A 225,193-nucleotide genomic window follows, 5' to 3' on the forward strand; every position below is an offset into this window, starting at 1 on the left:
GGTTCTGGGACTGATGCTCGTCGTTCTGGGCATCATGCTGGACAGCTAAGATGCGCGCCCTGATCCAGCGCGTGCTTGAAGCCGAGGTAAAGGTCGGGGGCGAAGCCATCGGCCGCATCGGCCATGGACTGTTGGTCCTTGTCTGCGCCATGCGCGGAGATCCGGATGACGCCGCCGAAAAGCTGGCCTCGCGAATCGCCAGGCTGCGCATCTTTCGCGACGAGGCCGGCAAGATGAACCGCTCGGTTCAGGATATCGGAGGCTCGGTTCTGGTCGTCAGCCAGTTCACCCTTGCCGCGGACACCCGCACCGGAAACCGCCCCGGGTTTTCCTCTGCCGAGGTCCCCGAACGGGGCGAGGCGCTGTATCTGCGCTTTGCCGAGGCGTTGCGTACGCTTGGTCTGCCGGTTGAAACAGGCTCATTCGGCGCGGATATGCAGGTGTCGCTGATCAACGACGGTCCGGTGACGATCTGGATGGATTCGGCTGATCGCGCTTGACTTTCGTGGGACCAGCCCTCATTTGCGAAACGTTGCCGCCCGCTGCCGCGTGAGCAGCCGGCGCCTTATGCGCCAGGTCGGCAACATATCCTCCGGTTTCCCATTCACGCGGGGAGGCTTGCGGGCTTTGCCGTATCGCGCCCGCCCCTCGCAACCTGTCACGCAATCTGCGTGGCCCCTGCCATGCGCGCCGATACGCGGGCGACCTGGCTGAAAGACGTTATGACTAACGAATCCTTCCGTACGAACCGTCCGGGCAACCCCCGTGGCCCGCGCGCCGGCAAACCGCATTTCCGTGGTGGTAAACCCGGTGCCCCTCATCGCCGCCATCAAAGCGAGCCGGAAGAAAAGTTCGTCCGCCGCGCCATCCCCGAGATCGACACCCCCTTCACCCGGATGGGGATCGATCCGCGCGTGGCGATCAACCTGTCGGGACTGGGGATCGAAAACCCCTCACCCATTCAGGAAAAATCCATTCCTGCGATCGTCGAGGGTCGCGACCTTTTGGGCCTTGCCCAGACCGGCACCGGCAAGACGGCGGCTTTCGGCCTGCCGATGCTGACCCGGCTGCTGAACATCGGCCGCAAACCCGAACCGCGCACCTCCCGCGCCCTGATCCTTGCGCCCACGCGTGAGCTTGCGACGCAGATTGCCGAGAATATCGACAACTATGCCATCGGCACCCCGATCCGGCAGTACCGCGTCGTGGGCGGCGCCTCGATCAACGTTCAGGTCCAGCGCCTTGAACGCGGCGTCGATGTGCTGATTGCAACGCCGGGCCGCCTGATCGACCTTATCGACCGCGGTGCCATTGACCTGTCGCAGACCAGATATCTGGTGCTGGACGAGGCCGACCAGATGCTGGACATCGGCTTTATCCACGCGCTGCGTCGCATCGCCAAGATGCTGCCGCGCGAACGCCAGACGCTGCTTTTCTCGGCCACCATGCCTAAGCTGATGGAAGAGCTGGCCGACAGCTATCTGACCGATCCCGTGCGCGTTGCCGTGAACCCGCCCGGTCAGGCCGCTGAAAAGATTGAACAGGGCGTGCATTTCGTCAATCAGGGCGACAAGGCGACGCTGCTGGCAGAGTATCTGTCAAAGCACCGCGACGAGCTGGCCATTGTCTTTGGCCGCACCAAGCACGGGTCGGAAAAGCTGTCGAAACTGCTTGAGAAATGGGGCTTTAAGGTCGCAGCCATCCACGGCAACAAAAGCCAGGGTCAGCGCGAGCGCGCCTTGGCCAGCTTCCGTGCCGGTGACACCAAGGTTCTCGTGGCGACCGATGTGGCGGCACGCGGCCTCGATATCCCCGAGGTGGCGCATGTCTATAACTATGACCTGCCGAACGTGCCTGAAAACTATGTGCACCGCATTGGCCGCACTGCCCGCGCCGGACGTGACGGGCGCGCCATCGCCTTCTGCTCTCCTGCCGAGATCGGAGAACTGCGGGCCATCGAAAGGGCAATGAAGGCCAAAATCGCCATTGTGGGTGGTGAAGAGCCCTTTGAGGCCGCCAAGATTCGCGAACGGGGCGGCCCGGCCGGACGCCCTCAGGGTGCTGGCGCGGCACGCAAACGTCCCGCGCGTCGGCCCTCGCGCGCGCCGAAAGCCGCTCAACGGGCCTGACCGGCCCCTGGGACAGGCCGCCTGCATATTGTAGCGGCTTGTCCACCCCCTGCCCGCGCGTCTATCTGCGCCCATGGCCAAGCTGTATTTCCACTATTCCACCATGAACGCGGGCAAGAGTACGCTTTTGCTGCAAGCGTCCTACAACTACCGCGAACGCGGGATGCAGACGCTGCTTTTGACCGCGGCGATTGACAACCGCGCCGGTCCGGGCTGCATCGCCAGCCGCATCGGCATCGCCGAAAATGCGTTGAGCTTCACCCCCGAGGCAGATCTGTTTGCGCTGATCCAGACCGAAGGCCGCGACGCCGCCTGCATCTTTGTCGATGAGGCGCAGTTCCTGACCGAGTCACAGGTCTGGCAGCTTGCCCGCGTCGCCGACGATCTGGGCCAGCCGGTGATGTGCTACGGCCTGCGGGTGGATTTCCGCGGCCAGCTTTTCCCCGGCTCGGCGGCACTTCTGGCGCTGGCTGACGATCTGCGCGAGGTGCGTACCATCTGCCATTGCGGACGCAAGGCCACCATGGTCGTACGCCACGACGATCAAGGTCGCGTGTTACGTGATGGCGCGCAGGTTCAGATTGGCGGGAATGAAACCTATGTCTCGCTTTGCCGGCGCCATTGGCGCGAAGCGATGGGAGAAAATTGATGAATGCCAGCAATACCGCCCGCGCCTATGGCTGGGTCGCCCGCTTTTTCCACTGGACGGTTGCCGCTCTGATCCTTGCTGCAATCGCCCTGGGACTTTACGCGGGCAGCCTGCCCAAAGGGGGCGAAGCGCAGCTTCAGGCGATATTTCAGACCTATTCCGTCCATAAGACCGTGGGTGTGACGGCCCTGACCCTTGCCGTCCTGCGCATCCTGTGGACGCTGACCCAGAAAAAACCCCTCCCGTTGCACCCCGGGCGGAGGCTTGAAGGTTTTGTCGCCGAGACCGTGCACTGGGGGTTGTGGATCGGCATGATCATTATGCCGATCTCTGGCTGGCTGCTGCATTCGGCGGCGCCGGGCGGCTTTGCCCGCATCCTTTGGCCCTTTGGGCAGCGCCTGCCCATGGTTCCCGAGGACGCCGCACTGGCCGAACGTTTTGCCGCCTTTCACAAGCTGGGCTGGCTGCTGCTGGGCGGGCTGATCCTGCTGCACATCCTTGGGGCGCTGAAGCATGTCATCATTGACCGCGACGGCACGCTAAGCCGCATGGCCGGCAACCCCGAGCGCGCGCCAGAACCTCCGACAGCGACTTCAGGCGTGCTGCCGCATCTTCTTGCGGCGCTGGCGGGGATCGCAATCTGGGCTGGCGCGGCGCTGACAATAGCAGCAGCGCCCACCAAAGATGGGGAAAACATTCCTGCCAGCGCTCCGCAGGCGGCCGCAACCTCGGGCTGGGCGGTACAACAGGGAACGCTGAACATTGAGGCTACACAAGCCGGCAGCACAGTTTCGGGCCGGTTCGACCAGTGGCAGGCCGTGATTGACTATGACCCTGAAAGCCAGACCGGCCGGGTGGTGGTCAATGTCGATATCGCCTCGCTCACGCTCGGTGCGGTCAGCGATACGGCCAAAGGGCCGGACTTTCTGAACGCCGCCGCCCATCCGAACGCGGTTTTCGAGGCCGATATCCTGCCCGCCACCTCCGCAGGTCCTTCCCATATCGCCCGCGGCCGGTTGACCATCGCCGGGCACGCAGTGGAAACCGACCTGCCCTTTGAACTGACGGTCAACGGCGATGAGGCGCAGGCCAAGGGCAGCCTGCAAGTCGATCGCCGCGATTTCGGCATCGGCACCAGCTATGGCGACGAAAGCACCGTGGGATTTGGTGTCAACATCTCATTCGATCTGACCGCAAAACGCCAATAGGCATGAAAAAGGCCGCCCAACCGGGCGGCCTTTCCGAAATCGCAAAACTCGCAGCCGGACTTAGCCGACCAGTTCGAGACCCGAGAAGAAGAAGGCGATTTCTTCTTTTGCGGTTTCCGGCGCATCCGAACCGTGGACCGAGTTCTCACCCACCGACAGGGCGAACTCTTTACGGATGGTGCCTTCGTCGGCGTTGGCCGGGTTGGTCGCACCCATCACTTCGCGGTTTTTGGCGATGGCGTTTTCGCCCTCAAGCACCTGCACCACGACCGGGCCCGAGGCCATGAACTCGACCAGTTCGCCATAGAAGGGGCGGTCCTTGTGGACGATGTAGAACTGGCCGGCCTGTTCGGGCGACAGTTTGATGCGCTTCTGCGCGACGATGCGCAGACCTGCGTCTTCGAACTTGGCGTTGATCTTGCCGGTCAGGTTACGTTTGGTGGCGTCGGGTTTGATGATCGAAAGCGTGCGTTCGATGGCCATGTTGGTCGTCCCTTTATCTTGTTCCGGCCGCTATGGCCCGGAAATCCGCGCCCCGTTACCATGGCAGGCGGCGCTTGAAAAGCCGGGGGCGGCATTGACGCGGACGGCGGCTTGCGCCATGCGAGGCCTTATGCTGCGTATTGATGACATCTCGTTTTCCATCGCCGGACGACCGCTCTTTGAGCACGCATCGGCCACTATCCCCGATGGGCACAAGGTCGGCCTTGTCGGCCCGAACGGCGCTGGCAAGACGACGCTGTTCCGGCTGATCAGGGGCGAGCTGTCGCTGGACGGCGGTGCCATCACCCTGCCACCCCGCGCCCGTGTCGGAGGTGTCGCGCAAGAGGCACCGGGGACCGCAACTTCGGTTCTTGATACCGTCCTTGCCGCCGATACCGAACGCGCCCGGCTGATGGCCGAGGCCGAAAGCGCGACCGACCCTCATCGCATCGCCGAAATCCAGACCCGGCTGGCCGATATCGACGCTTGGTCAGCCGAAGCCCGCGCCTCGACCATCCTGCGCGGCCTTGGCTTTTCAACCGAGGATCAGGCGCGGCCGACCAGCGACTATTCCGGCGGCTGGCGGATGCGTGTCGCGCTGGCGGGCGTGCTGTTTTCGCAACCGGATCTGCTGCTGCTCGACGAACCGACCAACTATCTGGACCTGGAAGGTGCGCTATGGCTGGAAAGCTATCTCGCGCGCTACCCCCATACGGTCATCGTCATCAGCCACGACCGCGACCTGTTAAACCGTGCCGTCGGCCATATCCTGCATCTCGAAGATCGCAAGCTGGTGCTATATTCCGGCGGCTATGATGTCTTTGCCCGCACCCGGGCCGAAAAGCGCGCATTGCAGGCCGCCGAGGCCAAGAAGCAGGAGGCCCGTCGCGCCCATCTGCAAAGCTTTGTCGATCGCTTCCGCGCCAAGGCCACCAAGGCCCGTCAGGCACAGGCCCGCGTCAAGATGCTTGAGCGGATGGAGCCGATCACCGCCCCGGAAGAGGCAAAATTCCACCGCTTCAGCTTTCCGCAGCCTGACCAGTTGCAGCCCCCGATCATCTCTCTGGACGGGGTTTCGGTCGGCTATGACGGGCGCGCGGTGCTGCGCCGTCTGAACCTGCGTATTGATCAGGACGACCGCATCGCGCTGCTTGGCCGAAACGGCCAGGGGAAATCGACGCTGTCAAAACTGCTCGCCGAGCGGCTTGAGCCGATGGAGGGGCGGATCGCCCGTTCGGGCAAGCTGCGCATCGGCTATTTCGCCCAGCATCAGGTCGATGAGCTGGAGCTGGACGAGACCCCGCTTGACCATGTCCGTCGGCTGCGCCCGGATGAGGCACCGGCAAAACTGCGCGCGCGGCTTGCAGGCTTTGGCCTGATGGAGGCGCAGGCCGAAACCCGCGTCGGCCAGCTCTCTGGCGGACAAAAGGCGCGGCTGTCCCTGTTGCTTGCCACCATCGACGCGCCGCATCTGCTGATTCTCGACGAGCCGACGAACCATCTGGATATCGAAAGCCGCGAAGCACTGACCGAGGCGCTGAACGATTATACCGGCGCGGTCGTGCTGGTCAGCCATGATATGCATCTGCTTAATCTGGTCGCCGACCGGTTGTGGCTGGTCGATCAGGGCGGCGTCAGCCCGTGGCAGGGCGATCTGGACGATTACCGCAAGATGCTGATTTCCGGCGACGAAAAGCCCGAGGGCAAATCGGCCGCCAGACCAGCACCCAAACGCCCCTCGCGCGAAAAGATCCTTGAGCTGCGCGCCGAGGCCCGCCGTGCCGAAGAGCGGGTGGAAAAGCTGACCGCGATGCTGGAAAAGCTGGATGCGATCATGGCCGATCCCGCCACCTATGACGATGCCCAAAAGGCCGAGACCTGGGGCCGCAAACATGCCGAGGCAACCGAGGCCATGCAGCGCGCCGAATCGCTGTGGATGGAGGCGCTGGAACGTCTGGAAGCAGCCGAGCGGTCCTAAGCGCAACAGTGCCGGATTAATGTGGCACCCGCCGCCAGAGTCTGCTTGCCCGGTCCCGTGTTTCGACGCAGGGTCCGGCCAGTTCTACAAGGATTCGTCATGTACCGGATTGCTGCGCTCGCGCTTCTTGCCGCCACTGCCCTGACCTCGCCCGCCGCGGCACAATCGCTGGGATTGGGGCAAGGGCTGTCGTTCGATGCCGGTCTGGGCGTGAAATACAGCCCCGAATTCATGGGCTCGGACAATCTTGACGCCTCGCCCTGGCTGATCCTGCGCAATGCCGACAGTGATGGCGACCGGGAGGACGGGGTCTCGATCTCACCGTCGTTGAACTATGTCGGCAAGCGCGACGCCAGTGACTATGACGATCTGCGCGGCATGGACGATATCGGCCATGCCGGTGAAATCGGCGTGAAACTGTCCTGGCGCGCGGGCGAGTTCACCAGCTATGGCGCGATCCGCAAAGGTTTCGGTGGCCACCACGGGGTGGTTGGCGAACTCGGGACGAAATATCGCATCAAGGCCAGCGACAAGCTGACGCTTTGGACCGGGGCTGAGCTTGGGCTTGGCAACAGCGAATTTACCTCGACCTATTTCGGCGTGACTGCGGCCGAATCGGCCTCCAGCGGCAAAACCGTCTATGACCCGGATGGCGGCGCCTATATCGCCCGCGTCAGCCTTGAGGCGCGTTACGAGTTCATGCCCGATACGGCTGTCATGGGCAGGCTGAGCTATGGCCGTCTGCTTGGCGATGCAGGCGATTCCCCTCTGGTCGAGACGCGCAGCCAGCCCTCGGTCAGCATCGGCGTCGCGCGACGGCTGAATTTCCGGTTCTGAGCGGCTCTGGACCATGGTTGGCGTAAGTCTTATATAATTGCCAAGATTTTACAGGACGCGCCACATGAGCATCGAAAACCTCAAGGAAGGCGATCCGCTGATCGCGCCGTCTACGACCGGACACCCGCTATATGACAGCGTGGTCGAGGCATGCAGGACGGTCTATGACCCTGAAATTCCGGTCAATATCTTTGACCTTGGCCTGATCTATACCATCCAGATCAGCGACGACAATGTCGTGCGCATTGTCATGACCCTGACCGCCCCCGGCTGTCCCGTGGCGGGCGAGATGCCCGGCTGGGTCGCCGATGCGATCGAGGCCCTGCCCGGCGTCAAACAGGTCGATGTCGAGATGACCTTCCAGCCGCAATGGGGCATGGACATGATGTCCGAAGAAGCCCGTCTGGAGCTTGGTTTCATTTGACCGCGCGCGAGGACATGCTGGCCGGCCGGCCCTATAATCCGGGGGACGGCGAGTTGGTGGCGATGCGCAAGGCCGCACAGGGGCTGATGCGCGACTATAACGCCACGATCATAGGCGACAAAACCCGTGCCCGGACGCTGACGCAGCTTCTGGGCACCTGGAACGGGGCGGTAATCCGCACGCCCTTCCACGTCGATTACGGAAAACACATCCATTTCGGGCCGGATTGCTTTGTCAATTACGGCTGTTTTTTCATGGATATCTGCGAAATCCGCATCGGCGCCCGCTGCCAGTTCGGGACCGGAGTACAGCTGCTGACCGAGGATCGGCCGCGCGACCGCCAACGCCGTGCGACCGGAATGGAATGGGGCAAGCCCATTACCATCGGCGATGATGTCTGGGTCGGTGGCGGGGCGATCATTCTGCCTGGCATCACCGTTGGCGACGGAGCCATCGTCGGCGCGGGCGCTGTTGTGACCCATGATGTCGCGCCGGGCGCGACGGTGGTCGGCAACCCTGCCCGACCTTTGCCACCCAAAGCCTGAAGAGCTAGCTTTAAAAAAACATCCGATGCTGACCGCGACTGACCAAATGCAGTGCGCCCTGCAACACCGGCATTTCGGCCAGTCGCACCAGCGGCAGACCCATCGCCACCAGCCGCAGCATCCGCAAGGTAATGCCATGGGTGACAATCATCGCCGGGCCGGGCAGATCGCTTAGGAAAGCCCGCACACGCGCCTCTAACCCCGAAAAATGCTCGCCACCCGGCGCGCGATCGTACCAGTCAAGCCCACCGCGCCCGCAGATATCGGGGTGTTCGGCGCAAAGCTTGCTCCAGGTCAGGCCAGTGAATGCGCCAATGTCGATTTCCAGCAATCTGCTGTCACTGATAAATTCCTGATCGCCAAAGACGATCCGTGCAGTTTGCTGCGCGCGCCCGGCGGGGCTGGCATAACGCGCCATGCCGCGCAGCGGGCTGACCAGCCACGCCTGCCGGCGGGCCTGCGCCTCTCCCAGTTTGGTCAGGGGCGAATCAAGATGACCCTGCATCCGCCCCTCAGCGTTCCAGACCGTCTGACCATGACGCATCAGGTAAAGGTCTGGCCAGTCCGGCATCAGACCCATTTCGCCAGGGGCGGCAGGCTCATCAGCACCGCTTCGGGATCGTGGCCGGTCGCTAGACCGAATTTGGTCCCGCGGTCATAAACGAGATTGTATTCCGCATACAGGCCGCGATGGATCAGCTGCGCATCCTTTTCAGCCTCGCCCCAGCTTTGACCCATGCGCTTTTCCGCCAGCGGCAGGAAGGCGGGCAGAAAAGCCTCGCCCACTGCTTTGGTAAAGGCAAAATCAGCCTGCCAGTCGCCGCTGTTCAGATCATCATAAAAGATGCCGCCAACGCCCCGTGCCCGACCGCGATGCGGGACAAAGAAATACTCATCCGCCCATGCCTTGAAACGGTCATAGTAGTCCGCCCCATGGGCCGCACAGGCGGCGCGTAACCTACCATGGAAATGCGCCGTATCCTCAGCATATTCCAGACAGGGATTCAAATCGGCACCGCCGCCGAACCACCACGCCCCGGGTGTCCAGAACATGCGCGTATTCATATGCACCGCGGGCGCATGGGGGTTCTGCATATGCGCCACCAGACTGATGCCCGAGGCCCAGAAGCGGGGATCGTCCTCGATCCCCGGCACACCCCGCGCAGCCATGGCCTGCTGGGCCGGCAACGACAACTCACCATGCACAGCGGACCAGTTGACGCCGACCTTTTCAAAGACGCGACCGCCGCGCATGACCGACATCAGCCCGCCGCCGCCACCCTCGCCACGCCGGGTTTCCCGGGCCTCGAACCGGCCAGGCGAAGAGGTGCCGGGCCCCCGGTCCTCAAGCCCTTCAAAGGCGGCGACGATGCGGTCGCGCAACTCACGGAACCAGACCGCAGCCTGTTGTCGCTGATCCTGCATTTCCATGGGCGCGCCTCCGCATTCGTGAATTGCCCCGCCCCGGCGGCGGGCTTATGCTTTCGCTGCAAACAACTAGAGCGCACGGCCATGACCCGCAACATCCTGCTTGCCCTGATGCCCGTCCTGATGGTAGCGGCCTGCGGCACACCGCAAGAACAGTGCATCAGCCGCAATACCCGCGAGTATCGCACCGTCTCGAATCTGCTGACCGAGGTCGAGGGCAATCTGGCACGCGGTTATGCCTGGCAGGAACGCACGGTGACCCGCACCGAATGGGACGAATGCCGCCATGTCTGGATCGACAAAGATGGCAATCGCCGTCTGGGCTATCGCCCCTGTCTGCGCGATGTTGTGGACACCGAACGTTATCGGGTCCCCATCGACCCCGCATCCGAGACGCGCAAGCGCGACAACCTGTTGCAGCGCAAGCAGGCGCTGATGCCCTCGGCCCGCGCTGCGGTCGATGCCTGCAAAGCCGCTTACCCCGAGGAAAAGAAGTCTTAATAGACCCCCGGCGCCAGCGGATCGCCCAGACTGCGACCACCATCGACACGCAGGATCTGGCCGGTGACAAAGCTGGAGGCCTCGCTCGCCAGAAAGGTCACCGTCGCGGCCAGCTCATCTGCTCCGGCGATCCGGCCCAGAGGCGTGGCGGCAATCATACGGTCGCGCAGACCGGGATCTTCGCGCAGCTTTAGCTGTACGTTGTTCGACATGATGCTGGCAAAGGCGACGCCATTCACGCGAATCCGCTTGGGCGCGAGCGCCGAGGCGAGCGAACGCGTCGCCTGTGCCTGTGCCGCGCTGGCAATCGAATAGGCCAGCATCTGCGGCTGCGGCCAGTCGGCCGCCAGTGAGGTCAGATTGACGATCGCGCCATGCTGCAACACGTCGTCATCTGCGTCCTCGGCCTGCGCCATCATGCGCTTTGCGACCATCTGCGACAGGCGCAGCCCCGAAATCATGTTCTGGCGCAACATGTCGGCCAGCTGCTCTTCGTTCACCGTCAGCGGGTCGCAGCCCTGTACCATGCGATGCGCGTTGACGAGGATATCCACCCGGTCAAATGCGTCGATGGTGGCCGAGACCAGATTGGCAAGCGTCAGCTTTTGGCCCAGGTCCCCGGCAAAGGCGCGAACCGGGCCTTCACCCTCGGCCTGTTCGCCAAGTTCGCTCATCAGCGCGGCCTCGTCGCTGTCGGCGAACATGACATTGGCCCCCACTTCCTCGAAATGGCGGGCGATGGCCAGACCGATGCCCCGCGCAGCGCCGGTGACGATCGCGGTCTTGCCCTGAATGGACACGTTCATCTTTTCCTGCCTTTCGGTTGGGGGCGCTTGCTGCCCGGGCGGCGCGCGCCCGTCGCAGTCAGTATCTTGAACCGGGAATCGCCCCCGAGTTCCGAAACATCAGCAAAGCATTCCCTCAGCACCTGCTCATAGGGCAGATGGCGGTTCGCAACCATCCACAACCGCCCCGCCCCGGTCAAAAGCCCCGCCGCAGCGCGGATGAAGCCAGCGCCAAGCTTGGGATCGGCGGCGCGCCCTTCGTGGAAGGGAGGGTTCATGATCACCCCGTTCACCGGTTCGGGCAGGCGGAAATCCAGCGCATCGGCCCAGTGAAACTGTGCCCGCGGATCACAGACATTGCGACGCGCGCAAGCCAGCGCCGTGGCATCCGCCTCGACCAGATGCAGCACCTCGACGCCGGGATGGGTAAGGATGCCGGCGGCAAGCCAGCCCCAACCCGCGCCAAGATCGACGATGCGGGTCGGCAATTTTTCAGGCAGATGAGCTAAAAGCGCCTGAGAGGCAGGATCGGGACCGTCGGCCGAAAAGACCCCGGGCCGCGTGACCATACCGGGTGCGGCCTCGTGATCGGCCGCCGCCCACCCGTCGGGCAGCCAGCCCGGGGCGGGTAAGATCACGCGAAATATCTTGCCATGCGCACGCGAATGCACCTCATCGACAGGAGCAAGGCCGCGCATCTCTTTCATCACAGCGTCGATACCGTCTGTTTTTTGTCCGTCGATCCACAGCGAGGCACCGGGCGCCAGCCATGAGACCGCCTCGGCAATACGCGCCCGCGCCTCGGCCCGAGCCCGGGGCAGAAAGACGACCGCCCCGTCGAAATCGCCCGAAGCTTCGGTCACGACCTCATACCCCTGCGCCACAAGCGCGCGATGATCCGGGTAAAAACCCTGCACGATCTGCAGGCGATCCGGTTCAAACGGCGCAAGATCCGTCGCAGCCCCGGCGCCAATCAGCAATAAACGTCCCTCAGGTGGCGTGCCACCAAATGCGAGTTCCAGCCTCGATCCAGCCAAATTTCTACTCTTTTTCCATAGTGCATTGCAGCGGATGCTGCTGGCGGCGGGCCAGTTCCATGACCTGCGCCACCTTGGTTTCGGCAATCTCGTGCGAGAATACGCCGACGACGGCCACCCCCTTGCGATGGACCGTCAGCATGATCTCGATCGCCTGAGCATGGCTCATGTTGAAAAGCCGCTCCAGCACATGAACGACGAATTCCATCGGTGTGAAATCGTCGTTCAACAGCAGCACCTTGTACATCGGAGGCCGTTGCGTGCGGGGGCGGGTCTTAACCCCCAGCTCGACCTCTTCGCGGTCCCCGGGTCGATTGGTCATATGCGGATTGGTCACGACGCTTGCAAAAGAATTACGGATGGTTGTGCCACTGAATATAAAGGCTTTGCCTCGGCTTGATAAGCCCCGCCGCCCAAAGGGCTGCACAAAGGTTGAGCGGGGTTCGGCATATTGCGCCATAAGGTCGCAAACTTGCAGTTTCCGAACCCGGCAAGCCATGCTATTATCATTTCATTAACGAAGGGTCTGCATAATGAACGGACCCTCAGAGGCAGAAGAGACCGGGATAGTGAGCAGATTCGCCAGAAACGTCCGCTTGGGACTTATGATCCTATTCGCATGGGCGCTCCCCATGGCGGTAGCCGGAGCCCCATTCGCGGCCTTCGTCATGGATGCAAGGTCCGGGCAAGAGATTTACGCGCAGAACGCTGATACGCGGCTGCACCCGGCTTCGCTGACCAAGATGATGACGCTGTATCTGGCCTTTGCCGCGATTGAACGCGGGCAGGTGCGTCTGGACAGCAAGTTCTTGGTGTCGAGCCACGCCGCTTCGCAACCGCCATCCCGTCTGGGGCTGAAGCCCGGTCAACGTATTGAGTTGCGTTACCTGATCCGCGCCGCGGCAGTGAAATCAGCCAATGACGCAGCCACGGTGATCGGCGAAGGTCTCGCCGGATCGGAAGAGAAATTCGCCCGCCAGATGACCCAGACCGCCCGCGCCCTGGGCATGCGCAATACCAATTTCCGCAATGCCAATGGCCTTACGGCCGAGGGGCATTATTCGACCGCCCGCGACATGACCATTCTTGGCCGGCGGCTGTTCTATGACTTCCCGCAATATTATTCGATCTTCTCGCGCCGTTCGGCGGATGCGGGGATTGCCACCGTTTCAAGCACGAACCGGCGCTTTCTTGACGGTTATGAAGGCGCGGACGGCATCAAAACGGGATATACCCGGGCAGCAGGCTTCAACCTGACCGCTTCGGCAAAACGTGGCTCCAAACGGCTGGTTGCCACCGTTCTGGGCGGCACCTCGACCGCACATCGCAATGCGGTGATGGCGCAATTGCTCGACGCCGGTTTCGGAAAGGCCCCAACCCGTGTGCGTGAGGTCAGGCCCGCGCCGCCAGAGTTCGTCGCCGAGAAAAAGGTGCGCCGCACCGTGCAGGTCGCACGGGTCGAGCCGCGCCAGGCGCAGGCCAGCGCCTCTCTCTCGGTTTCGGACCGTCCGGTCGCACGGGCCTCAACCGTAGCCGTGGTTACTCCGGCAGCCATCTCTGCCGCCGTCTCACGCGCGCAAGCAGCGGCTCCGACCCCAGCGCCCAGCACTGGCAGCACACTTCGCGCTAGCGCACGACCGGCGCGCAAGCCCGGCACCGGAGCGGTGGCAAACGCCGCTGTCGATCCCGAGGTCCTTGCCCGCGCGGCACGTCCCGAAGCGCGACCGGAGGAAGGCGATGCACAGGAACCCATCAGTGAACCGATCGAGGCCAACCGCCCCGTTCGTGCGCCGCGTGACGGTCAATCGGCAAGCCTGATGCCTGCCGAACAGCCTGCGGGCTCTCCTTCTCTGTTCGTACAGACATCTGAGCCGCAACCAGAAAGCATTGCGCTGCTGGAGACCCCGGCCCCCGCTCAGCGATCGGAGACCATTATCCTAGCCTCGCTGGAACCCGAAGAGGATAATGCCCCGCAGGCGACCGAAATCGTATCGCGCAGCGGCAATTCCGAGGGAAAGCGGTGGGGGATCTCGCTTGGCCTGTTCCGCTCGCAGGGTGAGGCCGAGCAGACCTTGCTGCGTACGGCCTTGCAGGAAAACAGCTCGCTTGGCAGCGCGTTGAGCCGCGTCGCCAGTACCAAACGCGGCTTTGAGGCGAATTTTGTTGGCATGACAAAAGACACCGCAGAACTGGCCTGTGGCCGCCTTGCCGCTCGCCAACAAGACTGCCGCATCATCGGCCCGTGATTCGACCGCTTCTCTGCGCCAGTTCTGTTTGAAGCTGGCGCAGAAATCCGGCAGGCTTGATTGACTTGCCCGCAAAAAATCCCGGCTCATCCAAGCTTTCCCAGAAACACCCTCCCGAAGTCAGGGAGTGCATTCGAGTCGATGGAAGCAGGCTGATTGCTTCGCTAAAACCTTTAGGGCTCTCAGCGATGAACCTCGGTCGCAGTCTATAGCGGGCCCGGCCGACGCTCTTCGGAAAGCATGACGTTCGCCTCGACCTGCCCCACTCCGGGCAGGGTCATGATGCGGCGACGCAGGATCCGTTCAAAATCCGCAATGTCGCGGGCGCGGATACGTAGCCGGTAATCGAACTGACCCAGAACATGCTGCACGACCTGCACCTCGGGGATCGCCATCACCGCACGTTCAAAGTCCTCAAGGCTCACGCGGCCTTTGACCGCCAACCGGATACCCAAAAAAACAGTCACCCCAAAACCCAACGCAGCCTCATTCACGACGATGCGACGGCCAGCAATCACCCCTGTCTCGGTCAGGCGGCGAATGCGGCGCCAGGTCGCCGGTTGGGTTAAACCAAGCATCCGGCCAATCTCTGCCGCGCCCCGCGTTGCGTCCTCGGCCAAAAGCCGCAGGATGGCGAGATCAGTCACATCAGGCTGGACGCTCACAACGGCAACTCCTGCACGTCCTTGATGGTCGAAACGAGCATCAGCGCGTCACTATCCGCCACATGCGGCAAAGTCAGGATGCTTTCCCGATAAAGCTGCTGCCAATGCGCCATATCGCGCGCAATGACCGACAGCCGCAGATCCACCGAGCCCAGAAAGGTCTGAATCTCGGTCACTTCAGGCACTTGCCGGGCGGCAGCGATGAATTCGTCGAAAGCGCGCGGATGGGTCTTATCAAGGGTAAAGCGCAGACTGACCTGCACCTCGTACCCAAGCTTACGCCAGTCTATCTTTGCCTCAACAGCCCTGATCACGCCATTTTCACGCATCCGCTCCAGCCGCCGCCACAGGCTGACCGGCGTCACGCCTGCCCGCTCGGCAAGTTCCGCATTCGCCATCCCGGGATCGGCCAAAAGCTGGCGCAAAATACGGCGATCAGTGGCATCAGGCATGATTATTTCACCTTTGGCACAAGTATCGCATGGTTTTCTCTGTATAGCCAGAGAAACCGCAAAGATTGCACGGAACCAAATCCTGATCGCTGCTAGAACACCGGCATCAATAGCCAGGAGATTCCGATGCGTGTCTATTACGATCGCGACTGCGACGTGAACCTGATCAAGGACAAAAAAATCGCCATGCTGGGTTACGGCAGCCAGGGCCACGCCCATGCGCTGAACCTGCGTGATTCGGGCGCGAAAAACGTTGTTGTCGCGCTGCGCGAAGGCTCGGCCTCGGCCAAGAAAGCCGAAGCCGAAGGACTGAAGGTCATGGGCATCGCCGAGGCCGCTGCCTGGGCCGACCTGATCATGTTCACCATGCCCGATGAGCTTCAGGCCGAAACCTATCGCAAATATGTCCATGACAACCTGCGCGAAGGTGCAGCCATCGCCTTTGCTCACGGCCTGAACGTGCATTTCGGGCTGATCGAGCCCAAGAAAGGCGTCGATGTCATCATGATGGCGCCGAAAGGCCCGGGTCACACCGTGCGCGGCGAATACGTCAAAGGCGGCGGCGTGCCCTGCCTTGTTGCCGTACACCAGGACGCGACCGGCAAGGCCATGGATCTGGCGCTGAGCTATTGCTCGGCCATCGGCGGCGGCCGCTCAGGCATCATCGAGACGAACTTCCGTCAGGAATGCGAGACCGACCTGTTCGGCGAACAGGCCGTTCTGTGCGGCGGCCTTGTCGAGCTGATCCGGATGGGCTTTGAGACCCTGGTCGAAGCTGGCTATGAACCCGAAATGGCCTATTTCGAGTGCCTGCACGAGGTAAAGCTGATCGTGGATCTGATCTACGAAGGCGGCATCGCGAACATGAACTACTCGATCTCGAACACCGCCGAATATGGCGAGTATGTCAGCGGCCCGCGCATCCTGCCCTATGAGGAAACCAAGCGCCGCATGAAAGAGGTCCTGACCGACATCCAGACTGGCAAATTCGTGCGCGACTTCATGCAGGAAAATGCTGTCGGCCAGCCCTTCTTCAAGGCGACCCGCCGCATCAACGACGAGCACCAGATCGAGAAGGTTGGTGAAAAGCTGCGCGCCATGATGCCCTGGATCTCGAAGGGCAAGATGGTCGACAAAGAGCGCAACTGACACGCCACAGGAAAGCCCCGCAAAAGCGGGGCTTTTTTTGTTTCAATGGTGCGAAGGATCAGGCGATCTTCTGGGCCGCTTCCAGCCGCTCAACCGCGCGGCGTTCGCCGGTGGTGTAGATACCCGCTTTCAGCAGGCGGACCAACTGGGTGATAAGGACCGGATCTGTGCTTTGCAGCGCGCTGATCTGGCTGTCCGAAAGCAGCGCCACATACTCAAGCGCCACATCGTCACTGTCGGTGAAATGGGCTTTCTCCAGGCGATCAAAGATCGCACGAAGGCGGCGCGTATTGGTACCAAGGCTCACGCAATATTTCGCAAGCCCCTTTTCATCCATATTAACCGTCATCCCCCAGCCGCCAGTGCGGAAGCGATTGACGACGAATTCCCCGTCCTGTTTGACGTATTCAAGAAAGCCATGCGCGACCTTGAAACCGACTTTCGAGCTGGACCAGTCCATGCGCAGATCAAGGAAGCTCACAGGATCAAAGGTATAAGCCTGGTTGGTTCTGTTCAGGCCAGCGGGCCAGCCGCGGGCGGGCGAACCGTAGCTGTGCACCTCAAGCCCGCGGACTGCGCCCGCGCCTCTGGCAAGCGTCACCCCCGCCAGAGCATTTGAGGTCACAAGGTTGCCCTGACTGTGACAGTAGATCGGCGTCCCAAGCATTCCGCCCGGAGTTCCGACCAGCAGCGCAAACAGCGATTGCGCCGCGGCATTTGAACTGAGCAGTTCGTAAATCAGATCCTCTTTCGTGGCGGTCGGGCGGGTCTTGCGCATAGACTGCCAGACGCTATCAAAGAATTTGATCCAGTCTGTATTGTGACTGACGTTGCTGGTTTGCAGACCGGTCATCTGCGCCTTGTCCGTGACACACTGGTAAAGGTCGCGCCAGAAACCGTCTTTCTTGTTGTAAACACCGATTACCGGACAGCCGAGCATCAACGACAACGCTTCGGCGCTGGCCTTGTGGTCCATCCCCGTATTCAGCATTCCGTTAACGAAAATGACCGATTTTGCGGGGTTAAACCAGGATTTCCCCCGCACCTCGGGCGAGACAAAGCGTGTCACTGCTCCGTCAGCATTGGGGACGACACCCTGGGCAATGGTTGGAAACAGCATCAATCACTCCTGCACTAAATCGTCTGTGGCATCTGACACGGCATGGCGTTGTTTGTGAAGACTTATTCTTCCACTACCTCAAGCACGCCGGGGATGACGCGCAGCGCCTGACGTGCGGGGGTGGTCAGGGGCGCATCCTCGGTGATTTCGATATCGACAAGATCTGCGCCGTCTTTTAGCCGCAGCGTGATCGGGCCACGGGCGCGGGGCGGCGCGTTGACCTCGGCCTGGATGCGGGCCAGTGCTTCAGCGATACCGGGAACCGCCTCGATCCCCGCAATCTCGACCGCCAGGCGGTTGGCACCGGCATCCGCGACAGCCTGCTCCAGCGGCATGACCGAGCGGGCAAGCAGCTTGACCTGATCCCCCGAAGGCTCGACCTGCACTTGCAGGACGACGTTCTCGCCCGGCTCCAGATGCTGGCGATGGGCATCAAGTGTGTCGGAAAAGACCGTGATCTCATAAAGGCCGGTAGGATCAGACAGGCCGACAAAGGCAAAACGGGTACCGCGCGCCGACTTTTTTTCCTGCCGATGGGCCACAGTCCCCGCAAGCTGGGCAACCAGCGCACCATCCTGCGCAGCCTGCGTGACCTCTGCCAGTGTCTGCACCCCTTTGCGGCGCAGGGCTGGCAGGTAGTCATCCAGCGGATGGCCCGACAGGTAGAAACCCACGGCCGCATGTTCCTCGGCCAGCTTTTCGGCAGGCATCCATACAGATGCGGCAACGGGACGAGGAGGCGGCAGATCCTCTCCGCCACCGAAAAGCGACGACTGGCTTGAACATGCCGCCTCCTGCACCGCAGAGGACCAGGCGACGAGACCATCGAGCGACTTCAGAACCCGCGCCCGGTTCGGGTCAAGCGCATCAAAGGCCCCTGCCCGGGCCAGCATCTCAAGCGGGCGTTTGCCGACGCGGCGCATGTCCACGCGGCGGGCAAAATCGTGCATATCGGCAAAGGGCCGGTCGCCGCGCGCCTGCACGATCAGGTTCATCGCCTCGACCCCGACACCTTTCAACGCGCCAAGCGCATAAACGATCTTGCCATCCTGCACACTGAAGGTCGCGGCCGAGCGGTTCACGCAGGGCGGGACCGTCTCGATCCCCATGCGGTCGGCTTCGCGCTTGTAAACGGCCAGCTTGTCGGTCAGGTGGATATCGCAGTTCATCACCGCGGCCATGAATTCAACCGGGTGATTGGCCTTGAGCCACGCGGTCTGATAGCTGACTACGGCATAGGCGGCAGCGTGCGATTTATTAAAGCCGTAATTCGCGAATTTCTCAAGAAGATCAAAGACCTCTCCGGCCTTCTTCGCGTCGATTCCCTGTGCTTTGCAGCCCTCGACGAACTTGGGCCGTTCCTTCGCCATTTCTTCGGCGATCTTCTTGCCCATGGCACGGCGCAAGAGGTCGGCGCCGCCAAGGCTATAGCCCGCCATGACCTGCGCAATCTGCATCACCTGTTCCTGATAGACGATGATGCCCTGCGTCTCGGCAAGGATGTGGTCGATCGAGGGATGGATCGATTCAAGCGGCCTCAGCCCGTTCTTGACCTCGCAATAGGTAGGGATGTTTTCCATCGGGCCGGGGCGATAGAGCGCAACCAGAGCGACGATATCCTCGATGCAGGTTGGCTTCATGCGCCGCAGCGCATCCATCATGCCCGAGCTTTCGACCTGGAACACCGCCACCGTCCGGGCCGAGGCAAACAGATCATAGGTCGCCTTATCGTCCAGCGGGATGGCGTTGATGCGATTCTCGGCCCCCGTTGCGGGCTGGTAAAGTTCGCGCCCATCGGCGGCGACATGCAGGGGACGCCCGCCGGTGTTGATCAGGTCCACCGCGTTCTGGATCACGGTCAGGGTCTTGAGGCCAAGGAAGTCGAATTTGACCAGACCCGCCTGTTCGACCCATTTCATGTTGAACTGTGTTGCCGGCATGTCCGAAGCCGGGTCGCGGTAAAGCGGCACCAGCTGATGCAGCGGTCGGTCCCCGATCACCACGCCAGCAGCATGGGTCGATGCGTTCCGAAGCAGCCCCTCGATCTTTGAGGCGTAATCAAGCAGGCGGTTGACGACCTCTTCCTTGGCGGCCTCACGCAGACGCGGTTCATCCGCCAAGGCCTTGGTGACGCTGACGGGTTTGACGCCTTCGACCGGGATCATCTTGGACAGGCGATCCACCTGACCAAAGGGCAGTTGCAGCACCCGCCCGACGTCGCGCACCGCCGCCTTTGACAGCAGCGCACCAAAGGTAATGATCTGGCCGACCTTGTCGCGGCCATATTTCTCCTGAACGTATTGAATCACCTCTTCGCGGCGATCCATGCAGAAGTCGATGTCAAAGTCAGGCATCGACACCCGCTCGGGGTTCAGAAACCGCTCAAAGAGCAGGCTGTAACGCATTGGATCAAGGTCGGTAATCGTCAGCGCATAGGCCACGAGAGAGCCAGCCCCCGACCCCCGGCCCGGCCCGACCGGGATACCATGTTCCTTGGCCCATTTGATGAAATCGGCAACGATCAGAAAATAGCCAGGGAACCCCATCTGCTCGATGATGCCCAGCTCGAACCGCAGCCGCTCTTCATATTCCTCGACCGAGGCGGAATGCGGGATAACCGCCAACCGGGCGCGCAGCCCCTCCCACGCCTGACGACGCAGTTCTTCGACCTCATCATCAGCGAATTTCGGCAGGATCGGCTTGCGCTTGCTGACCGCATAGGCGCAGCGGCGGGCGATCTCGACGGTATTGTCGATCGCTTCGGGCAGGTCGGCAAACAGCGTCGCCATCTCGGCCGCGGTCTTGAAGTAATGTTGCGGGGTCAGCCGGCGGCGCGGCGCGGTCTGATCGACATAGGCACGCTCGGAAATGCAGATCAGCGCATCGTGGGCGGCATAAAGATCGGGCTTGGGGAAATAGACATCATTCGTCGCCACCAGCGGCAGATCCAGCGCATAGGCGATGTCAACCATACCACCTTCCGAGCCCACCTCTTCGGGAACGGGCTGGCCTTCGGCGTCATGATGGCGCTGCAGCTCGACATAAAGCCGGGTCGGGAATGCGGCGGCAAGCCGCTGGGCCAACCCACGGGCCTCTGCCTCGCGCCCTTGCAGCACCAGCTGCCCCAGGGGCCCGCCCGCCCCACCGGTCAGGCAGATCAGCCCCTCGGCCCGGGTTTCCAGCTCATCAACAGTGACATGGGGCAGCGAATTGTCGTCCCGCAGATAAAGGCAGGTCGAAAGATCCATCAGGTTCAGCCAGCCTGCCTCATTCTGCGCCAATAGCACAATCGGGCCGGTCATCTCTGCCTGCAGCGTCACCTGGCAACCGATGATCGGCTGCACGCCCGCGTCCTGCGCCTTGACCGAAAACTCCAGCGCCGCAAAAAGCGCGTTCGTATCGGTCAGCGCCACAGCAGGCATACCGTTCTGTGCCGCCAGATCGGCAAGTTTTTTGACCGGCACCGCGCCTTCCAGCAGCGAGTGTTCGGAATGCGTGCGAAGGTGAATGAATCGGGGCGAATTTTCCGGCATGGCGCCAATCTAAGGGTGATCTGCCCAACTGTGCAATTGCCCGGCGGCGGAAAACCGCTAATCTGGCGGAAAAGGTCAGCGAGGCGCGCGACAGTGACGAATGTTTTCCAAGCAGAGGGCTTGGGCAAGACCTATCCCGGCGTGCGCGCCAATGATGATGTCTCTTTCACCGTCTCGGCGGGCGAGATTCACGCCCTGCTGGGCGAGAATGGCGCTGGCAAATCAACGCTGGTCAAAATGATCTACGGGCTGGTGCGGCCAGATGAGGGGCGGATGCTCCTGCTGGACGCACCCTATGCGCCGCATGACCCAAAGGCTGCACGTGCCGCCGGGGTTGCCATGGTGTTTCAGCATTTTTCGCTGTTCGAGGCGCTGACGGTTGCCGAGAATATCGCGCTGGGGATGGAAAACCCGCCGCCACGCGCTGAACTGTCGCGCCGGATCGCCGAGCTGTCGCAGGGTTATGGCCTGCCGCTGAATCCGGCCCGTCGCATCGCCGCCCTGTCGGCGGGCGAGCGTCAGCGGGTCGAGATCCTGCGCTGCCTTTTGCAGAACCCGCGCCTGCTGATCATGGACGAGCCGACCTCGGTCCTGACCCCGCAAGAGGCCGAGATCCTGTTTGCCACCCTGCGCCAACTGGCCGAAGCAGGCACGGCGATCCTGTATATCAGCCACAAGCTGGAAGAGATCCGCAGCCATTGCGACCGCGCCACCATTCTGCGTCAGGGCAAGGTGATGGGCACGGTTAACCCCCGCGCCCACTCTGCCCGCGAACTGGCCGCGATGATGGTCGGTGCAGAAATGCGGGTGGTGGATAGGTCGGGCCGCAAGCCAGGTGCGCCAGTGCTTGAGGTACGCAACCTTTCCCTGCCCTCGGGTGATGGCATGGCGCTAAAGGATGTCGCCCTGACCCTGCGCAGCGGCGAAATCCTTGGCATCGGCGGCGTCGCCGGCAACGGGCAGGAAGAACTGCTCTCGGCCCTTTCGGGTGAGGCACCGACCGCGCCGGGCACCGTCACTCTTGAGGGCAAGGATCTGTCCCGGGCGGGTCCTGAACTGCGGCGGCGCGCGGGTCTTTTGGCCGTGCCCGAGGACCGTCTGGGTCATACCGCCGTACCTGAATTCAGTCTGACCGAAAACACGCTGCTGACCGGAACCTCGCGTCAGGGCCTTGCGCGCCATGGTCTGATCGACCGCAAGGCCGCGACGGATTTCGCCCGGCAGGTGATCCAAAGCTTTGACGTGCGCACCCCCGGCCCTGCCACAGCGGCAGGGGCTTTGTCCGGCGGAAATCTGCAAAAATTCGTCATCGGGCGCGAGGTGCTGGGCCACCCGCGCGTGCTGGTGGTGAACCAGCCGACATGGGGCGTGGATGCCGGGGCCGCGGCCTCGATCCGGCAGGCTCTGCTGGATCTTGCCGCCGAAGGCGCGGGGGTGATCGTCATCAGCCAGGACCTGGATGAATTGCTGGAGCTCTCTGACCGTTTCTGCGCCCTGAATCAGGGACGGCTTTCAAACCCGCATCCGACCGACGGGCTGACGATCGACGAAATCGGGCTGATGCTTGGCGGCGCGCACGGCATGGAGGTCGCACATGTTCAGGCTTGAGCCCCGCGCCTCGGCCCCGCTGCTTTGGCAGGTGGTGACACCGCTTCTTGCGGTGCTGGCGACGATCATTGTCGGAGGCGCGTTGTTTGCCGCCATGGGCTTTGACCCGGTGGCCTCGATCCGCACCATCTTTTGGGACCCGCTGTTCGGCCCCGCCGCGGGCTATTCACGCCCGCAACTGCTGGTCAAGGCTGGGCCGCTGATCCTGATCGCCTCGGGTCTGGCGCTGGGGTTCCGCGCCGGGATCTGGAATATCGGCGCCGAGGGCCAGTATATCATCGGCGCGATCAGCGGCGCGGCCGTCGCGCTGGCTGCCTATCCGCTAGAGGCCCATTGGATCTTTCCCGCCATGATCCTCGCAGGTGCGGCGGGGGGCTGGGCCTGGGGTATGATCCCGGCCATGCTGCGCAACTGGTTCGGCGCATCAGAGATCCTCGTTTCGCTGATGCTCGTCTATGTCGCGCAGCGTATCGCGGCATGGATGGCCTTTGGCCCGATGAAAAACCCCGAAGGCTTTAACTTTCCCGGCTCGCGCAACCTTCAGCAATACGAATCCGCCTCGAACCCAGAGCTGATCGCCAATTCCGGCCTGCACTGGGGCGGCGTAGCTGCCGTGCTGGCTCTGGCGGCGACCTGGTTCATCATGTCGCGCCACATCCTGGGCTTTCACATCCGCACTGCTGGTGCAGCTCCGCGCGCTGCGCGCTTTGCCGGTGTCAGGCCGGAACGACTGGTGGCGCTGTGCCTTGGCGTCTCGGGCGCGCTTGCCGGGCTTGCCGGGCTGTTCGAGGTCGCAGGCCCGGGCGGACAGATCACCGAAAGCTTTGGTTCAGGCTACGGGTTCACCGCGATCATCGTCGCCTTTCTTGGCCGGCTGCATCCCTTGGGAATCCTGTTGGCAGGGCTGTTGCTGGCCCTGACCTATATCGGCGGAGAGCTGGCGCAGATGATGCTGAACCTGCCCGCCGCCACGGTACAGGTGTTTCAGGGGATGCTGCTCTTTTTCCTGCTGGGGTTTGACATCCTGACCCGCTACCGCATCCGGAGGCGCGCATGATGATCGACCCGCTTTCCGTTTTTATCCTGCTGCTTGGCGCGGCAACCCCCATCCTTTTCGCCGCGCTTGGCGAATTGGTGGTCGAGCGTGCGGGCGTGCTGAACCTTGGCGTCGAGGGCATGATGATCACTGGCGCGTTGGCAGGCTTTGCCGCCGCCCATGCCAGCGATAGCCCGGCGCTTGGTTTTGTTGCCGCCGCCATTGCTGGCATGGCAGTCTCGATGACATTCGCGGCGCTGACACAGTTCCTGCTTTCCAATCAGGTGGCGACCGGGCTGGCGCTGACACTTTTCGGACTGGGCCTGACAGCACTGTTCGGCAAACCCTATGAGGGCGTGAAGGCCCCGGCAATCATGCCCGGTCCCCTTGGGCTGAACTGGATGATCTGGCTTGGCATGGCGCTGGTGCCGCTGATCTGGTGGTTTCTTACCCGAACCCGACCCGGCCTGATCCTGCGTGCGGTTGGCGAAAACCACGACGCAGCCCATGCCCTGGGCTATCCGGTGCGGCTGGTGCGCATCCTCGCCATCGGCTTTGGCGGCGCGCTTGCCGGGATGGGCGGGGCCTATATCTCGATCGCTACGGTTTTGCAGTGGACCGAGGGCATGACCGCCGGTGCGGGCTGGATCGCGCTTGCCATCGTGGTCTTTGCGCAGTGGAACCCCTGGGGGGTGCTTGCCGGCGCATGGCTCTTTGGCGGCGTGACGGTGCTGCAACTGCGCCTGCAGGCGGCGGGTGTCGCGGTGCCGGTGCAACTGCTGTCGATGGCGCCTTATCTCGCCACGATCATCGTGCTGGTGCTGATCTCGGCCCGGCAGAAGTTCGGCCGCTCGGGCGCGGGGGCTGCCCCCGCAAGCCTGGGCCGGCCCTTCTACGCCCTGAAATAAAGACCAACCCGCAAGGAGCATGACATGAAACGCAGAACCCTTCTTGGCAGCGCCGCGGCGCTGATGGCCAGTTCGGCCCTGCCCGCCTTCGCGCAGGAGGAAAAGCTGAAGGTAGGCTTCATCTATGTCGGCCCGGTGGGCGACGGGGGCTGGACCTATCAGCACGATCTGGCCCGGCAGGCGATCGAAAAGGAATATGGCGACCGGATCGAGACCACCTACATCGAATCGGTGCCCGAAGGGGCAGATGCCGAACGCGCCCTGACCCAGCTTGCGCTGGCCGGCAACAAGCTGATCTTTGCCACCAGCTTTGGCTTTATGGACGCGGTGATCAACGTCGCCAAGAAATTCCCGGACGTGAAGTTCGAGCACGCCACCGGCTACAAGCGTGCCGAGAACGTGGCCACCTATGACGCCCGCTTCTACGAAGGGCGTGCGGTACTTGGCACCATTGCCGGGCGCATGACCAAGTCGAACAAGATCGGCTATATCGGCTCTTTCCCGATCCCCGAGGTCATTCAGGGCATCAACTCGGCCTATATCCACGCCAAGAAGGTCAACCCCGATGTCGAGATGAAGGTGGTCTGGGCCTACACTTGGTTCGACCCCGCGAAAGAGGCCGACGCAGCCGCAGCCCTGATTGCCGAGGGCGTGGACGTCTTTATGCAGCACACCGATTCGACTGCGCCGCTTGCCAAGGCGCAAGAGGCGGGAGCATTCGGATTTGGTCAGGCGTCGGACATGACGAATTTCGCGCCCAAGCCTCGCGTCGCCTCGATCATCGACAACTGGTCGCCCTATTACATCAAGCGCGTCGGAGAGGCTTTGGACGGGACCTGGAAATCGCACGGCGTCTGGCTGGGCATCGGTGATGGCGAAGTGGTGATCGGCGACATTACCGAAGCGGTCCCGCCCGAGGTGAAGGAAGAGGCGCTGGCCCTGCGCGACAAGATCGCCTCAGGCGAGTACCACCCCTTCACCGGCCCGCTGAACAAGCAGGATGGCTCTGCTTGGTTGGCCGAAGGTCAGACCGCAAGTGATGAAGAACTGGCAAGCCTCAATTTCTACGTCGAGGGCATCACCGCCCCGATGCCCAAGTAAGGACAGAAGCCAAGGGCCGGATCAAAGCCCCGGCCCTTTTTCTTTGACGGCACCCAAAGGCCGCACAGCCTTCTGCCCGGATATGAAAAGGGCGGCGCTTCCGTACTGGAAGCACCGCCCCGAAAATCTCTCAAGGCTGGATCAGACCGCGCCCTGGATGAACTTCACCGCGTCGCCAAAGGTCTGGATGGTTTCGGCGGCATCATCCGGGATCTCGATCCCGAACTCTTCTTCGAACGCCATGACCAGTTCGACGGTATCCAGCGAATCGGCGCCGAGATCGTCGATGAACGAGGCGGTTTCCGTCACCTTGTCCTCATCGACACCCAGGTGCTCGACGACAATTTTCTTCACGCGATCAGCGATATCGCTCATATCTCTTCCTCGTTTTCGCGGGCAGTCCGCCCAGATGTTCCAGCGATTGCCGGTCATAGCCCAGGGCGGTTCCCCTGCAGGCTTGCTTGCGGGATATAGCACGCGAACGTGATCTTGCAACCCGCATAAACCACCTTCAGATCATCGCCATGCCGCCGTTGACATGCAGCGTGGCGCCCGTGACATAGCCTGCCCCGGGGCTGGCCAGATATAGCACAGCGGCGGCGATTTCCTGGGCAGAGCCCATGCGACCGGCAGGAATCTGCCCAAGGATCCGGCCCTTTTGCTCATCGTTCAGCTTGTCGGTCATCGCGGTCTCGATAAAGCCCGGCGCAACACAGTTCACCGTGATCCCGCGCGAGGCGACTTCATAGGCAAGGCTCTTTGACATGCCGACAAGCCCCGCCTTGGCAGCAGCGTAATTGCCCTGCCCGGGATTACCAGTACTCCCCACGACCGAGCCGATACTCACGATCCGGCCCCAGCGCGCCTTCATCATGCCGCGCAGCACAGCCCGGCAGAGCCGGAAACTCGACGTCAGATTGACCTCAAGCACCTGCGCCCATTCCTCGTCGGACATGCGCATGAAAAGGTTGTCGCGGGTGATGCCGGCATTGTTGACCAGAATATCGACCGATCCCATGGCCTCGGCTGCCGCCCTGGGCAGGGCCTCAACCGCGGCAGCGTCAGCAAGGTTGGCGGTGACGACATGTGTCCGCTCACCCAGCTTTTCAGCCAGCTCCCGCAACGGCGCCTCGCGGGTGCCCGACAGCGCCACCGTCGCCCCGGCAGCATGCAGCGCCTCGGCAACAGCACTGCCAATTCCGCCCGACGCGCCGGTCACAAGGGCGTTCTTGCCCGTCAGATCAAACATCCCAAAGCCTCTTCTTCCGTGTTCAAATATCCCGGGGGAACGCCTGACCGGCCCCATCAAGGGGCCGGTCAGGCGGGGGGCAGAGCCCCCGCTCTTATTCCTTCAGCGCAGCGATATCCGCAGGCGTCCCGACATTGCGGGTCACCGCTTCCTTCGAGATACGCTTGATCATCCCAGACAGCGCCTTACCAGCGCCAATCTCCCAAAACTCGGTCACACCAGCCCCGGCAAGGAATTCAATCGACTCACGCCAGCGCACCGCGCCGGTCACCTGCTCGACCAGCAGTCGCCGGATCGCGCCCGGCTCGGTCACCGGCTCGGCACGGACATTGGCGACCAGGGGCACAGCCGGGGCGGCAATCTCGACCGCCGCCAACGCCTCGGCCATCGCCGCCGCAGCCGGCTGCATCAAGGCCGAGTGGAAAGGCGCAGAAACAGGCAGCATCAGCGCGCGCTTGGCACCCCGCTCTTTCGCCAAGGCCGCCGCACGCTCGACCGCCTCTTTATGGCCCGAGATCACCACCTGCGCGGGATCATTATCATTGGCCGCCTGACAAACCTCGCCCTCGGCCGCGTCGCGCGCGATCTGGTCCACAGCGGCAAAATCAAGCCCAAGGATCGCTGCCATTGCGCCTTGACCGACCGGCACGGCCTCTTGCATCGCCTGACCACGCAGGCGCAACAGACGCGCCGTATCGGCAAGGCTCAGCGCGCCTGCCGCGCACAGCGCCGAATATTCGCCCAAGGAATGTCCTGCGACGAAATCCGCGTCCGAAATGCCAAAGCCCTCGGCCTCAAGCGCGCGAAAGGCCGCGATCGAGGTTGCCATCAACGCCGGCTGGGCGTTCCGCGTCAGGGTCAGCGTCTCGATATCGCCATTCCAGATCAGGTCCGAGAGGCTTTCGCCCAATGCCTCATCCACCTCGGCAAAGACCTCGCTCGCTGCCGGATAGGCCTCGGCCAGTTCGCGCCCCATGCCAATGACCTGTGCACCCTGCCCCGGAAATACGAATGCCCGCATTGCGGTTTTCCTTCTGTCTTATGTCTTTCCAACAGCCTTAACTTGCGCGGGGTTGCCTCGCAACTGCGCCGCTTAGCGCGGAATCACAATCTCGGCTCGCAGGCCGCCCAGCCGCTCGCCCTGCCCCAACCGCAACTGCCCGCCATGGGCTCGGGCAATATCGGCGGCTATCGACAGACCCAACCCTACGCCCTGACCACGATTCTGGTTGCGGGCTGGGTCAAGGCGCGTAAAGGGGCGCAGCGCCTCTTCCCGCCGTTCAGGAGGGATGCCGGGTCCGTCATCCTCGATCGAGATGCGGAAATAGCTGGGCCCCAAAGCTGCCTCGACCTCGGCGCGGTCACCATAACGCACGGCATTGCCGATCAGGTTCTCGACCGCTCGGCGCAGACTGTCGCGACGAAAGGTCGCCCGCCCGGACTGATCGCCAGCCGCCGAGTGCAGGACGACATCCTGCCCACCGCGCTGTGCGTCAGCGACGATGCCACGAACAAAGTCCAGTGCCGGTACCGGCTCGGGCGGCGCGTCTTGCGCCGCGTCGCGCGCGTGATCCAGAAAGGCGTCAACCATGGTGCCCATAGCCGCGACATCGCTTTCCAGCGCCGCGATCTCGTCCGGCTCGGGCGGGTAATCAGGGCTCAGCATCGACAGTCCCAGCCGCAACCGGGTCAGCGGAGTTCTCAGGTCGTGGCTCACGCCCGAGAGCATCTGTTTGCGCTGCTCATTCTGACGTTCTATCCGGGCGCGCATCTCAAGAAATGCGGTGCCCGCGCTGCGAATTTCGGTAGCGCCTGCAGGCCGATAGGGGATGATGCGTCCCTTGCCATATTCCTCGGCCGCGCGGGCCAGCCGACGGATCGGGCGCAGCTGATTGCGCAGAAACACCGTCGCAATCGCGGTCATCAGCAGCGAGGTGCCGGTCATCAGCACCAGCAGCTGATGCGGGTTCGAGGCACTGACCCGCAATCGCGGGAAAGCCAGCTGATAATAGCCCCAACGACCCTGCAGGGTAACGCGCACCTCGCGCCGGTGGCTCAGATCGACGCTGCGCACAGCGGGCACCCGCTCATGCAGCTCGGCGATCACCACCCGACCCGAAAGGTCATAAAGCGCCCGCCACTCGGTCCCCGGCTCTGCCGGCAGAACGAGCTCCAGCCCCAGAGGTGCCGCGATCTCGCGCCCCGCCACACGCGCCGCCGCCTCATCGGGCGCGGCCTCGATGCGCGATGCGACCAGCGCCACCTCATGCGCCATGCCAGAGGTCATCTGCCGCGTCACATCTTCGAAATGGCGCTGCAGGAACATGACGGTGACCACAACCGTCACCACTACGACCGGCAGGAACAGGATCAGCGCCGCCCGCCCGTAAAGACCGCGCGGCATCGTCCGCTTCAGCCAGTCGAAATTCATCGCCTCCTGCCTTCCCGCACCCTTGGAATCCGGGTGCTGTGGCGGCTAGATTACCTCCATGACCAGCGTCGAGAAAGCCCTGCGGGTAATAACCGCCAACAATCCCTCGCCCCTGACCGGACCGGGCACCAACACCTTTCTGCTGGGGCATGAGCGAATCGCCGTGATCGACCCCGGCCCCGATCTGCCCGAACATCGCGAGGCAATTCTGGCCGCTGCTGGCGCCGGCCGTATCAGCCATATCCTCGTCACCCATGCCCATCTTGATCATTCCGAAGGGGCCCGTGCGTTGGCACAGACCACAGGCGCCCCGATTCTGGGCTTTGGCCCTGCCGAATCCGGTCGTTCGGCAGTAATGGAGCGGCTGGCACGCGAAGGCGCAATCGACGGAGGCGAAGGGCTGGACCGCGATTTCGCCCCCGATATCCCGCTGGCCGACGGCGCAGTGATCGAGACCGATGAATGGCGCCTTACCGCAATCCACACCCCGGGCCATTTCGCCGGCCATCTGGCCTTTCGTCATGACGAAACCATCTTTTGCGGCGATGTGGTAATGGGCTGGTCCTCGACCATCATTTCCCCTCCGGACGGGGATCTGGCGGACTACTTCCGCACGCTCGCACGCCTTGCTTCGGCCGGTGCTTCGCAATTGCTGCCCGCGCATGGCGAGGCAATCCACGATCCTGCCGCCCGGCTGGCCGAGCTTGCCGCCCATCGGCGTGAGCGCACGGCACAAATCCTTGCGGCCCTGAGCCGCTCCCCCGCCACGGCCGAAAATCTCGCGCAGCAGATTTATGAGATTCCCCCGGCCCTGCTGCCCGCCGCGACACGCAACGTGCTGGCGCATCTGATTGCGCTGCACGAACTGGGTGCGGTCTCAACCCCGGGGCTGATCGCTTCGGACGCAATATTTTCAGCACGTTAATCCAATTTCCGTCCGAGCCGCAAAGAATTTCTCGCGCAGTTAAAAAAATGCGCAAACCCTCTGGACGACCTCAAAAAGCAAGGCTATACACCGCCCCGTGTTCCGGCGTAGCTCAGCGGTAGAGCAGTTGACTGTTAATCAATTGGTCGTAGGTTCGATCCCTACCGCCGGAGCCATTTTCCCTTAAGCTGCTGAAGCCTTGATCAAACTGCCCCCTCGGGCGGGTTTGATATACAGGCATGATGCACGTAAGTCTTTGATGCGCATCGCGAACGGCTCTTAAACGGAGACGTTCTTGACCCTTGCCGCCCACCTCGTTCGACGCGCTGCAACCTATTGTTGGCGGCGCAGACTGCCTGCGGCGCTTGGTGCAAAAGTTCTGCTGATAAGCCTTCGCACAAGTGACCCTGCCCGCGCCCGTAGGCTTGGCCCTCTGGTGACAGCCGAGAGCAACCGCGCCTTCGATGATTTCGCCGCCGGAAAGGCGGATTACGAGGCCGTTTGGCCCATCTACAGATGGTCATCCGCCGTGAGGGCATGGATTTGCCCGCAGAAATGGCCCCAAAGCCTGCGATAGCCCGTGCTGAGTCTATCCCCGCCCCACGTAAGGCCGATCCTTACGGCCCCTCAATTAAGGCCCTTGTCAGGCGCTTGATGGATCAAAAACAGGCGCAAGGCATGTCAGAAGCACAAATAGGCCAAATGACCAAGGTTTATGTCCTATTCAGTGAGATTACGGGCATTCGAGACATTCGGCAGATAAAACAAGCCCCTATCGCGCAGTTCGTGGCCGCGCTGCGTCAGCTTGATCCACCCCCATTTACCGGGTTGCCGCTCGGGTCGCTTACGCAATGCATTGCAGACCTGCAAATGCACGACCAAAGCCAGCCTCACGGAAGGCTCTGAATTCGACAGGCTGGTCAGGAGAGGTAGGATAGAATGGCAGCCCGTAGGGGAGTCGAACCCCTCTTTTCAGGTTGAAAACCTGACGTCCTAACCGATAGACGAACGGGCCGCAGCCGGGCTGCTCTTTAGGACAGCACGCGCCGCGCCGCAAGAGGTATCGGCGTATTCTTCTGTGGACAACTTTTCCGCTTAGCTGTCGCGAACCCGCCGCATCAGGACCAGCGCCAGAGACGAACAGATCAGCGTCGCCAGAACGATCGGCCGCGCCGTCCCGTCATAGAGCAGCCCGATCGGAGCCGCGATCACCACCGCCCCCAGCGTCGAGACCGCCCCCACGACCGAGGCCGCCATCCCCGCGACATGCCCCATACGCTGCAAGGCCATGGCGTTAAGGTTGCCAAAGGTCACGCCGGCCATAAAGAACACGCTGACCGCCCAGAAAAAGAATGCCGGAAACCGCAATGCCTCGGGCAAAAGATCCCCAAAGATCAGCACCACCATTACCGCTGACACCACGACCTGCATCTGATAGGCCATACGCACGATCCGCCGCATTCCCAGCCGCACAACATAGCGCGCGTTCAGGACCGTCCCGCTGCCTGAAAGCAGCGCCATGGCGGCAAACCACAGCGGGAAACGATCCCCAGTGCCATATGTGTTCACGAAAAGCTGCTGGGCTGAGCTTAGCAGCGCAAACATCTGGCCAAAGCCCAGCGTCATCACCAGCGTGACCAGTTGCACCTGACCATTCCCCAGAACCTCGCGCGCCGCATCGATAAGGTTGCGCAGGTTCAGGGGACGGCGCGCCTCGGCCGGCAGGGTCTCGGGGCGACGCAGATTCATCCACAGGCTGCCGATCAGCGCCAGTACCACGAAAGAGCCAAAGACCCCGCGCCAGCCGACAAAATAGATCACCACCGCGCCGACAGAGGGCGCGACCGCAGGGATGAGGATAAAGATCATCATGACAAAGCTGGTGATCCGCGCCATCTCACGACCCTGATAAAGATCGCGCACCATAGCCACTGCAACGATGCGCGGGGCGGCGGCGCCAAGCCCCTGAACAAAGCGCGCAGCAAGCAGCAGCGTCAGCGAATCGGCAAAGATCGCAGCAATGGCGGCCAGGGCATAAAGCGCAAAACCCGCCGTGATCACCGGCTTACGCCCAAAGGCGTCGGACAGCGGCCCGCCGACAAGCAGCCCCAGCCCCATACCACCCACAAATGCGGTCAGGACCAGTTGGGCCCGGTTCACATCCTGAGGCGTCAGCGCCGCAGCGATCTCGGGCAGTGCAGGCAGCATCGAATCAATCGAAAATGCGATGACGGCAAAGATCAGCGCCAGCATCGCGATGAACTCCGGCTGGGATTGCCCGGCGGCCGGTCGTGCGGAGGGATGAGACATGGGGCATTCCAAATATTGGACACCCGGGCGTACCGCCGGGGGCCGTGTGGATCAAGACCTGCCGTCCTCTGGTTGCGCCCGCCCGCCGGCGGGATATATCTGACGCATGAGCGCATCCCTGAACCTGATGAAACTCTGCGTCGGCTGCGATGATCCAGCCGAGCTGGCCGCCTGGCAAAAGCACCGCTACGGCGGCGGCCCGGCCCGCCATGTCACCCGCATGTGGCCCAAGCGCGAGGCCGAACTTTTGAATGGCGGCTCGATCTATTGGGTGTTCAAGGGTGTCATGCAGGCCCGCCAGCGCATCCTTGAGCTGCAGGAGATTCAGGGCGACGACGGCATCCGCCGCTGCGCCCTCGTGCTTGATCCGGTGCTGGTCCGGGTCGCCTCGGTGCCGCGTCGCCCTTTCCAGGGCTGGCGATACCTGCCCGGCAGCGACGCCCCGCCCGACCTGCCAGCTGGCCGTGAGGATGAGCCGAATCTACCGCCCGACATCGCCCGCGCGCTTGCCGAAATGGGCCTGCGCTAGCGACGCGTATCCAGACAATGGAGGGCGGTTGGAGCGGGTGAAGGGAATCGAACCCTCGTCTTCAGCTTGGGAAGCTGCGGCTCTACCATTGAGCTACACCCGCGAGGCCCCGCCTGATTACTGTCTCAGCACACCCGCCGCAAGACCAATCTGCACCGCAGACCCGCCGACAACAATTAACGACAAATGCTATGCAGTTTCTGGGTTGCCTGAATCCAGATGGGCGGTAAGAATGACCCCTCTTTCGACCTTCCCCAAAGCAAGGCTCAGGACGCCCGCACGACGATTTTGGGATTGATCATCGATCGTTAACCTGTTCGTTATGCTGGCGTCTGCACATGTCCGGAGCAAGATGATGTTCGCGCTGTCGCGCCGCGTGGCGATTTCCGTGATCCTTTCGCTTGGAACGGGGCTCGTCCCTGTATCCACTCTCGCACAGGACCCCTCGCAGATGCCGCCACCGCCGGTGACGGTGGTAACTCTGCGTGCCGAGGACGTGCCTCTGACCACCACACTGCCGGGCCGCGTCACCGCCTCGGCCGAGGCCGAGGTCCGGCCGCAGGTCAACGGCATCGTCACCGAGCGCCTGTTTGAGGAAGGCAGCCGCGTCAAGGTCGGCGATCCGCTGTTCCGTATAGACGCGACCACCTATCAGGCTGCCGTGGCGCAGGCCGAAGCCGCCGTTGCCCAGGCGCGCGCGCAGGCCGATGCAGCCCGTCGCGAGGCCGAACGTGTCGGTGCGCTGCGTGACCGCCGTGTCGCCAGCGAAAGCTCGACCGACAACGCCATTGCCGCCCGCGATTCAGCCGAGGCCGCGGTCAAGGTCGCCGAGGCGCAGCTGCAAACCGCCCGTATCGAGCTTGAGCGCACCACCATCCGCGCCGAGCTGGATGGCGAGATCGGCCTTGCCCAGACCAGTCAGGGCGCGCTGGTGACCGCCAGCCAGCCGACGCCGCTGGCAGTGATCCGCAAGCTGGACCCGGTGCATGTCGATGTGACGCAATCGGCAGCCGAGCTGATCCGCTTCCGCCGCGAAATGGCCGCGCAGGGAGCCGAGCATATGGCCGAGCGCAAGGTGACGCTCCGCCTTGCCGATGGCACCGAATACGCCCATCAGGGCACGCTGACCGCAGCCGAGCCCTATGTGAACGAGACGACCGGCGTGGTCACGCTGCGGCTGTCTTTTGCCAACCCCGAAAGCATCCTGCTGCCCGGCATGTATGTTCAGGCGGTGGTGCAGCAGGCGACGGCGCGCAATGTCGTTCTGGCTCCGCAAGAAGGTGTCGCCCGCGACCGGCGCGGCCAGCCCATCGCCCTTGTGGTCAATGCAGACAATGTTGTCGAGCAGCGCCAACTGACCATCCTGCAGGATATGGGCAACAAATGGGTCGTCAGCAAAGGGCTGAATGACGGTGACCGCATCGTGGTCGAAGGGCTGCAAAAGATCGGCCCCGGTATGACCGTCACGCCGGAAGAGCGTCAGCCCCCCGCCGCCGAGGGTGAAGCCGCCCCGGCCACCGCCGAAAATGCCGCCACGCCGCAGGGTGGCGAGGGCGAAAATGCCCCCGCCGAGGCTGATGCCCCCACCGAAACCGAAGCAGGAAACGCGGACGCACAGGCCGCTGAGGCTCAGCCGGCGAACTGAACCCGGCCCCGCGAGAGAACAGCACAGGGAACCGCACATGGCCCGCTTCTTTATCGACCGTCCGGTCTTTGCCTGGGTGATCTCGATCCTGATCATGGGGCTGGGGCTGCTGTCGATCATCAACCTGCCGGTGGCGCAATATCCCCAGATCGCACCGCCTTCGGTTACCATCCGCGCCACCTATCCGGGCGCCTCGGCCGATACGGTCGCAAACACCGTCACCCAGATCATCGAACAGCAGATGACCGGGCTGGATGGGTTGCGCTATTTCTCGTCAAGTTCGTCCTCGGCCGGAACTTCGACTACAACCCTGACCTTTGAGACCGGGACCGATCCCGACATCGCTCAGGTGCAGGTACAAAACAAGCTGGCGCAAGCCACGGCGCTGCTGCCTGAACCGGTGCAGCGTCAGGGGATCACGGTCGAGAAATCGGCATCGGGATTCCTCATGGTCATCGGTCTGACTTCTTCGGATGACCGTTATGAACAGGTGGACCTTGCGGACTATCTGATCTCGAACCTCGTCAACGACCTCAGCAGGGTCGAGGGCGTGGGTTCGGTGCAGGTCTTTGGTGCGCAATATGCAATGCGGATCTGGCTGGATCCGTCAAAGCTTGCGGCCTATGAACTGACGCCTTCGGACGTGGTTGCTGCGGTCTCGGCTGAAAACGCACAGATCTCGGCAGGCTCGTTTGGCAGCCAGCCTTCGCCCAGGGGGCAGATGCTGAACGCGACCATCACCGCGCAATCGCTGCTGTCGACGCCCGAGGATTTCGAACAGATCGTCCTGCGCGCCGAGGCGGACGGCGGGCTGATCCTGCTCAAGGACGTAGCGCGGGTCGAGATCGGGGCCGAGGACTATATGACCAACGCCCGCTACAACGGCCAGCCGGCCTCGGGCCTTGCGATCAGCCTTGCCTCGGGCGCAAACGCGCTCGACACCGCCGAACGGGTCAAGGAGCGGATGGAGGAATTTTCCCGCTTTTTCCCCGAAGGCATGGAATACGTCATCCCCTTCGACACCACGCCCTTCGTGCTGATCTCGATCGAAGAGGTGGTCAAGACGCTGGTCGAGGCGATCATCCTCGTGTTCTTCGTCATGCTGCTGTTTTTGCAGAACTGGCGCGCGACGCTGATCCCGACTCTGGCGGTGCCGGTCGTGCTTCTGGGCACTTTCGGCGTACTGGCGGCGCTTGGCTTTACAATCAACACGCTGACCATGCTTGCCATGGTGCTGGCCATCGGCCTGCTGGTCGACGACGCTATCGTCGTGGTCGAGAACGTCGAACGCATCATGGAGGAAGAGGGGCTTGAACCGCGTGAGGCCACCAGGAAAAGCATGGGACAGATCACCGGCGCCCTGATCGGCATCGCGCTGGTTCTGTCGGCCGTATTCGTGCCCATGGCCTTCTTTGGCGGTTCGACCGGCGTGATCTACAAACAGTTCGCCATTACCATCGCCTCGGCCATGGGTCTGTCAGTGGTGGTCGCGCTGACCCTGACACCCGCGCTTTGCGCCACGCTGCTGCGCAATGAGCATGGTCACAAAAGCCGCGGTATCTTTGGCCTCTTCAATCGCAATTTCGATCGCACCATGAACGGATACGGCCAGTCGGTCAGCTGGCTGATCCGCCGTCCGCTGCGGATGATGGTGATCTATCTGTGCATCGGTGCGGCCATGGTGATGCTGTTCCTGCGCACCCCCACGGGCTTTCTGCCTGACGAAGATCAGGGCATCATGTTCGTGCTGATCCAGGGACCAACCGGAGCCACGATCGAACGCACCGATGCGGTGATCGACCAGGTCCAGAACTATTTCGCCAGCAACGAATCCGAAAACATCGATTCCTTCTTTGGCGTCTCGGGCTTCAGCTTCGCCGGGTCGGGTCAGAACATGGGGATCGCCTTCCTGCGGCTGAAGGACTGGGAAGAGCGGCCCGATCCCGGCCAATCGGTGCAGGCCATCGCGCAGCGGGCTTTCCCGGCGCTGATGGGTATCCGGGATGCACTGGTCTTCCCGATCGTGCCCCCCTCGGTGATCGAGCTTGGCAACGTCTCGGGCTTTGACTTCTACCTGCAGGCACGGGGCGGCCAGACGCATGAGCAGCTGCTTGATGCGCGCAACCAGCTTCTTGGCATGTCGGGCCAGGATGGGCGTATAGCGCAAGCCCGGCCGAACGGGCTTGAGGATGCGGCGCAATATCACCTCGATATCGACTGGCGGAAAGCCGGAGCGATGGGCGTGACGGCGACCGATGTGGGCAGCTTGCTGTCCGTGGCCTGGGCCGGACGTTATGTGAACGACTTCATCGACCGTGGCCGGATCAAGCGCGTCTATGTTCAGGGCGATTCCGATTCGCGTTCGCTGCCGACCGATATCGACAAGTGGCGGGTGCGGAACAATTCGGGCGGGCTCGTGCCCTTCTCGAACTTCGCCGTGGGACGATGGAGCTATGGTCCGCAGGGCCTTGACCGCTACAACGGCGTGCCCGCCATGCAGATTCAGGGCAGCCCGGGGCCGGGGGTTTCCAGCGGTCAGGCCATGGCTGCCATCGAAGAGCTGGCCGCCCAGCTACCCGCCGGCTTCAACGTCGCATGGACCGGCCTGTCGCTGGAGGAGCAGCAGGCAGGTAACCAGACCTTGCTGCTTTATAGCCTGTCGCTGGCCGTCGTGTTCCTGTGCCTTGCTGCGCTTTATGAAAGCTGGTCGATCCCCTTTGCGGTCATGCTTGCCATGCCGATCGGGGTGTTGGGGGCGCTGATCGGCGCATGGCTTGGCGGCTTTGACAACGGTGTCTTCTTCCAGGTCGGCCTGCTGACGGTGATCGGTCTGACCGGCAAGAACGCCATCCTGATCGTCGAGTTCGCCCGCGAACAGGCCGAGGCCGGCAAACCGCTTTACGAAGCGGTGGTCGAGGCGGCGCGCCAGCGTTTCCGCCCGATTATCATGACCTCGGTCGCCTTCTCGCTGGGTGTGCTGCCGCTGGTGCTTTCAACCGGCGCGGGCGCCAACGGGCGCAACACCATCGGTGCAACGGTGCTGGGCGGGACAATTTCTGCCACCGTGCTGGGCGTATTGTTCGTGCCGCTGTTCTTTGTGCTGGTGCGCCGCGCCCTTGGCCGGCCCGACCAGCGCCAGCCCGCCAGCGCCAAGGCCTGATATAATCCGGGGTCGGCGGGCCGCCCCCGGACTGCCTTTCACCGCCACGCAAACCGGCTTGCCGCGCCCTGATCCGCGCCCTAGTCTGACACAGGGGGGTCACCGGCAGGCGGCGGGGAGATGCATGGAGGCAACCAGCCACATCGCGGCTGCGGCAAAGGACAGGACATCAGCCCGGCGCACATCCTCGCATGGCGTGTCGCTGCGGCTGCTGGCGCTTGGCGGCTCGGTTCTGGCATGGGTCGCAATTTTTGCTATCGTGGCATCGGTGCTGATCCTGAACGCCCGCCGTGCGGTCGAGGATGAGGCGGGCCCGGCCTTTCGTCTTGCCAACGCCTTTGCCACGCTGCATCTGCCTACCGCATTCGAGCGTCGGGACGTGATGGCCGATGCCGCGCGTATCGCGGCCGAGATTGAGGCGCAGCGGCATCTTTCGGCGGAATTGCGTGATGCAGCCGGACGCGCCGTGGCGCTGGCGCTACCGCCGCGCCTGCCGCCTGCAGAGGTTCCCGAATGGTTTGCTGCGCTGATCCGGCCCGAACCGCTGCGCGAACTCATCCCCATTGCCCAATATCCCAATGTGCTTGGCGTGATCGAGATACGTACCGATCCTCAGGATGAGATCGCCGAGGCATGGCAGAATTTCCGCCTGATCCTGCCGCTTTTGGCTGCAATGGCACTGGCGGCCATCGCAATCACCATGTCGATCACCGGGCTGGTGCTGCGTCGGCTGGGCCTTCTTGGCGCGGCGCTGGACCGGATGCGTGCAGGCGAGCCGGGACAGCGCGCACCGCAGACCGGACTTAGGGAACTGGCCACACTCAGCGACGGGGTCAATGCGCTGGCCGAGCATCTGGCGGCCGAACAGGCCAAAAATCGCCGCCTGCAAGGCCGGATGCTGACACTGGCCGAGACCGAGCGCGCCCGCATCGCCAGCGACTTGCACGACAGCATCGGCCCGCAGCTTTTCGCCCTGCAAGCGGCCGTCGGTCAGGCTGGCCGCGCCACCGAAGCCGCAACCGACCCCACGCTTTCCGAAACGCTGGCCGCCGTCTCGCGCCACGCAGCGGCGATCCGCCAAAGCGCCCGCGCCGCAATCGACGATCTGCGCATGGCCCCGGCCAAAGGCGCGAGTCTGGCCGAAATGGTGCAAGAGCAGCTGATCGAATTTGCCGATGCAGCGCCACAGGTCGATATCACCTTCGACTGCCCGTCCGATCTGGCCGAACCGGGCGAGGCCGGGCGGATCGCACTTTACCGCTTTATCCGCGAAAGCGTGCTGAACGCGTTACGTCACGCCTCACCCTCAACGATCCGCGTCCGGTTGACCGGGGCCGAGCGGGGCATCTTTGCCAGCGTCAGCGATGACGGCAGCGGCCCCGCCGCGCCGGGCCGCACCGGGCTTGGCCAGACCGGAATGCGCGACCGCGCCAGCGCGCTTGGCGGTCGCTACGTGCCGCCCCGACGGGACAGAGATTGGACGCTGACCGAATTTCACCTGCCCTGCCCGCCCGACCAAGGACCTGCCCGATGACTGCGACTGCCCCGATCTCTCCGCCTGCCCCACCGCTGCGCGTGCTGGTCGTCGATGATCACCCGGTGGTCGCCGAGGGCTGGGAATGGATCACACGCGGACGTCTGGAATGCGAGGTGATCGGTGCGGCGACCCCTTCGCAGGGCTGGCGGGCATGGCGACAGCAGGACCCGGATGTGATCGTCGTCGATCTGACCATGGGGGAGGCAAAACTTGCGGGTGTGCGCCTGATCGAGCGGCTGCGCACGGCGGGCGCGACGCAGCCGATCCTCGTCTTTACCATGCACCGCAGCCCGATCATCGCACGGCGCGCGCTTCAGGCCGGATGCAATGGCATCATCATGAAGGATTCGCCCTCGGATGAGATCTGCGAGGCTCTGCGCGAGGTGGCACGTGGCGGTGATTACGTGCCCGCGGACCTTGCCCGCCGCATCGCGCTGATGGATCGGCCCGGCGCAACCCCCGCCCGCCCGCGCCTGACCCCGCGTGAGACGGACATCCTGCGTGCCATCGCCGAGGGGCTTAGCTACCGTGAGATCGCCGAACGCGCCAATATCAGCTACAAGACGGTGTCGAATGTCAGCCAGACGCTCAAGGACAAGCTCGGGGCGCAAAGTTTTGCCGATCTCGTCGTCAAGGCGATCCGCTATCTGGAGGAAACCCGCGACGGGATCTGAGGCATGACACGTTCCTCTCCGCGTCCCCCGGTCGCGCGTCCCCTCATCGGAACCCGCATCCGCGAGCGCCGGCTGTCTCTGGGTCGGCGCCAGACCGAGGTGGCGCAGCGGGCCGAGATTTCGGCCGCCTACCTGAATCTCATCGAGCATAATCGCCGCCCTGTCGGGGCCGGGCTGCTGTCGCGGCTGGCCGAAGCCCTGGATATCGACGCGACCGAACTGGCCTCGGACCACGAAGAGGCACTGGTCGGCGCGCTGCGCGAGGCTGCTGCCCGCGCGGCTGATCAACGGGGGATCACGGTCGAGCTGGACCAGATCTCGGAATTCGCGGCGCGCTTCCCGGGCTGGGCTTCGGCGCTGGCCGGGGCAACACGCCGCGCCGATGCGCTGGAGCGGCGGCTTGTCGCGCTGTCGGACCGCATGACCCGCGACCCCTATCTTTTGGAAACACTGCATGAAGTGCAATCGGCGGTGACCGCGCTGCGCTCGACCGCCTCGATCCTTGCCGAAACCCCCGAGATCGAGCCTGAGTGGCGCGACCGCTTCCATGCCAACCTTGACAGTGACAGCCAACGCCTGTCGCGGACTGCGCAGGCGCTTGTCGCCTATCTCGACAGTTTCGAGGATGAGGTAGTACCGATGTCCCCGCAAGAAGAGGTCGAGGCATGGATCGCCGCAGGCCAGCCATCTATTGCTGAGGCGGCCGAGCTTGCCTCGGATGCGGCGCGGGTAATGGCTCAGGATCTGCTGGCCGCGCAGGAACGTGACCGGGCCGCCCTGCCCGATTCCGCCCTTTCAGCCGTGGTGGCCGAGGCCGGGGACACAGCCGATGACCCGGCCCATATCGCCGCGCGGCTAGGCCGGCCGCTGGAACTGGTGCTGCGCCGCCTTGGCACGCTGCGTCCCGGCCCCTGGGCGCAGGCGGGGCTAATCGTCTGTGACGGCTCGGGCGCGGCACTGTTTCGCCACTCGGCACCGGGGTTCGAGCTGCCACGCCCCGGCGAAGGCTGCGCGCTATGGCCGCTGTTCGAGGCACTGGCCCAGCCGCAGCTGCCCGTCGCGCGGCTGATCGAGACGACTGCTGGCAACCGTTTCGCCGCCTGGGCGGTGGCCGAGCGTCTTTTGCCCATGGGTATCGGCGCACCGGCGCTCAGCCGCGCGCAGATGCTCTTTCGTCCCTCGGCGGGCCGTGACACCCGCCCGGTTCTGGGCGTCGGCCCTGCCTGCCGCATCTGCCCGCGCCCGGGCTGCCCTGCGCGGCACGAGCCGTCGATCCTCGGCCCAGTGTGATTTTGACAACGCCCGCCCGCGTCGCCATGATCGCCGCAAAATTTCAGGAGAGCCGCCCGTGACCGCGACCGTCGATGTGCTGCTGATCGAGGACGAGCCCAGCATTGCCGAAGCGGTCCGCTTCATCCTGTCGCGCGAGGGCTGGCGTTGCGAGCAATGGCCCGAAGGCAATAGCGCGTTGCAACGTATCCGCGCGCTTGCGCCACGTCTGGTCATCCTTGATCTGATGCTGCCGGGCCGCAGCGGGGCCGAGGTGCTTGCCGATCTGCGCGCTGATCACGCCCTGAAGGGATTGCCCGTCCTGCTGCTCAGCGCGCGGGGCTTGGCCAACCTGCCCCAGGGCGCCGACCGCATACTGGTCAAGCCCTTTGCCAATGATGATCTGCGCGCTGCGGTGCGCGAGTTGCTGGGGTGACCTTGCGTATGCGCCGCCTGTTTCTTGGCCGCAGCGCCTATCGCAAGCGCCGGCTTGGCGATGCGACCCGGGTGCTGCCCGTGCTTTTCGCACTGCTGACGCTGCTGCCACCGATGTGGCTGCCGCAATACTTCAGCTTTGCGCGCGGCGCGGTCTGGCTGGCGGCAGGCTGGGCGCTGACCATTGCCGTGACCGCCGGATTGCACCGCGCCATCGCCCGCAGCCGGACGGAGGACGAGGATGACGCCTGAAACGCTTGGCGCAGCCTCGGTCGTCTATATGGCGCTGATGTTCCTGCTGGCCCATGCCGCCGATCGCGCCGCTGCGCGCGGACGCTGGCGCTGGATGGACCGGCCAGTGATCTACACCCTGTCGCTTTCGGTCTATTGCTCGGCTTGGACCTTTTACGGCGCGGTCGGCTATGCCACCCGCTCGGGGCTTGAGTTTCTGACGATATACCTTGGTCCTGGCATCGTCTTTGCCGGGGCATGGTGGGGCCTCAGGCGCCTCGTCCGCATCGCAAGGCTGCATCGCGTGACCTCGATCGCCGATCTGATCTCAAGCCGTTTTGGTAAATCTGCCGGGCTCGCCGCGCTGGTCACGCTGATCGGGGTGCTGGCGGCAACGCCATATATCGCGCTGCAGCTGCAATCAGTGTCGATGGCCCTGTCGGCCTTTGCCTCCAGCGGCCATCCTCTGCCCGGCAATGTCACATTATGGGTGGCGGTCGGGCTTGCCGCCTTTGCCATTCTTTTTGGCACCCGCAACCTTGCCGCAAATGAGCGGCACCATGGCGTCGTCATCGCAATCGCTGTCGAGGCTGTGGTCAAGCTCGCCGCGTTTGTCGCCGTCGGGGCCTATGTGCTTTGGGGCATCGCCGATGGTCCCGCAGATGTGTTGGCACGCATCGACAACATGGCGAACTCACCCGCAGGAGAAGGCTGGCAGATCCGCCCCGACCGCTGGTTCACGCTGATCCTGCTTTCAGGTGCGGCGGTGATGGTCCTGCCGCGCATGTTCCACGTCATCGTGGTCGAGGCGAGCGACGAAGACCGCCTGCGGCAGGCCGGCTGGGCCTTTCCGGCCTATCTTGCTGCAATGTCTTTTCTGGTCCTGCCCATCGCCGTCGTTGGCGCGGACCTGCTGCCCAAAGGCTCGAATCCCGATCTTTATGTTCTCGCCCTGCCGCTTTCGCAGGGGCGCGAGACGCTGGCGGCGCTGGTATTCCTTGGCGGCTTTTCTTCGGCCATGTCGATGGTTGTGGTCAGCGCCATCGCCCTGTCGACGATGATGGCAAACCACTGGCTTGTGCCCCTGTGGCTTTGGCTGCGACAGGCGGCGCTGTCCGAGCCGCCCCAATCGCGTGAGGATCTCGGCGCGTTGATGCTGAACGCGCGCAGGCTGGCCATCGTCTCGGTCATCGGGGCGGGGTGGCTGTATCATCGCATGACTGGTGGCACGACGGCACTGGCCGCTATGGGCACGGTCGCATTCTCGGGTATGGCGCAGGTGCTGCCTGCGATGATTGCCGGGCTGATCTGGCGCGGCGCAACCCGGCGCGGAGCCATCGCCGGGATCGTCGCCGGCACGCTGATCTGGGCTGGCACGGTCTTTCTGCCTTCGCTTGGTCTTTTCGACCATCCCGCCATGCCGGCCGGCATCGACCCCTTTGCAGGGGCGGTGCTGCTTGCGCTGGCGGTGAACCTGTCGCTGCTGATCCTGATATCGCTGCTGGACTTTCCCCAACCGGCTGAGCGGCTGCAATCTCTGTCTTTCGTTCACGCCATCGCACCCGATCCCGCCGCAAGTGACAGCGCGCCCGCCGCACATGCCGAGGCGCTGCTGACCCTCGCCGGGCGGATCTGGGGTAATGAACACGCGCTTGACGTTTTTCGCAAAGCCTCGGAAAAACAGGGAAAATCCGGTTATCTGCCCGATCTGACGCCGCGCTTCCTGACCGAGTTTGAACGCCACCTCGCCGGCACCGTCGGCGCGGCGACCGCAGCGGCTCTGATGACCCGCGTCGGTGGTCGTGGCGGCGTAACCGTCGCCGATCTCATGGAGGTCGCAGGCGAGGCCAGCCGCGCGCGCGAGGATAACCGCCGCCTTGAGCTCACCTCGGCCGAACTTGCCCGCACAGCCGCGATGCTGCGCGAAAGCAACGAAAAGCTGACAGCGCTTTCCGCGCAAAAGGACGCATTTCTGGGCCAGATCAGCCATGAGCTGCGCACGCCCATGACCTCGATCCGCGCCTTTTCCGAAATTCTTATGGAGCCCGAGCTGCCCGCCGAAGACCGCGCCCGCTTTGCTGGAATCATTCAGGACGAGGCGGTGCGCATGACGCGGCTGCTTGACGATCTGCTGGATCTATCGGTGCTGGAATCGGGTCGCGCGCAGCTCAAGCCCGGAGTGATCAACCTTCACGATCTGATCGACCGGGCGTTGGCAGCCGCTGGGGCTGTGGCCGCCGAGCGTGATTTTTCAATCCGTCGCAATCCGATTGCCGAGCATTTGCCGGTGATCACTGACCCCGACCGGCTGCTGCAGGTGCTGATCAACGTCGTCTCGAATGCACGCAAATATTGCGACGCGGCAGAACCTGTGATCCGGATCGAGACCCGCCGCACCCCAAAAGGCTGGACCGAAATCGACATTCACGACAACGGCTCGGGGATTGATCCGGAAAGCCGGGCGCTGATCTTTGAGAAATTTGCGCGGCTGGACGATCCCGCGCGGGCTGGGGGCGCGGGGCTGGGACTGGCAATCTGCAAGGAAATCATGGGTTTCCTTGGAGGTTCGATCAGCTACCTGCCCGGTCAGGGCGGCGCCTGTTTTCGCCTCTCTCTGCCGTCTCGGCCTCCACGACGTCCGGAAAGTCCTGACGATTTGACGGGTTAAACCTTTTCGCAACCAGTCTGTGCCAATCTGCCCCCAAGGCGGCATCGATTCGGTCAGGCATGAACAATACGGCACAGGAACAATCAGGCGATCCGGGGCGGACAGCGGGGCAAACGGGCGGATCCGCCATGGTCTTGCGTCATTGGATCACTCAGCGCGACCGGATGCGATCAGATGCCGGAACCTCTGGGTATCAGGTTGCCGAACTGCAGCTTGAAAGCGCGGTTGCGACCGCATTCGCCCGCGCTGCTGAAAAGCAGGCGCGGCTGGCCGTGCTGGTCGAAAAGGTTGAACTGGCACAAACCACCTCGGCAGAGCTGCAAGAACTGCTACCCGAACGCGCGCTTCTATCGGTGGTCGAGGGGCGGCAGGACATGCTTGGTGTGGTGGCAATCTGCCCGTCGCTGCTGGGCTCGCTTATCGAGATGCAGGCGATCGGCCGGGTGACGGCACGCCCAATATCACCGCGCAGGCCGACCCGCACGGATGCAACGATTGCCGCAGATTTTGCTGAGACGCTGTTAACCGAGCTTTCTCGCCAATGCGGCACCCATCCTGATAGCCCAGATTTCAGCGCATTTCGCTATCTGACCCATATAGACGAACCGCGCCTGCTGGCCCTGATGCTGGAAGAGGGCAGGATGACCCGGCTAAGTCTGCAATTTCACATCGGCCCGGAAAAGCAGCGTCAGGGCAGCCTGCTGCTTGCCCTGCCCGCCCCTGCCGACACGCGCCAGACTCTGCCCGACCACATAGCTCTGCAGCACATAGAACCAATCGCGTCCCCGCCGCTTGCCGAAGCACACGAGGTTGTAAAAACAGCCAGCACATTGGCGGGGATCGTGCAGGAGACTCCGCTACCGCTTGTCAGCGTCCTTTGCCGTCGCAAGATCAGCCTGAACGAGCTGCGTGCACTCACTCCGGGCGCATTGCTGTCCCTGCCGCGGAACTCACTGAATGAGGCAAGGATCGAATCCCCCTACGGACAATTGATCTTGCAAGGAAAACTGGGAGAGAAAGATGGCCTCCACGCCATCCGGCTGCAGGCTGGTGACAAAGATGGGTCCCTCATCGCTACGGATATCCCTGGCCGTTCCGATGACAACAGCTTTACACAGGCGGTGACGGCATCGTTGGGCACTTCTGCGCGGCAGGCAGAGGATGTATCCATGCTGGCTGACGCGGACCTGGAGGATCCGTTCCGTCCAACCACGCCCCTGACCAAGGTCGGTTAATCGCGATGCCGTTCATGCCTTTTCGTCACAATAGGGCCACATTCAGGCAAAATTGGCCGTTCTAATACCATCACACAGTATGGAATCCCCCGGCAAGACCAGATTCCCCTTGAAAAATTACCCCTCAGGACGCATGTAGCATGCGCCCGCCACCGGGCGGGGCACCCCTACAGGAGACAACATGGCCAAGGAAGAAATGCTCGAATTTCCCGGCGTCGTGAAGGAACTCCTGCCTAATGCGACATTCCGGGTCGAGCTAGAAAACGGCCATGAGATTATCGCACATATGGCAGGTAAGATGCGCAAGAACCGCATCCGCGTCCTCGCTGGCGACAAGGTTCAGGTGGAAATGAACACCTATGACCTCACCAAGGGGCGGATCAATTACCGCTTCAAGTAAGGGCACAGACGCTCTCGCACGCGAGTTGATTGCAGCGGGCGCGTCAGAAGATGCGACCGCCCGCGAGGCGCATGATGCCCAGTCGCCTGCTGTAAAAATGCAGCGTCCGGCACCTGCCTTGGTCCTGGGGTCGGCCAGCCCGCGCCGGCTTGAGCTTCTGGCGCGGATCGGCGTTACTCCTGCCCATATCCAACCCGCCGATATCGACGAGACACCTCGTCGTGGTGAGTTACCGCGCGATTACGTCCGCCGCATGGCCCGCGAAAAGGCAGAGGCGCTGATCGGCTCGACCAATGGCGCTGTCTTATGCGCCGACACAGTCGTGGTCGCGGGCCGTCGAATCCTGGGCAAACCCACCGATTTGGCAAAGGCGCGGTGCTATCTGCAGCTTCTCTCGGGTCGCCGGCATCGGGTTCTGACTGCTGTCACCCTTGCCCATGACGGGCGGCTGCGCGAAAGGCTGGTCGAAACGGTTATCCGTTTCCGCCCTCTGACCGCCGGGACGATCGACGAATATCTTGACAGCGGCGAATGGCAGGGCAAGGCGGGCGGCTATGCCATTCAGGGCCGCGCGTCTGCCTTTGCATTATGGATGCGAGGCTCTTACACAAGCGTGGTCGGGCTACCGCTGGCGGAAACGGCCAGCCTGCTCGCTGCAATCGGAATTCAGGGAAAGATGGCATGAAGGGGCGCCTGATCGTTCTGGGACAGGTCTTTGGTCGCGAAGCGGCCGCGCTGATGCTGGACGGCCGGCTTGAGGATCTGCTGATCGACCTTGGCGATGCGATGCCGCTTGCCCCCGGTGCGATCTGCCGCGCCAAGGTTGATCGGCTGGTCAAGGGACAAGGCGGCGTGTTTTTGCGCCTGCCTGACGATGCGCGCGGCTTTCTGCGTGACCGCAGCGGTTTGCGCGAGGGGCAATCATTGCTTGTGCAGGTCAGCGGCAGCGCCGAAGAGGGCAAGGCGATTCCCGTCTCAACCCGGCTGAATTTTCGTGGCCGCCATGTCATCGTGACCCCGGGCGCGCCGGGCGTGAATGTCTCGCGCCGCATCCGTGATGATGAGCTGCGCGAAAACCTTGTCAGTCTGGGCAAAGCCGCTTTAACAGAAATCACCGACCCGCCCGGCATTGTCTTTCGCTCAATTTCGGCAGAGGCGGCCGAAGATGAGATCAGCACTGAACTGGCTGAGATTCTTGAACTTGCAGCTGCTATTCTAGCCGACCGGGAGGGGCAGCCCGAACTGCTGCTCGATGCACCTGCGCCGGCTGAGCTGGCCTGGCTGGATTGGGCAGATCCCGCACCGGACAGTGTCGAGGACGGCCCCGACGCCTTCGAAATTACCGGGGCCGAGGCGATGGTCCAGCAAATGCTGCGTCCGCGCGTGGATCTGGGTGGCGGCGCCTGGGCCGAGATCGAGGCCCTGCGGGCGCTGGTTGCGATCGACGTGAACACTGGCAGTGACCATTCGCCTGCTGCCGGGCTTAAGGCCAATATCGCCCTGGCGCGGGACCTGCCCCGTCAATTGCGTCTGCGCGGCCTGGGTGGCCAGATCGTCGTCGACTTTGCCCCGATGCCCAAGCGGGATCGCGGGACGCTGGACCAGGTCCTGCGCGCGGCCTTCCGTTCGGAAACGACCGAGACGGTGCTGATCGGCTGGACCGCGATGGGACTTTACGAGATCAGCCGCAAGCGTGACCGTATCCCGCTGACGCGGCTGGCCAGAGCGGAGGACAAGGCATGAAATGCCCGATCTGCGGCAAGCCCGCCTCAGAGCGTTATCGCCCTTTTTGTTCGCGCCGCTGCGCCGATGTCGATCTGGCACGCTGGCTGCGGGGCGACTATCGCATCCCGGGCGAGCCGGTTGTTGATCCTGACAAGGAAGAGTGAAAAATTTCGCTTTTTGGCACTGGACACCGGCGCGGCACTGCCCTAACAACGCGCCTGTCCAAAGCAGAAAGCTGCGGGCCCGGATAGCTCAGTTGGTAGAGCAGCGGATTGAAAATCCGCGTGTCGGTGGTTCGAATCCGCCTCCGGGCACCATTTTTTTCTTTTAATTCAGTGCGCTAGCGCACATAAGGATATGATCCCATCTGCCAGTTTGACGGTTTTCGGGAGTTGCTTGACAACTTTTGTTCGCCGTTCGATCTCGGAATCAAGGACATAGGCGGCAATCTTGCTGCGTTCGGAGAGGTCTGCATTGTCAATCGGCGTTGCATGGTGGCCCCTTATCGGCGTCCCAAAGGGACCCCTCTGGCGATGTGGTGAGCAGGCCCGTGGCGGCGTAGCTTTCCAGCTGGCGCAGCCGACGCGGGCCTGCGTTTCGGGGGTGTTCAGGCTCGTGTTTTGATGCGCCAGCTGTCGTTTCCGGTTTCGACGATGTCGCAATGGTGAGTGAGACGGTCGAGCAGCGCGGTGGTCATCTTCGCGTCTCCGAAGACGGTCGGCCACTCGCCGAATGCGAGGTTGGTGGTGACGATGACGGAAGTCTGCTCGTAGAGCTTGCTGACCAGATGGAACAGCAACTGGCCGCCGGATTGGGCGAATGGCAGGTAGCCGAGTTCATCGAGGATGACGAAGTCGAGTCGCATGAGATGTTCGGCCAGGCGGCCCGCCCGCCCTGCACGGACCTCGGCCTCCAGCCTGTTCACGAGATCCACAATATTGAAGAAGCGTCCCCGGGCGCCGTTGCGGATGACGGCTCGCGCGATCGCTACGGAGATATGGGTCTTGCCGGTCCCGGTGCCGCCGACCAGCACGACATTGCGCTGCTGGCCGAGGAATTCGCCGCTGGCCAGATCACGCACCAGCGTCTCGTTGATCGGGGTGTCATCGAAGGTGAACTCCTCGATCTCCCGGGCATAGGGCAGCTTGGCGGTGGTGATCTGGTATTTGACCGACCGCGCCTTCTTCTCGTTGATCTCGGCGGCCAGCAGTTCGCCCACGATCTGACGGGGTTCATGCTGGCGACGCACAGCCACCGCCATGAGTTCGTCGTAGGCGGCGGCGCGCATGCCATAGAGCTTCAACTCGCCCATCGCTGCCATGATCTCTGCACGATCCATCAGCCGGCCCTCCGCGAGCCGGGTCATAGCGGGCGCAGTCGGCCTTCGGTTCATGGGTCAGGCGCAGGGCCGGAGAGGTGAGCAGCAAGGGTGGCGGCTCCGGGTCGCGCCTGCGGGACAGGATGTTGAGGATCGAAGCCATCGGGCGCCATCGGTTCGAGCCCGATGGCTGAGGATCGGCGGAGTGGACGCCCTGCGAGAGCGCTTCGGCACAGGCCTTCTGCACGGCGGGAACCCCCTCTGTCAGCACGGCGCCAAGGATCTTCACCGTCTGGCGGTCGCCATCCGACGACCCCTGCAACTTGCGGCGGATCTGCTCGAGGGCGCCGGGCAGAACCCAGTCCTTGAACGGTGCGCCATTGCGCAGCGCCCCGGGTTTGCGAAGCAGGACAGGCACATAGTGCCAGGGATTGTAGATTGCCCGGCCCCGCCCGAAGTGACGGGGATGGTCCCCGACCAGCCGTTCGCAATGCCCCTCGAACCAATGGCGGGGCATGGCTCATCCATGCCGGATCTCGATCCGCTCCGCATAGGCCCGGATCTCGACCGGCCGCCCGACAGCCGTTGCCGCGACCGAGTATTTGTTGTTGTCGAACCGCACGAGGTAGGTCTTCGATACCGCCGAGAAGCCGTCGAAGCGCCCGGCATAAGGGACGAGGTGCGCGCGCTCTTCCTGGAAGACCTGCCAGACGGTCTTGTCCGTCAGTTCGGGATGCTTGCTGCTCCTGGCCGAGGCGATGCACTTGTCCAGCAGCCAGGCATTCAGTTCCTCGTAGCTCTTGACCCTGACCCGGGGTGAGAAGAACCGCTGGCGGACCGTGCCGACCTGGCTCTCCACCTGACCCTTCTCCCAGCCCGATGCCGGGGTGCAGGCGACGGGCTCAACCAGATAGTGGCTGGCCATCTGCAGGAACCGACGATTGCAGAGGCGCTCCTTGCCGGTGGAGATGGTCTCCACCGCCGTCTTCATATTGTCGTAGATCCCGCGGGTGCAGGTGCCCTTGAAGAAGGCGAAAGCCCGATCATGGGCATCGAACATCGAAGCCATCGCGGCGCCATCGGTTCGAGCCCGATGGCTGAGGCTCCTGCGTCTCGCGCGGATAGGCCCGCACGAAGAACATCCGGCTGTGGCACAGGCGAACATGCGCCACCTTGATCGTGGTGGTCGCCCCATCGATCAGGACAACCTCGTGGCTCCAGTCGAACTGATAGGCTTCGCCGGGGGCAAAACTCAGCGGCACGAAGGCGGACGAGGCACCGGAGCTTTGAGTGCGCGCCCCGAGACCGAGGCATAGCGGCGGACCGCATCATACCCGCCTTCATACCCGAGACCGCGCAGTTCCTCGTAGATCTGGATCAGTGTCAGGCGTTCCCGGCGCCCACGAGCCGCGTTGATCGCCAACAGCCGGCTCAGTTCCTCAAGCCAGGCGCCCAGTTTCGGGCGTGGCTGAACCGTCCGGGCGTAGGTGAACTCCGCTACCCCGGTGCGGATCACCTTGCGCACCGTTCGGCGTGGCCTCGGACCGATGGCGGCTCACGCCTCACTCTTCGACAGCTTCAGGTCGCGGCAGATCGTCTTGATCCCCTTGCCCTCGGTAAAATGCAGCCGCCTGATTTTTGCGATTGTCTCCACGATCAGCATCCCGCGCTCGGCCTCCGATAATCCTCGGAAGCACAATGGACCCAAACCCCGGTCGGTGGGGTCCATTTGGGACGCCGATCACACCAGAAGCGGGGGCCTTATTCCACGACGCTCAACAGTGTGTGGACGGGGTACCGGGTCCGCAGCGGACCCCGTCTCATCATCGGGTTCGGCAATGCCCTCCAGGGTGCGGACGGCGGCAAGGGAAATGCGATAGACGACGGTAAAACCGTTCTTGCAGGCACGGCGGCCGGTCTCGATCAGGATGCCTTCGTTCAGGAACTCGTTGATCGTGCGCTTGACGGTGGTTTCGCCAAGCTCGGTATGCCGCTGGATCCTTCCCGTGGAACACCATATGCCCGACCCGTCATCGCTGACCTTGTCGGCCAGAAACATGATGATCTGCTTTCGCACCGGACTGCCGAAGCGCCTCCCGGCACACAGATTCGCAACCTTCCAGCTTATGCCGCACCTCCCCATGGGGTTACGCGGCGAAAAGCTGTGACATATTCTTTTGTCAGAAGCCCTTTGACAGTGCCGTCGGATGGAGTGCCAGCTCCTCCGGCGGTTTTCTTTTGCGCAGAGGTCAGGCCGCAAAACTGCGGAACACCTGCGTTATAACCCATTGATTTGCATGGTGCCGCATTGCACGAATACGGGACACCACTTCGTTGATTTCGTTCAGTTTTCAGAAGAAGTGGTGGGCGACCCTGGAATCCCATTCCCTCATTTCCCTCAGTGATTGTTGCCATATGTGTCCCGCAAATCCATGCTGCGGGACACTCACCAGTCTAGCGCGGCCAGCACCTTAACGCCATCCGCCGCAAGAATTTGTCGCTCAGCACCCTTGGTGTAGATTTCGCTGGTCTTGGCCTGGGTATGAGCCATGACAGCCATGACCTGATACTGCGAGCACCCGTTTTGGGCCATCAGTTCGCCTACCGCCTTGCGGATGCCGTGGGACGAGCGATCTGGTATCCCTGCCGCGCTGCACCAACGCTGGACACGCACGCGCAACGCCTCGACGCTGGCGAAGGGTTTACCCTTTTCGTTCAGAAGGTATGCCGGGCCGTTGGCTGCACGAGTTGCCGCGATCAGGGGCGGCATCATGGGGATGGAAACGAAGGCCGATCCGCGCTTTCTGGGTTGCCAGCCCAGCCAGAGTTGCCCGTCGCGCATCACTTCCTGCGCGCGCCCCAACCAGATCGCATCCCCGATCCTGCACGCCGTAAAGGCATGCAGCGTCAGCCACAGATGCGCTGCTGTTCCCTTCGGATGATGTTCGCGGAATTTCTTCAGTTCGGCAACGGACCAAGGGACGGCGCCACCAGCAGGATTGACGTTGATGGCCTTTATCGCCGCCGCCGGATTGTGCCCGATGTACTCGCGCTCCTGCGCCCACGTATAGACCGCCCGAACAGTCTTTATGAGATTGTTCGCAGCACCCGGATGCGTAGCCCAGGCATCCCGGATTTCGATGAAAGCGGCAGCGGGGGCATCCATGTCGAAATCGCCATAGCGCACACTGCCCTCGCCCGAATAGTCGCAGAGGCGGCGCAGGACACTGCGCCGCTGCTTCAGCGTTGCGGGCGACATCTGCTCGGCTTCGACCATCCGCGCAACAAAGGACAGGTATTCGGCGCAGAGCCAGTCAATCGAGCCCTTGACCGCCTTCGGCTCAGATGGAAGCCATCTCTCGCCTGCTCGCGCAGCGTGATAGTAGTTGGCGAAATCCTTGTCCTCCGGTCCGACCGGAAGGTGAATACGAACATGCTTCCGGCCCTCGACGCGGACGCGATAGCGAGGAGTGCCGTTGCGATGGCTCTCGATCAACAATCCGGGGAAGTCCACTCTCACGGTCTACCTCGTTGCCCAGGATTTCGGGGCGATCTGGCGGGGCGCGGGGCGTGCATGCTGTCCAGCCTCGGCCCCGGCTAACGTCACAGAAATCGTACCGTCTTTCGCCACAGTATAGCCAGCGACGTTCAGCCCGATATCTTTAGCCGCCTCAAGCGCCCGGCGGATCGCAGCCTGAGTAGTAGTTGGTGCCGGCATGTCATCCCCCCTTCGAACCGCTGTTGTGCTGAAGCTCAGCAAAGCGCGATGTGCGGTCGGCTTCCCGCAGCAGGATCTCATCCATCTGATCGGGGGTGATGAAGATTGCGCGCCCGATGGAAAAATACTGTCCGTGCTCCCGCGCCTTGGACCTTAGCGTCCGTGGCGACAGCTCGACACCGCGCGGGCGAAGCTTTGCCGACCACTCCTCGGGTGTGCGGCCCAGATCGAAAATTTTCGACATGGCAGGTCTCCTTTCCTGTAGGCTGGAGACCACGCAAGGTTCGCTTTGGTCAAGACTTTGGAAAATGGTCCTTATTTTAGTGCAGGAACTTGCACCTTTTGCAGGGAGATGTCGCGAGATGGACGGGAAACTGCCTGAAGCAGCCGTGGATTTCAGCTTTGATGATGACGATCTCGACTGGGACGATTGGATAACCGCCGATTTTGATTCGCCAGACGTGCAGAGTGAGCGCGCACCTGTCGCGCCGGTCGGCGCTATCCTCAGGCAAGTAAGGCAACAGATCGGGCCTAAAGGTATCTCTCAAGAAAAGATGGCGAAGCGGCTGGGCATCCCGAAGCGCACTTACATTTCCTACGAAACGCAGGAAACGGCCAAGGTGCCCGCCGAAGTGCTGAGACGAATCGCGGCAACAACCGACGTTGATGCCGAGTTCATCCTGACCGGGCGCACACGTTACATCGACCATGGGCCGATCCTTGACGACGCATTTCGGCTAGCGGAGTACCTTGCGAAGCATATCCACGCCGGTGAGGAACGGCTCTCCTACAACGACATCCAAGAAGTTGTCATCAGGGTGCTGGCTGAACGTGAAGAAAGACGTCAGCTTACGGGAAATCCATCTGCCCAGTACACGGGAGGAGATATTGCCGATGCGGTCTGGGAGCACACGGAATACAGCCTGCGTTATCGGCGTGCTCTCGCTGAAGTACCCTATGATGGTCGGTAGATCGGTCAACTAGGGGGCTGCCACTCGAGCCCAGCAACGGGCGCCATCGCATCCGACCTTAGCTGACAGTCGACCCGCGCCAATGCTGCGGGGCAGCGCTCCCGACAGCGGTCGTTCGTCCGTGGGACGGCAAATCTGGCTGCTGAGAGGTGGTCCTAGGGACAATGCACGGGTAACAGGTCTATCCCCGCAGGTGCGGGGAGCCGCCTCGAGGTCGGGGACGCCGGCTCAAGGCAAGGGTCTATCCCCGCAGGTGCGGGGGAGCCGTGCTGGGATCGAAGAAGGGCGGGGCGATCCGGGGTCTATCCCCGCAGGTGCGGGGGAGCCTGGGCCTCTGGCCCTTCTGACGCCCGGGGGAGGGGTCTATCCCCGCAGGTGCGGGGGAGCCATCCGGGCTTGCAGGATCGCCTGCGCTTGCTGGGGTCTATCCCCGCAGGTGCGGGGGAGCCATGGACACTCGACACACCGACCGCCAGACTGCGGGTCTATCCCCGCAGGTGCGGGGGAGCCTCTGACGTAACCGTCCGGCCTGACCGCTACCCGTTCCATCGCCAGGGCAGCAGGTCGTCGACCTTGGTGATCCTGTAGTCTGGGATGCGGGCGATGGTGTCGGCGAGCCAGGCGTGGGGATCGATTGCGTTGAGCTTGGCGGTTTCGATCAGCGTGTAGGCGATGGCAGCTGTCTTGCCGCCCGCTTCTGATCCGAAGAAGAGGTAGTTCTTCCGCCCGAGGGCTATGGCGCGCATTGCGCGTTCGGCGGCGTTGTTGTCGAGCTCGAGGATGCCGTGATCAAGGTAGGGGCGCAGGCGCTCCATGCGAGTTAGCGCATAGCGGATGGCGGCCGCGAGTGGGGATTTACCCGAGATCGTGGTGAGCTGCATGGCCAGCCAGACCTCGAGATCGTCGAAGACCGGGGCGGCATGGGCGCGGCGGAGTTGCGCGCGAGGGTCAGGCGGCGAGCCTCGGGCCTCCTTCTCGACGGCGTAGAGCTGGGCGATCCGGGCGATGGCCTCTTCGGCGATGGGGGACGCCTGCGACCGGTGGATGTCGACGAACTTGCGCCGGACATGAGCCATGCAGGCAACTTCGCGGATGGCTCCGGAGCGATAGAGGTCCTCGAACCCGGCATAGCCATCGGCATGCATCCAGCCGCGGAACCGGGCGAGGTGATCCTTGGGGTGCTGGCCCTTCCGGTCGCCGGAGAACCGATACCATGCCGCTGGTGGAGCATCCCCGCCCCAGGGGCGCTCGTCACGGGCATAGGTCCAGAGCCGCGCGGTCTGGGTCTTGCCGGTGCCCGGCGCCAGCATCTGAACGGGCGTGTCATCCACGAAGATCGCTTCGGCCGACAGGACATGGCGCCCGATGGCCTCGGACAGCGGTTCCAGCAGGGCGGTGGTCTTGCCGACCCAGTCCGCCAGAGTAGAGCGGTCGAGGTCGATACCTTCGCGCTCGAAGATCTGGCTCTGGCGATAGAGGGGAAGATGGTCGGCATATTTACTGGCCAGGACATGGGCCAGCAGGCCAGGCCCGGGACGGCCGCGCTCGATGGGGCGCGTCGGCAGCGGGGCCTGGACGAACCGTTCGCAGCAGGCGCAGGTCAGCCGGGGCCGCACGATCCGGTTCACGATGAAGCGTCCCGGCACATACTCCAGCTCTTCGGTCACATCCTCGCCGATCCGGCGCAGCCGCCCGCCGCAATCGGCGCAGCCGCCCGCCGCAATCGGCGCAGGCCTCGGCGCCCGGGGTCAGTTCCACTTCCATCCGCGGGATGTGATCCGGGATCGGCCGGCGCTTGGGGCGGTCCTTCTCCTCGATGTCCGGCAGCTTCATCCGCGCCGTCATCGCGGCAGCGGCGATCTCGCTGGTCTCGAGCGCCAGTTGCAGCTGCTCGGCCGTCTCCGACGAGGCTCCGAACCGCTGCGCCCGGTGCCCGGCCAACTGGTGGCGCAGCTTCTCGATCAGGATCGCCTGCGCCTTCACCTCGGCCAGAAGCCGCGCGGTGAAGCTGCGAAGCTCCTCGGGGTCGTCCGGCAAGGTCAGGGTGTGATCGAGCATGGGAGAAGTCTATCTCACGGGATTCCTTGTGGGAATCCTGCGATTGCATGCCCCTTGGATTAGCCTGCCGCCAAGGGCCTCCAGGTCCGCTCCGGCGCGCGCCAGTCGATCCCTTCCAGGAGCATCGACAGCTGCGCCGGCGTCAGCGCCACCTTGCCTTCCTTCGCCGAGGGCCAGACGAACCGCCCCTTCTCCAGCCGCTTCATGAACATGCAAGCCCCTTGCCCGTCCCACCAGATGACCTTCACCAGATCGCCACGACGGCCCCGGAACACGAACAGATGCCCGGCAAACGGGTCCTGCTTCAGCACGGCCTCGGCCTGCGCCGCGAGCGCTGCAAAGCCCTTGCGCATGTCCGTCACCCCGGCCGCCAGCCAGACCCTCGTAGTGGCCGGAACCGGGATCACGCCGTGAGACCCCGGATCAGCCGCGCCAGCGCCTCGGGATCATAGCTCCCGCTGATCCGCATCCGGTGACCGCCGGCCAGCTCGATCTCGATGCGGTTCTCGGCGACAGGCGCTGCCGCAGGTGCTTGCTCTTCCGCGACTATCTCTACCGGCAAAAAGCGCGCCTCCTCCGACGAGGCCGGAACCGACGCCGGGTCGGGCGCAAAGCGGGGATCGCGCAACCACTTGAAGATCAGGTTCGCATTGACCGCGTAGCGTCGCGCCACCTGCGCTACCGAAACGCCCGGCGCAGCCGTCTGGAAACAGATCGACCGCTTCTCCTCATCCGTCCAGAGCCGCTTCGTCCGACGCGCCACGCCATCACCATAGTGTCCACTATCGATGGTGGACACTATCCCGCACCCTCAGCACGCGGCAGGGCGGTCAGGCCGGACGGTTACCCTCTGACGAACACCGAACGTCTCGACGTGATTCGGGTCTATCCCCGCAGGTGCGGGGGAGCCGGATGAGGCCGTCGCCGACAGCGACCGGGTCTGGGTCTATCCCCGCAGGTGCGGGGGAGCCACGGTATCGAACGCGACGACTGCGGCCTCAAAGGGTCTATCCCCGCAGGTGCGGGGGAGCCGCGCATGATGCCCTCACGGACGCCGCCGAGGCGGGTCTATCCCCGCAGGTGCGGGGGAGCCGTGTTGTAAAACTGATCGGGCTTGACCAGCGGGGGTCTATCCCCGCAGGTGCGGGGGAGCCATGACCTGATCCCGGCGCACGGCATCCCCTGCGGGTCTATCCCCGCAGGTGCGGGGGAGCCGCCATCACCGCAGTTGATCCCGGAACCTTGTCGGGTCTATCCCCGCAGGTGCGGGGGAGCCACGTCCATGATGTCCTTGACGGCATCGGGAAGGGGTCTATCCCCGCAGGTGCGGGGGAGCCATCAGCGCGTGATAGGATCGCAGGTCAACAGCGGGTCTATCCCCGCAGGTGCGGGGGAGCCATCAGCGCGTGATAGGATCGCAGGTCAACAGCGGGTCTATCCCCGCAGGTGCGGGGGAGCCGTGTTGTAAAACTGATCGGGCTTGACCAGCGGGGGTCTATCCCCGCAGGTGCGGGGGAGCCATGACCTGATCCCGGCGCACGGCATCCCCTGCGGGTCTATCCCCGCAGGTGCGGGGGAGCCGCCATCACCGCAGTTGATCCCGGAACCTTGTCGGGTCTATCCCCGCAGGTGCGGGGGAGCCACGTCCATGATGTCCTTGACGGCATCGGGAAGGGGTCTATCCCCGCAGGTGCGGGGGAGCCATCAGCGCGTGATAGGATCGCAGGTCAACAGCGGGTCTATCCCCGCAGGTGCGGGGGAGCCATCAGCGCGTGATAGGATCGCAGGTCAACAGCGGGTCTATCCCCGCAGGTGCGGGGGAGCCGGAATTCTTCGCGTGTCCTGGAACTTGGATAGGGGTCTATCCCCGCAGGTGCGGGGGAGCCAAAATCCCGTCCGGGATCAGCATCACAATCTGGGGTCTATCCCCGCAGGTGCGGGGGAGCCATGATCGTGCCAGCTGCGGCCTTTTCACTGTCGGGTCTATCCCCGCAGGTGCGGGGGAGCCGCAGGAGTGAGAACAATGCCCGATTTTACTGCGGGTCTATCCCCGCAGGTGCGGGGGAGCCCGCCGCTCGGACGGTCGGGGCCTGTCACAGGCGGGTCTATCCCCGCAGGTGCGGGGGAGCCTTGTAGGGATCGCAGATGCACAGCCGGGCGATGGGTCTATCCCCGCAGGTGCGGGGGAGCCCGGATCAGGCGATCACGACCGGATCGGGTCAGGGGTCTATCCCCGCAGGTGCGGGGGAGCCGGATCGTCGTCGGTATGGCCGAAATCCGCGTAGGGTCTATCCCCGCAGGTGCGGGGGAGCCCCGCTTTTCCTCGGCAGCAACTGCGGCCTCGCGGGTCTATCCCCGCAGGTGCGGGGGAGCCCGACCAGCAGCGCCGCCATCCGGGCGATCTCGGGGTCTATCCCCGCAGGTGCGGGGGAGCCATTCGCGGGCTTATCGTGCGCTGGCCTCGAACGGGTCTATCCCCGCAGGTGCGGGGGAGCCATGACCTGATCCCGGCGCACGGCATCCCCTGCGGGTCTATCCCCGCAGGTGCGGGGGAGCCACATCGTGGCCACGGTCCCCGTTGATCCAGTCGGGTCTATCCCCGCAGGTGCGGGGGAGCCCAAATGATATGGTTGATGCGGTCAGGGCGACTGGGTCTATCCCCGCAGGTGCGGGGGAGCCTCGTCAGGCTCGGGGTAGGTAGCCGAGAGCGCGGGTCTATCCCCGCAGGTGCGGGGGAGCCTCTCTTGCCCAATATATTGAATTTCCAGCGATGTCAAAAAGCATACGCGCGAGTGTTTTTACTGTTACACACGCTTGACGAGTAAAACCCCATCTGCGTCGACGATCTCCTTGGGCGGTTCGCCCAAGGTCTCGATCCTCAGATTCCCGGTCGCGCCGGTGTCTCGCCAGACCATGGTCAGCGAGCCACGGCCGAGCGCCGTCCACCAGTCGGTCATCACCGACCAGACCCGTCCGCGCACGCCGGCCGACATGTCGGGGGCGACATAGACGCCTGGCGCAATCTCCAGCATCACCGAGGTGAGAAACCCGCGATAGCGCGCCTCGACATCACGGGTCACGATCATCGTCAGTGGCATCAGGGATCGCGCCCCTCGATCAGCGCCTTGATCCGCTCGATCATCGCCGGGATCACGCCCTTCCGGGCGATCGTCTCTCCGGTCAGGCGCCGGGCGAGGCGTTCAATATTCTCGCCGGGCCGGTCAAGGGCGATCCTGGCCGCTTTGAAGGCGCAAGGGATCGTTACCGGATCGCGCCAGAGATCGGCGATGTCCAGAACGAAGCTCTGGCCCGGATCCTCGTGGATAAAGCCGAGTTGGGGAATGGTGGCGGTTGCGCAGACGGCGATGGCGGCGGCGGCCTCGACGGCCGAGGCGGCATGATTCAGCGCCTGATTGGGCAGGTCGGCCCTCATCGGATCGCCGCGGTCATAGCGTCGGCCCCGCCAGTCGATGCCTATGCGCTGCGCATGCAAGGCATAGGTCTGTTTCATCCGCGCCCCCTCGATCCCGCGCAGGACATCAAGCTCGCCATGAGGCAAAATCTCGCCCAGACGGACGGCATACATGCGCCGGGCCGTCATGATCCGAAGATCGTCATCGGCCCAGATCCGCGCTTGAAGCCGGGCAAGGCCCGAGCGGTCGGGGATTATTGGCGGCGCGGTATAAAAGCGCACCCCATCCTCACCAACGGCGGCAAGGGCGGTGCGGGCATGGGCCAGGAGCCGCAGCGCGTCATGGCTGACCGTCGAGCCCGGGCCGAGCAGGATGATCGACACGCCTTGCAGCGGGATGGCATAATCGCCCGGTTGCAGCGCATCCACCTCGGTGCTTTTCCCTTGCAGGAAGGCCAGCGTGCCATCGCGTGCGGTTAACGCCCCGCGCGCGAGGTAGAGGCAGCCTGCCCGGTCGGCATGAGGCACCTTGGCGCTGTCGAGTCCGAGCCTGCCCTTGAGCATCAGCGCGGCCTTTGCGGCGGCCGCAGCAGCAGCATGCCATAGCCATAGCTGCGGTGGCGCCCGACGCCACTTGCCAGCAGCCGGGCAAAGGCCGCAGCGTCAGTGACGGTCAATGTGCCAAGCACTGTCACGTCGGGCCCCTCGATTCTGCGTCCGTCCCGGACGGCAATCTCGCGGCGAAAGCTCGCCAGACGGCTGGTTTCCCGTTCAAGCTCGGCGCCGGGGAGCAGCCGCGCGGCCAGCCAGTCCAGATAGACCGCCTCGCGCGTCACCTCCTCGCCGCGCAGGGCGCGGGCGAGGAAGGCATCCACCTCGGCCCCTTTTCGGAAGATGAGCGGCTGGCCGTCTTTAGTTTGGCCGGACAGCGGCGACGCCAGCCGCACCACAGGGCGCATCCGCAGATCGAAGCCGATGCGCTGCCCCGGTCGCCAGGCCGTGCCCGGCCGGGGGATCGAGCGCAGGCGATCTAGGCGGATGGCCGCGGCGTCCGAGGGGGTCTGGCTGATTCCGGCGCTCTGGCGCAGGGCATCGGCATCATGGTCGGCATAGGCAAGCAGCGTGCCCTGCCTGGCGCCGGGGGCAACCATCAGGCGGAAAGGTTGCAAGACGCCCGGGCCGAAGACCTCGCCCAGCAGGTGATGCAGGGTAAGTCCCTCATCCGATCCGCGCCCCCACGCTTGTCGGGCACCGGCCCAGAGATGGAGTTGCCGCAGATCGACTGGGAGTTCGACGAGATGCAGGCTCATGTGATGCGCCCCAGACCGACCCGGCGGCTGCCGGCATGATAGCCATTGCGCCAGATCCGCAGATCCGCAAGATCTGTCATCGTGCCACAGCCTTCCTCAGCGGGCCAGAGCGCGTCTCCGGTCTGGCCGGTCGCCGTCAATGCGGCACGAGCCGTATCCGCCGTGAGCAGCCCCTGCAGCAAAGGGCCGCTAGGCAGGCAGGGCTTGCGGCCCAGAAACAGCGGTCGGGCCGGGCGGTCGAGCGCCGCGGCGAGATGGTCGAGATCCGGCGCCGCGTCGTCGGCAAGACGCAGCACGACATGGCAATCGTGATCGGCCAGATAGTCACGGCGGCGGCGGTGCGGGCTGTCATAGCTCGCACCGGCACGCTGATCGGGACTGCCCCAGGTGGTCCAGCCGCGATCATTAGCTTCCAGCTTGGCATTTTGGTTGTCGGTCAGCGGGCGGCCCTGCCGGGCATTCACGGCGCCGAAGATCAGCCTGTCTTGCAGGGTCTGATGCGCCTGCCAGTCCTCGCGCCGCAGCCCGAGCGCATTGGCCAGAAGGCCGGTCAGCGCCGAGGCGGAGGGGAAATCCCGCGTCGGCCCAACCTGATCGACCGCAACGCCGCCGAAGGCCAAGAGCGGGGCGGTCAGGCGCAGATGCAGCCAGCGGTGCATCATGCCGCGCTTTCCGAAAGCTGCGCGGGCAGCGTGCGCACGAAGCCCGCTAGATCGGCAAGGGAACCCCGCTCTGCGCCCGGCACATCGGCATTGGCCAGCGTCATCACCCGGCGTGTCTCGCCCGTGGCATAGGCGGCATCCAGCGCCGCGAGATGCGCCGTGAGCTGGGCGACAGCCGGGGCCGTGCTGGCGGCGCAGGCATCGCGGAAGGCTTCCGCCAGCGTGCGGGGCTGGCGGTCGCCCGCCTCGACCAGCAGGAAGGAGGCACGGGAATACGGGGCGGTCGAGCCAAGCTTGGCCCCGGGCGACACTTCTGCGATCAGATAGAGCAGATTGTGCAGCACCTCGCCCGCAAGCGCGGCATCGCCGCCGAGATTGGCGATCAGCCCGGGAATGTCGACAACGACATAGCCGTAGAACAGCCCCGAGGTCAGTTCGGTCTCCTGAATGGTGTCGGCGCCGGTATCCTCTTCCCGCGCCAGATCGTCGGCCGCGATGAAATAGTCGCTTTCGGCCTCTTCAGCGTGGACGGTGAAGGCATGGGCAACATGGACCGGCGCATCGATATTGGCGCGCGGGTCCGAGGTGACCATGCGGCCGAACAAGGCTCCGGTCAAGCCGCCCGGCATCTTGGCGCCCTCGCTCAGGGCCTTCAGATTGGCCTTGTGAGTCTTCAGCCAGTCCTTGGCGATCTCCTGTGCCGCTTTCCCGTCGCCCGCCGCTTCGGCGGCCAGCCGCTTCGCCTCGGTGGCCAGATAGGCCACCTCCACCTCGCCCAGCAACAGGGTCTGGCGGGACTTCTTGTCCGCACCCTTATCGCCATAGACGGCGACCAGCAGCGCCTCGCGGATCGGTTTCAGGACGGCTTCATCAACCTCTGTCAGATCGGCCAGAACCTTGCGGTCGATGGTCTCGCGCGAGCGGAAAGCATCAGTCGCGCCTGCGATCCGGCTGAGTGCATGGGGGTCGTCGGCAAGGCGCCAGTGCCGTTTGAGGCATTGCGAACTGACGCGGGTGCGCAGCGTGCCACCATAGGGCAGCCGCTTGGCCAGCCCGGCATCGTCGCGGTTCAGGAGCGCTGCGGTATAGGGAGCAAGGAAATGGATTTGCAGGAAGCGGGGATCAGGCATTCTGGGTCTCTTCGATCTGGGATCTGTCTAGGGCGCGGTAATAGCTGCGGGCAATATCATTGCGGTCACATTCGAAAGCGGCGCGGGCGAGGCTGATGAGATCAAGCGGGGGGTGTTTGCGGGCAATGCCGCGGATGATCCGCTCCAGCGCCTCCAGCCGGGCCGGACCGCGCAGGGCGAGGAGCCGGGCCAGCCGCTGTTCGGACACCCCGGCCTCGTGCAGAACCGTACCCAACGGGCGCTTGGCATCATGGACCGATGTGGTGGCGCTGGCCGGGGTCAGAAGCGCCACCATGCGGGTATAAGCCAGCCAGACGGGTTCCTCGGCCGATGAAAGTTGCAGGCGCGCGACCTGCCGCCAGAAAACAGGGGCACCGGCCCCGTCCATCCGCCGGGCCTCGGCCTTGCCACCCGGATCGGTCGCAGCCAGAGCGGCGGCGATCGACAGGGCGCAGCGGGCGAGCCTGTCCTCAGGTCTGGCTGCATGCTTGGCTTCGGGCGTATCTGTGGGCATGTCAGGCATCCTGTGCGTCCTGTTGCTGGAAGGGCTGCAACACCTTGGCGATGCCCCGCTCCAAAGCGTCCCGGCTACGGGCCTCGGCGCGGGGACGGAACAGACTGGCGCAAGGGATGGCGCTGCTGGCGATGTCGAATTCTCTGCGAGCGATCGCGGCAAGCGCCGTCAGGAACTCGCGGCGCATCAGGGTGAAATCGGCATCCACCTTCGCGGATGCTCGCAGCCAGAGTTCCGGGAAGAACAACTGATCCACCGCATGGCGATAGGCATCACGCGCGGGTTGGGCGCGGGCATAATGCGGCTTGCCGCGCTTCTTGCGATCGCCCTCGGCCGCGATCAGGGATAGGCCGTCGCGCAGCGCGGTTTCTATCGCGTCGATATCTTCCTGCACTTCGGCAGCGACCGAAACTGGCTTCGTGCCAAACAGCCCCGCCTTGACCATCGCCTTCGGCACCGGCACGAGGCGCGAGCGGAAACCGTCGGTCTTGGAATTGCCTCGGGCAAAGGCTTCGGCGATCAGAACCAGCGGCGCGGCCTCTTCCCCCGGCTGCGGCAGAGCCAGATCGGGAACTTTCCAGTCGCCGCCATAGAGCAGCCGCACCAGCACCTCATGGCTCCAGTCCTGCTCGCCAAGGGTGAAGCTCTTGTTCTCGGTCTTGTGCAACGGCGCCCAGGGGTCGCCGGTATTGCCCTTGGCTTCCTTGGCGGCCACACGCGCAGCCTTCGAGGTGCTGCGCTCGGCCGTGATCCGATCTCCCGCCTGCGACAGGCGGATACGGCGGCAGACCTCGATGAACATGGGGTCGAGCCGGTCCAGATCGAGGCCTGGCCCGTCGCCCCAAGGATAAAGCCAGAGAAGGGTCAGCCCGGCAATGCCACTGCGCCGGGTGAGAAGCGTGCGCAGATCTCGCGCCCACCAAGCCGAGGGATCGACCTCGACAGATCCTTCGCGCGCGGGCGCCAGCGCGATCATCGCCCGCGATGAGGAACCGCCGTTCATCCGAGCGATGCCGTAACTGTCTTTGCCTCCATAGCCCTCCATCGTCTGCAAGCTGACGAGGGCGAAGATCCAGTCCTGCGGCTCCGGCTCGCGGGCGATCTCGCGCTTGATGTCGTGATTGCGCGAGGTGATGAGCATATCGAGCGCATCGGGCGTGGCGACCGGCGTCCATTTCTCCCCGCCGGGATCGGGCGGTTGCAGGAAGGCGGGGTGCTTGCGGTCGGTCTGGATCAGATGCCAGGGTGCGTCATCGGCGAAATCCGGGGTCAGCACCCGCAGCGCGCGGCGCCAGTTGTCCTCATCCTCGGGCAGATCGCGCAGGCCCGCAGCATCTAGCGCCAGAACCGCAAGCTGCACGCAGAACATGTGCCAGGCGGGGCGCTGATGCGGACGCAGCGCAGGGAAGGCCGCGACCTCGCCCCGGGACATGGCGGCGAACAGACCGGGGAGGCTATGCGATCCCCGGTCTGTCGAGATAAGCGGCTCGGTGAGAAGGTTGCTGCTCATCGAGCGCAACGCCCCAAGAGTTTTGGGGAATGCACTTGGCCTGCGGCTTCAACCTCAGACAAGCAGGGTCTATTCCCGCCGAAGCGGGACACTTCGAAGGAGAATACCAGCCCGAGATCGACCCCTGTGACCCGGTCGCCATTGGGACGCCGCTTTCTGCCCGCCAGGAAGCGCGTACCAGCCTCAATGAGACGTCTCATCGGTATGAAGCTCCTCATAAGCGATAAACGTCAGAGAAACAGTTATCTACACCTTCAAGGATGAGAGCTGCAGCCTTAGCTGTCAAGGCTCCGTTGCAAGAATCGTTAGCCCCGCCGAGTCATAGCCGAACATCTTGCCGCCGACGCCGATCCGCAGTGGCGCGGTGGCCAGCAGTTCGACCGTCTCCTCGCCGGTCAACCCTTTCGACCAATGCGCGGGCAGCGTCAGGTTGCGCACCGGCAGGCCGAAGGCTCCGGGCGTGCCATCGGGGAGGGCCAGCATAGCGCCCTCCTCGCCCAGCCGGGTGCGGATCTTCTCGTCATCGGGGAACGAGATCAGCGGCGCCTGGCGGTCGAGGATCACGAGATCCGCCGCGCCCATCTCGGCCAGTGTCTTGCCGTGCAGGCGCTGGTGGTAAGCCTGCCAGCCCCGGGCCTCGGCGATCCGTGCCAAGGCCTCGGGATGGGTCGCAGCTTCCACAAGCACGCGGTTCATTTCGGGAATATGCCAGACTGGTTGTCCTGTGATCTGATCCAGCGTTGCGGCAAGACCGGGCACATCGACATAGACGCCCGAGAGGCTCGGACCCGCCGCATAGGCGCCTAGACCGTTATCGGCCCGCTGCACCAGCGGATCGAGGCCGCCCGGCGGGCAAAGCACAACGGCACGCGCCATTTCGAACCCTGCGGGACGCGCGCGCTTGTGGCGGTGCAGGCGCCCGATCCGCTGCAGCAGCACATCCATTGGGCAAAGATCAGTGATCAAGAGATCCGCATCGATGTCCAGGGACTGTTCGAGCGTCTGCGTCCCGATGACGACCCGACCGCCCAGCGACCCCTTGGCGCCCAGGGCCCCCTCCACCGCGCTATCCAGCAAGGCCCGGTCCTCGGCCGCAAAGCGACTGTGGTGAAGCGTCGGAATGCCCCGTATCTGCAACAGCAGTTCCGGCGCTTCGGCCTGTACGGCGGCGAACGTTTCCTGCGCCCGCCCCACCGTGTTGCGGATCACCAGCACCCGCGCTCCCCGCCGCGCGGCGGCAAGGGCAAGATCGGCCGCATCTGCCCCGGTCCAGCCCAGATGCGCACGCATCTCCACGGCCTTGTCCGCACGCGCTTCGCGCTCGACCGGCTCGATGCCGGCCGCCGTCCAGACGGCTGGATAGGGTCGGGCCGCCTCCTCGGGCAGCGCGGCGATCCCCGTTCCGAACCATCGGCAGCGCGCGGACGCCCCCAGAGTCGCGGACATCAATAGAACATGGCCGCCCAAGGCCAGATGGTCGCGCGCCATCCGTCGCTGGACCTCGCTCATATAGGGGTCGGAGGCATGAACTTCGTCGATGACCAGCAGCGCGCGCGACAGGGCGGTGCCGCGCAGATGGGCGTATTTCACCTGTAGCCCGCCGAGAGCGACCTGATCCACCGTACCGATGGCGATCGGCGCCGCGAGATAGCGAGCGGAATGCTCGGCCGCCCACCGGCTCGGCCGCGCTTTGCCATCGTCCCACAGGACCGAGAAGTCAGGCAGGCGCCGACCCTTCGCCTCGCCCGCCACCACTTGTCCGGGGATCGCCAGCAGCGCCTCGGGCACAGGCTTGAACATAAGCGCCAGTGCGGCATTGACCCGGCGCTGCAACTGTCGCGCCGCCGCTCTTGTCGGCACGGCGAAATAGAGCGCCTCGACCTCTCCCGCGGCCAGAAGTGCGGCAAAGCGCCAGAGCGCCGCCTCGGTCTTGCCCGCTCCCGTCTCGGCCTCCAGAAGAACGAGCCGTTCGTCCGTCGTCAAACCACCGATCGCCAGTTGTGCAGGCCGCGGCCGGGGATGATCCTTCGAGATCAGCTCCCAACCCGGTGGCCCCGAAAGCGTAAGGATATCCGCGGCCAGGCCGATCTCGGCAATGCGTGTCTCCGCGCGCAGCAGTGCGGTCTGCCAATAATCGTCGCGCAGGCGAGGCTCGTAGGGGAAGGCGCGGTTGTCGGAGGCAATCCAGTCCGCAAGGGTCAAAAGACCGCAGATGAAATGCACAAAAGCCGGCTCAGCAGGGGGCGGTCTCGCCTTGTCCAGATCGGGAAACCATGCCTCGAAAGCCGCCCCGATCCGGCGATGCTCCATTTGCCAATCATAGCTCGCGACTGTGGGAAAGGTGGCGGCAACCCTCCCCGACCCCGGATGGCTCGTCGGTCGCCCGTGATGCGACAGAATCATGGAAAACCACTGCTCCAACTCGGGCCAGGCGGCCAGCACATGGTGCCAGCTCGCGCCCGGCCCGTCTCCGCTCGGCGCTTCCGCCCAGAGCCACCCGGCTTCGAGGTGCCCGATTGTCGCCAGGTGACCCTTTCTGGGCCAGATCTTGGCTTGAAAGCCCGGAGCGAGCTTGCCGATGTCATGCAGGAAGGCCAGCGCGGTGAGGCAGCCGATCTCGGTCGGGTTTAGTATACGTCCAAGTGCCGCCTCAGCCTTCAGGCGATAGGGGCGACGCGACAGAAGCAATTGGAAGACCGCTGCGACATCGGCGCAATGATGCCCAAGATGATGATGCCCGAAGATGGGGCTGAACTTGCCCCAAGCTGCTCCCCAGATCGGACCAGCCCGTTCTGCTTGCATCAATCGTTCACGCTCTGGAGACCAAGACATTTCGCAGCCTATCTGTGGCACGGAAAATTCTACGTGTCTCGGAAAAACTTCAACCTGGCCTGATCCGCAGTAAAGGCGTGAGAAATTCAAATAACTCTCAATACTGTCGGAAGGCCCGCCGCTATCGTCCGAAGCGCCGGTTTGGGATTCTCTTGCAGGCCAAGCGAAATACCTACCCTGCGGTATTCCGAATAAATGGTCACGTCGGGATTCCGAGGCATCCTACAGGATCCCGTGCTGTGATTCTGAGGCGCCAGCCGTGCCGTACTGCCATCGGGCTGCTCTCCTCCCTCACGGCTAGTCTGGCTGATATCTCGCTGCGGTCCGCACGAATGATCATGTTCAATGTGTTTCTGCGGGTACTATGCTGCAGTGCTGCTAGACAACTTTCCGCCCATCGCGTCCACCCGCCTGCAATGCCGACCGCGTCGGAAATCTGCGCGCCTGTATCAGCGCCCGTCGGCTTCTCTCACGATTTGAACGATATCGCGAGGGTCTGATCCCATCGCTGTAGCTATTTCGACTAGTTCCACCACCTCGATTCGCCGCTCGCCGTTCTCGTACTTCGCCACAAAGGACTGCGGCCGCTTCAGGCGCTCTGCCAGCTCGGTCTGCGTCAGCCCTGCATCCAGGCGGGCCTGCTTAAGGGCAGCCATCAAGGCCAGATGACCAGGGCTGCGCAGGGTTCGGCCCATCCTTGAACTCCAGATAAATCCGGAATTCGGATAGTGGCACTTGAGCGTTATCCCATTTTAGGTTATTTCGTGCCGGACGTGTTTGCATCTTTATTTTCAGGACCAGCCGATGCCCCAACAATGTCCGCATTGCATGACCGAGATTCACGCCGAGGCCTCGACCTGCCCCGCCTGCGGGGCGATCCGCGGGGTGTGGGGCCGCTCGGTCGAAAGCTGGCGCCAGGCATCGACCTTCATGCTCGGCGTGGCCGCATTCTTCGTTCTAGCCGGCATAGTCTTTGGCACCTGGGTTGCATCGGTCGACGACCGAACGACGGCATTCGACGGCTTGATCGCCTTCCTGTTCCTGTCGCCCTTCATGCTGTTCGCCGGCGGTGTCGGCCTGTTCCTGCGCTATGTGATCCCCCGGATGCGGGAAGGCTGGTACCGATGATAGCCGCGAAGCGGAAACCGACCGCCGGCCCGAAGCGCACCTCGATCTGTCTCAGCGCCGAGGCGCACAAATCCCTGCGGATCGAGGCACTGCGGCGCGACATCACCATGAGCTAACTGATCGCGCAGGCGCTGCGGATACCGGCATCGACATTCCCCCGGAGGATCTGGAAGCATGAAACACCTGTTCACGGCCGCGCTGATCGGCCTCGCCAGCCCGGCCCTTGCCGCCGGTTGGTATTTCGAGGCCTCCGTCGAGGGCGGCGCGGAATACTGGACCTTCACCAACGAGACCGGCGAGGTCAGCCCGCGCCGGGTGCGCGGCAACGAGATCTGGATCACCCGCACCGACCAGATGAACGAACTTGACGCCAACGGCACCTGCGACTTCAACAACTGCCGCGTCAGCGTGACGCTGGACGGCCGCAACGCCGGGGCGGGCGAACGGGTCAGCATCCTGTTCTCGAATGGCGAGAAGCTGGATTTCGCGGCTGCCGGTGGCGACATCCTGTTGAGCAATTTCGACACGGCCGGCATGGGCGCGACCAACCTCTTCGTCCATTATATCCGGCAGGCGGAATGGGTCGAGATCGGCTTCGGCGGCAAGCGCCACCGCTTCAGCCTCGCCGGATCGGCGGCGGCGCTGGACGCGATCCGGCCATGGATGACGGGAGGCAAGCCGTGACCTCCCACGGGACCATGCACGCAACCAACGGATATCGGCGCAAAGGGCCTGACTACCTGAGCAACCCGGACATGGTTGCGTTCACCATCGGTCGGGTCGTGATGGCAAAGATGACAGCCGGCCGCCCCCTCAGCTGGAATACGCTACGGGCGCGGCTGATGCATATCGCTGAGGGAGATACCGTCGATCTGCCGGCAGGCGTGAATGCAGAGATGGCATTGGCGGCCCTGCGATATCTTCCCGCGCTGCCCGAGGTTTCCCGGTTCAAGGGCTGAGGGTAGGAACCTCACGCGCTGAACGGGGTTTCCCGCCCAAGAAATGGTCCAGGCATGGGCCATAGCCAACGCTTCAACCTCGCTGGATCGGCGGCAGCGCTGGATGCGATCCGGCCATGGATGAAAGGAAACAACTGATGACCCCGCAACCGTTCAAAGGCGAACTGCCCGCATCGATCTTCCAGCCGGATGAGGTCAAGGCACGCAACTGGTGGGCCACGCTGACCGAGCCGGAACAGGAAGAGCGCATCTACGACCTGACCCAGGTGCTGGAATTCTACGGCATCGACCTGCCCGACAGCGATGAGCGCTGGATGATGGCCTGCTGGGAAAACGAATTCGCCTGACCCCGTCCCTACGGCCCGTTGTGATGCGAGCGGGCCGGGGTCAGGCTGCGCGCAAACCACATTCCGACCGCCCCCACGAGGCTGGGGCGGAATGCGGTTTGCGGCCGCCCAACGGGCGGCACCCTGCAAGCTGCCATCGACTAGAAGTCTTCCATCTCCAACCCGGCTTGGCTGCGCTTGCGCTGCACCGTTGGTTGTCATGCACAAGCCCGAAGACATGCAGCGGGCCGTCCGGCAGCTAGGCTCCTTGAAGTCAGCCCGGCAGCGGATAGGAACATAGTCCCCAATTAACCTTGCAAATCGGGAACTAATCTCCATAATTGCAAGGATGTTGATCGAGCGCCGTATCACCGAGACCGTGAAGTCCCTGCTGGACGACAGCCCCGCCGTTGCCCTGCTGGGGCCGCGCCAGGTAGGCAAGACCACGCTGGCCCAGGAGCTGGGGGATGCGCGCCCCTCGCTCTATCTCGATCTCGAATCCAGCGCCGACCGGGCCAGGCTCTCGGACCCCGAACTCTACCTTTTGGCGCATGAGGATAAGCTGGTCATCCTTGACGAGGTCCAGCGGGTGCCGGACCTGTTCCAGAACCTGCGCGGCCTGATCGACCGGGGGCGGCGCAAGGGGCTGAGGGCGGGCCGGTTCCTGCTGCTCGGCTCCGCTTCCATCGACCTGCTGCGGCAATCCGGCGAGACGCTGGCGGGCCGGATCGCATATGCCGAACTCGCCCCCCTCGATGCGCTGGAGGTTCCCGCTGCCGATCTGGACCGGCTCTGGCTGCGCGGCGGCTTTCCCGACAGCTTCCTCGCCAAGGGCGATCAGGCCAGCCTGCGCTGGCGGCGCGACTTCATCCGCACCTATCTGGAGCGCGACATTCCCGCACTCGGCCCCCGCATCGCGGCCGAGACGCTGCGGCGCTTCTGGACCATGCTGGCGCATCGGCAATCCGGCCTGTCGAACGCCGCCGAACTTGCCCGCGCGCTTGGGGTCGATGCCAAGACCGTCGCCTCCTATCTCGATCTGCTGGTCGATCTGATGCTGGTGCGCCGCCTGGAGCCCTGGCATGCGAATATCGGCAAGCGGCTGGTCAAGTCCCCGCGCATCTATGTGCGCGACACCGGCATCCTGCATGCCCTGCTGGGACTGACGACGCTGGACGACGTTCTCGGCCACCCCGTCGCGGGCGCCAGTTGGGAAGGACTGATCATCGAGACTGCCCATGCCCTGATGCCGGAAGGGACGCAGGCCCAGTTCTACCGCAGCGGGGCGGGGGCCGAGGTCGATCTGGTACTGACCCTGCCCGGCGGCGCGGTCTGGGCCGTCGAGGTCAAGCGCAATCTGGCGCCGAAGGTCGAGCGCGGCTTTCACTCGGCCTGCGAAGACCTGCAACCTGTGCGGCGGATCGTGGTCTATCCGGGGGGCGAGGCTTTCCCGCTGCCGAACGGCATCGAGGTGATGTCGCTGCACCAGTTCGGGCAGGATCTGCTGGCGCTTCATCCGTAAGCGATGCGTCCGCCCAGCGGGCAGTATTGGGGGATCGATCTTCTTCCTGGGCGGAGGAAGCTGGGTACCGGGGCGCAGCGCCCGGTCCGACATTTTGCGGGTGGTACGAAAGTACCGGGCCCCGCAAAATAATAGTCGGTCACTAATATTTGGCGAAATCCCCAAAAGTAGCCCATCCTAGCCTACAGATTAACCCGCCCTGCTGTGCGCTTCTGCGTCGATCAGATGCCCCCGGACAGATCGTCCAGGAAGGCCTGTTCGTCAGGCATACGGCGGAAGCCGGCAGCCCTGACCTGCGCCTGAAGCGCTGCAATCGGCCCGCCGGAACCCGGCACCGGTTCGCTCGCGGCCAAGCTGTCGTAAAACCCGCGCTCTTCCGGCCCCATCGCGCCCAGATCGTCGTCCGTCGCCAGTGCGTAGAGCCGGCGGCAGGCGCTGACGTCAAGCCGCGTTGCCTTGGTTCTGCCGGCCGCGAGCCGCGCCAGGACCGGATAATCGCTGAGCAGATAAGTCATCACCAAGCTCTCCACGCCCAAGGGGCGCATATGCCAATATTGCAATTTTACCCTTCGAGCATCGTGCCATCGCACAGACCCATGCTGGTCACAAATGCCGCTCGACGTCCTGTGCACCGTGCAGGATGCGGACGATTTCCAGCGTGTCGCCCAGATCCCGGAAGAAGATGACATGCGATCCGCTCAGGCATTTCAGATAGCCAGGCCGAACGTCAACCGGCCTGCCGCGCCCTTGCCCAGATGCCAGCGCGTGGCAGGTGTCGCGCAGTTCCTGCACATAGCGCCGGGCTTGCGCGAGGCCCCATTCGCCCTCCGTATAGTCCCAGATTGCCTCCAGATCGACCGTTGCCGCGACGGTGAAGGCCAACGCCTTCATGCGTTGCGACCGGCCATCTTGCGGGCAATGAACCGGTCGAGGTCGAAACCCTCCGCCCGGCCGGATTCCTCTCCGGCGATCAGGGCGTCCTGAAGGGCCTTTACCTTGGTCTCGTGCTCCTCCAGCAGCCGCAGCCCCGCCCGCACCACGTCGCTGGCCGAGCCATAGCGGCCCCCCTTCACCTGCGTGTCGATGAAGCTGACGAAGTGATCGCCGAGCGAAACCGAAGTGTTGCGGGACATACGGGCCTCCTGTGCGTCGATACCGGATATTACCAAGAAATCGTATCAGCCGCAATTGCCGGCTCTCTTCCGCCTGATGTGCATATTGGCATAAGCGCATGCTGTCATATGCCCCTCTGCGATGAAGCGTCTGGTCGAGAGCCGCGCGAATTCGTCAGCGCCTGCACCGCCCGCGCCTGATCCAGCCGCGTCTTTGCCTCGCCGGTGAAGGATTGCCATACTGGCGAGGCCTCGATGACTCCGGCCAGGGTCGAGGCTGTGTAGGTCGTGCCGAACGCCTGCTTCGCCCCATGGGCTACATAGGCCACGGTTTCCGGCCATTTCAGCCAGCGCGGACTGGCATCGGCGAGGCGATTGACCCAACCCGCAACCCTGCGCAGGAAGCCGGACAGACCGCCGAGCAGCCCCCGACCTGTCAGCGGCTGGCGCAGGGCTTCCAGCCCGTCGCTGAGAACCGGCGCCAGCGCGTTGTGCATTTCGCGGTTGCGATCTGCATCGTGATGCGTCCAGGCGCCCATCTGCCCCGGCGTCTCCAGCCGTTCCAGCAGCACCGGATCAGCATCGACCTGTCGGATGGCGGCGATCAGCCCGCCGGTCGCGATGGCATGCACCACCTCGGCCTCCCGAAGCCGTCTGGCGACCGTATCCTGCATGACCGCGTCGCGATGGCGCTCCTCCTCGTCGGCAAGGCGACGGGCTTCTGCGGCACGTTCGACGGCAATCTCGGCGTCCTTCTGCGCCTTCAGCCGTTCCTGTTCGGCCTTCCACGCTGCCCGATCCAGACGGCGGCGGCGCGGCCCCGTCCGGGCCTGCCCATGCTTCGCGCCGACCGCGGCGTGATAGCGGTCCTGCCAGCCGCGCATCGCCTGCTTGTAGCTGCGAGACGGCGAGCCGGACCAGCCGCTATCTTTGTGCCGGTCCTGCTCGCGATGGCCCTCGTGGCAGCGCTTGGCATCCATGCGCATATTGTCATCTGCACATATGGGCACCGCCAGCACATGCACATGCGGGTGGGCTTCATCGAGATGCTCGACGATGCTCAGCACCTCGGCGCCGTTACGCGCGGCATCGTCTCTGGCGAAGGCGATCACGTCCCTGCGCCAGCGCAGATACTCGGCTTGGTCCATGTCCTCGACCGGGTCGGGAAAGCTGAAGACGCTGGCGATCATAACATGCGTGTCCGAGCGGATGGTCCGCAAGGCGTCCTTTCGATCCGGCTGCTCCTTGCGCAGCTGACGCAGCAGCTTGTTCTGCTCGGCGATGCGCTGTTCGATCAGGGCGACCACCTCCGAGGGCCGGATGCCTTCGAGGATGGTGGGCGGCTGCGGATTTTCGACATGCGGGCAGGCCCCGTCCAGCCGCTCGGCCTCATCCGCGACCTCGCTGACCGACCGGCTCTTGCTGTTGCCCTTGCGCGAATAGGTCTGCTTGTGCGCGAAGATCGATTTGCCGCTACGCTCAGACATAACGCAAGCCCTCGCTGAAGCCTGCGGCGCGCACTTCGCTGCGGGAAACCAGCTCCAGGTCCAGCGCCATACGGACCTGCCCGACGCTGAGCGTTCGACACAAAGGGTGACGGGATTTGATCCAGTCGGCAGTTTTTGCCGCATGCGCCGGGGTGGGCACCTGAGGCGATTCCGGCTCGTCCGCGATGTAATCGCGCCAGCGGCCCACCCTGAACCAGTTATCCGAGAAGCAGACCTTTGAGCGCGTATAGCCTGCGGTCTCCAGCGCATAGCGCTTTACAGCCGAGAGAAGCTTTTCATACCCGACCTCCTGCATGGCAGCCTCAACGTGGTGCAGGCAGGCCGCTTCGTTGCGACATCGGTCGGTTGGATAGGCCTTCAATATCTCAAGAGATTCAGCCGCCGCCTCGCGCGCGCCTGCGCGCGAAGGTGGTTTATGGATGGTTTCAGGATGGTTTGGGGTCCGCTGTGGACGGGGTACCGGGTCCGCAGCGGACCCCGTTCCGGGTTCACGGTAGACCCCGTCCTCTGTGGACCCCGTCTCATCATCGGGTTCGGCAATGCCCTCCAGGGTGCGGACGGCGGCAAGGGAAATGCGATAGACGACGGTAAAACCGTTCTTGCAGGCACGGCGGCCGGTCTCGATCAGGATGCCTTCGTTCAGGAATTCGTTGATCGTGCGCTTGACGGTGGTTTCGCCAAGCTCGGTGTAGCGCTGGATCGTTCCCTTGGAACACCAGATGCCCGACCCGTCATCGCTGGCCTTGTCGGCCAGAAACATGATGATCTGTTTTCGCACCGGACTACCGAAGCGCCGCCCGGCGCAAAGATTCGCGACCTTCCAGCTCATGCTGCACCTCCCCACGGGGTTGCGCGGCGGGAAACTGTGACATATTCTTTTGTCAGAAGACCTTTGACAGTGCCGTCGGATGGAGTGCCAGCTCCTCCGGCGGCTTTCTTTTGCACAGACAAGGCCCGGAACTGCGGGACACCTGCGTCATAACCTATTGATTTGTATACTGCCGCATTGCACGAATGCGGGACACCACTTCGTTGATTTCGTTCAGTTTTCAGAAGAAGTGGTGGGCGACCCTGGAATCGAACCAGGCATGGGTCTCCCCGGCGGAGTTACAGTCCGCTGCCGCACCTTGCAGCACGTCGCCCGCCGAACGCTTTCGGCGTGTGGAGGGGTGATTATCCCGCCCGGCGCAGGGCGTCAAGCAGGGATCAGGGGAAAAGTTGTGGCCAGCCATCTGTTTCGACCATCCCGCAGCAGAACTTGCAATTTCCCGCATTTTCTGCGCAGTCGGAACGACAGCCGGGGACAGGATATGGCCGAGAAACCGCAGAAAACCAAAAAACCCGCCTGGGTCATCGACAAGGAACGCGCCCGCCGCGCCGCCGCAGCCGAAACGCTGTGGCTATTCGGCCTGCATGCGGTGCGCGATGCGCTGGCTAACCCCCGCCGCGAAAAGCTGCGCCTGGTCGTCACTCGCAATGCGCTTGATCGTCTGGGCCCTCTGCCAGAGGGGACCGAACCAGAAATCACCGATGCCCGGACCTTTGACAAGGCCGTACCATTGGCACCCGACAGCGTCCATCAGGGCGCCGCACTGGAGGTCAGGCCACTTGCCTGGGGCAAGCTTGAGGATCTGGCGCTGTCCGGACCGGGGCGCCCGTTGATGGTGGCGCTGGACCGCGTGACCGATCCGCATAACGTAGGCGCAATCCTGCGCTCGGCCGAGGTCTTTGGCGCACGGGCAGTTATCGCCCCGGCCCGCCATTCCGCACCCGAAACCGGGGCACTGGCCAAGACCGCCTCGGGCGCGCTGGAACGCCAGCCCTATCTGCGCGTCACCAACCTTGCCGATGCGCTGATCGAGCTGAAGGCCATGGGCTATACCGTCCTTGGGCTCGACGGGACCGGGCAAGAAACCCTGCCCGAGACCCTGCGCGCCCTCTCGGGTCGTGCGATCTGCCTGGTGCTTGGCGCCGAGGGACCGGGGCTGCGCGAACGCACACGCGAAACCTGCGATCATATCCTGCGTATCCCGTTTGCAGCCGATTTCGGCTCGCTCAACGTCTCGAACGCGGCGGCCGTGGCGCTTTACGCCGCTTCACAGAGCTGAGCGGTGCCATCACAACGGCGCTAGAAAGCGCCCGTCCCGGTTGAGAATCGCAAGGCGATTTGCCAGATCCATAGGCAACCCTCAGCCTATGCGCAGCCATGATTCGACCGATTCTCGCCAGCCTGTTCCTTTTCCTGCCCGCCAACGCGACGATGGCAGAGGATTGGGCGCTCGACGGTATGGACCCGGTCTCATACGGGATGGAGAATGCGGCCGTTCCGGGGCGTAACGATCTGGTCACCGTCTGGCGAGGTCAGGCCTGGCATTTTGCCAGCGAGCATAACCGCAACCTTTTCGAAGCAAACCCCAAGGCCTATGCGCCGGGGTTGGGCGGACTTTGCGTCGTCGCCCTGTCCGAAGGGCGCTCAGAGCCCGGCAATCCGCGCTATTTCGTGGTCATTGGCCAGCGAACCTATCTGGTGCGCTCTGAACGGGCACGCGAGCGGCTTTTAGCCGACCCACAGGGCATTCTGATGCGCGCAAAAGCCGTTTGGGTGCGACTTAATCCCTAAAAATTCACTTTCTCGTGATAACGATGGAACCATTTCGCCACAGTTCCCATTTATTTATTGGACATGACCTCGGAACGGTCATGTTCAGATCACTGTCCCTCGTTCCGCGACTTGCGCCCGGCCAGCACTCTGGACCGGGCGCTTTTTCCATGCCACTTTCGGTTGAGATCTTTGGGGGAGGATCAGAATGAATCTGGCCATACTTCGCGACACAGGCAGTTCGCCGGTTGATGACGACATAGCGCGGATCGCGCGCACCGCCCGCTGCATTGCCATCGTCGGCCTGTCGCCGAACGAGGTGCGTCCGTCATGGGGCGTTGCGCGCTATCTGAAATCTCAGGGCTATCTAATCGTGCCGGTCAACCCGACGCATGCTGGCAGCATGATTCTGGATGAGCATGTCTATCCTGACCTGCGTTCGATCCCGCCCGAAATCGAGGTCGACATGGTGGATATCTTCCGCCGCGTCGACGCAGTGCCCGCCATAGTCGATGAGGCCATCGCTCATCTGCCGAAGCTGCGCACGATCTGGATGCAGCTTGGCATCAGCCATCCGCAGGCCACCGCCCGGGCGCGCGCCCGTGGTCTGACGGTGATCGAGGATCGTTGCCCCAAGATCGAATTCCCGCGCTTTCTTTGAATGAACAGGACCACAGATCGCGAAACAGCCCCTGCCCGCGATCCGTGGCCCTGATTGATTTCCGGACGATCAGAAGCCCGAATAAAGCCCTTCGTAGATCGGGCCCAGCGTCCCCACCTCGAACAGCGAGCTGACCGAGGTGCCGTTCCAGATGTTCAGAATCGCCTGAGCAAACATCGGCGCCGTGGGTACGATGCGGATGTTCGTGGCCGATTTCACCTTGGCGCCCGGCTCGATCGAATCTGTGATGACCAGCGATTTCATCACCGAATTCTGAACCCGCTCGACCGCCGGGCCGCTAAGCACACCATGGGTGATATAGGCGTGAACCTCGGTCGCGCCATGCTCGGTCAGCACCTGTGCAGCCTTGCACAAGGTACCAGCGGTGTCACAGATATCGTCAACGATGATGCAGGTCTTGCCGGTCACATCACCGATCACCGTCATCTCGGCGACTTCGCCCGGCTTTTCGCGGCGCTTGTCCACGATGGCGAGCGGTGCGCCGATCCTTTGTGCAAGTTCACGTGCCCGGGCAACACCGCCAACGTCAGGCGAAATCACCATCAGGTCCGACATGCGGTCACGGAAGTGATGTTTGATATCCAGTGCAAAGACCGGGGCAGCATAAAGGTTGTCCACCGGAATATCGAAAAAGCCCTGAATCTGGGCGGCATGCAGGTCCAGCGTCAGAACCCGGTCAACGCCTGCCTCGGTCAGCAGGTTCGCAACCAGTTTGGCGCTGATAGGCGTGCGGGCCTTGGCGCGGCGGTCCTGCCGGGCATAGCCGAAATAGGGGATGACCGCCGTGATACGTGCCGCAGACGAGCGCCGCAGCGCATCGGTCATGATCAGCAGCTCCATCAGGTTGTCGTTGGCCGGGTTCGAGGTCGGCTGGATGATGAACATGTCCTCGCCGCGGACGTTCTCATAGACCTCGACAAAGATTTCCTGATCGTTGAAGCGTTCGACCCGCGCCTCGATCGGGGCGACATTCATCCCGCGATGCATCGACATGCGGCGGGCGATCGCGGTGGCCAGAGGCCGGTTCGCATTTCCCGCGATGAGCTTGGGTTCGGTCATGGCCGGCATGGGCGTGTCCTGTCTGGATTCGTGCGATTGCACCCCGCTTAGCACCGGGCTAGCCTGCTCGCAAACCCCGAGGATAAAACCATGGCGCATATCGACTATTACTTCGGCACACCCAGCCCCTGGGCCTATCTCGCCGGAAACCGGCTGGAGGAAATCGCCGCCCGGCACGGCGCAACGATCACCTACAAGCCTGTCGATCTGCTACAGCTCTTTGACCGCACCGGCGGCATCCGCCCGGCGAACCGCCATCCCTCGCGCATGGAGTACCGCGCACAAGAGCTGCGCCGCTGGTCCGGACATCTGGGTCAGCCGCTGAACCTGAGGCCCGCCTTCTGGCCCGTGAACCCCGCGCCCTCGTCCTATGCGATCATTGCCGCGCAAGAGGCCGGCGGCGGCGATCTGGCTGGCCTGGTGCAAAGTTTCCTGCGCGGGGTCTGGGCAGAAGAGGCCGACATCGCCGATGACGCGGTGATCCGTGACAAACTCTCTGCGGCAGGTTTTGACCCCGAACTTGCCAACAAAGGCCTGTTCATCGGTGCCGAGACCTTTGCACGCAACCTTGAGCAAGCGGTCGAGGACGGCGTCTTTGGCGCCCCCTTCTACATCGTGCGCGAAACGGGTGAGCGGTTCTGGGGTCAGGACCGGCTGGACTTTCTTGACCGGCATCTGGCCTCACTGTGAGCGTGCTGCATCTAAGGCAATGGCCGGGGAACCAGGATCGCCCGGCACTGGCGCTGCATTGCATGATGGGCAATGGCGTCTATTGGGGTCCGATTGCCGAGACTCTGCGTGATCATGTGCGGATCAGCGCGCCTGACCTGCCCGGCCACGGGCAAAGCCCGGATTGGGATGGCGGGACGCCTGACTACCACACCTTTACCACGCGCGCCGTTGCCGCGCTGATCGACCGGCCGCTGGATCTGATCGGTCACAGCATGGGGGCGACCGTCGCCCTGCGCATCGCCGTCGCCGCGCCCGAGGCCGTACGAAGCCTGACCCTGATCGAGCCAGTGCTCTTTGCCGCCGCGCCCGACGCTCATAACGACGCATTGATGGCCGAGGTCGAGGCCAAGCTGAAAGCAGGCGAAGATGCCGAGGCGGCACGAGCCTTTCTTGCCTGCTGGGGCGGGCTGGACTGGGATGCACAGACGCCTGCGGGCCGGGCGCGGCTTGCGCGGCAAATTCACCTTGTTCACGCCAGCAACGAGGCGCTGCGCCATGACGCGGCCAATATCCTGCGTCCTGACGGGCTAGAGGCTATCGACGCGCCGGTACTGATCATCATGGGTGAAGAGTCCCCGCCCGTCATTCCCGCGATTGCGGATGCTCTGGCTGCGCGGATGCCTGATGTCGGTCGCGCCCGCGTACCCGGAGCAAGCCATATGCTGCCGATCACCCATCCACGCCAGGTGGCCGAGCTGATCGCGCTGAACCTCGAACGGGCCTGAGGCCGGCGTTCAGCCGACCTCCCAATCGTCATGGTGGCGCAGCGGGCCAATGGCCATCCAACTGGCCCGCACCCGCGCAACACGCGTGTCGCCCCAGGTCCGGAATTGCAGCTCAAATCCTGTCTCGGTCACGTTCGCCGCGCGGATATCGGCGCGCTGGTTGGCGCCGCAATCAATATCCCACATCGTCAGTGAAACATGGACTACCGGTGGCTCAATAAAGGGCTCGTCAAACTGGACCTGCTGGGCCTCGACCCGAGGCCCCTCTCCGGTCCACATCGGGCCGCCACTCTCGAATGCCGAGAACATCTCGGTCGTGCCCTGAGCGACCCCAACGGCAAACTGGCCAAAATGTCGCAGGAGTCCCTCCAATCTTCCATGAAAGATGATCGCGGAAAAGAATAAAGCCCCGGAAAAACCGGGGCTTACTATGGGACTTACTACCGTTGGCGTCAATTCCCCGTCAGTGCGGGAAATTGGCCTGATTGGGGTCCAGCCCGATGTGCGTGCCAAGCGCCTCCATATCGGCCAGCAGCTTGACCGCGGCGGCGACCAGCTCTTCTCCGGCGGATTCGCGTTCCTTGGCGGTCTCAACGCGACGACGGGCCTGAGCCATCATTTCGTTAAAGACCTCTTGCGTCATCTCGGCGCGCGGATGTCCGCGTTCGGCCAGCAGGCTGACGGATTCACCGTTGATCTCGGCGAAACCGCCGGTCACAGCAAATTCCGTCTCGGTCCCGTCGGCCGCAACCACAGTCACCAGACCGGGGCGCAGATTGACGATGGCCGGAGCATGGCCGGGCATCGCCGTCAGATCGCCTTCGGCGCCGGGCAGGCGCACCTCGCGCGCCGCAACGGAAAGCAGGTTCCGTTCCGGCGAGACGAGGTCGAACTGCATCGTATCGGCCATATCGCCCCCTTACGCCGCGTCAGCGGCGAGGCGCTGCGCCTTGGCTTTCACGTCCTCGATGCCGCCGACCATGTAGAAGGCCGCTTCCGGCAGGTGGTCGTATTCGCCGGCAACCACCGCTTTGAAGGACTTGATCGTGTCCTCAAGCGGCACCTGCACACCGTCCGAGCCGGTGAAGACTTTCGCCACGTCGAAGGGCTGCGACAGGAAGCGCTGGATCTTCCGGGCGCGGGCCACGGTCAGCTTGTCCTCTTCCGACAGTTCGTCCATGCCGAGAATGGCGATGATGTCCTGCAGCGACTTGTATTTCTGCAGGATACCCTGAACGTCGCGCGCAACCTGATAGTGCTCTTCGCCAACGATCGCCGGATCAAGGATCCGCGAGGTCGAGTCGAGCGGGTCCACAGCCGGGTAGATACCAAGCTCGGAGATGGCGCGCGACAGAACCGTGGTGGCGTCGAGGTGGGCAAACGAGGTCGCCGGAGCCGGGTCGGTAAGGTCGTCGGCCGGAACGTAGATGGCCTGCACCGAGGTGATCGAGCCGCTCTTGGTCGAGGTGATCCGCTCTTGCAGGGCGCCCATGTCGGTCGCCAGCGTCGGCTGATAACCCACGGCCGAGGGAATACGGCCCAGAAGCGCCGACACCTCGGAACCCGCCTGCGTAAAGCGGAAGATGTTGTCGACAAAGAACAGAACGTCAGTGCCCGACTGGTCGCGGAACTGCTCGGCCAGGGTCAGACCGGTCAGCGCCACGCGCATCCGCGCACCCGGAGGCTCGTTCATCTGGCCATAGACCAGAGCCACCTGCGATTCCGACAGGTTGTCAGGCTTGATAACGCCCGATTCCACCATCTCATGGTACAGGTCGTTACCTTCGCGGGTACGCTCGCCCACACCGGCGAACACCGAGTAGCCCGAGTGCACTTTGGCGATGTTGTTGATCAGTTCCATGATCAGAACCGTCTTACCAACACCGGCGCCGCCGAACAGGCCGATCTTACCACCCTTGGAGTAGGGCGCGAGCAGGTCGATAACCTTGATACCGGTAACCAGGATCTCGGACGCGGTCGCCTGAGCGGCGAAGTCCGGAGCCGGCTGGTGGATGGCGCGGGTCTGGCTTGCGTCAACCGGACCGCCTTCGTCCACCGGCTCACCAACCACGTTCAGGATCCGGCCCAGAGTCGCGTCACCAACCGGCACGGTGATCGGGCCGCCGGTGTCGCGCACGGCCAGACCACGGACCAGACCTTCGGTCGCGTCCATCGCGATGGTGCGGACGGTGTTCTCACCCAGGTGCTGAGCCACTTCCAGCACCAGACGCTTGCCGTTGTTTTCAGTCTCGAGTGCGTTCAGAATCGCCGGAAGCGGGCCGTCGAACTGCACATCGACGACGGCGCCGATCACCTGCGTGATTTTTCCCTTGGCCTCTGCCATGTGTTTAACCCCTACGTGTCAGAGCGCCTCTGCGCCCGAGATGATTTCAATCAGTTCTTTGGTGATCGCGGCCTGACGCGAGCGGTTATATTCCGTCGTCAGCCTGTCGATCATGTCACCGGCGTTGCGGGTCGCGTTGTCCATGGCGGTCATCCGCGCACCCTGTTCCGAAGCCGCGTTTTCCAGCAGCGCGGCAAAGACCTGCGTGGCCACCGCACGCGGCAGCAGGTCGTTCAGGATCGCGCCTTCGTCCGGTTCATAGTCGTAAAGCGCCGAGGCCGCGGCCTCGCCTTCCTCGACTACCGCCGGGATGACCTGCAGGGCCGTCGGCACCTGGCTGATCACCGATTCGAAGCGGTTGAAGAACAGCGTCGCCACGTCGAACTCGCCAGCGTCAAAGCGGGCGAGGATTTCGTCCGCAATGTCGCGCGCATTCTCATAGCCGATACGTTTGACCTCGCTCATGTCGACGTGATGGACAAAGAGGGCGCCGTATTCGCGCTTGAGCTGTTCGCGACCCTTTTTGCCTACGGTCAGGATCGACACCTGCTTGCCCTGCGCCTGCAGCTCTTGCAGGCGCAGCCGGGCGAGCTTGACGATGGACGAGTTGAATCCGCCCGCAAGCCCGCGTTCGGAGGTCATCACCACCAGAAGGTGGCGACGATCTTCGCCGGTGCCGGCCAGCAGGCGCGGTGCCGCGGCCGAACCAGCCGCAGCGGCGGTCAGGCCAGCGATCACCGCCGACATCCGGTCGGCATAGGGGCGCGCGGCCTCGGCCGCTTCCTGCGCACGGCGCAGTTTCGCGGCGGCGACCATCTGCATCGCCTTGGTGATCTTGCGCGTGTTCTTGACGCTGCCGATCCGGTTCTTGAGGTCCTTGAGGCTGGGCATCTATCCCTCCTCTCAGGCGTAGGTCTTGGCGTAGCCGTCCAGCGCTGCCTTGATCGCATCCTCAAGCTCGCCCGCAACCTTGCGGTCGTTCTTGGTCATGTCCTCAAGCAGATCAGCCTTCTGGTTGCGCAGGTACTGGATCAGGCCGCGCTCCCACTTGGTCACGTCCCTGACCGGGATGCTGTCCAGATAGCCTTTCGTACCGGCATAGATGACGATCACGATTTCGGCGTTGGTCAGCGGCGAGTACTGCGGCTGTTTCATCAGCTCGGTCAGGCGCGCACCACGGTTCAGCAGCTTTTGCGTCGCCGCGTCGAGGTCCGAACCAAACTGGGCAAAGGCAGCCATTTCGCGGTACTGCGCCAGTTCCAGTTTCACCGGGCCGGCGACCGATTTCATCGCTTTGGTCTGGGCGGCCGAACCAACGCGCGACACCGACAGACCGGTGTTCACGGCCGGGCGGATACCCTGGAAGAACAACTCGGTTTCCAGGAAGATCTGGCCGTCAGTGATCGAGATCACGTTGGTTGGGATATAGGCCGACACGTCGCCCGCCTGGGTTTCGATGATCGGCAGCGCGGTCAGCGAGCCGGCGCCATTGGCGTCGTTCAGCTTGGCCGAACGCTCAAGCAGACGCGAATGCAGGTAGAAAACGTCACCCGGATAGGCTTCACGCCCCGGCGGACGGCGCAGCAGCAGCGACATCTGGCGATAGGCGACAGCCTGTTTCGACAGGTCGTCATAGATGATCAGCGCATCCATGCCGTTGTCGCGGAAATATTCGCCCATGGCGGTCGCCGAATAGGGCGCCAGATACTGCATCGGTGCGGGGTCCGAAGCGGTCGCGGCCACGACGGTCGTGTAGGCCATGGCGCCCGTTTCTTCGAGCTTTTTTACCAGCTGGGCGACGGTCGAACGCTTTTGACCCACTGCGACATAGATGCAGTGCAGGGTCTTCATGCCGTCGGCTTCGCGGCCGTTGTAGTTCGCCTGGTTCAGGATGGTGTCCAGAGCGATGGCGGTTTTGCCGGTCTGACGGTCGCCGATGATCAGCTCGCGCTGGCCGCGGCCGATCGGGATCATGGCGTCGACCGACTTGAGGCCGGTGGCCATCGGCTCGTGCACCGATTTGCGCGGCATGATGCCCGGCGCCTTGACGTCGGCGATGCGGCGCTCCGAGGCGTTCAGCGGGCCTTTGCCGTCGATCGGGTTACCAAGCGCGTCAACGACGCGGCCAAGCAGTTCTTTGCCGGCCGGGACTTCCACGATGGTGCCGGTCCGTTTGACGGTGTCACCTTCCTTGATGTCGCGGTCATCGCCGAAAATCACGATACCGACGTTGTCGGCTTCAAGGTTCAGGGTCATCCCGCGGATGCCGCCCGGGAATTCGACCATCTCACCGGCCTGAACCTTGTCCAGGCCATAGACGCGGGCGATACCGTCACCGACGGACAGCACCTGCCCGACCTCGGCCACCTCGGCGTCCTGACCGAAATTCTTGATCTGATCCTTGAGGATGGCCGAGATTTCGGCTGCCTGGATTCCCATTATCCGACCTCTTTCATAGCATTCTGGAGGGAGGCGAGCTTCGAGCGGATCGAGCTGTCGATCATCTGCGAGCCCAGTTTGACGATCATGCCGCCGATGAGGCTTTCATCGACGCGCGCGTTCAGTTTCACCTTCTTGCCCGATTTGGCGGCCAGTGTTTCCGCCAGACGGGTCCTCTGTTCGTCGCTCAGCGCCTGGGCGCTGACCACATCAGCCGTCACCTCGCCCTTGGCGTCGGCGATCAGCGTGCGCAGCCGGGCAACGAATTGCGGCAGTGCAAACAGCCGGCGGTTGCGGGCCATCAGCCGCAGCGTATTGGCCAGTTCAGCCGACAGGCCCATGCGCCCGGCCAAAGCCGTAACCGCAACCTCCTGCTGCTGCCGGTCATAAATGGGCGAGAGGGTCAGATCGCGCAGGTCCTTGCTGGCGTCATAGGCCGAGGCCAGATCGTCGATCTGGGCAGACAGGGCGTCGATACCGCCCGCATCCCTGACCAGATCGAACAGGGCCTGCGCATAACGCCCGGCGATATCAGCGGAAATCGAAGCGGAATTGGCCACGGTCATCCTTCCGGTTAGCGCAAGCTCCGCAGGCGGGCCGGCTGAAGGGCCGGTCTGTCGCGGAGCGCGGGTCCAAGGGGCGGCTCTGGCACAATCCGGCTGGAGCCTTCCCGAAAATCTGCGGCGTCTCTAGCAGGTGATTTTCGCTGCCGCAACCGCCTTGAACACGGAAATATGAGGGTTTGCGACCCTTGGTGGAGCGCCGCTACGACCGATTGCGCAAACAGTCCGTCTCTGTGGCCCTGTTACCCCAACGCCCACTGGCAAAGATTCGCCCAAAGCGACCGGCGACCGGCGTGAGGATTCGCCTTCGCAAGGGGGGCGTTCAGCCCGGTCCCGGATCGCGGGCGATGCGACCGGCGCCCTGCCCGGCGGGCCGGGGTCGTGCGATCCCCTCCAGCACGTCAAGCGGGCTCGGAACGCTGACCCCCCTGCCCCGCCCGACCGGAGCAGGCACCTGCTTGCTGAACTCGGTCAGAACCAGTCCCGCGACCAGCACCTGACTGATACGCAGGCCTGCCCGCTCCCACATCTGGGCGCTTTTAAGCCAGAACCGCCGATCCGAGGGCGGGATATAAAGCGCGGCTCCGGTGCGCTCGGTGACGAAACCCGCCGCCCGCGCCTGCACCTCAAGCTGACCGGCAGTATAGCTGCGCCCAAAGCCGAACGGCGTCGTCTCGGAGCGCGCCCACAGCCCGGCCCGGTTGGGCACCATCACCATCAGCCGACCGCCGGGGCCCAGGACCCGCCACGCCTCGTCCATCACCACCGACGGATGATCGGCGGTCTCTAGCGCATGCAAAAGCACCAGCCGATCCACACTGCCGGTATCCAGCGGCCAGGCTGTTTCTTCGCACAGGACCGAGCAATTGGGCAGGCCGACCGGCCAGGCCATCACCCCCTGCGGACCCGGCATCAACGAGATCACCCGCCGCGCACGCCCCAGATAGGGCCGCATCAGCGGTGCAGCAAAGCCATATCCCGCCACGGTCATGCCCTGCGCCTGATCGGGGGGCCACAGGTCTGTCAGACGGTCGCGCAATATGCGCTGTACCACCCGCCCCAGCGCGCGGGTATAGTAGAACTTACGTAGCTCGAATACATCGTGATGCATTGCGCCTCCGGCTTCGCAGCGCCAGAGTGCGGCAAAGAAAGGAATTTGCCAATGCCGCTGGAACTCGTCCCTGTCCGCTGTCTGACCGACAACTATGCCTGGCTTGTGCACGGCAACGGACAGACCGCATTGATAGACGCCCCGGAAGCAGAGCCGATTCTACACGAACTCCGTGCACGTGGCTGGTCATTGAGCCAGATCGCGCTGACCCATCACCATGACGATCATATTCAGGCGGTGCCTGAACTTGTAGCCGCAACCGGCGCCGTAGTAATCGGCAATGCCGACGATGCCACGCGTCTGCCAGCGTTAGATCAGGCCGTGCGGCCCGGTGAGAAATTTGATCTTTGCGGAGAAACGGCCGGGGTCATTGACGTTCCCGGCCACACCATCGGTCATGTCGCCTTTCACCTGCCCGGATCGGCGATGGTTTTTACCGCCGACAGCCTGATGGCGCTTGGCTGCGGCCGCCTGTTCGAAGGCGATGCCGACACGATGTGGGCCTCGCTCTCACGCCTGAACGCGCTGCCCGCCGAAACACTGGTCTGCTCGGGGCACGACTACTGCCGCGGCAACGGCGCCTTTGCCCTGTCGGTCGATCCTGATAACGCCGCGCTGCAACAGCGGCTGACCGAAACCACGACAGGCGCACGCCCTTGCGCCCCCTCGACCCTGGCCGAGGAACGGGCAACAAATCCCTTCCTGCGCGTACGCGAACTGGCGGCCTCGCTGGGCCTTGCCGGTGCTCCGGACGCCAAAGTCTTTGCCGAGCTGCGGGCGATGAAGGACCGATTCTGACCCTATTTGTGACACGGCAAGAAAATTCGCCTCCGCCCCGCAGATATTCCGTTAACCGGATTTCCCACCGGCCAGATGCTTGAAATCCGGCCAGCCGGATATCACATCTGCCTCAACGGCGGAAAAATCCGCATGAGCGGAAGCAAATACCGCTTGAATTGCGCGAAAATCCACCAATTCTTAACTGTATCGTGACAGTCTGGTCAGGTGGACCGCTAAATCTGGCGGCCCAAACCGCCAGCCGACTGACAGGAGCTTGAAGTGCCGTCCTTTTCGACCTCCCTGGAACAGGCCATCCATGCTGCGCTCGCGCTGGCCAACGAACATCGCCATGAGCTTGCCACGCTAGAGCATCTGTTGCTCGCGCTGACGGAGGAACCCGACGCCGTAAAGGTAATGCGGGCATGCAATGTCGACCTGGACGAGCTGCGCCGCATGCTGGTCGAGTTCATCGAAGATGATCTCTCGACCCTTATCACCGATGTAGAGGGTTCCGAGGCCGTCCCCACCGCCGCTTTCCAGCGCGTAATCCAGCGCGCCGCGATTCATGTCCAAAGCTCGGGCCGGACCGAGGTGACCGGGGCGAACGTCCTTGTCGCCATCTTCGCCGAGCGGGAATCGAACGCCGCCTTCTTCCTGCAAGAGCTGGATATGACACGCTATGACGCGGTGAATTTCATCGCCCATGGCGTGGCAAAAAACCCGTCCTTCTCGGAAAACCGCACGATTCAGGGCGCTGAACAGCAAGCCGAGCAAGCCCAGACCGAACAGGGGCAGGGTAAGGACGAATCCGCGCTGGCAAAATACTGTGTCAACCTGAACAAGAAAGCCTCCAAAGGCGATGTTGATCCGCTGATCGGCCGCGCCGACGAGGTTGAGCGTTGCATTCAGGTCCTCTGCCGCCGCCGCAAGAACAACCCGCTTTTGGTGGGCGATCCCGGTGTCGGCAAGACTGCGATCGCCGAGGGGCTGGCGCTCAAGATCACCCGAGGCGAAACGCCCGAGGTGCTGGCGGGCTCGACCATTTTCTCGCTGGATATGGGCGCCCTTCTGGCCGGTACCCGGTATCGCGGCGACTTCGAGGAACGGCTGAAAGCCGTGGTCAAGGAACTGGAAGAGCATCCTGACGCCATCCTCTTCATCGATGAGATCCATACTGTGATCGGCGCGGGCGCAACCTCTGGTGGCGCAATGGATGCCTCGAACCTGCTCAAGCCCGCGCTCGCCGGCGGCAAGCTGCGCTGCATGGGCTCGACCACCTACAAAGAGTTCCGCCAGCATTTCGAAAAGGACCGCGCCTTGTCGCGGCGCTTCCAAAAGATTGACGTGAACGAGCCGACCGTGCCCGACACGATCAAGATCCTCATGGGGCTGAAACCGAGCTTCGAAAAGCACCACGATCTGCGTTACACCAATGACGCGATCCGCACCGCTGTCGAGCTTTCGGCTCGCTACATCCACGACCGTAAGCTGCCCGACAAGGCCATCGATGTGATCGACGAGGCCGGAGCGGCCCAGCATCTGGTCGCGGAAAGCAAGCGCCGTAAGACGATTGGCCCGAAAGAGATCGAGGCAGTCGTGGCCAAAATTGCCCGCATCCCGCCCAAGAACGTCTCCAAGGACGATGCGGCAGTGCTGAAGGATCTCGAGGCGACGCTGAAACGTCTGGTCTTTGGTCAGGATGCAGCGATCGAGGCACTGGCCTCTTCGATCAAACTGGCACGGGCTGGCCTGCGTGAGCCGGAAAAACCGATCGGTAACTATCTCTTTGCCGGCCCCACTGGCGTCGGTAAGACAGAGGTCGCCAAGCAGCTCGCCTCGACCCTCGGGGTCGAACTGCTGCGCTTTGACATGTCCGAGTATATGGAGAAACATGCCGTCAGCCGGTTGATCGGCGCGCCTCCGGGCTATGTCGGCTTCGATCAGGGCGGGCTTCTGACCGATGGTGTGGACCAGCATCCGCATTGCGTGCTGCTGCTCGACGAGATCGAAAAGGCCCATCCGGATGTCTACAACATCCTGCTTCAGGTCATGGACCACGGCAAACTGACCGATCACAATGGTCGTCAGGTGGACTTCCGCAACGTGATCCTGATCATGACCTCGAACGCGGGCGCCGCCGATCAGGCCAAGGCTGCTTTCGGTTTCGGGCGCGAACGCCGCGAGGGCGAGGATACCGCCGCCATCGAACGGACCTTCACGCCAGAATTCCGCAACCGGCTGGATGCCGTCATCAGCTTCGCGCCGCTCGCGCGCGAAATCATCGTACAAGTGGTCGAGAAATTCGTGCTGCAGCTTGAAGCCCAGCTCATCGACCGCGGCGTCCATATCGAACTCAGCTCAGAAGCGGCCGACTGGCTGGCCGAGCGTGGATATGACGAACAGATGGGCGCCCGCCCTCTTGGCCGGGTGATTCAGGAATGGATTAAAAAGCCCCTGGCCGAAGAACTGCTGTTCGGCCGCCTGACCAAAGGCGGCGTGGTCCGGGTCCGGATCGAAGACGACAAACCTGTCTTCGACATCACTGGTCCCGAAACGCCCCGGATCAGCAATACCCGGCCACCCCTTCTGACAGCTGACTAACCGAAACTCAAAAGGGCGGCACAATCGTGCCGCCCTTCACCTATTCTGGGATCGGATCACCAACCAGAGTTTCAAAGCGAAATCTGGCTGGCCTTGCGAGACCGTTGGGCACAGTCCCGGAAAATCCCTGCGACGCTGAGAGGCCGCGCTACGCCAATGTCTGAACGGGCGCCGCAGACGTCGCAGATTTCTGAGGACACCACACGCGGCCCACCCCCAAGGCACGAGGCACGAGGCACGCTGGAAACAGCTAAGCCCGGCGCCCCCGCGCAACCATCGCCTCGGCAAGAAAAACCGCCACCCAATCAAACCTCCGATGACACCTCAACCGCCACCTCGGCTTCTTTCGTGTCTAAATATCCATCACACCTCCGGCGGCAAAGCCTCCGGAGGTGCAAACATCATAACCGTCATTCTGGTTATGCTTTGGCGTTGCCTTCCTTGATCCTGGCCGCCAGTTCCTTGGCGATGGCAAAGCTGCCCTTGATACGGTCGGCTTCCGTCGCCCAATCGCGCAAAAGCACGATCCGGTTATCAGTGATCTTTGCCTGCCCGCGCTGGTCGTGAATGAACTCCACCAGCCCGGCAGGGTTCGGAAACTTGTCGCCGTGGAACTGAATGGTCGCGCCTTTCGGACCAGCATCCAGCTTGGCAATATTGGCACGCTTGGCCATTGCCTTGATGCGAATGACCAGCAGCAGCGTGTTAACCTCACGCGGCAGGGGGCCAAACCGGTCAATAAGCTCGGCCGCAAAACCCTCAAGCTCGACTTTGGTGGTCAGCTCGGCCAACCGGCGATAAAGGCCCAACCGTACATCCAGATCCGGCACATAGCTTTCGGGGATCGTAACCGGCACCCCAAGGTTCAGTTGCGGGGCCCATTCGTCCTCGGGCGTGCCCTCGATTTCGCCGGATTTCAGCTTGGCGATCGTCTCTTCCAGCATCTGCTGGTACAGCTCAAAGCCCACCTCCTTGATATGGCCAGACTGCTCCTCACCCAAAAGGTTGCCTGCGCCGCGCAGATCAAGGTCCTGCGAGGCAAGGTTGAAGCCCGCCCCAAGACTGTCGATGGCGCCCAGGAACTTGAGCCGCCGGATCGCTTGCGGCGTCAGCGGCACACGCGGCTTGGTTGTCAGATAGCAGTAAGCCCGGGTTTTCGAGCGGCCGACCCGCCCACGGATCTGGTAGAGCTGAGCAAGGCCGAACATATCGGCACGCCAGACCACCATGGTATTGGCGGTCGGGATATCCAGTCCCGATTCGACAATAGTGGTTGCCAGAAGCACATCCGCCCCACGGTCGTAAAAGGCGTTCATCCGCTGATCCAGATCGCCTGCCGCCAACTGGCCATGGGCGACGATATAGTTGACCTCGGGCACATGCTCCTTGAGCCACTCCTCGACCTCGGGCAGATCGGCCAGGCGCGGCACGACAAAGAAGCTCTGTCCACCACGGTATTTCTCTCGCAGCAGCGCCTCACGGATGGTTACCCCGTCGAATTCGCTGACATAAGTACGGATCGACAGCCGATCGACCGGCGGAGTGCCGATGATCGACAGATCACGCACCCCGGTCAACGACAGTTGCAGCGTGCGAGGGATCGGCGTCGCAGTCAGGGTCAGAACATGGATGTCGCTGCGCAGCTCTTTCAGCCGCTCTTTATGGGCGACACCAAAATGCTGTTCTTCGTCCACGATCAGCAGGGTCAGGTTCTTGAAGCGCACCTGTTTCGACAGCACCGCATGGGTGCCGACGACGATATCAACCGTACCCTCGGCCAGCCCCTTGCGGGTTTCGGCCGCATCCTTGGCCGAGACAAAGCGCGACAGCGGCCGGACATTGATCGCGGTGCCGCGGAAACGTTCGGCAAAGGTGCGGAAATGTTGCCGCGCAAGCAGCGTCGTCGGCGCAACCACCGCAACCTGCCCACCCTGTGAGGCAGCAATGAAGGCCGCGCGCATGGCGACCTCGGTTTTGCCAAAACCGACATCGCCGACCACCAGCCGATCCATTGGCCGCCCGGCGGCCAGATCCTCGGTCACGTCAACGATGGCGGCCGCCTGATCCTCGGTTTCGGCATAGGGAAAGCGTGCAGCAAAGCTTTCCATCTCATGATGTTCGGGCTCAAGCACGGGCGCAGGACGCAGCAGGCGTTCGGCGGCCACCCGCATCAGCCGGTCGGCGATCAGCTTGATCCGCTCTTTCAGCCGGGCCTTGCGGGCCTGCCATGCGCCGCCGCCCAGCTTATCGAGCAGCCCTTCTTCATGCCCGTAACGGCTCAGCAGTTCGATATTCTCGACCGGCAGATACAGCCGGTCTCCGCCCGCATACTCCAGCGCCACACAGTCATGCGGCACGCCAAGAGCCATGACGGTCTCAAGCCCGGTATAGCGCCCGATGCCATGTTCGACATGAACGACCAGATCGCCGGGGGAAAGCGTAGTGGTATCGCGCAGGAAATTTTCGGCCTTGCGACGCTTTTTCGCGCCCCGGATCAGCCGGTCGCCCAGCACATCCTGTTCCGAGATTACGGCCAGCCGCCCGGTGGCCGAACCATCCGAGACAAAGCCTTCTTCCAGTGGCCAGACCGCCAACCCCAGCGCGCCGGGTTGCTCGGGCAGGTCGCGCAGATCGGTGATGGGTTTTGCACCCTGCACGCCTTCATCGGCGATCAGGCCGGCCAGCCGCTCGCGCGCGCCTTCGGAAAAGCTGGCGATCACCACCCTATGCGTCGATTGCAGTTTGCGCAGATGGTCGGCCAGTGCGGTAAAAAGATTACCCTTTTCGGCCTGACGCTCGGGTGCGAAGTTACGCCCGATCCGACCCCCTGCGTCCAGAATGCCCGGACCGGGCGGCTGCGGCAGGACCGAAAGGCGCAGCACGCGATGCGCCGCCAGCCAGCGCGACCATTCGGCCTCATCGGGGAACATCTCGGCAGGGGGGACCGGGCGATAGACCGTGTCCGAGCCGCCCTTGCGAGCCAGCGCCTCGCGCCGGGCCTCGAATTGCTCGGTAATCGTATGCCAGCGCGCATCGCGGACCTGATCAAGATGATCGTCCGTCATCACCGAGGCGCCGGGCAGATAGTCAAACAGACTTTCCAGCCGCGCATGGAACCAGGGCAACCAATGTTCCATCCCCGCCATCTTGCGGCCGGCGCTTATCCCCTCATACAGCGGATCATTCGCCCCGCCGCCATATTCGGCACGGTAGTTCTGGCGAAAACGGGTAATTGCAGCCTCATCCAGAATCACCTCGGACATGGGCGCAAGCTCGATCCGGTCCAGCTTTTCGATCGAGCGTTGCGTCTCGGCGTCGAAACGCCGCGCGCCATCCAGCACATCGCCGAACATATCCAGCCGGATCGGCCCCGATTCGCCCGGAGGATAGATGTCGATGATCCCGCCCCGAACGGCAAAATCGCCGGGCTCAGTCACGGTCGGGGCCTGCGAAAAGCCCATGCGCGACAAAAAGGCGCGCAGGCCCGCCTCATCCATCCGGTCACCCACCGCGGCAGAAAAGCCCGCATCGCGCAGCACCTCGCGCGCAGGTACGCGCTGCATGGCGGCGGACAGCGTCGTCAGCAGGATCAACGGGCCTTTCAGCGCACCATGAGCCAGCGCCGTCAGCACCGCCATCCGCGCAGCCATCACGCCGGGCGCGGGTGAGACCCGGTCATAGGGGGTCGTGTCCCAGGCAGGAAACTCAAGCACCACCGCGCCGGGGGCGAAAAAGGCCAGCGCCGCGCGCATCGCGGCCATGCGCCGGTCGTCGCGGGCGATATGGATGACCGGGTTGCCACGGGCCAGCTCGCGCGCGAGCAGCGCGGCATCCATGCCTTCGGGCGCGCCGGAAAGGATCAGGTGTTCGGGATGAGCGGACATGGACGGTGAGGTAAACCCGGTACAGCCGAAGTCAAGGCCGGTTCAAAAGCCAAAGGGATGCGTGATCATCCAGATCGCGCCATAAAACGCCGCGACCGCAACCGAAAGGATCGACAGCCCAAGGATCAGCACCCGATGGCGGCGCATCAGGCGCGCGGCCTCGGCCCCCGCCTCATTCACGGGCTGGCCCACCTCTGCCTGCGCCAGGACCTGCCGCAGGCGGCGCGCAAGCCGCAGATCCAGCGCGAAGAGCAATGCAAAGGGCAGGATCAGCAGGACCAGCGCCTGTGCCATCTCAAGCCCGTAGACAAAGCCAAGGGTGGCAAGCGTGGTCAGCAGAAACGACCCCATGCCAAGCAATATCGCCCCCTCACGCGAATCTATGTGCCAACGCGGCAGGGTCAGGGACAGCCAGTCAAGCAGGTTGATCGCGGCCGGATCGTCCTTTGGACCGGACGTGATGCGGCCTGCGCCGGCGACCACATCCCACGGCACGCCAAGGACGCGCCGCCCTGCCATGGTCCAGGCCAAAGTCAGGATCACCCAGAACCAGATCGAGCTGAAGGACCGGCTGTCCAGCAGGGCGAGGATTCCCTCAGGTCGGGGCACGTCTTCTCCTTGCGTCGGTTGCGACATGCAAACTAACCGCGCCTGCTGCAAAGGAAAACCGGGAAAATCCCTTCCCGATGCCTGGGGGTTGCACCCTGCGCGCCCGGGGTGCAGTTTCAGGGACGCACCCGCCACCGCAAGTCACAGGCCCGCCATGTCCCCGACCCCGATCCTCGCCCCCTTCCCCGCTGCCCGCCTGCGCCGGCTGCGCCGCACCCCCGCCTTGCGCGCAATGGTGACAGAGGTGAACCTGACCCCCGCCAATCTGATCTGGCCGGTCTTTGTGACCGAGATCGAGGGCGGCGCGGGCGAGATCCCCTCGATGCCCGGCGTCGAGCGGCTGACACTGGACGGTGCGCGCCGCGCCGCCGAAACCGCCATGCAGCTTGGCATTCCGGCGATCTGCATCTTTCCCCACTCTGATCCCGACCTGAAGACCGAGACCTGCGAACGCGCCTGGGACCCCGACAATATCGGCAACCGTGCCATCCGCGCCATCAAAGAGGTGGCCCCGGATCTGGCGGTGATGACCGATATCGCGCTGGACCCCTATAACGCCAACGGCCACGACGGGCTGGTGCGTGACGGGATCATCCTGAATGACGAGACGGTCGAGGCGCTTGGCCGGATGGCACTTGCACAGGCCGAGGCCGGGGCGGATATCCTTGGTCCATCGGACATGATGGACGGGCGTATCGGTGCGCTGCGCACCCTGCTTGAGACGAATGGCCACAAGGATGTGGCGATCCTGTCCTATGCGGCGAAATTCGCCAGCGGCTTTTATGGACCTTTCCGCGACGCGGTGGGCGCGTCGGGCCGGCTCGTCGGCGATAAAAAGACCTATCAGGTCAACCCTGCCAACCGCGAAGAGGCGATGCGCTGCGTCGCCCGCGATCTGGCCGAAGGCGCAGATATGGTCATGGTCAAGCCGGGGATGCCCTATCTGGATATCTGCCGCATGGTAAAAGACCAGTTCGCCGCCCCGACCTTTGCCTATCAGGTCAGCGGTGAATACGCGATGATCGAGGGCGCGATCCGCAATGGCTGGCTGTCGCGCGACGTGGTTCTGGAAAGCCTCATCGCCTTTCGCAGGGCGGGTTGCGACGGCATTTTGACCTATTATGCGCCGCAGGTAGCCGAAAGGCTGGCATGAGGCCGCAGGCTCATCTATCATCGCGGCCCTGACAGGCGGGCCAGCCGCCGATCACGGAACGAGGGCGAAAAATGACGGATTCCAAGCGGATGAGCCGGCGCCTTGTGCTGCTGGGCGGGGCGGCCCTGGGGCTTGCAGGCTGCTCGAACGCGGTCGGACAGAACGCTTCTGCACGGCTCGACGCGCGCGTCGATGCTACGCGGGACTTTTTGCTGCGCACCTATCCCAGCGTCGCACCCATGGTGCAAAACGCCAAGGGCGTGCTTTATATGCCGCTGATGACCGAGGCGGGCTTTGGCGTCGGCGGCGCCTATGGCCAAGGTGCGCTGCGCATCAACGACGTGACGGTCGATTACTATTCGGCCGCACAGGCCAGTGTCGGCTTTCAGATCGGCGCCCAGCAATATGCCCATGTGCTGATCTTCCAGACCGATGCAGCGCTTGCCGACTTCCGCCGGGCTCCTGGCTGGGTGGCCGAGGCCGGGGCCTATTACGCCCTGCCCGCCGGTGGGGTTGCCATGGGCACCGACACGATCACCGCACAACAGCCGGTGGTGGCGATGATCTTTGGCCAATCCGGGCTGATGGCCGGGGCCTCGATCGCCGGGACGAAATACACCCGGGTTATCCCCTCGGCGTTCTGACACTCTTTCGGGAACAGAATCGAAAAGGCCGGGCGTTCAACCCGGCCTTTTTCGTTTCAGCCGCCGTGAATGATGCGTACGTAGTTACGCGTCTCACGATAGGGCGGCACGCCGCCGTATTTCGCCACTGCCGCCGGCCCGGCATTATAGGCTGCAAGCGCCAGCCGCCAGCTGCCAAAGGTGTTGTACATCATGCGCAGATACCGCGCGCCACCTTCAAGATTCTGGATCGGATCGTTCGGGTCTACACCAAGTTTGGCAGCGGTCCCGGGCATAAGCTGCGCCAGCCCCCGCGCACCCTTGTGCGAACGCGCCGAGGGGTTCCAGCCCGATTCCTGCTGCACCAGGCGCAGGAACAGATCCTCAGGTACGCCATGTTTGCGTGCCATCGCCCGGGCATGTGGCAGATATTGGCTGCGCCGGCTGCCTTTATACGTGGGAATGGCGGTAGGCAGGTCCAGATCGACGACGCTCTTGGTCGAGGTGCCGCCAGGCCGCAGCCGCGCCGAACGCTGATATTGTGTCGCCAGCCGCGTATCCATCAGCCGGGTCTGACGTTCGAACTGCGCCAGACGAGATTTGCCGCTTTTCACCTGCAGCCGCAGACCATCTGCCGCCGCGGGCACAGCCAGCCCGACCGAGATCGTCAGGGCAAGCGCAGCCCGTCCCAGCTGACGCAGCATTGCCCGATCGCCTGAAAGCATCACTGGTCCCTCATGCACAACATGCTCTTTTTTGGGCTGCACTATAGCGCAAAGCCAGCCAAGCGCCGCAAGAGGATTTCGTTATCCGTGCATCCATCGATTCTTCGGCGGATTTTTGCCTATATCCTCTTTCCCGTATCGCTGTGCTACCGTAACAAGGACCGCCGCGCTACACCCGCGCAGAACAACACCCAAGGAAAAGGACCCGCAAATGGCTGGCAGCGTGAACAAGGTGATCCTGGTCGGCAATCTGGGTCAGGACCCGGAAATCCGCAGCTTCCAGAACGGCGGCAAGGTCGCCAACCTGCGGATCGCGACCTCGGAAAGCTGGAAAGACCGCAATACCGGCGAACGGCGCGAGCGCACCGAATGGCACACCGTGGTGATCTATTCCGAACCGCTGATCCGTGTCGTCGAGCAGTTCCTGAAAAAAGGGGCCAAGGTCTATGTGGAAGGCCAGCTTGAGACCCGCAAATGGCAGGATCAAAGCGGCAATGACCGCTATTCGACCGAAGTCGCCCTGCGCCCCTTCCGCAGTGAGCTGCATATGCTCGACAGCCGCGGCGCCGGTGGTGGCCGCGATGAGGGCGGCTATGGTGGCGGCAGCTATGGCGGGGGTGGCAGCTACGGTGGCGGAGCCTCGTCAGGCGGCGGCCAGCCCCCTCAAAGCAAGCCCGATTTCGACGACGACATCCCGTTCTGATCCCGATCCCGGCCCCTCGCGGCCGGGATTTTCCTTTCAGAACCGGCTGAGCAGGTCCGACCGGAACGAGGCATCCAGCCGCCGCATATAGCTTTCCGCGCAGCACATATGTTCGTGCATGATCCGCGCGGCGGCATCGCCATCCTCGGCGCGCAGGGCGACAAGCAACTGTTTATGGCTGTCGATATTCGCCTCGCCAAAGATTTCATGCTCATGCATGCTCTCACTGCGATAGCTGACCAGATCGCGCAGCATGCTGTTCAGAAACCGGCACATGAAAACCAGAATGACGTTATCCGAGGCCTCGCACAGAATATCGTGAAACTCGGTCTCGGCGCGACGGACGACGGCGCGGTCTTGCGCAGCATTCGCCTCTTCGCAGATGCGGACGTTCTCTTCCAGCTGGCGAAACTGCGCCTCGCTCAGCTTGCCGATGACATTGCGCGCAAGGCTGACCTCAAGTGAGCGGCGCAGCTCGTAGACCTGTGCAAAGTCGATCTTTTGGAAATGCAGATATTGCCGCAGTTGCTGGGTCACGATGTCGATCGAGGCGGGCTGGATTTCGGGCCCGCCATTCGGACCCGAGAGCATGCGCACCAGCCCCTCGACCTCAAGAGCCTTCAGCGCCTCACGAATGGTGCCTTTCGAGCAGCCGTAATGCTCCATCAGCGCGCGCTCATGCGGCAGGCGGTCTCCGGGACGCAATCCGTCGCGGGCGATGCGGCGGCGGATATCCTCGGCCACCTGATCCGACAGTTTGATGCGGGTCAGCCTGCGTTCCCTGCCTGCCGGCGCGTCCTGATCCATGCGACCTCTTAACCTAACCAGTTTGTCTCAGGGTCCAGCGGATATATGGGCCGGCTGAGCTTTTTGAAAGCAAAGAGATCGTAATCCGAAGCAGTTACCCCGGAACTCGCGCATTCTACCACCGCGCTTGCCAGCGGCTCAAACACCGGGCGGCAATACATGCGCGATTTCAGATGCAGGAAGCGCGCGCCGGACACATCAAGACCAACGCAGGCAAAACAGCCCAGATCCAGCGGTTCATGCGGGTCTTCGCAGATGACAATGCGCGCCTTGCCGGTGTCAAAGGCGGCGGTGCGCCCCATCGACAGCACCTGGCCATGATAGATCGGGCCGCTGACCCGGTAGCGCCCGTCGGAAAGCGCCAGCACCCGACCACTTAGCCGCAGGGGAGGACGCGGCGCGGGCAGCCCCTCGGCCGGGGTCTTGTTACCAAGCGCAATCTCTACCTCGGCCCCTTCCCCCGCCTCAAACAGTTTGGCCACGGTTTCCGGATCAGCGACAGGGCCGACCAAGATACCCTGTTGTCCGGCCGCCAGCAGTTCCTCAAGCACGTCCATCACGTCGCAACTGCCGCCCGACATGCAATTGTCGCCATGATCCAGCAGCAGCACCGGCGCCAAGCCATCTGCCAGCGCAGCGGCGCGGGCGACAGATTGGGGCAAGGGCTCTTCGGAATAGACATATTCCGCGCGCCGCCGCCATGCTTCGCGGCCAAGCTCTTGCGCGACTTGATGGGCAAGTCCGGGGCTGTCAGCCACAGCAACGATGGACAGCCCGGTTTCAGCCAGATCAGCGATGGGAAAACCGCCAAAAACCGTCACCGCCTGCACACCGGGGCGCGTTTCGGCCTGCCGCGCCAAGGCGACCAGATCGGTCATGGCGCAGTCGGTGGCGGTGTTCATGCACAGGGTCGCGGCCAGCATCGGCGGATGACACAGCGCCATCGCCGGACGCGGCGCACCGGCAAGCAAAGGCTCGAACAGACGCACGACGTGTTCGCCGGTCTCGACCATATCGACATGGGGATAGGTCTTGAAACCGACGATCACGTCGCAATGTTCAAGCATTGCTGGCGTGATATTGCCATGCAGGTCCAGCGCCACGCCGATCGGCACCTTGGGCGCGGCGGCACGGACACGGCGCAACAGCTCACCCTCGCCATCATCATGGCTGCACGTGACCATGGCGCCATGCAGATCCAGCAAGATACCGTCGCAGCCCTTTTCGACCGCAGTCAGGATCGCCTGGGCCATGGCCTCGAAAGCGTCATCCTCGACCGGGCCCGAGGGCATGGCATGGGCGACCAGGGGCACGTCGATATCGGCTCCGATGCGGCGGGCAAAGGCGTGAAAGGCACCGATGGCGGCGGAATAGCCGTCCGCCGCCGCCAGCGCCTCAGCACCCCATTTCGGGGCAAAGGCCGCAAGCGGCGTCCTGACGGGGGAAAAGCTGTTCGTTTCGTGGTTCAGTCGGGCAAGCACGAGGCGGGTCATGCAGCCACCTCCTTGCGGGCCTCGGCCATGCGGCGGTCATAATCCAGCACCGCCTCCAGCAGGACCTGAGCACCGGCGGCGCATTCCCCGGGCAAGGTGGACTCGGCAGGGTTATGGCTAAGCCCGCCTTTGCAGGGCACAAAGATCATCGTCGTCGGGACCTTGGCCGCTGCATGGGCCGCGTCATGACCCGCGCCCGAGATCAGGTCGCGCGTGTCATATCCCGCAGCCTTTGCCCCTGCCCGCACCGAGGCGATGCATTCCGGATCAAAGATCACCGGTGCGGTGCGCGAGATCTGTTCAAACCGGTACTCCAGCCCAACCGCTTGGGCGGCTTTGCGCACCAGAACCTCGACCTCTGCCTGCATGCGGTCCAACACCTCATCAGAGGGGTGGCGCAGGTCGATGGTCGCCCGCACCTCTCCGGGAATGACGTTGTGCGAATTGGGGCTGATGTCCAGAAAGCCGATGGTGCCGACAGCGTTCTCATGCGCTTTGGCAATACGGTCGATCCCCTCGATCACCTGCGCCATGCCAAGTAATGCGTTTCGGCGCATGTTCATCGGGGTCGAGCCGGTATGTGCCGCCGTCCCGGTCAGTGTCAGGTCAAACCAGCGCATACCCTGAATGCCCTGCACAACGCCGATCCTGACCCCTTCGGCCTCCAGGATCGGGCCCTGTTCGATATGCAGTTCAAACATCGCGCCAAAGCTGACCGAGCCGGCCCTGGCCTTGCCACGATAACCGATGCGGTCAAGGCTTGCGCCAAAGCTGTCGCCGGTCGGATCGGTGCGGCCGTCACCATATTCACGGCTATAGACCCCCGCCCAGATGCCCGAGCCAAGCATGGCCGGAGAAAAGCGCGAGCCCTCTTCGTTCGTCCAGTTGACCAGCATCAGCGGCGCTTCGGTCTGATAACCCGCCGCATCAAGCGTGCGCAGCACCTCAAGCCCCGCCAGCACGCCCAGCACACCGTCGAACTTGCCCCCGGTCGGCTGGGTGTCCAGATGGCTGCCCATGGCGATGGCGGGCAGATCGGTGCGGGTACCGGCACGGGTGGCGAACATATTGCCCACCTCGTCCACGGTCAGGCTTAACCCCAGCGCATCACATTCCGCACGCAGCCAGTCGCGCACGCGGCGATCCTCGTCGGACAGCGTCAGCCGGGCGATGCCGCCATCGGGGGTACCCCCGATCTGTGCAGTCTCCATCAGGCTGCCCCACAGCCTTTCGGCATCGATTGTCAGGTTGGACATGGTGTTTTCCTTATGCCTTCACGCCCAGATAGCGATCAATCGTATCGGGATCGTTGCGGAACTCGTTGGCATTGGCACAATGCACGATACGGCCAAGCTCCAGAATGTAGTGCCGGTCGGCCAGTTGGCTGCAAACAGCAAGGTTCTGCTCGACCAGCAGGATCGGCACCCCCGCCTCACGGATCAGCCGGATCTGGGCGACAATCTCTTCGACGATGATCGGGGCCAGCCCCTCGACCGGCTCGTCAAGCATCAGCACCTTGGGACCGTTAAGCAGTGCCCGCGCGATGGAAAGCATCTGCTGCTCGCCCCCCGACAACTGGCCACCGCCATTCCGGCGCCGTTCATGCAGGCGGGGAAAGATGCGATAGATATCGGCCAGCGACCAGGGCGAGCCACGCCTTTCGGCAATGCGCAGGTTCTCTTCCACCGTCAGCAGCTGAAAGATGCCGCGATCTTCGGGGACAAGCGACAGGCCAGCGGCGGCAATGCGATGGGCGGGCTGGCCGGTGATGTCGCGGCCATCCAGCTCGATCCGGCCCTGACGTGGGGTAATAAGGCCGACAGCCGATTTCAGCGTCGTGCTTTTGCCCGCGCCGTTGCGGCCAAGCAGGGTCACGATCTCGCCCTGTCCCACCTCCAGCGAGACACCCTGCAGGATGTGGCTTTTACCGTAATAACTGTGCAGATCGGTCAGTCGCAGCGCGGCACTCATGCGATATCCCCCGTGATCATATTGCCCAGATAGGCGCGCTGCACCTCGGGGTCTTCGCGAACCTCGGCCGGAGTGCCCTCGACCAGCTTGCGTCCCAGCCGCATCACCGTGACCATGTCCGAGATGTTCATGACGATGCCCATGTTATGTTCGATGAACAGCACGGTATGATCGCGGCCAAGGTCGCGGATCAGCTGCTTCATCGCCTCGATATCGTCGATGCCCATGCCCGATGTCGGCTCATCAAGCAGGATGACCCGGGGGCGCGATGCCATGGCCATGCCGACCTCCAGCCGGCGCTGCTGACCATGCGACAGCTCGCCCGCAAGCCGGTTGGCAACCGCGCCAAGGGCCAGCCGGCCGATGACCTCATCTGCGGTCGCCAGCGCCTCGCGGTTGCTTTCGGCCCGCCGCCATGGGGCAAGCGCCTGCCACGGCGTGCGCCCCTGTGCGGCAAGGCGCAGGTTCTCGCGCAGGGAAAGGTTCGGAAACAGGCTCGTGACCTGAAAGGAACGCGCGATCCCCAGCCGCACCCGGTCATCATCCGAAGTGTTGGTGATGTCGCGGCCGTCCAGTTCGATCCGGCCCGATGAGGCGCGCACCCGCCCGGTCAGGGCATGAAACAGCGTGGTCTTGCCCGCTCCGTTCGGACCGATGATCGAATGGACCGAGTTGCGGCGGATCCGCAAATCCACATCCGCCAGCGCATGAAAGGTCCCGTATTTGACCCCAAGACCATGGGTCTGCAAGGCGATGTCGGTCATCTCAATGCTCCTTGGCCGGGGTTTCGCTGTCGATGCTGCGGCCGCGACGGAAGATCAGGTCGTAGCCGCGCTCGACCAGACCCCAGAGCCCGCGTTGCAAGAACAGCGCCACGGTAACCAGCACCAGACCCAGCAGCAGCAGCCAGCGCGGCCAGACGGTCGAAAGCGCATCCGCCAGCAGCAGATAGAACCCCGCCCCCAGAACCGAGCCGAACAGGCTGGAACTGCCGCCGATGATGGTCATGATCAGGATCAGCTCACTCGTGTGATATTCAATGTTCGACAGGGGTGCGACGCCGATCAGCATGGCATGCAACGCGCCGCTAAAGGCGGTGACCGCACCCGAGATGGCAAAGGCCTCGATCTTGAACAGCCGGGTCGGAAAGCCGATGGCGGCGGCGCGGCCCTCATTCTCACGAATGGCGATCAGAGTGCGGCCAAAGGTCGATTGAGTGACCATCACCAGCAAGGCAAAGACCGTGACAAAGCAGACCGCGACAAAGGTGTAATAGGCCCAAGGTGTATTCAGCGCCGTGCCCCCGACCGAGGGACGAGGGACGCCCAAAAGGCCGTTATCGCCGCCGGTCAGGTCGCTGAAGGTATAGGCGACAAAATAGAACAGCTGCGAAAAAGCCAGCGTCAGCATGACGAAATATACGCCCTGCCGGCGGATCGACAGCCAGCCGACCAGCGTGGCCGTCAGCGCGCCGAGCAGCGCCGCGCCGCCCAGCACCACAGGCACCGGGATCGACCAGCGCGTCAGACAGATCCCCGCCGCATAGGTCCCGATTCCGAAAAAGATGCCCTGACCAAAAGACAGAAGACCGGTATAGCCCAGCAGCAGGTTGCACGCCGCGACGACCATGGCAAAGATCAGGATCTCGGTCGCAAGGATGCCGGATTTCAGCACCAGCGGCAGGACCAGCACGGTCAGCAGCGCCAGCCCCAGCTGAACAGGAGGTTTATCGAGCGGGTTCATGCTCATGCCCTCCCCAGCAGGCCGCGCGGCATCAGCGCAATGACCAGTGCCATGCCGACATAGATCATCAGCCGTGCCCCTTCGGGCCACAGCGTGGTCATGACGCTTTGCACGACGCCGACCAGCAGGCCCGCGACCAGCGCACCGGTATAGCTGCCCATGCCCCCGATCACGACGACGACGAAAGCGACCGACAGCGCCTCGACGCCCATGAACGGCTCAACCCCCCGGATGGGCGCGGCAAGCGCCCCGGCCAGCCCGGCAAGCCCGGCACCAAAGCCAAAGACGGCGGTGTTGATACGCAGCGTGTTATAGCCAAGCAGCGCCATATTCGCGGGCGACTCGGAGCCGCCCCGCACGATGGCCCCAAGCCGCGTCCCCTCAAGCAGCCACCACAAAAGCCCGGCCAGAACGGCGGTAAAGGCGATGGTGAACAGCCGGTATTGCGGATAGATGAAATCGCCCATGATAAAGACGCCCTGCAACCCGGCAGGCGCCGGGACCGAGCCGCCCAAGGGCCCCCAGGCGATGATGACCAGCTCCTGCACGATCAGCGCAAGGCCCACGGTCACCAGAATGTGGAAAGTATGCGGCAGCTTGTAGATGCGATGCAAAAGCACCACCTCGATCAGCGCGGCGATACCGGCGACAGCCAGCGTGGCCAGCGGCATGGCCAGCCAGAAACTGAAACCACGCATGGTCAGATCATAGGTCAGATAGGCGCCAAGCAGGTAAAAAGCGCCATGGGCAAAGTTCACGAATTGCAGCAGGCCGAAGATGACGCTGAGACCAACGGCGAGCAGGAAGTACAGCATCCCCAGACCGATGCCGTTCAGAACCTGAAAAAGGTAGATCACGGGCTTCTCCTGAAACCGGGCGGAAAGGCCCCGCGCGACCGGGATCGCGCGGGCAGGCGGGGGTTCAGGCGGGCATCTTGCAGCCGGCTTCCTCGGGCGAGAGGAAGGATTTGCCAGAGCTGATGATCTCGGCATAGTCGTCTTTGTCGGCCATATCGGCCCTGGCCTTGCCCTTGAGCAGGTAGTAATCCTTGATCACCTGATGATCGGCAGCGCGGATTTCCTCTTCGCCGGTCAGGCCTTGGTATTTCAGCCCCCTCAGCGCCTCGGCGACCCCTGCCCCGTCGGGCGAGCCCGCCTTGACCGCTGCCTCAAGCAGCAGCTTGCTGAGGATGTAGCTGCCGGCAAATGAGTAGTTGGGATTGAAGCCGTGCTTTTCCTGGACTTTGGCCACCAGCTGACGGTTCAGCTCGGTGTCGGCGCCATGCCAGTATTGCGCACCGAAATAGACGCCCTCGCAGATATCAGGCCCCAGCGCCTCGAACTGCTCAAGCCCCGAGGCCCATGCCACCACGATGGTCATACGCTGCTTAAGGCCAAAGCTGACCGCTTGCCGCAGCGTGTCCGAACTTTGCGCGCCAAAGTTCAGCACCAGCAGCACATCCGGCTGCGCGGCAATCGCATTGGTCAGATAGCCCGAGAATTCCTTGTCCGTCAGCGAGTGATAGCTGTTGCCGACATGTTCGATGCCCTTTTCCTCAAACACCGCCTTGGCGGCATTCAACAGCCCGTCGCCAAAGACATATTGCGGCGTGATCGTGTACCACTTCCTGGCATCGGGCAGCGCGTCGATAATCGGGCGTACGGTTTCGTTGATCGCACCATAGGTCGGCACCGACCAGCGGAAGGTGGCCTTGTTGCAATCGACGCCGGTAATCTCATCCGCGCCGGCAGTGGTCATAAAGGCCCCGCCACCGCGCTCGACCTCCTTGCCCATGGCCAGCGATTCCGAGGACAGGATGCCACCGGCGAACAGCTTGACCCCGTCTTGCGCCAGCGCGTCCTGAACCTTGCGCACGGCGGTTGCGGGTTTCCCCTCGGTGTCAAGATCAAGGGTCGAGACCTCGATACCATGGGCGGCCGCCACCTCTTCGGCAGCAAGAACCGCACCGATCGTGGCAAACTTTCCATTGGCGGCAAAAGCGCCCGAAATCGGCACCGGCACGCCGATCTTCAATGCCTCGCTTTGGGCAAGGGCGCGGGAGACAAGACCCGGCGCAGCCAGCGAGGCCGCGGCCAGAGTGGACGTGGTCAGGAAACGACGACGGTTAATCATGGGATACCCTGTTGTTGGCGTTGCGTTGGTTCTTGGGGAGGCAACTTTCAAAACTATACGTATAGATAGGATTATCTGTCTATAAATGGTTTGACCCGGAGCAGCATAAATTTTCCATTAAAAACAATTGTCTGACTGCTTTTGCGGCGCAGCGTGACCCTTTGCGCCCGCAGAAACAGCAGTCGTGAAATCCACGTCTGACGCAGAGGATGTCATCTGATTCGACCCCCGTCGCGGCAAACTGGCCCCATACATCGCCCTAAACTGGCTCTATCTCTTTGCCGCATTCGGGCGCAGTCAGGAATAAACCCTTCATCGCAGGAATCCGGCCATGACGCTTGATCTGAACCCCAATGACATGTCCCACGTGGTCGCCGCCGACCGCAGCCATGTCTGGCACCACCTAAGCCAGCACAAGCAGTATGAGACCATCGACCCGCGCGTCTTTGTCGAAGGCAAGGGCATGCGGCTGTGGGATGCGACCGGCCGTGAATTCCTTGACGCGGTGTCGGGCGGCGTCTGGACGGTGAACGTCGGTTATGGCCGTGAAAGCATCGCGAATGCGATCCGCGACCAGTTGATCAAGCTGAACTATTACGCGGGCGCGGCAGGCACGGTACCGGGCGCCGTCTTTGCCCGGAAACTGATCGAAAAGATGCCGGGAATGAGCCGGGTCTATTATTCGAACTCGGGGTCCGAGGCGAATGAAAAGGTCTACAAGATGGTGCGCCAGATCGCAGCGCGTCATCATGGCGGCAGAAAGTGGAAGATCCTTTACCGTGACCGCGACTATCACGGCACGACCATCGGGACGCTGGCGACCTCGGGTCAGGATCAGCGGGCGATGCAATACGGCCCCTACCCCGACGGTTTCGTGCGCGTGCCCCATTGCCTTGAATACCGCAAGCAGTGGGACGTCGAGAATTATGGTGAGCGCGCCGCCGATGCCATCGAAGAGGTGATCCTGCGCGAAGGTCCGGACACCGTCGGCGCCATCGTGCTTGAACCGGTGACCGCAGGTGGCGGCGTCATCACCCCGCCCGAAGGCTATTGGCAGCGCGTGCAAGAGATTTGCCGCAAATACGACATCCTGCTGCATATTGATGAGGTGGTCTGCGGGCTCGGGCGGACCGGCACCTGGTTCGGCTATCAGCAATACGGGATCGAACCCGATTTCGTCACCATGGCCAAGGGCGTCGCCTCGGGCTATGCGGCGATTTCCTGCACCGTCACGACCGAGCGCGTTTTTGAGATGTTCAAAGACGCGCCCGAGGACGGGATGAGCTATTTCCGTGACATCTCGACCTTCGGCGGCTGCACCGCCGGGCCTGTGGCCGCGATCGAGAATATGCGCATCATCGAGGACGAAGGGCTGCTCGACAACTGCACCCGTATGGGTGAGCGGGTGATGACCAATCTGCATGGGCTGATGGAAAAACATGCCGTGATCGGCGATGTGCGCGGCAAGGGGCTGTTCTGCGGGGCCGAGCTGGTCTCGGACCGCGCCTCGAAAGAGCCGATGGACGAAAAACGCGTGCAGGCCGTGGTTGCCGAATGTCTGGCGCAGGGCGTCATCGTCGGCGCGACCAACCGCTCACTGCCCGGGCTGAACAATACCCTGTGCCTGTCGCCTGCGCTGATCGCCACCGCCGATGACATCGACCGCATTACTGACACCATCGACCACGCGCTGACCAAGGTCCTTGGCTGAGCACTTGATCCGCGACGGCATTCGGGGAACTGATGGACCCCGTCAGCCGCCGCGGATCACCCCATGACGATTCCTCCCGACGCTTTTTTTCTGGACCACGCCGCTGGCCTGCCCCTGCAGGTCCAGCTGCGCCGCCAGATCATCGCCGCCGTGACAGCCGGACATTTCCGCGCTGGCGAGAAACTGCCCTCGACCCGCGCACTGGCCCGTCATCTGGGCGTTGCACGGGTGACGGTGGCGCAGGCATTCGCCGAGCTGGTTTCAACCGATTACCTGACCAGCCGCGACCGTTCGGGGCATTACATCTCGGACAGTATCGAGCGGCGGATTGAGGCCGAACCTCTGGCCGCATCAACACCGCGCTTTGACTGGGACGACAAGCTGGAAGGGCGCTTTGCCCGCGCTGCCCGCCGTGACCGTGAACGGGAATGGCACCGCTACGCCTTTCCCTTTGTCTATGGTCAGGCCGATCCGGCGCTGGTTGATCATGCCGCCTGGCGGGACTGCGCCATGCGAGCGCTTGGCCGGCGCGAATTCGACAGCCTGACCGGCGACCTTTATGACGCCGATGACCCCGAACTGATCGACCACATCGCCCGCCAGATCCTGCCCCGGCGCGGCATCAGTGCCGGGCGTGACGAGATCTTGCTGACCATGGGAGCGCAGAACGCGCTGTGGCTGGTCACGCAGGTGCTTTTGCGACCCGGGGCCTCTTGCGCGATCGAAGACCCATCCTACCCCGGCCAGCGCGAGATCCTGCTTGCCAGCCGCGCCCGTATCCTGCCAGTGCCCGTTGACCGCCACGGCCTGCCGCCCGATGCGATCCCGCCCGGAGTGGCGGCGGTCTTTACCACCGCCAGCCATCAATGCCCGACCAATTCGACCATGCCCCTGTCCCGTCGCAAGGCGCTGCTTGCACGGGCGCAGGCACAGGGTTTTGCGGTGGTCGAGGATGATTACGAATTCGAGATGTCCTTTGCCGGCGCGCCCTCGCCCGCGCTTAAGGCCATCGACCGGGCGGGCGCGGTGATCTATATCGGCTCATTCTCGAAATCAGTCTTTCCGGGTGTGCGGCTGGGCTATCTGGTCGCCGACCCGCGCTTCATCGCCGAGGCGCGGGCGCTGCGCGGCATGATGCTGCGCCACCCACCCGGCCATATGCAGCGCACGCTGGCGCATTTCCTGTCGCTTGGGCATTACGACGCACAGGCGAACCGGATGCGCCGCGCCTTTGCCCGGCGGCGCGAGGTGATGCTGGCGGCCATCGCGCAAGAGGGGCTGCGCCTTGCCTCGCCCGAGGCGACGGGCGGGTCAAGCTTTTGGCTGGCCACGCCCGAAGGCGTCGATTCCGCCGCACTTGCCGGCCTCCTTAAAAAGCGCGAGGTGCTGATCGAACCGGGGGCGCCTTTCTTTGCTGTCCCGGGCCAAGGGCGGGGCTTTTTCCGTCTGGCTTATTCTTCGATCTCGTCCGAGCGCATTCCCGAAGGGATGCGCCGCATCGCCGATACCCTGCGTGAACTGACCGGCTAGGCAGGCACCTTTGCTGCCCCCCCGGCCTGCACGGCGGTCACAGCGCAGGCGTCAACGATGTCCTGAACCGAACAACCGCGCGAAAGGTCATTTGCCGGTCGGGCAAGACCTTGCAGGATCGGACCGATAGCCGTCAGCCCACCCAGTCTCTGGGCGATCTTGTAGCCGATATTCCCCGAGGCAAGATCTGGAAAGATAAAGACATTCGGCCGTCCGGTCAGCCGGGATCCCGGCGCCTTTCTCGCCCGGATCGCATCGTCAAGCGCGGCGTCAAACTGCATCTCGCCATCGACCTCAAGACCTGGGGCTTTGCCGCGGATCAGCGCCAAAGCCTCACGCAGGCGCTCAAGGCTGGGATGGTCGGCGGAACCAGCGGTGGAAAAGGACAAAAGCGCGACTCTGGGCTCTTCCTTCAGCAATTGCCGGCAGCTGGCCGCGGCGGATAACGTGATCGAGGCCAGCTCTTCGGCGTCGGGCTGAATAACCAGACCGCAATCGGCAAAGATCATGCCGCCCTTGATCGGCGCGCCCGGACCGCATGAGAGCATCAGGAAAAAGCTCGACACGATACCCGCGTCGGGGGCCCGGCCAATGATCTGCAAGGCAGCGCGCACCGTATCGGCGGTGGTCGCGACCGCGCCACCAACTGTCCCGTCAGCCTGCCCCAGCCGCACACGCATGGCTGCTTGGCGGACCGGGTCGCGCATCTCATCCAGCGCCCGGGCGGCGGTCATGCCCTTGGGCGCACGCAACCGATGCCAATGATCGGCCAGTTCGGCCAGATCCGGCGCCGAGACCGGGTCGATGCGGTGCAGGCCGGGGATATCAGGCCCGCCCATCAGGGTAACGCGGGCCAGCCCCTGATCTGTCAGTTGAAGGGCGGCCTCGGCCACGCGGGGATCATCGCCTTCGGACAGGATGATATGCCGGTTCTGGGCACGGGCGGTTTCACGGATACGATCAAGCGGTTTCATCTTATCATCCCAGAAAATGCAGGCCGGCGACCACGAAAGCGCCCAGAAAAACGGTCTCGGCCACGATCAGCGCGATGGCGCCCGTCCCGACCTCCAGCATCCTGCCAAGCGAGGTCTTGATCCCGACCGCCGCAATGGAAATCAGCAGCGCCCAGCGCGACAGCTGCCCCGCCGCCTGAGATACCGTCTGCGGGATCATCCCCACGCTGTTCATCGCTGCGAGCGCCAGAAAACCAATGACAAAGCCGGGCAGCAGCGGTGGCGCCTTGCCCTCATCGCGCGCGGCCAGCCCGAGTGCCCGGATCGCCAGTGATATGCACAGCACCACCGGCGCAAGCATCGAGACTCGGATCAACTTGACAAGCGTCGCGGTCTCTCCGGTCTCGGGACCGATTGAAAAACCAGCACCGACCACCTGCGCAACGTCATGGATGGTCCCACCCAGAAACACGCCAGAATCGCGCGCGGTGAAACCAAAGGCGTTCGAAAGCATCGGATAGATCACCATTGCCACGGTCGAAAGGACGGTGACGGACAGGACTGTAAAGACCAGGTCACGTTCAGATTTTTCATGGCGCGGCAGGACGGCGGCAATGGCCATAGCGGCCGAGGCCCCGCAGATCGCGACCGAACCACCGGTCAATAGCGCAAAGCGCCAGCCACGCCCGGCAAGGCGGCCGACCACCAGCGCAAACAGGATCGTCAGCACCACCCCGGCCACCACCAGCGCGATCGAGCGCGGCCCAAGCGCCGTCAGCATATCGACCGAGATCCGCGCCCCAAGCAGCGCCACCCCCAGCCGCAGCACCGTGCGGGCGGTAAAGGCAATGCCGGGTGCGGTGCGGGTGCCATCTTCGGCCAGAAAGTTCAGCGCCAGACCCAAAAGCAGCGCGAGCAGCATCGCAGGCGCTCCGTAATGATCCGACAGAAACTGCGCTGTGGCAGCGACCAGCGCCGAGACCGCAAAGCCCGGAAAAACCTCAGCCAGAAGGCTGCGCGAAGGGAACATGGAGGTCATCATCGTCATCACCACAATGCAGGGCCGGGACCCGCGCGAAGCGTGTCGCGCCGGAAAGTTTGATATGGGGAAACCGGGCCCGGCGGCGCCTGCCGCATTCGGGCCCGGGCGCGTCCGGGCGCCTTAGACAGCGCCCTGCTGGGGCCGCATGTCGGCAGGATCTATGCCCGCCACGACCACCGGCTTTTTCATCGCATCGCGGCGGAAAGGCTCGCCCAGTTCCTGGTTAAGCAGCACCTCGATGAAGGTCGTTTCGCCCTTTTGCATCTGCCGCTCTATCGCTTCGTGCAGCGCGGCTGTCAGCGCCTCGGTGCCGGTGACCTGAACACCAACCAGCCCGCAGGCCTCGGCGATGCGCGCATAGGAGGCCTCGCGGTTCAGCTCGGTCCCGACAAAGTTGTTGTCATACCACAGGGTCGTGTTGCGTTTTTCCGCACCCCATTGGTAGTTGCGAAAGATGACCATGGTGATCGCGGGCCAGTCCTCGCGCCCACAGGCCGTCATCTCGTTCATCGAGATCCCAAAGGCGCCGTCCCCGGCAAAGCCGATGACCGGCACATCGGGATTGCCGATCTTGGCCCCGAGGATCGCCGGGAAACCATAGCCGCAAGGTCCGAACAGGCCCGGAGCAAGATATTTCCGGCCCGCCTCGAAACTGGGGTAAGCGTTGCCAATTGCGCAGTTATTGCCAATGTCCGAGCTGATGATCGCATCCTTCGGCACCGCCTGCATGATCGCCCGCCACGCCTGACGCGGGCTCATCAGTCCGGCATCGCGCTGACGCGCCTGCGCGTTCCATTCGGTGCCCGGATCGTCCTCTTCGTGATCAAGGCTCGACAGTTCCTGCGCCCAGCGAGAGCGGGTCTGAGCAACCAGCGCCCGCCGCTCGGCCCGTCCGGCATCGCCCGCCCCGGGGGCAAGCCGGTCAAGGATGCCGCGCGCCACCTTGGCCGCATCGCCCTGGATCCCGACCGAGACCGGACGCGTCAACCCGATGCGGTCGGCATTGATATCGACCTGGATCACCCGGGCCCCTTTCGGCCAGTAGTCGATGCCATAGCCCGGCAGCGTCGAAAACGGGTTAAGCCGGGTGCCAAGCGCCAGCACCACATCGGCGCGGGCAATGGTCTCCATCGCCGCCTTTGAGCCATTGTAGCCCAAGGGCCCCATGGCCAGTGGATGGCTGCCCGGGAAGCTGTCATTGTGCTGGTAGTTCGAGCAGACCGGCGCATCCAGACGCTCAGCCAGCCGCACAAGATCAGGGATCGCCCCCGACAGAACCACACCCGCGCCCGACAGGATCACCGGAAAGCGCGCCTCGGAAAGCAGCTGCGCCGCCTCGGCCACTGCTTGTTCGCCGCCCGCCGGACGCTCGAACTCAACCACCTGAGGCAGTTCAACGTCGATCACCTGCGTCCAGAAATCGCGCGGGATGTTGATCTGTGCCGGGGCCGAGCTGCGCCAGGCACGCATGATCACCCGGTTCAGCACCTCGGGGATACGGGCGGGGTCGCGGACCTCTTCCTGATAACAGACGCAATCGGCAAACAGACGCATCTGCTCCATCTCCTGGAAACCGCCCTGCCCTATGGTGCGGTTCGCAGCCTGCGGCGTCACCAGCAACAGCGGCGTGTGGTTCCAGTAGGCAGTCTTGACCGCGGTCACAAAGCCCGTCACGCCGGGGCCGTTCTGCGCGATCGCCATCGACATCTTGCCGGTCGAGCGCGTGAACCCATCCGCCATCATCCCGGCGTTCGTTTCATGCGCGCAGTCCCAGAACCGGATCCCGGCGCGCGGGAACAGGTCCGAGACGGGCATCATCGCCGAACCAATGATCCCGAAGGCATGCTCGATCCCGTGAAGTTGCAAAACCTTGATAAACGATTCCTCTGTCGTCATGCGCATGGCGATGGCTCCTTATCTACGCTCGTCGCGGAAGTGATAGATCTTGTAGAGGCCCCATTGGCCGAGGCGCCGGAACGGCGTCCTCCAGCCCTCATGCGGCAACTCGCTGTTAAAGATGGGCAGGTCGGGCAGGCTTTCTCCGGCCACGAGCTGCGCCATGCGCCGCCCGGCCATGGCCGAATACATCACGCCATTACCGCCATAGCCGAGCGCATAGAACGCCCCCGGCAGATCGGGCATGCCGGTAATGCGCGGCATCATGTCGTGGCTGACGTCCACCCAGCCCCACCAGCTGTAATCAAGCTCGATCCCGCGCAGGGCGGGGAACTTGCGATACATCCCCTCTTGCAGGGCATGCAGATGGGCGGGGTTCGCCGCATCGCGCCCAGTGATTGCAGCACGCGATCCGATTTGCAGCCGGTTGTCAGGCAAAAGCCGGTAATAATGGCGCAGCGTGCGCGTATCGGTCAGCGGCGACAGTTTGCGGATGCCGGTCGCCTGCAACTCATCCCCGGTCAGGACCCGGGTGACGATGCTGTTCGACATGATCGGCATCAGCCGGTCCTTAAGCCGCAGATGCAGACCGCGCGGCGCATAGGCCGCCGTCGCCACCGCCACCCGACGCGCCCGCACCACCCCGCCAGGGGTGCGCAGGTAATGCACGCCGCCCTTGTATTCCCACCCCTGAACCGGGCTGTCGGTATGGACGGTTGCACCCAGTTCGCGCGCCAGCCGCAGATAGCCAAAGGCCAGTTTCGCGGCATGGATGCCGACGCCGTCTGCCTCCCACATGGCGCCATGCGCCTCCATGTCGCGCACGACCGAGCGGTGCAGCTCATCGCGTGAGATCATCCGGGCGTCATAGCCGAAGGTATCGCGCAAAAGAGCGGCCTCGCGTTCCAGCGCCGGAATGGCCGAGGCTTTGTGGGCGATATAATAGTGCCCTCCATCCTGTGGGTCGCAGTCGATCAGCGGATCGCTGATCAGGTTCCGGAACAGGGCAAAAGCCTCGCAGATTTCGGCATGAAGGCGGCGGGCTGTATCAAGGCCCCAGCGTTCGATCCACTGGCTGCGCTTAAGCCGGCCGGCACTGATCTGCGCCTGCCCGCCGTTGCGGGTCGAGCAGCCATAGGCAACGCCGTTCGCCTCAAGCACGGTGGCCTTGATGCCATGCATCCGTGCCAGATGAATGGCGCAGGAAAGGCCCGTATAGCCCGAACCGATCACCGCCACATCGACATCCATGTCACGCGTGACCGGCCCGTCATCTGCGGGCGGAGGACCTGCGGTTCCGATCCAGTAGGTCGGCGCGTAGTCACTGCGCGGTCCCAACCCCCGCGTCGTCATCGGGTCATAGAACGGGTCGAATGGGACCGAGCCCGCACGTTTTTCGATAGCCTGCATGGCGGCCCTCATTTCGTGGCAGAGACCATGGCCGGGATCGCCGGGCGTTGCTTGCGCAGCGCCTGTTTTTCAACGATCAGCCCGTCGCGGATGCGGAACAGATCCACGCCCTGCACCTCGATCCGGGTGCCGTCGGGGTTGGTGGCGCGAAAGGTCCACTGACTGACCCCGCGCGTTCCATCCCCGGACAGAAAATGCGTGTGATCGGCCCATTGCACGTCCGGCATTGTCGTCCAGACCGCCTGAAAAGCACTGGCGATGGCCGCCTTACCCTCGATCCGGTTGCCGTATTCGTACTCACCACCCACGGTGTAGAACACGCAGTCCGGGGCAAAATGGGTCATCACCCCGTCGATGTCATGGCGGTTAAAGGCGTCGAACGTGGCCTTCAGATCATCAGCAGTCAGCTTACGGGTCATGTCTGGATACTCCTTCCCCGGTCGGCGGCACGCGGGCGCACCTCCGGGACAGTTCTGGTAAAAATTTCCGGTTCTCAGGTCGGGACGGTCAGATCTTGCCCTTCCACGGGATCAGTGCCCGTTCGATGCGGCGGATAAGCAGGTCAAAGGCAAAGGCCAGCACACCGATGACGATAATCCCCATGATCACAGCATCGCTTGCCAGATATTCGGCCGAGTTCAGAACCATGAAGCCCAGGCCTCGATGCGCTGCCACCATCTCGGCCGCGACCAGCGTGGTCCAGCCGACCCCAATACCGATACGCATGCCGGTAAAGATTTCAGGCAGCGCAGCCTTGAGGATCACATGCCGGATCACCTGCAGCCTGCTGGCTCCCATCGCATAGGCGGCGTGGATCTGCTCGGTCGAGACAGAGCGCACGCCCGAACGCGCGGCAATCGCCATGGGTGCAAAGATGGCAAGGAAGATCAGGAATATCTTGGGAAACTCGCCGATGCCCAACCAGATGATGATAAGGGGCAGATAGGCCAGCGGCGGCAGCGGGCGATAGAACTCGATCACCGGGTCAAGCAGACCCCGCACCACCCGGTTCACCCCCATCAGAATGCCAACCGGCACCGCGATGACAAGCGCCAGGAAAAAGGCCCCCAGCACCCGGCCAAGGCTGGCCAGAGTATGCTGTACAAGGGTCGAGTTCGATACGCCCTCGGTCACGGCCAGCACAAATTTGTCCCAGACCGCCCCGGGTGAGGGCAGAAACAGCGGCCGGACCCAGCCCATGCCGGTGATCAGAAACCACAGCGCAATCAATACCAGCGCCGTGGCCAGGCTGATAATCGCGCTGGAGCCATCCCCGGGCGCCCCGTAAGAGACACCGGGCCGGGCCGGACGCGCCCTTGTCAACCGCTCAAGCATGGACCTTCTCCCGCGCGGCGGCACGTTCGTCACCATAGATGATGCCAAGGATCTGCTCCCTCATTTCGATGAAGTCAGGGCTGGACTTGATGGCGCGGGCATTGCCCCCGGCCAGAAAGCGGCGGTTGAAGTCCAGCTCATAGGTATGGGTGATGCGCCCCGGACGCGGTGACATGACGATCAGCCGCGAGCCGAGAAACAGCGCCTCTTCGACACTGTGGGTGATAAAGAAATACATCTTGTCGGTCTGTTGCCAGATCTGCAGCAACAGCTCTTGCACCGTCTCGCGGGTCAGCGCGTCCAGCGCCGCCATCGGCTCGTCCATCAGCAGCATGGCCGGATCGCAGGTCAGCGCGCGGGCGATGCCGACACGCTGCTGCATGCCGCCCGACAGGTGATAGATCATCTGGTTGTGGAAATCCTGCAAGCCAACCAAAGCAAGGTTCCTGACCGCACGCTCTCGCCGGGTCCTGGCGTCCACGCCCTGCAGCTTGAGACCGAATTCCACATTGTCGATCACGTTCAGCCAGGGCAGCAACGCATGTTTCTGGAACACGACACCCCGGTCAGCGCCGGGCCCGGTGACAGGGCGGTCGCCCAGCGTGATCTGTCCCGACGAGGGGGCCATGAACCCCGCCATCAGGTTCAGCAGCGTGGTCTTGCCACAACCCGAAGCCCCCAGGGCGACGACGAAATCGCCGCTTTTGACTTCAAGGTCGACACCCTTGAGCGCAGTGATCGGCGCGCCCTGGTGATGGCCCGGATAGATCAGGCTGACGTTTGAAACTTTCAGTGTCTGCATCTCGGCGATCCTTCAGAACGAGGGTTTGCAGCGCGGAATTTTCTGCGGATGGGATCGGGACGGCTATTGCGCAGCGGCACTGGCGTAGCTTGCGTTCACAAAGGGGGCATAATCGTCGAGCGAGCGGTCGATCTGCTTTTGCTCAGCAAGGAATCGCGCGCTTTCGCCCAGTGCCCGTTCCGCACCGCCGGTCAGCCATCTTTCAGATGCTTGTTCGGCCGCGTCGGGAAAGGTCAGCATATTCAGCGCCTCGACTGTGCCGGCGGGGTCGCCGCCGATCATCTTGACGATACCCGCGACCTGCGGGGAATCCGCCGTCCATGCCGCTTTATTGGCGTTGTAATCGGCATAAGCCTCGGCCAGCGTGCTGGTGAACGCCTCCATGAATGCAGGGTTCCTGGCGGCAAAATCCTTATCCGCGACCAGCCCGTCAAAGATCGGGACACTTGCCGCGCCGATCACCTCACTATCGGCGATGACCTTGCCCTCTTTCATCAGTTCGGTCAGCACCGGAGGCCAGACATAGGCCGCGTCGATATCGCCGCGCTGCCAGGCCGCAAGGATCTGCGGCGGTTTCATGTTCAGGATGTTCACACCGCGCGGGTCGATCTTCCACACCTGGTCCATGCCGACCAGCAGATGGAAATGCGAGGTCGAGACAAAAGGCACCGCGACATTCTTGCCAGTCAGGTCGGCAGTGCTTTCGATGCCCGAGCCTTTGCGGGCGACCAGCGCCTCGGCCTTGCCGATATTGTCGAGGATCCAGAACAGCTCGAACTCAACCCCGCGCGTGGTGGCAGCGGCGATCCCGGTCGAGCCCAGCACCCCCACCGGCACATTGCCCGAGGCAAGCGCGGTCGAGATATCCCCGCCCGATGAGAACTGCCGCCAGTCGATCTTGTAGCCCGCCTTTTCGGCAGCGGCGTCCAGCCGCCCATCGGCAATGGCGGCGATAAAGGGGCCGACGATCTGCTGATAGCCCACCACCACCGTGGTTTCGGCCCCGGCCGGCCCTGCAAGGCCCAGCCCTGCGGCAAGCGCGATCGCGGCCAGAAACGTTCCGGCCCGGTCCATGCTGGTCATTGTCATGACTCCCTGTCTTTGCGTTGTTGGTCCTGCGACGTGACCGGGCTTTTCGCCCGGACAAATCTTCCTGACACGGGACAGCTCTCAGCGGCTGCTTATGCGGCAAAATGTTGCAGGTGACGGGGCGTAACGATATGTCCAGTTAAAAGGAAAGATAAGTCCAGATGAGCGACCGAATCCCCGTCGAGATGTACTTCCTGCGCGACAGCGAGGCAGGGACGTTGCAGGCGCGGCTGGCAGCCGCCATCGTACGGGCGATCCTTGAGACACGGGCGCGGCCGGGCACGCGGCTGCCCTCAACCCGGGGGCTGGCCGAATCGCTGGGCCTGTCACGGATGACCGTCACGCTGGTCTATCAGGAGCTGATCAGCCAGGGTTATCTGGAGACCCGGCCGCGTTCCGGCGTCATGGTCGCCGCAACCGTCCCCCATCGCCGGCTGAGGGCCGCCAGATCCTTGCCCGGCCAGACCGCTCTTGACTGGGACCGCTGGCTTGCAGGCGAGGTGCCGCGTCAGCGGGTGATCCGCAAGCCCTCAAACTGGCAGGATTTTCGCTATCCCTTCATCTATGGGCAAAGCGATGCGGCGCTGTTTGACCACAACGCCTGGCGCGACTGCGCACGACGGGCCTGGGGGACGCGGGACTTTGGCGAACTTGCTTCGGATCTTTACGGCGCCGACGATCCGATGTTGATCGACTATATCTGCTCGCACTCACTGCCCCGGCGCGGGATTCAGGCCGAGCCAGATGAGGTATTGGTGACGCTTGGGGCGCAAAACGCGCTTTTCATTGCCATTGAACTGCTTGCCCGGGGTGACCGGCTGGCGGTGACCGAGGATCCCGGCTACCCCGATTTCGCCGAAACGTTGCGCCGCGCGAACAGTCCCACGACCTTTCTGACCGTCGATGAGGGCGGGCTGAACCCCGAGCTTTTGCCCCAGGACACGCGGCTGGTGATCGTCACCCCCAGTCACAATATCCCTACCGGCGCGACCATGCCGCTGCCGCGCCGCCGCGACCTGCTGGCCCGCGCCGCCGCGCAGGATTTTCTGATCATCGAGGATGATTACGATTTCGAGATGTCCTATCTTGCCCCACCGGCCCCGGCGCTGAAATCGCTCGATCACAGCGGGCGGGTGATCTATATCGGCAGCTTCTCAAAGTCGCTGTTTCCGGGACTGCGCATCGGCTACATGGTTGCCCCCAAGCCATTCATTGCGCGGGCGCGGGCGCTACGGGCGATCATGTTGCGTCACCCTCCGAACCACCTGCAACGGATCACTGCCTATTTTCTCGCGCTAGGGCATTACGACGCCCATATCGTGCGGCTGCGCGGCGCACTGAAGCGTCGTCGCGCGTTGATGGAAGACGCATTGGCTGCCACACCCCTGCGCATTGCCGGGGCAGCACGTTCGGGCGGCTCAAGCCTGTGGATTGAAGGACCAGTGGGGATCGATAGCGGCGCTTTGGCCGCGCGGCTGCTTGACGACAGCGTTCTGATCGAGCCGGGAGAGGTATTTTTCGAGACCCCGCCGGTCCCCTGCCCGTTCTTTCGTCTGGGTTATTCCTCGATCCGCGACGGTGATATTGCGGCTGGGATCGGCCTGATCGCGCGGCGAGCCGGTGAATTGGCAGAACACGCGGCCTGACGATGCACTGTTATTAATGGATATTTTTACACGAAAGAAGAAACCGGCGGGGGCTTTCCAATATACAGGTGGGTGCGACAGAGGGCCCGATCATCAACACCCCCTGCGCCCTTGCGCCTTGCCGCGACGGAATGATAGATCGAAGGTCAGGTTTCGTGCAGGGCGTTGCCCGGCGACAGCAGCACGGACAGCATGAGCAACGCAATGCCGGATCGAGGAGAACAGACGCGCATGACGATGACACGGACCAGCTTTGACAAGGAAGATTTGCTGGCCTGCGCCCGTGGCGAGCTGTTCGGCCCCGGAAATGCCCAATTGCCCGAACCGCCGATGCTGATGATGGACCGCATTACCGATATCTCGGCCGAGGGTGGCCTGCACGGCAAAGGCCATGTTGTCGCCGAATTCGATATTCATCCCGAGCTTTGGTTCTTTCCGTGCCATTTCCCCGGCAACCCCATCATGCCCGGCTGTCTGGGTCTTGACGGGCTGTGGCAGCTGACCGGCTTTAACCTTGGCTGGCGCGGCTGGCAGGGGCGCGGCTATGCGCTGGGTGTGGGCGAGGTCAAGCTGACCGGCATGGTACGCCCCGACCGCAGGCTTTTGCGTTATTTCGTCGACTTTACCAAGGCGATCCAGACCCGCCGACTGACCATGGGCGTTGCCGACGGCCGCGTCGAGGCCGACGGTGAAACGATCTACGAAGTCAAGGATATGAAGGTGGCCCTGTCGGCCGCCTGACCCAGGAACCAGGAGCACGCCATGCGCCGTGTCGTCATCACCGGGTTGGGCATCGTCTCTCCCATCGGCAATAATGCCGCCGAAGTCACCGAAAGCTTGCGGACCGGCCGGTCGGGGATCGTCTTTGCCCCGGAATATGCCGAGCACGGCTTTCGCAGCCAGGTCCACGGCATGCCACAAATCGCGGTCGAGGATTACATCGACAAGCGCAACCTGCGCTTTATGGGCATGGGTGCCGCCTATAACTTCATCGCCATGGAACAGGCGATCGAGGACGCGGGCCTTGCGCCCGAGGATGTTTCGAACGAACGCACCGGCCTGGTCATGGGGTCTGGCGGGCCGTCGACCGCGAATCTGTTCGACGCGCATCGCATCGTGCTGGAAAAGGGTGCGCCCAAGCGTATGGGACCCTTTATGGTCACGCGCTGCATGTCCTCGACCAATTCGGCCTGTCTGGCGACGCCGTTCCGCATCAAGGGTGTGAACTATTCGATCACCTCGGCCTGCTCGACCTCGGCCCATTGCATCGGCAATGGTACCGAGTTGATCCAGATGGGTAAGCAGGACATCGTCTTTGCGGGTGGTGGCGAAGAGCTGGACTGGACGCTGTCCTGCCTTTTTGACGCCATGGGGGCGATGTCGTCGAAATATAACGACACGCCACAAAGCGCATCCCGGCCCTTTGACGTTACCCGCGACGGTTTTGTCATTGCCGGTGGCGCCGGCGTCGTCGTGCTTGAGGAACTGGGTCACGCGCTGGCGCGCGGTGCCAAGATCTATGCCGAAGTCACGGGCTATGGCGCGACCAGCGACGGCTATGACATGGTTGCCCCCTCTGGCGAGGGCGGAGAGCGGTCGATGCGGCTGGCACTGTCTACCCTGCCCGAGGGGCGGCAGGTCAGCTATGTCAATGCGCATGGCACCTCGACCCCGGTGGGTGATGTCGGCGAGGTCAAGGCGCTGCGCCGCGTCTTTGGTGAGGGCGCTGTACCGCCCATCTCATCTACCAAATCCCTGACCGGGCATTCGCTGGGCGCGACCGGCGCGCATGAGGCGATTTATTCGCTGCTGATGATGCAGAACGGCTTTATCGCCGCCTCGGCCAATATCACCGAACTCGACCCCGAAATCCAACCCGCCGAGGTCGTGCGTGAACGGATGGACAATGTCGATTTTGACAGCGTCCTTTCCAACAGTTTCGGCTTTGGCGGCACCAACGCCACGCTGGTGTTGTCCAAATATCGTGAATGAATCAGGAAAAGGTTAAACCATGGGCGAATTGATGAAAGGGAAACGCGGCCTTGTCATGGGGGTCGCGAATGACCGTTCTATCGCTTGGGGGATTGCGCGAGCTCTGGCTGACGAGGGTGCCGGACTGGCCTTTACCTATCAGGGCGAAGCCTTTGGCAAGCGGGTCGAGCCGCTGGCGCAGTCGCTTGGTTCTGATTTCCTGATGGATGTGGACGTGCTGGATGACGAATCGCTCGACCGCGCTTTTAGACAGATCGAGACGCGCTGGGGTGGGCTCGACTTTCTGATCCACGCCATCGCCTACTCCGACAAGACTGAACTGACTGGCCGTTTTATCAATACGACCCGCGACAACTTTAAGAACTCGCTGACGATTTCCTGTTATTCGCTGATTGATCTGGCCCGCCGCGCGCAGCCGCTGATGAAGGACGGCGGTTCGATCATCACGCTGACCTATGCCGGCTCGAACCGGGTCACGCCGTTCTATAACGTCATGGGGGTGGCCAAGGCGGCGCTGGAATCCTCGGTCCGCTATCTGGCCAATGACCTTGGCCCCGAGGGGATCCGCGTCAACGCGATCAGCCCCGGCCCGATGAAAACGCTGGCCGGCGCAGCGATCGGCGGCGCGCGCAAGACCTATCGCCACACCGAGGCCAACGCCCCACTGCGCGCCAATGCGACGCTTGAGGCGATCGGCGGCACGGCGGTCTGGCTGTGTTCGGACTGGGGTGCCTGCACCACAGGGGAAATCGTGCTGGTCGATGGCGGCTATCACGTTCTGGGAATGCCGCAATCGGAAAACCTGTAATGAGCCCGCGCTTTTTCCGGGCCGAGGACGGCGCAAAGCTTGCCTATCGCGATGAAGGCGAAGGGCTGCCGGTTCTGGCACTGGCCGGTCTGACCCGGACGGGGCGCGACTTTGACTATCTTGCCCCGCATCTGTCCGGGGTACGGCTGATCCGGCCCGACTACCGGGGCCGAGGCGATTCCGACTGGACCGGCGGCAACAGCTATACCGTCCTGCAAGAGGCACGGGATGCGCTGGCCCTTCTGGATCACCTGGGGATTGAGCGGGCGGCGGTGCTCGGCACCTCGCGGGGCGGGATCATCGGCATGTTTCTGGCCGCGACCGCGCATGACCGGCTGTTGGGCCTGTGTCTGAACGATGTCGGTCCGGTCCTGCAACGTGAAGGGCTGGTTCGTATTTTCGACTATCTGGGCCGCAACCCTGCCGCCAAAACCCTGGAGGATCTGGCGCAGCGTCTGCCCGCGAATATGCCCGGCTTTGCCAATGTCCCCGCAAGCCGCTGGCTGGAAGAGGCACAGCGCCATTATCTTGAAACGCCCGCTGGCCTGCGCATCAACTACGATCCCGAACTGCGGCAGGCGTTCATGGCAGCCTTTGAGGGACCCGAGGTCGATCTTTGGCCGATGTTCGACACGGCGCAGGGGTTGCCTCTGGCACTGATCCGGGGGGCGAATTCGGACCTTTTGGCAAGAGATACTGCCAACGAAATGCAGCGTCGCCGTCCGGACATGATCCGGGCCGAGGTCCCCGACCGCGCGCATATCCCCTTTCTTGACGAACCCGAGGCTTTGACCGCGATCCATGCCTGGCTTGAGGCAATGCGCAAGGACTGACCGGCCCGCCCGACGCGGGCCGGAGCTATGCGTGTTTAACCCGCCAGCAATGCGGCATTACCGCCCGCAGCAGTGGTATCGACGCACAGATGACGCTCATGCGCGACATGGGCCAGATCAGGTGCAGCGGTAATCAACGGCAGGATCGGTCCTTTACGCGCTGCCAGCACACGGGCATAGGCGCGCCCCTGGGCGGCATCGCCCCACCACAGTACCGCCGAGAAACCTTGCAGCGCCTCCAGCGCCTCGGGGGGCAGATGTCCATGGACCGGCACGGCATGACCGCCAAGTGCACTGACCGCCGCCACCTGCGCCGCGACCGCCTCGCGCCCCGGCCCAAGGCAGATCAGCGGCGTACGGGCATGAAGAACGAGACGGTTCAGCTCTCCGGTCGGGCCGGGCATCAGCCGCTCGTCGATCCGGGCTGCGCCGGCCGTACGCAAAGCGGCGCTTAGCGTACCAAGATCCGCCGTTCCGCCCTGCCCCGCATCTGTGGCGCTCACGGTCTCGGGCGCAAAGAAGCGTCCCAGATAAAGCGGCCCGCCCGCCTTCGGGCCGGTGCCCGACAGCCCCTCGCCCCCAAAGGGCTGACTGCCGACCACCGCGCCGATCTGGTTACGGTTGACGTAAATATTGCCGGCATGGATCGCGTCCGACACCTCTTGCACCCGCGAATCGATCCGGGTGTGCAGGCCAAAGGTCAGGCCAAAACCACGCCGGTTGATATCCGCGATCACCTGATCCAGCTCTCCCGCGCGGAAGGTTGCGACATGCAGGACGGGACCAAAGATTTCACGGTCAAGATCGTCGATACCTTTGACACCAAGCAGCACCGGCGCCACAAAATGCCCCTGTTTCGGCGCCCAGACCCGATGCAGGACGAGATTCGCGCGGCTTTCAAGATATTGCTCGATATTTGCCTGTGCCTCGGCGTCGATCACCGGCCCGACATCGGTCGCAAGCCGCCACGGATCGCCGATGCGCAGCTCATCCATGGCGCCTTTGATCATGGCGATCAGATGCGGTGCGATATCCTCTTGCACGTAAAGGCAGCGCAGCGCCGAGCAACGTTGCCCCGCCGAACGGAAGCTTGAGGCGACGATATCGCGCACCGCCTGTTCAGGCAGGGCAGTCGAATCGACGATCATCGCGTTCAGTCCCCCGGTCTCGGCAATCAATGGTGTGCCGGGGGCCATATGCTCGGCCATGGCGCGCGCGATGATCTGCGCCGTCTCGGTCGAGCCGGTAAAGACCACGCCATTGATACGCTGGTCCGAGGTCAGCGCCGCACCGACCGTCCCGCCCTGACCGGGCAGAAGTTGCAGCGCAGATTTGGGCACCCCTGCCTCATGCAGCAGGCGCACGGCAATGGCAGCGATCAGCGGCGTCTGCTCGGCCGGTTTCGCCAGCACTGCATTGCCAGCCATCAAAGCCGCCGCGATCTGGCCGGTAAAAATGGCCAGCGGAAAGTTCCACGGGCTGATCGCCGCGATCACGCCGCGCGGACGTCCGGTCTGGGCCTCGCCCTCGGCGGCATAATATCGCAGGAAATCCACCGCCTCGCGCAGTTCACCCACACAATCGGGCAGGGTCTTGCCCGCCTCGCGCGCAAGAACCGCAAAGATCGGGCCGAAATTCGCTTCGTAAAGATCAGCGGCACGGCGCAGAGCCTCAGCACGGAAAGGGGCGGATGCGTCCCAGATCCGGGCATCCTCGATGGCGCGCGCAACGGTTTCGGCATCCGCCTCGGTCACATGGCCAACGACCTCACCACTGGCGGGGTTCAGGACCTCTGCCCGCTGCCCCGAGGAGGGCGAGACGGTCAGCGGCGCAGCGTCAGGCAGCGAGCCCTGCCGAGCGGCCTCGATCCGGGCGAGCGTTGTTTCATCGCTAAGGTCAAACCCCTGCGAGTTGGGACGCGTCGCGCCAAACAGTGCATCAGGTGCCACCAGCCCGGCAGGAGGCTGCGCCGAGGCCAATGCCTCAAGCGGATCACGCGCGACCTCTTCGGGCGTAACCGCCTCATCCACGATCTGATGCACAAAGCTGCTGTTGGCGCCATTCTCCAGCAGGCGGCGGACCAGATAGGCCAACAGGTCGCGATGCGCCCCGACCGGCGCATAGATACGGCAACGACCGTTGTGATCGCGCAAAACAATGTCATGCAGACGTTCACCCATGCCATGCAGGCGCTGGAACTCGAATTCGATATCGCCGACCATTTCAAGGATCGCGGCCACGGTATGGGCGTTATGGGTGGCGAATTGCGGATAGATGCGGTCGGCATAGCCGATCAGCTTACGGGCATTGGCGATATAGCTGACATCGGTTGCAACCTTGGTGGTGAACAGCGGAAAGCCCGGCAGCCCCTCGACCTGAGCGCGCTTGATCTCGCTGTCCCAGTATGCGCCCTTGACCAGCCGGACCATGATGCGGCGATCCAGCCTTTCAGCCAAAGCATGCAGCCAGTCGATCACCTGACCGGCGCGTTTGCCATAGGCCTGAACCACGACGCCGAACCCGTCCCAGCCGGCAAGCGAGGGGTCGGACAGCACCGCCTCGATCACTTTCAGGGACAGGACCAGCCGGTCCTGCTCTTCGGCGTCGATGTTCATGCCCATGCCAGCAGCCTTGGCCTGCCGGGCAAGTGACAGCACCACCGGCACCAGTTCGGCCATGACCCGGGCCTCTTGCGCAACCTCGTAACGTGGATGCAGCGCCGACAGCTTGATCGAGATGCCGGGGTTCATCTGCACCGACCCTTTGGTGCAGGCCTTGGCAATCGCCGCGATGGCATCGGAATAGTCCCGGGCATAGCGCGCCGCATCCGCACCGGTCATCGCCGCCTCGCCCAGCATGTCATAGCTGTAGGTAAAGCCCTGCGCCTCGCGCTGCGCGGCACGTTCAAGCGCCGCCTCGATGGTCTGACCCAGCACGAACTGCCGCCCCATCTCTTTCATCGCCCGGCCGACGGCGGCGCGGATCACCGGTTCGCCCAGCCTGCGGATGGCCCCACGCAAAGTGCCAGCGATGCCGCCCTGATCGTCGTCCAGCACCTTGCCCGTCAGCATCAGCGCCCAGGTCGAGGCATTGACCAGCGATGAGGACGCCTCGCCCAGATGTTTGCCCCAGTCCGAGGGCGCGATCTTGTCCTCGATCAGCGCGTCGATGGTCTGGCGGTCCGGGACGCGCAGCATCGCCTCGGCCAGACACATCAGCGCCACGCCTTCACGCGTCGAAAGGCCGTATTCGGCCAGAAAATGCTCCATCAGAGTCGGTTTCGCCTCGGACCGGATCCGGCGCACCAGATCAGCAGCCCGGGCCGTGATCGCGGCACGTTGAGCATCCGAAAGCGCCGCCTCGGCACTGAGGCGCTGCAAAAGCGCGGCCTCGGGCTGGAACTTTGCCTCAAGGTCCAGGGCAGAAAGGGGCAGATCAGCGGAACGGGACGGAACGGGCATGGCATTCTCCTGCAAGACAAGGCCCTGATAGCGGCAATGAGCTAGACCATGTGACCATATTATGCCATCTTCATAGCCAATCGTCACGAAGATCAGGCCATATCTGGACCATGGAAGAAGCGCTCGACGCCACCAATCGCAAGATCCTGCAAGAGCTGGTGGCAAATGCCCGTATTCCCATCACCGAGCTGGCGCGCAAGGTCGGGCTTAGCAAGACACCGGTGGCGCTGCGCATCCGCCAGCTTGAGGAAATGGGGCTGATCACGGGCTATCGCGCCATCCTCTCTCCGCTCAAGCTGGGCCTCACGCACGTCACCTATGTCGAGGTACGGTTGTCCGATACCCGGCAGCCGGCGCTGGAGCGCTTCAACGCCGCCGTCCGCGCCATCCCTGAGGTCGAAGAGTGCTACATGATCGCCGGAGGCTTTGATTATCTGATCAAGGTCCGTTCGCGCGATATGACCGATTATCGCCGGATCCTTGCCCAGCACATCTCGACCCTGCCGCATCTGCACGCAACGAACAGCTATGTTTCGATGGAGGCGGTGGTCGAGCAGAACTGGACCGAGATCTGACCCCGCAGCACCCGCAGCCGCCTTTGTCGTGGCGCGCTGGCGAGGGCTCGGCTAAAGCGGGCAAAAGGGGGGCGCATGGATTTCAAATGGCTTGAGGATTTTCTGGTTCTGGCCGAAACGCACAGCTTCTCGCGCTCGGCCGAGTTGCGCGGGGTGACGCAAAGCGCCTTTAGCCGCCGCATCCGTGCACTTGAGGAATGGCTGGGAACGGACCTTTTGTCACGCGAAAGCTATCCGGTGACCCTGACCCCGGAAGGTGTGCTGTTTCGCGAAACCGCCGAAGAGGCCGTGCGCATGATCAACGCCCGCCGCGCCGAGTTTCGGGATCACACCCGCAGTCATGGCAGAGAGATTTCATTTGTGGCGCTGCACAGTCTGACCGTGACCTTTCTGCCCAGCTGGCTGATGCGGCTAAAGGCAGCGGCCGGCCAGATGACCAGCCGCGTCAAGCCCGAAAACTTTGACCGCTGCATCGAGGCCCTGACCGAGGGCGGTTATGATTTTTTCCTGACCTATGCCCACCCACAGGTGAACATCCCGCTGGACCCAGAGGGCTTTCCGCATCTGGTCGTCGGTCAGGACAGCCTTGTCGCCGTCGCCCGCCCCGGCTGGCCCGAGGAATGGCTGACCGAGGGCATGCCGATGCTGAAATATTCGCGCGGCTCGTTTCTGAACGCCATGGCCCGGATCGCGCTGACCCAACCCGGCGCGCCCAAAGTCTATGTCGCCCATACCGATGAAGCGAGCATGGCCGAGGCGATGAAAAGCATGGCCGTCGCCGGTCACGGCGTGGTCTGGCTGCCCCGCCGGCTGGTCGAAAGCGAAATCGAGACCAGCCGCCTGGAAGTCGTCGCCCCCGAACTGCCGATGGAGATCCGCCTTTACCGCAATGCCGCCCGCGGGCGCGGGATTACCGGCCGGGTGTGGCAGGCCGCGCGTGAGCTTGGCGAGGGTTATGCAGAAACAGAATAACCCAGCGCGACTTGGCATTGGAAAACGCTGTTGATCCTGCCTAAATCTTGAACACACAGGGGCGCGTCACGCCCTGTCATAGCAACATATCCGACAGAAATGCGCATCGCGCCGGAACCGCCTTGGCGGGCCGGGTGCCTGCGCCCGAGGTGAACATGAAAAAAACCCGCATCGAACACGACCTGCTTGGCGATCGCGAGGTGCCTGCCGAGGCCTATTGGGGCGTCCATACCTTGCGCGCCGTCGAGAACTTCCCGATCTCGGGCAGGCCGATCGGTGAAATTCCCGAGCTGATCCGGGCCCTTGCCGCGATCAAGCAAGCGGCGGCGCTGGCCAATGCCGATCTGGGTCTGCTTTCGCCCGAGCGCCGCGACGCCATCGTCGCAGCCTGCGAAGAAATCCGCGCCGGCAAGCTGCACGATCAGTTCGTGGTCGATCAGATTCAGGGCGGGGCCGGGACCTCGACCAATATGAATGCCAATGAAGTGATCGCCAACCGCGCCCTTGAAATCATGGGCCATGCCAAGGGCGAATACCAATATCTGCACCCGAACGAACATGTGAACATGAGCCAGTCCACCAATGACGTCTATCCGACGGCATTGCGGCTGGCCTCGTGGCGTGGGTTGCAAAATGTAATCGCGGCTTTGGCCTCGTTGCGTGGGGCCTTTGCCGAAAAAGGCGCCGAGTTCTCTGATATCCTCAAGATGGGCCGCACCCAGCTGCAAGAGGCGGTGCCGATGACACTGGGGCAGGAATTCAACGCCTTTGCCATCACCATCGGAGAGGATGAGACCCGCCTTGCCGAAGCAGCAAGCCTCGTTTGCGAGATCAACCTTGGCGCTACGGCCATCGGAACCGGCATCACCACTCACCCTGAATATGCCGAACGGGTAAGGGCACGGCTGGCGGAAATCACCGTGATCCCAGTGGTCACCGCCCCCGATCTGGTCGAGGCAACGCAGGATTGCGGCGCTTTTGTACAGGTATCCGGTGTGCTGAAACGCGTGGCGGTCAAGCTCAGCAAGATCTGCAACGACCTGCGGCTGCTCTCATCCGGGCCGCGCGCCGGGTTCAACGAAATCAACCTGCCTGCGAAGCAGGCCGGTTCATCGATCATGCCCGGCAAGGTGAACCCGGTCATCCCCGAGGTCGTCAATCAGGTCTGTTTCGAGGTGATCGGCAATGACATGACCATCACCATGGCGGCCGAGGGCGGGCAATTGCAGCTGAACGCCTTTGAGCCGGTGATCGCCTACAGCATGTTCCGTTCGGTCAGCCATCTGATCGCGGCCTGTCAGACGCTGGAACATAACTGCGTGCGCGGCATCACCGCCAATCGCGACGTGCTCAAGGAAACCGTGCGCCGCTCGATCGGGATTGTCACGGCACTGAACCCCTATATCGGCTATGCCGCCGCAACCGAGGTCGCGACCGAGGCGCATCTGACCGGCCGCGGCGTTTATGAGCTGGTGTTGGAAAAGGGTCTGTTGCCCAAAGAGCGTCTGGACGCGATCCTGCGCCCCGAAAGCCTGACGAAACCCCAGCTTTTCGTGGCCTGACCGGTCTTGTGACAGGGCGGCGGGGTCCCTGCCCCGCCGCCGCCGTTTTCAGCGCAAGCCTTCGCAGAAACGCTTGATGCGCGCGCAGGCGTCTGCCAGCATCTCATCCGAGGTCGCGTAAGAGATACGGAAATGCGGCGACAGCCCAAAGGCCGCGCCAAAGACGACCGCAACCCCGGTCTCATCCAGCAGCGCCGTGGCAAAAGCCTCATCATCCACGATCACCGTACCAGCGGCCGAGGTCTTGCCGATCAATGCCGCAATCGAGGGGTAGACATAGAATGCCCCTTGCGGCACCGGGCAATCAATGCCGGGGCAGGCATTCAGCCCCGCGACGACCAGATCGCGGCGGCGCTGAAAGACGGCGCGACTTTCGTTGATGTAATCCTGTGGCCCCTCCAACGCGGCCAGTGCCGCATACTGGCTGATCGAACAGGGGTTCGACGTCGATTGCGACTGCAGCTTGGCCATGGCGCGGATCAGCTCTTCGGGTCCCGCACCATAACCGATGCGCCAGCCGGTCATCGCATAGGCTTTTGAAACGCCGTTCATGGTCAACGTGCGCGACTTCAGCCCCGGCTCGACCTGTGCAGGCGTGACAAAGCGGAAGTCGTCAAAGACCAGATGCTCATAAATATCGTCCGACAGTACCCAGACATGCGGGTGGCGCATCAGGACATCGGCAAGGCCGCGCAGGTGATCTTCGCTATAGCCCGCACCGGTCGGGTTCGAAGGCGAATTCAGAATCACCCATTTCGTCCGCGGTGTGATCGCCGCCTCAAGCTGCTCGGGGGTGATGCGATAGCCGTTCTGCATCGCCCCCTCGATAACGACCGGCGTCCCCCCGGCCAACAGCACCATATCTGGATAGCTGACCCAATAGGGCGCGGGGATGATAACCTCATCTCCCGGGTTCAGCGTCGCCATCAGGGCGTTATATAGGATCTGCTTGCCTCCGGTGCCAACGGTGACCTGCGAGGGCTTGTAATCAAGCCCGTTTTCCCGCGCGAACTTGTCACAGATCGCACGCTTCAGTTCGGGGATACCATCGACTGCGGTATAGCGAGTGTGGCCGGCGTCGATCGCGGCCTTGGCTGCCTCGCGAATATGGGCCGGGGTGTCGAAATCAGGTTCGCCTGCAGAGAGGCTGATGATATCACGGCCTTCGGCGGCAAGTTCGCGCGCGCGGCCCGTGATGGCAATAGTGGGCGAGGGTTTGACGCGGGCAAGCGTCTGGGACAAAAGGCTCATCGAACTCATCCTGCGGCTGGGCTGTCCTGTCATAGGCCCGCCCCCGCAGACAGGCAAGCCGGGGGCGAGCGTGGACGACAGACAGACAAGGCTGAAAAGGCTGCGGATGCGCAGCTGGCGGCGGGGCACCAAAGAGATGGATCTGATCCTTGGCCCCTTTTCGGACAGCGAGCTTGAGGGGATGAACGACCCCGAGCTTGATCTCTACGAAACGCTGCTCGATGAAAATGACCAGGATCTTTACCCCTGGATCACGGCGCGACTCTCGGGCCGGCAGGCCGGGCCCGAGGCGCTGGTGCCGATGCTGAACCGCGTGGCGCGCTTTGCCGCAAAGCGGCTGGTAAAGAAATAGCGGCAATTTTAGCGAACCTGCCGGCGGTTAACCGAAGATTGGCAAATCTGCGCCATCTTGGCCCAAACAAGGCCATGAACGGAAATCGCCCATGCAACACAGATCTGCCCGAATGGTCCCCGCCCCGCAGGCCCCGCCGCGGAATGGCCGGATCGAGGCTTATCTGGAAAGCCTGCAGGTGCTGGAACGACTGCACCGGCTTTTGCTCGACCTCATCAAGGATGAGTTCGAGCGGTTGGGCCGGTCAGAACTGACGCCGGTGCAGGCATTGCTGATCTATAATCTTGGTACGGCCGAGGTGACGGCGGGCGAGTTGCGGTCGCGCGGCATGTATCAGGGTTCGAACGTATCCTATAATCTCAAGAAGCTGGTCGAGCTGGGGTATCTGCACCACGAGCGTTGTGAGATGGACCGCCGATCAGTCCGGGTCCGCCTGACCCCGGCGGGGCAGGAGGTGCACGATTGCGTGGCACAGCTCTTTATGCGCCACGCTGAGGGACTGGAGATGTCCGGCGTGCTTGATGACCCGCCGCTTGAGGCGGTGAACCTGCAATGGCGGCGGGTCGAACGTTTCTGGACCGAACAGATCCGCTATATCTATTGATCCCTGCTGATCCCTACCCGGGATCGCACGTGGCAGACGGGCGGGTTTGTACCCCCTGCGTCTTTGCGCGTCTTACCAGTGGCCGGTATTTTCCATGCTGGCCCAAGGTTCTTGCGGGGGTAAATGCTCACCCTCCTGCAACAGCTCGATCGAGACATTGTCGGGGCTGCGGACAAAGGCCATGTGCCCGTCGCGCGGCGGGCGGTTGATGGCAACGCCGGCATCCATCAGTTTCTGGCAAATCTCATAGATATTCTCGACGCGATAGGCGAGATGACCAAAGTGACGGCTGTCCGACGGTAGCCCCTCATCACCGTCCCAGTTCCAAGTCAGCTCGACCGGACATTCGGGCTGGCCGGGCGGTGCCATGAAGACCAGCGTAAAACGCCCGTTTTCGTTTTCGATGCGCCGGGTTTCCTCAAGCCCCAGCAGCTTGAAAAACGCCATGCTCTTTTCAAGGTCCAGCACCCGCACCATAGTGTGCAGATATCGAATCTTCATCGTAGTTTCCTCCTGTCAGGATGTGCCTGGCGGGCGCAAGTCATGGCGCCCCATCGCCGGCAGAGTGACATTTCACGCCCGTATCTGCAACGCCTGCGGCAGCCTGCCCCGGCAAACGGCCGACACAAACTGTTGAATGTAGCGGCGGGTAATGCCACAAGATATGCTTAATCAGCCGAGGATTCCGCCATGCCCATCACCCCCGAACAACAGGCCCAGATCGACGAGCAGCGTGCAAATCCCAGCCCTACCCTGCGTGCGGTTTCCGAGGGGATGGAGCAGCATCTTTACAAGGCCCATGAGGTTCTGGACCACGGCCTTGTGCGTGTCATCGACTATATGGGCGACGATTCCGCCATCACCCAGGCGGCGCGGGTCAGCTATGGCCGGGGCACGAAATCGGTGTCGAATGACGAAGGGCTGATCCGCTATCTGATGCGGCACTGGCATTCGACCCCCTTCGAGATGTGCGAGGTCAAGTTTCACGTCAAGCTGCCGGTCTTTGTCGCCCGTCAATGGATTCGCCACCGTACTGCCAACGTAAACGAATATTCGGCGCGCTATTCGATTCTTGACCGTGAGTTCTACATTCCCGCCCCCGAGCATCTGGCGGCGCAATCGACAGTGAACAATCAGGGCCGGGGTCAGGTGCTGGAAGGGGATGAGGCTGCGCGCGTGCTTGACCTGCTGCGCGAGGACGCGATGCGCGCCTATGACCATTACGAACAGATGCTGAGCCAGGAGGGTCAGCAGGGTCTGGCCCGTGAACTGGCGCGCATGAATCTGCCCGCCAATGTCTATACGCAATGGTATTGGAAGGTGGACCTGCACAACCTGTTCCACTTCCTGCGTCTGCGCGCCGACGCCCATGCACAATATGAAATTCGCGCCTATGCCGAGGTGATTTGTAACATCGTCCGCGACTGGGTCCCCCATGCCTATGCCGCGTTCGAGGATTACCGTCTGGGTGCCGTCCAGCTATCCGCGAAAGGCGTCGAGGTTTTGAAACGCCGCCTCGCCGGCGAGACGGTGACCCAGGAAAACAGCGGCATGAGCAAGGGCGAGTGGCGCGAGTTTGAGGCGGTTTGGGGCTAAGGCCCCGATCAAATTATGGGGCGGTCGGGCCGCCCCATAATTCCAGCTTACAGCGCCGTCCAGCCACCATCGACCGAAATGGTCGTCCCGGTGATCTGATCCGCTGCGGGCGAGCACAGGAACACTGCGGTACCACCCATTTGCTCGACTGTGGCGAATTGCCCCGAAGGCTGGCGCTGCAACATGACCTTGGCGATCACATCCTCACGGCTCATGTTATGGGTCTTCATCTGGTCAGGGATCTGCTTTTCCACGATCGGGGTCAGAACATAGCCCGGGCAAATCGCGTTGCAGGTGATCGGCTCTTTCGCCGTCTCAAGCGCCGTGACCTTGGTCAGACCGACGACTCCATGTTTGGCCGCAACATAAGCCGATTTATACTCGCTCGCGGTCAGGCCGTGGGCCGAGGCAATATTGATCACCCGCCCCCACCCGGCCTTGCGCATCAGCGGCAGCGCCGCCGCAGTGGTATGAAAGGCCGAGCTTAAGTTGATGGCGATGATCGCATCCCACTTCCCGGCCGGAAAATCTGGGATCGGCGCAACATGCTGGATGCCCGCATTATTCACCAGGATATCGCAGGTCCCCGCCTTTTCGATCAGCGCGCGGCAATCGGCCCCCTTTGACATGTCAGCCTGAATATAGCGCACCTTGACGCCATGTTCACGTGCCATGCTTTCGGCAAGCGCATGATCCTCGGGCGCATCGGTAAAGCTGTTCAGAACGACATCCGCACCAGCCCGCGCCAGTTCATGGGCGATGCCAAGACCGATTCCCGAATTCGAGCCGGTTACCACCGCCGTCTTGCCGCCAAGGAATTTCTCGAACATCGCCGTCTCCTGCCACATGAACCAAAATCTGGCGGCAGCATGGGCAAAAAGCCTGCCCCACACAAGAGCAGGAGCAGCGGTCGAAAGGCTCAGGAAAAAAAGCGCCCGCACTAGGCGGGCGCAAGTCATGAGGCAGGTTTCATACAGGCAAGAAACCTATCGAGCAGTGCCTTATCTATACGCTTTTCGCCTTCTGAGTCCAAGGCGTAAGTTTGCGTCGCGGTGAACAGCCGGTTAATCTCGGGCTTAACAAGATCACCGACCCGGAAATCAGGGCAATCGAGCATGCGATTCTTCAAATTTGCTAACGAATCCGCGATCTGGCGGCGAATCGCGCTTTGTCTGGGTGTTGCATGCATGCCGCTGGCAAGTGCTGCCGAACCCATGCATGCCATTGCAATGTATGGAGAACCTGCGCTTGAACCGGGCTTTCCTCATCTGCCCTACGTCAACCCCGAGGCGCCAAAAGGCGGGACGATTCGCCTGGCCGAGACGGGCACTTTCGATTCGCTGAACCCGTGGATCCTGATGGGCAACCCGGTCTGGCCCCTGTTTACCCAGCCGGGAATCGTGGCCGAGCCGCTGATGATGCGTTCGCTGGACGAGCCCTTCACGCTTTACGGACTGCTTGCTGAAACAGTCGAAACCGATGATGAACGCAGCTGGGTTGAGTTCACTCTGCGTCCCGAAGCGCGTTTTTCGGACGGTTCTCCGGTCACTATCGAAGATGTGATGTGGTCATATGAGACGCTGGGGACCAAAGGGCATCCGCGCTACACCGTCGTCTGGTCAAAGGTCGAAAAGATGGAGCAGACTGGCCCGCGCTCGGTCCGCTTTACCTTCAATACCCCGGATCGTGAGCTTGTGATGCTGATGGGCATGCGCCCGATACTGAAAAAGGCGCAATGGGAGGGGCGCGACTTTGGTCAGTCCAGCCTGATGGCCCCCATCGGCTCGGGCCCCTATATCATCGACAAGGTTGATCCGGGTCGCGCGATCACGCTGCGCCGCAACCCCGACTACTGGGCACGCGATCTGCCGGTGACCCGCGGCATGAACAATTTCGACACCATCCGTTACGACTATTTCGGCGACGCCTCAGCCATGTTCGAGGCTTTCAAGGCTGGCGAGATCGACGTCTGGCGCGAGCTGGTCGCGGCACGCTGGGAAAAGAACTTTGATTTTCCTGCCATGCGCGACGGCCGGATCGTGAAATCCGAAATCACCCATGGCCGGCCCTCGGGCATCATTGGTCTGGTGATGAACACCCGCAATCCGCTATTCGCCGACTGGCGGGTGCGGCAAGCGATGATCGAAGCCTTTAACTACCGCTTCATCAATATGACGCTTAGCGGCGGCAAGGACCCTCGTATCACCAGCTATTTCTCAAACTCGGAATTGGCGATGGAACCCGGTCCCGCTTCTGGCCGCGAGGCCGAGTTGCTGGCCCCCTTTGCCAACGACCTGCCCCCCGGCACGATCGGAGGCTATGCCCTGCCCGAAGGGGGTGAGCGGGCCATCGACCGCAAGGGGATCCGCGCCGCGCTTGAGCTTTTGGCCGAGGCGGGCTGGACCGTGCAAGATGGCGAGCTGCGTGACGCGCAGGGCCGCCCGTTCAGCTTTGAGATCTTGCTGAACCAGTCCGGCAGCGCCATGCGCACCGCCGCCGAGACCCGGCAGATCGTCGATATCTTTGTCCAGTCGCTGCGCAATCTGGGTATTCACCCACGCGTCACCCAACTCGATGCCGCGCAATATGTCGAGCGGACCAACAATTACCAGTTCGACATGACCTGGTATGAGCGCGGCCTGTCACTGTCGCCGGGCAATGAGCAGCGGCTGTATTGGGGCCGCGACGGGGTGACGACGACAGGCAGCAAGAACTGGATGGGCATGGATTCGCCCGCCGCCGAGGCGATGATCGCCGAAATGGGTCAGGCCCGCTCGCGCGAGGATTATCTCGCCGCGGTGAGGGCGCTTGACCGTGTCTTAACCGCCGGACGTTATGTCATCCCGGTCAGCTATTCACGGATTTCCCGCTTGGCCCATCGCGCCGATCTGGATTATCCTGAAAAGACGCCGCTTTACGGTGACTGGCCCGGCTTTATGCCAGAAACCTGGTGGCAGGAGGTAAAGTAAATGAGACTTAGTCGAATCGTTGTTGTCCTGACCCTTCTTGGACTGACGGCGTGCAATACCGTTGCCGGCATAGGCGAAGATATCACCGGCGCGTCGCGTCTGGTTCAGGGCAGCTTCGGTGGTGGAGGGGGCTACTGATGAAATGGGCACATGTCCGCGATAACTGGCCCGCCTTTTTCGACGCCATCGTTGAAAAATGGCCCGAGGCCGATGAAGGCGACCTGGAAGAGATCGACGGCGATCAGCGTGCCTTCATAACCTATATCGCCAGGGTCACGGAACAGGACGTCGACGAGACCAAGGACGAGATCCGCGAATGGCTGGCGGGAGAGATCCCGGCAGATATCGTCATGGACCCGATCCATGACAATCATTCGATCAGATTGTCCTCGAAATATGTTGGTGAGGGCGAAGACGAATTTGACGACGACGCCCGCTTTGGCGATGATGACGAGGTGCCTGACGACGGCGACTAAAGCAATCGCCGTCCACGGGAACCCGTGCCAAGGGGGCATGCAGGGCAGGTGATCCCCGCCCTTTCCTGCGGGTGTGGCCTTTACAGGTTCAGATCGACCCAGACCGGAACGTGGTCGCTGGGCTTTTCCTTTGCCCGCTCATCGCGGTCGATGCCGACATCTATCAGCAGATCAGCGGCCTCGGGCGACAACAGCACATGATCGATGCGGATGCCGTTGTCCTTTTGCCAGGCACCGGCCTGATAATCCCAAAAAGTGAACGGGCCGCGCTGGCTGCCGTGATGATGCAGCCGTACCGCTTCGATCCAGCCGTCATGGATGATGCGGCGCAGGGCCGCCCGGCTTTCGGGCTGAAACAGCGCGTCGTCGACCCATTTTTCGGGGAAGGCCGCATCGCGTGGCTCGGGGATGACGTTATAGTCACCCATCATCGCCACCGGCATCTCGGACTTCAGCAGCGCCCTTGCCCGGTCGTACAGCCGCTGCATCCACGCCAGCTTGTAATCAAACTTGGGTCCCGGCTGAGGGTTGCCGTTCGGCAGGTAGAGCCCCGCAATGCGCAGGGCATCACGGCCGACAACCGTCGCCTCAATATAGCGGGCCTGCTCATCACCGTCATCGCCGGGCAGGCCGCGGCTCACATTCTCAAGCGGCAGCCTGGAGAGGATAGCGACGCCGTTGAAACCCTTCTGCCCGTGGGTTTCGATGTTGTAGCCAAGATCGGCGATCGGCTCATGCGGAAAACCTTCGTCCTGGGTCTTGATCTCCTGCAGGACGACGACGTCGGGATGGGCTGCGGCCAGCCAACCGGTCAGGGTCTCGATACGGGCGCGGACGCCATTGATGTTGAAGGTCGCGATTTTCATACGGGCAAGACTAGCCGCCTGCCCGCCCGCGCGCCAGATCAGATCGAGAAAGAGGTGCCGCAGCCACAGGACGAGCTGGCATTGGGGTTGTCGATGGTAAAGCGCGCACCGATCAGCTCATCCGTAAAGTCGATGGTCGCCCCGGCAAGAAAGGGCAACGAGACCGGATCGACAACCACGGCCTGGCCGCCGTTGCTGAGGATCAGATCATCCTCGGCCACGTCGTCCAGCCGGATGTCATACTGAAACCCCGAACAGCCGCCGCCCGCGACGGCTACCCGCAAGGGGCGCACCGGGCCGTCACCATTGATTTCGGCCAGCCGGGCAAAGGCGCGTTCGGTAACCTTAGGGGGCAGGTTTAAGCCATTGTTCATGGGGCGTTCCCGTTTCCGTCTTCCGCTGTGGAATATAGGGTCTGGACCGCAGTCTCGCAAGAAACGCAGGATCAGATGACGGCACCTTATGCTTGCCAGCCCGAAGAAAGCCGTGGCCGCCGCTGGCCCGAGCGCATGTCCACCTTTCGTAGTCCCTGGCAGCGGGACCGCGACCGGATCATCCACTCTAGCGCCTTTCGTCGCCTTAAGCACAAGACTCAGGTCTTTGTGGAACATGAGGGCGATTATTACCGCACCCGCCTGACCCATACGATCGAGGTCGCCCAGGTCGCCCGCACGATTGCCGGGGCGCTGGGGCTGAACACCGATCTGGCCGAGACCGTGGCGCTGGCCCATGACCTGGGCCACCCGCCCTTTGGCCACACGGGCGAGGACGCTTTGGCGGCGCTGATGGCCCCTTATGGCGGCTTTGACCATAATGCTCAGGCGCTGCGCATCGTGACCAGGCTTGAACGTCATTACGCCGATTTCGATGGGCTGAACCTGACCTGGGAAAGCCTTGAAGGCATTGCCAAACACAACGGCCCGGTCTCCGGTCCCCTGCCCTATGCGCTGGCCGAGGTGAACGAAGAATGGGATCTTGAGCTGCATAGCAATGCCAGCGCCGAGGCGCAGGTCGCAGCCGTCGCCGATGATGTCGCCTATAACCATCATGACCTGCATGACGGGCTGCGTGCAGGGCTGTTTACCGAAGAAGACCTGGCAGCACTGCCGGTTATCGGCGAAGCCTTTGCCGAAGTAGACCGTCTGCACCCGGGGATTGAGACCATGCGGCGCCGGCACGAGGCCTTGCGCCGCGTCTTTGGCGTCATGGTCGAGGATGTAATCGCGGTCGCCCAGAACCGTCTTGCCAGCCTGCAGCCCGGAAATGTGCAGGAAATCCGTGATATGGAGGGGCCGATCATCCGCTTTTCAAAGCCGCTGTACCAGAACCTCAAGGCGATCAAGCTGTTCCTGTTCCAGCGCATGTACCGCGCGCCATCGGTGGTGACCGAACGCAAGCGGGTTACAGAGATGCTGAACGGGCTGTTCCCGCTGTTCCTGAACGATCCGTCAAAGATGCCGCAGACCTGGAGCGAGGCAGCCGATGGTGCAAGGGACGAGACCGGCCGTGCCCGGGTGGTCCTGGACTATGTCGCTGGCATGACCGACCGTTTCGCCATTCACGAGGCGCAGCGTCTGTTGGGCTAAGGGAATGGGGGCTTTGCCCCCGCTGATCCGGCCCCCTCGACGGGGGCCAGATCAGCTCCCCCAGGATATTTGGACACAAAAGAATCAGGTTTATTCAGCCTTGTCGTGCTCTTGCAGCCATTTCTGCATCTGCCCGATTTCAGCCTCTTGGGTGCGGATGACCTCTTCGGCAAGTTTGCGGACCTCGGGGTCCTTGCCTTGCTCCAGTACGACCTTCGCCATGTCTACGGCACCCTGATGATGCGGGATCATACCGCGCATGAAATCGACATCAGCGTCACCCGTATATTCAATCATCATATCGGCGTGCATCCGCTCCATCGCCTGTTCATAGTCGACGGTCGAGGAACTCGTGACGGCACCATGGCCGGAATGGTCCATGGTCGCGGCCTCTTGTGCGATGGCGGGCAGGGCGATCAGAGTGGTTGCAATAAAGGTAACAAAACGCATGGTGCTTTCTCCGTAAGGCGGCGCTGATGGAAGCCGGGCACCGCATCCACCAGCTAATGACATCCCCGTCAGGAAAGAAAGATCAGCGCCATACCCATGACCGCCATCACAGCCCCCGCCCATGAGGTCGGCGAGGGTCGCGTCCCTGTCATCGCCCAAAGTACCGGCAGGATCAGGACTGGCGACAGCGCGGAGAGCGTTGAGACGATGCCGACCTTGCCCCCCTGCAGCGCAAACATCAGCAGCGTCATGCCAATGACCATAGCGATCAGCCCTGAGAGCGCAGTCAGCAGCAGCACGCGTGGTGTCGGCTTATTGCGGGGCTTTAATTCGGCGATCGGCAGCGTCATGAGCAGAATAAGGCAGGCGACCGCGATCGAAACCCGCACCAGAGAGGCCACATAGGGGTCAAAGCCCGATGCCATGACCGGCCGCGCGATCAGCGAGCCAAGCGCCTGCCCCGCCGCCGCCAGCAGCCCGTAACCGGTAGCGATCCAGACCGAACCCTCGATCGTCTCGAACCGGTGCGCGCCCCATCGTCCAGGCCGGCCCAGCACCGCCATGGCAACGCCAGCCGTCGAGAGCACGACGCCGAGCATCGCCAAGGGAGAGAGAGACTCGCCAAGAGCAAGCCAGCCCATCAGTGCCGCCATAGGCGCGTTCAGTGCAAACAGCGCCCCCGAGCGCCTTGGACCAAGCCGGATCAGCGTCACGTAAAGCAGTGTATCGCCCAGAAAAATGCCGACCACGCCCGACAAGGAAAGCCGCCACAGATCCCCGAAAGCGATCCCGCCCAGCCGCCCGGTAGCAATGACAATAACCGCCAGCATGATCGCGACCATGCCCTGACGCAGGCGGTTAAAGCCGAACGGTCCCAGCGCCTGGGCCGCCGATTGCGACAGGATGCCGGTAATCGCCCAGCAGGCCGCAGCGCCCAAAGCGGCAAGTTCATGCACCGGCATGCGGTTTTCCCTCTCCCATTCCTTGTGGCGGGATAGGCTGGCGATTGAACCCGCGCAAGGGATTGCGCATTCTGTCGGCAGGTCACGGCAGAAAGGAGAACGGCGATGATTGTCAATTCCGGTTCAGCAGTATGGGAAGGCGCGCTCAAGGACGGCAAGGGCGCAGTATCGACCAAATCCGGTGCGCTGAGCAGCCAGCCCTATGGCTTTAACACCCGCTTTGAGGGGCTGCCCGGCACCAACCCCGAAGAACTGATCGGCGCGGCTCATGCCGCCTGTTTCAGCATGGCGCTGTCCCTGATCCTGCAAGAAGCGGGCATCACCAATGTGAAGATCGAGACCACCTCGGAAATCGGGTTGGCCAAGGATGGCGACGGCTTTTCGATCAAGACTGCGCATCTGAACACCAGAATCCGCGGCGACGGCGACAAGGCAGTGATCGAGGAATGCGCCCGCAGGGCCGAAAAAGGCTGCCCCGTCAGCAAGGTATTGAATGCCGAGGTGACGATGGACGTCACGGTGGTCTGAGAACGACCGTACAGAATCGCGTTACGCCGCCGCCTGTGCTTTACGGGCGGCGGCATATTCCATGCAAAAGGCCCCTTGTCGCAATTCATCCGGGCAGGTGTCGCAACCCACGGTATCCTAAGGCTGATATTGCCCGCTTCCCCCCTTGCTGCTGCCTTGGCGCAATGCATCCTCTGCCGCGGAGGCACCCTTCCCGATCTATCCCGGCTGCGAGCTGCCGGTCTCGGGCGGGGTAAGAGGAGCAGGAGGAACTGCATGAAACAATTCGCCGAGAACGGAGGCCCCCGGCTGCGCAGTCTGGACGAGGCGCCGCTGAAGCCCATTCACATCATCGCCGTTGCCGCCTCGCTGGGGGGCGCGGCGCTGGATGGCTATGTTCTGGGTATCGTCGGCCCCTCGCTGACGCTCGCCAAGCAAGAACTGGCGCTTTCTGCGCTAAGCCAGGGCCTGATCGCGGCAAGCGCGCTGATAGGCGTTTTCGTCGGTGGGATGTTCTTTGGCAACCTTGCGGACAAATATGGCCGCCGGCCAGTGTTCGCCTATAATCTGCTGGCCTTTGTGGTGCTGTCGCTTTTGCAGCTCATGGTGGGCGAGGTCTGGCAGTTGGTGGCGCTGCGGCTGGCCCTGGGACTGGCGATCGGGGTGGAATACGCCGTCGGAACCTCGGTTCTGGCCGAGTTCTCGCGCCGCAAAGGGCGTGGCGTGCTGCTGGGCTGTTTCTCGGTCGGGTGGCAAGTCGGTTTTACCGCCGCCTTTATCATCGGCAATCTTTACAAGGGCGATGACTGGCGCTTTCTTTTGGCGACCAGCGCGGTACCGGCGCTGATCACCTTTTTGTTGCGGCTGCGCCTGCCCGAAACCCCGATGTGGCTCAAGGCGCGGGGGCGTGACACCGAAGCCCGCGCAGTGGTCACCAAACATTTCGGAGCCGAATACGACATCCCTGATGTGGTGCTGGAGAAATCGCACGCCTCGCCGGTCGAGCTGCTGACCTCGCCTCATTGGCGCCAGCACATCTATTCCGGGCTGTTCTGGTTCTGTCAGGTCGGGCCGTTCTTTGCCATCTTCACCTTTGTCGGCCCGGTCTTTGAGATGCTTCAGATCCATGATGCGACAGTGGTCGATGTCTGGCTGAATACGGTGCAAATTCTCGGCGCGATCTTTGGCCTGTTTCTGCTGCACTGGCTGACGCGGCGGCATTTCGTGATCTCGACCTTCGCGGTCATGTTCGCGGTCCTGCTGGCGATTGGCCTGTTCCCGCAGGCGCCGGTCTGGGTGGTGGTCGCGCTGTTTGCGATCTACATGTTCGTCGCCCCGGCGGCAAACAACATCGAATACGTCTATCCGGCCGAGATCTTTGAAACCCGGCTGCGTTCGACCGGCGTCGGTTTCTCGGCCGCCTTCTCGCGGATCTCAGCAGCTACGGCGGTTTATCTGCTGCCAACCTCGCTTGAGGTCCTGGGCGCATCCAAAACCATGATCATCATGGCGATGTTCCCGCTTATCGGGCTGATCTTTTCGATCATGTGGGCGCCAGAGACCAAGCGCAAGCAACTGCGCTGAAAGATCACCGTGGCGGCGATCCACGTCGCCACGGATTTCGCTTACACCATCATTTCCTTGGTGGCGGTCAGCTTAAGCTCGGGGTGGTCACGGGTAACCCGGTCGATGTCCCATTGCAGCCGGGTCAGATAGACCAGATCGCCGTCATGATCCTGCGCCATATGGCCCTTGTTCGTCTGCGAAAAGGCCTCGACCTTGTCTTTCGGACCCGAAAGCCAGCGGGCCGAAGTGAACTGCGTCGCCTCGAACCGAACCGGCAGGCCATATTCAAGTTCGATCCGGCTGGCGAGCACCTCGAATTGCAGCGCCCCGACGACGCCCACGATAAAGCCCGAGCCGATCATCGGTTTAAAGACCTTGGCCGCGCCTTCTTCGGCGAATTGCATCAGCGCCTTTTCCAGATGCTTGGCCTTCATCGGGTCGCCCGCGCGCACGGCCTGCAAAAGCTCGGGCGCGAATGAGGGGATGCCGGTAAAGCGCAGCGCCTCGCCCTCGGTCAGCGCATCGCCGATGCGCAGCTGGCCGTGGTTCGGAATGCCGATGATATCGCCCGCCCAGGCCTCTTCGGCCAGTTCGCGATCGGCGGCAAGAAACAGCACCGGGTTCGACACCGCCATCTGCTTTTTCGAACGGACGTGCAAAAGCTTCATCCCACGTTCGAAATGGCCCGAGGCAAGACGGACAAAGGCCACCCGGTCACGGTGCTTGGGGTCCATATTGGCCTGAACCTTGAAAACAAAGCCTGTCACCGGCTTTTCCTCGGGCGCGATCTGACGCTCAGCCGCGCCTTGCGGCTGCGGCTCAGGGCCGAATTCGCCGATGCCGCGCATCAGCTCGCGCACTCCAAAGCTGTTGATGGCAGAACCGAACCAGATCGGGGTCATATGCCCCTCAAGGAAGGACTGGCGATTGAAGGCGGGCAAAAGCTCACGTGCCATCTCAAGCTCTTCGCGCAGCTTTTCCAGCTGACCGGCGGGGACATGTTCGGCCAGTTTCGGATCGTCGAGCCCGCTGATCTGAATCGACTCGGCCACCTTGTTGCGGTCGGCGCGGTCCATGATCTCCAGCCGGTCGTTCAAAAGGTCATAGGCGCCGATAAAGTCGCGGCCCATGCCAATCGGCCATGAAGCCGGGGCGACGTCGATGGCCAGATTTTCCTGAATCTCGTCGATGATCTCGAACGTGTCGCGGCTTTCGCGGTCCATCTTGTTACAGAAGGTCAGGATGGGCAGATCGCGCAACCGGCAAACCTCGAACAGTTTACGCGTCTGGCTTTCGACGCCCTTGGCGCCGTCGATGACCATGATCGCCGCGTCCACCGCAGTCAGGGTGCGATATGTGTCCTCAGAGAAATCGCTGTGGCCGGGGGTATCGACCAGGTTGAAGCGCCAGTTGTCAAAGTCAAAGGACATGGCCGAGGCCGAGACCGAAATCCCCCGCTCCTGCTCCATTTTCATGAAGTCCGAGCGCGTGCGCCGCGCCTCGCCTTTGGCCCGGACCTGACCAGCCATCTGAATCGCCCCGCCAAACAGCAGGAACTTTTCGGTCAGGGTGGTCTTGCCGGCGTCGGGATGCGAAATGATCGCAAAGGTGCGGCGGCGAGCGATTTCGGCGGGAAGATCAGGACGATTCATCATGTCCGGCCCTTTACCGCGCAGCGCGCGCAGTCTCAAATGGAATCGGGCGTCAGACGAACTGTTCGCGGATCACCCGTTCCTCAAGCCCGTGTCCGGGATCAAACAGCAGGCGATGACGGATCGTTTTCTCGGACCGGATCTCGACCCACAGGACCGAATCGACGCCACGCGAATCGGCATCGGCCATCACGGGGCGCTTGTCGGGTTCAAGCACGTCAAAGCGCACTGTCGCGCTTTTCGGCAGGATCGCTCCACGCCAGCGCCGCGGGCGAAAGGCGGCGATGGCCGTCAGCGCCAGCACACCTGAACCCAAGGGCAGGATTGGCCCGTTTGCCGAATAATTATAGGCCGTCGAGCCTGCAGGCGTGGATAGCAGAACACCATCGCAGATCAGCTCTTCCAGCCGCACCCGGCCGTTCACGCTGATGCGCAGCCGTGCCGCCTGCGGTCCGGCGCGCAGCATGCTGACCTCATTTATCGCCAGTGCGCAGTGCTCATGCCCGTCGGTGGTTCCGGCGGTCATGGCCAGCGGGTTGATCAGCGTCTCTTCGGCTGCCCTGATGCGGCCGGGCAGATCCTCTTCTGAATAGGTGTTCATCAGAAAGCCGACCGTGCCCCGGTTCATGCCATAGACCGGCAGCCCGCGGTTCTGATGCATCACCGACAGCATCAGCCCGTCGCCACCAAGCGCGACGATCACCTCTGCCTCGCGGATCGGCACATGACCATAACGTTCGGACAACGCCTCGGCGGCGGTCACGGCGGTTTCGGTACCAGAGGCGATAAAGTGCATTTTCATGCGGCCATCATGGCGTGCAGCGTGCCGGGTGCAAGCCCTTTGGCATATGGGATAATCTACCGCCCCTGCGTCGCATCCGTCCTAGCGGGCCAGAATGAAACGCGTTAGAAGGCCAGCGAGCCTGCTTTTTGCATGAGGACCAGATGACCGACACCGGATTCTTCACCGAGACGCTCGCCAGCCGCGACTCTTCGATTTTCGACGCCATCCGCAAGGAACTGGGCCGGCAGCGCGACGAGATCGAGCTGATCGCCTCCGAAAACATCGTCTCCAAAGCGGTGCTTGAGGCGCAGGGCTCGGTTCTGACCAACAAATACGCCGAAGGCTATCCGGGCAAGCGCTACTATGGCGGCTGCCAATATGTCGATATCGTCGAGAATCTGGCCATCGAGCGCGCCAAAGAGCTGTTTGGCTGCGAATTTGCCAACGTTCAGCCGAACTCGGGCAGCCAGATGAACCAGGCAGTGTTCCTGGCTCTCTTGCAGCCGGGCGACACTTTCATGGGGCTTGACCTGAACTCGGGCGGCCACCTGACCCACGGGTCGCCGGTCAACATGTCGGGCAAATGGTTCAACGTTGTCTCGTATGGCGTGCGCCAGCAGGACCAGCTGCTTGACATGGAAGAGATCCGCAAACACGCCCATGAGCATAAGCCCAAGCTGATCCTTGCCGGTGGCACCGCCTACAGCCGCATCTGGGACTGGGCTGAATTCCGCAAGATCGCCGACGAAGTGGGCGCATATCTGATGGTGGACATGGCCCATATCGCCGGTCTGGTGGCGGGCGGCCAGCATCCCTCGCCGCTGCCCCACGCACATGTCGTGACCACGACCACCCACAAATCCCTGCGCGGCCCGCGTGGCGGCATGATCCTGACCAATGACGCCGAGATCGCCAAAAAGATCAACTCGGCCGTCTTCCCCGGCCTGCAGGGCGGCCCGCTGATGCATGTCATCGCCGCCAAGGCCGTCGCCTTCGGCGAGGCGTTGCGCCCCGAGTTCAAGGGCTATGCCGCTCAGGTCGTGGCCAACGCCCGCGCCATGGCGGACGAACTGATGAAGGGCGGCATCGACATCGTCTCGGGCGGTACCGACAACCACCTGTGCCTTGCAGACCTGCGCCCCAAAGGCGTGACCGGCAAGGCGACCGAGGCGGCATTGGGTCGCGCGCATATCACCTGCAACAAGAACGGCGTGCCCTTTGATCCCGAAAAACCCTTCGTGACATCGGGCATCCGGCTGGGCGCACCGGCTGGCACCACGCGCGGCTTCAAGGAAGAAGAGTTCCGCCAGATCGCCCGCTGGATCGTCGAAGTGGTCGATGGCCTGGCCGCGAATGGCGAAGAGGGCAACGCCGAGGTCGAGGCCCGCGTCAAGGCCGAGGTGACCGAGCTCTGCGCCCGCTTCCCCCTTTACGAAGGCCTGTGATCGCAACGCTGCGCGGGACAGACAGCCCTGCGCAGCTCACAAGACCGGGCGGAATACGTATTCTTACAGCATTCCTGTCCCACACCTTCTTTGAGCATCTGATACAAAGAAAAAGCCGGCCAATATGCGCCGGCTTTTTCTATTGTGCTCTTCAGGCTCGACCCTCCCCCCCCTGCGGCTCAGATCAACCCGCGCACCTTCATGATCCAGATGGCGACGGCCGCCAGAATCAGCAGGCCGAACATCACGCTTGCCGCAACGCCGACCACGCCTCCTTGCATCCGCCCCCCCTGCCCAAGCGGACGCAGGTAAGAAACCAGCGCCTTATGCGCGCGCTCAAGCTGTTCAAAATCGACCTGCCGCGCCAACTTGGGCTGTCCAGCCTTCAGATCGGCGTCGGCCAGTACCCGGGCCTCGCGCCTCAGCCGCCGCGGCAAGGCACCGCCGCGCTTGCGCAGCATGCTCCCCAGATCGGCGTGCTGCCCGCGACGGACACCACCAAACCGCGCCGCCATAAGGCCCGCCACCTCATCGGCCATCGGCCGGATCTTCTCGATACCCATGACGTCCCCCGTCACGCCCATTGCAGGTTTTCGCCAACCTACCCTCTCTGGCGCAAGCTCGCCAGTGTCGCTAGGTTAGATCCATGATGCTGAACATGACAATTACGGGTAGAGATTCGGATCAGCCGCCAGTTCTGCTGGCGCACGGGCTGTTCGGATCGGGGCGCAATCTGGGCGGTCTGGCCCGTCGCCTGAGTGAGACACGGCGAGTGATCGCGGTCGATATGCGCAATCATGGCGACAGCTTTCACGATCCCGATCACAGCTACCCCGCCCTCGCCCATGATCTGGCCCAGATCGTCGCTGCCGAAGGGGGACAGGCCGATATTCTGGGCCATTCGATGGGAGGCAAGGCGGCAATGATGCTGGCGCTGACCCAGCCGGACCTTGTTCGTCGGCTGATCATCATGGATATCGCCCCCTTTGCCTATGCGCATAGTCAAGCCAGCCATATCGACGCAATGGAGGCAACCGATCTGGCCGGTATCGAGCGGCGGTCCGAGGCAGACGCACGTCTGGCCGAACATATTTCAGATCCGGGTGTGCGTGCCTTTCTGCTGCAATCGCTGGACCTGAAAGCCGATCCGCCGCAGTGGAAATTCAACCTTGCAGCTTTGCGGGATCAGATGCCGTTTCTGGTGGGCTGGCCCGAGAACGCCCCGAAAGGCAGCTTTACCGGCCCTGCGTTATTTCTGATCGGCTCGGAATCGGACTATTGTCGCGCCCCGCAGCAATCCGAAGCGATCAGGGCGCATTTCCCGCAGGCTGACATTCGCACCATCGCCGGTGCCGGACATTGGCTGCATGCGGATCGTCCCGCCGAAGTGGCCGGGACAGTCGCGGCCTTTCTGGACTAAGTCCTGACCCAGACAGCGGCATTTATCACGGATCATCCGTCAGGGCACCGCAGAGACAGCTGCGCCTCGCCTGTGTCGCCGGGAATGCGACTGCGAAGGCTGTTGGGAATGACCCGGCATCCGGTTGTCTGTTCGGCGGCCACCACCATCAGTTCAGGAATTCTGGCACGGGTCTGACGGTCAAGATAACCAAGGCGGATCACCTGTGCCCGCGCACCGTCGTGAAAAACGACAAACCGGATACCATCCAGCGTCGTGTCATACCGGGTGGCGCCAAAGAATTGCGGCGATGGCGAAGCGCAGGCGGAAAGAATCAGGACCAGGGACAGGATCATACGCATGACCCCTGTTTAGCCACCAGGGGTTAACAAACCCTTACGACTAGGCAATTAATCAGGCGGCCGGACTGTCGCCTCAGCTTAACCCGCGCGATTGGCAGCCCGTGCAGGTGAGGATATCCGGCAACGAATCCAACCGCTCTGCCGGGATCACAGCACCGCAGCAGGTGCAAACTCCATAGTCACCGCCAGCGATCCGCTGCAGCGCCGATTCGATCTGCTCCAGTTCAGCCTGACCAGCTTGACCAAGGGCGTGAATAACGGCCCCGTGTTCCCCTGAAATAGATTGGGGCTGAGAGGCCTCAAGCTCATGACGAATCATCGCCAGATCAGCATGAATAGCATCTCGACGCGCGGTCAAAATGGTTTTGCGGGTGGTCAGCTTCATAAGGCGCTCCTGTTCGCGGACAGGGCCATACACAAAATGCGCCTCGGCGACTTTGATCTGCGTCAATTTGCTGCGGCTTTCCCAACCAGACATGCAGCGGGGGGGATTTATCTGCCGCAGGGACCCCCAGCCTCTTTGAAGGTAACCCGAATTTAACCTGTGGGCGCCAGGATGGGTCTATGACGACCAGCACTCGCCTGCCTTCTTTTGCACATATCTGCCCTGAACCGGGGCTGCTTGCACGCACCCGGTTCAGGGTAGTGCAACTATCAGCTATCCATCTTCAGCGCCTGAATAAAGGCGGTCTGCGGAATTTCGACCTTGCCGAACTGGCGCATCTTTTTCTTGCCAGCCTTTTGTTTTTCCAGCAATTTTTTCTTACGCGTTGCGTCACCGCCATAACATTTTGCCGTCACGTCCTTACGCAGGGCGCTAAGTGTTTCACGCGCAATCACCCGACCACCGATCGCTGCCTGAATCGGAATTTTGAACATGTGCCGCGGGATCAGGTCCTTAAGCTTTTCGACCATGGCACGGCCACGCGATTCGGCCCGGTCGCGGTGAACCATGATCGCCAGCGCATCGACCGGTTCATCGTTCACAAGAATCGACATCTTGACCAGATAATCCTCGCGATATTCCGAGATCTGGTAATCAAAGCTGGCATAGCCCTTGGTCACCGACTTGAGCCGGTCATAGAAGTCGAAAACCACCTCGGCCAACGGCAGGTCATAAACCACCATGGCCCGATTGCCGGCATAGGTCAGGTCAAGCTGGATACCACGCCGGTCCTGACAAAGCTTCAGCACATCACCCAGATATTCGTCAGGCACCATAATGGTGGCTTTGATCCGCGGCTCTTCGATGTGATCAACATGGGTCAGGTCAGGCATATCAGCGGGGTTGTGAAGGTCCCGCACCTCGCCATCCTTCATGTAAAGTTTGAACACCACCGAAGGTGCAGTAGTAATGAGATCCAGATCGTATTCGCGCTCCAGCCGGTCCCGGATCACCTCAAGATGCAAAAGGCCCAGGAATCCGCAGCGGAAACCGAAACCCAACGCGGCCGAGGTCTCCATCTCATAGCTAAAGCTGGCGTCGTTCAGTGCGAGCTTTTCGATAGCATCGCGCAACGCCTCAAAATCGTTGGCATCGACCGGGAAGAGCCCGCAGAATACGACCGGCTGCGCGGGTTTGAAGCCCGGCAGCGGCTGCTCACAGCCCTTACGCTCATGGGTGATGGTATCGCCGACGCGGGTGTCACGCACCTGCTTGATCGACGCAGTCAGCACGCCAATTTCACCCGGCCCCAGCTCGGCAATATCCTGCATCTGGGGGCGCAGGACCGCAAGCTTATCGATGCCGTAGACGGCATTAGTCTGCATCATACGGATGCGGTCGCCCCTGCGGATCACCCCATCCATGACACGGATCATCACGACAACGCCCAGATAGGGATCATACCACGAATCGACGAGCATCGCCTTAAGCGGTGCGTCCCGGTCGCCCTTGGGTGCTGGCAGGCGGGTAACGATGGCCTCAAGCACATCAGGGATGCCAAGACCGGTCTTGGCCGAGATCTCGATCGCGTCATGGGCGTCGATGCCGATCACGTCCTCGATCTGCTCCTTGACGCGACCAGGCTCGGCGGCAGGCAGGTCGATCTTGTTCAGAACCGGCACGATCTCATGCCCGGCATCGATGGCCTGATAGACGTTGGCAAGCGTCTGTGCCTCGACCCCTTGCGTGGCGTCCACAACCAACAGCGAGCCTTCGACGGCGCGCATGCTGCGGCTGACTTCATAGGCAAAGTCGACGTGGCCGGGGGTGTCGATCAGGTTCAGCACATAGGTGCGCCCGTCCCTGGCCGGGTATTCGATGCGCACGGTGTTGGCCTTGATGGTGATACCGCGCTCGCGTTCGATATCCATGCTGTCCAGCAGCTGGGCTTTCATGTCGCGTTCGGCGACCGTGCCCGTCATCTGGATCAACCGGTCGGCCAAGGTGGATTTACCGTGGTCGATATGTGCCACGATCGAAAAATTGCGGATGAGATCAAGGTCGGTCATGGCCGGGCTATACAAGGGCTTTTGCGTTGCGGGAAGAGGATTCAAGAGATCGGGGCAAAGCCGGCTGCGCGCAGCTGGCGCCGACGCAGCACCGCCTCGCGCCACATCGTGTAGCAACCCGAGGCAACGATGATCGCAGCACCCAGCATGGTCAGAACATCCGGCCGCTCACCAAAGACCACAAAGGCAAGAATCAGGGCAAACACCAGACGGGCATAACGATATGGAGCCAGGGCCGAGGCCTCACCGACGCGGGTTGCGGCAACCAGCAATCCATACCCACCCACACCCACAGCGATACAGCCCACTACCAGCAGCCATTGACGCAGGTCGGGCATGACGAACTCCTGCCCCAGCACCCACCCCATCTGCAGGGCAGCAATCAAAATGGCAAAGAAAGCCGAGGCGGCAAGCTGATCGGAATGGATACGCGCCGGTACATGCCGGGTGCACAGATCACGGCCTGCAAGCCCCACCACCGCCAGAAGCGCCATCAGCGAGATCGGCTGGAACCCGTCCAGCCCCGGCCGGATCACCAACAATACGCCAAGAAAGCCGACAATAATCGCGACCCAGCGTCTCCAGCCGACCGGCTCGCCCATCAGCGCCGCGCCAACCACGATGGCAAGCGGCAAGGCCTGCATGATCGCCGAAGTTGAAGACAGCTCTGTCAGTGCCAGCGCCACGACGATCCCGATCGAGCCGACTGCCTCCATCAACCCGCGGAACAACACGACTGGCCGTACAAGGTCACGGGTAAAAAGCCGCCCACCTTTCAGCTTCAGCATGGTGCCAAAGACGCAAAGCCCCAAAAGCCCGATCAGCGCCAGCACTTGGGCGTAAGGCAGCTCGGCCGAAAGCAGCTTGATGAACATGTCCTCGAAGGCGAACAGCACCATCGAGATCACCATCAGGATCGCACCACGGAAATTTTCGGTGACCATCGGTCGCAGCCTCATGAGGGGGAGTTGCGCCCGTGGCGCCGTGGCGCGATCATAGGTCGGTTCCCGGACAAGCGAAAGGTCCGGCCAGGCGAAAGGATGCCCTGATGAAGTTCCGCGTTGAGGACATGAGCTGCAACCATTGCACCGCCGCGATCGAAAAGGCGGTGGCCGAGGCAGGCGGCCATGCCAGCTGCGATCTGCCCACGCATAGCGTCACTGTCGAGGGGCTGGAGCGCGACCGCGCCGCCCAGGTGATTCGCGACGCCGGCTATACCCCCGAACCGGCCTGAGGGCATATCTTGGGCCTCGTCGCGGCTCAGCCGCCATCCTTGGCCCGTCGTTCGCTGCCCGCCATAATTGAGCCCAAAGGCAGCTTCTGCTAACCTTGATGGCAGAAAGATCGCAGCAGACAGAGGGTGCCCAGCCCCATGCCGCGACACGAGCCGAGGAGACAGGAATGTTCAACCGACTGATGACCGCCGCCGCGGCGGTGGTGCTTACTGCGCCATGGGCCGTAGCAGGGCCGATTGATTCTGCATGCGTGCGCTCAGAACGCGGCGCCCGCAACAGCCAGGTCTGTGGCTGCATCCAGCAGGTCGCCGACCAGACGCTATCGCGCTCTGACCAGCGCCGCGCTGCCCGCTTTTTCCGTGACGCGGACGAAGCGCAAAAGGTCCGCATGTCGAAAAGCGACGCCGACAACGCCTTCTGGGCACGCTACAAAAGCTTTGCCGCCGCGGCCGAGGCCTATTGCGCACGCTGAGCCTGATATGCGCATCACCGTGCTGACCGGGGCCGGCATCTCGGCCGAAAGCGGGATCCGGACCTTTCGCGCCAGTGACGGGCTGTGGGAAAATCATAGGATCGAGGACGTCGCAACGCCCGAGGGCTTTCGGCGTGATCCAGCTTTGGTTCATCGCTTTTATAACCAGCGCCGCGCCACTGCGGTCCGCGCCCAGCCCAACGCCGCGCATCGGGCGCTGGCCCGGCTGGCCCGGCATCACCACCTGACACTGATCACGCAGAATGTCGACGATCTGCACGAACGCGGCGGCTCGACCGAGGTGATCCATATGCACGGCAGCCTGCTCGGCGCCCTCTGCGCCGCCTGCGGCTGTCGATGGCCAGCACCGCTGGTGATGCGGGCACAAGATCTCTGCCCCTCCTGCGGGGCACCGGAAACCCGGCCCGATATCGTCTGGTTCGGCGAAATCCCCTATCATATGGAGGCAATCTGGGCTGCTGTCGAAAACGCCGGGATCTTTGCCGCCATCGGCACCTCGGGCCTCGTCTATCCCGCCGCCGGTCTCGCCCAACACGCGCGCCGCAATGGTGCCGAAACCATCGAGCTGAATCTCGTCGACTCGGCCGTCAGTCGCGACTTCACCCAACGCCGCATCGGTCCCGCCACGACGGTCGTGCCCGAATGGGTCGATATGCTCTGCTCCTGAACAGCGCCTCCAGACTTCTTTCGTGTCTAAATATCCATTGATCCGCGCCGCCGGCGCAACAGCAGCCCGCAGCAGAGCAGGGGGCAAGGCTTGACCATTGCAAGCCGATCCGCCACCCCTTGCCTGCACCTTTCGCCTGCCCGCAACCTCAAGGCCCACCATGACCCGCACCATCCTCGCCAATGCCCGCCTGATCCTGCCTGATACCGTGACGACCGGCGCACTTATCATCGAGAATGGTGTCATCACAGCGATCGAGCCCGGCGAGATTGTCCCGACGGGGGCCGAGGATCTGCAAGGCGATTTCCTCGCCCCCGGCATGGTCGAGCTGCATACCGACAACCTTGAACGTCACCTGCGCCCGCGCCCTGGCGTGGATTGGCCCCATGCTAATGCCATCCTCGCCCATGATGCCGAGCTGGCAGGCTGTGGCATCACCACGGTCTTTGATGCGATGCGCGTGGGCTCGATCCCGAATAATGGACCGGACAAGGATTACGAGAAATATGCCCGCGCGCTTGCCCATGAACTGGCCGCGCTGCGTGAAAAAGATGTGCTGCGGATCAGTCATCTGCTGCATCTGCGTGCAGAGGTCTGCTCAGAGACCCTGCTGGCCGAACTGGACGAATTCGGCCCCGAGGACCGCGTCGGTATCATCAGCCTGATGGACCATACCCCCGGTCAGCGTCAGTTCCGCGATATCAGCAAGCTCGCCCAGTATGTGCAGGGCAAGTACAAACTGTCGGACGAGGAATTCGCCCGGCATGTCGCAAGACTGCGGGATTTGCGTGCCCGTTTCGGCGACCAGCACGAGGCAGCGGCGGTCGAGATCGCGCATCGTCTGGGCGCGGTACTCGCCAGCCATGACGACACCACCGCCGAACATGTCGTGACTTCGGCAGGTCATGGGGTGCGGCTGGCAGAGTTCCCGACCACGCCCGAGGCGGCGGCCGCATGCCACGCTCATGGCATCATGGTGATGATGGGGGCGCCGAACCTGATGCGTGGCGGATCGCATTCCGGCAATGTCTCGGCAGCCGAACTGGCACGGGCCGGGCATCTGGACATTCTGTCCTCGGATTATGTGCCCTCGGCTTTGCTGGCCGGGGCGCTGATCCTTGCGCGGATCTGGGATGACCTGCCCCGTGCCATCGCAACTGTAACCCGAAACCCGGCCAAGGCTGCGGGCCTTGCAGATCGCGGCCGTATCGCGCCGGGGCTGCGGGCCGATCTGATCCGATTCTCAATGATGGGCGAAACCCCGGTCATGCGCGGAACATGGGTGCGCGGCCAAAGGGTCTGAACACCGGCAGTGGACAAGGGCGGCGGGGACACCCCGCCGCCGCAAGGTCTCAGGTAATCACATCGGGCCGGGGCCGGCCGGTACGGGCGCGGATACCGGCGATTTCCTCGGCGGCTGTGATGATCGGGGCCAGTGCCGCTTGCGGATCGTCTTTCATCCGGGCCGGATCAGTCTCGACCCGCTCAAGATAGACGCGCAGGGTCGCGCCTTCGGTCCCGGTGCCCGACAGGCGCATTACGATGCGCCCACCACCTTGGGTCATGATCCGCAGGCCCTGACGTTCGGTCCGCGAACCATCCACCGGGTCATCATAGGCAAACTCATCCGCCGCCTCGATACGCAGGCCGGCAATGGTCTGGCCCGGCAGTTCGGACAGACGGGCGCGCAATGCCTCCATCAGCTCCGAGGCCGCGCCGGCATCAACCGCCTCGTAATCGTGGCGCGAATAATAGTTGCGGCCGAATTTCGCCCAGTGATCAGCCATGACCTCGGCAACCGACTGACGGCGCTCGGCAAGCACGTTCAGCCAGAACAGCACCGCCCACAAGCCGTCCTTTTCCCGCACATGATCCGAACCGGTTCCGGCGCTTTCCTCGCCGCAAAGCGTGGCGCGGTCGGCGTCAAGCAGATTGCCAAAGAACTTCCATCCGGTCGGGGTTTCGCAGCAGGCAAGGCCCAGGCTTTCGGCCACGCGGTCCAGCGCACGCGAGGTCGGCATCGAACGGGCAACCCCCTTCAGCCCCTTGGCATAGGCAGGCACCAGCGTCGCGTTGGCGGCAAGTACCGCAAGGCTGTCCGAAGGCGTCACATAGCAATTCCGCCCGACGATCATGTTGCGGTCGCCATCCCCGTCCGAGGCAGCGCCGAAATCCGGCGCATCGGCGCCAAACATTACATCCATCAGATCCTTGGCCCAGATCGGGTTGGGATCGGGATGACCGCCGCCGAAATCGGGGCTAGGCACGGCATTGACCACCGAACCCGCAGGCGCCCCCAACGCGCCCTCAAGTATCGCCTTGGCATAGGGGCCGGTGACGGCATGCATGGCGTCAAAGCGGATGCGGAAACCATCGCCAAACAGCGCCCGGATCTTGTCAAAATCAAAGATCGAGCGCATCAGCTCGGCATAATCGGCGACCGGATCGACGACCTCGACCTCCATCCCGCCAAGGGTCGTTGTACCGGGGGTGGAAAGATCGACGTCCTGTGCATCCAGGATGTGATATTCACCAAGCGTCTTGCTGGCGGCAAAAATCGCCTCGGTCACCGGCTCGGGCGCGGGGCCGCCATTGGCGGTGTTGTATTTGACGCCGAAATCCTCATTCGGGCCGCCGGGGTTGTGGCTGGCCGACATGATAATGCCGCCATCTGCCTTGCGCAGCCTGATCAGATGCGAGGCGGCGGGGGTCGACAGCAGTGCATTCTGCCCGACGATCACCTTTTTCGCGCCGCTCGCCGCAGCCATGCGCAGGATCACCTGCGCGGCGCGGTCGCTGAAATAGCGCCCGTCCCCACCCAGAACATAGGTCTTACCCGACGCGCCCCCGGTACCGTTCCAGATCGCCTGCACGAAATTTTCCAGATAATGCGGCTGCATAAAGACCGGGGTCTTCTTGCGCAGGCCGGACGTGCCGGGCTTTTGGCCCTCAATGGGCCGGGTCGGGACGGTATGAACGGTCATGGACCTCTCCTTAACGTTCTTGGTCGGGCGGGATGCTGGCAGCCAGCACGACTAAGGGCAATGGTTGGAAATCACCAGCTATCAAGGCCCGGCGCAACAGCCTGTGTGGCTATGCGCCGGGCAGGCAACAGGTGCATGGGCAGGATCCCGCGCAGGGCGGCGACATGGCTCTGTGTCTCAGAAATCCAGGCCCAGATCCAGCGTGCGTGCCGAATGGGTCAGCGCCCCGACCGAGATATAGTCAACACCCGTCGTCGCCACCTCGGCGATACGGGCAAGTCTCATATTGCCCGACGCCTCCAGCACCACGCGGCCCTGTGCCATCACTACCGCCTCGCGCAGATCCTCGGTCCGCATATTGTCAAGCAGAACGACATCGGCACCGCCTTCGTCCAGTACCTCGGCAAGCTGGTCAAGGCGGTCAACCTCGATCTCGACCCGCATCATATGCGAGGCGCGCGCCTTGACCGCCTGCAACACCGGCCGAATGCCGCCCGCCGCGGCGATATGATTGTCCTTGATCAGGATCGCATCCGACAGACTGAAACGGTGGTTGAAACCGCCGCCATGCAGCACCGCCTGTTTCTCGACCAACCGCAGACCCGGAGTGGTCTTGCGCGTGCAGGTGATGCGCGCCCGGGTGCCCGCCGTCTCGGCCACGAAAGCCGCCGTCTGGGTCGCAATACCGGAAAGGCGGCCGGCAAAGTTCAGCGCCACCCGCTCGGCCGATAGGATCGAGGCGGCCTCGCCCTCGATCTCGGCCAAGGTATCGCCCGGCTGAAAGGGGCTGCCGTCAGAATGATGCAGCCGCCAGACAAGGCTCGGGTCGATCAGCCGAAAGGCGATGGCGGCCAGCTGCATGCCCGAGGCAATGCCCGCCTCGCGTGCCACGATCCGTGCCCGATAGTGGGTCCCGGCCGGGATCACCGTGCGGGTGGTGATATCGCCATAGGTGCCCAGATCCTCGGTCAGTGCGGCCCGTACCAGGGGCTCAAGGATCATCTCGGGCAGCGGGGGCATGTCGGTCATGTCGTCTCCGGTTCAAGCGAGGCGCGCAAGGCCAGCGCCTGCGCCAGCGTCAGGCGCGAGCGGCGGCCCTCGGCCATGGTCTGCGGGAAATCGGTGCGGCAATGCGCCCCCCGGCTTTCCTGCCGCATCAGCGCCGCCGCAGCGATCAGGGTCGCGGTTGCGGTCATGTTCAAAAGCGCGGGGCAATCAGGTTGGGCAGCCTCGATGGCAGCAATCTCGCGCAGGCAGCGGGCAAGGCCACCGGCGTCGCGCAAGACGCCTGCGCCCTCGGTCATGGCACGGCGCAGCCGGGCGACCAGCGCAGGATCGGGCACCGTGCCCGGAGGCAAATCGGGCAACAGGACCTGTGGTTCATCCTGCACAGGAACTGGTTGCGCCTCAATCGAAAGCGCGCAGCGGCGGGCAAAGACCAGCGCCTCAAGCAGCCCGTTCGAGGCCAGCCGGTTTGCACCATGCAGCCCGGTCGAGCTGGCCTCGCCACAGACCCAAAGCCGGTCTAGGCTGGCCCTGCCATCATCATCCACCGCGATGCCGCCCATATGGTAATGCGCGGCGGCAGCGACCGGGATCGGCTCGCGCGTGGGGTCGATGCCCGCCCTGGCACAGGCCTCGGCCACAGCGGGAAAATCGGTGAGGAGGCGCGGCCCAAGGCAGGCCCGGGTGTCAAGCATCGGCCGCAGCCCTGCCTGAGTCTGGGCATAAATGGCGCGGGCCACCACATCGCGTGGCGCAAGCTCGGCATCGGGGTGGATCGCCGGCATGAACCGCTCACCCAGACGGTTGATCAGATGCGCCCCCTCACCCCGCAGCGCCTCGGTCGCCAGGGGCGCGGGATCTTCGCCGCAATCAATCGCAGTCGGATGAAACTGGACAAATTCGGCATCGGCGATTTCCGCCCCGGCCCGCGCCGCCATGCCGATCACCTGTCCGCGAATGCGCGAAGGGTTGGTCGTCAGCGCGTAAAGCCCGCCCGAGCCGCCGCCCGCCAGCAGCACCGCCGGGGCGCGGATGCGCAAAGGGGCCGAACCTTGCGGACCGGAAAGCGCCACCTCGACCCCCGTCACGGCGCAGTTTTCGACCGACAGGCCAGTTGCAATCACGCCCTCAAGCACCTGCACCGAGGGCGTCTCGCGCACGCAGGCGACGAGGACGCGCATGATTTCCGCCCCCGCCTGATCCCCGCGCACGCGCACGACGCGGGCAAAGCTGTGCGCCGCCTCACGCGACATGACATAGCCGCCGTCCGGCCTGCGGTCGAACGGCGTGCCAAGCGTGGTCAGGTCAAGGATATGGGCGCGGGCCTCTTGGGTGACGCGGTGGGCAACCTCGGGATCGACGGTGCCCGCACCCGCAATCAGCGTGTCGCGGGCATGGGCGGCAGGGCTGTCGGCGGGGTCCATGGCCGCAGCCACCCCGCCCTGCGCCCAAGCCGAACTGGCCCCCTGCCCCAGCACCTCGGGCGAGATCATCAGCACAGGGCGCGGCGCCAGTTTCAGCGCCGCATAAAGCGCGCCCAGCCCGGCGCCGACGATGACGACGCGGCCGGTCGAGACCTCGCGCATGCGTCAGGCCGCCAGGCGTTGCGACAGGTCGATCATACGCTGGACCGAAAGGCGCGCGCGTGCGGCGATTTCGGGGTCCACCTCGACCACTCCGGTCATGGTGTGCAGCGACCAGAGCACCTTTTCCAGCGTGATCTTTTGCATATAGGGGCACATGTTGCAGGGGCCCAGGAACTCGACGTCCGGGTTAGCGTCCGAGATGTTCGAGGCCATCGAACATTCGGTGACCAACATCACCTGCCGGGGCTGCTCACGTTCGACCCAGTCCTGAATACTGGCGGTCGAGCCGGCATAATCGGCCTCGGCCACCACCTCGGGCGGGCATTCAGGGTGGGCGATAATCTTCAGCCCCGGGTTCCACGAGCGAAAATCCCGCAGATCCTGCGCAGTAAAGCGTTCATGCACAACGCAAGCCCCGTCCCACCAGACGATCCGCTTTTGCGGGACCTGCCGGGCGACATTCTGTGCCAGCCACTTGTCAGGCGTCATGATGATCGTATCGCAGTCCAGCGCCGCAACGATCTGCGCCGCATTGGCAGAGGTGCAGCAAATGTCCGAGGCAGCCTTTACCTCGGCCGTGGTGTTGACATAGCTGACCACCGGCGCATCCGGGAAACGGGCGCGCATTTCAGCGATCCCCTCTGGGGTGATGCTTTCGGCAAGCGAGCAGCCGGCCTCCATATCAGGCATCAGCACGGTCTTTTGCGGGTTCAGGATCTTTGAGGTCTCGGCCATGAAATGCACGCCGCATTGGACGATCACCTCGGCCTCGACCCTGGTCGCTGCGATGGCAAGCGCAAGGCTGTCGCCCACGACATCCGAAATACCGTGATAGATCTGGGGCGTCATATAGTTATGCGCCAGCACGACGGCATTACGCTCTTTCTTGAGCTTGTTGATCGCGGCGACATAGGGGGCATGAATTGCCCAGTCCGGCCATGGCATGACACGGCCCATGCGCGCATGGATATCGGCCATACGCTCGGCCAGTTCGAGCGAGGGCTCAAGATCGTAATGCGAGCCAAGCTCGCTGCGGATGGTCGTCAGATCGAGCATTCGGTCCCCCCTGCTCTGCCCGCGGCGCGGTCCCTCCGATGCGATGCGGTCAGCCTGATGCCAAAGCCGCCCCCGCCCGTGAGTCGGGTTTCCTAACGGATGGAGGTCACTCGGGCAATGCAAATGCGACAGTTAGGTAACAAGGCCCAGGCCGCTGATCCCCGGACGAAAGCCCCCCGTCGCGCCCTATCCCACCCAGACCGCCGGGATCAGGCCGCGCAGCGCATTGCCGACCCATAGCCTGAGATGGGGCATATCCGCAGCCAGCAGCAACTCTTCACGGCATTCCCCGCTGGCAAGCATCTGGCCGCGCAGGACACCCGGCAACAGGCCTGAGGCAAGCGGCGGCGTGCGCATACCCTGTCCGCGATCAAAGAACAGCGTGGTGATTGTGCCGTCGCAAACCTCACCCCGCTCGTTAAGAAAAATCACCTCGTCGATCCCTTTGGGCAAAGCGGCGCGGGCAGCATCGTAATGCGCCCGCCGCGTGGTCTTGAGCCGCAGCCACGGATCGTCCGAAGACAGCCGGGTCCCGGCCAGTGCCAGCCGCCACTCGGGCCGCGATCGGGGCAGCGCCGCCTGCGTCACCTCAATCCGCCCGGCGTGGTCGAGGGTCAGGCGCAGCCGCGCAGGCTGGCCCCACGGGGCGACCAGTGCCGCGCGCGCCGCCCGCAGATCGCATGGCCAGCCAAGCGCGCGCGCACCCGAGGCAAGACGGGCCAGATGCCCTTCGATCCGGGGGCATTGGATGCCGTCCCACAGCACCGTCTCGATCAGCCTCAGGTCGGGGTCGCCAGATGCTGCGCGTAGCCCGCTTTCCATAATGCCTCCTCCCATTCGCCCTCGGCGGTCGAATCCTGGACGACGCCGCCGCCGACATTCAGGATGACCTCTCCATCGGGCCAGATCGACAGGGTCCGGATCGCGACCGAGAAACACGCCCTCCCATCCGGCGCCATCCAGCCGATCGAACCGCAATAGACGTCGCGAGGGTATGGTTCGACCTCGCGGATGATCTGCATGGCCCGTATTTTGGGCGCACCGGTGATCGATCCGCAGGGAAACAGCGCCCGCATCAGCTCGCCCAGCTCGGCCGGACGCGCAAGCTGACCAGTCACGCGCGAGCTCATCTGATGGACAGTGGCAAAGCTGTCCACGGCGAAAAGCTCGGGCACCCGCACCGAGCCGACATGCGAAATGCGGGCAATATCGTTGCGCAAAAGATCGACGATCATCAGGTTCTCGGCCCGGTTCTTTTCCGAGGCGGCAAGCCCCGCCGCCAGCGCCGCGTCCCGCAGCGGATCGGGATCTCGCGGGGCCGTGCCCTTCATCGGCCGCGCCTCGATCCTGCCTTGCGCATCGAGGCGAAAGAACAGCTCGGGCGAGCGTGAAACCACCACCGGCCCCACCCCAAGGTCGACATAGGCACCAAACCCCACCGGCTGCCGCGCGGCCAGCGCCGCGTAAAGTTCAAGCGGGGTGCCTGCCACCAGGCACGAGCGGATCGGAAAGGTCAGGTTGATCTGATAGCAATCCCCCGCCCCGATATAGTCGAGCGTACGGGCAAAGGCCGCGGCATATTCCCCTTGCGAGATCATCGGCTGCAAGGGCGCAAGCCGTGCGCCATCGCCGGATGGCAGCGCGGGCGCGGGCACGGGCGCGGCAAAGGCGGCAAAGACCATCAACGGCGCACGGCGGTCGGCGGGCATATCAGCGGTCAGCACCGGCTCCAGCGCATAGCCCAGCTCATAGGACAGCCAGCCCGCGATCCACGCCCCCCGCCGACGCAGATCCTCAAGCCGGGAAAGCGCGGGGGCGGCGTCCTCGGCGCGGGTCACTACCACGACTTCCTGCGGGTCCTGAAACAGGACCGGCCCGCTCTCAGGACCGAATTCGCAAAGGATCACACATGCCTCCATTCCTGCGCCGCGAGGTAGCACAGGCGCGGCGACAGGAACAATGGCCGGCAAAGGAACCGACGCGACAACAACAGTGGACGCCGGGGCGATTATAGCGCGAGCGACACCCAGGCTCGATTGCGCCGGCCTGAGCGCAGGCAGACATCGACGAAGATGACGCCCTCAAGCCCCTCACGAATAGCGGGAAAGATCACCGCCGGATTGGGCCGACTACCCGATCGGCGGGTGGGGAATGGCGCGCGTCGCCTAGGCATGGATATTGGCAAACCCCTCCTGACAGCCCCCGAGTGGCCGATGGAGATGCGGATCTGATGCGCGGCATCTGATCCGCGCGACAGGCGATGGCGCGGCTGATCCAACTGTGTGACCCACTGGATTCCAGTCGCAAACTGACGAAACTATACGGTGCTGGAATGCACGGAATATTTCCGGACAGAGAGAAATCCAAGGACTATATCGAGAGGGCTCTTTGGGCGAGGACCGAGGTCGTCGCGGCGATTCGACGGGCGTTACGAGATCGACAGAAGCACAGTTTCCCGATAGCCGTCTCCGAGAAATTATATTCCGGAATGGAACAGAAAAACTGAAATCGCAAAGAGCCAATCGCATCAGTGTGACGCAGAAAACACGAGAGCTGATGGCCAGCCAGTTTGCGCCATTGCAGCAAGACAGACCAAACTATAGAATCGTATTGATAACGTCTGGTATCAGCGATCCGCAAAAAACATTCAGGAATTGCTCATGCAAATGAATATTCGATTCTTGATTGCGTCGGCGGTGGCGCCCTTGCTGCCACCTCTTCTGATTGTCATCTCGGCATCGGCAACAGGCGTTCACAAAAGCGGATTGGGCTTTGCATTATTATTTTCCGCTGTTTTTAGTTATTCTGGCTTGGGTATCCTTGGTTTCCCGGGCCTCTACTTTCTGCAAAAAAGCAAAGCTCTCTCTGTCATCAGCTTGACAGCATATGGTGCCGTCGCAGGAAGCGTCGTCTATGTTGCTTTTCTATCCTTATTCGCTCTGGCAATGGGGGTAGCAGGGACAGAGGGGATACTCAGCAGCATATTATTTGGCGCCCTTGCTGGCGCATGCCTGGGGGCAGGAGTGGCGCTAATCTTTGGCTGGATTTCAGGCATAAGATTTCTGAACAATAAGACAAATCCATCAATATAATTGGGATCCTTGCGCCCTTCGATACCAGCGAGGTTGAAGGCATGGGCACCCCGCCCGCCACTGATCTGCCAAGACGGATGCGGGAGGGGCGCACGGCGACGGCGGGAACGGTCTGCGTCATCACACTTTCCCTGACGAAGGCTCCGGCGGCGGCCGGGAAAAAGGAAGCCGCCCCCGGATCGGTATGGTCCTGAACAGCGCGGCTGAGCTCAGCCTCGGCCAAGAACTGCTCAGCCCGGTCCGGCAGACGTTGCCGCGCCGCAGGCAAAATCGGGATCAGCCACCCCCTCGCCGCGGATCGCGGCGGTAAAACGCTCATAAACCATCGGGCGGGCGGACGTCCGACCTCATGCCAGGCCGCAGCCTCAAGGGAACAGACAGGCGCGCAACCGCGCTCACGCAGATCTTGAAACTGACTTCAAGCCCGTCCCGATCGCGAGAGAGGCGCAGGCGCAGGTCGTTGTGATGCCCGCTTGCAAACCGCGTCGCCGCCATCGTCCCCAGCGCGCCGTTGCGCAGCATGATCCGCATGGTCGCGCTGCCATTGGCGTCAAGCACATAGTCCCCGATCCGCCTACCCGGCACCTTGTCAAAGACCTTGAGCAGGCAGGATACCTGCGCCGCGTCCTGACCGGAAATGCAGGTCGCAAAATCAAGGATATGGATACCGACACCGCCCGGACCGCCCCTGAAGCCATGGGCGGTCGAATCCCGCCGCAGCCATTTCAGATCCGTCCTCCAATGGCCCCATACAGGCTGGGTCAGCCAGCTTTGCAGACAGATTGCCCCGGAATGGCGGATTTCGCCATTTTTACCGGCACGGACCGCGGCGGCAAACTGGTACACTCTTCCAGAGTTTCACGAGCTCCTTGAAATGCCGGGCCTGTTTGTCGACCCCACCCGCGACATAGAACAGCCCGTCAGCAACGGCAGGCATTGCGATACTGCCCATCAGGGCAGCCAGCACAACGTGACGCAAATCGCTCCGACGTGCTTTTTCCATTATTTCCCTCCCCTTCTCCAGGATCTCTCTGCGCGAGCCGCAGATGGCCCTGATTTTTCGGTGGCCCTGGCCCGCGCAACCCCCAGTCCGAAACCTTTCGGGAATTTCCGAAACCATCTGGCGTATTCGGTCAGTAGTTCTGACATCGTCATTCATACGGCCACCCCACCCGGCATGAGACGCGCAAAAACCTCTGCATTCTCCGACAGAATCCGCACAGTTTCCTGCAAGGAGGAATGCAAACTATCCTACAGCGGAAAATCATACGCTAACATCCAGCAATCACCCCTGTGGGAACAGCAGCGTGAGGGCCTGCCAAAACATTTCGGAAACAGAAAGGCCGACCCAGACAGGATCGGCCAAAGTCTATGTGCAAGAAAGACGGCGCCGCATCCCATAGCGGCGCCGGAAAAGCTTTTGCAGATCAGCTGTTGAGCAGCTTGCGCAGGCTTGCGAGGGCGCGCTCACGTTCTTCCTGATAGCCGATCAGCCCGGCGTAATCGCCATTGGCATCGAAAAGCAGCATGGTCGAGGAATGGTCCATCGTGTAATCGCCGCTCTCCATCGGGGATTTGCGGGCATAGATGCGGAAAGCCTTGATCGCCTTGGCCACCTCTTCCGGAGCCCCCGAGACACCGATCACGCCCGGCACCCACGAGACGTATTCGCGCAGCGTCTCGACCGAGTCACGCTCGGGATCGACGGTGACGAAAAAGACCCGCAGCGCCTTGCCGTCCTCGCCCAACTCTTCCTGCCAGCTGGCCACATCGCCCAGGGTCGTCGGGCAGACATCGGGGCAATGGGTAAAGCCAAAGAACACCGCCGAGGGCTGGCCCTTCAACGACGCCTGGGTGAACTCCGTCCCCTCGGTCGTGGTCAGGCTGTATTCGCCGCGCCCCAGCGCGGCCGCCCCGGTATCAGCGATCGAGCCAGTCCCCGACCGGGGCGAGACAAGCTGGAACCAGCCTACCCCCAGCACGGCCAGAGCCACCAGCGCCCAAAGAACATAGCGCAGGGGTTTCAGCCCGGATTTGTGTTCAGTGGCCATGATGTGCGTTCCCCTTGTCTTCGGTGCCGGCATTGCGGGGACCAACCCGCAGCGGCAGAGTGACTTCGCCCGCTTTCTCGAATTTCAGCGTGACATTGACCGTCTCGCCCTCGACCAGCGGCTGTTTCAGCTCCATGAACATCAGGTGATAACCGCCGGGCTTAAGTTCAACCGTTTCACCGGCGGGAATAGTCAGGCCCTCCGGCAGCTGGCGCATCCGCATGACCTCGCCCTCCATCGCCATCTCATGGATCTCGGCGCGGCCGGCAAAATCGACGCTGGCCGATATCAGCCGATCCCCGGCTCCGGCATTGGCTATGGTCACGAACCCGCCAGCGACCGGCGCGCCAGGAGGTGTGGCGCGGCTGAAGCCGTTGCTCAGCGTCAGATCACCCAGCTTGATCGCGCCATCATCCGCCGCAGCATTATGGCCGCCGTGCCCGTGATCGCCCTTGCCAGCGGTGACGGTAACACCTGGCGCAGGATTCGGAACCTCTTTGCTGCCCGAGACATCGGTCCAGTCCTCGCGGCCATTCGCGCATTCCTGCACCGTTTTGAAATACAGCACCGTCTCGGGCGCGATATCAGCCCCGACCGTGCCGCGGATGACGAATTCATCGTACCAGTCATCCTGCAGATCGCCACCCGACCAGATCACCTCGCGTGTGCCTTCGGTCATCTCTTTGCCATGATTGTCAAAGGGTTTGGCATAGGGGCCCTTGACGGTTTCCAGCGTCCAGCCCGCCTTGGGCATCGGCTTGGCATTATAGAACCCCTCGGGCAGTTCGACGCGCAGGGTATTGGTTGCCTGACCCTCACAACCGTGACCGACGCGGATCACCGCACGATAAGTCGAGCCTGCCGAAACCTCTTTTTGCTCAAGCGTGGCGTGGGAAAGGGCGGGAGTGGCAGCAAGGCCAAGCAGCGTGGCGCAAAGCGCACGGAAAACATGGTTTTTCATGACATATCTCATCTGATGGGAATTGCCCCCGAACCTCATGGTCACAGGGTTTTGCAGCAAATATCTCCGTCAGATGATCGCAGGCGGCCCCCGTGCCGAGGGTAAAAGCAGCATCCCGCCATGCGGCAGGGCGGCAGGCGCAGGCCAAAGCGCAAGCCGTGCCTCGGCCGCCTGCGGCAGGGCCATGGGGGCCGAACCCGAACCAAGCAAAGGCTGGCCATGCGGGCTCCAGTCGCATGTGTGATGATCGCCGTGCGGCGCCTGTTCTTTGGGGATCAGACTGCCGTCGGAGGCGACAGCCATCTCGACCAGCCCGACGCCCGAACATAGCACGACGGTAATTCCGCCCTGCGCATCGCGGCTTAGCATGGTGCCCGGCAGAATCAGCGAGAACAGCAGGAACGGCAGAACCGCCAGCCAGCAGCACAGCCGCCGCAGCGCGTCCTTTCTTGACCGATATGCGTCCCTGACCTGCATAGGGGCAGCCCTGTCAGAAATCTGCGTTCCGGAAAAGGGGCAATCTGCCGCAGTCACCGTCTGATCGTCCGTGCCAGAACCATGACCGGCAAGATGCCGATCACCACGATGATCAGCGCCGCGATAGCAGCATCCTCATAAGTGCCGCGCGCTGCCTCGCCGTAAAGATGGGTCGAAAGCGTCTCGAAATTCAGCGGCCTCAGCAACAAGGTCGCGGGCAGCTCTTTGACGCAATCGACAAAGATCAGCAGCCCCGAGGCTGCAAGCGCCGGGCGTGAGATCGGCACATGAACCTGTCGGAACACCTGCACCGGATTGCGCCCCAGCGTGCGTGCCACATGGTCAAGCGAACGCGGCACCCGGCTAAGCCCCGCCTCGATCCCTCCGGTAGCGATGGCCAGAAAGCGCGCGGCATAGGCATAGATCAGCGCCGCGCCAGAGCCCAGCAGCAGCAACCCGGGTGCCGCACCGAACAGCGTCTGCGACACCGCCGAGATCTGACGGTCGACCAGCGCAATCACCGGTAAAAGGCCGATTGCCAGAATGGTCCCCGGCACTGCGTAACCCAGTGTCGAAAGCCGCGCCATGCTTTGGGTCAAGAGGCCGGGCCGCAGCCGCGCCGCCCCCGTCACAACCAGCCCCAGCAGCAGCGCAACCAGCGTCGCCACAACGGCGAAAAAGGCGGTGTTTGCAGCCTCTTCCAGAATGCGCGGCGACAGGCCGGCAAAACGGTAGCGGCTCCATGCTGCGGCCACCAGATAGCAGGCAGGGGCAACGAACCCCAGCATGATCGGCAGCGCGCAGACCAGCATCGCCCCCAAGGTCCGCCAGCCCCGCAGGCGCGTACGGCGCAGGGGCTGGCTGCGCTGCGCTCCGGCGGCATAGTGCTGACGCTTGCGGCCCCGGCGTTCAAGCAGCACCAGCGCCATGATGATCGCCAGCATCGCCAGTGCGATCTGCGCCGCCCCCGGCAGATCCGAGCGGTTGATCCACGTCGAATAGACCGAAACGGTCAGCGTGCGCACGCCCAGAAACTCGGCCGCGCCGATATCGTTCATCGCCTCCATCAGCGCCAGCGCGGTGCCGATGGCCACTGCTGGCCGCGCCAAGGGCAAGGTAACGCGCAGAAAGGTCGCAACCGGCCCGGCGCCCAGCGTCCGACCTGCGTCCAGCAGGTTGCCGGCCTGCATGGCAAACAGCGCCCGCACCGGCAAATAGACATAGGGGTATAGCACCATCCCCAGCAGAAAGATGCAGCCCGGCATCGAGCGGATATCGGGCAGGCGGAACTCTCTCGGGCTGGAATAGCCAAGCAAATGGCGGATCGCCCCCTGCACCGGCCCAACCGGGTGCAGAAGGTCCAGATAAGCATAGGCGACGATGTAGGTCGGCACAGCCAGCGGCAAAAGCAGCGCCCAGCCGAAAAACCGCCGCCCCGGGAAATCGCACGAGGCAACCAGCCATGCCGTTACTGTGCCAAGGGTGGCGACGATGATACCGACCCCCAGCAGCAGGATCACCGTCTGTTGCACCGCCACCGGCAGCACATTGCTGATCAGATGCGTCCACAGTCCCGGACTGCCCTGCAGTGCAAAAAGCCCCAGCGCAAGCACAGGCAATAAAACCAGCGCGGCGACAGCTATAGCTGCCGCCTGCCAGCCTGCCCCCGCGCGATCACGGGGGCTTTGCACCAGTTCAGGGTTCATCCGGTCGGTGCCTGCAGGGTCTTAGTTGTCGAAGCCCACCGCCTCGGCCAGTTCGCTCGCAGCTTTGCGCTGACGGGCGATCTCGGTCAGATCGGTGCCATCGGCTTTCAGGCCGGCCAGATCCTCGATCACCGGGCTGACCGCGACACCGGCTTTGACCGGATATTCAAAGTTCGCTTCGGCATACAGTTTCTGCGCATCGTCCGAGACCAGATATTCCAGCAGCTTGACCGCCTGATCACGGTTCGGCGCATGTTTGGCCACAGCCGCACCCGAGACGTTCACCTGAGTGCCGCCGTTTTCAAAGGTGGGCAGGATGACCTTGATCGCCTTGACCCATTCCTCTTGTTCGGGACCACCGGCGCCACTGCGCATCAGGCCAACGTAATACGAGTTCGCAATGCCGATTTCGCAAATGCCGCCCATGATGTCGCGCGCCACATCGCGGTCGCCACCGCCAGCCTTGCGGGCAAGGTTAGCCTTGACGCCTTCAAGCCAGGTTTTAGCGGCCTCTTCGCCGTGATGGACGATGTAAGAGGCGGTCAGCGCGACGTTATAGGGATGCTGGCCGGAACGGATGCAGACCTTGCCCTTCCATTCGGGCTTGGCTAGATCCTCATAGGTAAAGCTGGTCAGATCCAGATCCTTGTTGGCGTAAAGTACCCGCGCCCGCTGCGACAATGCAAACCAGTTGCCATCCTTGTCGCGCAGATTTTCGGGGATCGCGGCGCTCAGGGCCTCGGATTGCACCGGCTGGGTCAGGCCGCGATCAGCCAGATCGACCAGATTGCCGATATCGACGGTCATCAGCACATCGGCGGGCGAGGCCGCACCCTCTTGCTCGACCCGCTCGGCCATCCCGTCCTTAAGGAAGATCGTATTGACCTTGACCCCGGTCGATTCGGTGAAGGACGCCAGCAGCGGCTCGATCAGATTCGGCTCGCGCGTGGTGTAAAGGTTCAGTTCCTCAGCACTTGCAGCCATCGCCTGCGCTGCCAGCAGCGCCCCGATCAGCCCGGATAGTCCAACACGCATCACCAGTCCTCCTTGCGATTTCTCGACACGTTTACTAAACTTATTACTAAAGTAAACTATTCTCATCCGGTTACGGTCACGAAGGGGGCCCGATGAACCAGTTCGCCAGCCCTCCTGAATGGGCGAGCCAGGTGGATGTTCGGGGGCTGGCCGCGCAGGCCGCCCCGCAAGATCCCATGCTGGAGGTCGAGGCGCTTTGCCGCCGCTTTGGTGACACCCCTGCCGTTCAGGATGTCGGCTTTCGCGTCGTGCGTGGTCAGGTGACCTGTCTGCTTGGCCCTTCGGGCTGTGGCAAGTCGACGACGCTGCGTATGATCGCGGGGATCGAGCAGCCCGATTCCGGGCGCATCCGCATCGACGGCCGCCCCATGTGCGACACGGGCACCTTTCTCCCGCCCGAGCGGCGCCCGGTTGGCCTGATGTTTCAGGATTTCGCGCTGTTTCCGCATCTCGACGTCGCCGCCAATGTCGGCTTTGGCCTGCAAGGCCCGGCGGCAGACAGACGCAACCGCGTGGGTGAACTGCTGGAGCGCGTGGGTCTGTCGGGCTATGCGACGAAGTACCCTCATGAGCTTTCGGGGGGTGAACAGCAGCGCGTCGCGCTGATCCGCGCGCTGGCGCCGCGCCCTTGCCTGATGCTGATGGATGAGCCCTTTTGCAGCCTCGACAACCGGCTGCGCGACGGCGTGCGCGATGCGGCGCTGGACCTTCTTCGCGAAACCGGGACGACCGTACTGATGGTCACCCACGACCCCGAAGAGGCGATGTTGATGGGCCATCGCATTGCCGTCATGCGCGAAGGACGGCTTGTCCAGGAGGGCCCGCCGCAGGATCTTTACGACCGCCCGGCGGATCGCGGCGTTGCTGCCTTCTTTTCCGATCTTAACACACTTGCAGGACGTGTGTCAGGCGGCCGGGTTGAAACCGCACTGGGGGCATTCCCTGCCCCCGGTCTTATCGAAGGCAGCCGGGCCGAGGTTGTCATTCGCCCGCAACACCTGATCCCCTCGCATATGGACGGAGCACCGGCGCGGGTCAAGCGTGCCCGCTATCTGGGCCGCGAAAGCCTGATCGAAACGCGGCTTGAGCCCGGAGGCGCGCTGATGAAATCGCGCGTCCCCGGTCTGGTCCTGCCCGCCCAAGGCAGCCTGATCCACCTTGCCGTCCAGCACGGCGCGGCAATGGTCTTTGCCAGCAAGGACAGCTGAGCCTTATTGTGCTGCCTCACGGCAGGCCACACCGGCATCAAGCAGCGCCCGGATCTCGGGCCGGCATGAACCGCAATTGGTACCCGCGCGCAACGCCTGCCCGACCGCCTCGACCGAGGTCAGGCGGCGACTGGCGATCGCTTTGACTATACTGTTGACGCCGATACCGAAACAGGCACAGACAAGCGCCCCCTCATCCGGGCGGCCGGCTCCGGGGCGGCCAGCCAGCACCTCGGCACCACCCTCGCAAAGCAGTGCCGTGATATGGCTTCGCGACAGGGCCACCGGCTCGGCCGCAACGAATAACGCCGCCTGCAAGCGGCCATCGCGCAGAAAGGCCAGCCGCACCTGGCCGCGTGCGCGGTCGTGCACGACCAGCGGCTCATCCTCCAGGCCAAACAGGGCCCGGGCATGGTCGGTCCAGTCCGCAGGCGGCTCTCGCCCAGCCAATTCGGCCTGCACGCCATTGGGCAGGATCGCCCGCGCCCAATAGTCGCAGTCGGGTCGTATCTCAGCAGCAGAAACGGCAAAACCGAACCAGCGCGCCGCGAACGGCCTGATCGCCACCGCCGCCGATTTCAGCGCCGGCTGGCCCGAGACCGGATCCGTCGCGCCCGGCACCAGCGCATCAACCCGGCCCGTGGGCGCGGTCTCGCCCGTCCAATGCATCGGCGCAAAAGGATGCCCTGGCGCGACGCGGTCGCTGACCAGCACGCGCAACACCGCGCTTCCATGTGCATTGGTCACCTCGGCAAGGGCTGCAGGTTGCAGGCCCAGTTGGGCAGCGTCGGTCGGATGCAGCTCGAGATAAGGTTCGGCCAGATGCCGGGACAGGCGCGGTGACAGGCCGGTGCGGGTCATCGTGTGCCAATGATCGCGCACCCGACCGGTGTTCAGCCGGAACGGATAGGCCTCACTGACCGGCTGCGGGGGGCGCGGCGTAACCGCGACCATCCGCCCGCGCCCCGAGGGCGTGTGAAAGCGCCCGTCGCCAAAGAACCGCCCGCCTTGCTTTGTGGCCGATTGTGGCCAAAGGAACGGCTCAAGCGCATCATATTGCGCCACGCTGATCCCGGCATGAGCCGAGATATCAAAATCGCTACCGAGACCCGCCGCCACGCCCGACAAGGCCGCGTATTCGGCAAAGACCTGCGCCGGGTGCTGCCAGCCAAAGGATGCGCCCCAGCCCATACGCCGCCCGACCTCGGCAAGGATGCGCCAGTCGTCCCGCGCCTGTCCGGGCGGGGTAAGAACGCGGCGCTGGCGACTGATGCGGCGTTCGGAATTTGTCACCGTACCGTCCTTTTCACCCCAGCCGGTCGCAGGCAGGGCGACATGCGCAAACCGCATGGTGTCAGTCTGTGCCATGATGTCCGAAACAACAACAAAATCGCAGCCCGCGATGGCACGGGCGACGCGGTCAGCCTCGGGCAGGGTTACGGCGGGGTTCGTGCAGATGACCCACAGCGCCTTGATGCGCCCCTCTTCGACGGCGCGAAACATATCCACGGCCTTCAGCCCAGGGCGCTGCGCCATGCGCGGGGCGTTCCAGAAGGTACGCACCGCCTCTCGATGGTCAGGGTTCCCGATCTCAAGGTGACAGGCCAGCATATTGGCCAGCCCGCCGACCTCGCGCCCGCCCATGGCATTGGGCTGACCTGTGACGCTGAAGGGTCCCATTCCCGGCCGGCCGATCCGCCCGCTGGCCAGATGACAGTTCAGGATCGCATTCACCTTGTCGGTGCCGCAGTCGGATTGATTCACGCCCTGCGACCAGACTGTCACCACCTTGTCGCTGTGCATCCACAGATCAAAGAACTGCCGCAACTGGCTATGCGCCAGCCCCGTCACAGCAGGGGAAGTGGCTCGCGCTGGCGCCAGCGCCTCTTGGATATTTTCAAGATCGTCGGGACAAACCTCTGATCTGCGGCTGATTTCCGCAAGTAACAGGTTGAAAAGTGCGGCATCAGAACCCGGTGCGATTTGCAGATGCAGATCGGCGATATCACAGGTCGCGGTGCGGCGCGGGTCGATGACGATGACCCGCGTCCCCCGTGCTTCGCGCGCGGCCACCAGCCGCTGGTAAAGGACAGGATGGCACCAGGCGAGGTTTGAGCCGACAAGCACCACCGTATCGGCCAGCTCAAGATCCTCGTAAAGCCCGGGCACCGTGTCCGAACCAAAGGCGCGGCGATGCCCCGCAACCGCAGAAGCCATGCAAAGGCGCGAATTGGTGTCGATATTGGCCGAGCCGATATAGCCTTTCATCAGCTTGTTGGCGACATAGTAATCCTCGGTCAGAAGCTGACCCGAGACGTAGAAGGCGACCGAATCCGGGCCATGCGCAGCGATAGTTTCGCAAAAGCGGCGGGCAATGAGGTCCAGCGCCTCATCCCAGCCCGCCTCGCGGCCATGGATGCGCGGGGCACGCAGCCGGCCGCGATGGCCGGCCGTCTCGCCCAGGGCCGCGCCTTTGACGCAAAGCCGACCGCGGTTCGCCGGATGCGCGGGATCGCCCGCCACCGCAAGCCCGCCACCGCCATCAGGCGTCGCAAGCACGCCGCAACCGACGCCACAATAAGGACAGGTGGTGCGGATGGTCTGCATCGCGCGGCTCATTCAGCAGCTACCGGCAGCGGGTCGTCCCCCTCGGCCCCCCGGGCGGGCGCGGTCCGGTGATGGGTGGCGTAGATCATGGCACCGACAAAGGTCAGCCCGCCGACCAGATTGCCCAGAACCGTCGGTATCTCGTTCCAGATCAGGTAGTCGCCGATGGTGAACTGTCCGCCAAGCAACAGACCTGCCGGGAACAGGAACATGTTCACGATGGAATGTTCAAACCCCATGTAGAAAAACACAAGGATCGGCATCCACATGGCGATCACCTTGCCCGACACGCTGGTGGACATCATCGCCGCGACCACTCCGGTCGAGACCATCCAGTTGCACATCACCGCGCGGATAAACAGCGTCAGCATCCCCGCCGCGCCATGGGCCGCATAGCCCAGCGTACGCCCTTCGCCGATATGGCCGAGCTTTTCGCCGACCGCATTCGGGGCCTCGGAAAAGCCGAATGTGACGATGATCGCCATGAAAACCGCAACCGTAAAGGCTCCGGCGAAATTGCCGCAAAAGACCAGGCCCCAGTTGCGCATCATGCCGCCCGGCGTGACGCCCGCCCGGCGGTCGATCAGCGCCAGGGGCACAAGTGTGAACACCCCGGTCAACAAGTCAAAGCCCAACAGATACAACATGCAAAACCCGACCGGAAACAGCAGAGCCCCCAGCAGCGGCTCGCCGGTGTTCACGGTCACGGTGACCGCAAAGGCGGCCGCCAGCGCAAGGATCGCCCCGGCCATATAGGCGCGGATCAGCGTATCCCGGGTGGACATAAAAACCTTGGCCTCGCCCGCGTCGATCATCTTTTTGGCAAAATCGGCAGGATTTACATAGGACATGACAGACCTCCTTCAGGCAGCGTTGGAGCGAAAGACAAGTTCGGCGCTGATCAGAATGCGCCCCTGTTCAACGCGCACGGGCCAGGTGCGGACCGCACCTTCGTCGGCCCCCTGCGCCTGACCCGAGTTCATGTCGAAAACCCAGTTGTGCAGCGGACAGGTCACCCGGTCGCCATGGACGATCCCTTCGGACAGGGGGCCGCCTTTGTGTGGGCAGCGATCATCCAGCGCAAAAACGCGGTCGTCCATGGTACGAAATACCGCCACACAGCCATGAGCGGTGTGGATCACCCGCGCGCCCTGACGGGGAATGTCGTCAAGAGCTCCGATATCGACAAAGACGGTCATTCCGCGGCCTCCAGGGTCAGATCGGCAAGAGGCGCCCAGCGTGGCGTCTCGGTTGCGGTTGAATGTTCGGCCCAGGGGTCCTTGCGATAGACCGACTGGCTGATCTCGAAACGCTGCACGAGGGCATGGCGTGTGGGCAGATCCTCGATCTGGGCTTTCACCCAGTCGAGCCCGGCCTTCGCCACCCATTTGTAGGGCCGGTCCAGATAACGCGCATTCTCGCGGTATAGCTGAATAAAGGCGGTGATGATCTCGACCGCCTCATCTTCGGACGGGGTCGAGGCCAGATGCTCGGTCTCTTTCACCTCCATCCCGGCCGCGCCTGCGACGCTGATCTGATAGCCGCTGTCCACGCAGACCACGCCCACATCCTTGCACGTCGCCTCGGCACAGTTGCGCGGGCAGCCAGAGACACCCAGCTTTACCTTATGCGGCGTCCATGACCCCCAAAGCAGCTTTTCCAGCCGGATACCCAACCCGGTCGAATCCTGGGTGCCAAAGCGGCAGAACTCGCTGCCAACGCAGGTTTTGACCGTGCGCAGCCCCTTGGAGTAGGCATGGCCCGACACCAGCCCCGCCGCGTTCAGATCGGCCCAGATATGGGGCAGGTCCTCTTTGCGGACACCCAGCAGGTCGATGCGCTGGCCGCCGGTGACCTTGACCATGGGCACGGCGAATTTCTCGGCCGCATCGGCGATGGCACGCAGCTCGGCCGGGGTAGTGACGCCGCCCCACATACGCGGCACCACCGAATAGGTGCCGTCCTTTTGGATATTGGCGTGGTTTCTTTCATTGACGAAACGCGACTGGCGGTCGTCCTGATATTCCAGCGGCCATTCGGCCAGCAGGTAATAATTCAGCGCAGGCCGGCAAGAGTGGCAACCACCCACGGTTTTCCAGCCCAGTTCCTGCATGACCGCTGGGATGGACTTTAGCTCCATCGAGCGGATCAGCCGCCGCACGTCCTCATGGCTGTGGTCGGTGCATTTGCACATGCCTGCCGGTGCGGAAGCGGCGAACCCGTCACCAAGAACCAGCTTCATCACCTGCTCGACCAATCCCGAACAGGTTCCGCAGGAACCCGAGGCCTTGGTGCAGGCCCGCACCGCATCAAGGGAGGTGGCACCGTTCAGCACCGCCTCGGTGATCGTGCCTTTGCAAACGCCGTTACAGCCGCAAATCTCCGCCTCAGGCGGCAAGGCTGCAACGGCCGCCATAGGGTCCAGCCTGGACCCTCCCTGAAAGGCCGGGCCAAAGATAAGCGTATCGCGCATCTCTCCGACGTCGGTGGCGTCCTTCATCAGCCCGTAAAACCAGTTCCCGTCGGCGGTATCGCCATACATCACCACGCCGATGATGCGGTTTTCCCGCAGGACCAGCCGCTTGTAGATGCCTCGTCCGGGGTCGCGGAAAACGATGTCCTCGCGCCCCTCGCCCTCGGCGAAATCGCCGGCGCTGAACAGATCGCAGCCCGTCACCTTCAGCTTGGTCGCGGTCTGGACCGGCTGAAACAGGGCCTCTTTGCCCATAAGGGTCCGGGCCAGAACCTTGGCCTGATCGTACAGCGGCGCGACAAGGCCAAAAAGCTGGCCGCGATGCTCGACACATTCGCCCAAGGCAAAGATATGAGGATCGCTGGTGCGCAGAGCGTCATCAACGACGATACCCCGTTCGACCTCAAGATGGGCATCATTGGCCAGGCGCACCTCGGGCCGGATGCCGACGGCCATGCAGACCAGATCAGCAGGATAGACGGTACCATCCTCAAGCAGCACCGCCTCGGCCCGGCCATGGCCAAGGATCGCCTTGGTCGCGCCCTTGCAGTGGACCCTGATGCCGCGCCGCTCCAGATCGCGCTGCAACAGATAGCCGGCCGCGGGGTCAAGCTGGCGCTCCATCAGGTGCCCCATCAGATGAATGACGGTAACACTCGCCCCCCGCGCGGCCATGCCCGCTGCGGCCTCAAGCCCCAGCAGCCCGCCCCCGATCACCACTGCGTCCTTGCCAGCAACCCCGGCCTCGATCATCGCGTTGGTGTCTTCCAGATCGCGATAGGTCACGACGCCAGGCAGATCATAACCCGACACCGGGATAATGAATGGCGCCGAACCTGTGGCGATCACCAGCGCGTCATACGCGGCGCTGCTGGCATTGGAGTGGACCCTGCGGTTTGCGCGGTCGATGCGCACCACAGGCTCGCCAAAGCGGCAATCGACACCATGTGCGGCGTACCAATCCGCGTCATGGGTGACGATCTGCTCATAGGTCTTTTCGCCCGACAGGACCGGGGACAGCATCAGCCGGTTGTAATTGCCGCGCGGTTCGGCGTTGAACAATGTGACCTGCCATTCGCCCGGCGCGGCCTCAAACAGATGCTCCAGCAAACGGCCCGAGGCCATGCCAGCTCCGATGACGACAAGTTTCTTCATCGCAGGACTCCTTATCTTTCAGGCGGCTTGCAGGGGCGCGCGGCCCATCTGGCGGATCGAGGCGTGCATCCACAGCGTGCAGGCTGCGACGAGCGCGAAAAGCGCGATGAAACAGCTGGACCACAGCCCGGTCTGATCGCGCAGCCAGCCAAAGAGCAGCGGCAGGACGAAACCGCCCAACCCGCCGATCATGCCGACAAGGCCGCCGACCGCGCCGACATGAGCGGGATAATAGCTGGGAATGTGCTTATAGACGGCCGCCTTGCCGAGGCTCATGAAAAAGCCAAGGACAAAGATCACGATCAGGAACACCGAAACCGGCACAGCCCCGGGCAGCGACAGGATCGCGGTCGCGGCAAGTGAGACGATAAAGGTCGCATACATCACCGACCGCGCCCCGATCCGGTCAGACAGCACGCCTCCATAGGCGCGAAAGATCGAACCGGGGATCGAATAGGCCGCGCCGATCATCCCGGCAGTCCTGATGTCGAACCCGTAAACCTGCGTCAGGTAATGCGGCAGCCACAGGGCCAGCGCCACGAAACCGCCAAAGCTGAAGAAGTAATAGGCCGAAAAGCGCCAGACCCGCATCTGGGCAAGCGGTGCGAACTCGGCCCGCAGCGAGGTTCTGCGCCCTGCCCCGGTGGCGGTGACCGGATCCTCTTTGCTAAAGATCCAGAACAGTACCGCAGTCAGCGCCAGCGCAGCAGCCCAGATCTGCGCTGTCGCCTGCCAGCCAAAGGCCAGCATGACAAAAGGCGCCACGAATTTGGTCAGTGCAGCGCCGACATTGCCGGTGCCAAAGATGCCCAGCGCCGTGCCCTGACGCCCCTTTGCATAAAAGCGTGAAACATAGGCGACGCCGACCGCGAATGACCCGCCGGCCAACCCGACGCCAAGCGCGGCAATAAGCATCTGCGGCCAGGTCGATGCCCAGGACAAAAGAAAGGTCGCAACCGCGGCTGCGAGCATGGTCAGCGTATAGACGCGCCGCCCGCCCAGCCGGTCGGTCAGTACGCCCAATGCAATCCGCACCAGCGAGCCGGTCAGGATCGGCAGCCCGATAAGCAGGCCAAACTGAGTTTCGCCGAGCAACAGCTCTTCGCGGATCTGTAACCCGATGATCGAAAAAATGGTCCAGACGGCAAAGCAGATGGTGAAGGCAAAGGTCGAGAAGCCCAACGCGCGGCAGGCCTCGGCAGGTGATGCGGGGGATGTCTGAGAGGTAAGGGCGGGCATGATGGCTCCGATGCGTTTCTGATGGCGAAGGCTGTCGGAAAGCGTGGGCCGGGCGGCAAAGGGCCGCGGCGGAACATGCGCTTTCAGGGGGGATGGATCTCCGCGCCCTTGCGGAATCCGTGCCGCATCATTGCGAGCGGGCCCATGGCGCGCCGTTGCGTCGGGCCATGAGTTCAGACTGGATCAGGGAAAACGTTGGATCAAGGATTGATGCGGCATCGCAGCATTACCTGACCGCTTCGCCCGAAAGCCGGGCAGGCAAACGAGTAGTCTGCCTGCAAAACGCTCAATCCGCGAAAGGCGGCTCAAACACCGTGCCATCAAAGAACGCATCGGCACGCAGAATCATCTGGCCTTTTTCGGCACCGACCTCGCGATCCTCGGTCAGGGCACCTTCAAGCCGGGCCGAGGCTCCGGGCAGGGCGGCCCCGGCCGCGCGCAGGTGCTGACGGTAAAGATCGGTACGGAAATGCGCCATCGCCCGCCGCATTGCGGCATCGGGCTGTAACCCATAGCGCCGCGCAATGCGCTGCGCAAAAAGCGCGGCAAGGCTTTTCCACGGAAAGGTCGCGGCACCGGCGTGAAAGGCGACAAAGCCCGGCACGTGGCGGATTTCGCCCGAAGGGGTCACCTGCAAGCGCCCGGTCAGACCGCGTTCAGCCAGTTCGGCGGGCAGGTCCAGATATTCGCGCCGCGACAGAATCTCGGCAGCGGTATCGCGGTTCTCACGCTCATCCAGCCAGCGCCCGGCACGCCAGATCGCGCGCATCAGCGCCCCCGTCATCTCGGGCTCGGCCGCGATAAAGTCCCGTCGCAGCACCAGCCCCTTTTCAGGCGGAGAGGCCCAGACAGCCGTGCCGGGCAAAAGCAGCGCCGCGACACCCCGATCCACCGCGCTGGAGGCCCATGGCTCACCAACGCAAAATGCATCGACCTCGCCCGCCGCCATGGATTCCGCCATCAGCGGGGGCGGCACGGTCACGACCTCAGGCGCCGCATCAAAACCGCAGACGCCAAGCCAGTGCTGCATCAGCTCCAGCTGGGTCGAGAAATGAAACGGCACCCCCACGCGCAGCCGCTCGGGCGCCGCGCGGCGCAGTGCCTCGCCGGCCTTGCGCGCGTCACGAAAGTCGAAGTCATGGCCCAGATCACGCATCCGCGCAGCCAGGGCAGCACTGACCGCCACCGCCTGCCCGCCCTGGGACAGAAACATTACCAGATCCAGATCCGGCAGGGCCGGACCCAGCCCCATCGCCTGCGCTACCGGCATGGGCGCCAGCATATGCGCGGCCTCGATCAGCCCCGCGCCCAGCATGTCCCGGGCCTGCGCCCATGCGCCAAGGCGCAAAAGGCTGAACTCAAGCCCCTCTTCAGCAGCAAAGCCCAATTCGGCCGCGACGATCAGCGGCGCAGCGTCGATCAGCGGCACATAGCCAAGGCGCACAGATGTCAGCCGCATGAAAGCAACCCCGCGGCAAGGACAAGCTGCTGGGCGATCTCGGCCACGCGTTTGCCCTGATCCATCGCCGTCTTGCGCAGCAGGGCATAGGCGGCCTCTTCGTCGATGCCGCGCGCCTTCATCAGTACGGCCTTGGCGCGGTCGATGACCTTGCGCTCTTCCAGCGCGGCGCGGGTCGCGGCCAGTTCCGCGCGCATACGCTGAAACATGTGAAACCGCGCAATGGCCGCATCAAGGATCGGCTTGATCCGGTCGGGGCGCAGCCCGTCTACGACATAGGCGGAAATCCCAGCCTCGACCGCAGCTCGGGTCAGATGCTCGTCCGAGCGGTCGACGAACATGGCCACCGGCCGTTCGGTCGGACCCGACGCCAGCGCCAGCTCTTCGAGCACGTCGCGTGAAGGGTTGGCAAGATCAATGAGCACGATATCTGGCCGAAACTCGGCGATGTGGCGGGCAAGGCCGGTTTCCTCCGAGATGATGCGAATGTCGTGGTCTCCGATCTCGCGCAGCCCGTCCACGATCGGGGCGGCACGTTCCGGGTCGGGCTCGATGACCACGATCGAAAGACGCTTGTCCATCTGGTTCCTGCTCTCTTTCGTCCCAGCAGGTGCCAGCTTGGCGGCGCACCCGCAACGCATCGCGCCCTTGCCGCGCGCGCCATCCGTCATCTGCGCAAGGACCGGGCAGATATTCCGCCCGCCGCCCGCATCCCGGGCAGAACACGGGTTCCGCCGGGGCGCGAACATTGCAATGCCGCCTGACCGGGCAAGTGCGACACGGGGTTGCCTGCCATCAGGGCGCGCCCGGTTTTCTGCCGCCCCCGGCACGGTTCGCGCTGGTTCTGCGCCGCCGCGAGGCCGTTAGCTTGGCGCAGTTCCCTTCGTCCTTATCCGGAGAACGTCCGCATGAAACTCCCATCCCTTACCGCATCGCTGCTTTCCGCTTTGATCGGCACGGCTGCGCTGGCCGAGGACACATCCGAGCCGATCAAGGTCGGCATCCTGCATTCGCTGTCGGGCACGATGGCGATTTCCGAGACCACGCTTAAAGACGCCATGCTGATGCTGATCGAGCAGCAAAATGCCAGGGGCGGCGTCCTTGGCCGCAAGCTCGAACCAGTGGTGGTCGACCCGGCCTCGGACTGGCCTCTTTTTGCTGAAAAGGCGCGCGAGCTGATCGCGGGTGATCAGGTGGCCGCTGTCTTTGGCTGCTGGACCAGCGTGTCACGCAAATCGGTGCTGCCGGTGTTTCGCGAACTCGACAGCATCCTGTTCTATCCCGTCCAATACGAGGGCGAGGAATCCGAGCGTAACGTCTTTTACACTGGCGCGGCACCAAACCAGCAGGCGATCCCCGCAGTCGAATATCTGATGGATCAGGGGGTCGAACGTTGGGTGCTGGCCGGCACCGACTATGTCTATCCACGGACCACGAACAAGATCCTTGAGCAATTTCTTAAGGACAGGGGCGTCGCGGATGAGGATATCCTGATCAACTACACGCCCTTTGGTCAGTCCGACTGGCAGACGATCGTTTCGGACATCAAGGCCTTTGGCAGCACTGGCAAGAAAACGGCAGTCGTCTCGACCATCAACGGCGATGCGAACGTGCCTTTCTATAAGGAACTTGCCAATCAGGGCATCACCGCCGAACAGATCCCCGTCGTCGCCTTTTCCGTCGGCGAGGAAGAGCTGGCGGGCATCGACACCGCGCCGCTGGTCGGTCACATGGCCGCATGGAACTATTTCCAAAGCGTGGACGACCCTGCGAATTACGAATTCATCGACGCCTGGCACAAGTTCACCGGCAGCGACAAACGCGTGACCAACGACCCGATGGAGGCCCATTACATCGGCTTTAACATGTGGGTGAAGGCGGTCGAAAAAGCCGGCACCACCGACCCCGACAAGGTCATCGACGCCATGGTCGGCATCGAGGTTCCGAACCTTACGGGTGGCAAGGCCATCATGGGCAAGGATCACCACATTACCAAGCCGGTCATGGTGGGCGAGATCAATGCCGAGGGCCAGTTCGACATCGTCTGGGAAAGCGAAGGCGAGGTTCCCGGCGACGCCTGGTCCGATTACCTGCCCGGCTCAAAGGATCTGATCGCCGATTGGACCGATCCGATCCGCTGCGGCAATTACAACACCACGACCAAGACCTGCGGCGGCGCCGAAACCACCGCATCGAACTGATCCCATCCATGAAGAAAGACCGCGCGCCGCACCCTTGTAGTGCCGCGCGCGGGCCAGGCGAGGGACCATATGCGACTGATCCGGCTGATCCTGCTTTGCCTTATCATGCCCGCCGCAGCGCTGGCGCAAAGCTTTGAGGAAATCGCCAGGGCCCTGCCCGAGGGCAGCTATGACGACCGCGCGGACCGTGTCTCGGCACTGGCCAGCAGCGGCGATCCCCGGGCCGAGGCGCTGTTGACCGCACTGGTCGGCGGCGATCTGGCAGTGCTGAAATCCGACGGCCGGTTGGTAATCGTCACCGATGGCAGCGCCACAGATGCGCTGAGCGGCGATCCCGCAGGCTCGGTCACCCGCCGGGATGTGACCCCGGTGCGGGTGAACAACAACCTGCGTGGCCATGTTCGTGCCGCCTTGGGCACGCTGGGTCTTGTCGCCGAAAGCCCCGCCGCACGCACCCGCGCCGCCGCGCAGGTCGAGGCCGCGCCCGATCCCGCGCAGCTATCCGCATTGGAGGCTGCACTATCGCGGGAAACCGACACAAAAGCCCGCGACGCGCTGGAAATTGCGCGGGCATCAGTGCTGCTTGTCGCGCCCGATGCCACACCCGACGAACGGGCCGAGGCCCTTGCCCTGATCGCCGAGCGGCGTGGCGCGGCGGCACAAGGTCGGATCCGCCCGCTGCTCTCTGATCCGGCGCTAAAGGATGCAGCCCGGACGGCGCTTGCAGATATCGAACGCGCCGAGGCACTGCGTGGATGGGGGTTGACGCTTTGGCAGGGGTTGTCGCTCGGCTCGGTTCTGCTGCTTGCGGCCATCGGCCTGTCGATCACCTTTGGCGTCTGCGGCGTCATCAATATGGCGCATGGCGAACTGGTGATGCTTGGCGCCTATACGACCTTCATGGTCCAAGAGGTCATCCGCACCCACGCGCCGGGGCTTTTTGACTGGTCGCTGGCGATTGCCCTGCCGCTTGCCTTTCTTGTCACTGCCGCCATCGGCATCGCGGTTGAGCGTGGCATCGTACGCAGGCTTTACGGCCGGCCGCTTGAAACTCTGCTTGCCACATGGGGCGTCAGCCTGATCCTGCAACAGGCGGTCCGCTCGATCTTTGGGCCAAACAACCGGCAGGTCGGCAACCCCTCCTGGATGTCGGGCAGTGTCGAGGTGCTGGGCCTGTCGCTGACCTGGAATCGCATCTGGATCATGTTGTTCGCGCTGGCCGTCTTTGGCTTTCTGATGCTGGTGCTGCGCCGCACCGCGCTGGGGTTGCAGATGCGTGCCGTCACCCAGAACCGCGCCATGGCGGCAGAAATGGGCATCCGCACCGGCCGCGTCGATGCGCTGACCTTTGGTCTTGGTGCCGGGATCGCCGGGCTGGCGGGGGTGGCGCTTAGCCAGATCGACAACGTCTCACCGAACCTAGGTCAGGGTTATATCGTCGACAGCTTCATGGTTGTGGTCTTTGGTGGGGCAGGCTCACTTTGGGGCACGCTGGCCGGGGCGTTCACGCTGGGCATCGTGAACAAGCTGGCTGAGCCTTTGGCCGGGGCGATGCTCGCCAAGGTGATGATCCTGATCTTTATCATCCTGTTCATCCAGAAACGCCCGCGTGGTCTGTTCCCGACCCGTGGCCGGGCGGTGGAGGGCTGACATGCGCCTGATCGACCGCAACATGACCGTCTTTCTAGGCGGGCTTTTCATCCTTACCGTGGCGATCCCGCTGATGCAGGGCAATATCCTGCCCGGCTATGCTATTCAGCTTGCGGGGAAATACCTTTGCTACGCGCTGCTTGCCGTGGCGCTGGACCTGGTCTGGGGCTATGCTGGCATCCTGTCGCTGGGACATGGTGCATTCTTCGCGCTTGGCGCCTATGTCATGGGCATGCATCTGATGCGCGAGATCGGCACGCGCGGCGTCTATGCCAATCCCGAACTGCCCGATTTCATGGTCTTTCTGAACTGGGACAGCCTGCCATGGTACTGGCTCGCCTCGGGCAGTTTTGCTGCAACGCTGGCGCTGATCCTGCTCGTGCCGGGCTGCCTGGCCTTTGTCTTTGGCTGGTTCGCCTTTCGGGCACGGGTCAGCGGAGTTTATCTGTCGATCATCACGCAGGCGATGACCTATGCGCTGATGCTGGCGTTTTTCCGCAACGAGATGGGTTTTGGCGGCAATAACGGCCTGACCGACTTCAAGGACCTGCTGGGAGTATCGCTGTCCTCGCCGGAAATGCGACTTGTGCTATTTATCGCTTCGGCGCTGGCGCTGGCGGGCGGGCTACTGCTTGCCCGGGCGATCACGGCAAGTCACCTTGGCCGGGTGCTGGTCGCAATCCGCGATGCCGAGAGCCGAACCCGCTTTCTTGGCTACCGGGTCGAGCATTACAAACTGTTCGTCTGGACCGTCTCGGCCATGATGGCGGGGGTGGCGGGCGCGCTTTACGTTCCTCAGGTCGGGATCGTGAACCCGGGGGAATTCGCACCCGCAAACTCGATTGAAGTGGTGATCTGGGTGGCGCTTGGCGGCCGGGGCACGCTGGCCGGAGCCGCACTTGGCGCAATCATGGTTGCGCTGACGCGCACATTGCTGACCGGCTGGCTGCCCGACGCGTGGCTGTATGCGCTGGGGGCTCTGTTCATCCTCGTCACGCTATATCTGCCCAAGGGGATCGTCGGTGCGCTTGGGGATCTGCGCCCTGCCCGCAAGCAGTCAAAGGAGGTTCCGGCATGACCATCCTCAACATCGACAGCGTATCGAAAAGCTTTGACGGTTTCAGGGCAATCAACGATCTGAACCTTGCCATCGACAAGGGAGAGCTGCGCGCCATCATTGGCCCGAACGGCGCAGGCAAGACCACGATGATGGACCTGATTACCGGTCGTATCCGGCCTGACCGCGGCACGCTGTTCTTTGACACCACCCATGATCTGACGCGACTGGACGAAGCAGGCACCGCCCGGCTGGGCATCGGCCGCAAGTTCCAAAAGCCAACGGTCATCGAAAGCCTGACCGTGGCCGAAAATATCGACCTGGCCCTGGCTGGACCCCGCGACGTCTGGTCGGCCCTGCGTGGCCCACATGGCAAGTCAGCGGTGAAAGAGCGTGCCCGGCTGCTTGATCTGGTGCGCCTGCCTGACCCTGACCTGCTTGCCGGTGCGCTGAGCCACGGCCAGAAACAATGGCTGGAAATCGCGATGTTGCTTGCGCAAAAACCGCGCCTTTTGCTGGTGGATGAGCCCGCCGCCGGCATGACCGACGCCGAGACGATGCGCACCGCAGAGCTGTTGCGCAGCCTTGCGGGCGAGCATTCGATCGTGGTGGTCGAGCATGACATGGATTTCGTCCGCGCGCTCGATTGCCGCGTCACGGTCCTGCATCAGGGTCATGTGCTGGCCGAGGGGCCGCTTGACCATGTTTCCCGCAATCCCGAGGTAATCGATGTCTATCTTGGCCGCTGACGCGCTGGTCGTCGAAAATGTCAGCCTGCATTACGGCGCGGCGCAGGCGCTGCGCGGGGTCTCGCTACAGGCACCGGTCGGGCAGGTCACGGCGGTCATGGGCCGCAACGGCGTTGGCAAGACCAGCCTGATGCGGGCCATCACCGGACGCGAAAAGGTCTCGGCCGGACGGATATCGCTTGCCGGCCGCGACCTGACCCATCTGCCGCCCCACGCGCGGGCGCGGGCGGGTGTTGCCTCATGTCCGCAGGGGCGCGAGATATTTCCCTTGCTGACCGTGCGCGAGAATCTTGAGACCGGCTTTGCAGGCCTGCCCCGCGCCGAGCGTCACGTCCCGCCCGAGGTCGATGAGCTGTTTCCGATACTGGGTGAGATGGCGCAGCGGCGCGGCGGCGACCTGTCAGGCGGACAACAGCAACAGCTTGCCATCGGCCGGGCGCTGGTGACACGGCCAAAACTATTGGTCCTCGACGAGCCGACCGAAGGCATCCAGCCTTCGGTCATCAAGGACATCGGCCGCGCCATCCGCTATCTGCGCGATCAGGGCCGCATGGCTATCGTACTGGTCGAGCAATATGTCGACTTCGCGCTGGAACTTGCGGACCGCATCATCGTCCTGGATCGTGGCACGGTAGTGATGCAGGGCGAAGCCGCTGCCATGGACCATGACGCCCTGCGCCGTGCGATTGCGGTCTAGCCATCTTGAGCCTGCCCCGGCTTTGGCTAATCTGGCCACGGCAGTGAACAGAGGACGCCATGGCCGAGATCATCCTGCTGACCGGCAAGGCCGCGCCGCTGCCGGGCAGCGATCAGTCGAGCGGTATCGACAAGCACCCGGTTGACCACCCGCTGGCGCTGGGACCGGAGGGCTTTGCGGGCGATGAACAGGCCGACCGGCGCGTGCATGGCGGGCCGGAAAAGGCTGTGCATCATTATCCGTTCGATCACTATGCGGCCTGGCGGGATGAACAGGCCTCTCTGGCGCCCTTGGGGCAGCCGGGGGTTTCGCACCCCCGGACCCCCGCGGGATATTTGGGCACGAAAGAAGCTTTTAGGTTGCTGGAGACCGCGGGGGCCTTTGGCGAGAATATCTCGACCCTTGGGCTGGATGAGGGAAAGGTGGCGGTCGGTGACATCTTTCGTCTGGGGTCGGCCCTTGTTCAGGTCAGTCAGGGACGGCAGCCCTGCTGGAAGCTGAACCACCGGTTCGGGGTCAGAGACATGGCCCGCCGCGTCCAGCAAAGCGGGCGCACCGGCTGGTATTACCGTGTCCTGCAACCCGGCACCGTCGCGCCGGGGGACCGGCTGGAGCTGATTGACCGCATCGCGCCCGATTGGACACTGCGCCGGCTTTGGCATGCGCTTTATGTGGACCGGCTGAACATGACCGAGTTGCAGGGCATTGCCGCGCTGGAGGTTCTGGCCGAAGGCTGGCGGCGCTATGCCATGCGCCGGCTGGAAAGCGGCCGGGTCGAGGACTGGACGAAGCGACTGGAGGGAAGCCCATGATCCGCCCGCTTGTGATCTCAATTCAGAGCCAGGTGGTTCTGGGCCATGTCGGCAATTCGGCAGCAGTGTTTCCGATGCTTGCCGCCGGACTGGAGGTGACACCGATCCCGACAGTGATCTTTTCGAATACCCCCGACTACCCAAGTCTGCGCGGCAGACCACTGCCCGGCGATTTCTTTGCCGAGCTGTTGCAGGGGGCCTGGGATCGCGGTTTGCCCGAACGGGCGGATTTCGTGCTGACCGGCTATATCGGCTCAATCGAGGTGGCGCGGCTGATCGCTGATTTCGTCGCCAAAGCCAAAGCGGTCAACCCGCGCCTGCGCTATTACTGCGATCCGGTTCTGGGCGATGAGCAGCCGGGGCTGTATGTGCCCAAAGAGATCGCGGACATCTTTCGCGACCGGCTGTTGCCTATGGCCGATATCGCCTCGCCCAATCCGTTCGAGATTGCATGGCTGACCGGGCAGCCTATCGCAGAGCTGGCGGATGTCCATCACGCAGCAGAGGCGCTGCACATGGCGCCTGAGGCACAGCTGATCGTCACCGGCTGCAAGCTGCGCGAGACCGCGCCCGGTATGCTGGAAAGCGTCATTCGCGGCCCTGACGGGCTGACACGCCATCCGACGCCCCACCTGCCAGTGGCCATGGCCGGGACCGGAGATCTGTTCGCCGGGCTGATCACTGCCGCGCTTGGGCAAGGCCGCAGTCTTGCCCAAGCGGTCGAGTTTGCGCAGGTCCAGACTTCGCGCGCACTGGCACGGGCAGCCGAACTGGGCACCAAAGAGGTCGTGCTGTCGGACCCAGAGTTCCGCGCCGCCCTGCTGAGGGCCTGACCCGCGCCCCGCCTAGTTCTTGCGCAGCGCGTTCAGCAGCGCCGCGCCAAGCGCGCCGGGCTGTTCCTTGCCTGCAGGGGCGGCTGATTTGGGGCCGCGTCCCGATTGGGGTCTGGGCCCCCGCTCTTTCTGCGCGTCGCGTGCCGGGGCGCCGCCGTCCTTGCGCATGGTCAGGCCGATGCGTTTGCGCGGCACATCAACCTCGGTCACGCGGACCTTGACCACTTGGCCTACCTTCACAACCTCATTCGGGTCTTTTACAAAACGATCGGCCAGCTGGCTGATGTGCACAAGCCCGTCCTGATGCACACCGATATCGACGAAAGCACCAAAGGCCGCCACGTTGGTCACCGTCCCCTCCAGCACCATGCCGGGACGCAGATCGGTGATCTCTTCGACACCTTCGGCAAAGCTTGCCGTGACAAAGCTTGGCCGTGGGTCACGACCGGGCTTTTCCAGCTCGGACAGGATATCGCGGATGGTGGGCAGGCCGAAATGATCATCGACAAAGGTCTCGGCCCGGATTCCCTTCAGCGCCTCGCCATTGCCCATGATCTGGCGGATGTCCCGACCGCAGGCAGCGACGATGCGGCGCGCGACGCCATAAGCCTCGGGGTGGACGGCAGAGGCATCGAGCGGCTCTTTTCCGTCGCGAATGCGCAGGAATCCGGCGCATTGTTCAAAGGCGCGCGGGCCCAGGCCGCCGACCTTTTTCAGCGCGGCGCGCGACGGGAACGGTCCTTGCGCGTCACGATGCGCGACAATCGCCTGTGCCAGTGACGGGCCCAGGCCGGCCACATGGGCAAGCAGCGGCGCAGAGGCAGTGTTCAGGTCGACGCCGACCGCGTTCACCGCATCCTCGACCACGGCCTCAAGCGTCCGGGCAAGCTGGCGCTGGTCGACGTCATGCTGATATTGGCCGACCCCGATCGATTCGGGGGGCACCTTGACCAGTTCGGCCAAGGGGTCCTGCAGGCGCCGGGCAATCGAGACCGCACCGCGCAGCGACACATCAAGTTCGGGAAACTCTTTCGCAGCCAGTTCCGAGGCGGAATAGACCGAGGCCCCAGCTTCGGAAACGATCACCTTGACCGGAGCCTTGACCCCGGTGGGCAAACGTTTGAGCACATCGGCCACGAACCGCTCGGTCTCGCGGCTGGCAGTGCCATTACCGATTGCGATCAATTCGATCTTGTGGCGCAGGATGGCTGCGGCCAGCGCCACCTCGGCCCCGCGCAGGTCGGATTTCGGCGGAAAGGGGTAAAGGGTCGCCGTCTCGACCAGCTTGCCGGTTCCGTCCACAGCAGCAAGCTTGACCCCGGTGCGGATGCCGGGATCAAGCCCGATGGTCGGACGCGGCCCGGCGGGCGAGGCCAGCAACAGATCCTTGAGATTGCGACCGAAAACCCGGATCGCTTCGGCATGGGCACGGGTGCGCAGCTCGGTCAAAAGGTCGATATACATGGTGTTGGACAGCCGTACACGCCAGCACCATCCAGCCACCTTGCGTAGCCACAGGTCGCCCGGCTGATCGCCCAGTCGGCCCAGAGCTGCGGCAACGATACCCTCGGCCCGCATTGTACCGGTCTCAGGCTCGGGCGCGATTCCGATGGTCAGGATTTCCTCTTTGGCGCCGCGCAGGATCGCCAGCGCCCTATGCGCCGGGATCGACGCCCATTTCTCGGCATGGTCAAAGTAGTCGCTGAACTTGGCACCGGCCTGCTCTTTGCCCGGCATCACCTTGGCAGAAATGATCGCCTCGGATTGCATGAACTCGCGCAACCGACCAAGAAGCGCCGCATTCTCGGACAGTTCCTCGACCAGAATGTCGCGCGCGCCATCAAGCGCCGCTTTCACATCCGGAACAGCCCCGGTCACATAGGCGGCGGCCAGCGCCTCAGGCGCAGTGGCACGGTCCTCTTGAATGGCACGCAACAGCGGCTCCAGTCCGTTTTCGCGCGCGATCATCGCCTTGGTGCGTCGCTTGGGCTTGAAGGGCAGGTAGATATCTTCAAGCGTGGCCTTGCTTTCCGCCCCGGCGATGGCGCGGGCCAGATCATCGGTCAGCTTGCCCTGCCCCTTGATCGATTCCAAAATTGCCACCCGCCGCGCCTCAAGTTCGCGCAGATAGACCAGCCGTTCGGAAAGGGTACGCAGCTGTGTGTCGTCCAGCCCCCCCGTCACCTCTTTGCGGTAGCGGGCAACAAAGGGCACGGTAGCACCACCATCAAGAAGGGCCGCCGCCGCCATAACCTGTGCAGGGTTGGCGTTGATCTCGGCGGCTATGGTGCGGGCAATGCGATCGGTTGCGTCCACGGGCGGCATCCTCTGCTGACTGGAGCGCCGTCATAGCCAAAAGCCGCCGGCGTTCCAAGCATACCGTGGCAGCGTCTTCAGGACAGCCGCACCGCCCTGAGAGAGTGCCACAAAGCTGGCAGCAACAGACTGCGAGCAGTCGATAAATATTTTTGCTCGTGAAAAGTTAAAATGATACGGGATAAAATCAGGCAGAGGCACGCAGGATCAGCTTGCCCTCAAGCCGCCGCAAAGGATTTGAGGGGCGCACACCGTTCTCGATCATGCCGAAAAGCGTGTCGACGCTGTTTTCCGCAATTGATACATAGTCTTGTGCGACAGTGGTCAGGCCGGGGGCGGTAAAGCGGGCCATAGGATGGTCGTCATGACCCGCCACGCGCAGGGCGGTAGCCGCGCCGCGCCCTACCCTGAGCCCCTTTTCAAAGGCTGCGGCGATCAGGCCGATGGCGATACGATCATTGGCGCAAAGAACGGTATTGGTGGGCAGCCCATGTGCCGACAGCAGGCGCAGACCGGCGTCATAGCCCAGTTCCTCGAAATCCCATCGGGTCGACTCGACCGGGAAAACATGGGGCTGAAACCCCTGTTCTTCCATGGCACGGACATAGGCCTCACGTCGCTCACGGGCGTTGGTGTTAACGGCGGGCATGTCGAGAAAACAGGGTGGCTCGCCGCTGCGGCACAGGTAATCAACCATCAGACCAACGGTTTGAAAATTGTCGGTTCCGACAAAAATTTCATCTCCATTCATATGGTTGTCGAAAATCACCGTCGGGATATCAGCAGCGAGTTGATGAATGCGGTCCGAGGCAGAGCTGTCCCCAAGCGGTGCGATAACCGCCCCCGCGATGCGCAGGGAATAAAGCATCTCGATGGCGCTCAGCTCACGCTCGGTATCACCATGCGAGCACAGGACGATGGCCCAATAGCCGGCCTCGATGCAGCGGGTTTCGATCTGGCGCACGATTTCGGCATAGAACGGATCGACGATATGGGGGACAAGGATGCCGATATTCCTGGTCAGCTTGCGGTTCTGATTGATGGCAAAAAGGTTCGGGCGGTAACCGTAGCGGGCAATCGCCTCTTCGATCCTCTCACGAGTCGAACGCCGGACGCTGGACGGATCATTGAAATATTTCGAGATCGTCGGCCGAGAGATACCGCTGACGGCCGAGAACTCTTCCATATTCCTGATCTTCTGCTCTTCCATACAGCCCCCCTTGTCCGGCTTGACGCCGAAGCATTTTTTATCTCGCGTAAAGACTTAATTTGACAATATCATCCTGCGGACGATGCCGGTCAATAGCAGCCCCCTGCCCGTCGCAAACCTGATGGGCGGGGGCGTGTTTTCGCCACGGCGCACCCTCAGGGACAACAGGCAGCGACATAGTCCTGTGCCAACTTCTCGACTGCGGCCAGGACCAGATCGCGGGCGCGTGGTGGTAACCGGCCGGCCCGCACATCGGGATAAAGACCTCCCAGATATTGCGAGATCAGCGTTTCGGGCAAATCGACCCCCTCAAGCAGCGCGAAAAGCGCGCTCACGGCCTGTTCGGCAGCAGGCTGTGGCCAGTAATAGCGGATGCGGTCGCTATACGAAAAATGGCGCTGCAATGCGCGCTCGGCGTCAGAGCCGTGATAGTAGCGGTCCCAGTTGCCGGGGGCGTCAAGCATCACCTCTTCCATCACCTCGCGCAGACGGCGGAGGTGCCGGTCGGGGAACAGTTCGCCGGCGATGGCATCAAGACCGTAAAGCGCCTCGCGCAGCACAAAGGTCAACCCGGGCCCAACCTTAAGGATGGCAAAGCCATCCCGGACCAGCGCCCCCAATGCCCCGCGGGTCTGATAATCGGTTGAATGCGCCTCGTACACCAGCCCGGGCATCCGGGCCAGCGCGGCGCTAAGATCACGCGCAGCCTCGGGGTCATAATCGACAACATTGTGGTTGCCGAACTCGACCCCCGGCTGGACCACCAGACCGATAACGCGGGCGAAAGCATCATCCTGACCGGCATCGGCAAAGGCCTGACGGTGCACCTGAAAGGTGGTCAGCGCCGCCTCGGGACTGGTGACCTCCAGCGTTTCGATTTCCTCCATCGCACCGCCCGGGATCGGGACTTCGGTGCCGATGATATAGACCGGGGCAATACCGTCCTGGGGACGCGCGGCCTCGGCTGCGGCTGCCAGCCGCGCGGCACGGGCGGCGGTAGTGGCGTCATCCAACGCCACCGGCTCACCCGCACAACCCATCGAGCAGTCGAGATGCAGCTTGGTAAAACCGGCGGCAGCAAAGGCGCGGATCATCACCTCGGCCTTTTCCATCGCCTGATCCGCAGGAAGGCTCTTCCAGGGGTTCGGGCCCAGATGATCACCGCCAAGGATCAGCCGCTGCAACGGGAAACCTACGCGCGCCGCGATCTCTTCGACAAAGCGGCGAAAATCGGCGGGGGTCATGCCGGTATAGCCGCCGTCCTGATTGACCTGGTTGCAGGTCGCCTCGATCAGCAGCGGCAGGGGCGTTGGCAGGGTACAGCGCATCGCGGCCTCGATCGCCATCGCATGAGCGGTGCAGATCGAAGGGATGCCCGAGGGGCCGGGGCGATAACGCCATCCGGCAATGGATTTCAGGGGGTTGTCGGTCATGTCTCAGCCTTTCCGTTCCGCAAGCAGCGCATCGAGTTCGGCACGGGTCGAGGTGCCCTCCATCGGGCCCAGCCGGGTGACGGCGCGGGCTCCGGCGGCATTGGCCAGATCAAGGGCCTGCGAGGGCTCTGCCCCCGCCAGCCACAGGCTGAGGAAGGCACCACCGAAAGTGTCGCCCGCCCCGGTCGGATCAACCTCATCCACCGGGAGCGGCGCAGCGTCGAGCCTAAGACCCTGCTGAAACAGGCTTGCACCAAGCGCGCCGCGTTTCACGACCACGGTGCGGATGCCGCGACCCAGCAGCGAGGCGATCACCGCCGCCTCATCCCGGGCGGGATCGAACAAAAACAGCTCTTCCCCCGAGGGCATGAACAGGTCGGTCATCGCCAGCACCACATCCAGCGCCTCGCGCATGCCGGGCGCGTTCAACAGCTCTGGCCGCAGGTTCGGATCAAACGAGATGGTACCGCCCCGCGCCTTGATACGCTGCGCCGCATCCATCACCATCGCCCCAAGCTCCGGCGCCGAAAAGGCCGAGCCCATGACGTGCAGATGGGTGCAGCTGTCGATCAGCGCCCCGGATGCCGGGGTCGGTCGCAGCTTGCCGCAGGCCGAATGGCGGATGTTATAGACAAAGGCGCGGCTGCCGTCCTCGCGGTATCGAACGAAGGCGCTGCCGGTGCTTTCGCCCGGTGCGATCTCGATCCCCGAGACATCGACGCCATCTGCCGCAAGCCGCCTGATATTCACCTGTCCGAAATCGTCATCGCCGACGCGCGAGACGATGGCACAGGCAGTACCCATCTTGCCAACCTGGTCGATAAAGATCGCCGGAGCGCCCGAGGGGAACGGCCCGACCAGCGGCTGTGCCTCAAGAAATCCGTTGCCGCGGGTGGTGGCGACGATCTCGACCAGAACCTCGCCGATTGTAAGAACCTTAACCATCTTTACCCCTGCCGCCGCTTGGCGCGCACGTCCAGCCAGACCGCAACCAGGATCACCAGACCCTTGACGATAAGCTGATAGAAATAGGGCACGGACAGCATGTTCATGCCGTTGTTCATCACTCCGATGATCAGCGCGCCGATCAGCGTCCCGACCATGGTGCCGACACCGCCGGCAAGACTGGTGCCCCCCAGAACCGCCGCCGCGATGGCGTCAAGTTCATAGCTCATGCCCGCATTGGTCTGGGCCGAGTAAAGGCGAGAGGAAAGCAGGATCCCCGAGATCGCCGCCATGACGCCCGAAAGGGTAAAGATGGCGATCTTGAGCCGGTCGACCTTGATGCCGGAATAAAGCGCCGCCTCGCGGTTGCCCCCGGTCAGATATGTACGACGGCCAAAGGTCGTGCGCGACAGCAGGACATGGTTGAAAATGAACAGGACCCCGACAATCCAGATGATGATCGGGATGCCTGCCAGCCGGTCGCTGCCGATGGCTGTCCATGACGCGTCCGAGATCATCGCCGGCGCACCGTTGGTCGGCAGGCTGACAAAGCCACGATAGATGCCCATGGTCGCGACGGTCACGATGAACGAGGGCAGAGCCAGCTTGGCGGTCAGCACCCCGTTGATCAGTCCCATCAGGGCCCCGGCCGCCAGTGTGAACAACAGCGCAGGAACAAAGCCCACGCCAAAGGCCAGCGCCTGTGCACCAGCCATCCCCGCAACGGCGATGATCGAGCCGATGGAAAGGTCGATTTCCCCCAGCAGGATCACCCAGGTCATGCCAAAGGCCGCAATCGCGACCACCGCTACCTGTTGCAGGATGTTGGTCAGGTTTGCGACCGTCATGAAACGTTCGTTCAGCAGCGTGAAGATCACGCAAAGCAGCACCAGCGACACAAGAATGCCGCCGTATTGATGCAGCGCCACGACAAGCTGCTGCCTGCCCGCGCGGGGTGTATTATCGGTCGTCTGGGTCATTGATGGGTTCCCGTTGCATGGGCCATGACGCGTTCGGGCGTCAGTTCGCTGCGCGCCAGCGTTGCCTTAAGGGCGCCTTCGGACATGATGGCGATGCGATCCGCGAGCCCCAGCACCTCGGGCAGTTCCGAGGACACCAAAAGGATCGCCGTTCCTTCGGCGGCCAGTTCGCGGATGATGCGATAGATTTCGAATTTCGCCCCGACATCGACGCCGCGGGTCGGCTCATCAAGGATCAGGACGCGCGGACGGGTCAGCAGCCATTTCGCCAGCACGATCTTTTGCTGGTTCCCACCCGACAAGGTGCCGGCAATGGTGTTAAGCGAACTGGTCCGGATGGCGAGGCGCCTTACCTCATCCAGCGCCGCGCGGCGTTCACGACCAAAGCGCAGAAAACCCGCGCTGCCTGCAAATTGCGGCAAGGCCGCCATCGAGATGTTCGGACGCACCGCCGCACCAAGGACCAGGCCTTCTTCCTTGCGGTTTTCGGTGACAAAGCCGATGCCTGCGGCAATGGCCTCGGCCGGGGAGCCGATGCGGGAAGGCTTGCCCCCAAGCAGGACCTGTCCCGTATGCGCGCCCATGCCAAACAGGGCCTTCATCACCTCGGACCGGCCCGAGCCGATCAGGCCGAAAAAGCCCAGGATCTCACCGGGGCGAACGTCAAAGCTGATCTCGCGAAAGCCCGGACCGCTCAGCCCCTGCACCTCAAGCGCGGGCGCAACCTCGGGTCCGGGCGCAGGGGCAAGGCGCGGCGGATAGATCTCATCCATACGGCGACCGACCATCAGGGTGATCAGCTCTTCAATCGAGGTTTCGTCCCGCTGACGCGTTGCTACATAGGCGCCATCGCGGATGACCGTAATGTCATCAGAGAGGCGCATGATCTCTTCCATCCGGTGCGAGATATAAAGGATCGCCGTCCCCCGCGCCTTGAGACGGTCAATGATGCGAAACAGGATCTCGGCCTCGGAATCCGACAGGGACGAGGTTGGCTCATCGAGGATCAGAACCTTGGCAGGACGGCTAAGGCCCTTGGCGATTTCAACCAGCTGGCGCTGCGCAATCGAAAGCCGGCCGACCTTGGCGTCAACATCGACCGGCAGCCCCAGATCGCGGACCAGCTCGGCCGCCCGCGCCCGCAGTTCGCGGTCGTTAATGAAACCCAGACGCGAGGGCTCGTGCATGGCCATGATGTTTTCGGCCACGGTCAGGTTGTTGCACAGGCTGAGTTCCTGAAACACGATGGCGATACCCTGGGCCGCCGCATCGCGCGGGCTTTGAGGCTGGTAGGGCCGGCCTTCCAGCCGCATCTCACCACCCGAGGGCGGATGCACCCCGACCAGAATCTTCATCAGGGTCGATTTCCCGGCCCCATTCTCGCCCAGAATAGTGTGGACACGGCCGGGCTGCACCTCAAGCCGCATGGACTTCAGTGCCTCGACCGGGCCGAAACGCTTGCTGACGTCGCGCATCGACAGCACGACGGGCGTAGCCTCGCTCATCCTCTTGCCCTCCAGGGGAAAGCGCGGGGCAAGGCCATAAGGCCGCGCCCCGCGCTGCTGGCTTATTTCCTGGTGTAAACGCCGGGCACGATGGGCTGTTCGGCCGGAACCTCTTTGCCCGCGATGACATCGACGGCGGTGTCGATCGCAGTCTTGCCCATCTCTTGCGGGAACTGCTGGATCACGCCGACCATGACCGGATTGGTGTCAACGGCGTTGCGGGCCTCTTCCATGCCGTCAAAGCCGATGACCCTGACCTGATCCTCAAGCCCGGCCGATTTGACCGCAACCGCCGCAGCAAGCGCAGCGTCATCGCCAAAACCAAAGATTCCGGTGATCTCGGGGTTCGCTTGCAGCATATTCTGGGACACGGCCAAAGCTTCGGCGCGGGTGATGCCGGTTTGCTGTGCGACAATTTCGATCTCGGGGTGGGACTCGAGCGCCTTCTTAAAGCCTTCGACCCGGGCGACGACCGATTGCACGGTCGGATAGTCGATGATCGCAACCTTGCCCTTGCCGCCCAGAACCTCGGCCATCAGCTCACCAGCTTTGACGCCGCCGGTGTAGTTGTCGGTACCGATATGCGAGGTCACCTTGGCCTCGGCTGCGGGGACGTCCACGGTCACGACCTTGATGCCGGCCGCGTCGGCCTTGGCAATCGCCGCCGCCACGCCCTGGCTGTCCACGGGCGAAATCACGATGACATCGACGCCCTTGACGATAAAATCCTCGACATCCGCAAGCTGTTTGTTCAGGTCCTGGTTAGCGATGCTGACTTCCAGGGCCACGCCTTTGGCCTTGGCCTCGGCCTTCATCGCATCGGCCAGCTCGATATAGAACGGATGCTGCTGGGTCAGCAGCGAGGCGCCGATGCCGTCAGCGAATGCAGCGCCACCCATGGTCAGGGCAACAGTGGTCAACAGCGCCGGGAGCGCTTTCTTGAAGGTCATGGAATCCTCCCAGGATCTCGCATTTCGAGGAGAGTTAGGTCGGCACGCCCGACTGTCCACCGAGGCTCCTCCCCACGGCGGTTCAGGGAAAGTTAGGCAAATAATTTACGCGTGTCAAATTTAAAGTTTGTTCGCGGTGATGCTGATAAAAACTTCTGCGCATCCATCTGATTCATCATCATAATCTGCCCGGGACAGGCATTGGATCGCGCCAAACCACCCGCACCTTCCTTTCTGCTCAGCGCTCGCGCATAAGAACCCATAGCAGATAGAATCCACCACATAGTCCGGTCATCGTGCCGATGGGCAGCATCAGCCCAAAGGGCGCGCGCTGGCTTAAAAGATCCGCCGCCATCAGCAGACAAGCCCCGGTCAGCGCGCCCGAGATCAGCGGCACCTCCGCCACGCGCGTCAGGCGTCGTGCGATCTGCGGCCCAGCCAGCGCGATAAAGGCGATCGGCCCTGCGCTGGCGGTCGCAACTGCCGTAAGCCCCACCGCCGCAATGACCAGCATCGCCCGGTTGCGCGCAATATTCACGCCAAGCTGTACGGCCATTTCATCACCCAGCTCCATGATTGCAAGACGGCGCGCGTTCAGCACCAATGGCGGCACGAACAGCGCAAGCCCTGCAGCGACGGGCCAGACATGCGCCCAGCCACGCGCGTTCAGCGAACCGGCAAGCCAGATCTGAGCCGACATAGCCCGATCAAGATTACCCATCACCATCAGCAGGTTATTGACGCCCGTCATCACTGCACCAATACCGATACCGATCAGGATCAACCGATAACCGCCACCCGTGCCGCCGCGGCCACCGCGCGACAAAGCCAGTACCACGAGCGCTGTCGCCAGTCCCGCACCCACCGCAGCAGAAGCAACCTGAAAAGCCCCGGCATTGAACAGGATAATCTGCAAAAGCGCACCAGTCGCCGCGCCGGTGGTGAAACCGATCACGTCAGGGGAACCCAGCGCATTGCGCGACAGCGACTGAAACACCGCCCCCGCCATGCCAAGCGAAGCACCGACCAGCGCACCAGTCAGCACCCGAGGCAGGCGAATACCGTGCAGGACACGGGCAACCTTAGGCTCGGCAGATAGGCCGGCCAGCCCCTCGACCACCTGTATCGGGGATAAGGCCATGGTGCCGGTCCCAAGCAGCAGCAGCCCCAGCACCAGGCAGGCGGATGCAAGCACCACACAGACCGCAACGGCACGCGGTCGCCACAAAGTCGACAGGCGGCCAAGCCGCAGCAAACGGGCGCCGGGCAGAATCATAGCCGCGCCACACGAAAGCGCCGCACGATATGGATAAAGAACGGTGCGCCAAGAATGGCCGCGACTATCCCGGCCGCCACCTCGGCAGGAGCGGCAACGACACGGCCGATGATATCTGCCCCGAGCAGCACCGCTGCCGCGAAAAGCGCCGACAGCGGCAGCACCCGGCGATTGTCTGGCCCGGCAAGCGCACGGGCGATATGTGGTGCGACCAACCCGACAAATCCAATCGGGCCGGCAGCAGCGGTTGCCGCCCCGGCAAGGATCATTACCGACACGCAGGCAAGCGCCCAGAACCGTGATGCACGCAGCCCCAGTGCCCGGCCCGCGTCGTGCCCCAACGCCATGGCGTTCAGCCCCGGCGCAAGAATTAATGCCAGTGCGCCCCCCAAGGCCAGCGCGCCGCCCATGGTCAGGGCGACCGCCCAGCCCCGTCCATCAAGCGCACCAGAACCCCAGTTGCGAAACAGGTCCAGCACCTCAAGCCCCGAGTTCAGAATTACCAGATTAGCCGCCGCGCCGAGCAGGACCGAGACCCCCGCCCCCGCCAGCACCAGCCTGACCGGATCGGTCCCGCTTTCATGGGCGCGTCCCAGCAGGAACACCGCGCCCCCCGCAAGCCCTGCACCCAGAAAGCCGAACCAGACATACTGCGCCATCTGCGTCAGCCCAAAGCCTGAGGCGCCAAGGACCACCGCAATGGCCGCGCCGGCATTGACGCCCAGCAGGCCCGGCTCGGCCAGGGGGTTGCGCGTCACAGCCTGCATGACCGCCCCGGCCAGTCCCAGCGCCGCCCCGGCAAAGATCGCCAGCAACATGCGTGGCAGGCGTAGTTCGCGCACCACCAGATGCAGGTCATTGCCCGGATCAGGGTCAACCAACGCCCACACCACCTGCGCCACCGGCACGGGGCGTGAGCCGATGGCAAGGCTCGCCATCGCCAATAGGGTCAGCACAGCAAGCCCCACCGCATATTGCCTGCCGGCGGGCGAGGAATGCACAAGTGGCCTCATTTGCGAAAATAGGGCGCGACCGTCTCGATAATCTGCAGGGCCGAGTAGTAATCGACCCGGAACGAATGCGGCCCCAGCGGATACACCCTCCCTTCGCGCACCGCAGGCAGGTTCGCCAGCACCGGATCGGCGATGAACTCTTGCACCGTCCTTTCGGTCCCGTTCAGCAGAAAGACGCTGTCTCCGGCAATCGCGGCGGACAGGTTCTCATGCGAGACGAAATCGAAATCTGCCGAACGCGAAACCTCGCCACGCATCACCTGCGGCAGACCGGCAATGGAAAAGCCAAGCGCCTTAAGGACACGCGCCTGCGGGCTGTCGGGTGTGCTGACCGCATAGGTGCCCGCAAAGTTGTAAGAAACGATGCTGGCATCTCCCGCAGGCAAGACCAGTCCCGCCCGCGTTTCGGCCGCCTGTCGGGCAAAATCCCCGGTCACTCGGGCGGCATCCTTTTCATGCCCGGTGGCACGGCCAAGGGTGCGTGCCAGATCCTCCCACCCGTCATTTGCGTAATCCAGCACAACCACCGGCACATTCTGCGCCCGGAGCTGTTCAAGATAGGGCAGGATATTGTCGCCCCCTGTCGATGAGGCGACGACAAGGTCCGGCTCTTGCAGCATCAGCGCCTCGATGTCGAAATCAAGGTTCGGATACAGGACCTCGACCCCGCGCTGGTCAGCCACCGCCGCCCATTGCAGGAAAAAGCCCTTATCGTCAGTCAAAGGCCCAATCAAAGCCGATGCGGTCGCAGCAAGCGGTGCATCAATGGCCAGCAGGATGCCGGTCAGGCTGGGCGAGGTCGAAACGATATGCTGCGGAGGTTCGGCAATGGTCACCTCTCCCAATGCGTCGGTGATCTTGCGCGGCCAGCCCTCGGCGTACGCCACGGCGGGCAGGACAAACGCAAGGATCAGCGGGACCAGACGGATGAGCATGGGTTTTCCTCAGATCGGAAGTTCAGCGTCATCAAGGTCTTCCAGCCGCAGGCCGCGCCGACGGATCTCGGCATATTCGCGCAGCCTGATCCGGTCGATCTCTGAGCTGCTGGAGCCATGCTTCCAATAGCCGAAGACCCGTACATCGTCGCGACCAAGTCCGAGAGCACGGAAATGGTTGCGAAACTCACGCATCTCCTGCCGCTCGCCCGCAGCCCAAAGGGTCCAGCCCCCGGGCGCAGAGATCGCCTGCCGGGCGGCAGCAAAAAGCGCGCCGGTAGTGCCGGCCGGACGGGCGCGGCGGATCAAATGATAATCAAGTCCCGCAAGGCGCGGCAGTTCCTCGAACGCTGCAGGATCAGAGGTCTCGATCCACAGGCTGCCGGAAACACCATCCGGCCACGCATCAAGGATGGCGAAAACGGCGGGGATCGCAGTTTCATCAGCAAAGATCGCCACGCGCTTACCGGGTGCAAAGCCGGGAACAAGGTGCTGGCGCGGGCCGATCATATGGACCCTTGTGCCGGGTCCTGCAGCCCGCAGCCAACGCATCGCAGGACTGTCGTCATCATGGATCACGAAGTCGATTTCGACCGTGCCGGAACGCGGGTCAAAGCTGCGGATCGTATAGATGCGCGAGACCGGGCGTTGCCCCTCGGGGGTCTCGACTTCGATGCGGACGGCTACATTTGCGGCACCCCAGGCCTGTGGATCATGCGCATCAATCCGACCCACCACCCGCGCGACCGAGGGAAAGGGGCAGAGGATCGCGACCACCTCAAGCATGACGCGGTCCATGTCACGCATGTGATCTGGCTGCGCAAGCAGACCTTCGGGGTCTTCGACGGATTCGGGGTTCAGGCTGGCCATGGCATCCTTTCCGCCCGGGGTCGGGCGCGGGTCTGAAAAGCAGGGATGGCTGATCGCCGGACCGGTCTCTGGCGCAATGGCTGAAACCATATTGCAGAGCATATTCCGCAATGCAATACACATGCCGCAAAGAAACACCCCAACGGAGACGCGGGAATGTCCTACCGCCTGCACGCCGATGCGGTCACGCTGCGCTATCAGGCGCAGCCGGTGTCGGAAAATCTGTCGCTGGCGATCCCGGACGGATCATTCACCGCCATCGTCGGCCCGAATGCCTGCGGCAAGTCGACACTGCTGCGCGCGCTGGCCCGGCTGCTGACCCCGGATGCCGGGCAGGTGGTTCTGGACGGCAAGGCGATTCTCAGCCTGCCGACGCGCGAAGTGGCGCGGCGATTGGGCCTTTTGCCCCAGTCGCCGACCGCACCCGATGGGCTGACAGTGGCCGAACTGGTCGCGCGCGGGCGTTTCCCGCATCAGGGCTTTTTGCAGCAATGGTCGCCGGGGGACGAAACCGCCGTTCGCGCCGCACTGGACATGACCGGCACACTATCGCTCGCCGCGCGCCCGGTGGCCGAACTTTCGGGGGGTCAGCGCCAGCGGGTCTGGATCGCCATGGTGCTGGCACAAGAGACCGGGATTTTGCTGCTGGACGAACCGACAACCTATCTGGACATCGTACATCAGGTCGAGTTGCTGGACCTTCTGGCCCGGCTGAACACGCAGGGCCGCACCGTGGTCGCGGTGCTGCACGAGCTGAACCTGGCCTTTCGCTATGCCTCGCATCTGGTGGCGATGAAGGATGGCGCGGTGGTGGCCGAGGGCGCGCCCGAAAACATCGTCTCCGAGGCGATGATCGAGCAGGTCTTTGGCCTTGCCGCGCTGGTTCAGGCCGATCCGCTGACCGGGCGGCCAATGGTCATTCCGCGCCCGCGCGACTGATCAGTCAAAGGCGCTTTGCCCACCGGTGGCGCGGTTGATAAGCCGCGCTGCATCACGCAGCGCCACACTGGCATGGGGCGAATCAAGCTTACCCAGATTGCCCGCCGTGGTGACGACGCAGATCAGCTCCCCCTGTGCATCAAGGATCGGGGCCGCCTGCCCGGTCACATTGGACAAAAGATGGCTCGTCAGCTCGGCCCAGCCCTCGCTGCGGATACGGTTGATCACCGCCTTGCCGGGCGGGGTGCCGCGGAAACTCACAGGCTGCAAGCGCCGCGCCGCCTCGATCTGCGCGCGGGGCAGAAAGGCCTGGAATACCAGCCCGCAGGCGGTGTTATCGACCGGCAGCACATCGCCAAGGCTGATCGCGGTAATCGCGAAATGGGCGCTGCGAAACCAGCGCACGATGGTCGGGCCGCGCTCGGTCCAGATGCAGACCCCGGCGCTAAGCCCATGGTTCTCGGTCAGTTGTTTCATCTGCGAGCCCGCGATCTCGACCGCGTCGATACGGCGCAACGCGGCAACGCCAAGACTTAGCGAGGCCGGACCAAGGTCATAGCGGCTGGAGACCGGATCCTGCACCGCCAGCCCTTCTTTGACGAGGCTTTGCATATAGCGATGCGCGGTCGAACGGCTGGTGCGCGACAGCTGGGCGATCTCGGTCAGGGCAAGCGACCGTTCGGCCCCGGCAAGAATGTTGAGAAACCGCATCGCAACCGAGATCGACTGGATCGTCCCCGACCGTTTCTGCCGCGAGAGCTTCGCATCCTTATCAAGGAAAGGCTCGAACTCCACCATCGGATGTTTCTCCTGTGCTCGCGGCTGGTACCCATGACAGGCACGTGACAGCCGCGCAACACTAGCGCGCCGAGCAGCCATTAGCAAAGTGCCCGGCATATGGCCGATTGACATGCAGAACGCATTGCGCAATGTGGAACAGGAAATGCCAGCGAGTTCCCCGCGCCAGCCAGCACAACGCGACCAGCCGAGGAACCAATGTCCCACAGATATCGCCACCGCCAGCTGACGCAAACAGTCAGTCTGGTCACGCTTATTGCCGCAGCACCCCTTTGCGCGCAGGAGGCGCCTTCCGACACCATCACGCTCGACACCATCGTCATCACCGGCGACAACATCACTCGCGACCTGAAAGAGACCGCAAGCTCAGTCTCGGTGGTGACCTCGGGTGAGATCGAAAAGGAAAAGGCCGGCAAGACCGAGATTCGAAGTGTGATCGCCGGCACACCCAACGTGATCTATACCGACAATGTCAGCACGCCGGTCATTCGCGGACAGGACGCGCAGGGACCGCATACCGGGGCAAATGCATTCTTTGCCGGATCGGTGCCGCGGGCGACGATCAACCTGGACGGCCATTACCTAAGCTATAATGAACTGTATTTTGGCGCGACCTCGACCTGGGATGTGGATAGTGTCGAGGTGTTCCGGGGGCCGCAGACCACCTCGCAAGGCGCCAACGCCATCGCCGGGGCGATCATCGTCAACACCAAGAACCCAAGCTTTACCCCCGAGGGCGCCTATCGGCTGGAGGGCGGCGACTACAATCAACGTGCGGCCTCGTTCATGTGGTCAGGTCCGCTGAGCGAAGAGTTGGCCGCCCGTATCTCGCTGGATTATTCGGCACGCGACACATTCATCGACTATGTCGGCTCGAACTTCATCCAAAACGACATCGGGCAGGACTTCCTGAACGCGAATGCGCGGTTAAAGCTGCTGTGGCAACCGGCCGACCTGCCGGGCCTGTCGGCCAGGCTGACCTACAGTCACAGCCGGATGAAGCGCCCCAGCGCCGAGGGCGCGGCCGAGCCCTATGACAAGCTGCAATCCATCACCACCTGGATGCCAGGCTGGGATCAGACCACTGACACGGCAATCCTTGATGTCGATTACGACCTGGGCAACGGGATCAGCGTCAGCAGCAAGACGCAATATTCGACCTCGGATGTCGAACGCCGCGTCGGCACCCCGACCATGGGGGATGCCAATGTCTCACAGGACAATTACTCAAACGAAAGCAAGCTGACCTTCGGTATGCCCGAAGATAAGGTCAGCGGCGTCGCAGGTGTCTATGTCGCTTTCACCGATCAGGACGAGTGGCTGAACCAAGGGGGCATCTCGACCTTCCGCGACAAGAAATCGAACCTTGGCCTTTATGGTGAACTGAACTGGCGGCTGGACGAACGCTGGACGCTGTCGGCGGGGCTGCGCTACCAGCGCGACCATATCCGCCGTCAGGGCGACGTCTCGCCGCTATTTGCCAAAAGCGACGTAGATTACGATGAAACTTTCGACGTTTTCCTGCCCAAGCTGTCGCTGACCTATGAGGTCACACCAGACTGGAACGTCGGCGCGCTGATCAGCAAGGGCTACAACCCCGGCGGCGTATCGCTGGACTTTGGCTATTCGAAAGAATGGACCAAATTCGACGCCGAGACCGTCTGGAACTATGAGCTCTTTACCCGCGCCGAGTTGATGGAGGGGCGGCTGATGCTGACCGGCAACCTCTTCTACATGGATTACAGCAACGCCCAGCACAACATCGCCCATCTGGTCGATGGCGTGACCTATCTGCAAACGGTCAACGCACAGGACGCCCGCGCCTATGGGCTGGAACTGGGTGCCGACTGGCGCGCAACCGATGCGCTGACCCTGCGCGGCAGCCTTGGCTTGCTGCATACCGAGTTTGAGCGTTTCGATCAGATTCCCGCCTATGAGGGTAATGAATTCGCCCGTGCGCCCGGCAGGATGCTGACCCTCGGCGCAAGCTGGGACGCGACCGACCGGCTGAACCTTGGCGGACAGCTGCGCTATGTCGACGGCTATTACTCGAACACCGCCAATACTCCGGCATTCGAGGTTGATGGCTATACCCTTGTCGATCTGAACGCGAGCTGGCGGATCAACGACAAGGTCGAGCTTTACGGCTATGTCAACAACCTCTTTGACGAACGCACACCCACCTTGCTCGAAGCGGCACGTGGCAATACGGTTTTTACTCAGGCCAGCATGACCTCGCCCCGCATGGTCGGTATCGGCATTCGCGGCACCTTCTAGGCGACCGCGTGACAGAGCCGGGCCGGCGCCGTCGTGGCGCCGGCTTTCTTTGACCAGGCGGGAGGAATAATGCGCCAGCCAAGACTTTGCATCGGCATGTCCGTGTCTCGCCCACATGGCTTGGCAACCCTGCCGTCGCAGAGACCTCGACGCGGGCAACAATGGATCTGACCCCGAAATCTCATTCCCCGTCCTGCCCGGCAGTGCGCTGGAAAAGGCCGCGCTGGCACGCAGCGGCAATGTGATCCGGCTGTTTCTGGCTGATCGGGGATATCTTGAAAATGGCCAGCTTGCCCCGTGCAGCCAGCCGGAGGCGGCGATCCACGACCTCGCGCAGGTAGTGGCCCGTGTCATGCGCGTCATTCGCGACGGCCAGGTCGAAACGGTCCGGGGTACCGTCATCCCGATGCCAGAGCAGTCGATTCTGATCCACCCGGACACATCGGGCGCGGTCGGACTGGCCCGGCGCCTGCGTGAAGGCATCACCACGGGCGGTGTGACCATTGCGCCCCTGACCCGCCACATTCCGGGCCTCTGAACCCTGATGAAAGAAAGACGACAATGGCATTTTCGGACTACAAGACAGCATTGCTGACAGGCACTTCGGGCGCCGCCGCGTGCGGGTGATCTGGATCAGCCCCGGCCGGGTCGAGCCCGATATCTTTGCCCATGCCGAAAAGATTCCTCCGGCCGAAGCAAGATCTCTGTGTCGATAATGCCTCCAGACGGCGCCGAGGTGACGTAAGGAAGCGGCGCCGTCGCTGACTTTGGACAGCCCATTTTTCAATTCTGGCCATGAGATCCCCTGTTGCAGCTCTGACTGCTCAGCTGATCACAGTACTGGCTGTCACACGGACCCACCTGTAGCCCGTTGCTTCCAGATATCTGATGCCAGAATATGTAATTAATATCATTTATTTGCACATTTATCCGCCCCTTGGGAAAGCCCCTTGGGAAATAAGCCAAAGCCCACCTCTGTTTCACAAGCGGTAAACCCGCCGTGAAAACGGAAACCCAGCGCCCGACAGGACGTTATTGCACCGTTGTAGACAGTGGCGAGTACGGGGCCGGCCCGCGTTACCGGCGACCAGAGATAAACAAGCTCCAGCGTCAAAACTGCTGGCCGGACAATCTGGTTTGCCGAGACTTTACTGACCCTGACCCGACTGCTGCACAGCATCAGGATGGCTGGGGCAAACCCATATCCGCGCCCGGGCAACTCCAACCTGACGTTATTCGCGCCGATATGGTTCGGGCCGCGTTTCGACAAGTGGCAGCCCGGCATCCGCCCAGGCATCCACCCCGCCCGAAAACCAGCCCAGATTGGTATAGCCCAGCGCCGCAATCCGTTTGGTCGCATTCCAGCTGAGCCAGCAATCCAGCTTGCAGAACAGGATCAGCCCCGCTTCGCGATTGCCGCCCGTAATGCGCTGCAGGCTCGCGTCCAGATAATCGCTCTGCCATGGCTCCAGCTGGCCCCATCCGACCACCGGAAGCCAGTGCGCACCGGGCAGCGAAAGATGCCGCTCGGGCATGATCCATTCTCCGTCATCGCCGATCTCAAAGATGCGCGCACCCATGACATCGACGGGCGTCCAGCCCCTGGCGACCAGCGCCTGAACCTCGGCAATATCCAGCGTCCGCGCACCGGGCGCTGTATCAGGCACGGGGGCGCGATAACTGTCGATCCGGTAGCCGTCACTACCGAACAGCGCCTTTGGCTCAGCCAAAGCGGCCAAAGGAAAAAGCCCCGCCAGAAGCAGGAGAAATGCCCCGATTCTGGGGCGAAACGGCAGGGTCCGGCCCCTGCGCGGCATGTGCAATACGACCATGGCACAATTTACCCTCTCTCGATCTCAAGGAAATTTGACCAGGACAGAGCACACACCGGATATGCGCGAAGGACTTTGGAACATGACCAGCAGGATAAGCAAGATATTTCCTCTTGCCCTATCACTCGCATTCTGGGCGCCGATGGCGCTAGGCCATGGTGACACCGCCCCGCAGGCAGTCGACACCACTGGTCTGCCCGAATTGCCGGCCGAGATGGCGACCCAAAACCCTTGGCGCGAAGCCGAAGGAGAGGTCCTGTTCAAGGCAGTAGAAATCGGTGCCAAAGGATTTAACAGCAACTGCGCCCGCTGCCACGGGCTGGAGGCGATTTCGGGCGGGCTTGCGCCGGACCTGCGCTTTCTTGAGGCCAGTGAATATGGTGATGAGTGGTTTTTGGACCGCATCCTGCACGGCTATGAACAGAATGGCGCGGTCAAGATGCCGCCTTTCGAAGGCATCCTGAACCAGCAAGCGATCTGGGCGATCCGTACCTATATCGAGACCCGCCCCGATGCCGATGCGATAGCCGGGAAAAGCACCGAGATCGCTGCGCTGTACGACAAGGTCAAAGCGCTGCCCCCGGATGCGGGCGAGGATCAGATCGCCGCGCTTGCCCAGGAGTTGGAGACCGCCGGCAGCGGCTTTGAGGCACTCTCGGGCGCGCCGCGCACTGTGACCGTGCTGGATCAGGCGGCACATATCCTGCGCAGCGGGGCTTCGCACGCACCTGCCGCCGCCGAGCTGATCCAGAGCGTTCTGAGGAAATAGGGCATGGCGCTGTTGACGGACATCCTGCCCGGCGCGGCCTCTCCGCCCCTGCTGACCGGCAAAACCGGACCGGCGGCCGTGGGGGGCGACGCGTTCGACAGCGGCATGTGGCCGTCACACAGGCAGGAATTTCTGGGCGATCCGGCGGTCTGGCGCAATGACCCGGCCGTCACCGTCCTTGCGCCGGGCGCGGCCGAGGATTCCAGCCATGTCCCCTTTCTGATCGACGCAACCGCCGTCACCCGGCCAATCCGGCGCATCGTCGTCACCATCGACTACAGCCCCTTTCCCAAGGCCATCGTCTTTCACCCCGGGCGCGCCCTGCCCTTGTTGGGCTTTGGCGTGAAATACGAGGTCGGTGGGGCCCTGCGCGCCTCGGCCGAGACCGGGGCCGCTGAATGGCTGGTTGGTGCGGCCTATGTCAGCGCGCTTGGTGGCGGCTGCAGCGCCCCCGCCGCCGCGCATCAACGCCCCGACTGGCAAGAAGGGTTTGGCGAATTGCGCGCCCGGCTCTGGCCTGAAACCGGGCGTCTGCGGATGCGGCTGCGCCACCCGCAGGACACCGGTCTTGCCGACGGCATTCCGGCCCATCACCTGACCGAGCTTGCGCTGCTTGATGCCTCGGGGGCGGAAATCGCCACGCTTGAGCTGCATGAGCCGTTAGAGGAAAATCCGGCGCTGACCTTTCTGTTGCCCCCCGATCTGGCGCGCGGACCGGTCATTATCCATGCCCGCGACAATCTGGGATACACCTTCGAAGGCAGGGTGGAGGCCACGCCATGACAGCGTTGTCCCGACGTGCCCTTCTGGCTGGATCCGCTGCGCTTGTCCTGCAGCGACGCGCCTTTGCCCAGCCGCGCAGCTACGGCCTGCAACCCTTTGAGGTCGCGGACGGCATCTGGATGATCGAGGGCCGGCGCGAGGTCTTCAGCCGCGAAAACGGCGGCGATATCGTCAATATCGCGCTGCTTGCGACGGATCAGGGTGCGATCATCGTCGACAGCGGCTCGACCGTCGCCATGGGGACCGAGATCCGCGCCTTTGCCGAACAGCGGCTGGGCGGACTGGCGGCGACGATCAACACCCATCACCACCCTGACCATTGGTTCGGCAACGCGGCCCTGGCCGACCGCCCGTTGCTGGCACTGGCAGAGACCGCCGCGACCTGCCGCGAATACGCCCAGGATTATGCCGAGACGCTGTATTCGATCCTTGGCAGTTGGATTTCCGGCACGCGCACGACGCCAGCGACCGGCAATATCGACCCTGGCACAAGCCAGATCGGGGGGCGGGCGCTGCGGATGATCCCGCTTGCCGGTCACACCTCGGCCGACCTTGCCATCCTTGATGAGGCGACCGGTGTGCTGATTGCCGGGGATCTGGTGTTTCTCGACCGGGCACCAAGCCTGCCTGACGCGGATTTCGCGACCTGGCTTGCATCGCTGGATCAGCTTGAGGGGCTGGGCAGCGCAGGGGTGGTGCCGGGTCATGGCAGCTATCACCGCACAGGCGAAGGGATCACGCAGACCCGCGCCTATTTACAGGTCACGCGCGAACGACTGCGGATGGCTGCCGAACTGGGCCTGACGCCGGTTGAAACGATGGCTGCCGGCCCTGCCCCTGAATTCGCCGGGCTGGGAGCCAATCCCGAAGAATACCTGCGCTCGGTCGTGCGTCGCTTTGGCGACCTTGAAACCGGGGCTCTGCCGGTCATCGGCAGCGCCTGAAGCTTGGACGGACAAGGCACCCGACGCGGGCAACCCCGTCGTTCATGTATAGGAGGAGACTGCATGAATCGCTTTTTGAAACTGACCTCGGCCAGCGTCCTGGCCCTGACCTGCGCAGTGGCGCTGGCGCAGGCCGAAACCAGCCCCGTCACGTGGGAGGACATCCTGAACGATGCCGAAACCACCGATGACGTCCTGATGTACGGGATGGGGGTCAAGGCGCAGCGTTTTTCGTCGCTTGACCAGATCAGCACCGAAACGGTCAAGCACCTGCGCCCGGCATGGTCTTTTTCCTTTGGGGATGAAAAGCAGCGCGGGCAGGAAACTCAGGCGCTGGTCCATGACGGGGTGATCTATGTCACCGGCTCATATTCCCGGATGTGGGCGCTGGACGCCAGGACCGGCAAACGGCTGTGGAAATTCGAGGCCCGCCTGCCCGAAGATATCCGCCCCTGCTGCGACGTGATCAACCGCGGCGCGGCGATCTATGGCGACAAGGTGTTCTTTGGCACGCTGGACGCCAGCATCTACGCGCTGAACAAGGACACCGGGAAAGTGGTCTGGCGTCAGAAGTTCGAGGACCACAAGATCGGCTATACGATGACCGGCGCTCCGACCATCGTGAAGGATAAAGAGACCGGGCGCGTCATGCTGATCCATGGCAGCTCGGGCGACGAATTCGGCGTGGTGGGCAAGCTTTATGCCCGCGATGTCGACACGGGCGAGGAAATCTGGATGCGGCCCTTTGTCGAAGGGCACAAGGGTACGCTGGCCGGGGCCGAAGGCACGGTCACCGGCGATCCTGCCGCGCCAAGCTGGCCCAACAGTCCCGACGGAAGCAAGGTCGAAGCATGGAGCCACGGCGGCGGTGCGCCCTGGCAATCGGCAAGCTATGATCCCGAAACGAACACCATCATCGTCGGTGCCGGCAACCCCGCGCCGTGGAACACCTGGGCGCGCACGCCGGGCGACAGTCTCTATACCTCGGGACAGGCTTACGTCGATCCGACGAACGGCGAGCTGGTCGGCTTTTACCAGCACACCCCGAATGACGCCTGGGATTTCTCGGGCAACAACGAGATCATCCTGTTCGACTACAAGGACAAGGATGGCAACGTCCATCGCGCCGGGGCCCATGCCGACCGCAACGGCTTCTTCTATGTCACCGACATCGACGCCCTGTCCAAACGGGGCGGCGAGATCAACCGGCCGACGGCACTGCTGAACGCCTTCCCCTTTGTCGACGGCATCACCTGGGCCAAGGGCATCGACCTTGAGACCGGCCGCCCGATCGAGGTCGAGGGCCAGCGCCCGCCCCTGCCCGCCGAGGGTGAAACCAAGGGCGCAAGCATCGAGGTCTCGCCTCCCTTCCTTGGCGGCAAGAACTGGAACCCGATGTCTTACAGCCCCAAGACCGGCCTGTTCTACGTCCCGGCCAACCACTGGACCGAGGATTACTGGACCGAGAACGTCACCTATCAGGCCGGTGCCGCCTATCTGGGTCAGGGCTTCCGCATCAAGCGGCTTTACGAAGACCATATCGGCACGCTGCGCGCCTTTGACCCGGCCACCGGCGAAAAGAAGTGGGAGCATAAAGAGGAATTCCCGCTTTGGGCCGGCACGCTGGCCACAGCAGGCGATCTGGTCTTTACCGGTACCTCGGACGGTTTTGTGAAAGCCTTCCACTCTGAGACCGGCGAAGAGTTGTGGAAGTTCAATACCGGCTCGGGCATCGTCTCGTCCCCGATCACCTGGGAAATGGACGGCAAGCAATATCTGGGCATCGCCTCGGGTTATGGCGGCGCGGTGCCGCTGTGGGGCGGCGACATGGCTACGCTGACCACTCAGGTCAGCCAGGGCGGCTCGTTCTGGGTGTTCGAGATCCCGGACGACCTGATGACCGCAACCAAGTAGCGCCGGGCTGAAACAGACGGACGGGCGGGCCTTGTCCCGCCCGGACCTTCACCCCCAGACCCAAGGGAACCAAGATGCTCAGAAGCCTGACAATCCTTGCCGCACTGGCCCTTGCCTCGGGCGTGCATGTGGCCAATTCCGGACAGACCGGCGGCACATGGCCGGTCATCGTCGATGAGCCAGCCCCGCGCGAAGGATCGCTGGTCATCAATGGCTGCGAAATCGGCCCCGGCGCAGCCTGCCCCCGCGTTGACCTGAGCCATGCCGATCTGCGCGGGCTCAAGCTTAACGGCATCGACCTGAGGGGCGCCAATCTGATGCGCGCAAACCTTTTCGGGGCCGAGCTGAAAGGCGCGGACCTGACCGGCGCCGACCTGCGTGGGGCAAACCTGCAGATGGGACAGCTGCAGGGCGTAATCCTGCGCGATGCCGACCTGACCGGGGCCAATCTGGACTATACCCGGCTTTCGGGCGCCGACCTTTCAGGCGCGAACCTGACCGCCGCGACGCTGGAGGCCGCCATGGCCCCAAAATCGAAATTCGTCGGCGCACAGCTCATCGGCGCGAACCTGATGGAGACCAAGTTCTACAATGCCGATTTTGCCAATGCGGTGATGCAGGGGAACCACGCCCCCTATGCGATCTGGGAGGGGGTGCATATGGAGAACTGCACGGGATGCCCCGTGGACTGGTGATCCTGGTGTCAGCGGCTTTGGCCGCGGCACCCGCCCTGGGCTTTGACCCTGCAGCCGCGCTTGATGCCTGCCGGGGCGAAAGGGACGACGCCCAGCGACTTGCCTGCTATGACCGGCTGGCCGCGCGAAAACCGGTCGTGGAACATCGCGGCGCGGGCAATCGCATTTTGCCGCTGTTCGACCTCAGCAAGCCGACGCGGCTGGTCTTTGAAAGCATGGATGCAATCATGGTGGTCTATCTGCTGGACGCATCGGGCGCGGTGATCCAGAATCTGCATCAGGCCGGGACCGGTTCGGGCTGGTTCCTGATCGAACGGCCGGGGCGCTATGGCATCCAGGTCAACGCCTCGGGCGGTTGGCTGATCCGACTGGAGGAACCGGGATGACAGTCGCCATACCTCGCGGGCACGCCGCCCGAAACAGACACGACCGACCTGCCAGTCACGGCAGCTATATGAGCGGAACCATGCAACAAGCCCAGCCCTGCCCGCCGACACCCCGGCCGCTGAACACTGCGCTGATCGTGGACGACCACCCGCTGTTTTGCGACGCGCTGTCGATGACGCTGACCGGCCCGGTCGGCATTGCCCGGGTCGAGGCTGTGGGCAGCCTTGCCGAGGCGCTGGATCGTATGACCTGCGAGCCCGTGCCCGATGTGATCGTTCTGGACCTGCACCTGCCCGATGTGAACGGGCTCGAAGGCGTCGTGCGCATGCGGCAGGCGGCGGCGGACCGCCCCATCATCGTGGTTTCGTCCATGGACGAGCGGCGGGTGGTGCGCGGCGCGCTACTGGCTGGCGTCAGCGCCTATGTGCCCAAACACGCCCCGCGCGAGGCATTCCGCGAGGCTTTTGACGCCATTGCCAGGGGCGAAGTGCATACAAGCCGCCTTGCGCTCGACAATGCCACCCCCAGCCTGGAAGAAGAGGCGCTGGCCCGGCTTGCCTCACTGACCCGCCAGCAGGCCCGCATCCTGCAACTGATCAGCGCGGGGCTTTTGAACAAGCAGATCGCGCATGAACTGTCGATCGCCGAAACCACGGTCAAGGCGCATGTCACCGCAATCATGCGCAAACTGCGCGTGCAGACCCGCACTCAGGCGGTGCTGTTTGCGCAAGACATCAGCTTCAACGCCATGACCACAGGATCAGAGATCACCGGCAATGACAGCGAAGAACTGAACCGTTAAGTTCAATCTCGCAGGTGCAGGAACGGAAAGGAGGCCGGGGTGGGCGCAGCGCAGGATTGCATCGCGCGCGCCAGTGCGCCGGCCCGGGATACCGATGTGACCGGGCGACTGGCGCGGGATCTTGGGCCGGGGCCATTTGCGCTGGTCATGCTGTTTGTCTCACCCCAGGCCGATATCGCGCGCATCGCCGCCGAGACAGCCGCTCAACTGCCTGCCACCCATGTCGTCGGCTGCACCACCGCGGGCGAAATCTCTGAGGCTGGCTATGACGAAGGCGCGGTGCTGGCGCTGGGGTTTCCTGCCGATCTTTTCGCGGCCGAAGTGCTTGAGCTGACTGATCTGGACCACCTGTCGCGCAGCGCGGCTGCGGCGGCTTTCTTGCAGCTGCGCCATGACCTTGCCAACAGCCATGCGCATCTGCCCCATGAATTCGCGGTGCTGCTTGTCGATGGGCTGTCGCTGCGCGAGGACGATCTTGCCTCGGCGCTGGCGGCAGGCTCGGGCAGTGTGCCGCTGATCGGCGGATCGGCAGGCGACGGGCTGCGCTTTCAGGAAACGCTGGTCATTCATCGCGGCCGGGCGCTGCGTAATGCGGCGGTCCTGTCGGTGCTGCGCGGACTATGCCCGGTCCGCGCGCTGAACATGGACCACCTGAACCCCACCGAAAGGCGCATGGTGGTCACACAGGCAGATCCTGCCGCCCGCATCGTGCAGCGCATCAACGCCGAACCGGCAGCGCAGGAATATGCCCGCATTCTTGGCAAGGATCCTGAGCTAATCGACTACCTGACCTTTGCTTCGCATCCGCTCGCCGTGCGGGTCGGGGGCCGTTACCATGTGCGGGCGGTGCAACGGGTGCTGCCCTCGGGCGATCTGCTGTTCTTTTCAGCCATTGCGGCGGGCGTGGTGCTGGCGCTGACCGAACCCGATGACCTGCCCACGCATCTTGACCGGAAATTGTCGCAGCTTGCCGCGCCGGTGCCGCCGGTGGCGGTCCTTGGCTTTGACTGCGTGCTGCGCCGGATCGAGGCTGAACACAAACAGCGCGGCGCTGCCGTATCGGATGTGCTGCGCCGTCATCGCGTCTGGGGCTTTTCCACCTATGGTGAGCAATTTGGCCCGCTGCACGTCAACCACACCCTGACCGGCTGCGCGATCTATCCGCCCGGGACCCGGCTTACAGGGGTGGACTGATGGCAGGACGCATCTCTGACTGGCTGATCGACCGCGACGATGAGGCCGGGCACAACCTCGAAAAGCTGCTGATCATCGCCGAGGCGCTGATGCGCCATTCCGAAGAGCGCCGGGACGAAAACAGCGCGGCCTTCGAGGAGTTCCGCCGCGCCGCCCTTCTGGAAGAGCGCGTCCGCCAGCGCACCCGCGACCTTGAGGCAACGCTTGAACGGCTGAACGCCGCCAATGCGACTGCCGAACGCGCCCGCCGCGACCTGTCACAGGCAATCGAGGCCATCGAGGAAGGCTTTGCCCTTTTCGATCCCGAGGATCGGCTGGTCCTTTGCAACAGCCGTTTCTGCGCCGACCTTACCGAGGTTCATCAGGCGCTGGCGCCGGGCATCAGTTTTGCGACCTATGTCCGCCATCTTGGTCGTTCCCGTCAGGTCCTGCTGCCCGAAGGGACCACCCCCGACACCTGGATCGCCCAACGGCTGCAACTGCACGGCCAATCACAGCACTTCAACATTGGCCTGACCGGAGACCGCTGGATTCAGGTCAGCGAACAGCGCACCTCTGACGGGGGCACGGTGGTCCTGCATACCGATGTGACCCGCATCATCCGTACCGAGCGGATCGAGCATGGCAAGCTGCTGGACAGTCAGGCGCGGATGATCCGCGCGACCCTGGAACACATCAATCAGGGTGTCGGCATCTTTGACGCCTATGGGGCACTGATCGGCTGGAACCAGCGGTTGGCGGACCTGCTGGAGATCCCGGCGGCGCTGATGCATCGCGGGCTCAGCTTTGAGCGGCTGACGGTGCGGACGCTTTATCAGGCCCGCTTTAACGAGGGGTTCTCGGCCTCGCAGCTGCGTGACTGGGTACGGATGCGCGCGCCCCGCCCACCGCTGTCGTTTGAGCTGTGGCATGCCTCGGGCGTCATTCTGGACGTCCATGGCCGCGAGATGCCCGAACGCGGCTTTGTCATGTCCTTTACCGATGTCACGCGCGAACGGCTGGCGATCCATTCGATGTTGCGCGCCAAGGCCACGCTAGAGGCCCGCGTGACCGCCCGGACCGAGGAACTGGCCGCAGCACTTGCCAATGCCGAACGTGCCAATTCTGCCCGGGTACGCTTTGTCGCGGCGGCAAGCCATGACCTGCTGCAGCCGCTGTCGGCTGCCAAACTGTTCGTTGCCTCGGCCCGCGACGATGCCGGAGACAGCGCCCTGCGAGGCACTTTGGAAAAGGCGCATAACGCGCTGCTTAGCGTCGAGGGGATTCTTAGCGCGCTTCTGGACCTGTCGCGGCTGGAATCCGGCGGCACCGAGATCGAGATCGCGCCCCTGTCGATGAAGCTGCTGCTGGCGCAGCTGACCGACGAATTTGCCCCGCTTGCTGCGGCAAAGGGGCTGCGGCTGCGCATCATGCCATGCCGGCTGGCCGTGCAAAGCGACGCGACCTATCTGCGGCGCATCCTGCAAAATCTGATCGGCAATGCCATCCGCTATACGGTTTCGGGCCGGGTGCTGGTCGGTGCGCGCCGTCGGGGCGACCATCTGCGGATCGAGGTCCACGACACCGGCCCCGGCATCGCCCCGGAACATCAGCAGGCGATCTTTCGCGAATTCCACCGCGTCGAGGGCACGGCGTCGGCGGCACAGGGCATGGGGCTGGGCCTTGCCATCGTCGAACGCGCCTGCGCGCTGCTGGATCACCGGCTTGAGCTGCATTCGGTGCCCGGACGCGGCACCCTGTTTTCAGTCGAACTGCCGGTGGCCCATGACCTGCCTTCGATCGACAGCCAGACCTCGGCCCCCTCGCCCTTGCCCGAGACCGGCATGGGCCGCATCGTGCTGCTGGTTGAAAATGACGAGGACCTGCGCAGCGCCATCACCCAATTGCTCGAACGGCGCGGCGTCGAGGTGGTCGAAGCCAGCAGCGGCTCGGAGGCGTTAACGCTTATCGAAGAGATGGGCGTCATCCCCGACATCTATCTGCTGGATCAACAACTGGGCGAAGGCCCAAGCGGTGTTGAGACGGCGCAGGCACTACACCGCCGTTTCGGCAGCCGTCCGACCCGGATCATTACCGCAGACCGCAGCCCCGAGACCCGGCGCGCAGCAGGCCGGGCAGGGCTACAGATCCTGTTCAAACCCATCGCCCCAGAGGCACTTGAGGCCTTCGTCTTTCAGGCCGACGATGCACCGCTCGCCTCGTGAACGGCGTCGGCCGGGCTAAGGACGGCAGGACAGCTGCCTCCCCCACTCCCGCCATTCGACAGAGATCTGACCGGATCAACCTCGAATCAGCACTTCTGCGAAATAAAACCCCACGGTCAAGACAACCAATGGGAGATTCCACCACTTTCCCGTCGAACAGCGCCCCAAACAAGCCGCCCGGTTTCGAGGTCTTGTTGTCGTGCCCGGGCCACCTCGGGCGTCCCTGCTAACCAGCGGTGGTTGCAACTGAAAATCCTGCTGCCGCGACGGTCTGTCAGCACGCGCGCCCGCTAAAACCACCCGTTGGAACGTCACGCCATTTCCGATCTGCCCGGCATGAATGGTTGTCACTTCACGTGACTGTGGACTAGCTTGTTCAGAACAGTCTGGAAAACAGGGATCTCGACATGAAGCTCAAGACATTGTTCGCGGCCGTAGCCATCGCCGCAGCCTCCTTTGGTCAGGCCGCTATGGCACAGGAAATGTCGTTCTTCCGTATCGGCACGGGCGGCACCGCCGGCACCTATTACCCGATCGGCGGCCTGATCGCGAACGCGATCTCCAGCCCGCCCGGCTCACGCGCCTGCGAAGACGGCGGCTCCTGCGGTGTGCCGGGTCTGGTTGCAACCGCCGTGGCCTCGAACGGATCGGTGGGCAATGTGAACGCCATCAACGGCGGCGCGATGGAGGCCGGCTTCAGCCAATCCGACGTCGCCTACTGGGCCCAGACCGGCACCGGCCTTTGGGAAGGCCAGCCGGCCGTCGAAAAGCTGCGCCTGATCGCCAACCTCTATCCCGAAAGCATCCACCTTGTCGCGCGTGCCGATGCGGGTATCGCTTCGGTCGCCGACCTGAAGGGCAAGCGCGTTTCGCTGGACGAGCCCGGCTCGGGCACGCTGGTCGATGCCAAGATCATCCTTGAGGCCTTTGGCCTGTCCGAGGCCGATGTTAAGCCGGAATACCTCAAGCCTGATCAGGCCGCTGACCGGATGCGCGACGGCGCGATGGATGCCTTCTTCTTTGTTGGCGGCTACCCGGCGGGCGCGATCGCCGAGCTGGCCAGCCAGCATGAGGTGACGCTGGTTCCGATCACCGGCCCCGAGGTCGAAAAGCTGCTCAGCACCTATACCTTCTTTGCCACCGACACGGTGCCGGCCGGCACTTATGAAGGCCAGGCGGCCGATGTCACCACGCTTTCGGTCGGGGCGCAGCTGGTCACCAACGCCGACCAGCCCGAAGAGCTGATCTATGGCATCACCAAGGCGCTTTACAACGAAAACACCCAGAAACTGTTTGCCGCTGGCCACGCCAAGGGCAAGCTGATCACCCTGGACAGCGCCACCCAGGGCGCCGGTATCCCCTTCCACCCGGGTGCCGAGCGTTTCTACAAGGAAGCTGGCAAGCTGCAGTAAGCTTGCCCCGCCAGAAACTCGTCAAGGACGCGACCGGTTCCCGGTCCGCGTCCTTTGGACCTGAACCGAACGGCAGAAACACCGCATGACCGAAACCACACGCACACTTTCCGACGACGAGCTACGCGCGCTTGAGGAAGAGTACGATCCCGAGGCGCGCTTCCGCACAGTGACGCGTCCGGTCGCCATCCTGTCAGGGATCATCCTGTTCCTGCTTTCGGTTTACCACTTCTATACAGCCGGCTTTGGCATCCCGCGCGCGACCACCCATCGCGGGCTGCATATGGGCGTGTCGCTGTTCATCATCTTTCTCAGCTTTTCGGCACTGGCGCGCAACCGCCACAAGACCGACGGTTTCGCCATCCTTGGCGTGCCGGTCTATGACTGGGCACTGGCCATCGGCGGCGCGATCAGCGCCTTTTACGTGCCGTGGATCTATTCGCAGCTGCAGTTCCGTGTCGGCAACCCGCTGCCCATCGACATCGCCATGGGCACGCTGCTGCTTGTCGTGTTGATGGAGGCAGTCCGCCGTTCGATGGGCTGGCCCTTGCCGGTGATCGCGGCGCTGTTCATCGCCTATGCTTATTTCGGCAAGTCGATGCCGGGGATTCTGGTCCATCCTGGGGCGGACTGGTCGACCATCGTCAACCACCTTTACCTGACCTCGCAAGGGATCTATGGCACCGCGCTTGGCGTCATCGCGACCTATGTGTTCCACTTCGTCCTGTTCGGGGTGATGGCGCAAAAGATCGGGCTGGGACAGTTGTTCATCGACCTTGCGACCGCACTGGCCGGACGGTTTGCAGGCGGGCCGGCCAAGGTCTCGGTTATTTCTTCGGCCATGCTCGGGACGATCTCGGGTTCGTCGATCGCCAATACCGTGACGACCGGCGCGCTGACCATCCCGGCGATGATCAAAATCGGCTTCAAGCGCCACTTCGCTGCGGCCGTCGAGGCGGCATCCTCGACCGGGGGGCAAATCACACCGCCGGTCATGGGCGCAGTGGCCTTCCTGATGGTCGAATATCTGGGCATTCCGCTGCGCACCATCCTGATCGCGGCGATCGTCCCGGCCTTTATGCATTTCTTTGGCGTGCTGGTTCAGGTCCACCTTGAGGCCAAACGTCTGGGCATTCGCGGCCTGCGCCAGGAGGAACTGCCCAAAGCCTGGAAAGTCCTGCGCGAAGGCTGGCTGTCGGTATTCCCGCTGATCCTGCTGGTGTGGATGCTGATGTCGGGTCGCACGCCCTTTCTGTCGGCCTTCTGGGCGATCACTGCCTGTATGATCGTCTATCTGATCCAGCGGATCATGGCCGCAGGCGCGGTCGAAGGCATCAAGGAAACCGCCGCCGGCATCTATGAAGGCTTTGTCGCCGGTGCACGTCAATCGCTGGCCGTCACCGCCGCCGCCGCACTGGTCGGCGTGGTGATCGGGATCGTCACCCTGACCGGAGTCGGCTTCAAGATCGCCTTCATGGTGACGAGCGTGGCGCAGAACTGGGCGGCCTCGTCTCACGATTTTCTGACCTTCCTGCCGTTCGAGCTGTTCAGCATCCAGACGCTGACGCTGCTTTTCACCCTGGTGATGACCGCAATCGTCTGTGTGCTGATGGGCTGCGGCGTGCCGACAACAGCAAACTACATCATCATGGTTGCTGTCGCCGCGCCGGTGCTGGGAATGATGAATGTCGAGCCGCTGGTTGCACATTTCTTTGTCTTCTACTTCGGTGTGCTTGCGGATGTGACGCCACCTGTCGCGCTTGCCGCCTATGCGGGCGCCGGGATCGCGGGGGCCAACGGCTTCAAGGCCGGGAACACGGCTTTCCGGCTGTCGATGGGCAAGGCACTTGTGCCCTTCGTCTTTGTCTTCTCGCCCTCGCTGCTGATTGTTACACAGGCCTTTACCTTGCCCGACTTTCTGCTGGCCTTTGCTGGCGCGGTACTGGGCATCGTGGCGCTGTCGGCAGCGATCACCAACTGGCTCATCGGCCCGCTGCTGTTGTTCGAGCGGATCCTTCTGCCCATCGCCGCGCTTATGATGATTGCGCCCGAACTGATCTCGACCCTGATCGGGGCGGCGATCCTTGCCGCAGTGGTGCTGCGGCAGTATCTCGCCGGCAAATCGGGTCCAACTCTGCTGACCGCATAAGAAAAGCCGGGCCCCGCGATCCTGCGGGGCCCGGTGTTCATCCAGCCTGAAAACCAAGGCTCAGCCCTTTTGCCCGGCATGCGGCGCGCGGTATTCGGCCTGACGCTCCAGCATCCAGCCCGGATATTCGGCGGGCAGTTTGGTCACCGCATCCAGCGCCGCCAGATCCTCGGCCGACAGACTGACCTCGGTCGAGCGGATATTGTCCTGCAATTGCTCGATCCGCTTGGCTCCCACGATGACGCTGGTCACGACCGGCTGATGCAGCAGCCATGCCAGCGCCACCTGCGCCACCGTGCAGCCCTTGGCCAAGGCGATCTCGCGCATGACAGCGATAGCGGCATCGCCACGCTCAAGGTCGACGGGCGGGAAGTCAAAGATCGCCCGGCGCCCCTGATCCGCAGCACTGCCGCCGCTGTATTTGCCCGACAGAAAACCGCCTGCAAGCGGGCTCCAGACCATCAGGCCGATGCCTTCTGTTTTCAGCATCGGCACGATCTCGCGTTCCAGATCGCGGCCAACGAGGGTGTAATAAGCCTGCAGCGACAGGATCGGGGCAAGCTTGCGTGCCTCGGTGATCCCGACTGCCCTGACCACCTGCCATGCCGCCCAGTTCGACAGCCCGATATAGCGCACATGCCCCTGCCGGACGAGCGTATCAAGCGCCTCAAGCGTCTCGGTCATCGGGGTCAGCGGGTCAAAGCCGTGGATCTGGTAAAGGTCGATATGATCCGTCTCAAGCCGCTTCAGGCTTGCCCTGGCCTGCGCCATGATATGGGCGCGCGATGCCCCGCGGGCGTTCGGCCCCTCGCCCATCGGGCCCAGCACCTTGGTCGCAATCACCACATCATCCCGGGGGATGCCAAGGTTGCGAATGGCTTGGCCAAGGATGCGTTCGCTTTCCCCGCCTGCATAAACATTGGCGGTGTCGATAAAGTTGATGCCGGCGTCCAGTGCCGCCCTGACCAATAGGTCGGCCTCGTCCTGACGCAACTGGCCGATCTGACCCCACATCCCCTCGGAGCCACCAAAGGTCATGGTGCCGAGGCATAGTTCAGAAACCAGCAGGCCGCTTGGGCCAAGGGTACGGTAGCGCATGGGGTGTTCCTTCATATCGGATGGTGTTCCGGGGCCAGAAGGCACCGGATCAGGGCCAAGATAGACCCGGCAGGCCGCGGAACTGCACGCCGATCCTCGCAAATCCTTGCACGATCCTCTCACCGGAGCATATTTTCAGCTGCCGATCCCGCGCGCAGGCTCTAGATTAAAGATCATGGAAAACGACGCCCTCGCCCCGCTCAGGGATCTGATCGCCCGCCAGTTTCGGGCCAATGGTCGCGAAACCCCCATTGACGGGCTGGTTCTGACCTCGGTCACCACACCGACCGGGCCGATCCACGCCGTCTATCGCCCCTCGCTTTGCGTGGTGGTCCAGGGCTCAAAGACCAGCATGCTGGGCGAGCACGCCTATCGCTATGATGCCGGGAAGTGCCTGATCGCATCAATGGAGGTCCCGATCCGGGCCGAGATCACCGGCGCATCCCCCGACCGCCCCTATCTGGCTTTCAGCCTGGCGCTTGACCCTGCGACGATCTCTGATCTGCTGCTGGCACTGGGGCCGGGCAAAGACACCGCTGCCGCCCCCATCGCTTTGGCGGTACATGCGCTGGAACCCGCGCTGATCGACCCGCTGTGCCGGTTGCTTGCTCTGTGCGACCGGCCGCGCGACCTGCCGATCCTGTCGCCGCTGATCCAGCGCGAGATTACCTGGCTGCTGCTGAATGGGCCGATGGGGCGGGCGCTGCGCCAGGTCGGGCTTGCCGGCAGTCCAATGGCGCGGATCGCCCGGGCCATCGCCTGTATACGCGACAGCTTTGCCGATCAGTTAAGCATCCGCAAACTGGCCGATGTGGCGGGGATGAGTCCCGCAACCTTTCACCGCCATTTCAAGGCGGTGACAACGATGACGCCAGTGCAGTATCAAAAGCAGCTGCGCCTGCAAGAGGCGCGACGTCTGCTTTTGTCGGGCGACGCAGATGTGGCGCGGATCGGTTATGCGATTGGCTATGAAAGTCCCTCGCAGTTCAGCCGGGAATATCGCCGCCTGTTCGGTCAGCCCCCCGGCCGCGACGGGCAAGAGATCCGCCGCGTGCTGACCCCGCAGATTGGCGCCTGACCAGCCGCAGCCTGCTGCAAATCAGGGCCTTGTTCGTGCAAGCTCACGGGCAGATCGCCATTCCCTGCAACAATGACCGGCCTGCGCTTTGTAAACAACCCGTCGCGCGAATGCTCAAGATGAGTTTGCATCAGGTCATGTGCGAGGACTGAATCGCCCGTGCGTATCGCATCTGAGATCGCCGCATGTTCCTTGAACACCTGCGCCAGCCCCCGGACCTCACGCACGACAGTGGCGCCGTGAAAGCGCATGCCGACGGCGATATGATCCCTGAGCGCCTCCATCGCGATCGAGAAATAGGTGTTCTCGGAGGCAATCGCGATCGCAAGATGGAACTGAAAATCAGCATCCTCGCGATGGTGTTGGCGGTTGGTCACATCACGCATCAGGCCAAGGGCCACGTCGATGCGCTCCAGCGCCGCCAGATCACGACGCTCGGCCGCACAGGCGGCAGCCGCGGGTTCCAGCGTCAGGCGGAATTCATAGCAGCTGAGCAGATCCGAGACATTCTCAAGCGGCCCAAAGCCCAACGGCTGCTTCAGCCCGATGGTGCGCACGAAACTACCCGTGCCCTGACGCGAATAGATCAGCCCGCGCTCGCGCAGCTTTCGCAGCGCATCGCGGACAACTGGGCGAGAGACCTCGAATCGGCTGCAAGGTCATGTTCGGTCGGCAGTCGTTCGTCAGGGTGGTAGGAGCCTGATTTGATCGCCCGTTCCATACGTTCGAACACGATCTCGCTCAGCGATCTCCTTGCCCTTTTTCCCGGTTCCGCCATTCGGTTTCGCCCTTGAAAGATCTCTGGCAGCGTGACGCGGGTATCCGCTTCGCCGAAACCGCCAGATATAACGATAATGCTGATTTCCTCCATATTGGCCAGAGGCAACCCCGGCAGACATTCCCCCGCAAGCTGCAACGCGGAAATGCCTGTATGGGCCAGGGCCGCCCTGGCCGTCGCCCCGCCCGAGAAAAGCAGCGCCTGCCGGTCAGAAGTCAGCCAGCGATGGATGCCTTGCGCAAGCGCAGCGGGCCACCTGCTGCCCGGATATCTACCCGTCCCCGGCACCGTCGGCACCAGCACATGCGATCGCGGGGCGGTTCCGACGCCCTGTCTGGTCACTGACCCCAAAGCCATGGAACGCAATATGGGCTGTGCCGCCGCGCCTGTTTGCAAGAAACCCCGGTAGGCAGGGTTGGGACAAGCCCACACAATGTGTCAGCGGGAGGAACGCGCGCCTGACCACTGGGGAACACTGGCCGGTGCCCGGTACACCTTAGCGCCCTTTCCAGACCGGATCCCGTTTCTCGACAAAGGCGCGCGCCCCTTCGAACTGATCTTCAGAACTGTAAAGCCGCTCGACTGTTTCAAACTGGCTCCTGGTGATCCGGTTCATCGCGTCCTGAAACTTCATGTTCTCGGCCTCGCGAACAATCTCCTTGATCGCGGCAAAGACCAGCGGAGGCCCAGAGGCCAGCTCATCGGCAAGCCTGCGCGCCTCGGCCATCAGATCTTCGGCGCGGGTGATACGGTTGATCAGGCCCCAGCCAAGCGCCTCTTTCGCGTCAAACCATCGTCCGGTCAGCAAAAGCTCCATCGCGATATGATAGGGAATGCGCTTGGGCAGCTTGATCGACGCCGCATCCGCGACCGTCCCCGAGCGGATTTCAGGCAAGGCAAAGGTCGCGTGTCCGGCAGCAATGATGATGTCCCCTGACAAAGCAAGCTCAAGCCCACCGCCGCAGCAGATCCCGTTTACGGCGATGATGACCGGCTTGTTCAGGCCACGCAGCTCTTGCAACCCGCCAAAACCGCCGACCCCGTAATCTCCGTCAACCGGGTCCCCGGCGGCGGCGGCTTTCAGGTCCCAGCCGGCGGAAAAGAATTTCTCACCGGCCGCTGTCAGGATCGCGACGCGCAGATCGGGGTTGTCGCGAAACCCGGCAAAGACACGGCCCATCTCGCGGCTGGTCGCAAGGTCGATGGCATTCGCCTTGGGCCTTGCCAGCGTGACCTCAAGGATATGGCCACGGATTTCGGTCAGAACTGCGCTCATTGCTTCCCCCTTCGGATCAATGCGTCCACCGCAACGGCATCACCCGTGCGGCAGATCAGTGGGTTAATCTCGGCCTCGATCAGACCGGACGTTGCGCGAACATATGATTGCAGCGCCATCACCGCCGCGATGATCGAACCAATGTTGGCGCCCTGCCCGCCGCGCCAACCTTCGAGCAGCGGCCAGATACGCAGCCTATGCAGTGCCCCCTCGACCTCCTCGGCACTGACCGGCAGCAGCAGCGAGACGCTGTCCTGCAACAGCTCTGTCAGGACACCGCCTGCCCCCAGCGTCAGCATCCAGCCATGCGGGCGGTCGCGGGTGATGCCAATAATCAGCTCGGCCACCGCACCGGTGACCATTTCCTCGACCAGATAAGAGGCCGCGTTGATACGCGTCGCTGCCTCTTGCACGTCCTCCGCTGAGCGCAGGTTGATGGCGACCGCGCCAGCCTCGGTCTTATGCGCGAACCCCTCACCCTTCAGCACGACCGGAAAGCCCAGTTCCCGAGCAACCGAAACCGCCTCATGTGCCCCATTCACCCGGCAGGAAACGGGCGTGCGGATACCATGGGCGGCAAGCTGAGCCTTGGCCTCTGCCTCGGGCAGCAGTTCTTCTGCGACGGGATCGGGACCGGGGTCCCACAAAGGGTCGGGGGCGTTGCGCAATGAAGGCAAGGCAGCCGCCGCAATCGCCTCCATCGCCTCGGGGATGCCACAAAGTGGTACGATATTATGCGCCAAACAGCACAACGCCACCTCTTCGGACATGGTGTCGGGGATGCTTGAAATCAGGGCCAGCGGCAGATCAGGCGCCCGGCTGCCGTGGCGGCTGGCCGCAAAAGCCCCCAGCACCCGGTCCCATTCCTGCGTCGCACAGCGATCCGGACGCGGAAAATCCAACACCACGCAGGACATGGCCAGCTCTGGATCGGCCATGGCGCGAAAGCAATCGGTCAACGCGTCGCTGTCGCCCCAGATGTAGGTGTTGTAGTCCAGCGGATTTGACAAGGCGACCCTGGGGCCAAGCGCCTGCCCCAGCGTCCGGCGCTGTTCGGGACCAAGGGGCGGAAACTCGACCCCGGCCGCCAGTCCGGCATCCGCAATCAGACTTGCCTCGCCGCCCGAACAGGACATCGAGGCGATCCGCGCACCGGACAAAGATCCAGCAACGTGAAAGATTTTCAGCGTCTCAAGCAGCGCCGACAGGCTGCTGACCTGCGAAATACCAAGCCGCCCAAGCAACGCCCGCCCCGCCGCATCCGACCCGGCCAGCGAGGCAGTATGCGACACCGTTGCCACACGCGCCTGTTCCGAGGCACCGACCTTCAG

General features: G+C 63.2%; 214 protein-coding genes, 5 tRNA genes, 3 pseudogenes and 2 CRISPR repeat arrays (2 of these 224 only partly in view). Of the genes and pseudogenes, 101 read left to right on the plus strand and 121 right to left on the minus strand.

Annotated elements, in window-relative coordinates; translation table 11 throughout:
* The 5 genes from F8A10_RS12425 to F8A10_RS12445 all read left to right on the plus strand — a co-directional run.
* Positions 1-49: the final stretch of a hypothetical protein gene (locus F8A10_RS12425; RefSeq protein ID WP_010397343.1), read on the plus strand. The gene continues 179 nt to the left of window position 1, outside the view; 49 of the gene's 228 nt are visible here — the last part of the coding sequence; its start codon lies beyond the left edge, outside the window; it ends in the stop codon at positions 47-49.
* Between the two features lies 1 nt (position 50).
* Positions 51-500: a D-aminoacyl-tRNA deacylase gene (gene dtd / locus F8A10_RS12430; RefSeq protein ID WP_010397345.1), complete on the plus strand. Its 450-nt coding sequence runs from the start codon at positions 51-53 to the stop codon at positions 498-500.
* A 183-nt stretch (positions 501-683) separates the two neighbouring features.
* Positions 684-2,129 carry a DEAD/DEAH box helicase gene (locus F8A10_RS12435; protein WP_152367499.1) on the plus strand — a complete coding sequence of 482 codons (1,446 nt, stop codon included), beginning with the start codon at positions 684-686 and terminating at the stop codon, positions 2,127-2,129.
* A gap of 73 nt (positions 2,130-2,202) precedes the next feature.
* A complete protein-coding gene (locus tag F8A10_RS12440; RefSeq protein WP_152367500.1) occupies positions 2,203-2,778 on the plus strand; it encodes a thymidine kinase in 576 nt (191 codons plus the stop codon).
* Positions 2,778-3,986, plus strand: a complete 1,209-nt coding sequence (locus tag F8A10_RS12445; protein WP_152367501.1) for a cytochrome b/b6 domain-containing protein — start codon at positions 2,778-2,780, stop codon at positions 3,984-3,986. Before F8A10_RS12440 ends, F8A10_RS12445 begins: the two co-directional genes overlap by 1 nt.
* A 60-nt stretch (positions 3,987-4,046) precedes the next feature.
* On the opposite strand, the gene ndk is transcribed toward F8A10_RS12445, so the two are convergent.
* Positions 4,047-4,469: a nucleoside-diphosphate kinase gene (gene ndk / locus F8A10_RS12450; RefSeq protein ID WP_085501887.1), complete on the minus strand. Its 423-nt coding sequence runs from the start codon at positions 4,467-4,469 to the stop codon at positions 4,047-4,049.
* A 130-nt stretch (positions 4,470-4,599) separates the two neighbouring features.
* Here ndk and abc-f point away from each other — a divergent pair, with 130 nt between their 5' ends.
* The 4 genes from abc-f (at position 4,600) to F8A10_RS12470 (ending at position 8,253) form a co-directional block, all read left to right on the plus strand.
* Positions 4,600-6,447, plus strand: coding sequence for a ribosomal protection-like ABC-F family protein (gene abc-f, locus F8A10_RS12455; RefSeq protein WP_152367502.1), 1,848 nt, complete (start codon positions 4,600-4,602; stop codon positions 6,445-6,447).
* 99 nt (positions 6,448-6,546) lie between these two features.
* A complete protein-coding gene (locus tag F8A10_RS12460; protein ID WP_152367503.1) occupies positions 6,547-7,284 on the plus strand; it encodes a MipA/OmpV family protein in 738 nt (245 codons plus the stop codon).
* 64 nt (positions 7,285-7,348) lie between these two features.
* Positions 7,349-7,708 (plus strand): SUF system Fe-S cluster assembly protein, encoded by a 360-nt coding sequence (locus F8A10_RS12465; protein ID WP_010397361.1) that lies wholly within the window; start codon positions 7,349-7,351, stop codon positions 7,706-7,708.
* Positions 7,705-8,253: a sugar O-acetyltransferase gene (locus F8A10_RS12470; protein ID WP_010397363.1), complete on the plus strand. Its 549-nt coding sequence runs from the start codon at positions 7,705-7,707 to the stop codon at positions 8,251-8,253. The genes F8A10_RS12465 and F8A10_RS12470 overlap by 4 nt, the downstream gene beginning before the upstream one ends.
* 10 nt (positions 8,254-8,263) lie before the next feature.
* Here F8A10_RS12470 and F8A10_RS12475 read toward each other — a convergent pair whose 3' ends face one another.
* Positions 8,264-8,824 (minus strand): histidine phosphatase family protein, encoded by a 561-nt coding sequence (locus F8A10_RS12475; RefSeq protein WP_227493495.1) that lies wholly within the window; start codon positions 8,822-8,824, stop codon positions 8,264-8,266.
* Positions 8,824-9,684, minus strand: a complete 861-nt coding sequence (hemF, locus tag F8A10_RS12480; RefSeq protein WP_010397367.1) for an oxygen-dependent coproporphyrinogen oxidase — start codon at positions 9,682-9,684, stop codon at positions 8,824-8,826. The genes F8A10_RS12475 and hemF overlap by 1 nt, the downstream gene beginning before the upstream one ends.
* A gap of 81 nt (positions 9,685-9,765) precedes the next feature.
* Between hemF and F8A10_RS12485 the strand changes: the two genes are divergently transcribed.
* On the plus strand, positions 9,766-10,182 hold the full coding sequence (locus tag F8A10_RS12485; protein WP_010397369.1) for a hypothetical protein: 417 nt from the start codon (positions 9,766-9,768) through the stop codon (positions 10,180-10,182).
* On the opposite strand, the gene F8A10_RS12490 is transcribed toward F8A10_RS12485, so the two are convergent.
* The 3 genes from F8A10_RS12490 to clpS all read right to left on the minus strand — a co-directional run bounded on the left by F8A10_RS12490 (position 10,179) and on the right by clpS (position 12,326).
* Positions 10,179-10,988, minus strand: a complete 810-nt coding sequence (locus tag F8A10_RS12490) for an SDR family NAD(P)-dependent oxidoreductase (protein WP_010397371.1) — start codon at positions 10,986-10,988, stop codon at positions 10,179-10,181. The genes F8A10_RS12485 and F8A10_RS12490 overlap by 4 nt on opposite strands.
* The gene (locus tag F8A10_RS12495) at positions 10,985-11,947 is read right to left on the minus strand and encodes a class I SAM-dependent methyltransferase (protein WP_227493496.1); all 963 of its coding nucleotides are present in this window, start codon (positions 11,945-11,947) and stop codon (positions 10,985-10,987) included. The genes F8A10_RS12490 and F8A10_RS12495 overlap by 4 nt, the downstream gene beginning before the upstream one ends.
* A gap of 61 nt (positions 11,948-12,008) precedes the next feature.
* Positions 12,009-12,326: an ATP-dependent Clp protease adapter ClpS gene (gene clpS / locus F8A10_RS12500; RefSeq protein ID WP_028712279.1), complete on the minus strand. Its 318-nt coding sequence runs from the start codon at positions 12,324-12,326 to the stop codon at positions 12,009-12,011.
* Between the two features lie 346 nt (positions 12,327-12,672).
* On the opposite strand from clpS, the gene F8A10_RS12505 reads away from it, so the two are divergent.
* A complete protein-coding gene (locus tag F8A10_RS12505; RefSeq protein WP_010397378.1) occupies positions 12,673-14,250 on the plus strand; it encodes a D-alanyl-D-alanine carboxypeptidase family protein in 1,578 nt (525 codons plus the stop codon).
* Between the two features lie 206 nt (positions 14,251-14,456).
* Here F8A10_RS12505 and F8A10_RS12510 read toward each other — a convergent pair whose 3' ends face one another.
* The gene (locus F8A10_RS12510) at positions 14,457-14,915 is read right to left on the minus strand and encodes an Lrp/AsnC family transcriptional regulator (protein ID WP_193668275.1); all 459 of its coding nucleotides are present in this window, start codon (positions 14,913-14,915) and stop codon (positions 14,457-14,459) included.
* On the minus strand, positions 14,912-15,367 hold the full coding sequence (locus F8A10_RS12515) for an Lrp/AsnC family transcriptional regulator (RefSeq protein ID WP_152367505.1): 456 nt from the start codon (positions 15,365-15,367) through the stop codon (positions 14,912-14,914). Before F8A10_RS12515 ends, F8A10_RS12510 begins: the two co-directional genes overlap by 4 nt.
* Before the next feature lie 126 nt (positions 15,368-15,493).
* Between F8A10_RS12515 and ilvC the strand changes: the two genes are divergently transcribed.
* The gene (ilvC, locus tag F8A10_RS12520; protein ID WP_085501882.1) at positions 15,494-16,516 is read left to right on the plus strand and encodes a ketol-acid reductoisomerase; all 1,023 of its coding nucleotides are present in this window, start codon (positions 15,494-15,496) and stop codon (positions 16,514-16,516) included.
* 58 nt (positions 16,517-16,574) lie between these two features.
* Here the strand turns inward: ilvC and F8A10_RS12525 are convergent, their stop codons facing one another.
* Both F8A10_RS12525 and dnaE read right to left on the minus strand, forming a co-directional pair.
* The gene (locus tag F8A10_RS12525) at positions 16,575-17,636 is read right to left on the minus strand and encodes a hypothetical protein (protein ID WP_152367506.1); all 1,062 of its coding nucleotides are present in this window, start codon (positions 17,634-17,636) and stop codon (positions 16,575-16,577) included.
* Between the two features lie 62 nt (positions 17,637-17,698).
* The gene (dnaE, locus tag F8A10_RS12530; protein ID WP_152367507.1) at positions 17,699-21,169 is read right to left on the minus strand and encodes a DNA polymerase III subunit alpha; all 3,471 of its coding nucleotides are present in this window, start codon (positions 21,167-21,169) and stop codon (positions 17,699-17,701) included.
* Positions 21,170-21,262: 93 nt separating this feature from the next.
* On the opposite strand from dnaE, the gene F8A10_RS12535 reads away from it, so the two are divergent.
* Genes F8A10_RS12535 through F8A10_RS12550 form a run of 4 tightly spaced genes read left to right on the plus strand, consistent with a single transcriptional unit; the run spans position 21,263 to position 25,822 of the window.
* The gene (locus F8A10_RS12535; RefSeq protein WP_152367508.1) at positions 21,263-22,777 is read left to right on the plus strand and encodes an ABC transporter ATP-binding protein; all 1,515 of its coding nucleotides are present in this window, start codon (positions 21,263-21,265) and stop codon (positions 22,775-22,777) included.
* Positions 22,764-23,834: an ABC transporter permease gene (locus F8A10_RS12540; RefSeq protein ID WP_152367509.1), complete on the plus strand. Its 1,071-nt coding sequence runs from the start codon at positions 22,764-22,766 to the stop codon at positions 23,832-23,834. The genes F8A10_RS12535 and F8A10_RS12540 overlap by 14 nt, the downstream gene beginning before the upstream one ends.
* A complete protein-coding gene (locus F8A10_RS12545) occupies positions 23,831-24,721 on the plus strand; it encodes an ABC transporter permease (RefSeq protein ID WP_152367510.1) in 891 nt (296 codons plus the stop codon). The genes F8A10_RS12540 and F8A10_RS12545 overlap by 4 nt, the downstream gene beginning before the upstream one ends.
* Before the next feature lie 24 nt (positions 24,722-24,745).
* Positions 24,746-25,822, plus strand: coding sequence for a BMP family ABC transporter substrate-binding protein (locus tag F8A10_RS12550; protein ID WP_010397397.1), 1,077 nt, complete (start codon positions 24,746-24,748; stop codon positions 25,820-25,822).
* 141 nt (positions 25,823-25,963) lie between these two features.
* Here F8A10_RS12550 and F8A10_RS12555 read toward each other — a convergent pair whose 3' ends face one another.
* The 4 genes from F8A10_RS12555 to F8A10_RS12570 form a co-directional block, all read right to left on the minus strand.
* Complete coding sequence (locus F8A10_RS12555) at positions 25,964-26,197, minus strand: acyl carrier protein (protein WP_010397399.1); 234 nt, start codon at positions 26,195-26,197, stop codon at positions 25,964-25,966.
* Between the two features lie 136 nt (positions 26,198-26,333).
* On the minus strand, positions 26,334-27,071 hold the full coding sequence (fabG, locus tag F8A10_RS12560) for a 3-oxoacyl-ACP reductase FabG (RefSeq protein ID WP_010397401.1): 738 nt from the start codon (positions 27,069-27,071) through the stop codon (positions 26,334-26,336).
* 94 nt (positions 27,072-27,165) lie between these two features.
* Positions 27,166-28,092, minus strand: coding sequence for an ACP S-malonyltransferase (gene fabD, locus F8A10_RS12565; RefSeq protein ID WP_085501878.1), 927 nt, complete (start codon positions 28,090-28,092; stop codon positions 27,166-27,168).
* A 72-nt stretch (positions 28,093-28,164) separates the two neighbouring features.
* The gene (locus tag F8A10_RS12570) at positions 28,165-29,502 is read right to left on the minus strand and encodes an ATP-binding protein (protein ID WP_152367511.1); all 1,338 of its coding nucleotides are present in this window, start codon (positions 29,500-29,502) and stop codon (positions 28,165-28,167) included.
* Between the two features lie 58 nt (positions 29,503-29,560).
* On the opposite strand from F8A10_RS12570, the gene F8A10_RS12575 reads away from it, so the two are divergent.
* The 4 genes from F8A10_RS12575 to F8A10_RS12585 all read left to right on the plus strand — a co-directional run bounded on the left by F8A10_RS12575 (position 29,561) and on the right by F8A10_RS12585 (position 31,333).
* A complete protein-coding gene (locus tag F8A10_RS12575) occupies positions 29,561-30,427 on the plus strand; it encodes an MBL fold metallo-hydrolase (protein WP_010397407.1) in 867 nt (288 codons plus the stop codon).
* Between the two features lie 101 nt (positions 30,428-30,528).
* Positions 30,529-30,603: transfer RNA gene (locus tag F8A10_RS12580), tRNA-Asn, on the plus strand.
* A gap of 119 nt (positions 30,604-30,722) precedes the next feature.
* Entirely contained in the window at positions 30,723-31,004 is a 282-nt protein-coding gene (locus F8A10_RS21910) for a DUF6538 domain-containing protein (RefSeq protein WP_369596700.1), read from the plus strand.
* Between the two features lie 77 nt (positions 31,005-31,081).
* Complete coding sequence (locus F8A10_RS12585) at positions 31,082-31,333, plus strand: hypothetical protein (RefSeq protein WP_193668277.1); 252 nt, start codon at positions 31,082-31,084, stop codon at positions 31,331-31,333.
* Positions 31,334-31,367: 34 nt separating this feature from the next.
* Here the strand turns inward: F8A10_RS12585 and F8A10_RS12590 are convergent.
* Both F8A10_RS12590 and F8A10_RS12595 read right to left on the minus strand, forming a co-directional pair.
* Positions 31,368-31,442 (minus strand) — tRNA-Glu (locus tag F8A10_RS12590).
* Between the two features lie 80 nt (positions 31,443-31,522).
* Positions 31,523-32,737 (minus strand): multidrug effflux MFS transporter, encoded by a 1,215-nt coding sequence (locus F8A10_RS12595; protein WP_029372237.1) that lies wholly within the window; start codon positions 32,735-32,737, stop codon positions 31,523-31,525.
* A 106-nt stretch (positions 32,738-32,843) separates the two neighbouring features.
* On the opposite strand from F8A10_RS12595, the gene F8A10_RS12600 reads away from it, so the two are divergent.
* Positions 32,844-33,266 carry a DUF1489 family protein gene (locus tag F8A10_RS12600; RefSeq protein ID WP_085501873.1) on the plus strand — a complete coding sequence of 141 codons (423 nt, stop codon included), beginning with the start codon at positions 32,844-32,846 and terminating at the stop codon, positions 33,264-33,266.
* A 29-nt stretch (positions 33,267-33,295) separates the two neighbouring features.
* On the opposite strand, the gene F8A10_RS12605 is transcribed toward F8A10_RS12600, so the two are convergent.
* A tRNA-Gly gene (locus F8A10_RS12605) sits at positions 33,296-33,369 on the minus strand.
* A 252-nt stretch (positions 33,370-33,621) separates the two neighbouring features.
* Between F8A10_RS12605 and F8A10_RS12610 the strand changes: the two genes are divergently transcribed.
* From F8A10_RS12610 to F8A10_RS12675, 14 genes are all read left to right on the plus strand, one after another.
* Positions 33,622-34,911 carry an efflux RND transporter periplasmic adaptor subunit gene (locus tag F8A10_RS12610; protein ID WP_010397416.1) on the plus strand — a complete coding sequence of 430 codons (1,290 nt, stop codon included), beginning with the start codon at positions 33,622-33,624 and terminating at the stop codon, positions 34,909-34,911.
* A 37-nt stretch (positions 34,912-34,948) separates the two neighbouring features.
* Positions 34,949-38,071, plus strand: coding sequence for an efflux RND transporter permease subunit (locus F8A10_RS12615; protein WP_152367513.1), 3,123 nt, complete (start codon positions 34,949-34,951; stop codon positions 38,069-38,071).
* Between the two features lie 124 nt (positions 38,072-38,195).
* Positions 38,196-39,605, plus strand: coding sequence for a LapD/MoxY N-terminal periplasmic domain-containing protein (locus tag F8A10_RS12620; protein ID WP_152367514.1), 1,410 nt, complete (start codon positions 38,196-38,198; stop codon positions 39,603-39,605).
* Entirely contained in the window at positions 39,602-40,282 is a 681-nt protein-coding gene (locus tag F8A10_RS12625) for a response regulator transcription factor (RefSeq protein ID WP_010397422.1), read from the plus strand. Before F8A10_RS12620 ends, F8A10_RS12625 begins: the two co-directional genes overlap by 4 nt.
* A gap of 3 nt (positions 40,283-40,285) precedes the next feature.
* Positions 40,286-41,572: a helix-turn-helix transcriptional regulator gene (locus F8A10_RS12630; RefSeq protein ID WP_152367515.1), complete on the plus strand. Its 1,287-nt coding sequence runs from the start codon at positions 40,286-40,288 to the stop codon at positions 41,570-41,572.
* 58 nt (positions 41,573-41,630) lie between these two features.
* Positions 41,631-41,987 (plus strand): response regulator transcription factor, encoded by a 357-nt coding sequence (locus F8A10_RS12635; protein WP_152367516.1) that lies wholly within the window; start codon positions 41,631-41,633, stop codon positions 41,985-41,987.
* Between the two features lie 8 nt (positions 41,988-41,995).
* Complete coding sequence (locus tag F8A10_RS12640; RefSeq protein ID WP_010397428.1) at positions 41,996-42,238, plus strand: hypothetical protein; 243 nt, start codon at positions 41,996-41,998, stop codon at positions 42,236-42,238.
* A complete protein-coding gene (locus F8A10_RS12645; protein ID WP_152367517.1) occupies positions 42,228-44,885 on the plus strand; it encodes an ATP-binding protein in 2,658 nt (885 codons plus the stop codon). Before F8A10_RS12640 ends, F8A10_RS12645 begins: the two co-directional genes overlap by 11 nt.
* Positions 44,886-45,157: 272 nt before the next feature.
* The gene (locus tag F8A10_RS12650; protein WP_227493497.1) at positions 45,158-46,120 is read left to right on the plus strand and encodes a FliM/FliN family flagellar motor switch protein; all 963 of its coding nucleotides are present in this window, start codon (positions 45,158-45,160) and stop codon (positions 46,118-46,120) included.
* Positions 46,121-46,301: 181 nt separating this feature from the next.
* The gene (gene infA, locus F8A10_RS12655; protein WP_010397442.1) at positions 46,302-46,520 is read left to right on the plus strand and encodes a translation initiation factor IF-1; all 219 of its coding nucleotides are present in this window, start codon (positions 46,302-46,304) and stop codon (positions 46,518-46,520) included.
* Between the two features lie 97 nt (positions 46,521-46,617).
* Entirely contained in the window at positions 46,618-47,205 is a 588-nt protein-coding gene (locus F8A10_RS12660) for a Maf family protein (RefSeq protein WP_085501903.1), read from the plus strand.
* Positions 47,202-48,263, plus strand: coding sequence for a ribonuclease E/G (locus F8A10_RS12665; RefSeq protein WP_152367519.1), 1,062 nt, complete (start codon positions 47,202-47,204; stop codon positions 48,261-48,263). Before F8A10_RS12660 ends, F8A10_RS12665 begins: the two co-directional genes overlap by 4 nt.
* A complete protein-coding gene (locus F8A10_RS12670; RefSeq protein WP_010397450.1) occupies positions 48,260-48,409 on the plus strand; it encodes a DNA gyrase inhibitor YacG in 150 nt (49 codons plus the stop codon). Before F8A10_RS12665 ends, F8A10_RS12670 begins: the two co-directional genes overlap by 4 nt.
* A gap of 77 nt (positions 48,410-48,486) precedes the next feature.
* Positions 48,487-48,562 (plus strand) — tRNA-Phe (locus tag F8A10_RS12675).
* A gap of 290 nt (positions 48,563-48,852) precedes the next feature.
* Here the strand turns inward: F8A10_RS12675 and istB are convergent.
* From istB to F8A10_RS12705, 6 genes and pseudogenes are all read right to left on the minus strand, one after another.
* Entirely contained in the window at positions 48,853-49,584 is a 732-nt protein-coding gene (istB, locus tag F8A10_RS12680) for an IS21-like element helper ATPase IstB (RefSeq protein WP_152367520.1), read from the minus strand.
* Positions 49,478-51,226 (minus strand): annotated as a pseudogene (istA, locus tag F8A10_RS12685) (IS21 family transposase). Before istA ends, istB begins: the two are co-directional and overlap by 107 nt.
* 78 nt (positions 51,227-51,304) lie before the next feature.
* On the minus strand, positions 51,305-51,622 hold the full coding sequence (locus tag F8A10_RS12690; RefSeq protein WP_227493498.1) for a hypothetical protein: 318 nt from the start codon (positions 51,620-51,622) through the stop codon (positions 51,305-51,307).
* 387 nt (positions 51,623-52,009) lie between these two features.
* Entirely contained in the window at positions 52,010-53,083 is a 1,074-nt protein-coding gene (locus tag F8A10_RS12695) for a tyrosine-type recombinase/integrase (RefSeq protein WP_152367521.1), read from the minus strand.
* A 3-nt stretch (positions 53,084-53,086) separates the two neighbouring features.
* Entirely contained in the window at positions 53,087-53,281 is a 195-nt protein-coding gene (locus F8A10_RS12700) for a hypothetical protein (protein ID WP_152367522.1), read from the minus strand.
* Position 53,282: 1 nt separating this feature from the next.
* Positions 53,283-53,525 (minus strand): hypothetical protein, encoded by a 243-nt coding sequence (locus F8A10_RS12705; RefSeq protein ID WP_028712135.1) that lies wholly within the window; start codon positions 53,523-53,525, stop codon positions 53,283-53,285.
* Positions 53,526-53,643: 118 nt separating this feature from the next.
* Between F8A10_RS12705 and F8A10_RS12710 the strand changes: the two genes are divergently transcribed.
* Entirely contained in the window at positions 53,644-54,252 is a 609-nt protein-coding gene (locus F8A10_RS12710; RefSeq protein WP_058096044.1) for a helix-turn-helix domain-containing protein, read from the plus strand.
* Positions 54,253-54,429: 177 nt separating this feature from the next.
* A CRISPR array of direct repeats spans positions 54,430-54,762; the repeat unit is 29 nt; unit sequence GGGTCTATCCCCGCAGGTGCGGGGGAGCC.
* 26 nt (positions 54,763-54,788) lie between these two features.
* Here the strand turns inward: F8A10_RS12710 and tnpC are convergent.
* The 12 genes and pseudogenes from tnpC to F8A10_RS12770 all read right to left on the minus strand — a co-directional run bounded on the left by tnpC (position 54,789) and on the right by F8A10_RS12770 (position 68,375).
* A pseudogene (gene tnpC / locus F8A10_RS12715) lies at positions 54,789-56,310 on the minus strand (IS66 family transposase).
* A gap of 59 nt (positions 56,311-56,369) precedes the next feature.
* The gene (gene tnpB, locus F8A10_RS12720) at positions 56,370-56,717 is read right to left on the minus strand and encodes an IS66 family insertion sequence element accessory protein TnpB (protein WP_028714527.1); all 348 of its coding nucleotides are present in this window, start codon (positions 56,715-56,717) and stop codon (positions 56,370-56,372) included.
* On the minus strand, positions 56,714-57,109 hold the full coding sequence (gene tnpA / locus F8A10_RS12725; protein WP_028714526.1) for an IS66-like element accessory protein TnpA: 396 nt from the start codon (positions 57,107-57,109) through the stop codon (positions 56,714-56,716). The genes tnpB and tnpA overlap by 4 nt, the downstream gene beginning before the upstream one ends.
* 82 nt (positions 57,110-57,191) lie before the next feature.
* A CRISPR array of direct repeats spans positions 57,192-59,050; the repeat unit is 29 nt; unit sequence GGGTCTATCCCCGCAGGTGCGGGGGAGCC.
* Between the two features lie 64 nt (positions 59,051-59,114).
* A complete protein-coding gene (gene cas2e, locus F8A10_RS12730; protein ID WP_010399215.1) occupies positions 59,115-59,408 on the minus strand; it encodes a type I-E CRISPR-associated endoribonuclease Cas2e in 294 nt (97 codons plus the stop codon).
* Positions 59,408-60,286, minus strand: coding sequence for a type I-E CRISPR-associated endonuclease Cas1e (gene cas1e, locus F8A10_RS12735; protein WP_010399213.1), 879 nt, complete (start codon positions 60,284-60,286; stop codon positions 59,408-59,410). Before cas1e ends, cas2e begins: the two co-directional genes overlap by 1 nt.
* Positions 60,286-61,032, minus strand: a complete 747-nt coding sequence (locus tag F8A10_RS12740; protein WP_010399211.1) for a type I-E CRISPR-associated protein Cas6/Cse3/CasE — start codon at positions 61,030-61,032, stop codon at positions 60,286-60,288. Before F8A10_RS12740 ends, cas1e begins: the two co-directional genes overlap by 1 nt.
* The gene (cas5e, locus tag F8A10_RS12745) at positions 61,029-61,694 is read right to left on the minus strand and encodes a type I-E CRISPR-associated protein Cas5/CasD (RefSeq protein ID WP_010399210.1); all 666 of its coding nucleotides are present in this window, start codon (positions 61,692-61,694) and stop codon (positions 61,029-61,031) included. Before cas5e ends, F8A10_RS12740 begins: the two co-directional genes overlap by 4 nt.
* Positions 61,691-62,824: a type I-E CRISPR-associated protein Cas7/Cse4/CasC gene (cas7e, locus tag F8A10_RS12750; RefSeq protein ID WP_028717531.1), complete on the minus strand. Its 1,134-nt coding sequence runs from the start codon at positions 62,822-62,824 to the stop codon at positions 61,691-61,693. Before cas7e ends, cas5e begins: the two co-directional genes overlap by 4 nt.
* Complete coding sequence (locus F8A10_RS12755) at positions 62,817-63,338, minus strand: type I-E CRISPR-associated protein Cse2/CasB (protein ID WP_010399204.1); 522 nt, start codon at positions 63,336-63,338, stop codon at positions 62,817-62,819. Before F8A10_RS12755 ends, cas7e begins: the two co-directional genes overlap by 8 nt.
* A 1-nt stretch (position 63,339) precedes the next feature.
* Positions 63,340-64,848 carry a hypothetical protein gene (locus F8A10_RS12760; protein WP_010399202.1) on the minus strand — a complete coding sequence of 503 codons (1,509 nt, stop codon included), beginning with the start codon at positions 64,846-64,848 and terminating at the stop codon, positions 63,340-63,342.
* A gap of 282 nt (positions 64,849-65,130) precedes the next feature.
* Complete coding sequence (cas3, locus tag F8A10_RS12765; protein ID WP_193668281.1) at positions 65,131-67,650, minus strand: CRISPR-associated helicase Cas3'; 2,520 nt, start codon at positions 67,648-67,650, stop codon at positions 65,131-65,133.
* 479 nt (positions 67,651-68,129) lie between these two features.
* Positions 68,130-68,375 carry a helix-turn-helix domain-containing protein gene (locus tag F8A10_RS12770; protein ID WP_010399197.1) on the minus strand — a complete coding sequence of 82 codons (246 nt, stop codon included), beginning with the start codon at positions 68,373-68,375 and terminating at the stop codon, positions 68,130-68,132.
* A gap of 109 nt (positions 68,376-68,484) precedes the next feature.
* On the opposite strand from F8A10_RS12770, the gene F8A10_RS12775 reads away from it, so the two are divergent.
* The 5 genes from F8A10_RS12775 to F8A10_RS12795 all read left to right on the plus strand — a co-directional run bounded on the left by F8A10_RS12775 (position 68,485) and on the right by F8A10_RS12795 (position 71,615).
* Positions 68,485-68,808 carry a zinc ribbon domain-containing protein gene (locus F8A10_RS12775; protein ID WP_152367524.1) on the plus strand — a complete coding sequence of 108 codons (324 nt, stop codon included), beginning with the start codon at positions 68,485-68,487 and terminating at the stop codon, positions 68,806-68,808.
* Between the two features lie 174 nt (positions 68,809-68,982).
* Complete coding sequence (locus F8A10_RS12780; protein WP_152367525.1) at positions 68,983-69,492, plus strand: DUF1176 domain-containing protein; 510 nt, start codon at positions 68,983-68,985, stop codon at positions 69,490-69,492.
* Positions 69,493-69,563: 71 nt separating this feature from the next.
* Positions 69,564-69,767, plus strand: a complete 204-nt coding sequence (locus F8A10_RS12785) for a hypothetical protein (protein WP_227493499.1) — start codon at positions 69,564-69,566, stop codon at positions 69,765-69,767.
* Positions 69,768-69,904: 137 nt separating this feature from the next.
* Positions 69,905-70,114: a hypothetical protein gene (locus tag F8A10_RS12790; protein ID WP_152367526.1), complete on the plus strand. Its 210-nt coding sequence runs from the start codon at positions 69,905-69,907 to the stop codon at positions 70,112-70,114.
* A 328-nt stretch (positions 70,115-70,442) separates the two neighbouring features.
* A complete protein-coding gene (locus F8A10_RS12795; RefSeq protein ID WP_152367527.1) occupies positions 70,443-71,615 on the plus strand; it encodes an ATP-binding protein in 1,173 nt (390 codons plus the stop codon).
* Positions 71,616-71,836: 221 nt separating this feature from the next.
* On the opposite strand, the gene F8A10_RS12800 is transcribed toward F8A10_RS12795, so the two are convergent.
* From F8A10_RS12800 to F8A10_RS12825, 6 genes are all read right to left on the minus strand, one after another.
* Positions 71,837-72,130 carry a hypothetical protein gene (locus tag F8A10_RS12800; RefSeq protein WP_152366698.1) on the minus strand — a complete coding sequence of 98 codons (294 nt, stop codon included), beginning with the start codon at positions 72,128-72,130 and terminating at the stop codon, positions 71,837-71,839.
* Positions 72,131-72,218: 88 nt separating this feature from the next.
* A complete protein-coding gene (locus F8A10_RS12805; RefSeq protein WP_152366699.1) occupies positions 72,219-72,506 on the minus strand; it encodes a type II toxin-antitoxin system RelE/ParE family toxin in 288 nt (95 codons plus the stop codon).
* On the minus strand, positions 72,503-72,748 hold the full coding sequence (locus F8A10_RS12810) for a type II toxin-antitoxin system ParD family antitoxin (protein ID WP_152366700.1): 246 nt from the start codon (positions 72,746-72,748) through the stop codon (positions 72,503-72,505). The genes F8A10_RS12805 and F8A10_RS12810 overlap by 4 nt, the downstream gene beginning before the upstream one ends.
* Before the next feature lie 104 nt (positions 72,749-72,852).
* A complete protein-coding gene (locus F8A10_RS12815; protein WP_152367528.1) occupies positions 72,853-74,214 on the minus strand; it encodes a plasmid recombination protein in 1,362 nt (453 codons plus the stop codon).
* Positions 74,207-75,064, minus strand: a complete 858-nt coding sequence (locus F8A10_RS12820) for a hypothetical protein (RefSeq protein WP_010396088.1) — start codon at positions 75,062-75,064, stop codon at positions 74,207-74,209. The genes F8A10_RS12815 and F8A10_RS12820 overlap by 8 nt, the downstream gene beginning before the upstream one ends.
* Positions 75,065-75,294: 230 nt before the next feature.
* A tRNA-Tyr gene (locus tag F8A10_RS12825) sits at positions 75,295-75,378 on the minus strand.
* A 167-nt stretch (positions 75,379-75,545) separates the two neighbouring features.
* On the opposite strand from F8A10_RS12825, the gene rlmB reads away from it, so the two are divergent.
* From rlmB to F8A10_RS12840, 3 genes are all read left to right on the plus strand, one after another.
* Positions 75,546-76,343 carry a 23S rRNA (guanosine(2251)-2'-O)-methyltransferase RlmB gene (rlmB, locus tag F8A10_RS12830; protein WP_010396086.1) on the plus strand — a complete coding sequence of 266 codons (798 nt, stop codon included), beginning with the start codon at positions 75,546-75,548 and terminating at the stop codon, positions 76,341-76,343.
* Positions 76,344-76,441: 98 nt separating this feature from the next.
* A complete protein-coding gene (locus tag F8A10_RS12835) occupies positions 76,442-76,855 on the plus strand; it encodes a YHS domain-containing (seleno)protein (RefSeq protein ID WP_085501863.1) in 414 nt (137 codons plus the stop codon).
* Between the two features lie 187 nt (positions 76,856-77,042).
* Complete coding sequence (locus tag F8A10_RS12840) at positions 77,043-77,495, plus strand: CoA-binding protein (RefSeq protein ID WP_152367529.1); 453 nt, start codon at positions 77,043-77,045, stop codon at positions 77,493-77,495.
* A 69-nt stretch (positions 77,496-77,564) separates the two neighbouring features.
* Here F8A10_RS12840 and F8A10_RS12845 read toward each other — a convergent pair whose 3' ends face one another.
* Positions 77,565-78,584 carry a ribose-phosphate pyrophosphokinase gene (locus tag F8A10_RS12845; protein ID WP_010396076.1) on the minus strand — a complete coding sequence of 340 codons (1,020 nt, stop codon included), beginning with the start codon at positions 78,582-78,584 and terminating at the stop codon, positions 77,565-77,567.
* Positions 78,585-78,665: 81 nt separating this feature from the next.
* Here F8A10_RS12845 and F8A10_RS12850 point away from each other — a divergent pair, with 81 nt between their 5' ends.
* Both F8A10_RS12850 and F8A10_RS12855 read left to right on the plus strand, forming a co-directional pair.
* Positions 78,666-79,265, plus strand: coding sequence for a 2-hydroxychromene-2-carboxylate isomerase (locus tag F8A10_RS12850; RefSeq protein WP_010396074.1), 600 nt, complete (start codon positions 78,666-78,668; stop codon positions 79,263-79,265).
* A complete protein-coding gene (locus tag F8A10_RS12855) occupies positions 79,262-80,032 on the plus strand; it encodes an alpha/beta fold hydrolase (protein WP_152367530.1) in 771 nt (256 codons plus the stop codon). Before F8A10_RS12850 ends, F8A10_RS12855 begins: the two co-directional genes overlap by 4 nt.
* A gap of 9 nt (positions 80,033-80,041) precedes the next feature.
* On the opposite strand, the gene F8A10_RS12860 is transcribed toward F8A10_RS12855, so the two are convergent.
* The 7 genes from F8A10_RS12860 to F8A10_RS12890 all read right to left on the minus strand — a co-directional run bounded on the left by F8A10_RS12860 (position 80,042) and on the right by F8A10_RS12890 (position 86,489).
* Positions 80,042-80,404: an H-type lectin domain-containing protein gene (locus F8A10_RS12860; protein WP_227493500.1), complete on the minus strand. Its 363-nt coding sequence runs from the start codon at positions 80,402-80,404 to the stop codon at positions 80,042-80,044.
* 91 nt (positions 80,405-80,495) lie between these two features.
* Entirely contained in the window at positions 80,496-80,942 is a 447-nt protein-coding gene (locus tag F8A10_RS12865) for a F0F1 ATP synthase subunit epsilon (protein WP_010396070.1), read from the minus strand.
* Positions 80,943-80,951: 9 nt separating this feature from the next.
* Positions 80,952-82,376 (minus strand): F0F1 ATP synthase subunit beta, encoded by a 1,425-nt coding sequence (gene atpD, locus F8A10_RS12870; RefSeq protein ID WP_010396066.1) that lies wholly within the window; start codon positions 82,374-82,376, stop codon positions 80,952-80,954.
* Positions 82,377-82,394: 18 nt separating this feature from the next.
* Entirely contained in the window at positions 82,395-83,267 is an 873-nt protein-coding gene (locus tag F8A10_RS12875) for a F0F1 ATP synthase subunit gamma (protein ID WP_010396064.1), read from the minus strand.
* Positions 83,268-83,279: 12 nt separating this feature from the next.
* Positions 83,280-84,815: a F0F1 ATP synthase subunit alpha gene (atpA, locus tag F8A10_RS12880; protein ID WP_085501861.1), complete on the minus strand. Its 1,536-nt coding sequence runs from the start codon at positions 84,813-84,815 to the stop codon at positions 83,280-83,282.
* Complete coding sequence (locus F8A10_RS12885; protein WP_176224526.1) at positions 84,815-85,375, minus strand: F0F1 ATP synthase subunit delta; 561 nt, start codon at positions 85,373-85,375, stop codon at positions 84,815-84,817. Before F8A10_RS12885 ends, atpA begins: the two co-directional genes overlap by 1 nt.
* 325 nt (positions 85,376-85,700) lie before the next feature.
* Positions 85,701-86,489 (minus strand): methyltransferase domain-containing protein, encoded by a 789-nt coding sequence (locus tag F8A10_RS12890; protein ID WP_010396058.1) that lies wholly within the window; start codon positions 86,487-86,489, stop codon positions 85,701-85,703.
* Positions 86,490-86,540: 51 nt separating this feature from the next.
* Here F8A10_RS12890 and gloB point away from each other — a divergent pair, with 51 nt between their 5' ends.
* On the plus strand, positions 86,541-87,287 hold the full coding sequence (gene gloB, locus F8A10_RS12895) for a hydroxyacylglutathione hydrolase (protein ID WP_152367531.1): 747 nt from the start codon (positions 86,541-86,543) through the stop codon (positions 87,285-87,287).
* A 261-nt stretch (positions 87,288-87,548) separates the two neighbouring features.
* Positions 87,549-89,870 (plus strand): ATP-dependent Clp protease ATP-binding subunit ClpA, encoded by a 2,322-nt coding sequence (gene clpA, locus F8A10_RS12900; RefSeq protein ID WP_010396055.1) that lies wholly within the window; start codon positions 87,549-87,551, stop codon positions 89,868-89,870.
* Positions 89,871-90,289: 419 nt separating this feature from the next.
* Here the strand turns inward: clpA and mfd are convergent, their stop codons facing one another.
* Both mfd and F8A10_RS12910 read right to left on the minus strand, forming a co-directional pair.
* On the minus strand, positions 90,290-93,754 hold the full coding sequence (gene mfd, locus F8A10_RS12905) for a transcription-repair coupling factor (RefSeq protein WP_152367532.1): 3,465 nt from the start codon (positions 93,752-93,754) through the stop codon (positions 90,290-90,292).
* Between the two features lie 42 nt (positions 93,755-93,796).
* Positions 93,797-94,363, minus strand: a complete 567-nt coding sequence (locus F8A10_RS12910; RefSeq protein WP_152367533.1) for a hypothetical protein — start codon at positions 94,361-94,363, stop codon at positions 93,797-93,799.
* A gap of 154 nt (positions 94,364-94,517) precedes the next feature.
* Between F8A10_RS12910 and hemB the strand changes: the two genes are divergently transcribed.
* Both hemB and F8A10_RS12920 read left to right on the plus strand, forming a co-directional pair.
* A complete protein-coding gene (gene hemB, locus F8A10_RS12915) occupies positions 94,518-95,516 on the plus strand; it encodes a porphobilinogen synthase (protein ID WP_010396047.1) in 999 nt (332 codons plus the stop codon).
* Between the two features lie 89 nt (positions 95,517-95,605).
* Positions 95,606-96,160 (plus strand): lipid-binding SYLF domain-containing protein, encoded by a 555-nt coding sequence (locus tag F8A10_RS12920; RefSeq protein WP_010396045.1) that lies wholly within the window; start codon positions 95,606-95,608, stop codon positions 96,158-96,160.
* Positions 96,161-96,216: 56 nt separating this feature from the next.
* Here F8A10_RS12920 and F8A10_RS12925 read toward each other — a convergent pair whose 3' ends face one another.
* On the minus strand, positions 96,217-96,864 hold the full coding sequence (locus F8A10_RS12925) for a lytic transglycosylase domain-containing protein (protein WP_010396043.1): 648 nt from the start codon (positions 96,862-96,864) through the stop codon (positions 96,217-96,219).
* A gap of 211 nt (positions 96,865-97,075) precedes the next feature.
* Between F8A10_RS12925 and ssb the strand changes: the two genes are divergently transcribed.
* Positions 97,076-97,567, plus strand: a complete 492-nt coding sequence (gene ssb / locus F8A10_RS12930) for a single-stranded DNA-binding protein (protein ID WP_010396041.1) — start codon at positions 97,076-97,078, stop codon at positions 97,565-97,567.
* Between the two features lie 36 nt (positions 97,568-97,603).
* Here the strand turns inward: ssb and F8A10_RS12935 are convergent, their stop codons facing one another.
* The 8 genes from F8A10_RS12935 to F8A10_RS12970 all read right to left on the minus strand — a co-directional run bounded on the left by F8A10_RS12935 (position 97,604) and on the right by F8A10_RS12970 (position 105,714).
* Positions 97,604-98,374: a FadR/GntR family transcriptional regulator gene (locus F8A10_RS12935; protein ID WP_010396040.1), complete on the minus strand. Its 771-nt coding sequence runs from the start codon at positions 98,372-98,374 to the stop codon at positions 97,604-97,606.
* 8 nt (positions 98,375-98,382) lie between these two features.
* On the minus strand, positions 98,383-99,867 hold the full coding sequence (locus tag F8A10_RS12940) for a M81 family metallopeptidase (protein WP_152367534.1): 1,485 nt from the start codon (positions 99,865-99,867) through the stop codon (positions 98,383-98,385).
* Positions 99,864-101,123 carry a Zn-dependent hydrolase gene (locus F8A10_RS12945; RefSeq protein ID WP_010396036.1) on the minus strand — a complete coding sequence of 420 codons (1,260 nt, stop codon included), beginning with the start codon at positions 101,121-101,123 and terminating at the stop codon, positions 99,864-99,866. Before F8A10_RS12945 ends, F8A10_RS12940 begins: the two co-directional genes overlap by 4 nt.
* A gap of 10 nt (positions 101,124-101,133) precedes the next feature.
* The gene (locus F8A10_RS12950; RefSeq protein ID WP_085501855.1) at positions 101,134-101,838 is read right to left on the minus strand and encodes an ABC transporter ATP-binding protein; all 705 of its coding nucleotides are present in this window, start codon (positions 101,836-101,838) and stop codon (positions 101,134-101,136) included.
* The gene (locus tag F8A10_RS12955) at positions 101,835-102,602 is read right to left on the minus strand and encodes an ABC transporter ATP-binding protein (RefSeq protein WP_010396031.1); all 768 of its coding nucleotides are present in this window, start codon (positions 102,600-102,602) and stop codon (positions 101,835-101,837) included. The genes F8A10_RS12950 and F8A10_RS12955 overlap by 4 nt, the downstream gene beginning before the upstream one ends.
* Position 102,603: 1 nt before the next feature.
* Positions 102,604-103,581, minus strand: a complete 978-nt coding sequence (locus F8A10_RS12960) for a branched-chain amino acid ABC transporter permease (RefSeq protein ID WP_227493501.1) — start codon at positions 103,579-103,581, stop codon at positions 102,604-102,606.
* 2 nt (positions 103,582-103,583) lie between these two features.
* The gene (locus F8A10_RS12965; protein WP_010396027.1) at positions 103,584-104,438 is read right to left on the minus strand and encodes a branched-chain amino acid ABC transporter permease; all 855 of its coding nucleotides are present in this window, start codon (positions 104,436-104,438) and stop codon (positions 103,584-103,586) included.
* A 64-nt stretch (positions 104,439-104,502) separates the two neighbouring features.
* Positions 104,503-105,714 (minus strand): ABC transporter substrate-binding protein, encoded by a 1,212-nt coding sequence (locus tag F8A10_RS12970; RefSeq protein WP_010396026.1) that lies wholly within the window; start codon positions 105,712-105,714, stop codon positions 104,503-104,505.
* A gap of 331 nt (positions 105,715-106,045) precedes the next feature.
* On the opposite strand from F8A10_RS12970, the gene tpa reads away from it, so the two are divergent.
* On the plus strand, positions 106,046-107,425 hold the full coding sequence (gene tpa, locus F8A10_RS12975) for a hypotaurine--pyruvate aminotransferase Tpa (RefSeq protein WP_152367536.1): 1,380 nt from the start codon (positions 106,046-106,048) through the stop codon (positions 107,423-107,425).
* Between the two features lie 63 nt (positions 107,426-107,488).
* Positions 107,489-108,955: a MocR-like pyridoxine biosynthesis transcription factor PdxR gene (pdxR, locus tag F8A10_RS12980; protein ID WP_010396024.1), complete on the plus strand. Its 1,467-nt coding sequence runs from the start codon at positions 107,489-107,491 to the stop codon at positions 108,953-108,955.
* On the opposite strand, the gene pta is transcribed toward pdxR (F8A10_RS12980), so the two are convergent.
* The 8 genes from pta to tauA form a co-directional block, all read right to left on the minus strand.
* Complete coding sequence (gene pta / locus F8A10_RS12985; RefSeq protein ID WP_152367537.1) at positions 108,952-109,929, minus strand: phosphate acetyltransferase; 978 nt, start codon at positions 109,927-109,929, stop codon at positions 108,952-108,954. The genes pdxR (F8A10_RS12980) and pta overlap by 4 nt on opposite strands.
* A 4-nt stretch (positions 109,930-109,933) precedes the next feature.
* Entirely contained in the window at positions 109,934-110,950 is a 1,017-nt protein-coding gene (locus tag F8A10_RS12990) for a YeiH family protein (protein ID WP_152367538.1), read from the minus strand.
* A gap of 120 nt (positions 110,951-111,070) precedes the next feature.
* On the minus strand, positions 111,071-112,852 hold the full coding sequence (gene xsc, locus F8A10_RS12995; RefSeq protein WP_152367539.1) for a sulfoacetaldehyde acetyltransferase: 1,782 nt from the start codon (positions 112,850-112,852) through the stop codon (positions 111,071-111,073).
* Positions 112,853-112,864: 12 nt separating this feature from the next.
* Complete coding sequence (locus tag F8A10_RS13000; RefSeq protein ID WP_152367540.1) at positions 112,865-114,256, minus strand: NAD(P)/FAD-dependent oxidoreductase; 1,392 nt, start codon at positions 114,254-114,256, stop codon at positions 112,865-112,867.
* Between the two features lie 8 nt (positions 114,257-114,264).
* Positions 114,265-114,675 carry a nuclear transport factor 2 family protein gene (locus F8A10_RS13005; RefSeq protein ID WP_010396017.1) on the minus strand — a complete coding sequence of 137 codons (411 nt, stop codon included), beginning with the start codon at positions 114,673-114,675 and terminating at the stop codon, positions 114,265-114,267.
* A gap of 88 nt (positions 114,676-114,763) precedes the next feature.
* A complete protein-coding gene (locus F8A10_RS13010; protein ID WP_010396016.1) occupies positions 114,764-115,591 on the minus strand; it encodes an ABC transporter permease subunit in 828 nt (275 codons plus the stop codon).
* Complete coding sequence (locus tag F8A10_RS13015) at positions 115,584-116,393, minus strand: taurine ABC transporter ATP-binding protein (protein ID WP_085501848.1); 810 nt, start codon at positions 116,391-116,393, stop codon at positions 115,584-115,586. The genes F8A10_RS13010 and F8A10_RS13015 overlap by 8 nt, the downstream gene beginning before the upstream one ends.
* A gap of 63 nt (positions 116,394-116,456) precedes the next feature.
* Positions 116,457-117,476 carry a taurine ABC transporter substrate-binding protein gene (gene tauA, locus F8A10_RS13020; RefSeq protein WP_085501901.1) on the minus strand — a complete coding sequence of 340 codons (1,020 nt, stop codon included), beginning with the start codon at positions 117,474-117,476 and terminating at the stop codon, positions 116,457-116,459.
* A gap of 167 nt (positions 117,477-117,643) precedes the next feature.
* Between tauA and pdxR (F8A10_RS13025) the strand changes: the two genes are divergently transcribed.
* The 5 genes from pdxR (F8A10_RS13025) (at position 117,644) to F8A10_RS13045 (ending at position 122,761) form a co-directional block, all read left to right on the plus strand.
* Complete coding sequence (gene pdxR / locus F8A10_RS13025; RefSeq protein ID WP_010396011.1) at positions 117,644-119,128, plus strand: MocR-like pyridoxine biosynthesis transcription factor PdxR; 1,485 nt, start codon at positions 117,644-117,646, stop codon at positions 119,126-119,128.
* 231 nt (positions 119,129-119,359) lie between these two features.
* Positions 119,360-119,869, plus strand: coding sequence for a bifunctional 3-hydroxydecanoyl-ACP dehydratase/trans-2-decenoyl-ACP isomerase (gene fabA / locus F8A10_RS13030; RefSeq protein ID WP_152367541.1), 510 nt, complete (start codon positions 119,360-119,362; stop codon positions 119,867-119,869).
* A 21-nt stretch (positions 119,870-119,890) separates the two neighbouring features.
* On the plus strand, positions 119,891-121,120 hold the full coding sequence (gene fabB, locus F8A10_RS13035; RefSeq protein ID WP_010396005.1) for a beta-ketoacyl-ACP synthase I: 1,230 nt from the start codon (positions 119,891-119,893) through the stop codon (positions 121,118-121,120).
* Between the two features lie 19 nt (positions 121,121-121,139).
* Positions 121,140-121,928: an enoyl-ACP reductase FabI gene (locus F8A10_RS13040; RefSeq protein ID WP_152367542.1), complete on the plus strand. Its 789-nt coding sequence runs from the start codon at positions 121,140-121,142 to the stop codon at positions 121,926-121,928.
* Positions 121,928-122,761, plus strand: a complete 834-nt coding sequence (locus F8A10_RS13045; RefSeq protein ID WP_010396002.1) for an alpha/beta fold hydrolase — start codon at positions 121,928-121,930, stop codon at positions 122,759-122,761. The genes F8A10_RS13040 and F8A10_RS13045 overlap by 1 nt, the downstream gene beginning before the upstream one ends.
* Before the next feature lie 35 nt (positions 122,762-122,796).
* Here the strand turns inward: F8A10_RS13045 and putA are convergent, their stop codons facing one another.
* A complete protein-coding gene (gene putA, locus F8A10_RS13050; protein ID WP_193668283.1) occupies positions 122,797-126,222 on the minus strand; it encodes a bifunctional proline dehydrogenase/L-glutamate gamma-semialdehyde dehydrogenase PutA in 3,426 nt (1,141 codons plus the stop codon).
* Between the two features lie 110 nt (positions 126,223-126,332).
* Between putA and F8A10_RS13055 the strand changes: the two genes are divergently transcribed.
* The 3 genes from F8A10_RS13055 to aspA all read left to right on the plus strand — a co-directional run bounded on the left by F8A10_RS13055 (position 126,333) and on the right by aspA (position 129,331).
* On the plus strand, positions 126,333-126,797 hold the full coding sequence (locus tag F8A10_RS13055) for an Lrp/AsnC family transcriptional regulator (RefSeq protein ID WP_010395998.1): 465 nt from the start codon (positions 126,333-126,335) through the stop codon (positions 126,795-126,797).
* 75 nt (positions 126,798-126,872) lie between these two features.
* Complete coding sequence (locus F8A10_RS13060; RefSeq protein ID WP_085501844.1) at positions 126,873-127,769, plus strand: LysR family transcriptional regulator; 897 nt, start codon at positions 126,873-126,875, stop codon at positions 127,767-127,769.
* A gap of 155 nt (positions 127,770-127,924) precedes the next feature.
* Entirely contained in the window at positions 127,925-129,331 is a 1,407-nt protein-coding gene (gene aspA, locus F8A10_RS13065; protein WP_040601966.1) for an aspartate ammonia-lyase, read from the plus strand.
* 48 nt (positions 129,332-129,379) lie between these two features.
* Here the strand turns inward: aspA and F8A10_RS13070 are convergent, their stop codons facing one another.
* Positions 129,380-130,582, minus strand: a complete 1,203-nt coding sequence (locus F8A10_RS13070; RefSeq protein WP_152367543.1) for a pyridoxal phosphate-dependent aminotransferase — start codon at positions 130,580-130,582, stop codon at positions 129,380-129,382.
* A gap of 106 nt (positions 130,583-130,688) precedes the next feature.
* On the opposite strand from F8A10_RS13070, the gene F8A10_RS13075 reads away from it, so the two are divergent.
* Positions 130,689-130,934, plus strand: coding sequence for an FAD assembly factor SdhE (locus F8A10_RS13075; protein ID WP_152368146.1), 246 nt, complete (start codon positions 130,689-130,691; stop codon positions 130,932-130,934).
* A 91-nt stretch (positions 130,935-131,025) separates the two neighbouring features.
* The gene (locus F8A10_RS13080) at positions 131,026-131,538 is read left to right on the plus strand and encodes a MarR family winged helix-turn-helix transcriptional regulator (protein ID WP_138918330.1); all 513 of its coding nucleotides are present in this window, start codon (positions 131,026-131,028) and stop codon (positions 131,536-131,538) included.
* Positions 131,539-131,610: 72 nt separating this feature from the next.
* Here the strand turns inward: F8A10_RS13080 and F8A10_RS13085 are convergent, their stop codons facing one another.
* Positions 131,611-132,039, minus strand: coding sequence for a VOC family protein (locus F8A10_RS13085; RefSeq protein ID WP_010395985.1), 429 nt, complete (start codon positions 132,037-132,039; stop codon positions 131,611-131,613).
* 189 nt (positions 132,040-132,228) lie between these two features.
* Here F8A10_RS13085 and thyX point away from each other — a divergent pair, with 189 nt between their 5' ends.
* Positions 132,229-133,134 (plus strand): FAD-dependent thymidylate synthase, encoded by a 906-nt coding sequence (gene thyX / locus F8A10_RS13090; RefSeq protein ID WP_085501841.1) that lies wholly within the window; start codon positions 132,229-132,231, stop codon positions 133,132-133,134.
* A 47-nt stretch (positions 133,135-133,181) separates the two neighbouring features.
* Here thyX and F8A10_RS13095 read toward each other — a convergent pair whose 3' ends face one another.
* Both F8A10_RS13095 and F8A10_RS21115 read right to left on the minus strand, forming a co-directional pair.
* Entirely contained in the window at positions 133,182-133,964 is a 783-nt protein-coding gene (locus tag F8A10_RS13095; protein ID WP_029371988.1) for a 3-hydroxybutyrate dehydrogenase, read from the minus strand.
* A gap of 125 nt (positions 133,965-134,089) precedes the next feature.
* Complete coding sequence (locus F8A10_RS21115; RefSeq protein ID WP_176224523.1) at positions 134,090-134,350, minus strand: hypothetical protein; 261 nt, start codon at positions 134,348-134,350, stop codon at positions 134,090-134,092.
* Between F8A10_RS21115 and F8A10_RS13100 the strand changes: the two genes are divergently transcribed.
* Genes F8A10_RS13100 through F8A10_RS13105 form a run of 3 tightly spaced genes read left to right on the plus strand, consistent with a single transcriptional unit; the run spans position 134,250 to position 136,579 of the window.
* Positions 134,250-136,103: an extracellular solute-binding protein gene (locus F8A10_RS13100; protein ID WP_010395975.1), complete on the plus strand. Its 1,854-nt coding sequence runs from the start codon at positions 134,250-134,252 to the stop codon at positions 136,101-136,103. The two genes, F8A10_RS21115 and F8A10_RS13100, sit on opposite strands and share 101 nt — an antisense overlap.
* On the plus strand, positions 136,104-136,241 hold the full coding sequence (locus F8A10_RS21120; protein ID WP_010395973.1) for a hypothetical protein: 138 nt from the start codon (positions 136,104-136,106) through the stop codon (positions 136,239-136,241). It abuts the gene before it with no gap.
* Complete coding sequence (locus F8A10_RS13105) at positions 136,241-136,579, plus strand: hypothetical protein (protein WP_010395971.1); 339 nt, start codon at positions 136,241-136,243, stop codon at positions 136,577-136,579. The genes F8A10_RS21120 and F8A10_RS13105 overlap by 1 nt, the downstream gene beginning before the upstream one ends.
* A gap of 80 nt (positions 136,580-136,659) precedes the next feature.
* Here the strand turns inward: F8A10_RS13105 and xth are convergent, their stop codons facing one another.
* Both xth and F8A10_RS13115 read right to left on the minus strand, forming a co-directional pair.
* A complete protein-coding gene (xth, locus tag F8A10_RS13110; RefSeq protein WP_152367544.1) occupies positions 136,660-137,445 on the minus strand; it encodes an exodeoxyribonuclease III in 786 nt (261 codons plus the stop codon).
* Between the two features lie 38 nt (positions 137,446-137,483).
* Positions 137,484-137,819 (minus strand): HesB/IscA family protein, encoded by a 336-nt coding sequence (locus F8A10_RS13115; RefSeq protein WP_010395967.1) that lies wholly within the window; start codon positions 137,817-137,819, stop codon positions 137,484-137,486.
* A 75-nt stretch (positions 137,820-137,894) separates the two neighbouring features.
* Between F8A10_RS13115 and F8A10_RS13120 the strand changes: the two genes are divergently transcribed.
* Positions 137,895-139,031, plus strand: a complete 1,137-nt coding sequence (locus tag F8A10_RS13120) for a deoxyguanosinetriphosphate triphosphohydrolase (protein WP_152367545.1) — start codon at positions 137,895-137,897, stop codon at positions 139,029-139,031.
* A 90-nt stretch (positions 139,032-139,121) separates the two neighbouring features.
* Here F8A10_RS13120 and copM read toward each other — a convergent pair whose 3' ends face one another.
* Positions 139,122-139,481, minus strand: a complete 360-nt coding sequence (gene copM, locus F8A10_RS13125; protein WP_152367546.1) for a CopM family metallochaperone — start codon at positions 139,479-139,481, stop codon at positions 139,122-139,124.
* Between the two features lie 68 nt (positions 139,482-139,549).
* Positions 139,550-140,443 carry a DMT family transporter gene (locus tag F8A10_RS13130; RefSeq protein ID WP_152367547.1) on the minus strand — a complete coding sequence of 298 codons (894 nt, stop codon included), beginning with the start codon at positions 140,441-140,443 and terminating at the stop codon, positions 139,550-139,552.
* A gap of 105 nt (positions 140,444-140,548) precedes the next feature.
* Between F8A10_RS13130 and F8A10_RS13135 the strand changes: the two genes are divergently transcribed.
* Positions 140,549-140,971 (plus strand): OsmC family protein, encoded by a 423-nt coding sequence (locus F8A10_RS13135; RefSeq protein WP_085501837.1) that lies wholly within the window; start codon positions 140,549-140,551, stop codon positions 140,969-140,971.
* A 255-nt stretch (positions 140,972-141,226) separates the two neighbouring features.
* A complete protein-coding gene (locus tag F8A10_RS13140; protein WP_010395954.1) occupies positions 141,227-142,534 on the plus strand; it encodes an MFS transporter in 1,308 nt (435 codons plus the stop codon).
* 41 nt (positions 142,535-142,575) lie between these two features.
* Here the strand turns inward: F8A10_RS13140 and F8A10_RS13145 are convergent, their stop codons facing one another.
* Both F8A10_RS13145 and F8A10_RS13150 read right to left on the minus strand, forming a co-directional pair.
* On the minus strand, positions 142,576-144,171 hold the full coding sequence (locus F8A10_RS13145; protein ID WP_010395952.1) for a peptide chain release factor 3: 1,596 nt from the start codon (positions 144,169-144,171) through the stop codon (positions 142,576-142,578).
* A gap of 49 nt (positions 144,172-144,220) precedes the next feature.
* Positions 144,221-144,970 carry an NAD kinase gene (locus tag F8A10_RS13150; RefSeq protein WP_010395950.1) on the minus strand — a complete coding sequence of 250 codons (750 nt, stop codon included), beginning with the start codon at positions 144,968-144,970 and terminating at the stop codon, positions 144,221-144,223.
* A 143-nt stretch (positions 144,971-145,113) separates the two neighbouring features.
* Between F8A10_RS13150 and glyA the strand changes: the two genes are divergently transcribed.
* Positions 145,114-146,397 carry a serine hydroxymethyltransferase gene (gene glyA, locus F8A10_RS13155; RefSeq protein ID WP_010395948.1) on the plus strand — a complete coding sequence of 428 codons (1,284 nt, stop codon included), beginning with the start codon at positions 145,114-145,116 and terminating at the stop codon, positions 146,395-146,397.
* 179 nt (positions 146,398-146,576) lie between these two features.
* Here the strand turns inward: glyA and F8A10_RS13160 are convergent, their stop codons facing one another.
* A complete protein-coding gene (locus F8A10_RS13160; RefSeq protein WP_040601964.1) occupies positions 146,577-146,960 on the minus strand; it encodes a hypothetical protein in 384 nt (127 codons plus the stop codon).
* A gap of 83 nt (positions 146,961-147,043) precedes the next feature.
* On the opposite strand from F8A10_RS13160, the gene F8A10_RS13165 reads away from it, so the two are divergent.
* Positions 147,044-147,817, plus strand: coding sequence for an alpha/beta fold hydrolase (locus F8A10_RS13165; protein WP_010395944.1), 774 nt, complete (start codon positions 147,044-147,046; stop codon positions 147,815-147,817).
* Between the two features lie 32 nt (positions 147,818-147,849).
* On the opposite strand, the gene F8A10_RS13170 is transcribed toward F8A10_RS13165, so the two are convergent.
* From F8A10_RS13170 to F8A10_RS13185, 4 genes are all read right to left on the minus strand, one after another.
* Complete coding sequence (locus F8A10_RS13170; RefSeq protein ID WP_085501834.1) at positions 147,850-148,152, minus strand: hypothetical protein; 303 nt, start codon at positions 148,150-148,152, stop codon at positions 147,850-147,852.
* Between the two features lie 79 nt (positions 148,153-148,231).
* A complete protein-coding gene (locus tag F8A10_RS13175; protein WP_050804183.1) occupies positions 148,232-148,543 on the minus strand; it encodes a TraR/DksA C4-type zinc finger protein in 312 nt (103 codons plus the stop codon).
* 269 nt (positions 148,544-148,812) lie between these two features.
* Positions 148,813-150,612, minus strand: a complete 1,800-nt coding sequence (gene lepA, locus F8A10_RS13180) for a translation elongation factor 4 (protein ID WP_010395937.1) — start codon at positions 150,610-150,612, stop codon at positions 148,813-148,815.
* Positions 150,613-150,653: 41 nt separating this feature from the next.
* Positions 150,654-151,556, minus strand: a complete 903-nt coding sequence (locus F8A10_RS13185) for a DMT family transporter (RefSeq protein ID WP_010395934.1) — start codon at positions 151,554-151,556, stop codon at positions 150,654-150,656.
* Between the two features lie 104 nt (positions 151,557-151,660).
* Here F8A10_RS13185 and F8A10_RS13190 point away from each other — a divergent pair, with 104 nt between their 5' ends.
* The 4 genes from F8A10_RS13190 (at position 151,661) to F8A10_RS13205 (ending at position 154,310) form a co-directional block, all read left to right on the plus strand.
* Positions 151,661-151,846, plus strand: a complete 186-nt coding sequence (locus F8A10_RS13190) for a heavy-metal-associated domain-containing protein (RefSeq protein WP_010395932.1) — start codon at positions 151,661-151,663, stop codon at positions 151,844-151,846.
* 167 nt (positions 151,847-152,013) lie between these two features.
* The gene (locus tag F8A10_RS13195) at positions 152,014-152,319 is read left to right on the plus strand and encodes a hypothetical protein (RefSeq protein WP_010395931.1); all 306 of its coding nucleotides are present in this window, start codon (positions 152,014-152,016) and stop codon (positions 152,317-152,319) included.
* A 7-nt stretch (positions 152,320-152,326) separates the two neighbouring features.
* The gene (locus F8A10_RS13200) at positions 152,327-153,007 is read left to right on the plus strand and encodes an NAD-dependent deacylase (RefSeq protein ID WP_010395928.1); all 681 of its coding nucleotides are present in this window, start codon (positions 152,327-152,329) and stop codon (positions 153,005-153,007) included.
* A gap of 160 nt (positions 153,008-153,167) precedes the next feature.
* Entirely contained in the window at positions 153,168-154,310 is a 1,143-nt protein-coding gene (locus tag F8A10_RS13205; protein ID WP_029371978.1) for an alpha-D-ribose 1-methylphosphonate 5-triphosphate diphosphatase, read from the plus strand.
* A 49-nt stretch (positions 154,311-154,359) separates the two neighbouring features.
* On the opposite strand, the gene F8A10_RS13210 is transcribed toward F8A10_RS13205, so the two are convergent.
* The 6 genes from F8A10_RS13210 to F8A10_RS13235 all read right to left on the minus strand — a co-directional run bounded on the left by F8A10_RS13210 (position 154,360) and on the right by F8A10_RS13235 (position 161,545).
* Positions 154,360-155,991 (minus strand): alpha-D-glucose phosphate-specific phosphoglucomutase, encoded by a 1,632-nt coding sequence (locus F8A10_RS13210; protein ID WP_010395925.1) that lies wholly within the window; start codon positions 155,989-155,991, stop codon positions 154,360-154,362.
* A 177-nt stretch (positions 155,992-156,168) separates the two neighbouring features.
* Positions 156,169-157,020 (minus strand): carboxylating nicotinate-nucleotide diphosphorylase, encoded by an 852-nt coding sequence (gene nadC, locus F8A10_RS13215; protein WP_152367548.1) that lies wholly within the window; start codon positions 157,018-157,020, stop codon positions 156,169-156,171.
* Entirely contained in the window at positions 157,017-158,582 is a 1,566-nt protein-coding gene (locus F8A10_RS13220; RefSeq protein ID WP_152367549.1) for an L-aspartate oxidase, read from the minus strand. The genes nadC and F8A10_RS13220 overlap by 4 nt, the downstream gene beginning before the upstream one ends.
* A 3-nt stretch (positions 158,583-158,585) precedes the next feature.
* A complete protein-coding gene (gene nadA, locus F8A10_RS13225; RefSeq protein WP_085501830.1) occupies positions 158,586-159,638 on the minus strand; it encodes a quinolinate synthase NadA in 1,053 nt (350 codons plus the stop codon).
* Positions 159,639-159,824: 186 nt separating this feature from the next.
* On the minus strand, positions 159,825-160,460 hold the full coding sequence (locus tag F8A10_RS13230; RefSeq protein WP_085501829.1) for an aminotransferase class IV family protein: 636 nt from the start codon (positions 160,458-160,460) through the stop codon (positions 159,825-159,827).
* Positions 160,418-161,545 (minus strand): aminodeoxychorismate synthase component I, encoded by a 1,128-nt coding sequence (locus tag F8A10_RS13235; RefSeq protein ID WP_264675566.1) that lies wholly within the window; start codon positions 161,543-161,545, stop codon positions 160,418-160,420. Before F8A10_RS13235 ends, F8A10_RS13230 begins: the two co-directional genes overlap by 43 nt.
* Positions 161,546-162,298: 753 nt before the next feature.
* On the opposite strand from F8A10_RS13235, the gene F8A10_RS13240 reads away from it, so the two are divergent.
* Complete coding sequence (locus F8A10_RS13240; RefSeq protein WP_152367551.1) at positions 162,299-162,730, plus strand: hypothetical protein; 432 nt, start codon at positions 162,299-162,301, stop codon at positions 162,728-162,730.
* Positions 162,731-163,045: 315 nt separating this feature from the next.
* Here the strand turns inward: F8A10_RS13240 and F8A10_RS13245 are convergent, their stop codons facing one another.
* A complete protein-coding gene (locus F8A10_RS13245) occupies positions 163,046-163,576 on the minus strand; it encodes a Gfo/Idh/MocA family protein (RefSeq protein WP_152367552.1) in 531 nt (176 codons plus the stop codon).
* 28 nt (positions 163,577-163,604) lie between these two features.
* Here F8A10_RS13245 and F8A10_RS13250 point away from each other — a divergent pair, with 28 nt between their 5' ends.
* Complete coding sequence (locus tag F8A10_RS13250) at positions 163,605-164,168, plus strand: hypothetical protein (RefSeq protein ID WP_152367553.1); 564 nt, start codon at positions 163,605-163,607, stop codon at positions 164,166-164,168.
* Here F8A10_RS13250 and F8A10_RS13255 read toward each other — a convergent pair.
* The 5 genes from F8A10_RS13255 to F8A10_RS13275 all read right to left on the minus strand — a co-directional run bounded on the left by F8A10_RS13255 (position 164,158) and on the right by F8A10_RS13275 (position 168,960).
* Positions 164,158-164,781 (minus strand): SCO family protein, encoded by a 624-nt coding sequence (locus F8A10_RS13255; protein ID WP_085501825.1) that lies wholly within the window; start codon positions 164,779-164,781, stop codon positions 164,158-164,160. The two genes, F8A10_RS13250 and F8A10_RS13255, sit on opposite strands and share 11 nt — an antisense overlap.
* Entirely contained in the window at positions 164,771-165,742 is a 972-nt protein-coding gene (locus F8A10_RS13260; RefSeq protein WP_152367554.1) for a DUF1775 domain-containing protein, read from the minus strand. The genes F8A10_RS13255 and F8A10_RS13260 overlap by 11 nt, the downstream gene beginning before the upstream one ends.
* 69 nt (positions 165,743-165,811) lie before the next feature.
* A complete protein-coding gene (locus F8A10_RS13265) occupies positions 165,812-166,219 on the minus strand; it encodes a DUF2946 family protein (RefSeq protein WP_152367555.1) in 408 nt (135 codons plus the stop codon).
* Between the two features lie 53 nt (positions 166,220-166,272).
* Complete coding sequence (locus F8A10_RS13270) at positions 166,273-167,925, minus strand: ABC transporter permease (RefSeq protein ID WP_152367556.1); 1,653 nt, start codon at positions 167,923-167,925, stop codon at positions 166,273-166,275.
* 21 nt (positions 167,926-167,946) lie between these two features.
* Positions 167,947-168,960: a Fe(3+) ABC transporter substrate-binding protein gene (locus tag F8A10_RS13275; RefSeq protein ID WP_010394479.1), complete on the minus strand. Its 1,014-nt coding sequence runs from the start codon at positions 168,958-168,960 to the stop codon at positions 167,947-167,949.
* Between the two features lie 92 nt (positions 168,961-169,052).
* Between F8A10_RS13275 and F8A10_RS13280 the strand changes: the two genes are divergently transcribed.
* Positions 169,053-170,168, plus strand: coding sequence for an ABC transporter ATP-binding protein (locus F8A10_RS13280; protein ID WP_152367557.1), 1,116 nt, complete (start codon positions 169,053-169,055; stop codon positions 170,166-170,168).
* Between the two features lie 3 nt (positions 170,169-170,171).
* Here F8A10_RS13280 and F8A10_RS13285 read toward each other — a convergent pair whose 3' ends face one another.
* The 7 genes from F8A10_RS13285 to F8A10_RS13315 all read right to left on the minus strand — a co-directional run bounded on the left by F8A10_RS13285 (position 170,172) and on the right by F8A10_RS13315 (position 179,682).
* The gene (locus tag F8A10_RS13285) at positions 170,172-172,775 is read right to left on the minus strand and encodes a nitrate reductase (protein ID WP_152367558.1); all 2,604 of its coding nucleotides are present in this window, start codon (positions 172,773-172,775) and stop codon (positions 170,172-170,174) included.
* An 8-nt stretch (positions 172,776-172,783) separates the two neighbouring features.
* Complete coding sequence (locus F8A10_RS13290) at positions 172,784-173,626, minus strand: formate/nitrite transporter family protein (protein WP_085501820.1); 843 nt, start codon at positions 173,624-173,626, stop codon at positions 172,784-172,786.
* Positions 173,627-173,638: 12 nt separating this feature from the next.
* Positions 173,639-173,974, minus strand: a complete 336-nt coding sequence (nirD, locus tag F8A10_RS13295; RefSeq protein ID WP_152367559.1) for a nitrite reductase small subunit NirD — start codon at positions 173,972-173,974, stop codon at positions 173,639-173,641.
* The gene (gene nirB / locus F8A10_RS13300; RefSeq protein ID WP_010394468.1) at positions 173,971-176,403 is read right to left on the minus strand and encodes a nitrite reductase large subunit NirB; all 2,433 of its coding nucleotides are present in this window, start codon (positions 176,401-176,403) and stop codon (positions 173,971-173,973) included. The genes nirD and nirB overlap by 4 nt, the downstream gene beginning before the upstream one ends.
* An 18-nt stretch (positions 176,404-176,421) precedes the next feature.
* A complete protein-coding gene (locus F8A10_RS13305) occupies positions 176,422-177,642 on the minus strand; it encodes an MFS transporter (protein WP_085501819.1) in 1,221 nt (406 codons plus the stop codon).
* A gap of 286 nt (positions 177,643-177,928) precedes the next feature.
* The gene (locus tag F8A10_RS13310; RefSeq protein WP_010394466.1) at positions 177,929-179,101 is read right to left on the minus strand and encodes a CmpA/NrtA family ABC transporter substrate-binding protein; all 1,173 of its coding nucleotides are present in this window, start codon (positions 179,099-179,101) and stop codon (positions 177,929-177,931) included.
* A complete protein-coding gene (locus F8A10_RS13315) occupies positions 179,092-179,682 on the minus strand; it encodes an ANTAR domain-containing response regulator (protein WP_085501817.1) in 591 nt (196 codons plus the stop codon). Before F8A10_RS13315 ends, F8A10_RS13310 begins: the two co-directional genes overlap by 10 nt.
* A gap of 327 nt (positions 179,683-180,009) precedes the next feature.
* On the opposite strand from F8A10_RS13315, the gene urtA reads away from it, so the two are divergent.
* The 7 genes from urtA (at position 180,010) to pdxY (ending at position 187,100) form a co-directional block, all read left to right on the plus strand.
* Positions 180,010-181,302 carry an urea ABC transporter substrate-binding protein gene (gene urtA / locus F8A10_RS13320; protein WP_085501816.1) on the plus strand — a complete coding sequence of 431 codons (1,293 nt, stop codon included), beginning with the start codon at positions 180,010-180,012 and terminating at the stop codon, positions 181,300-181,302.
* A 69-nt stretch (positions 181,303-181,371) separates the two neighbouring features.
* Complete coding sequence (gene urtB / locus F8A10_RS13325) at positions 181,372-182,952, plus strand: urea ABC transporter permease subunit UrtB (protein ID WP_085501815.1); 1,581 nt, start codon at positions 181,372-181,374, stop codon at positions 182,950-182,952.
* Between the two features lies 1 nt (position 182,953).
* Entirely contained in the window at positions 182,954-184,030 is a 1,077-nt protein-coding gene (gene urtC / locus F8A10_RS13330; protein WP_152367560.1) for an urea ABC transporter permease subunit UrtC, read from the plus strand.
* Positions 184,027-184,758, plus strand: a complete 732-nt coding sequence (gene urtD / locus F8A10_RS13335; RefSeq protein WP_010394459.1) for an urea ABC transporter ATP-binding protein UrtD — start codon at positions 184,027-184,029, stop codon at positions 184,756-184,758. Before urtC ends, urtD begins: the two co-directional genes overlap by 4 nt.
* Complete coding sequence (gene urtE, locus F8A10_RS13340; RefSeq protein WP_010394458.1) at positions 184,739-185,455, plus strand: urea ABC transporter ATP-binding subunit UrtE; 717 nt, start codon at positions 184,739-184,741, stop codon at positions 185,453-185,455. The genes urtD and urtE overlap by 20 nt, the downstream gene beginning before the upstream one ends.
* A 59-nt stretch (positions 185,456-185,514) precedes the next feature.
* Positions 185,515-186,267 (plus strand): MOSC domain-containing protein, encoded by a 753-nt coding sequence (locus tag F8A10_RS13345; protein WP_152367561.1) that lies wholly within the window; start codon positions 185,515-185,517, stop codon positions 186,265-186,267.
* Entirely contained in the window at positions 186,264-187,100 is an 837-nt protein-coding gene (pdxY, locus tag F8A10_RS13350; RefSeq protein ID WP_010394456.1) for a pyridoxal kinase, read from the plus strand. Before F8A10_RS13345 ends, pdxY begins: the two co-directional genes overlap by 4 nt.
* A 12-nt stretch (positions 187,101-187,112) precedes the next feature.
* Here pdxY and F8A10_RS13355 read toward each other — a convergent pair whose 3' ends face one another.
* From F8A10_RS13355 to F8A10_RS13405, 11 genes are all read right to left on the minus strand, one after another.
* Positions 187,113-189,425, minus strand: a complete 2,313-nt coding sequence (locus tag F8A10_RS13355; protein WP_227493503.1) for a Tex family protein — start codon at positions 189,423-189,425, stop codon at positions 187,113-187,115.
* Positions 189,426-189,603: 178 nt separating this feature from the next.
* Positions 189,604-190,626, minus strand: a complete 1,023-nt coding sequence (locus F8A10_RS13360) for a LacI family DNA-binding transcriptional regulator (protein WP_029371677.1) — start codon at positions 190,624-190,626, stop codon at positions 189,604-189,606.
* 155 nt (positions 190,627-190,781) lie between these two features.
* The gene (locus tag F8A10_RS13365; protein ID WP_085502551.1) at positions 190,782-192,059 is read right to left on the minus strand and encodes a D-tagatose-bisphosphate aldolase, class II, non-catalytic subunit; all 1,278 of its coding nucleotides are present in this window, start codon (positions 192,057-192,059) and stop codon (positions 190,782-190,784) included.
* A gap of 3 nt (positions 192,060-192,062) precedes the next feature.
* Positions 192,063-193,004, minus strand: coding sequence for a tagatose kinase (locus F8A10_RS13370; protein ID WP_085502552.1), 942 nt, complete (start codon positions 193,002-193,004; stop codon positions 192,063-192,065).
* A 2-nt stretch (positions 193,005-193,006) separates the two neighbouring features.
* A complete protein-coding gene (locus F8A10_RS13375; protein ID WP_152367563.1) occupies positions 193,007-193,984 on the minus strand; it encodes an ABC transporter permease in 978 nt (325 codons plus the stop codon).
* Positions 193,981-195,489 carry a sugar ABC transporter ATP-binding protein gene (locus F8A10_RS13380; protein ID WP_152367564.1) on the minus strand — a complete coding sequence of 503 codons (1,509 nt, stop codon included), beginning with the start codon at positions 195,487-195,489 and terminating at the stop codon, positions 193,981-193,983. Before F8A10_RS13380 ends, F8A10_RS13375 begins: the two co-directional genes overlap by 4 nt.
* A gap of 62 nt (positions 195,490-195,551) precedes the next feature.
* On the minus strand, positions 195,552-196,439 hold the full coding sequence (locus F8A10_RS13385) for a substrate-binding domain-containing protein (protein WP_152367565.1): 888 nt from the start codon (positions 196,437-196,439) through the stop codon (positions 195,552-195,554).
* 238 nt (positions 196,440-196,677) lie between these two features.
* Positions 196,678-197,715: a FecCD family ABC transporter permease gene (locus F8A10_RS13390; protein WP_010394447.1), complete on the minus strand. Its 1,038-nt coding sequence runs from the start codon at positions 197,713-197,715 to the stop codon at positions 196,678-196,680.
* Positions 197,712-198,716, minus strand: coding sequence for a FecCD family ABC transporter permease (locus F8A10_RS13395; RefSeq protein WP_152367566.1), 1,005 nt, complete (start codon positions 198,714-198,716; stop codon positions 197,712-197,714). The genes F8A10_RS13390 and F8A10_RS13395 overlap by 4 nt, the downstream gene beginning before the upstream one ends.
* Before the next feature lie 8 nt (positions 198,717-198,724).
* Positions 198,725-199,663, minus strand: coding sequence for a Fe2+-enterobactin ABC transporter substrate-binding protein (gene fepB, locus F8A10_RS13400; protein ID WP_010394445.1), 939 nt, complete (start codon positions 199,661-199,663; stop codon positions 198,725-198,727).
* A gap of 9 nt (positions 199,664-199,672) precedes the next feature.
* Positions 199,673-200,533: a siderophore-interacting protein gene (locus tag F8A10_RS13405; RefSeq protein ID WP_193668288.1), complete on the minus strand. Its 861-nt coding sequence runs from the start codon at positions 200,531-200,533 to the stop codon at positions 199,673-199,675.
* 156 nt (positions 200,534-200,689) lie between these two features.
* On the opposite strand from F8A10_RS13405, the gene F8A10_RS13410 reads away from it, so the two are divergent.
* Positions 200,690-201,472 carry an ABC transporter ATP-binding protein gene (locus F8A10_RS13410; protein ID WP_010394443.1) on the plus strand — a complete coding sequence of 261 codons (783 nt, stop codon included), beginning with the start codon at positions 200,690-200,692 and terminating at the stop codon, positions 201,470-201,472.
* Here F8A10_RS13410 and F8A10_RS13415 read toward each other — a convergent pair whose 3' ends face one another.
* Positions 201,473-202,270, minus strand: coding sequence for an IclR family transcriptional regulator (locus F8A10_RS13415; RefSeq protein WP_010394441.1), 798 nt, complete (start codon positions 202,268-202,270; stop codon positions 201,473-201,475).
* Positions 202,271-202,468: 198 nt separating this feature from the next.
* Between F8A10_RS13415 and F8A10_RS13420 the strand changes: the two genes are divergently transcribed.
* Both F8A10_RS13420 and F8A10_RS13425 read left to right on the plus strand, forming a co-directional pair.
* Complete coding sequence (locus F8A10_RS13420; protein ID WP_010394440.1) at positions 202,469-204,547, plus strand: TonB-dependent receptor; 2,079 nt, start codon at positions 202,469-202,471, stop codon at positions 204,545-204,547.
* Between the two features lie 115 nt (positions 204,548-204,662).
* Positions 204,663-205,085, plus strand: coding sequence for a LamB/YcsF family protein (locus tag F8A10_RS13425; protein ID WP_152367568.1), 423 nt, complete (start codon positions 204,663-204,665; stop codon positions 205,083-205,085).
* Positions 205,086-205,779: 694 nt separating this feature from the next.
* On the opposite strand, the gene F8A10_RS13435 is transcribed toward F8A10_RS13425, so the two are convergent.
* Entirely contained in the window at positions 205,780-206,379 is a 600-nt protein-coding gene (locus tag F8A10_RS13435; RefSeq protein WP_085502560.1) for a rhodanese-like domain-containing protein, read from the minus strand.
* 82 nt (positions 206,380-206,461) lie between these two features.
* Here F8A10_RS13435 and pedF point away from each other — a divergent pair, with 82 nt between their 5' ends.
* From pedF to F8A10_RS13490, 11 genes are all read left to right on the plus strand, one after another.
* A complete protein-coding gene (gene pedF / locus F8A10_RS13440) occupies positions 206,462-207,148 on the plus strand; it encodes a cytochrome c-550 PedF (RefSeq protein WP_217809614.1) in 687 nt (228 codons plus the stop codon).
* Between the two features lie 3 nt (positions 207,149-207,151).
* A complete protein-coding gene (locus F8A10_RS13445) occupies positions 207,152-207,931 on the plus strand; it encodes a quinoprotein dehydrogenase-associated SoxYZ-like carrier (protein ID WP_152367569.1) in 780 nt (259 codons plus the stop codon).
* Positions 207,928-208,875 carry a quinoprotein relay system zinc metallohydrolase 1 gene (locus F8A10_RS13450; protein WP_010394426.1) on the plus strand — a complete coding sequence of 316 codons (948 nt, stop codon included), beginning with the start codon at positions 207,928-207,930 and terminating at the stop codon, positions 208,873-208,875. The genes F8A10_RS13445 and F8A10_RS13450 overlap by 4 nt, the downstream gene beginning before the upstream one ends.
* A gap of 63 nt (positions 208,876-208,938) precedes the next feature.
* Entirely contained in the window at positions 208,939-210,789 is a 1,851-nt protein-coding gene (locus F8A10_RS13455) for a PQQ-dependent methanol/ethanol family dehydrogenase (protein ID WP_152367570.1), read from the plus strand.
* Positions 210,790-210,863: 74 nt separating this feature from the next.
* Entirely contained in the window at positions 210,864-211,484 is a 621-nt protein-coding gene (locus F8A10_RS21835) for a pentapeptide repeat-containing protein (protein ID WP_152367571.1), read from the plus strand.
* Entirely contained in the window at positions 211,466-211,870 is a 405-nt protein-coding gene (locus F8A10_RS13465) for a hypothetical protein (RefSeq protein ID WP_152367572.1), read from the plus strand. The genes F8A10_RS21835 and F8A10_RS13465 overlap by 19 nt, the downstream gene beginning before the upstream one ends.
* An 80-nt stretch (positions 211,871-211,950) precedes the next feature.
* Positions 211,951-212,673, plus strand: coding sequence for a response regulator (locus F8A10_RS13470; protein ID WP_085502580.1), 723 nt, complete (start codon positions 211,951-211,953; stop codon positions 212,671-212,673).
* Between the two features lie 39 nt (positions 212,674-212,712).
* A complete protein-coding gene (locus tag F8A10_RS13475; RefSeq protein WP_152367573.1) occupies positions 212,713-213,867 on the plus strand; it encodes an FIST signal transduction protein in 1,155 nt (384 codons plus the stop codon).
* Positions 213,867-216,071: a hybrid sensor histidine kinase/response regulator gene (locus tag F8A10_RS13480; RefSeq protein ID WP_010394416.1), complete on the plus strand. Its 2,205-nt coding sequence runs from the start codon at positions 213,867-213,869 to the stop codon at positions 216,069-216,071. Before F8A10_RS13475 ends, F8A10_RS13480 begins: the two co-directional genes overlap by 1 nt.
* Before the next feature lie 407 nt (positions 216,072-216,478).
* A complete protein-coding gene (locus F8A10_RS13485) occupies positions 216,479-217,483 on the plus strand; it encodes a TAXI family TRAP transporter solute-binding subunit (protein ID WP_010394413.1) in 1,005 nt (334 codons plus the stop codon).
* An 85-nt stretch (positions 217,484-217,568) separates the two neighbouring features.
* Positions 217,569-219,632, plus strand: coding sequence for a TRAP transporter permease (locus F8A10_RS13490; protein WP_152367574.1), 2,064 nt, complete (start codon positions 217,569-217,571; stop codon positions 219,630-219,632).
* Between the two features lie 60 nt (positions 219,633-219,692).
* Here the strand turns inward: F8A10_RS13490 and F8A10_RS13495 are convergent, their stop codons facing one another.
* Positions 219,693-220,730, minus strand: coding sequence for an aldo/keto reductase (locus F8A10_RS13495; protein ID WP_152367575.1), 1,038 nt, complete (start codon positions 220,728-220,730; stop codon positions 219,693-219,695).
* Between the two features lie 175 nt (positions 220,731-220,905).
* Between F8A10_RS13495 and F8A10_RS13500 the strand changes: the two genes are divergently transcribed.
* A complete protein-coding gene (locus F8A10_RS13500; protein ID WP_152367576.1) occupies positions 220,906-221,808 on the plus strand; it encodes an AraC family transcriptional regulator in 903 nt (300 codons plus the stop codon).
* Here the strand turns inward: F8A10_RS13500 and F8A10_RS13505 are convergent.
* The 4 genes and pseudogenes from F8A10_RS13505 to F8A10_RS13520 form a co-directional block, all read right to left on the minus strand.
* Positions 221,745-222,365 (minus strand): FadR/GntR family transcriptional regulator, encoded by a 621-nt coding sequence (locus tag F8A10_RS13505; RefSeq protein WP_237701489.1) that lies wholly within the window; start codon positions 222,363-222,365, stop codon positions 221,745-221,747. The genes F8A10_RS13500 and F8A10_RS13505 overlap by 64 nt on opposite strands.
* A gap of 272 nt (positions 222,366-222,637) precedes the next feature.
* Positions 222,638-222,943, minus strand: a pseudogene (locus tag F8A10_RS21915) (nucleotide-binding domain containing protein); the annotation flags it as partial.
* A 139-nt stretch (positions 222,944-223,082) separates the two neighbouring features.
* Complete coding sequence (locus F8A10_RS13515) at positions 223,083-223,862, minus strand: carnitinyl-CoA dehydratase (protein WP_152367577.1); 780 nt, start codon at positions 223,860-223,862, stop codon at positions 223,083-223,085.
* A protein-coding gene (locus F8A10_RS13520) for an acetate--CoA ligase family protein (RefSeq protein ID WP_152367578.1) crosses the window boundary here: on the minus strand, positions 223,859-225,193 show its 3' portion. It continues 699 nt past the right edge of the window; only the last 1,335 of its 2,034 coding nucleotides appear in the window; the start codon falls outside the window, past its right edge — the gene reads right to left on this strand; its stop codon occupies positions 223,859-223,861. Before F8A10_RS13520 ends, F8A10_RS13515 begins: the two co-directional genes overlap by 4 nt.

Source organism: Paracoccus kondratievae, from assembly GCF_009301415.1.
GTDB lineage: Bacteria > Pseudomonadota > Alphaproteobacteria > Rhodobacterales > Rhodobacteraceae > Paracoccus > Paracoccus kondratievae.

Excerpts from the sequence above, each read along its gene's own strand:
- dtd (WP_010397345.1), top strand. The coding sequence starts at position 51 with ATGCGCGCCCTGATCCAGCGCGTGCTTGAAGCCGAGGTAAAGGTCGGG.
- F8A10_RS12435 (WP_152367499.1), top strand. The coding sequence starts at position 684 with ATGCGCGCCGATACGCGGGCGACCTGGCTGAAAGACGTTATGACTAAC.
- F8A10_RS12440 (WP_152367500.1), top strand. The coding sequence starts at position 2,203 with ATGGCCAAGCTGTATTTCCACTATTCCACCATGAACGCGGGCAAGAGT.
- F8A10_RS12445 (WP_152367501.1), top strand. The coding sequence starts at position 2,778 with ATGAATGCCAGCAATACCGCCCGCGCCTATGGCTGGGTCGCCCGCTTT.
- ndk (WP_085501887.1), bottom strand. The coding sequence starts at position 4,469 with ATGGCCATCGAACGCACGCTTTCGATCATCAAACCCGACGCCACCAAA.
- abc-f (WP_152367502.1), top strand. The coding sequence starts at position 4,600 with ATGCTGCGTATTGATGACATCTCGTTTTCCATCGCCGGACGACCGCTC.
- F8A10_RS12460 (WP_152367503.1), top strand. The coding sequence starts at position 6,547 with ATGTACCGGATTGCTGCGCTCGCGCTTCTTGCCGCCACTGCCCTGACC.
- F8A10_RS12465 (WP_010397361.1), top strand. The coding sequence starts at position 7,349 with ATGAGCATCGAAAACCTCAAGGAAGGCGATCCGCTGATCGCGCCGTCT.
- F8A10_RS12475 (WP_227493495.1), bottom strand. The coding sequence starts at position 8,824 with ATGCCGGACTGGCCAGACCTTTACCTGATGCGTCATGGTCAGACGGTC.
- hemF (WP_010397367.1), bottom strand. The coding sequence starts at position 9,684 with ATGGAAATGCAGGATCAGCGACAACAGGCTGCGGTCTGGTTCCGTGAG.
- F8A10_RS12485 (WP_010397369.1), top strand. The coding sequence starts at position 9,766 with ATGACCCGCAACATCCTGCTTGCCCTGATGCCCGTCCTGATGGTAGCG.
- F8A10_RS12490 (WP_010397371.1), bottom strand. The coding sequence starts at position 10,988 with ATGAACGTGTCCATTCAGGGCAAGACCGCGATCGTCACCGGCGCTGCG.
- clpS (WP_028712279.1), bottom strand. The coding sequence starts at position 12,326 with ATGACCAATCGACCCGGGGACCGCGAAGAGGTCGAGCTGGGGGTTAAG.
- F8A10_RS12505 (WP_010397378.1), top strand. The coding sequence starts at position 12,673 with ATGGATGCAAGGTCCGGGCAAGAGATTTACGCGCAGAACGCTGATACG.
- F8A10_RS12515 (WP_152367505.1), bottom strand. The coding sequence starts at position 15,367 with ATGCCTGATGCCACTGATCGCCGTATTTTGCGCCAGCTTTTGGCCGAT.
- ilvC (WP_085501882.1), top strand. The coding sequence starts at position 15,494 with ATGCGTGTCTATTACGATCGCGACTGCGACGTGAACCTGATCAAGGAC.
- F8A10_RS12525 (WP_152367506.1), bottom strand. The coding sequence starts at position 17,636 with ATGCTGTTTCCAACCATTGCCCAGGGTGTCGTCCCCAATGCTGACGGA.
- dnaE (WP_152367507.1), bottom strand. The coding sequence starts at position 21,169 with ATGCCGGAAAATTCGCCCCGATTCATTCACCTTCGCACGCATTCCGAA.
- F8A10_RS12540 (WP_152367509.1), top strand. The coding sequence starts at position 22,764 with ATGTTCAGGCTTGAGCCCCGCGCCTCGGCCCCGCTGCTTTGGCAGGTG.
- F8A10_RS12545 (WP_152367510.1), top strand. The coding sequence starts at position 23,831 with ATGATGATCGACCCGCTTTCCGTTTTTATCCTGCTGCTTGGCGCGGCA.
- F8A10_RS12550 (WP_010397397.1), top strand. The coding sequence starts at position 24,746 with ATGAAACGCAGAACCCTTCTTGGCAGCGCCGCGGCGCTGATGGCCAGT.
- F8A10_RS12555 (WP_010397399.1), bottom strand. The coding sequence starts at position 26,197 with ATGAGCGATATCGCTGATCGCGTGAAGAAAATTGTCGTCGAGCACCTG.
- fabG (WP_010397401.1), bottom strand. The coding sequence starts at position 27,071 with ATGTTTGATCTGACGGGCAAGAACGCCCTTGTGACCGGCGCGTCGGGC.
- fabD (WP_085501878.1), bottom strand. The coding sequence starts at position 28,092 with ATGCGGGCATTCGTATTTCCGGGGCAGGGTGCACAGGTCATTGGCATG.
- F8A10_RS12570 (WP_152367511.1), bottom strand. The coding sequence starts at position 29,502 with ATGAATTTCGACTGGCTGAAGCGGACGATGCCGCGCGGTCTTTACGGG.
- F8A10_RS12575 (WP_010397407.1), top strand. The coding sequence starts at position 29,561 with ATGACCAGCGTCGAGAAAGCCCTGCGGGTAATAACCGCCAACAATCCC.
- F8A10_RS12585 (WP_193668277.1), top strand. The coding sequence starts at position 31,082 with ATGGATCAAAAACAGGCGCAAGGCATGTCAGAAGCACAAATAGGCCAA.
- F8A10_RS12595 (WP_029372237.1), bottom strand. The coding sequence starts at position 32,737 with ATGTCTCATCCCTCCGCACGACCGGCCGCCGGGCAATCCCAGCCGGAG.
- F8A10_RS12600 (WP_085501873.1), top strand. The coding sequence starts at position 32,844 with ATGAGCGCATCCCTGAACCTGATGAAACTCTGCGTCGGCTGCGATGAT.
- F8A10_RS12610 (WP_010397416.1), top strand. The coding sequence starts at position 33,622 with ATGTTCGCGCTGTCGCGCCGCGTGGCGATTTCCGTGATCCTTTCGCTT.
- F8A10_RS12615 (WP_152367513.1), top strand. The coding sequence starts at position 34,949 with ATGGCCCGCTTCTTTATCGACCGTCCGGTCTTTGCCTGGGTGATCTCG.
- F8A10_RS12620 (WP_152367514.1), top strand. The coding sequence starts at position 38,196 with ATGGAGGCAACCAGCCACATCGCGGCTGCGGCAAAGGACAGGACATCA.
- F8A10_RS12625 (WP_010397422.1), top strand. The coding sequence starts at position 39,602 with ATGACTGCGACTGCCCCGATCTCTCCGCCTGCCCCACCGCTGCGCGTG.
- F8A10_RS12630 (WP_152367515.1), top strand. The coding sequence starts at position 40,286 with ATGACACGTTCCTCTCCGCGTCCCCCGGTCGCGCGTCCCCTCATCGGA.
- F8A10_RS12640 (WP_010397428.1), top strand. The coding sequence starts at position 41,996 with ATGCGCCGCCTGTTTCTTGGCCGCAGCGCCTATCGCAAGCGCCGGCTT.
- F8A10_RS12645 (WP_152367517.1), top strand. The coding sequence starts at position 42,228 with ATGACGCCTGAAACGCTTGGCGCAGCCTCGGTCGTCTATATGGCGCTG.
- infA (WP_010397442.1), top strand. The coding sequence starts at position 46,302 with ATGGCCAAGGAAGAAATGCTCGAATTTCCCGGCGTCGTGAAGGAACTC.
- F8A10_RS12660 (WP_085501903.1), top strand. The coding sequence starts at position 46,618 with ATGCAGCGTCCGGCACCTGCCTTGGTCCTGGGGTCGGCCAGCCCGCGC.
- F8A10_RS12665 (WP_152367519.1), top strand. The coding sequence starts at position 47,202 with ATGAAGGGGCGCCTGATCGTTCTGGGACAGGTCTTTGGTCGCGAAGCG.
- F8A10_RS12670 (WP_010397450.1), top strand. The coding sequence starts at position 48,260 with ATGAAATGCCCGATCTGCGGCAAGCCCGCCTCAGAGCGTTATCGCCCT.
- istB (WP_152367520.1), bottom strand. The coding sequence starts at position 49,584 with ATGGATCGTGCAGAGATCATGGCAGCGATGGGCGAGTTGAAGCTCTAT.
- F8A10_RS12690 (WP_227493498.1), bottom strand. The coding sequence starts at position 51,622 with ATGTTTCTGGCCGACAAGGTCAGCGATGACGGGTCGGGCATATGGTGT.
- F8A10_RS12700 (WP_152367522.1), bottom strand. The coding sequence starts at position 53,281 with ATGCCGGCACCAACTACTACTCAGGCTGCGATCCGCCGGGCGCTTGAG.
- F8A10_RS12705 (WP_028712135.1), bottom strand. The coding sequence starts at position 53,525 with ATGTCGAAAATTTTCGATCTGGGCCGCACACCCGAGGAGTGGTCGGCA.
- F8A10_RS12710 (WP_058096044.1), top strand. The coding sequence starts at position 53,644 with ATGGACGGGAAACTGCCTGAAGCAGCCGTGGATTTCAGCTTTGATGAT.
- cas2e (WP_010399215.1), bottom strand. The coding sequence starts at position 59,408 with ATGCCACTGACGATGATCGTGACCCGTGATGTCGAGGCGCGCTATCGC.
- cas1e (WP_010399213.1), bottom strand. The coding sequence starts at position 60,286 with ATGCTCAAGGGCAGGCTCGGACTCGACAGCGCCAAGGTGCCTCATGCC.
- F8A10_RS12740 (WP_010399211.1), bottom strand. The coding sequence starts at position 61,032 with ATGAGCCTGCATCTCGTCGAACTCCCAGTCGATCTGCGGCAACTCCAT.
- cas5e (WP_010399210.1), bottom strand. The coding sequence starts at position 61,694 with ATGATGCACCGCTGGCTGCATCTGCGCCTGACCGCCCCGCTCTTGGCC.
- cas7e (WP_028717531.1), bottom strand. The coding sequence starts at position 62,824 with ATGCCTGATCCCCGCTTCCTGCAAATCCATTTCCTTGCTCCCTATACC.
- F8A10_RS12755 (WP_010399204.1), bottom strand. The coding sequence starts at position 63,338 with ATGCCCACAGATACGCCCGAAGCCAAGCATGCAGCCAGACCTGAGGAC.
- F8A10_RS12760 (WP_010399202.1), bottom strand. The coding sequence starts at position 64,848 with ATGAGCAGCAACCTTCTCACCGAGCCGCTTATCTCGACAGACCGGGGA.
- cas3 (WP_193668281.1), bottom strand. The coding sequence starts at position 67,650 with ATGCAAGCAGAACGGGCTGGTCCGATCTGGGGAGCAGCTTGGGGCAAG.
- F8A10_RS12770 (WP_010399197.1), bottom strand. The coding sequence starts at position 68,375 with ATGGGCCGAACCCTGCGCAGCCCTGGTCATCTGGCCTTGATGGCTGCC.
- F8A10_RS12775 (WP_152367524.1), top strand. The coding sequence starts at position 68,485 with ATGCCCCAACAATGTCCGCATTGCATGACCGAGATTCACGCCGAGGCC.
- F8A10_RS12780 (WP_152367525.1), top strand. The coding sequence starts at position 68,983 with ATGAAACACCTGTTCACGGCCGCGCTGATCGGCCTCGCCAGCCCGGCC.
- F8A10_RS12785 (WP_227493499.1), top strand. The coding sequence starts at position 69,564 with ATGGTTGCGTTCACCATCGGTCGGGTCGTGATGGCAAAGATGACAGCC.
- F8A10_RS12790 (WP_152367526.1), top strand. The coding sequence starts at position 69,905 with ATGACCCCGCAACCGTTCAAAGGCGAACTGCCCGCATCGATCTTCCAG.
- F8A10_RS12795 (WP_152367527.1), top strand. The coding sequence starts at position 70,443 with ATGTTGATCGAGCGCCGTATCACCGAGACCGTGAAGTCCCTGCTGGAC.
- F8A10_RS12800 (WP_152366698.1), bottom strand. The coding sequence starts at position 72,130 with ATGACTTATCTGCTCAGCGATTATCCGGTCCTGGCGCGGCTCGCGGCC.
- F8A10_RS12805 (WP_152366699.1), bottom strand. The coding sequence starts at position 72,506 with ATGAAGGCGTTGGCCTTCACCGTCGCGGCAACGGTCGATCTGGAGGCA.
- F8A10_RS12810 (WP_152366700.1), bottom strand. The coding sequence starts at position 72,748 with ATGTCCCGCAACACTTCGGTTTCGCTCGGCGATCACTTCGTCAGCTTC.
- F8A10_RS12815 (WP_152367528.1), bottom strand. The coding sequence starts at position 74,214 with ATGTCTGAGCGTAGCGGCAAATCGATCTTCGCGCACAAGCAGACCTAT.
- F8A10_RS12820 (WP_010396088.1), bottom strand. The coding sequence starts at position 75,064 with ATGAGCTGGAAGGTCGCGAATCTTTGCGCCGGGCGGCGCTTCGGTAGT.
- rlmB (WP_010396086.1), top strand. The coding sequence starts at position 75,546 with ATGGCCGAGAAACCGCAGAAAACCAAAAAACCCGCCTGGGTCATCGAC.
- F8A10_RS12835 (WP_085501863.1), top strand. The coding sequence starts at position 76,442 with ATGATTCGACCGATTCTCGCCAGCCTGTTCCTTTTCCTGCCCGCCAAC.
- F8A10_RS12840 (WP_152367529.1), top strand. The coding sequence starts at position 77,043 with ATGAATCTGGCCATACTTCGCGACACAGGCAGTTCGCCGGTTGATGAC.
- F8A10_RS12845 (WP_010396076.1), bottom strand. The coding sequence starts at position 78,584 with ATGCCGGCCATGACCGAACCCAAGCTCATCGCGGGAAATGCGAACCGG.
- F8A10_RS12850 (WP_010396074.1), top strand. The coding sequence starts at position 78,666 with ATGGCGCATATCGACTATTACTTCGGCACACCCAGCCCCTGGGCCTAT.
- F8A10_RS12865 (WP_010396070.1), bottom strand. The coding sequence starts at position 80,942 with ATGGCCGATACGATGCAGTTCGACCTCGTCTCGCCGGAACGGAACCTG.
- atpD (WP_010396066.1), bottom strand. The coding sequence starts at position 82,376 with ATGGCAGAGGCCAAGGGAAAAATCACGCAGGTGATCGGCGCCGTCGTC.
- F8A10_RS12875 (WP_010396064.1), bottom strand. The coding sequence starts at position 83,267 with ATGCCCAGCCTCAAGGACCTCAAGAACCGGATCGGCAGCGTCAAGAAC.
- atpA (WP_085501861.1), bottom strand. The coding sequence starts at position 84,815 with ATGGGAATCCAGGCAGCCGAAATCTCGGCCATCCTCAAGGATCAGATC.
- F8A10_RS12890 (WP_010396058.1), bottom strand. The coding sequence starts at position 86,489 with ATGCATCACGATGTATTCGAGCTACGTAAGTTCTACTATACCCGCGCG.
- gloB (WP_152367531.1), top strand. The coding sequence starts at position 86,541 with ATGCCGCTGGAACTCGTCCCTGTCCGCTGTCTGACCGACAACTATGCC.
- mfd (WP_152367532.1), bottom strand. The coding sequence starts at position 93,754 with ATGTCCGCTCATCCCGAACACCTGATCCTTTCCGGCGCGCCCGAAGGC.
- hemB (WP_010396047.1), top strand. The coding sequence starts at position 94,518 with ATGTCCCCGACCCCGATCCTCGCCCCCTTCCCCGCTGCCCGCCTGCGC.
- F8A10_RS12920 (WP_010396045.1), top strand. The coding sequence starts at position 95,606 with ATGAGCCGGCGCCTTGTGCTGCTGGGCGGGGCGGCCCTGGGGCTTGCA.
- F8A10_RS12925 (WP_010396043.1), bottom strand. The coding sequence starts at position 96,864 with ATGCTTTCAGGCGATCGGGCAATGCTGCGTCAGCTGGGACGGGCTGCG.
- ssb (WP_010396041.1), top strand. The coding sequence starts at position 97,076 with ATGGCTGGCAGCGTGAACAAGGTGATCCTGGTCGGCAATCTGGGTCAG.
- F8A10_RS12935 (WP_010396040.1), bottom strand. The coding sequence starts at position 98,374 with ATGGATCAGGACGCGCCGGCAGGCAGGGAACGCAGGCTGACCCGCATC.
- F8A10_RS12940 (WP_152367534.1), bottom strand. The coding sequence starts at position 99,867 with ATGACCCGCCTCGTGCTTGCCCGACTGAACCACGAAACGAACAGCTTT.
- F8A10_RS12945 (WP_010396036.1), bottom strand. The coding sequence starts at position 101,123 with ATGTCCAACCTGACAATCGATGCCGAAAGGCTGTGGGGCAGCCTGATG.
- F8A10_RS12950 (WP_085501855.1), bottom strand. The coding sequence starts at position 101,838 with ATGAGTGCCGCGCTGCGACTGACCGATCTGCACAGTTATTACGGTAAA.
- F8A10_RS12955 (WP_010396031.1), bottom strand. The coding sequence starts at position 102,602 with ATGACCGACATCGCCTTGCAGACCCATGGTCTTGGGGTCAAATACGGG.
- F8A10_RS12960 (WP_227493501.1), bottom strand. The coding sequence starts at position 103,581 with ATGAACCCGCTCGATAAACCTCCTGTTCAGCTGGGGCTGGCGCTGCTG.
- F8A10_RS12970 (WP_010396026.1), bottom strand. The coding sequence starts at position 105,714 with ATGATTAACCGTCGTCGTTTCCTGACCACGTCCACTCTGGCCGCGGCC.
- tpa (WP_152367536.1), top strand. The coding sequence starts at position 106,046 with ATGACGCTTGATCTGAACCCCAATGACATGTCCCACGTGGTCGCCGCC.
- pdxR (WP_010396024.1), top strand. The coding sequence starts at position 107,489 with ATGACGATTCCTCCCGACGCTTTTTTTCTGGACCACGCCGCTGGCCTG.
- pta (WP_152367537.1), bottom strand. The coding sequence starts at position 109,929 with ATGAAACCGCTTGATCGTATCCGTGAAACCGCCCGTGCCCAGAACCGG.
- F8A10_RS12990 (WP_152367538.1), bottom strand. The coding sequence starts at position 110,950 with ATGATGACCTCCATGTTCCCTTCGCGCAGCCTTCTGGCTGAGGTTTTT.
- xsc (WP_152367539.1), bottom strand. The coding sequence starts at position 112,852 with ATGCGCATGACGACAGAGGAATCGTTTATCAAGGTTTTGCAACTTCAC.
- F8A10_RS13000 (WP_152367540.1), bottom strand. The coding sequence starts at position 114,256 with ATGCAGGCTATCGAAAAACGTGCGGGCTCGGTCCCATTCGACCCGTTC.
- F8A10_RS13005 (WP_010396017.1), bottom strand. The coding sequence starts at position 114,675 with ATGACCCGTAAGCTGACTGCTGATGATCTGAAGGCCACGTTCGACGCC.
- F8A10_RS13010 (WP_010396016.1), bottom strand. The coding sequence starts at position 115,591 with ATGCTTGAGCGGTTGACAAGGGCGCGTCCGGCCCGGCCCGGTGTCTCT.
- F8A10_RS13015 (WP_085501848.1), bottom strand. The coding sequence starts at position 116,393 with ATGCAGACACTGAAAGTTTCAAACGTCAGCCTGATCTATCCGGGCCAT.
- tauA (WP_085501901.1), bottom strand. The coding sequence starts at position 117,476 with ATGACCAGCATGGACCGGGCCGGAACGTTTCTGGCCGCGATCGCGCTT.
- pdxR (WP_010396011.1), top strand. The coding sequence starts at position 117,644 with ATGAGCGACCGAATCCCCGTCGAGATGTACTTCCTGCGCGACAGCGAG.
- fabA (WP_152367541.1), top strand. The coding sequence starts at position 119,360 with ATGACGATGACACGGACCAGCTTTGACAAGGAAGATTTGCTGGCCTGC.
- fabB (WP_010396005.1), top strand. The coding sequence starts at position 119,891 with ATGCGCCGTGTCGTCATCACCGGGTTGGGCATCGTCTCTCCCATCGGC.
- F8A10_RS13040 (WP_152367542.1), top strand. The coding sequence starts at position 121,140 with ATGGGCGAATTGATGAAAGGGAAACGCGGCCTTGTCATGGGGGTCGCG.
- F8A10_RS13045 (WP_010396002.1), top strand. The coding sequence starts at position 121,928 with ATGAGCCCGCGCTTTTTCCGGGCCGAGGACGGCGCAAAGCTTGCCTAT.
- putA (WP_193668283.1), bottom strand. The coding sequence starts at position 126,222 with ATGCCCGTTCCGTCCCGTTCCGCTGATCTGCCCCTTTCTGCCCTGGAC.
- F8A10_RS13055 (WP_010395998.1), top strand. The coding sequence starts at position 126,333 with ATGGAAGAAGCGCTCGACGCCACCAATCGCAAGATCCTGCAAGAGCTG.
- F8A10_RS13060 (WP_085501844.1), top strand. The coding sequence starts at position 126,873 with ATGGATTTCAAATGGCTTGAGGATTTTCTGGTTCTGGCCGAAACGCAC.
- aspA (WP_040601966.1), top strand. The coding sequence starts at position 127,925 with ATGAAAAAAACCCGCATCGAACACGACCTGCTTGGCGATCGCGAGGTG.
- F8A10_RS13070 (WP_152367543.1), bottom strand. The coding sequence starts at position 130,582 with ATGAGCCTTTTGTCCCAGACGCTTGCCCGCGTCAAACCCTCGCCCACT.
- F8A10_RS13075 (WP_152368146.1), top strand. The coding sequence starts at position 130,689 with ATGCGCAGCTGGCGGCGGGGCACCAAAGAGATGGATCTGATCCTTGGC.
- F8A10_RS13080 (WP_138918330.1), top strand. The coding sequence starts at position 131,026 with ATGCAACACAGATCTGCCCGAATGGTCCCCGCCCCGCAGGCCCCGCCG.
- F8A10_RS13085 (WP_010395985.1), bottom strand. The coding sequence starts at position 132,039 with ATGAAGATTCGATATCTGCACACTATGGTGCGGGTGCTGGACCTTGAA.
- thyX (WP_085501841.1), top strand. The coding sequence starts at position 132,229 with ATGCCCATCACCCCCGAACAACAGGCCCAGATCGACGAGCAGCGTGCA.
- F8A10_RS13095 (WP_029371988.1), bottom strand. The coding sequence starts at position 133,964 with ATGTTCGAGAAATTCCTTGGCGGCAAGACGGCGGTGGTAACCGGCTCG.
- F8A10_RS13100 (WP_010395975.1), top strand. The coding sequence starts at position 134,250 with ATGCGATTCTTCAAATTTGCTAACGAATCCGCGATCTGGCGGCGAATC.
- F8A10_RS21115 (WP_176224523.1), bottom strand. The coding sequence starts at position 134,350 with ATGGGTTCGGCAGCACTTGCCAGCGGCATGCATGCAACACCCAGACAA.
- F8A10_RS21120 (WP_010395973.1), top strand. The coding sequence starts at position 136,104 with ATGAGACTTAGTCGAATCGTTGTTGTCCTGACCCTTCTTGGACTGACG.
- F8A10_RS13105 (WP_010395971.1), top strand. The coding sequence starts at position 136,241 with ATGAAATGGGCACATGTCCGCGATAACTGGCCCGCCTTTTTCGACGCC.
- xth (WP_152367544.1), bottom strand. The coding sequence starts at position 137,445 with ATGAAAATCGCGACCTTCAACATCAATGGCGTCCGCGCCCGTATCGAG.
- F8A10_RS13115 (WP_010395967.1), bottom strand. The coding sequence starts at position 137,819 with ATGAACAATGGCTTAAACCTGCCCCCTAAGGTTACCGAACGCGCCTTT.
- F8A10_RS13120 (WP_152367545.1), top strand. The coding sequence starts at position 137,895 with ATGACGGCACCTTATGCTTGCCAGCCCGAAGAAAGCCGTGGCCGCCGC.
- copM (WP_152367546.1), bottom strand. The coding sequence starts at position 139,481 with ATGCGTTTTGTTACCTTTATTGCAACCACTCTGATCGCCCTGCCCGCC.
- F8A10_RS13130 (WP_152367547.1), bottom strand. The coding sequence starts at position 140,443 with ATGCCGGTGCATGAACTTGCCGCTTTGGGCGCTGCGGCCTGCTGGGCG.
- F8A10_RS13135 (WP_085501837.1), top strand. The coding sequence starts at position 140,549 with ATGATTGTCAATTCCGGTTCAGCAGTATGGGAAGGCGCGCTCAAGGAC.
- F8A10_RS13140 (WP_010395954.1), top strand. The coding sequence starts at position 141,227 with ATGAAACAATTCGCCGAGAACGGAGGCCCCCGGCTGCGCAGTCTGGAC.
- F8A10_RS13145 (WP_010395952.1), bottom strand. The coding sequence starts at position 144,171 with ATGATGAATCGTCCTGATCTTCCCGCCGAAATCGCTCGCCGCCGCACC.
- F8A10_RS13150 (WP_010395950.1), bottom strand. The coding sequence starts at position 144,970 with ATGAAAATGCACTTTATCGCCTCTGGTACCGAAACCGCCGTGACCGCC.
- glyA (WP_010395948.1), top strand. The coding sequence starts at position 145,114 with ATGACCGACACCGGATTCTTCACCGAGACGCTCGCCAGCCGCGACTCT.
- F8A10_RS13160 (WP_040601964.1), bottom strand. The coding sequence starts at position 146,960 with ATGGGTATCGAGAAGATCCGGCCGATGGCCGATGAGGTGGCGGGCCTT.
- F8A10_RS13165 (WP_010395944.1), top strand. The coding sequence starts at position 147,044 with ATGATGCTGAACATGACAATTACGGGTAGAGATTCGGATCAGCCGCCA.
- F8A10_RS13170 (WP_085501834.1), bottom strand. The coding sequence starts at position 148,152 with ATGATCCTGTCCCTGGTCCTGATTCTTTCCGCCTGCGCTTCGCCATCG.
- F8A10_RS13175 (WP_050804183.1), bottom strand. The coding sequence starts at position 148,543 with ATGAAGCTGACCACCCGCAAAACCATTTTGACCGCGCGTCGAGATGCT.
- lepA (WP_010395937.1), bottom strand. The coding sequence starts at position 150,612 with ATGACCGACCTTGATCTCATCCGCAATTTTTCGATCGTGGCACATATC.
- F8A10_RS13185 (WP_010395934.1), bottom strand. The coding sequence starts at position 151,556 with ATGGTCACCGAAAATTTCCGTGGTGCGATCCTGATGGTGATCTCGATG.
- F8A10_RS13190 (WP_010395932.1), top strand. The coding sequence starts at position 151,661 with ATGAAGTTCCGCGTTGAGGACATGAGCTGCAACCATTGCACCGCCGCG.
- F8A10_RS13195 (WP_010395931.1), top strand. The coding sequence starts at position 152,014 with ATGTTCAACCGACTGATGACCGCCGCCGCGGCGGTGGTGCTTACTGCG.
- F8A10_RS13200 (WP_010395928.1), top strand. The coding sequence starts at position 152,327 with ATGCGCATCACCGTGCTGACCGGGGCCGGCATCTCGGCCGAAAGCGGG.
- F8A10_RS13205 (WP_029371978.1), top strand. The coding sequence starts at position 153,168 with ATGACCCGCACCATCCTCGCCAATGCCCGCCTGATCCTGCCTGATACC.
- F8A10_RS13210 (WP_010395925.1), bottom strand. The coding sequence starts at position 155,991 with ATGACCGTTCATACCGTCCCGACCCGGCCCATTGAGGGCCAAAAGCCC.
- nadC (WP_152367548.1), bottom strand. The coding sequence starts at position 157,020 with ATGACCGACATGCCCCCGCTGCCCGAGATGATCCTTGAGCCCCTGGTA.
- F8A10_RS13220 (WP_152367549.1), bottom strand. The coding sequence starts at position 158,582 with ATGCGCGAGGTCTCGACCGGCCGCGTCGTCATCGTCGGCGCCGGGCTG.
- nadA (WP_085501830.1), bottom strand. The coding sequence starts at position 159,638 with ATGCTCGATCTGACGACCATCCGCAGCGAGCTTGGCTCGCATTACGAT.
- F8A10_RS13230 (WP_085501829.1), bottom strand. The coding sequence starts at position 160,460 with ATGGAAAGCGGGCTACGCGCAGCATCTGGCGACCCCGACCTGAGGCTG.
- F8A10_RS13240 (WP_152367551.1), top strand. The coding sequence starts at position 162,299 with ATGCAAATGAATATTCGATTCTTGATTGCGTCGGCGGTGGCGCCCTTG.
- F8A10_RS13250 (WP_152367553.1), top strand. The coding sequence starts at position 163,605 with ATGCCGGGCCTGTTTGTCGACCCCACCCGCGACATAGAACAGCCCGTC.
- F8A10_RS13255 (WP_085501825.1), bottom strand. The coding sequence starts at position 164,781 with ATGGCCACTGAACACAAATCCGGGCTGAAACCCCTGCGCTATGTTCTT.
- F8A10_RS13260 (WP_152367554.1), bottom strand. The coding sequence starts at position 165,742 with ATGAAAAACCATGTTTTCCGTGCGCTTTGCGCCACGCTGCTTGGCCTT.
- F8A10_RS13265 (WP_152367555.1), bottom strand. The coding sequence starts at position 166,219 with ATGCAGGTCAGGGACGCATATCGGTCAAGAAAGGACGCGCTGCGGCGG.
- F8A10_RS13270 (WP_152367556.1), bottom strand. The coding sequence starts at position 167,925 with ATGAACCCTGAACTGGTGCAAAGCCCCCGTGATCGCGCGGGGGCAGGC.
- F8A10_RS13275 (WP_010394479.1), bottom strand. The coding sequence starts at position 168,960 with ATGCGTGTTGGACTATCCGGGCTGATCGGGGCGCTGCTGGCAGCGCAG.
- F8A10_RS13280 (WP_152367557.1), top strand. The coding sequence starts at position 169,053 with ATGAACCAGTTCGCCAGCCCTCCTGAATGGGCGAGCCAGGTGGATGTT.
- F8A10_RS13285 (WP_152367558.1), bottom strand. The coding sequence starts at position 172,775 with ATGCAGACCATCCGCACCACCTGTCCTTATTGTGGCGTCGGTTGCGGC.
- F8A10_RS13290 (WP_085501820.1), bottom strand. The coding sequence starts at position 173,626 with ATGTCCTATGTAAATCCTGCCGATTTTGCCAAAAAGATGATCGACGCG.
- nirD (WP_152367559.1), bottom strand. The coding sequence starts at position 173,974 with ATGACCGTCTTTGTCGATATCGGAGCTCTTGACGACATTCCCCGTCAG.
- nirB (WP_010394468.1), bottom strand. The coding sequence starts at position 176,403 with ATGAAGAAACTTGTCGTCATCGGAGCTGGCATGGCCTCGGGCCGTTTG.
- F8A10_RS13305 (WP_085501819.1), bottom strand. The coding sequence starts at position 177,642 with ATGCCCGCCCTTACCTCTCAGACATCCCCCGCATCACCTGCCGAGGCC.
- F8A10_RS13310 (WP_010394466.1), bottom strand. The coding sequence starts at position 179,101 with ATGCGGCTGACATCTGTGCGCCTTGGCTATGTGCCGCTGATCGACGCT.
- F8A10_RS13315 (WP_085501817.1), bottom strand. The coding sequence starts at position 179,682 with ATGGACAAGCGTCTTTCGATCGTGGTCATCGAGCCCGACCCGGAACGT.
- urtA (WP_085501816.1), top strand. The coding sequence starts at position 180,010 with ATGAAACTCCCATCCCTTACCGCATCGCTGCTTTCCGCTTTGATCGGC.
- urtB (WP_085501815.1), top strand. The coding sequence starts at position 181,372 with ATGCGACTGATCCGGCTGATCCTGCTTTGCCTTATCATGCCCGCCGCA.
- urtC (WP_152367560.1), top strand. The coding sequence starts at position 182,954 with ATGCGCCTGATCGACCGCAACATGACCGTCTTTCTAGGCGGGCTTTTC.
- urtD (WP_010394459.1), top strand. The coding sequence starts at position 184,027 with ATGACCATCCTCAACATCGACAGCGTATCGAAAAGCTTTGACGGTTTC.
- urtE (WP_010394458.1), top strand. The coding sequence starts at position 184,739 with ATGTCTATCTTGGCCGCTGACGCGCTGGTCGTCGAAAATGTCAGCCTG.
- F8A10_RS13345 (WP_152367561.1), top strand. The coding sequence starts at position 185,515 with ATGGCCGAGATCATCCTGCTGACCGGCAAGGCCGCGCCGCTGCCGGGC.
- pdxY (WP_010394456.1), top strand. The coding sequence starts at position 186,264 with ATGATCCGCCCGCTTGTGATCTCAATTCAGAGCCAGGTGGTTCTGGGC.
- F8A10_RS13355 (WP_227493503.1), bottom strand. The coding sequence starts at position 189,425 with ATGCCGCCCGTGGACGCAACCGATCGCATTGCCCGCACCATAGCCGCC.
- F8A10_RS13360 (WP_029371677.1), bottom strand. The coding sequence starts at position 190,626 with ATGGAAGAGCAGAAGATCAGGAATATGGAAGAGTTCTCGGCCGTCAGC.
- F8A10_RS13365 (WP_085502551.1), bottom strand. The coding sequence starts at position 192,059 with ATGACCGACAACCCCCTGAAATCCATTGCCGGATGGCGTTATCGCCCC.
- F8A10_RS13370 (WP_085502552.1), bottom strand. The coding sequence starts at position 193,004 with ATGGTTAAGGTTCTTACAATCGGCGAGGTTCTGGTCGAGATCGTCGCC.
- F8A10_RS13375 (WP_152367563.1), bottom strand. The coding sequence starts at position 193,984 with ATGACCCAGACGACCGATAATACACCCCGCGCGGGCAGGCAGCAGCTT.
- F8A10_RS13380 (WP_152367564.1), bottom strand. The coding sequence starts at position 195,489 with ATGAGCGAGGCTACGCCCGTCGTGCTGTCGATGCGCGACGTCAGCAAG.
- F8A10_RS13385 (WP_152367565.1), bottom strand. The coding sequence starts at position 196,439 with ATGACCTTCAAGAAAGCGCTCCCGGCGCTGTTGACCACTGTTGCCCTG.
- F8A10_RS13390 (WP_010394447.1), bottom strand. The coding sequence starts at position 197,715 with ATGATTCTGCCCGGCGCCCGTTTGCTGCGGCTTGGCCGCCTGTCGACT.
- fepB (WP_010394445.1), bottom strand. The coding sequence starts at position 199,663 with ATGCTCATCCGTCTGGTCCCGCTGATCCTTGCGTTTGTCCTGCCCGCC.
- F8A10_RS13405 (WP_193668288.1), bottom strand. The coding sequence starts at position 200,533 with ATGGCCAGCCTGAACCCCGAATCCGTCGAAGACCCCGAAGGTCTGCTT.
- F8A10_RS13410 (WP_010394443.1), top strand. The coding sequence starts at position 200,690 with ATGTCCTACCGCCTGCACGCCGATGCGGTCACGCTGCGCTATCAGGCG.
- F8A10_RS13415 (WP_010394441.1), bottom strand. The coding sequence starts at position 202,270 with ATGGTGGAGTTCGAGCCTTTCCTTGATAAGGATGCGAAGCTCTCGCGG.
- F8A10_RS13420 (WP_010394440.1), top strand. The coding sequence starts at position 202,469 with ATGTCCCACAGATATCGCCACCGCCAGCTGACGCAAACAGTCAGTCTG.
- F8A10_RS13425 (WP_152367568.1), top strand. The coding sequence starts at position 204,663 with ATGGCTTGGCAACCCTGCCGTCGCAGAGACCTCGACGCGGGCAACAAT.
- F8A10_RS13435 (WP_085502560.1), bottom strand. The coding sequence starts at position 206,379 with ATGGTCGTATTGCACATGCCGCGCAGGGGCCGGACCCTGCCGTTTCGC.
- pedF (WP_217809614.1), top strand. The coding sequence starts at position 206,462 with ATGACCAGCAGGATAAGCAAGATATTTCCTCTTGCCCTATCACTCGCA.
- F8A10_RS13445 (WP_152367569.1), top strand. The coding sequence starts at position 207,152 with ATGGCGCTGTTGACGGACATCCTGCCCGGCGCGGCCTCTCCGCCCCTG.
- F8A10_RS13450 (WP_010394426.1), top strand. The coding sequence starts at position 207,928 with ATGACAGCGTTGTCCCGACGTGCCCTTCTGGCTGGATCCGCTGCGCTT.
- F8A10_RS13455 (WP_152367570.1), top strand. The coding sequence starts at position 208,939 with ATGAATCGCTTTTTGAAACTGACCTCGGCCAGCGTCCTGGCCCTGACC.
- F8A10_RS21835 (WP_152367571.1), top strand. The coding sequence starts at position 210,864 with ATGCTCAGAAGCCTGACAATCCTTGCCGCACTGGCCCTTGCCTCGGGC.
- F8A10_RS13465 (WP_152367572.1), top strand. The coding sequence starts at position 211,466 with ATGCCCCGTGGACTGGTGATCCTGGTGTCAGCGGCTTTGGCCGCGGCA.
- F8A10_RS13470 (WP_085502580.1), top strand. The coding sequence starts at position 211,951 with ATGCAACAAGCCCAGCCCTGCCCGCCGACACCCCGGCCGCTGAACACT.
- F8A10_RS13480 (WP_010394416.1), top strand. The coding sequence starts at position 213,867 with ATGGCAGGACGCATCTCTGACTGGCTGATCGACCGCGACGATGAGGCC.
- F8A10_RS13485 (WP_010394413.1), top strand. The coding sequence starts at position 216,479 with ATGAAGCTCAAGACATTGTTCGCGGCCGTAGCCATCGCCGCAGCCTCC.
- F8A10_RS13490 (WP_152367574.1), top strand. The coding sequence starts at position 217,569 with ATGACCGAAACCACACGCACACTTTCCGACGACGAGCTACGCGCGCTT.
- F8A10_RS13495 (WP_152367575.1), bottom strand. The coding sequence starts at position 220,730 with ATGCGCTACCGTACCCTTGGCCCAAGCGGCCTGCTGGTTTCTGAACTA.
- F8A10_RS13500 (WP_152367576.1), top strand. The coding sequence starts at position 220,906 with ATGGAAAACGACGCCCTCGCCCCGCTCAGGGATCTGATCGCCCGCCAG.
- F8A10_RS13515 (WP_152367577.1), bottom strand. The coding sequence starts at position 223,862 with ATGAGCGCAGTTCTGACCGAAATCCGTGGCCATATCCTTGAGGTCACG.